The sequence below is a fragment of the Alloalcanivorax gelatiniphagus genome (genome assembly GCF_005938655.1).
Lineage (GTDB): Bacteria > Pseudomonadota > Gammaproteobacteria > Pseudomonadales > Alcanivoracaceae > Alloalcanivorax > Alloalcanivorax gelatiniphagus.
Map to the genome: position 1 here is coordinate 1 of NZ_VCQT01000022.1, position 230,686 is coordinate 230,686.

190 protein-coding genes, 3 tRNA genes, 1 other RNA gene and 1 pseudogene (1 of these 195 cut by a window edge) are annotated in these 230,686 nt (G+C 62.7%); 47 read left to right on the plus strand and 148 right to left on the minus strand.

Features of this window, described 5'->3' with window-relative positions; all coding sequences use genetic code 11:
- The 4 genes from FGS76_RS05525 to bfr form a co-directional block, all read right to left on the minus strand.
- Positions 1–1,427 (minus strand): P-loop NTPase fold protein (locus tag FGS76_RS05525; RefSeq protein ID WP_138771635.1); only part of this gene is annotated, 1,427 nt, incomplete at its 3' end.
- A gap of 76 nt (positions 1,428–1,503) precedes the next feature.
- Positions 1,504–1,800 (minus strand): type II toxin-antitoxin system RelE/ParE family toxin, encoded by a 297-nt coding sequence (locus tag FGS76_RS19865; protein ID WP_138771636.1) that lies wholly within the window; start codon positions 1,798–1,800, stop codon positions 1,504–1,506.
- The gene (locus FGS76_RS05535; protein ID WP_138771637.1) at positions 1,797–2,006 is read right to left on the minus strand and encodes an addiction module protein; all 210 of its coding nucleotides are present in this window, start codon (positions 2,004–2,006) and stop codon (positions 1,797–1,799) included. The genes FGS76_RS19865 and FGS76_RS05535 overlap by 4 nt, the downstream gene beginning before the upstream one ends.
- Before the next feature lie 142 nt (positions 2,007–2,148).
- Positions 2,149–2,616 carry a bacterioferritin gene (gene bfr, locus FGS76_RS05540; protein WP_138771638.1) on the minus strand — a complete coding sequence of 156 codons (468 nt, stop codon included), beginning with the start codon at positions 2,614–2,616 and terminating at the stop codon, positions 2,149–2,151.
- A gap of 239 nt (positions 2,617–2,855) precedes the next feature.
- On the opposite strand from bfr, the gene FGS76_RS05545 reads away from it, so the two are divergent.
- Together FGS76_RS05545 and FGS76_RS05550 are read left to right on the plus strand one after the other, a co-directional pair.
- Complete coding sequence (locus FGS76_RS05545; RefSeq protein WP_138771639.1) at positions 2,856–3,137, plus strand: hypothetical protein; 282 nt, start codon at positions 2,856–2,858, stop codon at positions 3,135–3,137.
- 121 nt (positions 3,138–3,258) lie between these two features.
- On the plus strand, positions 3,259–3,537 hold the full coding sequence (locus FGS76_RS05550; RefSeq protein ID WP_138771640.1) for a hypothetical protein: 279 nt from the start codon (positions 3,259–3,261) through the stop codon (positions 3,535–3,537).
- A gap of 20 nt (positions 3,538–3,557) precedes the next feature.
- Here the strand turns inward: FGS76_RS05550 and FGS76_RS05555 are convergent, their stop codons facing one another.
- The 17 genes from FGS76_RS05555 to FGS76_RS05635 form a co-directional block, all read right to left on the minus strand.
- Positions 3,558–4,625 (minus strand): UDP-N-acetylglucosamine--undecaprenyl-phosphate N-acetylglucosaminephosphotransferase, encoded by a 1,068-nt coding sequence (locus FGS76_RS05555; RefSeq protein ID WP_170214404.1) that lies wholly within the window; start codon positions 4,623–4,625, stop codon positions 3,558–3,560.
- Positions 4,626–4,869: 244 nt separating this feature from the next.
- On the minus strand, positions 4,870–6,105 hold the full coding sequence (locus FGS76_RS05560; protein WP_138771642.1) for an O-antigen ligase family protein: 1,236 nt from the start codon (positions 6,103–6,105) through the stop codon (positions 4,870–4,872).
- A gap of 71 nt (positions 6,106–6,176) precedes the next feature.
- Positions 6,177–6,902, minus strand: coding sequence for a nucleotidyl transferase AbiEii/AbiGii toxin family protein (locus FGS76_RS05565; RefSeq protein ID WP_205717191.1), 726 nt, complete (start codon positions 6,900–6,902; stop codon positions 6,177–6,179).
- Positions 6,895–7,125: a hypothetical protein gene (locus FGS76_RS19540; protein ID WP_205717192.1), complete on the minus strand. Its 231-nt coding sequence runs from the start codon at positions 7,123–7,125 to the stop codon at positions 6,895–6,897. The genes FGS76_RS05565 and FGS76_RS19540 overlap by 8 nt, the downstream gene beginning before the upstream one ends.
- Before the next feature lie 83 nt (positions 7,126–7,208).
- Complete coding sequence (locus FGS76_RS05570) at positions 7,209–8,549, minus strand: MBL fold metallo-hydrolase RNA specificity domain-containing protein (RefSeq protein WP_377899243.1); 1,341 nt, start codon at positions 8,547–8,549, stop codon at positions 7,209–7,211.
- A gap of 60 nt (positions 8,550–8,609) precedes the next feature.
- Positions 8,610–9,110 (minus strand): hypothetical protein, encoded by a 501-nt coding sequence (locus FGS76_RS05575; RefSeq protein ID WP_138771643.1) that lies wholly within the window; start codon positions 9,108–9,110, stop codon positions 8,610–8,612.
- A 113-nt stretch (positions 9,111–9,223) separates the two neighbouring features.
- A complete protein-coding gene (locus FGS76_RS05580; protein WP_138771644.1) occupies positions 9,224–9,583 on the minus strand; it encodes a VanZ family protein in 360 nt (119 codons plus the stop codon).
- A 268-nt stretch (positions 9,584–9,851) separates the two neighbouring features.
- Positions 9,852–10,151, minus strand: coding sequence for a DUF4351 domain-containing protein (locus tag FGS76_RS19610; protein ID WP_240692433.1), 300 nt, complete (start codon positions 10,149–10,151; stop codon positions 9,852–9,854).
- Positions 10,152–10,498: 347 nt separating this feature from the next.
- Positions 10,499–11,077, minus strand: coding sequence for a DNA-binding protein (locus tag FGS76_RS05590; protein WP_138771646.1), 579 nt, complete (start codon positions 11,075–11,077; stop codon positions 10,499–10,501).
- Positions 11,078–11,592: 515 nt separating this feature from the next.
- Positions 11,593–11,925, minus strand: a complete 333-nt coding sequence (locus tag FGS76_RS05600) for a glycosyltransferase family 4 protein (protein ID WP_138771648.1) — start codon at positions 11,923–11,925, stop codon at positions 11,593–11,595.
- Between the two features lie 16 nt (positions 11,926–11,941).
- Complete coding sequence (locus FGS76_RS05605; RefSeq protein WP_138771649.1) at positions 11,942–13,225, minus strand: flippase; 1,284 nt, start codon at positions 13,223–13,225, stop codon at positions 11,942–11,944.
- A gap of 20 nt (positions 13,226–13,245) precedes the next feature.
- Positions 13,246–14,250: a phosphoenolpyruvate carboxykinase (ATP) gene (locus tag FGS76_RS05610; protein WP_138771650.1), complete on the minus strand. Its 1,005-nt coding sequence runs from the start codon at positions 14,248–14,250 to the stop codon at positions 13,246–13,248.
- Positions 14,251–14,369: 119 nt separating this feature from the next.
- Positions 14,370–15,617, minus strand: coding sequence for a glycosyltransferase (locus FGS76_RS05615; protein ID WP_138771651.1), 1,248 nt, complete (start codon positions 15,615–15,617; stop codon positions 14,370–14,372).
- Between the two features lie 4 nt (positions 15,618–15,621).
- Positions 15,622–16,566 (minus strand): Gfo/Idh/MocA family protein, encoded by a 945-nt coding sequence (locus FGS76_RS05620; protein ID WP_138771652.1) that lies wholly within the window; start codon positions 16,564–16,566, stop codon positions 15,622–15,624.
- Positions 16,567–16,576: 10 nt separating this feature from the next.
- On the minus strand, positions 16,577–17,737 hold the full coding sequence (locus FGS76_RS05625; protein WP_138771653.1) for a glycosyltransferase family 4 protein: 1,161 nt from the start codon (positions 17,735–17,737) through the stop codon (positions 16,577–16,579).
- Positions 17,734–18,822, minus strand: coding sequence for a DegT/DnrJ/EryC1/StrS family aminotransferase (locus FGS76_RS05630; protein WP_138771654.1), 1,089 nt, complete (start codon positions 18,820–18,822; stop codon positions 17,734–17,736). Before FGS76_RS05630 ends, FGS76_RS05625 begins: the two co-directional genes overlap by 4 nt.
- Positions 18,822–19,403: an acyltransferase gene (locus tag FGS76_RS05635; protein WP_138771655.1), complete on the minus strand. Its 582-nt coding sequence runs from the start codon at positions 19,401–19,403 to the stop codon at positions 18,822–18,824. The genes FGS76_RS05630 and FGS76_RS05635 overlap by 1 nt, the downstream gene beginning before the upstream one ends.
- 310 nt (positions 19,404–19,713) lie before the next feature.
- Between FGS76_RS05635 and FGS76_RS05640 the strand changes: the two genes are divergently transcribed.
- A complete protein-coding gene (locus FGS76_RS05640) occupies positions 19,714–19,893 on the plus strand; it encodes a hypothetical protein (protein ID WP_138771656.1) in 180 nt (59 codons plus the stop codon).
- Positions 19,894–20,174: 281 nt separating this feature from the next.
- Entirely contained in the window at positions 20,175–20,432 is a 258-nt protein-coding gene (locus FGS76_RS19550) for a hypothetical protein (protein ID WP_205717194.1), read from the plus strand.
- Between the two features lie 125 nt (positions 20,433–20,557).
- Here FGS76_RS19550 and FGS76_RS05650 read toward each other — a convergent pair whose 3' ends face one another.
- The 9 genes from FGS76_RS05650 to FGS76_RS05690 all read right to left on the minus strand — a co-directional run bounded on the left by FGS76_RS05650 (position 20,558) and on the right by FGS76_RS05690 (position 29,326).
- The gene (locus FGS76_RS05650; protein WP_138771657.1) at positions 20,558–21,136 is read right to left on the minus strand and encodes a DNA-binding protein; all 579 of its coding nucleotides are present in this window, start codon (positions 21,134–21,136) and stop codon (positions 20,558–20,560) included.
- A 320-nt stretch (positions 21,137–21,456) separates the two neighbouring features.
- Positions 21,457–22,428, minus strand: a complete 972-nt coding sequence (locus FGS76_RS05655) for a nucleotidyl transferase AbiEii/AbiGii toxin family protein (protein WP_170214405.1) — start codon at positions 22,426–22,428, stop codon at positions 21,457–21,459.
- On the minus strand, positions 22,425–23,153 hold the full coding sequence (locus tag FGS76_RS05660) for a DUF6088 family protein (RefSeq protein WP_138771659.1): 729 nt from the start codon (positions 23,151–23,153) through the stop codon (positions 22,425–22,427). The genes FGS76_RS05655 and FGS76_RS05660 overlap by 4 nt, the downstream gene beginning before the upstream one ends.
- Positions 23,154–23,395: 242 nt before the next feature.
- Complete coding sequence (locus tag FGS76_RS05665) at positions 23,396–24,160, minus strand: glycosyltransferase (protein ID WP_338081324.1); 765 nt, start codon at positions 24,158–24,160, stop codon at positions 23,396–23,398.
- Positions 24,127–25,488: an ImmA/IrrE family metallo-endopeptidase gene (locus FGS76_RS05670; RefSeq protein ID WP_138771661.1), complete on the minus strand. Its 1,362-nt coding sequence runs from the start codon at positions 25,486–25,488 to the stop codon at positions 24,127–24,129. Before FGS76_RS05670 ends, FGS76_RS05665 begins: the two co-directional genes overlap by 34 nt.
- Positions 25,485–25,859 (minus strand): hypothetical protein, encoded by a 375-nt coding sequence (locus FGS76_RS05675; RefSeq protein ID WP_240692434.1) that lies wholly within the window; start codon positions 25,857–25,859, stop codon positions 25,485–25,487. The genes FGS76_RS05670 and FGS76_RS05675 overlap by 4 nt, the downstream gene beginning before the upstream one ends.
- A gap of 168 nt (positions 25,860–26,027) precedes the next feature.
- Positions 26,028–26,624, minus strand: coding sequence for a glycosyltransferase (locus FGS76_RS05680; protein ID WP_138771662.1), 597 nt, complete (start codon positions 26,622–26,624; stop codon positions 26,028–26,030).
- Positions 26,625–26,635: 11 nt separating this feature from the next.
- Complete coding sequence (locus tag FGS76_RS05685) at positions 26,636–28,621, minus strand: acyltransferase family protein (protein WP_138771663.1); 1,986 nt, start codon at positions 28,619–28,621, stop codon at positions 26,636–26,638.
- A gap of 12 nt (positions 28,622–28,633) precedes the next feature.
- Positions 28,634–29,326, minus strand: coding sequence for a glycosyltransferase (locus FGS76_RS05690; protein ID WP_240692435.1), 693 nt, complete (start codon positions 29,324–29,326; stop codon positions 28,634–28,636).
- Positions 29,327–29,834: 508 nt separating this feature from the next.
- Here FGS76_RS05690 and FGS76_RS05695 point away from each other — a divergent pair.
- On the plus strand, positions 29,835–30,542 hold the full coding sequence (locus FGS76_RS05695) for a sulfotransferase family 2 domain-containing protein (RefSeq protein ID WP_138771664.1): 708 nt from the start codon (positions 29,835–29,837) through the stop codon (positions 30,540–30,542).
- Between the two features lie 15 nt (positions 30,543–30,557).
- On the opposite strand, the gene FGS76_RS05700 is transcribed toward FGS76_RS05695, so the two are convergent.
- From FGS76_RS05700 to FGS76_RS05800, 21 genes are all read right to left on the minus strand, one after another.
- Complete coding sequence (locus FGS76_RS05700; protein ID WP_138771665.1) at positions 30,558–31,691, minus strand: glycosyltransferase family 4 protein; 1,134 nt, start codon at positions 31,689–31,691, stop codon at positions 30,558–30,560.
- Between the two features lie 12 nt (positions 31,692–31,703).
- Entirely contained in the window at positions 31,704–32,744 is a 1,041-nt protein-coding gene (locus FGS76_RS05705) for an EpsG family protein (RefSeq protein WP_138771666.1), read from the minus strand.
- 22 nt (positions 32,745–32,766) lie between these two features.
- Positions 32,767–34,749, minus strand: coding sequence for an asparagine synthase (glutamine-hydrolyzing) (asnB, locus tag FGS76_RS05710; RefSeq protein ID WP_138771667.1), 1,983 nt, complete (start codon positions 34,747–34,749; stop codon positions 32,767–32,769).
- A gap of 96 nt (positions 34,750–34,845) precedes the next feature.
- Positions 34,846–35,616, minus strand: coding sequence for a hypothetical protein (locus FGS76_RS05715; RefSeq protein WP_138771668.1), 771 nt, complete (start codon positions 35,614–35,616; stop codon positions 34,846–34,848).
- Positions 35,613–36,284 carry an HAD family hydrolase gene (locus FGS76_RS05720; protein WP_170214406.1) on the minus strand — a complete coding sequence of 224 codons (672 nt, stop codon included), beginning with the start codon at positions 36,282–36,284 and terminating at the stop codon, positions 35,613–35,615. Before FGS76_RS05720 ends, FGS76_RS05715 begins: the two co-directional genes overlap by 4 nt.
- A 402-nt stretch (positions 36,285–36,686) precedes the next feature.
- Positions 36,687–37,931, minus strand: a complete 1,245-nt coding sequence (locus tag FGS76_RS05725; RefSeq protein WP_138771670.1) for a glycosyltransferase — start codon at positions 37,929–37,931, stop codon at positions 36,687–36,689.
- A complete protein-coding gene (locus FGS76_RS05730; RefSeq protein WP_138771671.1) occupies positions 37,928–39,169 on the minus strand; it encodes a glycosyltransferase family protein in 1,242 nt (413 codons plus the stop codon). Before FGS76_RS05730 ends, FGS76_RS05725 begins: the two co-directional genes overlap by 4 nt.
- Before the next feature lie 8 nt (positions 39,170–39,177).
- On the minus strand, positions 39,178–40,275 hold the full coding sequence (locus FGS76_RS05735) for a glycosyltransferase (protein WP_138771672.1): 1,098 nt from the start codon (positions 40,273–40,275) through the stop codon (positions 39,178–39,180).
- Positions 40,272–40,949 (minus strand): CatB-related O-acetyltransferase, encoded by a 678-nt coding sequence (locus FGS76_RS05740; protein WP_138771673.1) that lies wholly within the window; start codon positions 40,947–40,949, stop codon positions 40,272–40,274. Before FGS76_RS05740 ends, FGS76_RS05735 begins: the two co-directional genes overlap by 4 nt.
- A gap of 25 nt (positions 40,950–40,974) precedes the next feature.
- Positions 40,975–42,009, minus strand: a complete 1,035-nt coding sequence (locus FGS76_RS05745; RefSeq protein WP_138771674.1) for a polysaccharide pyruvyl transferase family protein — start codon at positions 42,007–42,009, stop codon at positions 40,975–40,977.
- Positions 41,987–42,805 carry a glycosyltransferase family 29 protein gene (locus FGS76_RS05750; RefSeq protein WP_170214408.1) on the minus strand — a complete coding sequence of 273 codons (819 nt, stop codon included), beginning with the start codon at positions 42,803–42,805 and terminating at the stop codon, positions 41,987–41,989. The genes FGS76_RS05745 and FGS76_RS05750 overlap by 23 nt, the downstream gene beginning before the upstream one ends.
- 39 nt (positions 42,806–42,844) lie before the next feature.
- Positions 42,845–44,671: an ABC transporter ATP-binding protein gene (locus FGS76_RS05755; protein ID WP_138771676.1), complete on the minus strand. Its 1,827-nt coding sequence runs from the start codon at positions 44,669–44,671 to the stop codon at positions 42,845–42,847.
- Between the two features lie 55 nt (positions 44,672–44,726).
- Complete coding sequence (locus FGS76_RS05760) at positions 44,727–45,779, minus strand: NAD-dependent epimerase/dehydratase family protein (RefSeq protein ID WP_138771677.1); 1,053 nt, start codon at positions 45,777–45,779, stop codon at positions 44,727–44,729.
- 82 nt (positions 45,780–45,861) lie between these two features.
- Complete coding sequence (tviB, locus tag FGS76_RS05765) at positions 45,862–47,130, minus strand: Vi polysaccharide biosynthesis UDP-N-acetylglucosamine C-6 dehydrogenase TviB (protein ID WP_138771678.1); 1,269 nt, start codon at positions 47,128–47,130, stop codon at positions 45,862–45,864.
- Positions 47,131–47,146: 16 nt separating this feature from the next.
- Entirely contained in the window at positions 47,147–49,357 is a 2,211-nt protein-coding gene (locus FGS76_RS05770) for a polysaccharide biosynthesis tyrosine autokinase (protein ID WP_138771679.1), read from the minus strand.
- A gap of 18 nt (positions 49,358–49,375) precedes the next feature.
- The gene (locus tag FGS76_RS05775) at positions 49,376–49,807 is read right to left on the minus strand and encodes a low molecular weight protein-tyrosine-phosphatase (RefSeq protein WP_138771680.1); all 432 of its coding nucleotides are present in this window, start codon (positions 49,805–49,807) and stop codon (positions 49,376–49,378) included.
- Positions 49,808–50,932, minus strand: coding sequence for a polysaccharide export protein (locus FGS76_RS05780; protein WP_138771681.1), 1,125 nt, complete (start codon positions 50,930–50,932; stop codon positions 49,808–49,810).
- A 31-nt stretch (positions 50,933–50,963) separates the two neighbouring features.
- Positions 50,964–52,427, minus strand: coding sequence for a capsule assembly Wzi family protein (locus tag FGS76_RS05785; RefSeq protein WP_138771682.1), 1,464 nt, complete (start codon positions 52,425–52,427; stop codon positions 50,964–50,966).
- Between the two features lie 121 nt (positions 52,428–52,548).
- Complete coding sequence (locus FGS76_RS05790; RefSeq protein ID WP_138771683.1) at positions 52,549–53,895, minus strand: UDP-glucose dehydrogenase family protein; 1,347 nt, start codon at positions 53,893–53,895, stop codon at positions 52,549–52,551.
- A 158-nt stretch (positions 53,896–54,053) separates the two neighbouring features.
- Positions 54,054–54,569, minus strand: a complete 516-nt coding sequence (rfaH, locus tag FGS76_RS05795) for a transcription/translation regulatory transformer protein RfaH (protein WP_170214409.1) — start codon at positions 54,567–54,569, stop codon at positions 54,054–54,056.
- A gap of 350 nt (positions 54,570–54,919) precedes the next feature.
- Positions 54,920–55,372 (minus strand): hypothetical protein, encoded by a 453-nt coding sequence (locus FGS76_RS05800; protein ID WP_170214410.1) that lies wholly within the window; start codon positions 55,370–55,372, stop codon positions 54,920–54,922.
- Positions 55,373–55,601: 229 nt separating this feature from the next.
- Between FGS76_RS05800 and FGS76_RS05805 the strand changes: the two genes are divergently transcribed.
- On the plus strand, positions 55,602–57,584 hold the full coding sequence (locus FGS76_RS05805; protein ID WP_170214411.1) for an O-linked N-acetylglucosamine transferase, SPINDLY family protein: 1,983 nt from the start codon (positions 55,602–55,604) through the stop codon (positions 57,582–57,584).
- A 68-nt stretch (positions 57,585–57,652) separates the two neighbouring features.
- On the opposite strand, the gene cysC is transcribed toward FGS76_RS05805, so the two are convergent.
- From cysC to uvrB, 7 genes are all read right to left on the minus strand, one after another.
- Positions 57,653–58,270, minus strand: coding sequence for an adenylyl-sulfate kinase (gene cysC / locus FGS76_RS05810; protein ID WP_138771687.1), 618 nt, complete (start codon positions 58,268–58,270; stop codon positions 57,653–57,655).
- A 66-nt stretch (positions 58,271–58,336) separates the two neighbouring features.
- Positions 58,337–58,681: a four helix bundle protein gene (locus tag FGS76_RS05815; protein ID WP_138771688.1), complete on the minus strand. Its 345-nt coding sequence runs from the start codon at positions 58,679–58,681 to the stop codon at positions 58,337–58,339.
- Between the two features lie 64 nt (positions 58,682–58,745).
- The gene (locus tag FGS76_RS05820) at positions 58,746–60,527 is read right to left on the minus strand and encodes an SLC13 family permease (protein WP_138771689.1); all 1,782 of its coding nucleotides are present in this window, start codon (positions 60,525–60,527) and stop codon (positions 58,746–58,748) included.
- Positions 60,528–60,796: 269 nt separating this feature from the next.
- Positions 60,797–61,195 carry a DUF1330 domain-containing protein gene (locus FGS76_RS05825; RefSeq protein ID WP_138771690.1) on the minus strand — a complete coding sequence of 133 codons (399 nt, stop codon included), beginning with the start codon at positions 61,193–61,195 and terminating at the stop codon, positions 60,797–60,799.
- 133 nt (positions 61,196–61,328) lie between these two features.
- Positions 61,329–61,916 carry an IMPACT family protein gene (locus FGS76_RS05830; protein ID WP_138771691.1) on the minus strand — a complete coding sequence of 196 codons (588 nt, stop codon included), beginning with the start codon at positions 61,914–61,916 and terminating at the stop codon, positions 61,329–61,331.
- Positions 61,913–62,890 (minus strand): quinone oxidoreductase family protein, encoded by a 978-nt coding sequence (locus FGS76_RS05835; RefSeq protein WP_138771692.1) that lies wholly within the window; start codon positions 62,888–62,890, stop codon positions 61,913–61,915. Before FGS76_RS05835 ends, FGS76_RS05830 begins: the two co-directional genes overlap by 4 nt.
- Before the next feature lie 179 nt (positions 62,891–63,069).
- On the minus strand, positions 63,070–65,085 hold the full coding sequence (gene uvrB / locus FGS76_RS05840) for an excinuclease ABC subunit UvrB (RefSeq protein WP_138771693.1): 2,016 nt from the start codon (positions 65,083–65,085) through the stop codon (positions 63,070–63,072).
- A gap of 200 nt (positions 65,086–65,285) precedes the next feature.
- Here uvrB and FGS76_RS05845 point away from each other — a divergent pair, with 200 nt between their 5' ends.
- From FGS76_RS05845 to FGS76_RS05860, 4 genes are all read left to right on the plus strand, one after another.
- Positions 65,286–66,476 carry a pyridoxal phosphate-dependent aminotransferase gene (locus tag FGS76_RS05845; RefSeq protein ID WP_138771694.1) on the plus strand — a complete coding sequence of 397 codons (1,191 nt, stop codon included), beginning with the start codon at positions 65,286–65,288 and terminating at the stop codon, positions 66,474–66,476.
- A 67-nt stretch (positions 66,477–66,543) separates the two neighbouring features.
- Positions 66,544–66,619, plus strand: a tRNA-Asn gene (locus tag FGS76_RS05850).
- A 742-nt stretch (positions 66,620–67,361) separates the two neighbouring features.
- Positions 67,362–68,996, plus strand: a complete 1,635-nt coding sequence (locus FGS76_RS05855) for an S-layer protein (RefSeq protein WP_138771695.1) — start codon at positions 67,362–67,364, stop codon at positions 68,994–68,996.
- Between the two features lie 216 nt (positions 68,997–69,212).
- Positions 69,213–70,532 (plus strand): sugar transferase, encoded by a 1,320-nt coding sequence (locus FGS76_RS05860; RefSeq protein WP_170214412.1) that lies wholly within the window; start codon positions 69,213–69,215, stop codon positions 70,530–70,532.
- Here the strand turns inward: FGS76_RS05860 and FGS76_RS05865 are convergent, their stop codons facing one another.
- The 10 genes from FGS76_RS05865 to dnaX form a co-directional block, all read right to left on the minus strand.
- Positions 70,533–71,510, minus strand: coding sequence for a glycosyltransferase (locus FGS76_RS05865; protein WP_138771697.1), 978 nt, complete (start codon positions 71,508–71,510; stop codon positions 70,533–70,535).
- Positions 71,507–72,652 (minus strand): UDP-galactopyranose/dTDP-fucopyranose mutase family protein, encoded by a 1,146-nt coding sequence (locus FGS76_RS05870; protein WP_138771698.1) that lies wholly within the window; start codon positions 72,650–72,652, stop codon positions 71,507–71,509. The genes FGS76_RS05865 and FGS76_RS05870 overlap by 4 nt, the downstream gene beginning before the upstream one ends.
- Before the next feature lie 19 nt (positions 72,653–72,671).
- Positions 72,672–74,423 (minus strand): glycosyltransferase family 2 protein, encoded by a 1,752-nt coding sequence (locus FGS76_RS05875; protein ID WP_138771699.1) that lies wholly within the window; start codon positions 74,421–74,423, stop codon positions 72,672–72,674.
- Positions 74,413–75,516 (minus strand): hypothetical protein, encoded by a 1,104-nt coding sequence (locus FGS76_RS05880; protein ID WP_138771700.1) that lies wholly within the window; start codon positions 75,514–75,516, stop codon positions 74,413–74,415. Before FGS76_RS05880 ends, FGS76_RS05875 begins: the two co-directional genes overlap by 11 nt.
- Positions 75,506–76,276, minus strand: a complete 771-nt coding sequence (locus tag FGS76_RS05885; RefSeq protein WP_420837409.1) for an ABC transporter ATP-binding protein — start codon at positions 76,274–76,276, stop codon at positions 75,506–75,508. The genes FGS76_RS05880 and FGS76_RS05885 overlap by 11 nt, the downstream gene beginning before the upstream one ends.
- Positions 76,159–77,646: a tetratricopeptide repeat protein gene (locus FGS76_RS05890; protein ID WP_240692437.1), complete on the minus strand. Its 1,488-nt coding sequence runs from the start codon at positions 77,644–77,646 to the stop codon at positions 76,159–76,161. The genes FGS76_RS05885 and FGS76_RS05890 overlap by 118 nt, the downstream gene beginning before the upstream one ends.
- A 134-nt stretch (positions 77,647–77,780) precedes the next feature.
- Complete coding sequence (galE, locus tag FGS76_RS05895) at positions 77,781–78,794, minus strand: UDP-glucose 4-epimerase GalE (RefSeq protein WP_138771702.1); 1,014 nt, start codon at positions 78,792–78,794, stop codon at positions 77,781–77,783.
- Between the two features lie 57 nt (positions 78,795–78,851).
- A complete protein-coding gene (gene recR / locus FGS76_RS05900) occupies positions 78,852–79,454 on the minus strand; it encodes a recombination mediator RecR (protein ID WP_138771703.1) in 603 nt (200 codons plus the stop codon).
- A complete protein-coding gene (locus FGS76_RS05905; RefSeq protein WP_138771704.1) occupies positions 79,451–79,768 on the minus strand; it encodes a YbaB/EbfC family nucleoid-associated protein in 318 nt (105 codons plus the stop codon). Before FGS76_RS05905 ends, recR begins: the two co-directional genes overlap by 4 nt.
- A gap of 21 nt (positions 79,769–79,789) precedes the next feature.
- On the minus strand, positions 79,790–81,820 hold the full coding sequence (dnaX, locus tag FGS76_RS05910; RefSeq protein ID WP_138771705.1) for a DNA polymerase III subunit gamma/tau: 2,031 nt from the start codon (positions 81,818–81,820) through the stop codon (positions 79,790–79,792).
- 169 nt (positions 81,821–81,989) lie between these two features.
- Between dnaX and FGS76_RS05915 the strand changes: the two genes are divergently transcribed.
- Positions 81,990–83,180, plus strand: a complete 1,191-nt coding sequence (locus tag FGS76_RS05915) for an AAA family ATPase (RefSeq protein ID WP_138771706.1) — start codon at positions 81,990–81,992, stop codon at positions 83,178–83,180.
- 37 nt (positions 83,181–83,217) lie between these two features.
- Here FGS76_RS05915 and ffs read toward each other — a convergent pair.
- The 4 genes from ffs to FGS76_RS05935 form a co-directional block, all read right to left on the minus strand.
- Positions 83,218–83,314, minus strand: an RNA gene (ffs, locus tag FGS76_RS05920) — signal recognition particle sRNA small type.
- A 96-nt stretch (positions 83,315–83,410) separates the two neighbouring features.
- Positions 83,411–83,863, minus strand: coding sequence for an Hsp20 family protein (locus FGS76_RS05925; RefSeq protein ID WP_138771707.1), 453 nt, complete (start codon positions 83,861–83,863; stop codon positions 83,411–83,413).
- A 242-nt stretch (positions 83,864–84,105) separates the two neighbouring features.
- Entirely contained in the window at positions 84,106–84,822 is a 717-nt protein-coding gene (locus FGS76_RS05930) for a 2OG-Fe(II) oxygenase (protein WP_138771708.1), read from the minus strand.
- Positions 84,823–84,891: 69 nt separating this feature from the next.
- Positions 84,892–85,365 carry a YbjN domain-containing protein gene (locus FGS76_RS05935; protein ID WP_138771709.1) on the minus strand — a complete coding sequence of 158 codons (474 nt, stop codon included), beginning with the start codon at positions 85,363–85,365 and terminating at the stop codon, positions 84,892–84,894.
- A 307-nt stretch (positions 85,366–85,672) separates the two neighbouring features.
- On the opposite strand from FGS76_RS05935, the gene FGS76_RS05940 reads away from it, so the two are divergent.
- From FGS76_RS05940 to FGS76_RS05955, 4 genes are all read left to right on the plus strand, one after another.
- A complete protein-coding gene (locus tag FGS76_RS05940; RefSeq protein ID WP_138771710.1) occupies positions 85,673–86,350 on the plus strand; it encodes a hypothetical protein in 678 nt (225 codons plus the stop codon).
- Between the two features lie 231 nt (positions 86,351–86,581).
- Positions 86,582–87,130 carry a PadR family transcriptional regulator gene (locus FGS76_RS05945; RefSeq protein WP_138771711.1) on the plus strand — a complete coding sequence of 183 codons (549 nt, stop codon included), beginning with the start codon at positions 86,582–86,584 and terminating at the stop codon, positions 87,128–87,130.
- A gap of 153 nt (positions 87,131–87,283) precedes the next feature.
- Positions 87,284–88,321, plus strand: coding sequence for a DUF2804 domain-containing protein (locus tag FGS76_RS05950; protein ID WP_138771712.1), 1,038 nt, complete (start codon positions 87,284–87,286; stop codon positions 88,319–88,321).
- Positions 88,315–88,842, plus strand: coding sequence for a DUF4282 domain-containing protein (locus FGS76_RS05955; protein WP_138771713.1), 528 nt, complete (start codon positions 88,315–88,317; stop codon positions 88,840–88,842). Before FGS76_RS05950 ends, FGS76_RS05955 begins: the two co-directional genes overlap by 7 nt.
- A 51-nt stretch (positions 88,843–88,893) precedes the next feature.
- Here FGS76_RS05955 and FGS76_RS05960 read toward each other — a convergent pair whose 3' ends face one another.
- From FGS76_RS05960 to FGS76_RS05985, 6 genes are all read right to left on the minus strand, one after another.
- Positions 88,894–91,050 (minus strand): acetyl-CoA hydrolase/transferase C-terminal domain-containing protein, encoded by a 2,157-nt coding sequence (locus FGS76_RS05960; protein WP_240692438.1) that lies wholly within the window; start codon positions 91,048–91,050, stop codon positions 88,894–88,896.
- Between the two features lie 121 nt (positions 91,051–91,171).
- Positions 91,172–91,699, minus strand: coding sequence for a ZrgA family zinc uptake protein (locus FGS76_RS05965; protein WP_138771714.1), 528 nt, complete (start codon positions 91,697–91,699; stop codon positions 91,172–91,174).
- Positions 91,696–92,709, minus strand: a complete 1,014-nt coding sequence (locus FGS76_RS05970; protein ID WP_138771715.1) for a CobW family GTP-binding protein — start codon at positions 92,707–92,709, stop codon at positions 91,696–91,698. The genes FGS76_RS05965 and FGS76_RS05970 overlap by 4 nt, the downstream gene beginning before the upstream one ends.
- Positions 92,706–93,746 carry a dihydroorotase gene (pyrC, locus tag FGS76_RS05975; RefSeq protein ID WP_138771716.1) on the minus strand — a complete coding sequence of 347 codons (1,041 nt, stop codon included), beginning with the start codon at positions 93,744–93,746 and terminating at the stop codon, positions 92,706–92,708. Before pyrC ends, FGS76_RS05970 begins: the two co-directional genes overlap by 4 nt.
- 2 nt (positions 93,747–93,748) lie before the next feature.
- Positions 93,749–94,927: an acetyl-CoA C-acetyltransferase gene (locus FGS76_RS05980; protein ID WP_138771717.1), complete on the minus strand. Its 1,179-nt coding sequence runs from the start codon at positions 94,925–94,927 to the stop codon at positions 93,749–93,751.
- Between the two features lie 119 nt (positions 94,928–95,046).
- Positions 95,047–96,669, minus strand: a complete 1,623-nt coding sequence (locus FGS76_RS05985) for an acyl-CoA synthetase (RefSeq protein WP_138771718.1) — start codon at positions 96,667–96,669, stop codon at positions 95,047–95,049.
- 156 nt (positions 96,670–96,825) lie between these two features.
- Between FGS76_RS05985 and FGS76_RS05990 the strand changes: the two genes are divergently transcribed.
- Entirely contained in the window at positions 96,826–98,307 is a 1,482-nt protein-coding gene (locus FGS76_RS05990) for a PAS domain-containing sensor histidine kinase (protein ID WP_138771719.1), read from the plus strand.
- The gene (locus FGS76_RS05995; protein ID WP_138771720.1) at positions 98,304–98,966 is read left to right on the plus strand and encodes a response regulator transcription factor; all 663 of its coding nucleotides are present in this window, start codon (positions 98,304–98,306) and stop codon (positions 98,964–98,966) included. Before FGS76_RS05990 ends, FGS76_RS05995 begins: the two co-directional genes overlap by 4 nt.
- Positions 98,967–98,991: 25 nt before the next feature.
- Here FGS76_RS05995 and cydX read toward each other — a convergent pair whose 3' ends face one another.
- The 3 genes from cydX to FGS76_RS06010 are packed head-to-tail and all read right to left on the minus strand — an operon-like array spanning position 98,992 to position 101,862.
- Entirely contained in the window at positions 98,992–99,123 is a 132-nt protein-coding gene (gene cydX, locus FGS76_RS06000; protein ID WP_138771721.1) for a cytochrome bd-I oxidase subunit CydX, read from the minus strand.
- Between the two features lie 12 nt (positions 99,124–99,135).
- The gene (gene cydB / locus FGS76_RS06005) at positions 99,136–100,266 is read right to left on the minus strand and encodes a cytochrome d ubiquinol oxidase subunit II (RefSeq protein ID WP_138771722.1); all 1,131 of its coding nucleotides are present in this window, start codon (positions 100,264–100,266) and stop codon (positions 99,136–99,138) included.
- Between the two features lie 12 nt (positions 100,267–100,278).
- A complete protein-coding gene (locus tag FGS76_RS06010) occupies positions 100,279–101,862 on the minus strand; it encodes a cytochrome ubiquinol oxidase subunit I (protein ID WP_205717195.1) in 1,584 nt (527 codons plus the stop codon).
- Positions 101,863–102,145: 283 nt separating this feature from the next.
- Here FGS76_RS06010 and cydD point away from each other — a divergent pair, with 283 nt between their 5' ends.
- Both cydD and cydC read left to right on the plus strand, forming a co-directional pair.
- A complete protein-coding gene (gene cydD / locus FGS76_RS06015) occupies positions 102,146–103,804 on the plus strand; it encodes a thiol reductant ABC exporter subunit CydD (protein WP_138771723.1) in 1,659 nt (552 codons plus the stop codon).
- Positions 103,797–105,467: a thiol reductant ABC exporter subunit CydC gene (cydC, locus tag FGS76_RS06020; protein WP_138771724.1), complete on the plus strand. Its 1,671-nt coding sequence runs from the start codon at positions 103,797–103,799 to the stop codon at positions 105,465–105,467. Before cydD ends, cydC begins: the two co-directional genes overlap by 8 nt.
- Before the next feature lie 233 nt (positions 105,468–105,700).
- Here the strand turns inward: cydC and FGS76_RS06025 are convergent, their stop codons facing one another.
- The gene (locus FGS76_RS06025; protein WP_138771725.1) at positions 105,701–106,093 is read right to left on the minus strand and encodes a SirB2 family protein; all 393 of its coding nucleotides are present in this window, start codon (positions 106,091–106,093) and stop codon (positions 105,701–105,703) included.
- Positions 106,094–106,373: 280 nt separating this feature from the next.
- Between FGS76_RS06025 and FGS76_RS06030 the strand changes: the two genes are divergently transcribed.
- On the plus strand, positions 106,374–107,432 hold the full coding sequence (locus tag FGS76_RS06030) for a 3-deoxy-7-phosphoheptulonate synthase (protein WP_138771726.1): 1,059 nt from the start codon (positions 106,374–106,376) through the stop codon (positions 107,430–107,432).
- Between the two features lie 14 nt (positions 107,433–107,446).
- Here FGS76_RS06030 and FGS76_RS19755 read toward each other — a convergent pair whose 3' ends face one another.
- Both FGS76_RS19755 and FGS76_RS06040 read right to left on the minus strand, forming a co-directional pair.
- Entirely contained in the window at positions 107,447–108,796 is a 1,350-nt protein-coding gene (locus FGS76_RS19755; RefSeq protein WP_138771727.1) for a methyl-accepting chemotaxis protein, read from the minus strand.
- A 388-nt stretch (positions 108,797–109,184) separates the two neighbouring features.
- Positions 109,185–112,187 carry a parallel beta-helix domain-containing protein gene (locus tag FGS76_RS06040; RefSeq protein ID WP_138771728.1) on the minus strand — a complete coding sequence of 1,001 codons (3,003 nt, stop codon included), beginning with the start codon at positions 112,185–112,187 and terminating at the stop codon, positions 109,185–109,187.
- A gap of 299 nt (positions 112,188–112,486) precedes the next feature.
- On the opposite strand from FGS76_RS06040, the gene FGS76_RS06045 reads away from it, so the two are divergent.
- Genes FGS76_RS06045 through FGS76_RS06060 form a run of 4 tightly spaced genes read left to right on the plus strand, consistent with a single transcriptional unit; the run spans position 112,487 to position 116,661 of the window.
- The gene (locus tag FGS76_RS06045) at positions 112,487–113,488 is read left to right on the plus strand and encodes an ABC transporter substrate-binding protein (protein ID WP_138771729.1); all 1,002 of its coding nucleotides are present in this window, start codon (positions 112,487–112,489) and stop codon (positions 113,486–113,488) included.
- Positions 113,489–113,511: 23 nt separating this feature from the next.
- The gene (locus FGS76_RS06050) at positions 113,512–114,900 is read left to right on the plus strand and encodes an FAD-binding oxidoreductase (RefSeq protein WP_138771730.1); all 1,389 of its coding nucleotides are present in this window, start codon (positions 113,512–113,514) and stop codon (positions 114,898–114,900) included.
- Between the two features lie 13 nt (positions 114,901–114,913).
- Positions 114,914–116,230 carry a cytosine deaminase gene (locus FGS76_RS06055; RefSeq protein WP_138771731.1) on the plus strand — a complete coding sequence of 439 codons (1,317 nt, stop codon included), beginning with the start codon at positions 114,914–114,916 and terminating at the stop codon, positions 116,228–116,230.
- Positions 116,227–116,661, plus strand: coding sequence for a GlcG/HbpS family heme-binding protein (locus FGS76_RS06060; RefSeq protein ID WP_138771732.1), 435 nt, complete (start codon positions 116,227–116,229; stop codon positions 116,659–116,661). Before FGS76_RS06055 ends, FGS76_RS06060 begins: the two co-directional genes overlap by 4 nt.
- A 4-nt stretch (positions 116,662–116,665) precedes the next feature.
- Here the strand turns inward: FGS76_RS06060 and FGS76_RS06065 are convergent, their stop codons facing one another.
- From FGS76_RS06065 to FGS76_RS06100, 9 genes are all read right to left on the minus strand, one after another.
- The gene (locus FGS76_RS06065) at positions 116,666–117,580 is read right to left on the minus strand and encodes a LysR family transcriptional regulator (RefSeq protein WP_170214413.1); all 915 of its coding nucleotides are present in this window, start codon (positions 117,578–117,580) and stop codon (positions 116,666–116,668) included.
- 612 nt (positions 117,581–118,192) lie between these two features.
- Positions 118,193–118,283: transfer RNA gene (locus tag FGS76_RS06070), tRNA-Ser, on the minus strand.
- A gap of 86 nt (positions 118,284–118,369) precedes the next feature.
- Positions 118,370–118,561 carry a carbon storage regulator CsrA gene (gene csrA / locus FGS76_RS06075; RefSeq protein WP_138771734.1) on the minus strand — a complete coding sequence of 64 codons (192 nt, stop codon included), beginning with the start codon at positions 118,559–118,561 and terminating at the stop codon, positions 118,370–118,372.
- Between the two features lie 207 nt (positions 118,562–118,768).
- Positions 118,769–119,995, minus strand: coding sequence for an aspartate kinase (locus FGS76_RS06080; RefSeq protein WP_138771735.1), 1,227 nt, complete (start codon positions 119,993–119,995; stop codon positions 118,769–118,771).
- A 139-nt stretch (positions 119,996–120,134) separates the two neighbouring features.
- Positions 120,135–122,732 (minus strand): alanine--tRNA ligase, encoded by a 2,598-nt coding sequence (gene alaS / locus FGS76_RS06085; protein ID WP_138771736.1) that lies wholly within the window; start codon positions 122,730–122,732, stop codon positions 120,135–120,137.
- A gap of 72 nt (positions 122,733–122,804) precedes the next feature.
- Positions 122,805–123,569, minus strand: coding sequence for a sulfite exporter TauE/SafE family protein (locus tag FGS76_RS06090; protein WP_138771737.1), 765 nt, complete (start codon positions 123,567–123,569; stop codon positions 122,805–122,807).
- A 138-nt stretch (positions 123,570–123,707) separates the two neighbouring features.
- Entirely contained in the window at positions 123,708–124,193 is a 486-nt protein-coding gene (locus FGS76_RS19555; protein ID WP_205717196.1) for a regulatory protein RecX, read from the minus strand.
- Positions 124,186–125,223 (minus strand): recombinase RecA, encoded by a 1,038-nt coding sequence (gene recA / locus FGS76_RS06095; protein ID WP_138771738.1) that lies wholly within the window; start codon positions 125,221–125,223, stop codon positions 124,186–124,188. The genes FGS76_RS19555 and recA overlap by 8 nt, the downstream gene beginning before the upstream one ends.
- A gap of 127 nt (positions 125,224–125,350) precedes the next feature.
- Complete coding sequence (locus FGS76_RS06100; protein ID WP_138771739.1) at positions 125,351–125,839, minus strand: CinA family protein; 489 nt, start codon at positions 125,837–125,839, stop codon at positions 125,351–125,353.
- A 130-nt stretch (positions 125,840–125,969) separates the two neighbouring features.
- Here FGS76_RS06100 and FGS76_RS06105 point away from each other — a divergent pair, with 130 nt between their 5' ends.
- A complete protein-coding gene (locus FGS76_RS06105) occupies positions 125,970–126,416 on the plus strand; it encodes a pseudoazurin (RefSeq protein WP_138771740.1) in 447 nt (148 codons plus the stop codon).
- Between the two features lie 12 nt (positions 126,417–126,428).
- Here the strand turns inward: FGS76_RS06105 and FGS76_RS06110 are convergent, their stop codons facing one another.
- Entirely contained in the window at positions 126,429–127,241 is an 813-nt protein-coding gene (locus tag FGS76_RS06110) for a thioesterase family protein (protein ID WP_138771741.1), read from the minus strand.
- A 104-nt stretch (positions 127,242–127,345) separates the two neighbouring features.
- On the opposite strand from FGS76_RS06110, the gene FGS76_RS06115 reads away from it, so the two are divergent.
- Positions 127,346–127,840, plus strand: a complete 495-nt coding sequence (locus FGS76_RS06115; RefSeq protein ID WP_138771742.1) for a PaaI family thioesterase — start codon at positions 127,346–127,348, stop codon at positions 127,838–127,840.
- A gap of 124 nt (positions 127,841–127,964) precedes the next feature.
- Here the strand turns inward: FGS76_RS06115 and argC are convergent, their stop codons facing one another.
- Both argC and FGS76_RS06125 read right to left on the minus strand, forming a co-directional pair.
- Complete coding sequence (argC, locus tag FGS76_RS06120; protein ID WP_138771743.1) at positions 127,965–128,912, minus strand: N-acetyl-gamma-glutamyl-phosphate reductase; 948 nt, start codon at positions 128,910–128,912, stop codon at positions 127,965–127,967.
- A gap of 74 nt (positions 128,913–128,986) precedes the next feature.
- Positions 128,987–130,414, minus strand: a complete 1,428-nt coding sequence (locus FGS76_RS06125; RefSeq protein ID WP_138771744.1) for an alkaline phosphatase PhoX — start codon at positions 130,412–130,414, stop codon at positions 128,987–128,989.
- A gap of 201 nt (positions 130,415–130,615) precedes the next feature.
- Between FGS76_RS06125 and FGS76_RS06130 the strand changes: the two genes are divergently transcribed.
- From FGS76_RS06130 to FGS76_RS19760, 3 genes are read left to right on the plus strand one after another with little or no spacing between them, the layout of a single operon-like run.
- On the plus strand, positions 130,616–132,061 hold the full coding sequence (locus FGS76_RS06130) for a Wadjet anti-phage system protein JetA family protein (protein WP_138771745.1): 1,446 nt from the start codon (positions 130,616–130,618) through the stop codon (positions 132,059–132,061).
- On the plus strand, positions 132,036–132,683 hold the full coding sequence (locus tag FGS76_RS06135; protein WP_138771746.1) for a DUF4194 domain-containing protein: 648 nt from the start codon (positions 132,036–132,038) through the stop codon (positions 132,681–132,683). Before FGS76_RS06130 ends, FGS76_RS06135 begins: the two co-directional genes overlap by 26 nt.
- A complete protein-coding gene (locus tag FGS76_RS19760) occupies positions 132,674–136,324 on the plus strand; it encodes an ATP-binding protein (protein WP_138771747.1) in 3,651 nt (1,216 codons plus the stop codon). Before FGS76_RS06135 ends, FGS76_RS19760 begins: the two co-directional genes overlap by 10 nt.
- A 3-nt stretch (positions 136,325–136,327) precedes the next feature.
- Here FGS76_RS19760 and FGS76_RS06145 read toward each other — a convergent pair whose 3' ends face one another.
- From FGS76_RS06145 to FGS76_RS06160, 4 genes are all read right to left on the minus strand, one after another.
- Positions 136,328–137,533 carry an MFS transporter gene (locus tag FGS76_RS06145; protein WP_138771748.1) on the minus strand — a complete coding sequence of 402 codons (1,206 nt, stop codon included), beginning with the start codon at positions 137,531–137,533 and terminating at the stop codon, positions 136,328–136,330.
- A gap of 77 nt (positions 137,534–137,610) precedes the next feature.
- Complete coding sequence (locus FGS76_RS06150) at positions 137,611–140,040, minus strand: TonB-dependent siderophore receptor (protein WP_138771749.1); 2,430 nt, start codon at positions 140,038–140,040, stop codon at positions 137,611–137,613.
- 258 nt (positions 140,041–140,298) lie between these two features.
- Complete coding sequence (locus FGS76_RS06155; protein WP_205717197.1) at positions 140,299–141,246, minus strand: FecR domain-containing protein; 948 nt, start codon at positions 141,244–141,246, stop codon at positions 140,299–140,301.
- Positions 141,246–141,752: a sigma-70 family RNA polymerase sigma factor gene (locus FGS76_RS06160; RefSeq protein ID WP_138771750.1), complete on the minus strand. Its 507-nt coding sequence runs from the start codon at positions 141,750–141,752 to the stop codon at positions 141,246–141,248. The genes FGS76_RS06155 and FGS76_RS06160 overlap by 1 nt, the downstream gene beginning before the upstream one ends.
- A 249-nt stretch (positions 141,753–142,001) precedes the next feature.
- Here FGS76_RS06160 and FGS76_RS06165 point away from each other — a divergent pair, with 249 nt between their 5' ends.
- A complete protein-coding gene (locus tag FGS76_RS06165; RefSeq protein ID WP_138771751.1) occupies positions 142,002–144,164 on the plus strand; it encodes a TonB-dependent siderophore receptor in 2,163 nt (720 codons plus the stop codon).
- Between the two features lie 85 nt (positions 144,165–144,249).
- Here FGS76_RS06165 and vapC read toward each other — a convergent pair whose 3' ends face one another.
- The 3 genes from vapC to FGS76_RS06180 form a co-directional block, all read right to left on the minus strand.
- The gene (vapC, locus tag FGS76_RS06170; RefSeq protein ID WP_138771752.1) at positions 144,250–144,648 is read right to left on the minus strand and encodes a type II toxin-antitoxin system tRNA(fMet)-specific endonuclease VapC; all 399 of its coding nucleotides are present in this window, start codon (positions 144,646–144,648) and stop codon (positions 144,250–144,252) included.
- Positions 144,648–144,881 carry a type II toxin-antitoxin system VapB family antitoxin gene (gene vapB, locus FGS76_RS06175; RefSeq protein ID WP_138771753.1) on the minus strand — a complete coding sequence of 78 codons (234 nt, stop codon included), beginning with the start codon at positions 144,879–144,881 and terminating at the stop codon, positions 144,648–144,650. Before vapB ends, vapC begins: the two co-directional genes overlap by 1 nt.
- A gap of 69 nt (positions 144,882–144,950) precedes the next feature.
- Positions 144,951–146,348, minus strand: coding sequence for an MFS transporter (locus FGS76_RS06180; protein WP_205717198.1), 1,398 nt, complete (start codon positions 146,346–146,348; stop codon positions 144,951–144,953).
- Positions 146,349–146,458: 110 nt separating this feature from the next.
- Between FGS76_RS06180 and FGS76_RS06185 the strand changes: the two genes are divergently transcribed.
- Positions 146,459–147,250 carry an AraC family transcriptional regulator gene (locus tag FGS76_RS06185; RefSeq protein ID WP_138771754.1) on the plus strand — a complete coding sequence of 264 codons (792 nt, stop codon included), beginning with the start codon at positions 146,459–146,461 and terminating at the stop codon, positions 147,248–147,250.
- Positions 147,251–147,284: 34 nt separating this feature from the next.
- Here FGS76_RS06185 and FGS76_RS06190 read toward each other — a convergent pair whose 3' ends face one another.
- The 8 genes from FGS76_RS06190 to FGS76_RS06225 all read right to left on the minus strand — a co-directional run bounded on the left by FGS76_RS06190 (position 147,285) and on the right by FGS76_RS06225 (position 156,875).
- Positions 147,285–148,034, minus strand: a complete 750-nt coding sequence (locus FGS76_RS06190; protein ID WP_138771755.1) for a M48 family metallopeptidase — start codon at positions 148,032–148,034, stop codon at positions 147,285–147,287.
- Positions 148,027–151,314, minus strand: a complete 3,288-nt coding sequence (locus tag FGS76_RS06195; RefSeq protein ID WP_240692439.1) for a type I restriction endonuclease subunit R — start codon at positions 151,312–151,314, stop codon at positions 148,027–148,029. Before FGS76_RS06195 ends, FGS76_RS06190 begins: the two co-directional genes overlap by 8 nt.
- A gap of 34 nt (positions 151,315–151,348) precedes the next feature.
- Complete coding sequence (locus FGS76_RS06200) at positions 151,349–152,254, minus strand: Abi family protein (protein WP_138771756.1); 906 nt, start codon at positions 152,252–152,254, stop codon at positions 151,349–151,351.
- A 348-nt stretch (positions 152,255–152,602) separates the two neighbouring features.
- Complete coding sequence (locus FGS76_RS06205) at positions 152,603–153,814, minus strand: restriction endonuclease subunit S (protein ID WP_138771757.1); 1,212 nt, start codon at positions 153,812–153,814, stop codon at positions 152,603–152,605.
- Positions 153,804–155,336: a type I restriction-modification system subunit M gene (locus FGS76_RS06210; RefSeq protein WP_138771758.1), complete on the minus strand. Its 1,533-nt coding sequence runs from the start codon at positions 155,334–155,336 to the stop codon at positions 153,804–153,806. Before FGS76_RS06210 ends, FGS76_RS06205 begins: the two co-directional genes overlap by 11 nt.
- Positions 155,337–155,366: 30 nt before the next feature.
- Positions 155,367–156,281, minus strand: a complete 915-nt coding sequence (locus FGS76_RS06215) for a restriction endonuclease (RefSeq protein ID WP_138771759.1) — start codon at positions 156,279–156,281, stop codon at positions 155,367–155,369.
- 40 nt (positions 156,282–156,321) lie between these two features.
- On the minus strand, positions 156,322–156,618 hold the full coding sequence (locus FGS76_RS06220; RefSeq protein ID WP_138771760.1) for a type II toxin-antitoxin system RelE/ParE family toxin: 297 nt from the start codon (positions 156,616–156,618) through the stop codon (positions 156,322–156,324).
- Positions 156,606–156,875 carry a CopG family ribbon-helix-helix protein gene (locus FGS76_RS06225; protein ID WP_138771761.1) on the minus strand — a complete coding sequence of 90 codons (270 nt, stop codon included), beginning with the start codon at positions 156,873–156,875 and terminating at the stop codon, positions 156,606–156,608. The genes FGS76_RS06220 and FGS76_RS06225 overlap by 13 nt, the downstream gene beginning before the upstream one ends.
- A 217-nt stretch (positions 156,876–157,092) precedes the next feature.
- On the opposite strand from FGS76_RS06225, the gene FGS76_RS06230 reads away from it, so the two are divergent.
- Both FGS76_RS06230 and FGS76_RS06235 read left to right on the plus strand, forming a co-directional pair.
- Positions 157,093–157,365: a CopG family ribbon-helix-helix protein gene (locus FGS76_RS06230; protein WP_138771762.1), complete on the plus strand. Its 273-nt coding sequence runs from the start codon at positions 157,093–157,095 to the stop codon at positions 157,363–157,365.
- Positions 157,365–157,640 carry a type II toxin-antitoxin system RelE/ParE family toxin gene (locus tag FGS76_RS06235; protein WP_138771763.1) on the plus strand — a complete coding sequence of 92 codons (276 nt, stop codon included), beginning with the start codon at positions 157,365–157,367 and terminating at the stop codon, positions 157,638–157,640. Before FGS76_RS06230 ends, FGS76_RS06235 begins: the two co-directional genes overlap by 1 nt.
- Positions 157,641–157,791: 151 nt before the next feature.
- Here FGS76_RS06235 and FGS76_RS06240 read toward each other — a convergent pair whose 3' ends face one another.
- The 4 genes from FGS76_RS06240 to FGS76_RS06255 are packed head-to-tail and all read right to left on the minus strand — an operon-like array spanning position 157,792 to position 167,805.
- Positions 157,792–163,611, minus strand: coding sequence for a DUF3320 domain-containing protein (locus FGS76_RS06240; RefSeq protein ID WP_138771764.1), 5,820 nt, complete (start codon positions 163,609–163,611; stop codon positions 157,792–157,794).
- A gap of 53 nt (positions 163,612–163,664) precedes the next feature.
- A complete protein-coding gene (locus tag FGS76_RS06245) occupies positions 163,665–166,301 on the minus strand; it encodes an AAA family ATPase (RefSeq protein WP_138771765.1) in 2,637 nt (878 codons plus the stop codon).
- Complete coding sequence (locus tag FGS76_RS06250) at positions 166,298–167,422, minus strand: metallophosphoesterase family protein (protein ID WP_138771766.1); 1,125 nt, start codon at positions 167,420–167,422, stop codon at positions 166,298–166,300. Before FGS76_RS06250 ends, FGS76_RS06245 begins: the two co-directional genes overlap by 4 nt.
- 2 nt (positions 167,423–167,424) lie before the next feature.
- Positions 167,425–167,805 carry a hypothetical protein gene (locus tag FGS76_RS06255; RefSeq protein ID WP_138771767.1) on the minus strand — a complete coding sequence of 127 codons (381 nt, stop codon included), beginning with the start codon at positions 167,803–167,805 and terminating at the stop codon, positions 167,425–167,427.
- A gap of 259 nt (positions 167,806–168,064) precedes the next feature.
- On the opposite strand from FGS76_RS06255, the gene FGS76_RS06260 reads away from it, so the two are divergent.
- On the plus strand, positions 168,065–168,955 hold the full coding sequence (locus FGS76_RS06260) for a helix-turn-helix transcriptional regulator (RefSeq protein ID WP_138771768.1): 891 nt from the start codon (positions 168,065–168,067) through the stop codon (positions 168,953–168,955).
- A gap of 10 nt (positions 168,956–168,965) precedes the next feature.
- On the opposite strand, the gene FGS76_RS06265 is transcribed toward FGS76_RS06260, so the two are convergent.
- The 3 genes from FGS76_RS06265 to FGS76_RS06275 form a co-directional block, all read right to left on the minus strand.
- Complete coding sequence (locus FGS76_RS06265; RefSeq protein ID WP_338081325.1) at positions 168,966–169,586, minus strand: putative adenosine monophosphate-protein transferase Fic; 621 nt, start codon at positions 169,584–169,586, stop codon at positions 168,966–168,968.
- Positions 169,562–169,741, minus strand: a complete 180-nt coding sequence (locus FGS76_RS19870) for a YhfG family protein (protein WP_138771770.1) — start codon at positions 169,739–169,741, stop codon at positions 169,562–169,564. Before FGS76_RS19870 ends, FGS76_RS06265 begins: the two co-directional genes overlap by 25 nt.
- An 88-nt stretch (positions 169,742–169,829) precedes the next feature.
- Positions 169,830–170,282: a helix-turn-helix domain-containing protein gene (locus tag FGS76_RS06275; RefSeq protein ID WP_170214414.1), complete on the minus strand. Its 453-nt coding sequence runs from the start codon at positions 170,280–170,282 to the stop codon at positions 169,830–169,832.
- Between the two features lie 243 nt (positions 170,283–170,525).
- Here FGS76_RS06275 and mutS point away from each other — a divergent pair, with 243 nt between their 5' ends.
- On the plus strand, positions 170,526–173,087 hold the full coding sequence (gene mutS, locus FGS76_RS06280; RefSeq protein WP_138771771.1) for a DNA mismatch repair protein MutS: 2,562 nt from the start codon (positions 170,526–170,528) through the stop codon (positions 173,085–173,087).
- A 186-nt stretch (positions 173,088–173,273) separates the two neighbouring features.
- Positions 173,274–173,603: a ferredoxin FdxA gene (gene fdxA / locus FGS76_RS06285; RefSeq protein WP_138771772.1), complete on the plus strand. Its 330-nt coding sequence runs from the start codon at positions 173,274–173,276 to the stop codon at positions 173,601–173,603.
- Between the two features lie 622 nt (positions 173,604–174,225).
- Here the strand turns inward: fdxA and FGS76_RS06290 are convergent.
- From FGS76_RS06290 to FGS76_RS06315, 6 genes are all read right to left on the minus strand, one after another.
- Positions 174,226–174,591 carry an Hpt domain-containing protein gene (locus FGS76_RS06290; RefSeq protein ID WP_138771773.1) on the minus strand — a complete coding sequence of 122 codons (366 nt, stop codon included), beginning with the start codon at positions 174,589–174,591 and terminating at the stop codon, positions 174,226–174,228.
- 101 nt (positions 174,592–174,692) lie between these two features.
- Entirely contained in the window at positions 174,693–175,322 is a 630-nt protein-coding gene (locus FGS76_RS06295) for a TIGR04282 family arsenosugar biosynthesis glycosyltransferase (protein WP_138771774.1), read from the minus strand.
- A gap of 2 nt (positions 175,323–175,324) precedes the next feature.
- Positions 175,325–176,032, minus strand: coding sequence for a TIGR04283 family arsenosugar biosynthesis glycosyltransferase (locus FGS76_RS06300; RefSeq protein ID WP_138771775.1), 708 nt, complete (start codon positions 176,030–176,032; stop codon positions 175,325–175,327).
- Entirely contained in the window at positions 176,029–176,991 is a 963-nt protein-coding gene (gene arsS, locus FGS76_RS06305; RefSeq protein WP_138771776.1) for an arsenosugar biosynthesis radical SAM (seleno)protein ArsS, read from the minus strand. The genes FGS76_RS06300 and arsS overlap by 4 nt, the downstream gene beginning before the upstream one ends.
- 97 nt (positions 176,992–177,088) lie before the next feature.
- Positions 177,089–177,310, minus strand: a complete 222-nt coding sequence (locus tag FGS76_RS06310) for a hypothetical protein (protein WP_138771777.1) — start codon at positions 177,308–177,310, stop codon at positions 177,089–177,091.
- Positions 177,311–177,406: 96 nt separating this feature from the next.
- Complete coding sequence (locus FGS76_RS06315; protein WP_138771778.1) at positions 177,407–177,631, minus strand: hypothetical protein; 225 nt, start codon at positions 177,629–177,631, stop codon at positions 177,407–177,409.
- Between the two features lie 608 nt (positions 177,632–178,239).
- Here FGS76_RS06315 and FGS76_RS06320 point away from each other — a divergent pair.
- Positions 178,240–178,797, plus strand: a complete 558-nt coding sequence (locus FGS76_RS06320) for a hypothetical protein (protein ID WP_138771779.1) — start codon at positions 178,240–178,242, stop codon at positions 178,795–178,797.
- Complete coding sequence (locus tag FGS76_RS06325; protein WP_138771780.1) at positions 178,794–179,066, plus strand: hypothetical protein; 273 nt, start codon at positions 178,794–178,796, stop codon at positions 179,064–179,066. Before FGS76_RS06320 ends, FGS76_RS06325 begins: the two co-directional genes overlap by 4 nt.
- Here FGS76_RS06325 and FGS76_RS06330 read toward each other — a convergent pair.
- From FGS76_RS06330 to FGS76_RS06390, 11 genes are all read right to left on the minus strand, one after another.
- Entirely contained in the window at positions 179,063–181,231 is a 2,169-nt protein-coding gene (locus tag FGS76_RS06330) for a hypothetical protein (RefSeq protein WP_138771781.1), read from the minus strand. The two genes, FGS76_RS06325 and FGS76_RS06330, sit on opposite strands and share 4 nt — an antisense overlap.
- On the minus strand, positions 181,231–182,388 hold the full coding sequence (locus FGS76_RS06335; protein ID WP_138771782.1) for a hypothetical protein: 1,158 nt from the start codon (positions 182,386–182,388) through the stop codon (positions 181,231–181,233). Before FGS76_RS06335 ends, FGS76_RS06330 begins: the two co-directional genes overlap by 1 nt.
- A gap of 1 nt (position 182,389) precedes the next feature.
- A complete protein-coding gene (locus FGS76_RS06340) occupies positions 182,390–183,001 on the minus strand; it encodes a hypothetical protein (protein ID WP_138771783.1) in 612 nt (203 codons plus the stop codon).
- Positions 183,002–183,291: 290 nt separating this feature from the next.
- Positions 183,292–183,693, minus strand: a complete 402-nt coding sequence (locus tag FGS76_RS06345; protein WP_138771784.1) for a DUF5681 domain-containing protein — start codon at positions 183,691–183,693, stop codon at positions 183,292–183,294.
- 53 nt (positions 183,694–183,746) lie between these two features.
- Positions 183,747–183,935 carry a hypothetical protein gene (locus tag FGS76_RS06350; protein WP_138771785.1) on the minus strand — a complete coding sequence of 63 codons (189 nt, stop codon included), beginning with the start codon at positions 183,933–183,935 and terminating at the stop codon, positions 183,747–183,749.
- 148 nt (positions 183,936–184,083) lie between these two features.
- Complete coding sequence (locus tag FGS76_RS06355; RefSeq protein WP_138771786.1) at positions 184,084–184,317, minus strand: DNA-binding protein; 234 nt, start codon at positions 184,315–184,317, stop codon at positions 184,084–184,086.
- Positions 184,318–185,868: 1,551 nt separating this feature from the next.
- On the minus strand, positions 185,869–186,747 hold the full coding sequence (locus FGS76_RS06370; RefSeq protein ID WP_138771789.1) for a hypothetical protein: 879 nt from the start codon (positions 186,745–186,747) through the stop codon (positions 185,869–185,871).
- 91 nt (positions 186,748–186,838) lie between these two features.
- Entirely contained in the window at positions 186,839–187,156 is a 318-nt protein-coding gene (locus tag FGS76_RS06375; protein WP_138771790.1) for a hypothetical protein, read from the minus strand.
- Between the two features lie 51 nt (positions 187,157–187,207).
- Positions 187,208–187,417, minus strand: a complete 210-nt coding sequence (locus tag FGS76_RS06380) for a hypothetical protein (RefSeq protein ID WP_138771791.1) — start codon at positions 187,415–187,417, stop codon at positions 187,208–187,210.
- Between the two features lie 24 nt (positions 187,418–187,441).
- A complete protein-coding gene (locus tag FGS76_RS06385) occupies positions 187,442–188,662 on the minus strand; it encodes a tyrosine-type recombinase/integrase (RefSeq protein ID WP_138771792.1) in 1,221 nt (406 codons plus the stop codon).
- A gap of 165 nt (positions 188,663–188,827) precedes the next feature.
- Positions 188,828–188,904, minus strand: a tRNA-Arg gene (locus tag FGS76_RS06390).
- A 464-nt stretch (positions 188,905–189,368) separates the two neighbouring features.
- On the opposite strand from FGS76_RS06390, the gene FGS76_RS06395 reads away from it, so the two are divergent.
- Entirely contained in the window at positions 189,369–189,548 is a 180-nt protein-coding gene (locus FGS76_RS06395; protein ID WP_138771793.1) for a PLDc N-terminal domain-containing protein, read from the plus strand.
- A gap of 27 nt (positions 189,549–189,575) precedes the next feature.
- Here FGS76_RS06395 and FGS76_RS06400 read toward each other — a convergent pair whose 3' ends face one another.
- Positions 189,576–190,064 carry a hypothetical protein gene (locus tag FGS76_RS06400; protein ID WP_138771794.1) on the minus strand — a complete coding sequence of 163 codons (489 nt, stop codon included), beginning with the start codon at positions 190,062–190,064 and terminating at the stop codon, positions 189,576–189,578.
- 14 nt (positions 190,065–190,078) lie between these two features.
- Entirely contained in the window at positions 190,079–191,530 is a 1,452-nt protein-coding gene (locus FGS76_RS06405) for a phospholipase D-like domain-containing protein (RefSeq protein ID WP_138771795.1), read from the minus strand.
- A 313-nt stretch (positions 191,531–191,843) separates the two neighbouring features.
- On the opposite strand from FGS76_RS06405, the gene FGS76_RS06410 reads away from it, so the two are divergent.
- The gene (locus FGS76_RS06410) at positions 191,844–193,199 is read left to right on the plus strand and encodes a KamA family radical SAM protein (protein WP_138771796.1); all 1,356 of its coding nucleotides are present in this window, start codon (positions 191,844–191,846) and stop codon (positions 193,197–193,199) included.
- A gap of 105 nt (positions 193,200–193,304) precedes the next feature.
- On the opposite strand, the gene FGS76_RS06415 is transcribed toward FGS76_RS06410, so the two are convergent.
- On the minus strand, positions 193,305–194,714 hold the full coding sequence (locus FGS76_RS06415) for an aminotransferase-like domain-containing protein (protein ID WP_138771797.1): 1,410 nt from the start codon (positions 194,712–194,714) through the stop codon (positions 193,305–193,307).
- A 250-nt stretch (positions 194,715–194,964) separates the two neighbouring features.
- On the opposite strand from FGS76_RS06415, the gene FGS76_RS06420 reads away from it, so the two are divergent.
- Positions 194,965–195,615 (plus strand): LysE family translocator, encoded by a 651-nt coding sequence (locus FGS76_RS06420; protein WP_138771798.1) that lies wholly within the window; start codon positions 194,965–194,967, stop codon positions 195,613–195,615.
- Between the two features lie 10 nt (positions 195,616–195,625).
- On the opposite strand, the gene FGS76_RS06425 is transcribed toward FGS76_RS06420, so the two are convergent.
- The 5 genes from FGS76_RS06425 to FGS76_RS06445 are packed head-to-tail and all read right to left on the minus strand — an operon-like array spanning position 195,626 to position 213,324.
- Positions 195,626–197,728 carry an HlyD family efflux transporter periplasmic adaptor subunit gene (locus FGS76_RS06425; RefSeq protein WP_138771799.1) on the minus strand — a complete coding sequence of 701 codons (2,103 nt, stop codon included), beginning with the start codon at positions 197,726–197,728 and terminating at the stop codon, positions 195,626–195,628.
- Positions 197,725–199,071, minus strand: coding sequence for an efflux RND transporter periplasmic adaptor subunit (locus FGS76_RS06430; RefSeq protein WP_138771800.1), 1,347 nt, complete (start codon positions 199,069–199,071; stop codon positions 197,725–197,727). Before FGS76_RS06430 ends, FGS76_RS06425 begins: the two co-directional genes overlap by 4 nt.
- Complete coding sequence (locus FGS76_RS06435) at positions 199,068–199,814, minus strand: efflux RND transporter periplasmic adaptor subunit (RefSeq protein ID WP_170214415.1); 747 nt, start codon at positions 199,812–199,814, stop codon at positions 199,068–199,070. Before FGS76_RS06435 ends, FGS76_RS06430 begins: the two co-directional genes overlap by 4 nt.
- Before the next feature lie 11 nt (positions 199,815–199,825).
- Positions 199,826–201,460, minus strand: coding sequence for a TolC family protein (locus FGS76_RS06440; protein ID WP_138771802.1), 1,635 nt, complete (start codon positions 201,458–201,460; stop codon positions 199,826–199,828).
- Between the two features lie 56 nt (positions 201,461–201,516).
- Entirely contained in the window at positions 201,517–213,324 is an 11,808-nt protein-coding gene (locus tag FGS76_RS06445) for an Ig-like domain-containing protein (RefSeq protein WP_138771803.1), read from the minus strand.
- Positions 213,325–213,803: 479 nt separating this feature from the next.
- Between FGS76_RS06445 and recC the strand changes: the two genes are divergently transcribed.
- From recC to FGS76_RS06465, 4 genes are all read left to right on the plus strand, one after another.
- Positions 213,804–217,250: an exodeoxyribonuclease V subunit gamma gene (gene recC, locus FGS76_RS06450; RefSeq protein ID WP_138771804.1), complete on the plus strand. Its 3,447-nt coding sequence runs from the start codon at positions 213,804–213,806 to the stop codon at positions 217,248–217,250.
- The gene (gene recB / locus FGS76_RS06455) at positions 217,247–220,858 is read left to right on the plus strand and encodes an exodeoxyribonuclease V subunit beta (protein ID WP_138771805.1); all 3,612 of its coding nucleotides are present in this window, start codon (positions 217,247–217,249) and stop codon (positions 220,856–220,858) included. Before recC ends, recB begins: the two co-directional genes overlap by 4 nt.
- Positions 220,848–222,788, plus strand: a complete 1,941-nt coding sequence (recD, locus tag FGS76_RS06460) for an exodeoxyribonuclease V subunit alpha (RefSeq protein ID WP_138771806.1) — start codon at positions 220,848–220,850, stop codon at positions 222,786–222,788. Before recB ends, recD begins: the two co-directional genes overlap by 11 nt.
- A gap of 169 nt (positions 222,789–222,957) precedes the next feature.
- Complete coding sequence (locus FGS76_RS06465; protein ID WP_138771807.1) at positions 222,958–224,034, plus strand: OmpA family protein; 1,077 nt, start codon at positions 222,958–222,960, stop codon at positions 224,032–224,034.
- 190 nt (positions 224,035–224,224) lie between these two features.
- Here the strand turns inward: FGS76_RS06465 and FGS76_RS06470 are convergent, their stop codons facing one another.
- The 4 genes from FGS76_RS06470 to FGS76_RS06485 form a co-directional block, all read right to left on the minus strand.
- Positions 224,225–224,548 (minus strand): YdbL family probable chaperone protein, encoded by a 324-nt coding sequence (locus tag FGS76_RS06470; protein WP_138771808.1) that lies wholly within the window; start codon positions 224,546–224,548, stop codon positions 224,225–224,227.
- A 23-nt stretch (positions 224,549–224,571) separates the two neighbouring features.
- Complete coding sequence (locus FGS76_RS06475; protein ID WP_205717200.1) at positions 224,572–224,757, minus strand: YnbE family lipoprotein; 186 nt, start codon at positions 224,755–224,757, stop codon at positions 224,572–224,574.
- On the minus strand, positions 224,754–227,360 hold the full coding sequence (locus tag FGS76_RS06480) for an intermembrane phospholipid transport YdbH family protein (protein WP_138771809.1): 2,607 nt from the start codon (positions 227,358–227,360) through the stop codon (positions 224,754–224,756). Before FGS76_RS06480 ends, FGS76_RS06475 begins: the two co-directional genes overlap by 4 nt.
- 137 nt (positions 227,361–227,497) lie before the next feature.
- Positions 227,498–227,914: a hypothetical protein gene (locus tag FGS76_RS06485; RefSeq protein ID WP_138771810.1), complete on the minus strand. Its 417-nt coding sequence runs from the start codon at positions 227,912–227,914 to the stop codon at positions 227,498–227,500.
- Positions 227,915–228,107: 193 nt separating this feature from the next.
- Here FGS76_RS06485 and FGS76_RS06490 point away from each other — a divergent pair, with 193 nt between their 5' ends.
- Positions 228,108–229,484, plus strand: a complete 1,377-nt coding sequence (locus FGS76_RS06490) for a tyrosine-type recombinase/integrase (RefSeq protein ID WP_138771811.1) — start codon at positions 228,108–228,110, stop codon at positions 229,482–229,484.
- 42 nt (positions 229,485–229,526) lie between these two features.
- Here FGS76_RS06490 and FGS76_RS06495 read toward each other — a convergent pair whose 3' ends face one another.
- Positions 229,527–230,018, minus strand: a complete 492-nt coding sequence (locus FGS76_RS06495) for a nucleotidyl transferase AbiEii/AbiGii toxin family protein (protein WP_228235335.1) — start codon at positions 230,016–230,018, stop codon at positions 229,527–229,529.
- A gap of 25 nt (positions 230,019–230,043) precedes the next feature.
- On the opposite strand from FGS76_RS06495, the pseudogene FGS76_RS06500 reads away from it, so the two are divergent.
- A pseudogene (locus tag FGS76_RS06500) lies at positions 230,044–230,686 on the plus strand (IS3 family transposase) (it continues 502 nt past the right edge of the window).

A 230,686-nucleotide genomic window follows, 5' to 3' on the forward strand; every position in this document is an offset into this window, starting at 1 on the left:
CTCGATACCCGGGGCGGTTCACTATACTCGTCTCTTCTTAGTTGAGAAGAAACACGCTCCAAAGCAACTCTAAGGCCTGCCATATATAACTGGCGCCACCGCCAAAGACCATACCACCCAGGTTTATTTTCTTTGCCAAAAGCGAACCAAGCAACATTCCGAAATACATTATCGGAACTGACCGGGGCAGCCTCTCTGAACATAAAAGAGATCAAAGGATTACCCCAATCCTCCCTCGGAGACAGATGGTATCCAAAAATATCAAGATTTGAGTATAAAGAAATCCTTTTTCCAATCTTATTATTAGCCTCTCGAACATCCTCTTTTGTATTATTATCTTTTTTATAGAAAGGCCTGTATTGACACATGGATTCAAAATCCAAGTTCCCCGAATAAGATTCCGCCCTCAGAACAACAACCCGAAGAAGCCATCCAGGCGCCGAATCACTGTTAATTATCCCTTCGTCGCGAGCACAAATAAGAAATCGGTGCCCATCCTCCAAAGCCTGCTGCCAAACTCGAATGCTACTAATGTCAGACTTCTCCAGAACGGAAAGCAAATTCTCTTCAGCAATCTGAACAATTTCGGAAAGCGACTTGTCGCTCTTAATCTCGTCAACTTTGGCCCGCACAATAGCATTGAGGCAGGATTTTATCGTCACTGTTTCTTTAATAAACTTCTCTTTGGAACGCATATATAGATCATGTTGCGACGCTCTTTCTTCTTCCTCGTTACATAGGTAGACCACCACCACACCTGTGTCCAACATGAGCCGATATACAGTTTCATAAAAATTATTTTTAAAGCATTCACCCACCCTTTCTACATCATCAAGAATAATTACCAGCCTTCCGCAGTTTGATACTATCATTTTAAAGTATGCCGACGACCGACCACCAAAAGAGGAAGTCATCCCTGACAGAAAACGGTTAAAAACCAAACCTTGTTCACGCCAGAAGGAAGGCGCCACCTCAGATAAAATTGCGACCTCTAACTCTTCATAACTTTTTATCCCGGCAACACTAACGTATGCCGCGCGTTTCATTTTCAAAAAATCGCTGAAAATTTTCTTGACAAAATAGGTCTTACCTATCCCCCAGCGACCTATCAACTTTATTGCACCATCGATGGCATCCTCGCTATCGACACATTCCACCAGAACGTTGTAGGCATGCTGGTTGCTCCGCAACTCTTCAGGTAACGCAGTATCAGCCAACCTTAAAATTCTCCGATCATAATGCGCAATTACGATAAATAGTGCCCAACCAAAAGCAGCAGAAACCAACAGTGACCACAAGACTCCTTCTGCAATTAAATTGCCCAAATAATCAACAAGTGGATATGTTTCATAGAACGAAATCCCAACGACCATTGAAGCCAATGCGACAATAGCAACATCGAAAAATTTATTATTTTCTTTCCTCATAGAATTACCATTTTATTATTTTTAATTAAAAAGGAATGGTTCCATCCCCACCAAACAAACGCTGCGATGAACCAAGCTAGGTTCGGGTTTTCCAGCGCCGGGGGTCACGGCTGCCGTGCATGACGGCAATCACGACAATGGCGTCCTCAGAAATAACAAAATGCACGCCGAAAGGGAATCTGCGTATAAGGGCACGGTGGGAGTCCCGGTGGACCCGGGGGAAAGCGAGGGGATTTTCCTGGATCAAATGCAGGGTCTCGGACACCGAGTCGAGAAAGGCCTGCCCCAGTCCCCGCTGCTGAGATTCATACCATCGGGCGGCGTCTTCAATATCCCACTCGGCGTCCGGGCGAATCCGGACGGTGTGAGTCATAGCCGATTGCGTACCCTATCCAGCACTTCAAGCATGTCCGCGCCGGGAAGCGGGTCCTGACGGTAGGCGTCCAGGCGGCGGTCGAGTTCCTGCCGATGGGCGGCGGTCAGTTCCACGTTGCCCTGGTCCGCCGCAATGCTGTCCCAAAGGTCCTCCACCAGACGAAGGCGCTGGTCGACGGGAAGATCTCGAATGTGCGAATTCATAGTAGGACTCCGGGTTCCGACACCTCACATTACCGCGCGGGTACCGGCGGTGTCACTGGCGAATGGAGCAAAGAAACGGAGCAAGGGGAGACGCGAAGCATGAGGGCCGACGCGCGGAAGCGCGCCGGCGGGCGGGGCAGGCTTATGAAATCTGCGACTGGCGGTAATTTTCCTCGCCGATATGCTTGATCAGGCGAAGCTGCTGTTCCAGCCAATGGGTGTGGTCTTCCTCGGTGTCGGCCAGTTGCTGGCGCAGCATGTCACGGGTGACGTAATCACGCACCGATTCGCACAGGGCGATGGCGTTGGCCAGATTCTCACGCACCTCGTATTCCAACCGCAGGTCCGCCTCCAGCATTTCCATCAGGGTGCGCCCCGGCTTCATGGGATTCGGGGTCATGTCCGGAGTGCCTTCCAGAAACAGCAGGCGGCGCAGGATGGCGTCGGCGTGCTGGGTTTCCTCTTCCATTTCGTGATGGATGCGCTCGTAGAGCTTGCCGTAGCCCTGGTCTTCGTACTGGCGCGAATGCAGGAAATACTGGTCGCGGGCGGCCAGCTCGCCGCGCAACAAATCCTGCAAACATTCGATCACGTCCGGATGACCTTTCATGGGGGGCGCTCCTTGAACAGCGTTGGTGGCCTGGAATGTGCGCAGAGTATGCCGTCATGCCCCGTAAAACGCCACCCCAAAGAGGTGATTTTTCAATGGAATCAAGGAGTTAATCGTTCTCATTTGTTGTACGCGCTTTGTAGGAAATTGACCATGGTATTTTCAGCTTTTTCCTACAGACAGCGGGGTGTCGCTTTGACATTATTTTGCCAACAGGGAATAGCAGGGAGAGCAATGACATGGACCGCAATCGCATGGAGAGCAACGGCATGGAGAGCAATGGAATGGAAATCAACCAGACCTGGATGGTGCTGCTGGAAACCCCCAACGGAAAACGCCAATCGATACCCGTGAGTTACCCACGGCAGCCCACCAAGGACTTCGCCGCCGGCTTCGCGCGAATGGCGCTGGGCATGCCGATATCCCCGCCCCGGGAATACCGGGACCAGGAAGATGCCAGCCTGCGCGCCCTGGAAGGCGCCGGGTACCGGCTTCTGGGCGTGCGCCTGGCGTCCCACTAGGGGCGCGGGCCCACGGGCCTGCCCGGCGTAAGTTTTATCCTACAAGGATTTGCTCCATATCCTACAGACGGTTGTCTCCCGGGCGTGCAAAGCTGTACCAACGTACAAGGAGACAACCAACATGGACATGGACGTTTATGAGAAGGTCTGGACGGTGGTCCTGGAGACCCCTTCCGGCCTGGAACAGGTGATTCTGGTGCGCTACCCGCGCCGCCCCAGCCAGGATCTGGCCGCCGGCCTGGTGCGCCTGCACCTGAACATGCCCACCGCCATCCCCGAGGCCTTCCGCGATCACGAGGAACCGGCCCTGCGCGCCCTGGAGGAATGCGGCTACAAGATGATCTGGATCGGCGAGCCCACCGAGATCATCGGCCGCCAGCGGCCGCCGAGGGATCCCTGAGTCTGAGTGAAGGCCGGGCCTCAGCGGTCAGTGCGCGAGGCCACCAGGGCGGTAAGGCGGCCGGTGCCGAGCAGGAAGCTCAGGGAGAAGTAGGCGCCGCCGGCCACGAAAGTGCCCACCGTTAGAGTAAATTCCGACCAACCAGCCAGGGTACCCAGCACCCCGAAACCGACCATGGCCATATGCATGGCCGCCACCATGATCAGCGCCTGACGAGCGTTGAACCCATGATCCAGCAACAGGTGGTGAATATGGGTGCGGTCGGCGCTGAACGGTGAACGGCCGCTCAGCGTGCGGCGCATGAATACCGCGAGCATATCCAGGATCGGCACGCCCACCAGCCACACCGCCACAATCGGCGGGAAACTGCCGTCGCGCTGGCTGCCCAACACCACCAGCCACAGCACCAGAAAGCCCAGAAGATTGGAGCCGCCGTCGCCCAGGAACATCTTGCGGCCACGCAGCCAGGGCACTTCCAGGTTGAACATCAGATAAACCAGCAGCGCCAGGCAGGAAAGCCCGGCGAACAAGCCGGTGTTGTGATGGCCGGAAACGGTGGACAGCACCGCCACGCCCGCCAGCGTAATCAGCGTTACACAGCCGGCCTGACCGTCGATGCCATCGATCATGTTGTAGGCGTTAATGCACGCCAGCGCGCACACCAGGGTGAAAACCAGCCCGAACAGACCGCCCAGCAACAGCACGCTGTCGCCCATCAGCAGGCCCAGGCTGTTGATATAAACACCGGAAACGGCGCAGGCCAGGGTCACGGTGACGCCCTGGATCAGAAAACGCCAACGGGCGCTCAGGTCGTAGATGTCGTCCAGGGTGCCCACGGTGGTCAGGATCACCGCGGCGGCCAGGAACCAACCCCAGCCCTCGCCATCCCACAATCCGGTGGCCAGACCGGCCGCCATCAGACCGACAAACACCACGACGCCGCCGGTCAGCGGCACCGGCGCCGCATGCTGCTTACGACCATTGGGGTGATCCACAAAGCCCGTCCGATGGGCCAGGGGCAAAAACCCGAACGCGGCGAGCATGCTGCTAAGCGGTACCAGAAATGATCCCAGTACTCCGACTTCCATGCCGATTTCCTTAAAGGTATTGGTTGACAGGCCGAACGCTAACCAGCCCACAAAATTCCGAACAGACCCGAAATAAGGGGTACGCATCTACGAAGAAAGGATGGTACTCTCTAAGGTCGGCGCCGGGATTATCTCAAAACTCTCAAGCCGGTGCGCAGTGTAAGCGATTCACATGACAATCGCTCGCACGCTGTTCACGTGAAAGGTACATTTTCGTAAAAAATTGCATCGAATTGATAAACCCCTACCCGCGCCGCTCTCCGCCACCCACCTGGCCCACCATCGCCACCGTCCCGGACACCAGTACCAGATAGGCCGCCAGAGTGTACGGGTCCCGTAACTGACTCTGGGTCAGCCCGAAGCCCGCGAACATCACCACCGTCACCAGGCCCGCCATGGCCACCACCGCGTGCGGCCCGCGCAACCGCCGCAGCAACAGCCAGGCCGGCACCAGGTACAACGGCAGCAAAGTGCCCAGCCCCAGCAGGCCCCGTCGGGCCAGGGTGTCCAGCACGTCGCTGTGCAGTTGGTAGCCGAAATACTGCGCCTGTTCGTTCAACCGCCCGGCCAGGATCAGGCGTTGCAGCTCCAGGGCCAGACCCTGTTCGCCCCAACCCAGCCAGGGTTTCTGCAGGAACAGCGCCCAGGCGGTGCGCCACATGTCCAACCGCAGGCCCACCGAGGTGCGCGTGTTGCCCTCCGCCGAGAAACGTCGCAGATCGCTGAGCAGATCGTCCACCCGGGGGCCCACCCGAGCCGCCGCGAACACCGCCAAGCCCACCAACACCGCCCAACCGAACAGACGCCAGCCCACCGGCAACCGTCGCCAGCCCCGCCACAGCGCCCCACCCCGCCAGGCGGCCAGCATCAGTGCCACCGCCGGCAAGGTGACCCAGCCACCCCGGGTGCCGGACAGCAACGAGGCCACCAGGCCAAGCAAACCGGCCAATGCCAGAAGCGCGGCCCGATGTGGGTCGCGACGCGGGAACAGGCCCCCCAACAGCGCCAATACGCCGAAACACAGGGAAAGATTACCGAACGGAATAGCATTCATGTCGGTCCGCACACGGACCCGCACCGTGCCACCCCACTGATACAGCAGCAGCGCACCGGCCACCGCCGCCGCCAAGGCCGCGCCCCACCACAGCGCCTCCGGCGCCGGCGGAAAGCGCCGCCATGCCAGAAACAGCCCGGCGGCCGCCAGCGGCCAATACGGCAAGGAAGCCAGGGTGTGCGCCGCCATCGGCACCGCGCCGCCGCGTCCGGCATCCAGCAGCCAATGGCCGCCGAACGCCAACAGGGCCCACAGCCAGGCAGCGAACCCGACCGGCAGCCCGCCCCCCGGCGATGCCCCGGCCGGCCGGCGAAGGGCCACCAGTGCCCAACCGCCGGCCAATAGCGCCACCAACCCCGCCGACCAGGGCGAGAGCATCAACGCAACGGGGAAAACAAACAGAATGGTGGAAGCAAAGAGGGACAAACCGGATGCCTTATCGCTCAAGGATGAAACAGCCGCCCCGACAACACCAGGACCAGGGCCGGCAAGACAAATCAGAGTTCGTCGCGGGAACGCTCGGTTCGCCCCATGCCCTGATCCGTCGCAAGCAGGTCAATGCCGTCGATAATCAGGGACCGGTCCCGGATCTGCAGTGCGTCGAAGCATTTGCCTCGATAAGCCTGGGAGGATTGAAACTTTTGCAAGGCCTTGCCGAGCGGGTCCACGACGGGATAGGCCTCCTCAGCTTTAGCGATAGCCTCATCGCACAGCCCCTCATGCAGCCGGAGAACCGCCAAATCAATTAAATCACGGGATTCGATGGCCGAATCCGCCCATCGATCCGCATTCGCCAACAATTTTTCCGCGTATCGATCCACACGGTTCAGACAAGGAGTGTTCAGCCAGCTGAATCTTTCGGGCTCACCGAGCTCAATCCTGGCCTCGGTCACAATCTCGAACTTGATGGGCGTGCCATCAGCAATCACCAGAAAGCGGATACCATATTGGTCCGCCCGAAGTTCGCGCGGGAACTCCAGACCATCCACGTTTTGGAAGAGAAAGGTGGGAGCATGTCCGGCCTGAGCGGCCGCTTTACGCAAGTCGCGATACCCGGGCCCCACGGGACATCGAAAACCGATACCCTCGCTCCAGCGATATTCATCGTGGAGCAAGGCAATCAGGGTGCCTCCGCCAAAGCAAGTCCCGGTTTTTTCGAAGATGGAGGGATCTAAAGCGTCGAGAACACTCAGAATCTTGCCATGATGTTCGTGATCAAACATCTACTTGCAGCCAAGATCCCTTGGCCACGGCAAGTTTATGGACAAAAGCTCTCTCCTGACCTTCCAGATCGGCCAGCGCTCCCCGGTATCCCCAACCTCGTTCATAACGGTTGAGCATTTCGTCCAGGGTGAGGTCATGCACATCGCGCAAATCCCAACATACCGCCTCCAGGAACGGGAGCCGTCCGGGTATGTTGAAATGCCCTTGCTGTTGCATTTCCATCTAAACCTTTGATTAAGAAATGAGCGTCGATCTCATACTACCGGAAACCGAATAACGCTTCTAATACCAGAATTTATCTCAAGCTATGCCGGGTCACACGGAGGACATTCCACCGACACCGCCCTGCCGGCCTCCCGGTAGCGTTGCCGCAGGGCGTCGGCCAGGGCCTGTTTGGCGTCAGGATCGCCATGCACGATCAGAATGCGCGAGGGCCAGCGCCGCTGGCCGGTGACGAACTGGATCAGACCGTCCCGGTCGGCGTGGGCGGAGTAACCGCCAAGGGTCTCGATGCCGGCGCGGATGGTAATACGCTCGTCGTCCAGGTCCACATAGCCGCCCTTCGGGCCATGGGTCTGAATATCCCGGCCGGGGGTGCCGGCGGCCTGGTAGCCCACGAACAGCACATTGTGGCGCGGGTCGCCGAGCATGGCCTTCAGGTAGTTGACGATGCGCCCGCCGGTGCACATACCGCTGGCGGCGATCACCACGGCTGGACGGCGGCTCTCCGCCAGGTGGCGCACCATGCGCCGGTGAGCATCGTGGTCGTCCACGGTAAGCCGCTGCTCGAAGGCCAGCGGCCGGCGCCCGACGGCCCGGCGCGCCCGCGCCTCCGCCGGCCAGAAATGCGCCAGTTCCCGGTACACCCGGGTAAAACGGCTGGCCAGCGGGGAATCCAGAATCACCGGCAGCTGGCGCCAGGGCAGCCCGTCCACCACCTCGCCATCGCCGCCCTCCTCGATGATGTCTTCCAGTTCGTAGAGCAGCTCCTGGGTGCGGCCGATGCTGAAAGCCGGAATCAGCACCGTGCCCTGGTCGCGCAGCGCCCGCCGCAGCACCGCCGCCAACCGTTCCCGGCGGCGCGCCCGCCCCTGGTGTTGGCGGTCGCCGTAGGTGCTCTCGATCACCAGGGTATCGCACCCCTCCGGCGGCTCCGGCGGGTCCAGTAAGGGCGCGTGGGGCGCGCCCAGATCGCCGGAGAACACCGTCCGGTGCCCGGCCAGGTCGCACTCCACATAGGCGGACCCGAGAATATGCCCGGCCCGCCGCAGACGGATGCGCGCCTCGCCGCGCACCCGGTGCCACCGGTCGTAGGGCAACGCCACCAGACGCTGTTCGATCACCTTGAGATAGCGCTCCACCGCCTCGGTCTGGCGGCTCAAGCTCAACTTGAAGGCGTCCTCCAAAACCAGCGGCAGCAACCGAGCGGACGGCTCGCTGCACAGAATCGGACCGTCGAAGCCGGCGGCCAGCAACCAGGGAATACGGCCCACATGATCGATATGCACATGGGTGACCACCAGAGCCTTGATCCGGCCAACATCAAATCCGATGGCCAACTGGTCCGGCCCACCCCGGGGCGCCGCGTCCTCGCCCTGAAACAGCCCGCAATCGATCAACAGGCTGGCGTCCGGCCCCAGCACCAGTTCATGGCAAGAACCGGTAACGCCGTCCACCGCTCCGTGGTGATGAATGATCACGCTTCCCTACCCCGCCAACTTCTCCACCTGTCCCAATAGCCTCAGATCCAAGGCCGTGACCCGGCCGGCATCCAACTCGTCGCAGGCCAGGGCCAGCACCGCATGATGCAGCGCGCCGCACCACCCGGTGAGGGTGATCAACCCCGCGGCCACCCGCTCCTCACAGCACTCGGTGAACGAACGCTCCAGGTCGCTGGAACCGGCCTGGAGATAATCCCGTGCCAGCCCGTCCAGCCAGGCGCCGGACAACGACAGCTCCGCCATCAGCAAATGGGAACGCACCAGCCCCAGGCAGCACGCCCGGGGGTAGGCCGACAACGGCGTGTGCCCGCCGCACCCGCAGGTGTGGCCCGCCACATACCCCACCGCATGCAGCTGACAACGAGCCAACAGAGTCATCAGGTCCAGCTGCCGCTTCATTACTCGCAGCCAGTCGTCGAAGGCGACGGCGGAGAAGGACGCACGCACGAAGGTCACGCCCTCCAGCCGATCCAGCGGATCTCCCATTATGCCCCCGGCACGGATTGATGATTATTTATACACCTTGTATAGCCCGTCCGATAGCCATTACACCATCCAGAACCGGACCACCCCGCCGAACGCTGATCGAACGCCCTGGATCAGCTATCCGCTCTCGCCAGACCAAACAACCACAGCACCAGCGCCGCGGCCAATACGCCCGCCAGATTGGCGGCCACGTCCAGCCAGTTGAATTCTCTGGAAGCCTGCAGGACGGGTTGCAGCGCCTCAAGCGCTACCGCCCAAAACAACGCGCCACTCCAAAACAGGGAAGAAGGGAGCCGGTGCAGCACACAGCGGGCGGTGACGACCATGGCCAATAAGGCACCCAAATGCAGAACCTTATCAAACTGGTTGACCTCAAAAGCGTCAACCACGGCCTTGGGAACAAACATTCCGGCAAGCACGACAACCCAGATTGCCCCACACACAAAAAGCCCAAAAAAACGGGACTTCAGCACACGCCACCCTCTCGCCGCCTCGGAGCCTTACCCCGACGCCCACGGCCAACACCAAGCTTCTCACGCCGGAACTCGGTCACCAACCCTGCTCCCAATACGCTTAGATGCTCCCAAAAGAACTCCCGTAAGGCTGGCTCGCTAGCTACTTACCGGAGAACGCCGAACAATAGCCAGAGAACGGCTCTTCCACGCCCCCACGGACATACGCCTGATTATTATTACCAGGCGCTCGCCGACCTCCGCCTCGATGCTCCAGGCGACCGGATCGCTAGTGGAACACCTGCTCCAGCGAGCCCGCGTCGTAGAACCGATCGATCCAGTCTTCCAGCTGCTCCAGCGGTGCCTGGTCCAACCGTTCGCGCACCTCCGCCGGCAATGTGCCGAAACGCCGGGCCAGCAGGCGTGAGAGAATCAGGCGTGCCTCGATGGTGGAGCCTTCCTGGCGGCCTTCCTGGCGGCCTTCCTGGCGGCCTTCTTGACGGCCTTCTTGACGGCCTTCCTCGCGGCCCTCTTGCAGGCCCTCTCGCCGGTACTGTGCTTTCCATTCCTTAATGCGATCTTCGAGCATGGTGTCGGCCTCCTCCAGGCTGTGTATGCTTTGCCAATCCAACGATGGGTCGAGGCTCTCGCCCCGGCGGCGTTGTCCATTATATAAAACAATCGGCAAAACCAGTGGCAGAGCGCCACCTCGTTCCACTTCGCCGCGTCGAATCAGGTTCTGGATCCCGCACCATCTCCTTGTGCGCGAACAGCAGCTTGTAGCCGGTGTCATGCTGTGCCATCCCTCGCCCCCAAATACTGACCTTATGACCAGTATAATCAGCAAGCGGGCCAGCATCTGTCAGCCAAAACGGAAAAGGATGTAAGCCAAAGCGGACGGCGGCACCAACAAATGGCAAGAGCCGGTGGTGGTGATCAGCTCACCAGGAGCTGTTCAGCCTTTTGGATTAACTCAGGGGCAGCGGCACGGCTCTGGTGGTATTCCTTGGTGCTGTTCAGCATTCGTATCGCGGAAGCCAGCGTGATAAGCGATTGCGCAGGCTCTGATGTCGCCTGAATTTTCCGATTGTCCATCATCCATGCGAGAACTTCATCCGCGTGCCAAAGGGGGGTGCCTCCGGATACCCGGGGCGACGGGAATCGCGTGGCGGTTCTTTTCACTTCACCTTTCGCATACTTACGCATCGCCTGCCGGGTGACTTTTGCCAGCCTGTCCGTCATCAGCTCGGCGAGCTCAGATAAATTAAGCAAATCCGGCCCTGCAGAGACCAATCGCGCTTCTGGGATAGCCGTTTTTACGTCTCGCACGGCGGTTTGCAGCGCTTCCCAGGCGGTCGGCGCTTCTCGGTTGAAGTCGAGGGACAGATAGCCGTGGGAGGCGAGACCAACCAAGGCATCGTCACAGCCTGCCTCGAACAGAGCGTCCAGCCAGAGTTCGGGGTCGGCCTCGCCGTCAGGAAGCTGAAAATGAAGCTGGAATTCAAACGTACTCATTCCCCACCTCCGGTGTACTTACACTTTTCCACCCATTTAATGATAGCTCGCGCATGGGCCTCCGCGTTCCTGGGCGTGGACCAGACCCCATTTCGGCAGAACTTGCCACAACGGCACTCGGGGTCATTGTTCGGGCACTCAAGAACACCCCAGGCGTGTGCACTTTTGCCGGCCTTTCGCACCGTCCACCCTCTGGCTTCAGCATACTGAAGCGCCTTTTCGATGGCCGCCTTGGGATGCTTTCCACGCGCCATATCGATCTTCCCCCAAAACCTATCGGCTCTCATATTTGTTGTCAAGCGACAACAATTCGATGGGATCGAGCCTTAGAGAATCAGGTCCTGGATCCCGCACCATCTCCTTGTGCGCGAACAGCAGCTTGTAGCCGGTGTCATGCTGTGCCATCCCTCGCCCCCAGATACTGACCTTATGACCAGTATAATCAGCAAGCGGGCCAGCATCTGTCAGCCAAAACGGAAAAGGATGTAAGCCAAAGCGGACGCAGGCTTGGGGGGTTACGGGCGGGCGCCCTCCAGGCAATCCAACGCCGCCCGCACCACCAGGCGCTCGTCGAACTCCGCCTCGATGCGCCGGCGGGCGGCCTGCCCCGCCGCCGCCAGGGTCTCGCGGGGCAACGCGAGGCCGTCCTGCATACAGGCGGCCAGGGACTCGACCACGCCCGCCTCCCGCCAGCGCGCCACCTCGTCCGGTGGGATGGCACTGCTGTTGCTCACCCCCTGCGGCCCGATCAGCAGAAAACGCACGTCCGGACGCCGCCAGGCCACCTGAGCGGCGGCGGCCACGTACTCCCGCACGCCCTTATCACCGATCAGCCGCGCCACCATCACAAAGGTGAACGGCCCCTCAGTACGCGGTAGCGGCCAACGTTTTTCTTACCAGCCAGAACTTGACGATGGCGTTACAGCCGTACGCAAGGCTCGTGGCCAAGGCCGCGCCGATAATGCCGTTACTCGGAATCAGAAGGAGGTTGGCCAGGATATTGATGGTCACCGTACCGAGTGCCACATACATATTCCACTCAGGCTTGCCGGCGGCCGCGATACAGCTGGATTGAACGCGGGCACCCGCCCCGGCGATGATTCCGGGTAGCAGCCATACAAAAGCCGGCCATGCTTCCTGATACTGCTCCCCAAATACGGGAGCGACCAGCCAATACAATGCGCCTGCGGCTGCTCCGCCCAACAACGCCGTGAGGCCCGCCACGGCCCAGAACCCTTTGTTGGTCAGTGCCAATCTACCCATGGGGTCGGCGTGCATGGCGGCAAGTCGGGGAAGCAGCACGCTGCATACCGCTTGTGAAAGCATCCAGAGCTTTTCGGCTATCTGGACGGCAATAACGTAGATACCCGTGGCGACAGGCGTTAGAAAGAGATTCACCAGAAAAATGTCGGCACGATAGTTCACAAACGTCAGGACGTTTGATAGATGGGCCTTCCAGCCGTAACTCAGAATCTTTCGACCGTATTGAGCATATCCCTGAGTGGCGTTCGGTGCAGGGTCCGCTCTCTGCGCCTGTAGAACCAGGGCGAGAGCCAGCATCACACCGGCAACCTGGGCAACCAGGTAAGCCATCATTGCCCCCGCCACGCCACCATCCAGCAGAAAAAGCGCTATGACAATACCCGCAAGGTTCGCGAACGGAGGACACAATACGGTTAAGTTATAGGCCTTGAAGTTCTCCTTACCCTGCAGGATCACAGTCAAGTACGCCATCAGAAGCGTGAGAGGAAAGCTGATCAAACCGATGTATAGCAACAGCGTCGGAACCCCGGGAAACAGCGTCTTCCCCCAGATCCAGACCACTGGTAACGCTACGGCGATGCCCACGCAAGACACTGTAAAGGCGAGCCGCACGTTGCCAAACAGAGCTTCCCGGACGCTCAAATCTCGGCGACTTACATAATAGACCGTGGCGGGCCCCACACCGAAATTCAGGAAATTGGCCAGCAGAGACGGCAACAATACCGCCATTGCGTAGAAACCGTTGCCTTCGGGCCCAAGGTGTCGGGCGATCAGTACGACCAGAAAGAGCTGTGCAAGTGCCGCTAAAAGCTGGCGCCCTAGCGTCATGCCGACATTACGTCTGACGGAGGACGAAAACGTACTCTGCTTTAACCTGCCGAACATCCTGTGGATTTTCCCTTTCTTTATGTAAGAAGGCGACGGGTCACTTCGTTGACCCTCTTTTGATAAGCCACGTGATCCACGATCACGGGAATTTCCAGCTTTTCGGATTGTTTCGAAAAAGCCTGGCCATATATCGTCTTCCACTTATCTGATACATCACTCATGGTGATATGGGGCACGGCACCGCAAGCGAGCGCGTTGTACTTTTCCCAATTTATGAACTTGTGGAAGACCTGATATTCAGCACTCATCACCTCAAAGGCCAGGTCCACTGAGGCCTCCCTACTCAGATTCTGCAGGCTCATGGTTTCTACGTCATTTTTTATCAGGAAGCACACTTCTTTTAGTTGGCAGCCATCGGCAATGCAGCTCTCAAATAGCTGATTTGGCCGCATCTTCCTTCTGACTCTCGAAGGATTTCTTTTATTCTTGATATGAAAGTGAAGCCTGTTAAGAAAATTTCGACCAGCAAGAATCCTCTTCTCCAGACCATTGCCGACACAGTTGTATCCATAGATTTTTGGCCAGGCCATATTCCCGTAGACCACGCCATCAGCATCCAGAACTGCGATGTCGTCTGAGATAAAGGCAACCTCTTCGTTATCGACAAAGGATAGCAATGCGGAAGATTTGCCTACACCGCCCGTACCGGTCAACAACACACATCCGCCCCTGGTTCCCACGCAGGCCGCATGGATGGGCGCAAGGCCGGGCAAAAAATACACTGTAGGGATAAGGATCAGTTCATGCAGAATCTGCTCGAACCATTCAATCCGAGAGGGATACTCCATGGATATCAGCTTCTTCAGATAGCCGATCATCGTCCTGTAATTGGGTTCTCTTGCTACCACAAAGACATTCAGTGGCTTTGCACCAATATTATCCCACGCGACTACCGTCCCGCCGAAATCAACCTGCAGGGCAGTCTCATTTCTTTTGAATATCTTGGGATTGTTCGCAAAACCGCTTTCGATAAACTCTTCGTCAATGAAAGAGACGATCACGTCCGGATCATCCTCTTCCACGGACGTATACAGATCCAGCGAAGCACTCAGGCAGTCCTGCCATCGCCCATCGGATACGAATCGGAAATTTCTACCGAATATTTTTTTATTGAGCTGGTACGCACCTGAGTTCATGTTGATTAAGCCTTACCCGATATCCGTTCCACAGCATCAACGAATGCTGGATAGTTCCTATTGGCATTGAAGTATTCTTCTATATGCCGCCTGGCTGACTCCGCCATGACCTCTCTGCGCGCCATCGGTGCCAGTACACACTCCTCAATAGCGTCCGCGATATCCCGAGGGCCGGGTTCCGACTTCAGCAAACGACCACGCTCATCGGATACCAGACCGGCGACACTGCCGACATCGGGAGCGATCACCGGTACACCGAAGCTCATGGCCTCCATGATGGAGACCGGCATGCCCTCCGAGGCACTGCTGTTGATGAATACGTCAACGGGGTTGTCCTCGAAGAATTGTTTCACTCGGTCGTGTTCCAGAGCGCCGGTAAACCGGCATCTCAGGTTTGCCAGGCGCCGGGCTCGGGACTCCGCCTCGGTTTTCAGCGCTTCGTATAGAGGCCCATGGCCGATGTGCGTCCAGGAGACCGAAAGATCCGGAATTTTCGCCGCGAACTGCTCGACCGCTTCCAGGATTCGATCTATGCGTTTCACCGGAGCACAAAAAGACAGCGACAGGATATGCACATTCCCTTTCGGGCTCCGCGAGGTCATTGCCGTGCCCACTGGTACACCTAACGGTGCCACCTGTACGCTTTGTCTTGTGCCACCGAAGCGCGCGTGGAAGTAATCCGCCGCTTCCGCTGACAGGCAGAACACCGTATCAAAACTGTCCACGTACTGGCGTTTCAAAGGCATATACTCGTGGGCTCGCTCCTCTTCGTAGAGGTCCGCCCGATGCGCCCTAGAGACCACTTTGCCTGGCCACCCTTTTCGCTTCTGCTCACAAGCCGCGTACGCGGCGGCATTGTTCCAATAGCTGTAGATGACGTCCGTTGGATTGTCGGCAAGGAATCGTTTCAGACGCCTTTCGGCGATTTTAACCTGTGTGGTTTCTTTCAGGGCCAACCAGACGGTGGCCAGCGTCAGTTTTGCTTGCGAGCGAAGATAGCGGACCTCATTTCTGAAAGTAGCGGAGAACAACGCACTGAAAAGCGCGCTGACCATCGCTGCCCTGGGCACTGTTTCGCGAGGCTCCGAAACTTCAAGCCGCTTCGGGACCGGCCTGGGCTCACCGGCTCCCAGGGCCGGCAAAATGCGGATGTCCTGGAAACCGCTATCGGCCCAATACCCGATTTCATCTTCCAGAAACTGTTCTCCCGGGGGATACGGGTAATTAATGGTCAGCAACAGCAGACTTGCCACCCGATCAGTTTCCCAAAAACGGGTGATAGTCCCCGGTCAGCCCCAGCGGCTCGGCGTTGCGGATGTGCGCCACCGTTTCAATCGCCACCCGATTGGCCTCAAGCCCATAGCCGCGCCCGGCCAGGATCTCCTCGTAGCTGCGAGTGTGCAGGTCGGTGAAGCCGCCGGAGAATTCGATCTCCTCGCCGTCCACGGTGATCGACCGGTAGGTGCGCTGGCCGTCCGCCTTGGCGCTGTCCGGCACGTACCGGTAGTCCACGGACAAGAACCAGCGCACCCGGGCCTTCTCGTATTCCAGGTAGCCGGCGGCGCTGGTGGCGTCGCTGTGGTGCACCACGTTGTCCTGCAGTTCACCGAAGATAAAGTGCAGCATGTCGTAGAAGTGCACGCCGATGTTGGTGGCGATGCCGCCGGATTTCTTCTCGTCGCCCTTCCAGGACTGCAGGTACCAGTGGCCCCGTGAGGTGATGTAGGTCAGGTCCACCTCGTGTTTGTGGTCCCGGTTCCCCGCCTGGACCTTTTCGCGCAGGGCGACGATGGACGGGTGCACGCGCAGCTGCAGGATGGTGTTGATGCGCCGGCCGGTGTCTTTCTCGATCTCCAGCAGCCCGTCGATGTTCCAGGGGTTCAGCACGATGGGCTTTTCGCAGATGGCGTCGGCGCCGGAGCGCAGGGCGAAGCGCATATGGCTGTCGTGCAGGTAGTTGGGGGAGCAGATGGAGACGTAATCCACCTTCTGCTCGTCCCGCTGGCGGCGCAGCTTGTCGATGTGCCGGTCGAAGCGCTCGAACTCGGTGAAGAAGTCCGCGTCCGGAAAGTAGCTGTCGATGATGCCCACGGAGTCGTTGGGATCCAGGGCCGCCACCAGCCGGTTACCGGTGGCCTTGATGGCCTGCATATGGCGCGGGGCGATGTAGCCGGCGGCGCCGATCATGGCGAAGTTCTTCATAAGCTCCTACTTAGTGCAGTATCCGGCGGGCCAGTACCGCGTAATCCAGCTTGTTCCGGGCCAGCGCTTCCGCCCTGCCCTTCATGGCGTCCAGATCGGCGGCGCCGGATTGAATCTCTTGCAGTGCCGCGACGATACCGGCCTGATCGGTGACCCGCCAGCCGGTTCCGTCGGTATAGATTTCGTGCCCTTCCATGTCTTCCAGAATCAGCGCGCAGCGGCAGCACAGGCTGGTCTGCATGGTGGACGACTGGCTGCCCGGCTGCAGGTAGACGTCGGCGGCGCACAGCAGCGCTTTCAGTTGCGCCGGGCTTTGCCAGCCCAGGAAGCGCACCCGGGGGTCCACCTGAATCAGGGCTTCCGCTTCCTCCCGGACCTCCTCCAGCAGGGAGCCGGCGATCACCAGGCGGAAGTCCGGGTCCGGCACTTCGGCAAAGGCCCGCAGGGCCTCCAGAATCTTCTTGTGCGAGGCCTGCTTGCCGGACTGCACGAACAGGGTGCCGTGGGCGGGCACCGCCAGGTCCGCCCGGATGGTCTCGCGCAGCCGCCGGTACTCGTCATCGGGCACCGGATGACCGCCCAGGGGGTAAAATTCCAGCTTGCTGTCCGGTACGCCATAGAAGTCCCGGGCGAACCGGCCGGTGAGCGCGGAGATGTACAGGACCCGGTCGATCGCGTTCAGGCAGCGGTGCACGATGGGCCGGTAATACAGGTAGTGCAGGCCCCACTTGGATACCGGGCCCCGGGCGCTGTTGATAAAGTCGGTGTGGGTGTCCACGTAGAACTTCACCTCCGGGTGCGCCTGCTTGTAACGGCGCACCGTGAGCAGCTCCCAGCCGCACATACCGTGGAACAGGATGGCATCCGGGGCGAACGCTTCCAACAGTTGGTAGACACCGCGATGCACCCGCAGGCTTTTCGCCAGACGGTGGGGCAGCGCCGGGTGATACGGCAACCGCACCACGTCCACACCGTGGTCATTGCGGTAGCGTCCGGGCGCCACGAATTCCCGCTGGCGCTCGGTATTGAGCACCTGGGTGGAGGCGATCACCAGCACCTGGTGGCCCTGGCGGGCATGCTCCTCGATCAGCTCGTTTTCCTGGTAGGCCCGGTCGTCCATGTAGTAGTTGGACAGACACAAATGCGCCACTTTCCTACTCGCCCCGGTCATGCCAGGGCCCCGGCCAGCGCCTCCACCACCCGGTTCAGATCGTCGTCTTCCAGGTAGGGGTGCATGGGCAGGCTCATCACCTGCCCGGCCATGGCGTCGCCCACGGGCAGGCGGGCATCCGGGTCCACCACCGCCGGCTGGCGGTTCAGCGGGATCGGGTAATGCACCGCGGTGGGGATGCCCGCTTCCTTGAGGCGGGCCTGCACCCGGTCCCGCTCGGGCACCCGCACGGTGTACTGAGCCCAGGCGCTGACGTTGTGGGCTTCCACCACCGGGGTGGTGTCCAGGCCGGCGGCGTTCAGTTTGCCGGTGTAGGCGGCGGCCACCCGGTCCCGGCGGGCCAGCTCGTCCTCGAAGATCCCCAGCTTGGCCAGCAGAATGGCCGCCTGCAGGGTATCCAGGCGGCTGTTCAGGCCCACCCGGGCGTGGTGATAGCGGCGGTCCTGGCCGTGATTGGCGATCTGGCGGATGCGCTCCGCCAGCGTGTCGTCGCTGGTGAACAGGGCGCCCCCGTCCCCGTAGGCCCCCAGCGGCTTGCTGGGGAAGAACGAGGTAGTGGCGATGTGGCTCAGGCTGCCGGAGCGGCGGCCCTTGTAGGTGGCGCCCAGGCTCTGGGCGGCGTCCTCGATCACCACCAGGCCGTGGCGTTCGGCCACCGCGTTGATGGCGTCGAAGTCGGCGCACTGGCCGTACAGAGACACCGGAATAATGGCCTTGGTGCGCTGTGTGATCAGCGCTTCCAGGCCGGCCGGGTCCAGGTTGTAGGTGCGCGGGTCGATGTCCGCGTACACCGGGCGGGCACCGGTGACGGCCACCGCTTCGGCGGTGGCGATAAAGGTAAAGCCGGGGGTAATCACCTCGTCGCCGGGGCCGATACCCACGGCCATCAGGGCGATCTGCAGGGCGTCGGTGCCGTTGCCCACGCCAATACAATGGCCGGCGCCGGTAAAGGCGGCCAGCTTGTGTTCCAGCTCGGCCACTTCCGGGCCCTTGATGTACTGGCCGTGGGCCAGTACGGCCTGGATATTAGCGTCGACGGCGGCCTTGATGCGCGCCTGCTGGGCATGGAGATCAATAAACTGCATCAGCCAGCCTCTTTGGTCAGGGCCTTGCCGCGCAGTACATAAACCGCGCCGGTGTGCGGACACACCGCCCGGCCCTCGCCGTCCAGGGGCAGGTCCAGCTGCGCGCCGAACTCGCTCATCCAGCCGATCTGCCGGCCGGGCACGCCCACCACCAGGGCGTAGGCCGGCACATCCTTGTTGACCACGGCGCCGGCGCCGACAAAGGCGTGAGCGCCCACGGTGACCCCGCACACGATGGTGCAGTTGGCGCCCAGGGTGGCGCCGGTGCGAATCAGGGTGTCGCGGTATTCATCCTTGCGCTGGATAAAGGAGCGCGGGTTGTAGACGTTGGTGAACACCATGCTGGGGCCGCAGAAGACGCCGTCTTCCAGGTGCACGTTGTCGTAGATGGACACGTTGTTCTGGATCTTGCAATCGTCGCCGATGGTCACTTTATTGCCAACGAACACGTTCTGACCCATGGACACATTGCGGCCCACCCGGGCACCGCCGCACACATGCACGAAGTGCCAGATGCGCGAGCCACTGCCGATTTGCGCGCCCTCATCGACGATGGCGCTGTCGTGTACCTGATAATCCATGAAACTGTCCGCCCCGAATAACAACCGCCTAGGGTACCAGCGGGCCCGGTCCGGGCCCAGTCTCACATCAAAGCCGCAAGCCCAAGTAGGAGGAGCGGTGAACGAGACGCTTTCCAAGGCCCGCCCGGCCACTAAGGCCAAACATCTTACAGGCAATCCAGCGCCGCCCGCACCACCAGCCGCTCGTCGAACTCCGCCTTGATGCGGCCGCGGGCCGGCACTGCTGTCAGTGATCATAATTTGACCTGTTGCAGGCGTGTGAAACCTGCTATAATAGGGCGCTCGACCACCCATTAAGAGGAGCTGCCGCATGGCCACCGCATCCTTTGAAAAACGCTTTGTGGTCAAAGATAAGGAATCCATTGACCGGATTCACCAGGACTTGGCGACCCCCCGCCTTGTCAAGGTCAGGAGACGCGACTACAGAGCCGAGAACGCACGGGGGATTCAGCTATTAAAACGACAATTGTCCAACTCGGAGACCTCTTAAAGGAGCTTGGTGATGACGATACCGCCAGGCTCCTTACTGCGTTCTCGTGCAATCGAAACAGAGATGTAGAAAACTTCCTCACCCACCCCTCCAAAGCCATCCGCTTCGAAAAAACGGATAACGCACGAACTTATCTGATCCTTGATGACGAGACCGGCCATATTCTTGGGTACTTTTCCATTTCGTTTAAAGAACTCGTCCTGGAAGACCTCCAGATCAGCAAATCCAAGGTAAGGCGCCTTGACGGCATCTCAAAAAATGCGGAACGCATCCGTGCTTTTTTGATTGGTCAATTGGGAAAGAACACATCCATCGCTCAAAACCCGATCACTCTCGAGATAATTCTGGAAGAAATCTACGCGGTTATTTCGGAAGCACGGAATCTGATCGGCGGCCGTATTATTATTCTGGAATGTGAAGATTCACCCCAGCTTATTCAGTTGTATGAGCGCAACGGGTTCTCCCTGATCCAAACCGCGGATGAGGCACAAGCTGAGCTACGCACCATGTATATACACGTGGCGGAGTGCGTGGATTAAGCTCCAGTATGAATATCTGGACGGATGCCAGATCTATTTTTCAACCAAAAAATCCAGCCCCGTGCGCGGCATCCCCTCCCGGTAGGACGGCAGCACCAGCACATGGCAAGCGCCGGCGGTGATGATCAGCTAACCAGGAGCTGTTCCGCCTTTTGCATTAATTCGGGGGCAGCGGCACGGCTCTGGTGGTATTCCTTGGTGCTGTTCAGCATTCGTATCGCGGAAGCCAGCGTGATAAGCGATTGCGCGGGCTCTGGTGTCGCCTGAATTTTCCGGTTTTCCATCATCCATGCGAGAACTTCATCCGCGTGCCAAAGGGGGGTACCTCCGGATACCCGAGGCGATGGGAATCGCGTGGCGGTTCTTTTCACTTCACCTTTCGCATACTTACGCATCGCCTGCCGGGTGACTTTTGCCAGCCTGTCCGTCATCAGCTCGGCGAGCTCAGATAAATTAAGCAAATCCGGCCCTGCAGAGACCAATCGCGCTTCTGGGATAGCCGTTTTTACGTCTCGCACGGCGGTTTGCAACGCTTCCCAGGCGGTCGGCACTTCTCGGTTGAAGTCGAGGGACAGATAGCCGTGGGAGGCGAGGCCGACCAAGGCATCGTCACAGCCTGCCTCGAACAGAGCGTCCAGCCAGAGTTCGGGGTCGGCCTCGCCGTCAGGAAGCTGAAAATGAAGCTGGAATTCAAACGTACTCATTCCCCACCTCCGGTGTACTTACACTTTTCCACCCATTTATTGAAGCGCCATTTCGATGGCCGCCTTGGGATGCTTTCCACGCGCCATATCGATCTCCCCCCAAAACCTATTGTTTCTTATTTTTGTTGTCAAGTGACAACAAATCCAATGAGATCGAGGCTTAGAGAATCAGGTCCCAGCCCCCGCACCATCTCGTTGTGCGCGAACAGCAGCCTGTAGCCGGAACACTGATCCTATAACCAGTATAAGCGGCAAGCGGACCAGCATCTGTCAGCCAAAACGGAAAAGGATGTAAGCCTAAGCGGACGCAGGCTTGGGGGTTACGGACTGGCAAGGCGCTCCAAAACGTCACCTAGCCGTTCCAGCAATTGAACAATTTCATCCGAGTCGGGAAGGTCACCTCCGTATACCATTTTGGAAAAAGGGCCTTCGAACTCAGCGGCAACCAGAGCCCAGGTGGCGCGTGGCTCGGCGAAAAGTGGGGCCTCGTGAAGAGGCTCGTCGAGCCAGGCACTGGCGCCGGCGAAAACTCGCCTGTCCGCGTCACAAACGGCAACCAACATCCGCTCAAAACTCTGGTTATCCAGCCACTGAACATGCTCTTCGTTACGAAAAATCATGCACAGGTCGTAAACGTGGCGGATCCTTAGTTTCAGGTAGCTCTCATCACCGCCTTCCCGACTTGCCCTCACCAACGCAATGACTTTTTCCGCAGCCGTGCGTTGGACATCCAGAACCTTCAGCCGGAAAGGCTGAAGCTCATAACGTTCCACCAACTCCGCATTGCCGGACCCGATTAAGTACTCGGCCACCAGCGACTGGATCTCTTCTACGGAATGGGGTTCTGGAGCAGCCATGGCGTTGACCTCCAAAAGCAGTACGTCAGAGGCATGGCCCAGATCCGCGTCTTCATCTTGTCTCGGGTATTGATAATAGGTTTTGCGGAAATTTCCTTGCTTGGATTCGCCAGGATGATCAGGAAGATAGGTCAGGCCCGCGGTGATGTCCTTGCCCACCGCCTTTAAGCGTTTTCTTCTTTTTGAGCCACCCCATTCTGTATTGCAAACGGCCAGGTCCACGTCCTCTGAAAATCGATGAATAAGACCGTGAACCTTGGAAAGCGACGTGCCGCCTTTGAATACAAAGTCATCGCAATGCGAGGAGGCCGCCAGGTTGGCAAGAACCCAGGTTACCCAATAATCCTTTTCCACGTAGGCCTGAGGCAGCCCCATCGAATCGGCAGCGGTCAAAACCATCTCTTCGAAAACGTCCTTGTCTTCGTGCAATTTCACCCAATTCTCCATTTTTCGCGTAAAGGCCAGACCCGGGGGTCTAGCGGAACTTTGTAGCGGCTTAACGGGTTCAGCGAGTTTTCCAACCCCTGGAAGTCGCCTTGATCAAGGGTTTCCAGTACCAGGCCCAGTAATGCTCGAACCATGGGCGGATAGAACTGAATGGCGAGCTCCACCGTACGAGACAAAAGGTCACCCTCGAGGTTCTCAATGCGGAGCACCAACCTCTGGAGTGTCGCTTGCGGCGTCGCATCTGGAATACGGCGGATATCCTTCAATGCGTCAAGCAATTCCAATGCCGGCACATCTTGCTTGTTGACGGGCGCCCGGGCAGCGACCAGGCGCAGCGAGAGAGTCTTCAATTCCACGCTTGTAGCAGAACCGCCACGGGCGAGAGTGACCACTCTTGGCACCTGCGTCGTCAGCCCCAGACGGTTATACAAACTTGCGCCGGTGACATACCCCACCTGGCTCCCGCCACGGTACAGAAACGCTCGCAACTTTTCCGAGTCCTTCAGCGGCACTTCGCCAAGCAGGCCTCGGCGAGGCTTATAAAATTGCCCCTTTCTCAATCGCTTTAGCTCGCCCGCCTGAACCATACGGCTAATCGCCTTCACCACGGCGCCCGGCGATTGCCGATAGACGGGCAAAGCGTCATAACCGAATACACGGCCTTCGGGCGCTCGAGAAATCTGGCTAAGGACCTGGGCCTGGATACTGCTCATAGCTCACCTCCGGCTGGTCATTTTATGGCCATCGCGCAGCGAGAGCAAGTTTTTTAGGGCAAAAACATGACAACTCCACGAACACCAGAGCACCAGATGGACAGCAGCGGTGGCGGGGCGCCCTCTCGCCACTACGCCGCCTCTCGAACTGATCTTATGACCAGTATAAACAGCAAGCGGGCCAGCATCTGTCAGCCAAAACGGAAAAGGATGTAAGCCTAAGCGGACGCAGGCTTGGGGGGTTACGGGCGGGCGCCCTCGAGGCAATCCAGCGCCGCCCGCACCACCAGCCGCTCGTCGAACTCCGCCTCGATGCGGCGGCGGGCAGCCTGCCCCGCCGCCGCCAGGGTCTCGGGGGGCAGCGCCAGGCAGTCCTGCATACAGGCGGCCAGGGACTCGGCGCTCTTCACCTCGCACAACCAGCCGGTTTCGCCGTTCACCACCGCCTGGCGACAGCCAGGCACGTCGGTGACGATGGCGGGCCGGCCCATGGACGCGGCCTCCAGCACCGTGCGCGGCATGCCCTCCCGGTAGGACGGCAGTACCAGCACATGGCTCTCGGCGATAAAGGGCCGCACATCGTCCTGCTCGCCCAGATACTCGACCACGCCCTCCTCCCGCCAGCGTTCCATCTCCTCCGGCAGGATGGCACTGCTGTTACTCACCCCCTGGGGCCCGATCAGCAGAAAACGCACGTCCGGATGCCGCCGAGCCACCTGCGCGGCGGCGGCCACGTACTCCCGCACGCCCTTATCACCGATCAGCCGCGCCACCATCACAAAGGTGAACGGCCCCTCGGACGGCAACACACTGAACGGGAACCGAACCGTATCCATCCCGGCCCCGGGCAACAGCACCGTGGGCGTGTCCCTCAGCAGGCCGGTGGCCTGAAAGGTCCGCAGATTGATAACTTGACGCCAAGGAGGGATAAAGATTCTGGGGTAACAAAGAGGGAGGAACGGAGACCCGGGGTTCAGGCGCGCGCCGCCAAAGGGCGGTAAGGCCACGCGTCGTTGCCATCGACCAGATCCTCCGTCTCAATAAGATGATTGTTTGCCAGCAAGTTTGTCACCGTGGTGGTACTGACATCGAAATACTCAGCCACCTCATCAATCGCTGAATCCGAATAATCTCCCTGCATGACCGCTTTCACACCCTCAATCGGACACAGCAATTCCGCCGCGAACGCGCGCTGATATTTTTGCCGGAATGTACCCAGGTCCGAAGAAACGAGCCACCCCTCATCATCTCTTCGAAACATACAGTCGCCAAGAAGACGGGCATACTCAAATCGCCGAGCCACGGGATGCTTCTTACGCGGCATGAAACGAATACCCTGCTGATTCTCCGGGATCGCCACCGACACCCTCGACCGATTTTCCAAGGTATAACCTTTAATAGCGGCGCTGCTAATGCTCAGCGCGTCAAAAAGTGTGCTATTGGGAATCGGCTCGAGGCCACACCCTAAGTAATCACGCACAATTTTTGCGTCCTCAACCGCCACCCTCCACGGCGCCTGGGTATCCCCGGCGTCCCCGCGTATGGAAGTATCCGGAATATTCGGGCGCGCCTGTATGCCGTGCAATTCGAAAAAGCATTCAATCTGCTTCTCATGCTGCACTCCGAACTCGTTACCCTGCGCCAAGGCGGACATTAACTCCGGCAAGGAGTCCTCGCCAACTGTGGTGGCAAGTTGCGACATGGTCTTCAGAAGTGATTCAGGACATTCCTCTGGGTCGTACCCCATCATCGCTTCAAAGGCACGCAGCCGAGCAATCGCTGTATCCGCGGTTTCTTCGCAAATCAGTGTCCAAAGACCCCTGAGTTCCGTATCTTCGCAACCACATGCCTGCAGCCTGTTGAGCACCGCATCGATAAGAGCAGAAACGCCCTTACGAAAATCATCCACCGGCACAAAAAACGGGAAACGGGAACCATTCAAGTATCGGACTGACTGCTCCACACTTTCATCCGATGGCCGGGACCAAAGCTGAATACCCTCGCCATCCGTCGCGAACATAACCGTAGGCCAAATGAAGCCTTGGTTAGCAGACGCCAGCTCATGGGCCATGCGCCAGGACATCGAGGGCCGCACGCCCTTTCCAGGGTGCGGTTCATACAACAAACGCCACCAGGAAGAGGCTAACCAGGACGCCAGGGGATACAATGCTACCAGAACATCGTCCTTGACAGTCCGCGACCAACAATCTTCGTTGCGCGTCAGGGAGTAATTATTAACGGAGAGCGACAGCCGTGCCATGGTGTGGTACAACTCAGGCACATCGTTGCCGACCGCCTCCCATTGAAAAGCAAAGTCCAGATGCCTCTCGCTCATGGCTGCCGTGCCTCCCACTCTCTCAGCACCAGCTCCGCGAACGGGTCCGTCGGAGGCAGAGGGTACCCATGATATGCCCCCGTCATCCGATTCTCCAATTGTGCCTCCAATACATCACCATTCTCGGTAACGGCCCATACCTTTTGCGGCCAGTCGCCTCGGAACTGTCTGCTTATCAACCCCCGACCGATCCCTTCTCGTAATAGTTTACCGGCCACTTCTTTTCTGAAAATTTTCGCCACATCGCATAAGGATTTAGCAGGGTGCGGCGCGGATGGCGGAGTTAATCCGAAATCGCCCGGGTTTTTCTTGTGGGCAGGATTACCACAATAAACAGCAGATTCTTTCAGCGACGCAATATTGATATCCACCAGCTCCTCCGGCGAGCAGATTCGTCGCTTGCTACTGTATCTGTCCCCACCAACGCGCATGGCCTGTGCTCGGGCAATAAAACAATGGATTAGCGAATGATCGCGATAGCTCTGAAGGCTGTCAATGAAGATCCGACAACCGGCAGAGCGGCACCTGCCAATCCAGATTTATGTTGGCTTACCGGCCGTCAGGCAATCCAACGCCGCCCGCACCACCAGGCGCTCGTCGAACTCCGCCTCGATGCGCCGGCGGGCGGTCTGCCCCGCCGCCGCCAGGGTGTCGCGGGGCAACGCCAGGCAGTCTTCCATACAGGCAGCCAGGGACTCGGCGCTCTTCACCTCGCACAGCCAGCCGGTTTCGCCGTTCACCACCGCCTGGCGGCAGCCGGGCACGTCGGTGACGATGGCGGGCCGGCCCATGGACGCGGCCTCCAGCACCGTGCGCGGCATGCCCTCCCGGTAGGACGGCAGTACCAGCACATGGCTCTCGGCGATAAAGGGCCGCACATCGTCCTGCTCGCCCAGATACTCGACCACGCCCTCCTCCCGCCAGCGTTCCATCTCCTCCGGCAGGATGGCACTGCTGTTACTCACCCCCTGGGGCCCGATCAGCAGAAAACGCACGTCCGGATGCCGCCGAGCCACCTGCGCGGCGGCGGCCACGTACTCCCGCACGCCCTTATCACCGATCAGCCGCGCCACCATCACAAAGGTGAACGGCCCCTCCGACGGCAAGGCACTGAACGGGAACCGCGCCGTATCCATCTAGTGAAACCCTAGTCATGCCTGAACGGATTCCCCACCTCGCTGGCATAAATCTCCCCGATAAGCATTGAGCCTTTATAATTCAGGTGATTGCTATCTTTGTAGAGCGGCAAACCATCCAACTCTGAATAGCACCAACTCTGATCGCACATGACTTTAGCCGGATCGATCACGACCAAGCTATCGAATTCTTCGGTCAATGAGTCCAGCAAAGCAGACCAACCAGCGAACTTCTCTTCGTACTCTTTTCTAGGCAGATTGCATTCTTCGTTTTTTCCAAAGCGGAGATTATTTAAAGTGCACCTAGACACATTCCGGTCGAAAGTCGGAGCGCCTTTGACGATAATGGGAACAGCGCCCGATTCGATAACCGCTTGCACGGTCGCGAGCATTGCTGCTTTCATAACGGCAGGAGTCTCGGCGTGGCTCGGTGCGTTGCCACCATCGCTTAAAAGACCTTTATAGTAGCCGACATAAGACCCCGCCATAACGACGTAGTCATAGCCTTTAGGGATTATGTCGTTTCTCAGCACTTCATTTCGAGTCCTGAAATTACCGTGCTTTACGATTTCACCGTCCCTTTCATAATAGCGATCAACGCCCACCATGAATGCCGTATTGCTTTGAGTTATATCATAAGCTCTCAACCCGGCCTTAGAAGCCAGGACATCGATCATTCCTGAAAAATGGTTCGCATGGGAGTCACCAACAAGCAAGATGTCAACTCCCTGCTTCTTCTTTCCCAAAATACATTGGTCTGGCCCCAATGGAGCCGCTACAGGCCCTTCATTGCATCGCCCCCTCTCAAGGTCGGCATGAGCCAGGACCGCTGCGGCCTTCTGGTTCAGCGCCTCGTCAAATCTTGAGGGAAAGCCGTTAAAGAAGAAAACGGACAAGCAAAACAGAACTGAAAGCATGGCTGGCATCACAAACCCAGTGACCGCAACTTTTCCAATTCCAGAATTTCGAAATCGACGCGCCGGCTTTTCTATTCCAACATATGTCGCAGCGGAAAGCAGCATAGTAGCGACAACTACTGCCGCGCCCACAAACAAATTAATTTCTATAAGACACAGGTTTAAAAAAGCGATGAGCGGCCAATGCCAAAGGTAGGCGGGGTAAGATATCTTCCCCACACCGACGAAAACGCGACTGGCCAAGACTCTTCCCAACAGCGGGTCGTCCTGACGAACAAATATTATGATCAATGCCGTGCCCAGGCAGGGCACCAAAGCGTGAAGCCCAGGGAACCAAGTCGCCCCAGAGAAGGATAAGCAAGCATAGACGACCAAGCAGAGCCCTAAACAACCGCCTAATACTTGGATAGGCCGAGGGAACCACCTATATATGCTCTCTGCCGAAAACGCTAAAGCCGCGCCGATCAATAGCTCAAAGGCACGCGCAGGCATCAGGTAGTACGCGGCAGCACGGTAGTGAATCGCCCCGTACTCCGATACGGCAAGAGCCAGCAGCAGAAGAACCAAGATGACGCCTAGGAGCCTACCCTTTGCGCCTAAAAAATGCATAAGGACCAGCAGTGATGCAGGCCAGACCAGATAGAATTGCTCCTCGACAGCCAGAGACCAAAGGTGCAGCAGAGGAGTAGTGTCCGCGCCAGTACCGAAGTAGCCGCCAACGGCGTGCCACATATAAAAATTTGCGGCAAAGAAAGTAGAGAAAAGAGCGCTTTCAGAGAACTGCTCCAGCTCTGCCGGCAGCATAATAATGGCTGAAAGCAGCCCGGTGAAGAAAAGCACCGTGAAATAAGCCGGTGCCAATCTGATAATACGCCGCCTGTAGAAACTTGAAATACTGAAGGCGCCAATTTGCTTTTCGGACTTGATGATTTCGGTGATCAAGTATCCAGATATGACAAAGAAGACATCCACCCCGACGTAGCCGCCCCCAAAACCAGGCACGCCGAGATGATTGAAAATTACAATCATCACGGCAACGCAACGAAGACCATCAATTTCGGGTCTGTAAGCTATCGACATGTCTTCCCCAGATTAAGTGTTGTTTTTCGGCAAACAGTCCAACGCCGCCCGCACCACCAGGCGCTCGTCGAACTCCGCCTCGATGCGGCGGCGGGCGGCCTGCCCCGCCGCCGCCAGGGTCTCGGGGGGCAGCGCCAGGCAGTCCTGCATGCAGGCGGCCAGGGACTCGGCGCTCTTCACTTCACACAACCAGCCGGTTTCGCCGTTCACCACCGCCTGGCGGCAGCCGGGCACGTCGGTGACGATGGCGGGCCGGCCCATGGACGCGGCCTCCAGCACCGTGCGCGGCATCCCCTCCCGGTAGGACGGCAGCACCAGCACATGGCTCTCGGCGATAAAGGGCCGCACATCGTCCTGCTCGCCCAGGTACTCCACCGCGCCCTGCTCCCGCCAGCGCGCCACCTTGTCCGGCGGGATGGCACTGCTGTTGCTCACCCCCTGGGGGCCGATCAGCAGAAACCGCACGTCCGGATGCCGTCGGGCCACCTGAGCGGCGGCGGCCACGTACTCCCGCACGCCCTTATCACCGATCAGCCGCGCCACCATCACAAAGGTGAACGGCCCCTCGGACGGCAACGCACTGAACGGGAACCGCACCGTATCCATCCCGGACCCGGGCAACAACGTCGTAGGCGTGTCTTCCAGCAGGCCGGTGGCCTGGAAGGTCCTCAGATCTTCTTCGTTAAGGGCTAGGCGGAGTCGCACATATCAAGCCGCAGGCTAGCGGAAGTGCTAGTATCGCCGTCCGTCACGAAACCATACGGACCCGCCAGGGAGTCCGCCATATGAGGCTCCATAAGCGTCCAGGCGACCGCCACGCCACCAGGCAAAACAACCACGCCAAACCCCTGAGCGCCAATGGAAGCGCACGCCAAAGCCCCCGTACCCAGCGGCCTCGCCAGGCCAGCACGCACGCCATGACCAATAGCAACGTAATCCAGCTGCCCAAGTCCCGGACAACAGGGAAGCAACCAAGCCCATTACGGCAGCGGCGAAAAAAGAGCGCGCCCGCGTGCGGCTCGCCCGCCAGAACAGTCCCCAAGCGCCGACAAACCGCCAAAGCATACTACTGTTGCCTAATCTATGAAATTCGAGAAAATAGGCCAAACCAACATTGGTAAGAGAAAAAAGAGGAGGGGGGAAGGACGCAACTTAAGGTTTCGCTGCCGCTCAATCCTGTCGATTACTCTTCAATTTCAGCCTTGGTGGACTCATGCTGACAGTAAAGGACAAGGTAGAAATATCTATAAAAAATTTTCAATTCGAAAAGCAAATACCAAGCGTACTTTACCGCGCATTATGGCCCAACGGTAATCCCATGATACCAGCATTCAAGGCAAGAAAATGCATATTTATTCATATACCAAAAGCCGCCGGGAGCAGTGTATCCAATGCTCTTTTCGGTGAAGCTGTGGGCCACAGACCAATACGCCGCCACGCAGCATACTCTCCCGATATTATAAATGACTTCTACAAATTTACTTTTGTAAGGAACCCTTGGGACAGACTCTACTCAGGATATCACTACTTTTATCGTTGTGTCGGAATGAACGCCCATAGAGACCACAGGTGGGCAAATGAATTTTTATCGGAGCTAACCACTTTTGAAAAGTTCATACATAAACTCGAGAACCCCAAATTTTTAAAAACCATAAAAAAATATGACCATTTTAGAGATCAGCGAGACTGGCTGTACGATCCTACATCTGGAAAAAATCTGATTGATTTCGTAGGTCGATTCGAGAACCTGGATAATGATTTTGAAATCATTTGCAATCATCTTGGTATGACACGGACACTACCACATGAGCGTAGAGGAAGCGGGGAGAATTTTCGTGATTATTACACAAAAAAAATGATCAGCATTGCTGCCGACGCTTACAAAAGTGATATCACAGAGCTTTTATACGAATTTGATTAGGAGAAAATTTCCGCACTAATCGGCAGATTTATTTCTATAACAAAAACCCGAGAGGCAATCCATATAGGCTTTAACTACAACACGTTCACTAAAATGTGCCTCCATTCTTTGCCGTGCGGCATAACCGACATACGACACCTCCTTTCTGCTCATCATGGTTATCTTTCGCATCTGCTCAGCTAGCGACGCCTCATTACGCACTTCACAAAACCAACCTGTTTTTCCGGACTCAACCGCCTGTCGGCAACCCGGCACATCCGTCACAATAGCAGGGCGCCCCATAGCCGCCGCCTCCAGCACAGTCCGGGGCATGCCTTCACGGTATGACGGCAAGACCAACACATGGGATTCAGAAATCACCGGACGCACATCATTGGTGGCACCGCGATATTCCAGAATTCCCTCAGCGTGCCAGTTATCCACTTCCTCCTTACTGACAGCACTGTGATTACTAATTCCCAATGGCCCCACCAGCAAACAACGGGCAGGAACGCCATTGTTCTTGAGGATACGGCAAGCGCCAGCATACTCACGCACCCCTTTGTCACCGATCAAGCGGCCAATCATGACAAAGGTCAGTACCCCATCTTCCGGTAGCGACTGATAGGCAAAACCATAAAGATCCACACCTGAACCGGGCAACAATGTCACAGGCGTATTACCAAGCAAACCGGCCTCCCGAAACACCACCAAGTCTTCCTCATTCTGGAAGAAAAGATGGTTCGCTCTACTGTTTATCCAGCCATACACCTGCCGAACCCGACGGAAAAGCCATGAATCATGGATAAAAGCGGTACCCAGCCCTGAGATATTATTAGCAAAAGGGATTCGCAATAATTTACATAAAAGACCACCATAAAGGTTTAGCTTTATCGTGAAATTGAAAACGAAAACAGGCTTGTAGCGACGGAAAGTCTGCCAAATAAACAGCATACTTCGAAGCTCCTGCATCAGCCCGGTACTTTTCCCCTCCATCGGCAAGGCAATGTACTCAACACCTAAATCATTAACCAATTGGAAACTAAAATCGTCTTGCGGCGACATGCAAACAACACGATAACCCTGATCCCGTAACGCACGGATTGTGCTTTTTCGGAAATTGTAGAGATACCAAGATGTGTTGGAAGTCAGAAAAACAGCCTGCATCATCGAAGCCAATTTTTAATTAAAAATCAAAAAACGGTATGGATCCCAAGCATAAGAGTGGGCGCCAAAAACCAACCAGACAAACTGCACCACACCGTAATAGGCCATCACTGCTAGCACTATCACCCCACGTATCCGTGGGTCCTTAGCAATACTTGGAAGGTGCGAAAAGACAAACAGTTGGATTGGAATTAGATACAGTGCCACTCTGTCAGTCGCAGTGGAAGAAATAATCACCAAGGGGATACATGCCAGTGACAACAACGCCATCCACGACCAAAGCTTTCTCTCTGCATCAGAAATACTCATGCTGCGCGAAAAAACAAGGAAAAGGACTGCAGGAACTGCATTCATCAACACACGAATCAGGCCTCCTTGCGACTGATAGTCGGCTTCAACATAGCTGGCCCACAGATGCTCTACAGAATCAAACACGAACAAGTATGCTGCCGCCAGGGAAACCACCCCACCCCAGAACAGGCTCCAGAAACGTTGCGTAGTAGACGCTAGTGCCGCGACAGGCAACATTAGTACCGCCGATTTGTGGAAGGTCGCGCCCAATAATGTCCAAAAAACAAACTGGCGCATGCTACGATTAGCCAACGAGACCAATCCCAACATCAAAAAACCCAACGCCGCAGCTTGTCGAGTATATCCCATACCCACGACAATAATCAGATAAGGGACAGAAACCAACAATGCCAACCACGGCAAAGGTAAAGTGCGTGAAAAACGAACCACCCCTGTCATTAAAATCATGCCACAGACGGTATTAACAAAATAAATTGTTCCTCCATACCTCTGCGCTAACCAGCAGAGCAATAAGTAGCCAGGATCGTTACCTGATATAACATCGGCAAAGGACCGCTCTACTTGATTTTCGAACATCCTTAAATAGGCCCACCAATCTCCGCCAACCTGGTGCCGCAAGCCAATTGCCAAGGTAAAGAAAAGCCAGACAGCTCCCCAACCCACCAACCGGGTCCGGCTATTAGCGGGCTGATTGACGAGTACTACACTCGCAGGGATCAGGAAAAAAAACCAATATGGCAGCATCAGAATTACTCCGGACCAAACATCAACATGATCTTACCTCCGGCTTCCAATACTGTTGCCACGCCAGCAACTGGAGCACTACCCATAACTGCTGCGCATAATGGCCCTTGCCCTTTAAATGCTGCTGCCAGCAATGGCGAATAGCCCGAGCATTCAGCATTGGCAACGATGATAAAGAAGCTGGTGATAACAGAGACTCCGCCCAGTCCCGCAACGGCCCTCGGAGCCAAACGTCCAGAGGAACGGCAAACCCCATCTTGGGCCGTTCTATCAACCCACGAGGAACGTGCCGGTAGAGAATGTCGCGCAGCACGCGCTTGCCTTGCCCTTGATCCACTCGCTGCGATAACGGCAAAGACCAAGCTGCCCTGAACACGATCGGATCCAGAAACGGCGCCCTCACCTCGAGGCTGGACGCCATACTCGCCCGGTCAACCTTCACCAGCACATCGTCCACCATATAAGTCAGCGTATCCATGAGCATCATCCACTCCGCCTGACTGAAGCCTTCCATCGCAGAGAAGGCGGTGGCAGAAGGAACCTTACCGGTGGAATCCTTATCGAGAAACAAGCCAGGATTACAATTCATGGAAGAGAGATCGGCATAGAATGCCTCGGGCGAATCACAGCCAAACAATTCCGCCAGCTTGTACAGCTTCTCGCCGAAAGTACGCACCTGGAAGCGAGAAGGCAGCACCTGACTCACCAACCCCATCACCCCGTCATAGCCTGCGGATGGTACGGCCCGCAGCAATGCAGCCAATACAGCCCTGACCGGGTGCGGCAACCGGGAGATACGAGCCCACACGCGCGGCCCCCAGACATGGCGATTGTAGCCACCGAACAGCTCATCTCCACCATCCCCACTCAGTACCACCGTCACATACTCACGAGTCAACGACGCCACCAAGCAAGTGGGTAATTGAGAGGAGTCGGCAAAGGGCTCATCATACAGCTGCGGCAGGCTCGGCACGATGTCCAATGCCATTTGCGCTGTGGCCCGCAAAGTAGTGTGCTCAGTGCCTAGATGGGCCGCCACCGCTGCGGCATGCTCGGATTCATCATAACGGGGGTCGTCAAACCCTACGGTAAAGGTTCTAACCGGCCGCGACACCTGCGCCTGCATCAGCGCCACTATAAGAGAGCTATCGATACCCCCGGACAGAAAGGCCCCCAGCGGCACGTCCGCCTCCATCATTCTGCCCACAGCGCCCTGTAGAACCATCTCCATATCGTGAGACGACAAAGAGCGGCGCCCCTCATGCGACAGATTGTCGGCGGCCTCCTTCTTCGTAGACCACCATTGAACCGGAAAGGGACGAATGCCGGATGCGAGCTGGGAGCGGGAGAGAGTCAATAAGGAACCGGGTGGAAGCTTGAAGACATCGCGGTAGATACTGTTACGCCCCCCTACACACCCATAACGGAGATAGCGCTCCACTACTGATTCATCCAACACAGGCTCCCAACCAGGGACAGCTCGTAGGGCCTTTAGCTCAGAGGCGAAAGCAAAATTACCGTTCAGCCACCCATAATATAACGGCTTCTCACCGAAACGATCCCTCGCCAGGGCAAGAGATTGCTGTTGCCTATCCCATAATGCCAGCGCAAACATCCCACTAGCCGCCTGCAGGGTAGCTTCAATGCCCTGTACGGCAAAAGACAGGAGAAGGGTTTCGGTATCAGAATGCCCTCGCCAGTAGACAGGAGCACCCGCGCGCCCCTCAACCTGCGCCCTAAGTTGACGATGATTGTAAATCTCGCCATTAAATACCAGCGCATAGCGCCCACAAGGCGAGATCATGGGCTGATGACCGGCTTCCGAAATATCAAGAATAGATAACCGGCGATGGCCTAGCGACAGCCCGACGCGACAGTCCTGCCACACTCCTCGGCTATCCGGGCCACGGGAAGCGATCATATCCGACATCACATGAACAATCTCGGATACTGATTTCTGGCCGCTTTGATAATCTGAATAAAAGTAACCAGCTACGCCACACATGAAGCAAACCCCAACAGAGAGGAGGATGAATTGCGCTGAAGTTTTGGGTAACTTTAAAGCACCTTGACATTCAAGAGAGAAACTAAAATCATTTTACTATTGTGATGGCCGCGAAAATTTATACGTCAATGCCGCACCTACACTGGAGACTGCAGCCCAATAAACAACCAGCAAGAGATAGCCTTGAGCTTGCCCATAAGGCCATAGTGCGACAGCGCCAGCCATAGGACTAAGAAAGAAAAATAAACGGAATCTAGTTCGCTTCCTGCCTGGCATTAAGAGCAAACCTTTACTATCCATATACCCTAGTTTTCGGTAGGCAACATAGCCAAACGCGACTGCAAGACCAACGCTCATAAGCTGATCTTTGCTAATCACGAAAATCACAGGCGCCATAAACCTAAACCATGCAAGCCATGAAAAAGTAGCAGCTTTCATTTCTCGGTCGTTAAGGAGGTTATGCAATGAAAAAACCAAAATCAGAGCGAAAAAAAACAACCACCAAGAAGCATCGAAAAACTTATTCATCACTATGGTACAGGCTAAAAATGTAGCTAGCCTGATGACAACCCAAAGGCAAACCCATAAATTTAGATTGCGTGCTCCTTGAGGACCACGATGCCTTCCATATTTCTCATATTTAGCCGCATAAATATCATTGGCCATGTAGCCAATCTCATAGATACTAATGAAAGCGATGTAGTTGAGAAACAATGCAAAAATATTTTGTGAAACTGTTACACCATCACCAATCCATACAACAAGCCACAATGCAGCGATCCATTCAAAAATAACATGAAAAGCTATTGACCCCTCTTTTAAACGAGTTTGATAGAAATAGCTAAAAGGCAGCAAATAAAAACTCATAGCCAAGTCTCCAGATATTCAGCATCCAGACCTTGCCAACGCATTCGGTCTTTGCTTCTATTGAGCACCACCACTGGTTTATCCGCACAGCATAACAAAGGCTTATCAGTAAGATTGTCAGATATTACCGTCGAAATATTCCCGAACGCCCCCCCCTCAATAATAGAAGCCAAGCGTTCAATTTTTTCTCCGGTGATATCTACTAACAAACGCCCGGTATACTTACCGGAACTACACTCCAGCTCACTCGCTACATATTGACACTTTAGTCGCGCAGCCAGAGCAGCGACAAAAGGACTGATACTAGCTGAGGCCAAAACGAGCGTCTCTCCGTCACAGACTCGCAACCGGGACCAGACCGCGGCCTGCGTTTTATAAGTCATTAAATGGTCAAGATAACACTCTGCAGTGAACTCTAATTCCTTCTTAGTTGCACCACGCAAAAAATAAATAATAACATGCTTGAAAAAATGCCTTCCCCTAACCCTTTCCATTAAAAGAAAAGCCAAATATACCGGGGAATACCTTGTGGAAAAAGCCCATAACAAAGCTCGCATGAAAGGGCTACCAGCTCGAGCAATATGGGCCTGAACAAGCCCCAATGTAGTATCTGCACTAAACAGAGTTCCACACACGTCCACTACACAGTAGCGTTTATTATTAACCATGCGCGCCCCACTCTTGCACGACAAAAACAATACGCACTGAACCGAGACCATTTCCATAGGAGTTTGGCGGCTCGGCAATTGAACAATAGACTTTAGAGCTTTCTATCACAGAAATTGCATCTCCAACGATACCTTCAACAGTGGCCCCGAATTGTGGTTTATGTTGGAATAAAATAAAGATCTACAACGGAGCCGGTCATCCGACGGTGACACTCCTCAGGGGAAGGTACCGATCTGTTATACATACGCATGATAGCCTCCAAATGGCAGATGCCACTAGGTGGTAATGCCCCAAAAAAGCACCAAAATATGCACTCGTCGTATCTGCTTGGACAAATACATCAATCTCTATACAAATAGCGCCCAAGAAAACAAGCCCGATTTCATTACATCGCCAACCGTCTATTTTACCCTATCATGCCGCTGTTTCTTCTCATGGAATAAATCAATCAATCTGGATGCTTGATTTTTTGCACTATAAAACTCATCAGCGCTCCCTCGTGAGAAATGGTCTTCTTCAGACAGTTCCCAACTTTTAAATGACTTTATGATTATGTTCATCAGCCCTTCTGCATCATTATGGTCAACGACGTCACCCAGACCACTATTCCGCACCACATCTGCGGTGCAACTACCCCTGTCCGTAACTGCTATAACTCTTCGTCCAGCAAGCATATAATCCAAAAGTTTCGAGGGGAAAAACATCGCGTCATCAGAGTTTTTTGTTGGAGTATCAATTAACAGAAGAATATCGGCGTCTGACTGAAGCTCGATAGCCTGATCAAATGCAAGAAGACCTACATGCTTTATGCCGAGATTCTGATCCTCCAGAATCTTTTTTACGCCTCGATCCACCTCTCCTGCCAGCACAACTTCTATTTTTGATAAAACATCTTTATTATAAGCACGAATTAAATTAAATGCGTCAACTATAATTTTCGGGGTACGGGTCCCCACAAGTCCGCCCGTATAGACTAACTTCATTTTCTTCTTCTTTTTCCAGCGCTTATCTTTAAGATCATCAGGATCGAAAACATTAGGAAAAACCACCATTTTATGAGCAAAATTTGGGTACAATTCAGCATACCTAAGCAATGTTTTATCTGATGTAAAGCTCAATATCGTGGCAGCGGAGAAACAACGACTCTCCATAGTCGCGTTCCAATCCTTCGCTGGCTCAGAAGGCCTCAAAGGATTAATTGTCCAAGGATCACTAAGATGCAAAACCCAAGGACACCGGTAGTGCTGCTGAAGCCTATACGCCATCATTGTTGATGACAAAGGGTAAGAGCGAGAGTAAATGATGTCGGGGCTTTCTTTTAAGTTACGACAAACCAAATAAGCCCAAAAAGAAAAACTTTTCTTCGAATCAGGCATACTCATAATAGAAGGGAATATTTTTCTCAATATAACATTTGTGTATCTTGACTCCAATAAAGGCAAATTTATAATTTGCCGAACGTCACGCAGGAAAACTTCTAAACTAGAGTCATACGGCATATACAGCGTAGGGTTTTTTGACGTGACGATATCAATATGCAGCCCAGCGTCCCTTCCAAGATATTTTAAATACTTAGCCACCTGGAGAGACTCGGAATCCTTTTTAGGTGGACAGGAAATCGACACTAGAAGAACGTTCAATTTCACTTTTTATTACCCCGTGATGACGCCGCAGCCATACAATTCACATATGCATCGAGTACACCCTCAATTGAAAAATGCTTCATTCCTGCGTCACGAGCGTTTTTTTTAGCTAGAGGTAATTTCCCACTACTAAGCAAAGAAAAAAACCATTCTGATGCTGAATCCAATGCAGACTCATCAACATGGTCTATTGCAAAGCCAAACTCAGGGGCAATATATGAAGCAGAATCACCTATATTCTTTATTGTGGCAACCACAGGCAACCCGCACAACAAATATTCACCTAGCTTCACAGGTGAAACAGCCCTCATTGAGTAGGAAGGCTCAATAAAAACCAGACCTAAATCTACGAATGAAAGATATCTGGGAACTTCTGAGCCCGCAACATGCCTTACAGCGCAGCTATCAGCCTCATTACGGGGCAAATGGCTTATCGCCTCCCTCGCCAAATCGGGGCTTGGCGTCAACACCAACAGCTGCGCGCCTGGCAGCCTGAGACGCAGCCGGAGAAAAAACTGCAAGACTTGGTCAAAACGATACTTTCCGCCTAAAGAGCCGACATACGCAATCGTCGGAGCATCGACATTAAAACCTAGGCTCTTCTTTAAATGCGTATAAACATCCTCGTTGTCAGGAGAAAAAGCTGCTGAATCTCTTCCATTTCCAACAACGAAAGTCTTACTAGCATCAAAATTTGCACCAGCTCTCTCCTGCAAAATAATTGCAGCGTCCTTAGAACGGACCATTACAGCGTCGGCAGCGTGAAGTGCCCGAAACTCAATATCACGAAGGAACCTATGGGCAAGACTTGAAACTGACATTCCCCCAAACTCAATTTTTTCATCGATTGGGAGGCCATCTGAATCAAAGACAACGGGAAGGCCTAAACTATTATTAATACGCTGAATAGCCCAGGCTGGGAGAGTAGCTCTTGGCATCAAAATATTAATCTTCCAGTCTTTGATTGCCCGTCTCAGAACTTTCTTAGAGCGCAATACAGTGAGCACGCTTCCAATAGATACAGAAGGCCAACGTAATATATTCACTGAACGATAAGGAATATCCATCTCTTCACAAGCTCGTTGAACTCGGCTCAATCGTTCAGGATCCGCCCAAGTGAACTGCAACACATGAAACTTGTAACCATACAACCTAAGACGCATAAAAATTGGAGCAAAAAGGCTCTCAAGATAATTGACTTGAGGCCCGTCCCATGTCACAAACAAAACATTAGTTTGCATAGGAAGTCCTATTCTAAAGGGCTAAGCCCTGAATCAATCAATAACAAATTTATTCTTTCGAATTGCTTTGAGTAAGTATTCTCACGTGCGAAGCTCTTCCTAGCATTTTTCTTTTCGATGCTGTTTTCCACGTGGATGTTGGAAACCGTTTGGTTAAAGACTCTTTTGAACTCAGCCTGACTATCCGCCATCTGTATTAAATTTCTTTTATCGGCGTATTCATCTGTGTAAGTCGCAACACAAACTTTTCCAGAAGATAGGTACTCCATCAATTTATGGGGGTTCGAAAGTTGATCTCTAAATTCATCTGCACGATAAACTAAGAGTGTGATATCGACACCAGCGAGAATCTTCCCAACCTTGCCTGGGGAGACTCGCCCATACCATATTACATTAGGATAGGCGTTTAGAGCTCTGTAACAGTTATTGCTTTTATCGTACCCACCGACCAATAGAAAAGTTATATCTGGATGACTATGTATAATCGAAGAAAAAAGAGCTATATCCAAATAAGGTATATCTAAATTACCAACGTAAGCAGCCTTAACAGCTGACCCGGCTTCTATTTGTTCTACTCCATCCTCAAATTGATTTAATACATCATCGCTGACGCCATGATTTATCTTATGTATTTTACCACTAACCGCTGATAGTTTTTGACGAATGACATTAGAAGTACAAAAAACAATATCTGCTGTCTCAGCGGCTGTTAAAGGATTAAAGTTTTGATTAAGATCTACTTGGTGGTATATCTTAAGTCTTTGACCAGCAAACGAAAGGTCGTAAAATCTCGAATTTTCGAAACTCCAAACACAATCAATTTTGGCTTCCGCAACTCTTTCCAACGCATTCAGCCATCGTCTTTCAATAAAGGATTTAATTACGGGAAATAAAAACCGCAGGCCACGCATGACCACACCTGAGCGAACAATTTCTATATCACCTTGTCTTGTTTTTATCTTCTCTAAAATAATACCTTTGATTCTTTCTGGTGGACCTAAGAATAAAACGCGATGCCCGCGCCTCGCTAGCTCCAACGCATAATGGTGTTTACTGACAAAGTGCTCGCCCCAAGACTCCGGTGATATGATAAGAATTGTTTTCATTTTTCTCTTTTATGCACTTCAGTCAAAAAACTTGATTCTTTTATAATTTTTTCTTCGCTCCAATCCCACCATTTAATCGACATTAGCTCATAAATTTTTTTATCTGAAAATCTGTAACGAATAATGCGTGCGGGATTTCCTGCTACGATTGCATAGGGAGGAACGCTGGATGTAACAACTGCACCTGCAGCGATAACTGCGCCATCTCCTATGGAAACACCAGAAAGAAGTATCGCACTATCCCCAATCCAAACATCATTCCCAACCTCGATTTTTCCTTTGCTTATTTCAGCATCTTCTAGCTCTTCAATTTTGAGAATATTTCTTTCGATGAAATATGTAGTAGTTCGATCAAGATTATGAAACGATTCATAGATAGCTACATTTCTGGCTATAGAGCAAAATGAGCCGATTTCAATTGAGGATTTTTTACTATTGAGAAATACACCTGGCCCCCACAAGGAGGTAAATCTATGGATGGCTATTTCACCCGAAAGGTGGGTTTTATAAAGTTTGCAGCATTCTCCTATTGATACATTACCTTCTATCGTACAGCCTGAAACCCAACTCCTCGGTCCAATCTTTGCAGTCACATCAATATAATTTACTCTCTCAATCCTTTTTTTTATAAACATGAAAAGCGAATCTGAAAAACTTTTTTTACTGAGCCACATTACATACTCCAAATACCGCCGGCCCTTATTTGGCGATTTCCTCAGCTATGATTTCAAACATTCTCGGGGTTCTCAGCCTTGCGGCACTTACGTAACGATCGATACTATCATTCTCAAGACTGGAAAATGTTTCAGATCCTTCATTCATCTTAAGGTTCTCGATTCTATGAGAAATATCCTTCAACGATAAACTACGCTCTGTATTATCAAAAACATCACGCAAAGTTACTTCAATCTTTGGAGTATTAGAGGCTATTGCTATAAATGGGGTCTTTGTGGCGATCGCCATAACCACACCATGAAATCTACCAGTTATAAAGAAAGAAGCACCTTTTACAGGCGTCACTAATTTTCTATCTCTCATTTTATTGGCATAGTTGGGTCTTAAGATCAACGGATCATAGCCAAACAACTGCCTAGTTCGAGACTTTACTTTAGGGTAAAAATTTCTAAATAAGGTTTTAGCACTTTTATTTTGGTAAAAACTTACACTTTTTCCTGCATGTTTCTCGGCCATGTCATGCATATGGCGCGACCTATCAGAAAGTACACTGTCAGTGAAAACAATATTTCTATGATTTTTTGTTTTATTAATACCATTTGACAGCCGAACAAACTCTAGCAAAGACAAATCAGGCAGGCACATGCTCTTAAGATTTAAAGATCTGCAGAACTTCAAGCTCTCTGTTTCTCTTGTAAAAACCAGTCTAAAATCTTTTAGGTACATGCTATTATCTTTACCAACATTAAACAAAGAAGCATTAATAAGGAAAATTGGCACCCTTAACTTCTCTTTTGCATACCTCGCCAATTTAAGAAGATCTGCGGCACGAGTGTATTTATGGGGCGAATGGATCGTGCCTTCACCATTAACTATTATTGCATCAATTTCTAAGGACTCTATAAAGCCTCTGGATGGCTCCCAAGGAACCCCCGTCGGCCAATAACCGACAGGAGTAATGCCGGCTTTATTTAGACCTGAATCGATTGCACTCATTACAGCCATGCATCCATAATGCCCAGTTATAGATGTGTCATTAAAAACTAGAACTCTCATCATGCCTGCTCATTTCCACTGTGCTAATGCCTTTAAAAGGTACTCCTAACGCCTCGCTGAGCCCCCTTCCAAGAACTATATTTCTCTCATCATCGATGGCCTCTCTCAGTGCCCTGGAGGTTATCGCGAAGTCAAAATCCGGATTGTGTACGCCGCCGGCCTCTGTCCACTTTCTAGTAGACGAAACGTCGGGCGCCTTGTTGTTGTAGTGTTGATCATAGCCAGTTCGAAACAAGGACATACCTATAATGCATAGTTCTTTGAAATCTGTAGACAATACAAAATCGATAATTATTGATCCAATCGTTGGGCTGTAAGGCGTAAATTTTCTACAGATTCTTCGATAACTTGATGGGGGCAGAAAGGCGACCTCAACCTCTTGTATAGTGCGCTTGAGGCTTTCACGTTTCTGCAAGTAATCCTTGAGTGTTGCTGCCGTAAGTGTTGGATAAATGATTTTTTTAACTTTATGTTCATTCAAGATCTTATTATTTAGGACACCAGCAGCACGCTCGCCTTCCATTTTGAAATTATGGAAAAGAAAATCCGTTCTATTTCCCAGTGCACCACTTAATTCCGTCGCATGCTTAACGCCAGCATTCATTCTTATAATTATGTCATAGTCATCAATATCTTTTCCTTTCGCGTCAAGCTCCACTTCCGACGCAGGACCAATAATAATTATTCTTTTGTTTTTAAATAAAGACCTTGGAAGATCGTCGCGCCCTGAAATTAACTCCAGTCTAAATCGCCAATATGATCGCTTAATCAGCCAAGTGATATAGGATTTATTTTTCAAAATATATCAGCCAATGCCAGTTATTAACTTATAGCAGCATCAAGCGTTAGCAGCCATTTTTCTAAAAATTTCGTTACGACTACACAGATCTTCAAAGCTGCCCTCATCAATCAAGTGCCCCTTCGAAAACAAAAATATAGAATCACATTTTTTCACAGTCGCCAGCCTATGGGCGATGATGATTATCGTTTTTTTCCCAGAGAAATCATGTATTGCCTCCATTATTTTTTTTTCAGTTATTCCATCGAGGGCGCTAGTTGCTTCATCCAAGACTAGAATTTCAGCCTCCTCATAAAGTGCCCTTGCAATTCCGATTCTCTGACGCTGGCCACCTGATAGTTGAACACCTCGCTCACCAACTCTTGCAAACAACCCATCCGGTAATTCTTTCAAAAATGAATCTAAATGCGCCAGAGATGCCGCTTTTCTAAGCTTATCCATGTTTATTTCATTTTCTGGCACACCGTACGCAATATTCTCTGCTATTGAATTGTCTGAAAGAAAAATTGATTGGGGCACAAATCCGATCGTGTTTTGCCATGACCTGATGTTGTCTCTGCACAACTCTCTTCCATCAATGGTCACCTTCCCATTATCGGGCTGAAGTAAGCCTAGCAAAATGTCTACCGCCGTCGACTTCCCCGATCCGGACTCCCCTACCAGACCTATGACCTTTTTTATGGGTATAGTTAAACAAACATCATTTAAAGCTCTTGAAGATTTTCCTGGATATGAATAAGTTACATTTTCAAATTTTATTTCGTTTCCTGCATGCCAGAACCCAGCATCCTCCGAATCATAACTTCTAATACCCCCATCCTTTTTCAAGGATTCTTTTGTTTCATTTAAACTATTAGATAGGTCATCTCTAATTTCCTCAAAAGCAACAAGACTCCCTCTTATTTGTGAAACGCTTGCATAAACCTGTTGAAAAGCAGGCAATAATTTCATCCCGGCCAATGCGAATACTGACAATATAGGCAACACATCTTGTATTCCGCCTTCTTTCGATGACAACAAGAAAAGAGTCAAAAATATAATCGTACCAAAAGCCACCAGCTCCATGATGTAACGTGGTGTTTGGGTCATCACTTGGTTTCTACCTTGGGCAACCGCGACCCGCTTACAAGCTTCATCAAATTTATTAACAAAGAGGGCTTGCCGACCAAGAAGAATGACATCCTTAATTCCACCAAAGCCATCACCCATCATTTTAAATCTCTGTTTTTGGGCGCTCGTCACTTGCTTTCCATTTCTGACTATTCGTGCACGAATGAATTTAAATATCAATAGATATGCGAATGAAAATATTCCTATTCCTATAACCGCAACTACTGGATCATACAAAACCAAAGCAACAGACATGAGCACCACTAACGTCAATCTAGCATTCATCTGCATAAAAGGGTTTATAACACCATTAGTCAGTCGGGCAGTTTCCTGAGCGATCTTATTTGTTAGTTGGCTAGAACTGCCGCTTGCATGAAATAGCCAATTTTGATACATATAATGTCGATACAAACGCGAACTTATTTCTGCCCCGACTCTCGATCCATACATTGACAACCGCCAAATTGTTATCATCGAAATACTCGCGGCTAGAGTGAGCATGGCCAGTACTGCAACCCCCAACCAAAATAAAAACGATCTTGGTTGCTCTATTCCCGATAATGAATATAAGCCCGCTACTAATCCGTCTCCATTTAGGACGCTGGGATCTGCGACTAGCGACATAAATGGAGCGATTGCCACAACACTTGTAAGCTCTGCAAATGCCATTATAACAACGAGTATCTGGAGCCGTAATAGTCTTTTCTTTTGCCCAACATCGAGTAGCTGATACAGGTCTTTTAGCTGTTTAAGCATATTTTACTCTTTCAAATTTATTGCAACTTGCCATCAACTATTTATACATTCGAGCCTAAATACAGTTTCGAGGCCGCCGTTCTTCATTCTTTCCAAATTCCATGTACCAATAAACAGACTTATTGATGCCTTCATCAATTCGAAATTGGGGCTCGTAACCTAAAAGTAGTTTGGCTTTCTCAATATCAGCTTGGGAATGACGAACATCCGCAGCACGAAAGTCCATATATTTTGGGAAGGTATCAATTTCAATGCCGCAGTCTTCCAATGCACGTTTCAAAGCATTGAACAGGTTGTTGAGAGTGGTTCTGTCACCCACTGCCACGTTGTAAACCTGGTTCTTGGCTTCTTTCCGAGCAGTGGCAGCGAGAAGATTGACCTGCACGACGTTTTCGATGAAGCAAAAATCCCGGCTGGTTTCACCGTCGCCGTTGATGAATACCTCATCCCCTTTAATCATCGCCGCCGTCCATTTGGGAATCACCGCCGCGTAGGCGCCGTTGGGGTCCTGGCGCGGCCCGAACACGTTGAAATAGCGCAGGCCGATGGTCTTGAAGCCGTAGGTACGGGCGAAGACGCCGGCGTACAGCTCATTGACGTACTTGGTCACCGCGTAGGGCGAGAGCGGGTTACCGATCTTGTCTTCCACCTTGGGCAGGTCCGGGTGGTCGCCGTAGGTGGAGCTGGAGGCGGCGTAGGTGAAGCTGCCCACCTCCTCGTCCTTGGCCGCCACCAGCATGTTCAGGAAGCCATCGATATTGGCTTGGTTGGTGGCGATAGGGTCGGCGATGGATCGCGGCACCGAGCCCAGGGCGGCCTGGTGCAGCACGTGGTCGGTGCCGCGTACCGCCAGGCGGCAGGTGTCCAGGTCACGGATATCCCCATCGATAAAGCTGAAGCGCTGCCAGGCGTCCTCGCCCACGTTTTCCCGCACCTCATCCAGGTTGTGCTGGTGGCCGGTGGCGAAGTTGTCCAGGCCGACCACGGTCTGGCCCAGGCCCAGCAGCGTCTCCAACAGGTTGGAGCCGATAAAACCGGCCACGCCGGTGATCAGCCAGGTTTTGGGGTTGGCTTGGAGGTCGGTTTTGACTTGTTCGTATTTGCTCATACGGGGATTAGGGCTCCGTTGAGGGAGGGTATTTTCGCGGTTGAAACCGCTCCTACATGAGGGAGGGGTAAGAGCGGAGGAGTTAGAGGCGGAGATCCACCGCTTCCTTGGGCAGGATGTACTTCAGGTCGTAGAGCACATGGTCGTCGCGGCCCAGGCGGCGGATAGCCTCGGCGCCCATGTCCTTGAACTGGTGGTGGCCCACGGCCAGCACGATGCCGTCGTAGTCCCCGTCCCGGGGGGCCTCGATGGGCTGGATGCCGTATTCGTGGTGGGCCTCGTCCGGGTTGATCCAGGGGTCGTACACGTCCACCCGCACATTGTATTCCGCCAATTCGTTGACCACGTCCACCACCCGGGTGTTGCGCAGGTCCGGGCAGTTTTCCTTGAAGGTAAGACCCATTACCAGTACCCGGGCGCCGTTCACCTGGATGCAGCGGGCCAGCAGCGCTTTGACCAGCTGGCTGGCCACGTAGCGGCCCATGCCGTCGTTGATGCGCCGGCCGGAGAGGATCACCTGGGGGTGGTAGCCGATGGCCTCGGCCTTGTGGGTCAGGTAGTAGGGGTCCACGCCGATGCAGTGGCCGCCCACCAGGCCGGGCCGGAACGGCAGGAAGTTCCACTTGGTGCCGGCGGCTTCCAGCACTTCCTGGGTGTCGATGTCCAGGCGGTTGAAGATCATCGACAGCTCATTGATCAGGGCGATGTTCAGGTCGCGCTGGGTGTTCTCGATCACCTTGGCCGCTTCCGCCACCTTGATGGACGAGGCTTTGTGGGTGCCGGCGGTGACGATGGAGGCGTACAGGTCGTTGACAGTGTCCGCCACTTCCGGGGTGGAGCCGGCGGTCACCTTCTTGATGGTGGTGACCCGGTGTTCCTTGTCGCCCGGGTTGATGCGCTCCGGGCTGTAGCCGGCGAAGAAGTCCTGGTTGAAGGTCAGGCCGGAGACCCGCTCCAGCACCGGCACGCAGTCTTCCTCGGTGGCGCCGGGGTAGACGGTGGACTCGTAGACCACGATGTCGCCTTTCTTGAGCGTCTTGCCGATGGTCTCGGAGGCGCGGATCAGCGGCGTCAGATCCGGGCGGCGGTGCCCGTCGATGGGGGTGGGCACGGTGACGATGTAGACGTTGCAGTCCTTGAGGTCGTCGGTATCGGCGCTGAAGGTCAGGCCGCCGGCTTCCGCCAGTTCTTCATCGGACACTTCCAGGGTGCTGTCGTGGCCGTCCTGCAGGGCGCGAATGCGCCGGGCGTTGATGTCGAACCCCACCACCGGGCGGTGTTTACCGAATTCCACGGCCAGGGGCAGGCCGACGTAGCCGAGGCCGACCACGGCCAGTTTGAGGTTGTCCATGTGGGCTTCCTTGAGGTTAATCCTTGCTGTCGTACTTGTAGGCGTAGTAGCCGTATTCGTTGGAGGCGCGGCGTTCGATGCAGTTGAGGATCACGCCTTTGATTTCCACTTTGTTCTGGTCGAAGCGGTTGATGGATACATCCACTTCCTTTACCGAGTTCTGGCCGAAGCGGGCCACCAGCAGGCTGGTGCCGGCCAGCTGGCCGATAATGGAGGCATCGGTCACCGCCAGCACCGGCGGGGTGTCCACCAGCACCAGGTCGTAGCGTTGCGACAGCTCTTCCATCAGTTGCTGGAAGCGCGGGTGCATCAGCAGCTCGGAGGGGTTGGGCGGCACCTGGCCCCGGGGCAGGAAGTCCAGGTTGTCGATGTCGGTGCCCGCCATCACCGCGTCCAGGTCGGCCTGGCCGGACAGGATCGTGGACAGCCCCTGCTGGCCGTTGAGGCCGAAGTAGCGGTGCAGATGGCCCTTGCGCATGTCCGCGTCCACCACCGCCACCTTCTGGCCCACCTGGGCCAGTACCGTGGCCAGGTTGGCGGTGATAAAGGACTTGCCCACTTCCGGGCTGGGGCCGGAGATCATCAGCACCTTGTTGCTGGCTTCCATGGTGGCGAAGTGCAGGCTGGTGCGCAGACTGCGCAGGGCCTCCACCGCCAGGTCGCCGGGGTCGTTCACCGCCAGCAGCGGCGCGGGCTCGCCATGGGCGCGGCGTTTGCGGCGGCGCAGCATGTCGGCCACCCGGTCGCGGCGGGCCTGCTCCTCGGAGAGCGGTACGGCGGCGTACACCGGGATGCCCAGTTCCTCCAGCTCATCCGGGGATTCGATGCCCCGGCGCAGCAGGCCGGCGGCCAGCACCACGGCGGCGGTGAGCAAAAAGCCCAGGCCGGTGCACAGCGCCAGAATCAGGCGCTTCTTGGGCGCCACCGCGCCGGGGTAGACCACGGCGTCGTCGATAATGCGCACATTGCCCACGGTGCTGGCCTTGAGAATACGCAGCTCCTGGGCCCGGTTAAGCAGGCTCACATAGAGCTGCTGGTCCACTTCCACGTCGCGCATCAGGCGCAGGATTTCCTGCTGGGTCTCCGGCAGATCGCCGATCTGATCGTTGAGCCGTGCCTTCTGGGCTTCCAGGGAGCGGCGCTGTTCCAGCAGGGTACGGTAGGCCGGGTGTTCCTTGGTGTAGCGGGCGGCCACCTCGCTTTCCTTGATCTTCAGGTCGTTGAGCTTGGCGTCCATGTCCACCAGCCGGCCGAGCAGGGACTGGGTCTCCATGTCGATGTCCACGGAGTCGCTGTTAGACCGGTAGGCGTTCAGCTTTTCCTCGGCCTCGTTGAGGGTGTCGCGCACCTCGGGAAGCTGCTCGTTGAGAAACTCCAGGCTGTTTTCCGCTTCCGCCGCCTGACGCTTCACGTTCTGCATCAGGTAGGCTTCGCTGATGGCATCGAGAATGGCGCGGGCGCGGGCCGGGTCCGGGCCGGTGAGGCTGATATTGAGCATGCCGGTGTCGCGGCCCTGCTCTTCCACGGTCAGGCTGCCACGGATGCTATTGACGGCGGACAGCATGGACAGGCGGGTCAGGTTGAAGGTCTCGCCGGCGGGCTCCCAGGTGGACAGGCGCAGCACCACCTGGCCGTCCTCGCCGGTGAGCGGCTGGTCGGCGGGGCTGCTGGCGATCAGCCGGTCGCCCAGGTACAGGGCCGGCTGGCCGCCGTCACCGGGGCGCAGCTCGAAGGTGCGGCCCCGGTAGGCCTCCGGCACCTGGAATTCCGCCACCACCACGGTGGCGTCGCCGTCGCGCACGCTGGCGGGCACCGCCCGGCCGGCGTCGTCCACCACGCCCGGGGCGAACTGGAATCGGCCAATCAGCGGCAGGGGCTGGGGGGCGATGCGGGTGTCCAGGCGCAGCTGGTCCACCACCTCGCCCAGCACCATGCGCGAGCGCAGGATGGCGATTTCCGCCGCGGTGGACGATTCCGCGCCGCCCAGGGCCCGGTCCAGCTGGTCCAGGCCGAGCATGCCGCCCTGCTTCTTTTCGATCTGCAGCAGGCCCTCCGCCTTGTAGATGGGCACTGCCATCTGCACATAGACCAGCCCCAGCACGAAGGCCAGCAGCGCCGCCCCCAGGATCAGCCAGCGGCCATCCACCAGCAGCGCCCACAGGCGCTGCAGATCGATGTCGTCGTCCGTGGTGGCCGGGCGTCCCCGAGAAGCGTGCTGGTCGGTCATTCCTGCGTTTTCCTTTTTCTAGAGTTTGGCGGCCCAGGCGGCCACCGCGTCGCGGATCATGGGATGGATGCGTTCGTGGACTTCCCGGGACTGGCGGAACGGGTCGGGAATGTCGCGGCCGCCGGTCCAGTGGGTCAGCAGCATGGTCTTGCCACTGGCCTCCGGAAAGCGCTGGATGATGCGCTCGCGCTGGCGGCCTTCCATCACCAGGATCAGGTCCGCCAGGCGGCACAGTTCGCCGGTGAGTTTGCGCGCCCGGTGCTGGTCGCCGCCCTGCATGCCGTGGGCCTCGGCCACCGCCAGGGCGGTGGCGTCCATGCCGTGGCCTTCCAGGCCCACCAGGCCGGCGGAGGTGACCTCCACCCCGGGCTTGTGCGCGGCCAGCAGGCCAGCGGCGGTGGGGCTGCGACAGATATTGCCGTCGCAGACCACCAGCACATGCTTAAACAATCAATTATCCCTCAGCTCGTCTTCGGCCTGACTCCCGAGATAAAGAGCGCTTGCCGTCGGCACAAGCAAACTGAGCACCCGGTTCCAGCGGGCCAGCGGCGCGGCGGTGACGTAGACGATGTCGCGGGACTGCAGGGTGAAACTGTCCGCCAGCACCAGGGCGGCGGCGTCCTTGGCGTTAAGCTGGTAGACGTCGATGCCGTGGTCGGCGCCGGCCGGCGCCTTGCGGAACACGAACACCCCGGAGGCGTCGGAGGAGCGCGGGTCCAGGCCGCCCTTTTCGGACAGGGCCTCGGCCAGGGTCATGCCGTTGCGGCCCATGGGCAGGCTGGAGGGGCGCATCACCTCGCCGAGCACGAACACCTTGTTCTCTTCCGCGCGGGCCACGTTGATCACGTCACCGGGCTGCAGCAGGATGTTCTGCGCCGCGTTGCCGTCCTGGTAGATGTTGCGCAGGGACAGGCTGTAGTCGCGACCGTCCCGGGTCAGCAGCACGTTGGACCAATCGGCGGTTTCGCTGATGCCGCCGGCGGCGCTGATGGCGTCCACCAGGCGCAGGGGAATATTGGTGATCGGGTAGGTACCGGGCTGGCCCACGGAGCCGGTGACGTAGACCTTCTTGCTGCGGAAGGCGGCCACGGTCACGTCCACCTGGGGGTTCTCGATGTACTGGCCCAGGCGTCGGGTGATCATGGCGCGGATTTCGTTCACGTTCAGGCCGGCCACCTCCACGGTGCCCACATAGGGGTAGAAGATGGTGCCGTCGTTGTGCACCCAGTTGCCGGATTCCGTGGAGCTGCGCTGGGAGCCGGCGGGGATGGTCAGCTCCGGGTGGTCCCAGACGGTGACGTTGAGCACGTCGCCGGGGCCCACTTCGTAGTCGTAGTCCTCGGACACCGATTCCAGCCCTTCCGGGGTGCCGATGGCGGTGTCGGTTTTGGGGTCATTGAGGATGGCGGTGCTGATCTGGTGCACGCGGATGATGTCCGGCAGCGCCTCGGCGTCGGCGCCGTCGTCCTCGGCGAACCAGCCGGGGGACTCGGAATGGTGGGACCCGGGCACCACCGTGCAGCCGCCCAACAAAAGCACCGGCAGCGCGGCGGAGAGTAACCGTAATGCGTTCATGTTCCCTGAATCACTCCGTTCGTTGTCTTTTTTACCAGGCGAAGCTGCGTTGCCATTGGGCCATGGCGGTGACCCGCTCGCGTTCGCCGTCGAAGGTGTCGATGGGGTCGTCACTGGCGGCCAGGGCCCAGGTCATGCGTCCGCCCAGCAGGCCATGCTCCAGGCGCAGCTCGGCGACCACCACGTCCTGTTCGTCCACCGCCTGCAGGATCTCGGCGCCGCCCTCCGCGACCACCGCCCGTTTGCCGCCGCCGGCGTTGAGGGTGGCGTTGGTGAGCGCGGCGGTGGCCACCCAGCCGTTGCGGAAGAACTGCTGCAGCCCCAGCGTCAGGGTGCGGGCGTCCCCTTCGAAGGTGGTGGCCAGATTACGGCCGTAATAGCGGAAGCCGCTTTGATAGGTGCTGTGCTCGTAGGCGGTGTTGTAGCGGGCGTCGCTGAAGGTGCGGCCGGCCACGGTGTCCGAGGCTTCCAGGAAGAACCGCTGGTGGCCCTCGCCCAGGCCGGTGAGCAGGTCCAGGCCCGCCAGGGTGGAGAACTTGGACGGCAGGCCGCCGGCCTCGTCCTCGCCCATGGCCTGGCCGTACAGGCCGGTGGGCACGCCGAACACCGGGAAGCTGGCGCGGAAATCGAGACCGGCCACCTGGTTGCTGGGGTCGTCTTCCTCGGCGAAGCCGGTGCTCTGGCCGTTGTCCTTGCCGATCAGCGCGTCCTTGAATGAATCCAGGCCGTCCGGGCGCCCTTCCCCACCCCACTGGAACAGCCGGGTCAGGCCGATCTGCAGAAAATTCGCCGGGCGGAAGGTGAAGCGGCCGCCGATCAGTTTGGCGTCGGGTACCGCCCGGTCCTGCTCCAGCTGGCCGGCGAAGCCCTGGAAGTCCCAGGGGCCGATCCAGGACAGCCAGCGGGAGCGCGGCGCGTAGGGGGTTTGCCGGCCGAACCACAGGCCGGTGACCGGGCGGGCGTTGTTGGACAGCGCCAGGGAGCTGTGCCAGCCCGGGCCCCACCAGCGGTCGATGGCACCGGCGCCGAGCTGCCAGTTGCCGAAGCGGCCGGCCACGTAGCTGCCGTCCAGGCGGGCTTCCCGGTCTTCCCGGTCGTTGTCCACGTATTGGGCGCGCACCCGGGCGGCGAAGCGGCGGCCGGTGACGCTCACCGCGGCGGAGGCGTCGGCCTCGCCCCGGGGCTGGTCGCCGTAGTGGCGGAACAGGGGTTCGTCGTTGGCGCCGCCGACGGTGAGCGTGGCGGTGCGGCCGGCGGTCTTGGCGCGGTCCAGGCGGGCGCGCAGCCAGGCGGCGTGTTCGGTGGCCTGGCAGGCGTCGCTGGCGCCGTTGAGGCCGTGGGCCACCGCCGACCAGTTGAGCGGCCAGGTCAGGGTCAGGCCGTCGAAACAGCCCTGGGCGGACAGCGCTTCAATATGGTGGCGGGCCTGCAGGTCACCGGTTTCCACCCAGGGGGCGGTCCAGGAGGCGGCGCCCGCGGCGCCGCTCAGGCCCATCCCCAAAATCAGGGCAAAGGCCCCCTTACATCTGTTGCCCGGGTTCACCACAAGCGCGTTCCTGCTACCAGATCGTTTAGGTTCTGTCGTAGATATCCGAAAAAGGCATTCTACATGCCGGCTACTGAATTGCGACACGTACCGACTCGCCGCGCCCCACCGCGTAATAGAGCAATCCGGCCTGACGCACGGCGGCCGGCTCATACAGATTGCGACCATCCACCACTATCGGCAGGGCCAGGGTTTTCTTGATGGTGGCAAAATCGGCCACCCGGAATTCCTTCCACTCGGTGCAGATCACCAGGGCATCGGCCCCTTCCAGAGCCTGATAGCGCTGGTCCACCAGTGTCAGGTCCTGCCGCTCGCCGTACAGCCGGCGGCATTCCTCGGCGGCCTCCGGGTCGTAGGCGCGCACCCGGCCGCCGGCGCTCCATACGGCTTCCATCAGCGCACGGCTGGGAGCTTCACGCATATCGTCGGTGCTGGGTTTGAACGCCAGTCCCCAGACCGCCACGGTGCGGCCGGCCAGGTCGCCGTCGAAGGCCGCCGCCAGCTTGTCGAACAGGGTTCTTTTCTGTTGCTCATTGACCGCTTCCACCGCGCTCAGAATGCGGGCCTGGTAGCCCACCTCCCGGGCGGTTCGCTCCAGAGCCTTGACGTCCTTTGGGAAGCAGGACCCGCCGTAACCACAGCCTGGATAAATAAATTGGTAGCCGATGCGCGGGTCGGAGCCGATGCCCAGGCGGACCTGTTCGATGTCGGCCCCCAGCCGTTCGGCCAGATTGGCCATTTCGTTCATAAAGCTGATCTTGGTGGCAAGCATGGCGTTGGCGGCGTACTTGGTCAGTTCCGCGGATCGAGCGTCCATGAACACCAGCTTGTCGTGATTACGGCTATAGGGCGCGTAGCATTCGCGCATCAGCTCACGAACCCGATTGGAGTCGGTACCCACCACGATGCGCGCACCACGGGTAAAGTCCTCGATGGCGGCGCCTTCTTTGAGGAACTCCGGATTGGAACACACGTCGTAGTCAATCCGAGCGCCTCTCGCCACCAGGGCCTCGGCGAGCGCGCCGTGCACCCGGTCTGCGGTGCCCACCGGCACGGTGGATTTGTTGACCACCAGTTTGTAGTCGTCCATGTGCCGGCCAATGGTGGCGGCCACCTCCAACACGTAGCGCATATCGGCGGAACCGTCTTCGTCCGGCGGTGTGCCCACGGCGATGAACTGCAGGGCGCCGAAGGCCACGCCAGCAGCGGCGTCATTGGTGAAGGACAGGCGGCCCTCAGCCCGGTTGTGGACCACCAACGGCGCGAGGCCCGGCTCATAAATGGGCACCTCGCCACGGTTCAGGGCGTCCACTTTGGCGGGGTCCACATCCACGCAGAGCACCTCATGCCCGGCGTCCGCCAGGCAGGCACCGGTGACCAACCCCACATAACCGGTGCCAAAAATCGTGATTCGCATCCCTTGGCCTTTCCAAATAAACAGTCGAATGTCGTGCCGGCGGAAGCATACAGGGCATCGGCCGCTCCGGGCACGCTACCGCCACAGGGTTTGCCGTCAATTCCCCGGGAACGGTCCGTTGTCGCCTCGGGCGCGGTGGCCGCGCCGTTGTTCGCGCCTCAGTGACGCGCCGCCAGCGGGCGCACGTCTTTCAGGGCCAGGTTCAGCCGGTGCTGTTTGTGCAGCATCTCCAGCAGAACGATGGCCCGCTGTTCGCCGTCGTAGGCCTGGAAGGTGGCTTCCAGGTTGGCGAAGGGGCCGTTTTCGATGCGCAGCCGGTCGCCGGCGCGGATCGCCGGACGGGTGTCCGCATCGTCGGAATCGTTGACGGCCCCCTGGATCAGCGCGTCCACCACGCTATCGGGCACCCGGGCCGGCTGATCGCCGAACGCCACCAGCCGGTTGACGCCGCGCGTGGAGCGCACGGTGTGCCAACTGGGGCCATAATCCTGGAATTGGACGAACAGGTAACCGGGGAACAGGGGTTCGGTGCGATGGGTGCGCCGGCCGGCGCGCAGCTTCTCCACGCGGAGACACGGCTGGAAGCAGGTGAAGCCTTGGTTTTCCAGGTTTTCCTGGGCGCGGAAATTCTGGTTGGCGCGGCATTGGACCACGTACCAAGCGTTGCTACTCATACCCTGCTTCCATAAGTGGGTGTGTCCGGCGGGCCGAACGATTCCGTTAACTGCACAATTGCCGCAGAAGCTTAGCGCGAAACGGGCCATTTTGCCCCTTTCTTCACGCTGAAATTTGTTGGCATTGTTTTACTGCCTGGCGCGCAAAGGCCCAACTGCCGTGCAATTTGTTTGTGTGGCAAGCATGACATTGAAGTGATGCGCGGTCCATCGTCCCGCATGTCGGGACAACCGGTGGCAACCGGAGCGGCAATGGCGTTCTCGGCATCTCAGGGGCAGAGTGTGGACGTTCTGGTTACCCGAACTCAATTTAGAAAAATTATTGCTTACATTCGTGGCGTTTGCCGCCGCTATTGCGTGGGGTTGCGACCGGCCTGCATTTCCAGGGTGAGTTCCTCGGAGGTGAATTCCAGCTCGTCCTCGTCATGTTCGTCGTATTCGTCGGAGATATCGCGCATGGCGCCGCTAATGCGGGCATCCGGAAAGGCGCGCCCGAGATCACGCATAAGCGCCAGCAGCAGCGCGGGGCCATTCTTCTGGTCCGGGGCCAGGAACACCACCTCCACACCGTGGCCGTCCGGGATGATGGTACGGCGAGGCTGACCCAGGCCGCCGCCGTCCTCGGGATAGGGGTAATCCGTGACAGTCCGCCCGAACCGGTTCACCCCTTCGATCTCCAGGTCGTCGCGGGCGGCCACGAAGCGCCTGACGTCGGGCACGGTGTCTTCTTCACCCTGTGGGAAACAAAGCTGAAACCAGACCTTGTAGGCCATGCCTTTCTCCTCCCTGAATTTTTCGGTCATTACCGACCTTCAATGGCCATTGGCACAATAGTACCAAAATGCTATCGCCCAGCCAAGCCGCCAGTGACCCATTGTCATTATGGTTAAATCTCAGGACCGGTTTTTCAATGCGCGGTTCCCTCATTAATGCCGGCCTTGCCATGGCGGCCATGGTTTTATCCGCCCTCTTCCGACCCGGCGGCGCCACCGACCTACCCGCCAGCCCGGAATGACGGTATTGTTGCCGCCCATGACTGAGCACCCGGAACAGACCCTGAAGCGCGCCCTGGCCTTGATCGGCGATGGCCGGCTGGAAGACGCCCTGGCACTGCTGGCGCCGCTGGCGGCGCGCCACCCGGGCGTGCCGGCGGCGGTAATCAACCATGGCGAGCTGCTGCGCCGCCTGGGCCGCTTCGACGAGGCGGTGGCGGTGCTGGAGAAGGCGGTGGCAAGGCTGCCGGACCTGCCGGTGGCGCGCTTTAATCTGGCCCTGGCGCTGCGCGGCGCCGGTCGGCTGGAGGACGCCCTGGCGGTGTACCGGGAAGCGCTGCGCCGCCAGCCGGACCACGGCGACGGCTGGTACAACCAGGGTAACACCCTGCTCGACAGCGGCCGGGACGAAGAGGCGGTGGCCAGCTACCGCCGGGCCCTGCAGCACCTGCCGCCGGCCCGCCAGCCGCGCACCCTCAACAACCTGGGCAGCGCCCTGATTCTGCTGCGCCGCCCCACCGAGGCGGCGGCGCCGCTGCGCGACGCCCTGGCGCTGGCACCGGACTACGCCGACGCCCATCTGAATCTGGCGGTGGCCAATGAGCGCCAGGGACAGATGGCGTCGGCGGCGGCCGGTTACCGGCGCGTCAGCGCCCTGCGGCCGGACCATTGGTGGCATGAACTGCACGCCGATCTTTTGTGCCCAGACGTGTTCGACGACAACGCCGCCATCGACGCCTGGCAGGACGGCTATGCCGCCACCCTGGCGCGCTGGCGGGACCGGCCAGGCCAGTTGGACCCGGCCCACCTGCATCACAGCGGCGCCGAGCCGCCGCCCACCCTGATGTACCAGGGCCGCGCGGACCTGGCCGTGAAAAGCGCCCACGCGGATCTGCTGGCGCCGCGCCTGCCCGACTACCAGCCGCCGGCGGCGCGCACCGGCGGCGACCGCCGGCGCATCGGCATGGTGGTCAATCACGGCCACGAGGGCATCTTTATCCGCAGCGTGCTGGGCCTGCTGCCGCGCCTCGACCGGCAACGCTTCGAGATCGTGGTGGCGGTGACCCGCCCGGCACTGGATCGCACCCGGGCGGCCCTGGGCGAGGACGGCATCACCTGGCTGGCGCTCGATCCGCGGGTGGACCAGGCCGCCGCCCAGCTGCGCGCGGCGCGACTGGACCTGCTTTATCACTGGGAGGTGGGTTCGGACTCGTTCAACTACTTCCTGCCGTGGCTGCGGCCGGCGCCGCTGCAGTACACCAGCTGGGCCTGGCCGTTGACCACCGGCATCCCGGCGATGGATTTCTTCCTGTCGTCGGATCTGGTGGAACCGGCGGACGCGGCGCACCGTTACCGGGAAAACCTGATCACCATGCCCGGCAACATGTTCACCTGGACCACGCCCCCGGAGCCGCCGTCGCGGCCGCCCACCCGTGGCGATTTTGGTCTGCCGGAACGGGCCAACCTGTACCTGTGCGCACAGAACCCGCGCAAGATTCACCCGGACTTCGACCCGCTGGTGGCGGCCATTCTGGAGCGCGACCCGCTCGGCCGGGTGCTGCTGATCGGCAGCCAGGAAGGCGCCGAAACCGCGCCCCTGCGCCGGCGCCTGCAACGGCGCCTGGGGCCCCTGGCGGAGCGTATCACCCTGCTGCCCCGCCAATCCCGGCAGCGTTACCTGGGCCTGCTCGGCCTGGCGGACGTGGTCCTGGACCCGCCCCACTACAGCGGCGCCAACACCAGCTACGACGCCCTTGGCCTGGCGCTGCCGCTGATCACCCTGCCCTCGCCCCTGCTGCGTGGCCATTTCACCGCCGGCCTCTATGGCCGCATGGGCCTCAACGGCCTGATCGCCCGGGACCCGGACCACTACGTGGACCTGGCCGTCGCCCTGGCCACCGACCCGGCCCTGCGCGCCCATTGGCGCGACACCCTGCGCCAGCACAACGGCGCCCTGTTCCATGACGAGCGGGCGGTGCGGGAATTAGAGGACGCCTGGGAGCGGATGCTGGGCGACGGGTGATGGTGCGGGTATCGCGGCTGAAGCCGCTCCTACGGCTGATGTAGGAGCGGCTTCAGCCGCGATGGGGCTTACACGCCGATGGCGGCGATCAGCTGTTTGACGCAGGTTTCGATGTCGTTCTCGGCGGTGTTGATCACCACCTCGGCGCGGTCCGGGGCCTCGTAGGGGCTGTCGATGCCGGTGAATTCCTTGATCTCGCCGGCGCGGGCTTTCTTGTACAGGCCCTTGGGGTCGCGCTCTTCGCATTTTTCCAGGGGCGCATCGACGAACACTTCCACGAACTCGCCGTCCTCGAACAGCGCGCGGGCGGCGTCCCGGTCGGCGCGGAACGGGCTGATAAAGGCGGTGACCACCACCAGCCCGGCGTCCACCATCAGCTTCGCCACCTCGGACACCCGGCGGATGTTTTCGGTACGGTCTTCATCGCTCATGCCCAGGTTCTTGTTCAACCCGTGGCGCACGTTGTCGCCGTCCAGCAGGTAGGTGTGCTTACCCTGCTCGGTGAGCGCCACTTCCAAAGCGTTGGCCAGCGTCGACTTGCCGGACCCGGACAGGCCGGTGAGCCAGATGCACTTCGGCACTTGGGATTTGGCGTCGGCCCGATCCTGCTTGGTGATGTGGGTTTGGTGCCAGATGACTTCGGCTTGGGAGTCGTTTTTGCGGCGTTGGTAGGGGGTGTCGGTCATCGTCTTTCCCGTTCGGTTCGCAGTTGCAAGTTAAAAGTTAAAAGTTGAAAGGGAGCGCCCTCTCAACTATCGATGTTCGATGCCTGCAATCAGGCTTTGGATCATGCGCGAGATCTCTCTTACCTCGCGCAACCAATGGGACGCCGTCTCGGTGTCCAGATACTCAATTTCTCTCGCTATGTATATTTGCGTTCGTAGTTCGCCCGCGGAGCCTTTGGCATAGCTCCAGAATCGTGCCCGGTCCCTGGTAGAGAGCCGCTCGTAGCCCTCAGCGAGATTACAGGGTACGGACAAGCCACTGCGGGTAATCTGGTCACGAAACCCGAAGTCCCTGGACTGCGCAAAATACCTGTAAATATCGGCGCTCAGCCGCGCCGATCGTCTCCATACTTCCAAATCCTCGAAGCGCATCCTTGCCCTCCTGATTCCATCCACCGGCTACAAAGCCGCCCTTTTAACTTTGAACTTTTAACTTTCAACTCACCCCGAACGGCCAGAATACCGGAATCAAAGCCATCGTGACCGCCGCCGCCAGGATCGACATCGGCACGCCAATACGCAGGTAATCCGTGAAGCGGTAGCCGCCGGGGCCCATGACCATGAGGTTGGTTTGGTAGCCCAGGGGGGTCATGAAGCTGGCGCTGGCGGCGAACATGACGGCGACGATGTAGGGCATGGGCGAGACGCCCAGGTGGTCGGCGACGCCGGTGGCGATGGGGAATACCAGCACGGCGGCGGCGTTGTTGGTGATTACCTCGGTGAACAGGGCGGTGATCAGGTAGACCATCAGCAGGGCCAGCCAGGGGCTGTCGATGCCCAGGCCCATCAGCTGGTTGACGATGAAGGCGGCGGTGCCGCTTTCTTCCAGGGCGGTGCCGAGGGCGAAGGCGGCGCCGATCACCACCAGCACCGGCAGGTTGACGCTCACGTTCATGCGCGCGCGGTTGACGGTGACGCAGCGGGTGGCGAGCAGCAGGCCGGCGGCGACAAAGGCGGCTTCCAGCACCGACAGCAGGCCCAGCACGTTGATCGCCACCATGCCCACCAGGATGGCGGTGGCCAGGGGCGCGCGGCTGAAGTCCGGCGGGGTGGAGTCGCTGAGCGGGCTGACCAGCATGAAGTCGCGGCGGTAGCGGTATTGCTCGACGAAGGTCTGGCCGGTTTCCAGCAGCAAGGTGTCGCCGACCCGCAGCACCTGCTCGCCGACCTTGCCGGGCTGGCGGTGCCCGCCCCGGCTGATGCTGAGGATGGCGGCCTGGTAGCGGGTGCGGAAGGCGCTGTCCTTGACGGTGTGGTTGAGGCCGGGAAATTCCGGGCCGATCACCACTTCCACCAGGCAGCGCTGGTGGTTGGTGAGCTTGAGCTTGTGGGCGCCGCCGTGGGCCGGCACCAGGCCGTTGATGCGCTGCAGCTCGCGGGCGCAGTCCGGGGCGCCGATAAAGGCGAGCTGGTCGCCGGCCAGGATCTGCATGTCCGGGCCCACGGCGGTGTAGAGCTTGTCGCCGCGCTGGATTTCGGTGAGGTAGCCGTGGGTCAGGTTGCGCAGGCCGGCGTCCTGGATGGTTTTGTTGTGCAGCGGGCTGCCCTCCGGCACCACCATCTCCACGTGGTATTCGCGGGCCCGTTCCACCTGCTCCACCAGGCCGGCCCGGTTCGGCAGCAGACGGCGGCCGAGCAGCAGCAGAAAGACGGAGCCGGCCAGCAGCAGCGGCACGCCCACCCAGGCCAGGTCGAAGATATGGAAGCCGTCCAGGCCCCGGCGCTGCATCATGCCGTCCACCACCAGGTTGGTGCTGGTGCCGATCAGGGTGCAGGTACCGCCGAGGATGGCCGCGTAGCTGAGCGGCAGCAGCAACTGGGAGGCGGACAGCTTGAGACGCTGGGCCCACTCCTGCACCGCCGGGATCATCATCGCCACCACCGTGGTGTTGTTGAGGAAGGCGCTGAGCAGAGCGGTGGGGGCGATCAGGCGGGTCTGGCTGCCGGTCAGGGTTTTCGGCTGGCCCAGCAGCTTGTGGGCGATCCAGTAGATGGCGCCGGTGTCGCGCAGGGCGGCGGCCACCACGTAGAGCACCGCCACGGTCATCAGCCCCGGGTTGGCGAAGCCGGCCAGGGCCTGGTCCGGCGTGATCACGTCGCCCACCAGCACCGCCACCAGGGCGGCCATCATGGTCACTTCGGCGGGCACCCGGTTGCTTGCCAGGGCGCCGAGCACGGCGACCACGACCAGCGAGGTGAACAGAATATCCGGCGTCATGGTGGCCAAGGCTCCAGCGGTCTGGTGGTCCGGGAATGGCTGGATGGTAGCGGTTTTTTTATAACCTGCAAGCAGCGGTTGGTTCTTTGCTTATAGCGGTTTGGTTTGGGCAGGATCGCGACTGAAGTCGCTCCTACGGTTCATAGGATGTTGTAGGAGCGACTTCAGTCGCGATTCCCCGGCCCATAGGAGATGGTAGAAGCGACTTCAGCCGCGATCCCCCGGCCCATAGGAGATGGTAGAAGCGACTTCAGCCGCGAAAGCCGCGTTTATTTCTCCTGGTTGCAGATCAGCCGGGCTTCTTCCAGGGCGGCGGTGCGATGTTTGGTCGCTTCCCGGTATTCCGGGTCCGCCAGCATGGTGGCGAACGCCTGGATCGACGGGTAGCGCACCAGCAGCACCTCGTCCCAGTGCTCGTCCTCCGGGGCGATCACGCCGGCCAGGGTGTGGCCGCTCCAGACCATCTCGCCGCCCACGCCCTGGACTTTCTGGAACGCCACCTTGGAATAGCGGCGGTAGGCTTCGCGGCCGTCGTAATCGGCTTCGCCGTCCTTGTAGCGGGCTTTGTCGCGGAAGCGCAGCAGGTTGAGCATGACGATGGGGGTGTCGGCGGGAATGCTTTTGAGAATGTCCGGCAGGCGTTTGGGATCCGGGTCGACCACGGGCATGGGGGGCTCCTGTTGTTGTCATCGATATCGCCCCCCAGGGTGCCGCCTGCGGCCGCTGGCGCCAATGACCGATTGCGTCAAAGCCATGGCGGGATTTGCGGGCGGCCGCGATAGAGACCCGGTAGGAGCGGTTTCAACCGCGATCCATACCCTGCGCCGCACAAAAGGCGTCCAACTCCGCCACCCGTGCCTCCGGCAGGGTCAGGCGCACGCGCACCCGCTCGCCGTAGTCGATCTCATCGAGCTGGCCGTCGTGCTGGTCGCACCAATGCCGCAGGGGCTGCTCGTGGGCAAAATCCAGCACCAGGGTGACGGTGCACTCCGGCACCTGCTCGATCACCTCCATGGCGGACAGCACCGCCTCGGCGGCGCCGGCGTAGGCGCGTACCAGCCCGCCGGCACCGAGTTTCACGCCGCCGAAGTAGCGGATCACCACCACCATCACGTCGCCCACGCCCTTGTGCTGGATGACGTTGAAGATCGGCTTGCCGGCGGTGCCGGAGGGTTCGCCGTCGTCGTTCATGGCGCCGTGGCCGGAGTTGGGCGCGCCGATCAGCCAGGCGTGGCAATGGTGGGTGGCGTCCGGGTAGCGGGCGCGGGCCGCCTCGAGTACCGCCTGCCCTTCCGCGCGGCTGCGCACCGGGCGCAACCAGGCGATAAAGCGGCTTTTGTTGATCTCCAGCTCGCGGTCCACCGGGCCGCCGGGGACGGGATAGGTCATTGCACCCGCAGCACCACGGCGCCGTGGGTTTTGCGGGCCTCCATGTCCTGATGGGCGCGGCCCACGTCCTTGAGGTCGTAGATCGCCGGGGCGGCGGGGGTCAGGGTGCCGTCCTGGAGGGCGGTGAAGAACTCAGCGGCGACCTGGTCGCGGCGCGCCAGGTCGCCGATGTAATGGCCGAGCATGGGCCGGGTCACGGTGAGCGAGGCCGCGGCCAGGCGCGGCATGGCCAGCGGCTCCACCGGGCCGGAGGACTGGCCGAAGTTGACCAGATGGCCGCGCGGGGCCAGACAGGCCAGGGAACCGTAGAAGGTGTCCTTGCCCACGGAGTCATAGGCGACCTGCACGCCACGGCCGTCGGTGATCGTCTTGACCGCTTCCGTCACGTCCTGCTCGCGGTAGAGAATCACATGGTCGCAGCCCTGGGCGCGGGCCTGCTCGGCCTTGGCCTCGCTGCCCACGGTGCCGATCACGGTGGCGCCCAGGTGGTGCGCCCACTGGCACAGCAACTGGCCAACGCCGCCGGCGGCGGCCTGCACCAGCAGGGTGTGGCCGGGCTTGAGGGCGAACACGTCGGTCATCAGCACCCGGGCGGTGAGGCCACGCACCATCATGCCGGCCACCAGGGTGTCGTCCAGGCCGTCCGGCAGACGCACCGCGTTGTCGGCCTTGATCAACCGCTCTTCCGCGTAGGCGCCGTAGCCGTGGGCGATGTAGGCCACCCGGTCGCCGACCTGGAAGCGGTCCACGCCCTCGCCCACCGCCAGCACCTCGCCGGCCCCTTCCAGGCCGGGCACGCCGGGCAGCGGCAGGGTCTGATACAGGCCGGAGCGCACATAGATGTCGTGGAAGTTGACCCCCACGGCGGTTTGCTTGAGATGCAGCTCACCGGGCCCGGGGACGCCGATCTCGATGGGCTCGGCTTTCAGAACCTCGGGGCCGCCGGCTTCGTGCATCACCATGGCGATGGGCATGGGAACTCCTTACTTCACGAATGAGGGCACACAGGATACAGCCCCCTTCGCCTTATCGCCGTTTTTTCCACCCCAAAACCGCCCTCTAAGCCCCAAATTTCCCCCAAAAAACAGCCCTAAACCCAATAAAAACAACCCCTTACCGGGGTCCGACCCCGGCAACGCCCCGGCAACGGCCGCTAGCGCATGAAGCCTTCTTCGCGGAGTTGGTGGATTTTGTCGCGGACGGCGGCGGCCTGTTCGAACTCCAGGTTCTTGGCGTGCTCCATCATTTCCGCTTCCAGCTTTTCGATGTCCTTGGCCACTTCCGCCGGGGAGCGGGCCACGTATTTGCCTTTGTCCTCCGCCACCTTGCGGTTGCGTTTGCGGTCCGGCTGGCCGGCGCCGGTGGTGTAGGCGTCGTCCATGATGTCGCGGACCATTTTCTTGAGCCCCTGGGGGGTGATGCCCTGTTCCTTGTTGTGGGCGATCTGCTTGTTCCGGCGGCGCTCGGTTTCGTCCATGGCGCGGCGCATGGAGCCGGTGATTTCGTCCGCGTAGAGGATGGCGCGGCCATTGAGGTTGCGCGCCGCCCGACCGATGGTCTGGATCAGCGAGCGCTCGGCGCGCAGGAAGCCTTCCTTGTCGGCGTCCAGGATCGCCACCAGGGCCACCTCCGGCATGTCCAGGCCCTCGCGGAGCAGGTTGATGCCCACCAGCACGTCGAACTTGCCCAGGCGCAGGTCGCGGATGATTTCCACCCGCTCCACGGTGTCGATGTCGGAGTGCAGGTAGCGCACCTTGACGCCGTGCTCGTTGAGGTACTCGGTGAGGTCCTCGGCCATGCGCTTGGTGAGCGTGGTGACCAGCACCCGCTCGCCCTTCTGCACCGACTCGCGCACCTCGCCGAGCAGGTCGTCCACCTGGCTGCCCGCCGGGCGCACCTCGATGGCCGGGTCCACCAGGCCGGTGGGCCGCACCACCTGCTCCACCACCTGACCGGCGAATTTCTGTTCATAGGGGCCCGGGGTGGCGGAGACGAACACCATCTGCGGCGCCAGCCGTTCCCACTCCTCGAATTTGAGCGGCCGGTTGTCCAGGGCCGAGGGCAGCCGGAAGCCGAACTCCACCAGTGTTTCCTTGCGCGAGCGGTCGCCTTTGTACATGCCGCCGAGCTGGGGAATGGTGACGTGGGATTCGTCCACGATCAGCATGGCGTCCTCGGGCAGGTAGTCGAACAGGGTGGGCGGCGCCTCGCCGGGCTGGCGGCCGGAAAACAGCCGCGAGTAGTTTTCCACGCCGTTGCAGTAGCCCAGCTCCTGCAGCATCTCGATGTCGAAGCGGGTGCGCTGCTCCAGCCGCTGGGCTTCCACCAGCTTGTTGTTGTCCTTGAGCGTCTTGAGCCGGTCGTCCAGCTCGACCTTGATCTGGTCGATGGCCTTGAGCACCGTCTCCCGGGGGGTCACGTAGTGGCTCTTCGGGTAGATGGTGATGCGCCCCACCCGCTTGATCACCTCGCCGGTGAGCGGGTCGAAGATGCTGATGTCCTCGACCTCGTCGTCGAACAGCTCGATGCGCACCGCCTCTTTCTCTTCCTCCGCCGGGAAGATGTCGATGACGTCGCCGCGCACCCGGTAGGTGGCGCGGCGGAAGTCCATCTCGTTTCGGGTGTACTGCAGCTCGGCGAGCCGGCGCAGCAGGTCGCGCTGGTCGATGCGGTCGCCGCGCACCAGGTGCAGCACCATGGCGTGGTAGCTGGCCGGGTCGCCCAGGCCGTAGATGGCGGACACGGTGGCGACGATGATGGTGTCGCGGCGCTCCAGGATCGCCTTGGTGGCGGACAGGCGCATCTGCTCGATGTGCTCGTTCACCGAGGCGTCCTTCTCGATGAAGGTGTCGGAGCTGGGGACGTAGGCTTCCGGCTGGTAGTAGTCGTAGTAGGAGACGAAGTACTCCACCGCGTTCTCCGGGAAGAACGCCTTGAACTCCCCGTAGAGCTGAGCGGCCAGGGTCTTGTTGGGCGCCAGGATAATGGTGGGCCGCTGGACCTGCTGGATCACGTTGGCCATGGTGAAGGTCTTGCCGGAGCCGGTCACGCCGAGCAGGGTCTGGTGGCCCAGGCCATCGTGAATGCCCTCCACCAGACTGGCGATGGCGGTGGGCTGATCGCCGGCGGGCTGGTACTCCGAATGCAGCTTGAAGGCGGTGTCCGTCATGGGATTCCTGATAGGTGGTGGCTCCCCCCTTGCTGTAGGAGCGGCTTCAGCCGCGATGCCCTTCGCGGCTGAAGCCGCTCCTACAAGGGAGACTCTGAATACGGTAGTATTGGCTACCCTGAACCGCGCCACGGCGCGCCGTCCAGGGTGCCCCCGGCATGGCGCCCGGGGCGTCAACTCATTAGAGAGATGAGGAGTGCATGTCCGATATCAACCTTTCCGACCGCGTACAACGCATCAAGCCTTCCCCGACGCTGGCGATTACTTCCAAAGCCGCTGAACTGCGTGCCGAGGGCAAGGACATCATCGGCCTGGGCGCGGGCGAGCCGGATTTCGATACCCCGGATCATATCAAACAGGCCGCCATCGAGGCGATCAACGCCGGTAAAACCAAGTATACCCCGGTGGACGGCACTCCCGGCCTGAAGAAGGCCATCATCGCCAAATTCAAGAACGAGAACAGCCTGGACTACGAGGCCAACCAGATCCTGGTGTCCAGCGGCGGCAAGCAGAGCTTCTTCAACATGGCCCTGGCGCTGTTCAACGACGGCGACGAGGCGATCATCCCGGCGCCCTACTGGGTGAGCTACCCGGACATGGTGAAAGTGGCCGGCGGCGTGCCGGTGATCCTGGAAACCGACGTGGACAGCCGCTTCAAGATCACCCCGGAACAGCTGGAAAAGGCGATCACGCCGAAGACCCGCCTGTTCGTGATCAACAGCCCGTCCAACCCGTCCGGCATGGCCTACTCCGAAGAGGAACTGGCCGCCCTGGGCGAGGTGCTCAAGAAGCACCCGGACATCGTGGTCGCCACCGACGACATGTACGAGCACATCCTTTGGACCGGCAAGCCGTTCGTGAACATCGTCAACGCCTGCCCGGAGCTGTATGACCGCACCGTGGTGATGAACGGCGTGTCCAAGGCCTACTCCATGACCGGCTGGCGGATCGGCTACGCCGGCGGCCCGCAGAAGCTGATCGCGGCCATGAAGAAGGTGCAGAGCCAGAGCACCTCCAACCCGGCCTCCATCAGCCAGGCCGCCGCCGAGGCCGCCCTGTCCGGCGACCAGCAGTGCGTGAAGGACATGGTCAAGGCGTTCAAGGAACGTCACGACTATGTGGTGGACGCTCTCAACAAGCTGCCGGGCGTGACCTGCGCCGCCGGCGACGGCACCTTCTACGCCTTCCCGGACTTCTCCGGCGCCATCGCCGCCATGGACGGGGTGGAAAGCTGCACCGACCTGGCCGCCAAACTGCTGGAGACCGCGGAAGTGGCCCTGGTACCCGGTTCCGCCTTCGGCGCCCCGGGCTGCCTGCGCCTGTCCTTCGCCACCGGCATGGACACCCTGAAAGAGGCGATCCGTCGCATCGAGCAGGCGCTGTCTAAATAAGCAGCAAACGGTCCCCGGGGTGTTGACGACCCCGGGGGTCGCCACTACTATACGCGCCTCAAGTTATTCCGCCTTAGCTCAGTTGGTAGAGCAGCTGACTGTTAATCAGCGGGTCGCTGGTTCGAGCCCAGCAGGCGGAGCCAAATAGGAAACCCCGGCATCGAAAGATGACGGGGTTTTTTATTTGGCTCTGAATGTTTACCTGGCGTAGCCCAGCAGGGTGAGCGGGGAATTGTGAAAGCACCGCTTTCACCCCGCGAACGCCCCGTCGCATGCAGGCGACGGGGCCGGGGGAGCCAAATTATAAGGGCCCGTCCACCAGGCAAGCCCTTTTTCGTTGCCCGGCCCCAACCGTAGGTGCGACTTCAGTCGCGATCACCGCGATGCCATCGGCATCGCGGCTGAAGCCGCTCCTACACAGCTAAGCTATCAAGACGCCGGCCGCGTGAGGCCCTTCCAGGGAGCCAATTAGAAGGACCTGCCCACCAGGCAAGCCCTTTTTCGTTGCCCGGCCCCACCGTAGGTGCGACTTCAGTCGCGATCAGCGGGATGCCATCGGCATCGCGGCTGAAGCCGCTCCTACACAGCTAAGCTATCAAGACGCCGGCCGCGTGAGGCCCTTCCAGGGAGCCAACTAGAAGGACCTGCCCACCAGGCAAGCCCTTTTTCGTTGCCCGGCCCCAACCGTAGGAGCGACTTCAGTCGCGATCAGCGGCGGAGCTCTCTTCATCGCGACTGAAGTCGCTCCTACGGCAACCTCCAATCACCATCGGACATCCCCGGCCACACCACCTCATCGCGCCCGGTCACCATCCCGTCACACTCTCTCCCTATGGTGCTTTTTTCCTAATCGGGCGCTGGCCCTTTTTGCCTGGAGAAGTACCCATGAATGTTCGCGCTGTTTCCCCCTTTTCCCGTCGTGCGCGTTGGTCGCTGTTGGCCTGCGCGGTGGCTTTGAGTGCCTGCGGCGGCGATAGCGACCATGATCCGGTGGGGGCGACCGATCCGGCGCCGCCGGAGGCGCGGTCCGGCGGCTGGACCCACGGCGATCTGCATGTGCACACCTATCAGTCCAACGATGCCCAGGTGTCGCTGGAAAGCGTGCTCGACGATGGGCTGGACCGCTACGGCCTGGATTGGATGGCGCTTTCCAATCATCTGCGCATGTCCGATCGCGACCATACCGGCACCGGCCTGCAGGGCGGCGGCATTCCTTTTTCCCGGGGACTGGTGGAGTACGAGAAGCCCTATGTGGAACAGGCCCAGGCCGAGGGTCGCTACAAGGGCAAGACCATTTTCTCCACGGTGGAGTGGGACATGCCCACCCATGACCATGTGAACATCGGCATCGGCCTGGAAGACCCCTACGGCGATGACAGCCTGCGGGCGGTGGCGGAGTTCGAGTATATGTTCACCAACCGGGACCCGGCCCTGTTCGATGCCGACCTGGTGGATTTCCTGAGCGACCAGACCCGCGCCTACTCCACCCATGCGGACTCGCTGAAGGCACTGGAATGGTTGCGCGACAACCGCCCGGACAGCTACATGCTGCTGAACCATCCGAACCGCTATATGAACAAGTACACGGTGGCCCAGCTCCGCGAGATGAACGATCTGGCGCCGGACATCTTCTTCGCCATCGAGGGCATGGTGGGTAACCAGATGGAGCCGGATCGGGGCGGTTACGTGGAAGCCTATACCGATGCCAATCTGACTTCGCGCACCTACGGCGGCACCGACTACATCGTGGCCAAGCTGGGCGGCCCCTGGGACGCGCTGCTGGGCGAGGGCCGGCGCATCTGGACGGTGGCCAACTCCGACTACCATTTCACCACCGCCCAGGGCCGCTACAGCAGCGGCTATGCGCCCGGTGAGTACGCCAAGACCTATGTGTGGCTGGAAGACGATGCCCACACGCCGGCCGACCTACTCGCGGCGCTGCGCGGCGGCCGTCTGTTCGGGGTGTTCGGCGATCTGATCGACGCGCTGGATTTCCGCGCCGAGGGCGCCGGGGAAACGGCGGTAATGGGTGGCGATCTGGCGGTGTCCCAGGGCGACCAGGTGCGGGTGACCATTCGCTTTCGCAGCCCGGAAAGCAACCATTACGAGTACCCGCTGGAAAGCGGCCACAAGGTCAACGCACGGCCGGTGGTGGACCATGTGGACCTGATCGTCGGCGACGTCACCGCGCCGGCCTCGCCGCAGGACCCGGACTACGCCGACGCCACCAACCCGAGCACCCGGGTGGTGGCCCGTTTCAATGCCAACGACTGGACCGTGGATGAGGACGGCTTCGCCACCCTTACCCACAGCGTGACGATCACCGGCGATCAGTACCTGCGTTTGCGCGGTACCAACCTGGCGCCCGATGTGGCGGATGAAACCGTGGACGGCGAACCGCAGCCGGACCGCAAGGTGGATCTGAGCAACGACGCGGCACGTTTCGATGCGATCAACGCGCGCAACTTCAACGATCTTTGGTTCTATTCAAACCCCATCTTCGTATCCGTGAAACGCTGAACACTGACCGGAGTCGGGCGCCCTGCCCGACTCCTTTTTTAAATTTTGTTAATTTAGCGCAACCGTTCACACGTTCTTGAAGTAACCGTTCACAAACCCCGCAACACACCCGCTTTCACCCCGCTCGAAGCCATTAGACTCCCCTGTCAACCACGCCAGTGATGGCCCGGTTCCCCCTTCCAATGGAACCGGATGCATGACATCGAGGGATTGGGTATGCCCAATGATGGCGCCGTAATATCAACCCCATCGCAGAACTTTCTGGAATTCGAGCCGACGCGACATCGGCGCTGGTACGAACGAATTCTTCTTAACACGCCACTGGGCCGTGTGCTTTCGTTGCTGCTGGTGGCACTGGTGCCGTTCTATCTCGGCTATGGCTACTGGCATTCGCCGGCGGCGCCCCATCAACAGCTGACGCTGGGACTTCTTGCTGGCGCGTTCCTGGTCAACGCGCTGCTGTCCCGATCGTTGTCGCAATATCCGGGTGGCAATCTGATCGCCTATCAGCTGGCGGTCACCGCCGGCACCATCGCGGTCACACTGCTGGCGATTGTCACCTTGCGGTTGGGCTATGCCCGCAAGCCGCTGTTTATCGGCTTTGCCTTGCTGATGGGCGCGCAGGTGGTGGCGGTGTTGTTGAAGGCCCGCTTCCGTTACACCAAGTTCGCTCTGGTGCCGGGCGGCGATCTGACCGAGCCCGGGAATTGCCGGGACTTCGCTCGCTTCCTGACCTTGAAGAGTCCCCGGGACCGGCGCCGCTTCGACGCCCTGGTGGTGGATATGAAGGCGCCGCTCAGCGACGAGTGGCTGCGGTTTATCGAGCGCCAGAAGGGGCGCGATATTCCGGTGTTGAGCGGCAAGTACCTGAACGAATCCCTGGAAGGCAGTGTCGATCTGGACGGGATCAACCGGTCCGATCTGCGCGCGCTGAAGCCAAACCCGCTGTACCTGCTCGGCAAGCGGCTTTTGGACGTGGCCGGCACCTTGCTGCTGCTGCCGGTGGCACTCCCGCTACTGGCACTGGTGGCGCTGGCGATCCGGCTGGAGTCACCGGGGCCGGCGCTGTTTATTCAGGACCGGGTGGGCGCCGACAACAGGAACTTCCGCATGCTGAAGTTCCGCTCCATGCGCCTGCCGGACGGCGATGAAAGTGACCGGCCACGCTTCGCCGATCAGGAAGAGCATCGCATCACGCCGCTGGGCCGCCTGATACGACGCAGCCGGCTGGACGAACTGCCGCAGCTCTGGAACGTGCTGAAGGGCGACATGAGTCTGATCGGCCCGCGGCCGGAGCAACCCCGTTTTGCGCGGTCGTTCGACCGGGCGGTGCCGTTCTACAGCTATCGGCACATGATTAAGCCCGGCATCACCGGCTGGGCCCAGGTGCAGCAGGGCTACGCCTGCGACGTGGTGGACACGCGCAAGAAAGTGGAACACGACTTCTACTACATCAAGCACCTGGGGCCGGTGCTGGATCTTCTGATCGTGATGAAAACTCTGCACACCATGGTCACCGGGTTTGGCGCGCGCTGATCAGCCGTCGCCGCGCGCCATTTTCATCACCGAGTCGTGGGGCCGGTCATAGCGGCCCCTGGCGGCATCGCTGAGCGCCGCCCAGGTGAGCCGCAGATAGGGGCGCGCATTGGGGTAGTGGCGGGCGTTGAGCAGCCAGCGCGCCACCTTCAAGGGCAGAAACAGCCAGAACAGCGGCCCGGCGGCGGTGTGATAGACGCGCAGACCATTGCGGTAGGTGTAATAGGCTTTCCAGAGCGGCTCGAAGGTCTTCTCATGGGTGGAGAAGGTGGCGCAGTCGTGGGTAAAACACACCCAGGGCAGAAACGCGATACGGCCGCCTTGGCGGCGCACGTTGAGCGCATAGAGCACGTCATCCCCATAGATGAACAGGCGCCCTTCCGGCAGCCCCACCCGGTCCACCATGGCGCCGCGCACAAAGAATCCGACGAAGGAAGTGGAGTCAATGTCGACGGGCCCGGTGGCGCGGTAGTCCGCGTCGTCCAGATGGAAGCCACGGCGCCCCTGGCCCAGCACGGTCTTCAGGAATCGCCGCGGGTGCCAGAACGGGTTCAGCCCCGGGCGATTCATTTCGCAGACTTTGCCGTCCGGGAAATACACCGCCGCCGCCGCCGCGTCGATGCCGTCCAGGTCCGAGTCCAGAAAGGCACGGAAGGCGCCGGGCTGGGGCCAGGCATCGTCGTCGAAGCACACCAGCCACTCCGGCCGGTAGCGGGCACAAGCATGGCGAAAGCCCGCCTCGAAGCCACCGGCACCACCCAGGTTCCGCTCCATGGTCAGCACATCCAGACGCCCATCGGCGGCCTGCTGCCGCGCCAGCCACGGCCCGGTACCGTCGGTGGAGCGGTTATCCACCACCACGATGGCATCGCACTCCTGTGTGCGCAGGGCGGCCAGGCAGGTCTTGAGATGGGCCAGGCGGTTGTAGGTCACCACCACCGCCACCAGGCGCGCGCCTTCGGCCATGGTGCTGGTCACAGCGGCGTCTTGAAGAAGGCCGGCACCGGCCGGCCCTGGCTACGGTGCTCAAGAAAACCGCGCGCCACGTCCAGGGCCTCGCGGATGGTCACGTCCATATCCAGGTAACGGTAGGTACCCAGGCGGCCCACGAAGGTAACCCCCGCGGTGCGTTCCGCTTTTTCCACATAACGCGCCAGCATCGCCTTCTCGTCCACCAGACGGATCGGATAGTAAGGGATATCGTCCGGCCCGCAGGCGCGGCTGAATTCCTTATAGCAAACGCTGCCCTGGTGGGTTTCCCAGGGCGAGAAATGCTTGTGCTCGGTGATCCGTGTGTACGGCACCGATTCGTCGCCGTAGTTCATCACCGCGCAGCCCTGGTAGTCGCCATCATGAGTGAAGCGCTCGAAGTCCAGGGTGCGGTAGCCGAGCCGGCCCTCGCTGTAGTCGAAGTAACCGTCCAGCGGTCCGGAATAGAACACATGGTCATAGTCCCGGGCCATGGCCGCCTGGAACGGCGTGTTCAGGCGTACCTGGATGCCCGGGTGATCAAGGATGCCCTGCACCAGCGCGGTGTAGCCGTGTTCCGGCATGCCTTGAAAACGGTGGAAGAAATAATTGTCGTTGTAGTTGAAGCGCACCGGCAGGCGCTTGAGGATGCTGGCCGGCAACGCCGAGGGGTGGCAACCCCATTGCTTGGTGGTGTAGCCGTGGAAAAACGCCTCATAGAGTTCCGGGCCGACGAAGCGCAAGCCCTGCTCCTCGAAGGTCTGCGGGTCGTCAATATGAGTGGCGGCCTTGGATTCGATAAAGGCCCGGGCTTGTTCCGGCCGCAGCGTTTTGCCGAAAAACTGGTTGATGGTGTGCAGGTTGATCGGCAACGAGTAGACACTGCCGCCCACGGTGCTTTTGACCCGGTTCTCGTAGGGCTTGAAGGCGGAGAAATGGCGCACGTAGTCCCACACTTCCTGGTCGTCGGTATGGAAGATGTGCGGCCCGTAGACGTGCACCATCACGCCGGTGTCCGGGTCCCGCTCGGTGTGGCAATTGCCGGCGATGTGGCCCCGTTGTTCCAGTATCGTCACCTCGTGGCCGGCCCGGGCCAGCTCCCGGCCGATCACCGCGCAGGAGAACCCGGCGCCTACCATCAGGATATTCATGACTGATCAAGCTCCCTTTCTATTCACCGAATTGATGCTTCCAGAAAACTTCACTGGTGAGATCTCCATGGGCGCGGCGATAGGCTCGGCGCAGGCGTGGTCCTTGCAGTAGTAGTGCTAGCCAGAGGCGAGCCGCCCGCCACGCCACCGTGAAGAAATAGCGCTTATCGTGGCGCGCCAGAAAAATTGGCCGGCCACCGCTTTTGTAGAGCACCGCCCGCCGCAGGAAGGCAACGCGGGTGAAGGGCGAGAGTGCGAAATCCACCGATACGGTGTCCATGCGCTTGAACAGGTGGGCCGGCAGAAGATGCCCATTCAAAGTCATCATTCTGAACAGACGTGCCAGACGGCCTTCCGGGGCATGGAACTGAAAGTCGTCGAGAAAGCGCTCCGCGCTCTCGCTGACCGGGTGCTCGTACCGGGTGTTGGCCTTAAGCCGCGCGCGCCGTTCGCTTAGGTCGATATGCTCGGCCCAGAACGCTGGACCAGCCAACACATCAGTGGCCGCCTGACATTGCGCCATGGTGCGGTCGTAACACAGGCCGAAAGCGGACTTCATCGCGGAGGCGGCGAACCACAGCATCACCCTCCCCCAACCGCCGTGCAGCAACGCGGTGACCAGCGTCGAGCGGGTGGACAGGTAGGTGACCATGGGACCCGACTTGGCGGCGAAATCTTCCTGCCAGGTGGCCACGCCGTTGAGCGTGATGATGCGGAAATCATGGCTCAGGGAGAATTCGATATCGTCGCCACGCACGAAGAAAGGGAACGGAAAGCGGCGCACCTTGCTGGTGGGGAAAAGGAAAAACCACCAGGCACCGTAATTGATATGAACCGGCTCCTCGTTTGCCAATACCTGGGTATAGTCGCGCAGGTCCCGGCCGCCATTCAGGGGTCGGACCAGACCGTCGAAGGCGGCTCCGGCCTCATGTTGAACGAACATGCGCTCTTTCTTGAGCATGGCGCCGGCTATGCTCAAGGACGCATCCCGGGAATAGGAAAGGAAAGCATGGGCCCGTTCCAGCGCGGTAACCTCACAGGCGGCGTCGTCGTCCATGAACAGACAATGGGTGAAGCCCGGCAGTGCGCGAACCTCGGACAGGCCCCGGGCGAAGCCGCCGGCGCCACCCAGGTTACGATTCTCAATGACCTCCAGATGTTCGGTTTCCCGGGCATCGATGGCGTCGCCATTATTGATAATGAACGCCTTTATCCGCACGCCCTTCCGGTTCGCCTGATCCAGAAAATGCTCCAGCCGCCGGGCGGTGACGGCAATGTCCTCGAAGCGATTGAAGGTGGTGATGACAATCGCCAGGCCCACGGTGCGGGACACTTCCTGGTCGGTGGCGAACGAGACGGTGTGCACCCGGGTCGGCGTTAGCGCCACGATCTCCACATAGAGCGAGGCGTGGTCCATGGTGGCGAGCTCCTCGCTGATCACGAACCCATCGTCGGCCAGGCTGTCACCGTTGGCGCGCCATTCCTTCACCAGGGCCTCGCCACCCTGGTCATTAACGCCCCACACCCGCAGCAGCGCTTCGCCGTCCATGTCCAGGCAAAGCCGCAGCTGTTTCAGATCCGTATGGCGTTGCCATTTACGGAGGCTGAAGGCACCAAAGTAGGTATTGAATCGGGCACTGCCACCCACATCCAGATGCAAGGTGCGCTCACTGAATGCGTAATTCGCCTGGCCACGCAGGCGGACGTACAGGTCCAACTCCGCGCAGAGCTGACCGTCGGGGAGCAGGCAGTCGTGCACATCAAAGGGCATGATATTCAGTCCTCATCACATCAATGGCGGCCGCCACCAGCGCACCGGCGGCCGCCGCGCAGCGGTCGTCCTCAAGCGCCGCGCGCAAGGCGGCTTGCCGTAGTGCTTCCAGGTCCGGGGGTTGCCAGAGACAATAGGGGCGCACTTGCGTCTCGCGCTGCTCAAGCAACGGGTCTGAAAAATCCAGGCGCAGGGCCCGGTTGGACCGGCGCCATTTGTCGCGCAGGGGCTCGCGGAAATACTCAAACGGGGCCTCGGCGCCGGGATCTCCTGGGGGTTCCACCGCCAGCTCGCGGATCAAGTCCACCGCGCGGCGGTGCACCGGAAGGGAATGCTCAAAGCGATTCAGATGCCGCGTCACTTCGAACCCCAGGCGGGTCAGTCTGAGATTACGATGGGAAAAATCCGCCAACCGGGATGACGGCTGGTAGCCGACCAACTCACAGAAGTCGTCCACTATGCTGCCGTTCTTCAAGCGGTCACGCCGGAAGGCGCGAAACACCACCGCGTCCTCGCCGAAGCTACGCACCCACAATTGCCTGAGCATGTGGTAGTCGCTATGGCAGGCCGGCAAGCTCTCCGCCAGGGTGGCGATGTCGTGGGTATTGCGCCGGAAGCCGTATTTCACCAGTTCGTTGCACCAGGACTCCACATGCTCATCCTGACGACGCAGGTACGCCACCACGGTCACCGAAGAAAAAAGCGGCTTCAGACGGTTCGCCAGTAGCGCCACGGCGGAGCGGCGACGGGCGCCGTTGTCATCAAGAAAGTAAAAGTCCTCGGAACTGAGGATCACCGTGGGGCAGGCAGTGTGACGCACGGCCCGGGCAAGCTGCTCCCAAACCCGGGCGTTCCGGGAAGGATCATGGGGGGTCATGCGCAGCCCGGGCACCGTTTCCTCACGAACATCATAGGACAGCGCATGGTGGGCGTTCTCGTTTTCGACCTGACTCAGACGGGGATAGAGAAAGCCTTGCTCACGGAGCTGCTCTCTTTCGAGAGACAGAAAGTCCTGTAAAGAGGTGGTTCCGGATTTGGGCTGGCCGATATGGAGATAGAGCCCTGGGCGACGGCGCCCCAGGTTAAAGAACATGCGCGCCCCCCGGTTGGTCGAGATCAATGACCCGGTCGGCCAACTTGTCCACCTGGCTTTCGGAATGGGACACCAGCACCACGGTCTGCAGGGAATGTATCTTCTTGCTCATCTCGCGCTCGGCCTTTTCGCGGAATGACCGATCGCCCACGGTGAGGGCCTCATCGATCAGCAGCACATCCGGCGACAGGAACATGGCCACGGAGAAACCCAGACGGGCGCGCATGCCGGAGGAATAGGTTTTCACCGGCTCGTCCATAAATGAACCCAACTCACTGAACGCCGCGATCCGGTGCAGACAGGCGCGCGCCTGCGCCCGGCTATACCCAAGCAGCATGGCACTCAGCACCGCGTTGTCGGTGCCCGGCAACTCCGGATCAAAGCCGGCCTGCAGGCTGAGCAATGACACGGTGACGCCATGATTGATCAGGCACCCTTGGTCGGGACGAAGAATCCCGGCCAGCACCTTGAGCAAGGTGGACTTACCGGCGCCGTTACGGCCTATCAGCGCCAGTGTTTCGCCCTGGTACAGGTCAAACGTCAGCCCGCTAAACGCCTGGTGATAGCGGGCCGGACGGAACAGGCCACCGCGCCGTTTGTAGCGCACACCCAGATTACGGGCTGACAGAATCACCCGCCCGTTCATTCCACCACCACCCGGGGAAACACCCCTTCCAGTCGCCGGTAGGCCAGGATCAAAACGCCCAGGCCAAGCAGACAGCCCAGTGCCAGCCAGCCCATTTGCGACCACTCCGGCCATTGGTGTTCCAGCAAAATCCGCCGGTACTGGTGCAGCAGGTTGGCCATGGGGTTGGCCATGAACAGGTCACGCCAGCGCTCGGGAATGGTGTCGAGGGTGTAGAACACGCCGCTGCAGAACAGCAGGAATTGCAGGCCGGTGGGCACCAGGTTGATCAGGTCGCGGACGAACGGAATGATCATCGCCAGGGCGCAGCCGACCACCGCCATCAGCAGCAACTGCACCGTTACCACCGGGATCAGCGCCAGCCAGTGCACGGTGGGCGGCAGGCCATAAACGACCAGGAAAATCGCCAGCATCAGGAACACCAGGGTCTGCTTGCCGGCGTTCTGCACCACCGCCACCAGCGGGAAAAACAGCGGCGAGATACGTACCTGGTTCATCAGGCCACGCCCTTCGACAATGGTGTTGGAGGCGTGCTGCACGGTTTTGGCGAACCACTGGAACGGCACCAGGCCGGTGAGCAGGTAGGCCACGAACCCCTCGCCGCCCCGGTGCAGCAGCAGCCCGAACACCACGTAGAACACCGCCATATACAGCAGCGGGTCGATCACCCACCACAGGTAACGGAGGTGGTTGCGGTTGGCTTCGGCTTTTAAATTGAGGCGGGCTTTGGTCCATACCAGGTCGACAAAGTTACGCCAGTCCCGGCGGCGCGGCGGCGCCACCGCCACCGTGTCGGCGCGATCGCCCTCTTCCAGCCAGTCAATGCCATGCTCCTCGGCCAGCCGCAGGCGGCGTGCTTCCCGGGGGCGGCCCTGTTGTTCCTCCACCATGGCGGCGCGGCGGTAGCCGGCCGGGTGATCGGGGAAGCGGCGGCGCACCTCCGCCCAGCGTTGCCGGGCGCTGTCCCAGTCGCCGGCGGCCATGGCCAGTTCCGCGTGCTGGTCGAAGGCCGGGGCCCAGTCCGGAAAGGTGTCGCGGGCATGTTGGTTGTAGTGCAGCGCCCGTTCCGGGTCGCCGGTGGCCTGGGCCAGGTGGGCACTGCGTATCCACACCGGCGGGTCCTGGGGAAAACGGGCCCGGGCCTCGTCCAGCAGCTGGCCCGCCAGGGCGACATCGCCCTCGGCCAGGGCGGTGTTGGCGCCCTGCACCCAGCCGCCCGGGTGGTCCGGGAAGCGGGCCCGGGCTTCGCTCAGCAGGCTTAGCGCTTCGCCGTGGCTGCCCAGTTCGCGCAGGGCCACCGCCGCCTGGATCCATACCGGAGGGTGTTCCGGATAGACCACGCGTAGGGTGGCCCAGCGACCGGCGGCCTGCCGCCAGCGGCGCTCGGCCATGGCGTCGAAGGCCCATTGAAAGGCGTCCTGGGGGGCAAGCCGCCGGTGTGATTCCGACGACGGGGGAAACGATGAGGAAAAGCTTTCCGCCATAGTTGTTCCGGCAAAAAAACGTGAAGGGAAGCTATCACGATGCCGGACGGGAAATCGGTAAGAGGTCGCAAATGGGCGCGACCGCCGGGGCGGTTAGCGAATTTTTACGAAGCGTTTCGCAGATGACCGGAGGGTCAGCGGTAGCCGCCGGGATTCTGCTCCTGCCAACGCCAATGATCCGCGCACATGGCGTCGATGCCCCGTTGCGCGCGCCAGCCCAGCACGCGCTCGGCGTGGGCCGGGTCGGCGTAGCACGTCGCCACGTCGCCGGGGCGACGATCCACCACCGTATGGGGAACCGGGCGGCCGCTGGCTTTTTCGAAGGCGCGGATCATTTCCAGCACGCTGTAGCCCCGGCCGGTGCCCAGGTTGGTGGTGATCAGGCCGCCCTGCCCGATCAGGGCGTCCAGGGCCGCCAGGTGGCCCTGGGCCAGATCCATGACATGGATGTAGTCGCGCACGCCGGTGCCGTCCGGGGTCGGGTAGTCGCCGCCGAACACACTCAGTTGCTGGCGTTTGCCCACCGCCACCTGGGCCACGTAGGGCATCAGGTTGTTGGGGGTGTCGCTGGGGTCCTCGCCGATCAGGCCGCTTTCGTGGGCGCCCACCGGGTTGAAATAGCGCAGCAGCGCGATGCGCCATTGCGGGTTGCTGCGATGCAGGTCACGCAGCATGTCCTCGATGTGCAGCTTGGTGGCGCCGTAGGGGTTGGTGGCGCTGAGCGGAGAGTCCTCGCGGATCGGCACCGTGGCCGGGTCGCCATAGACGGTGGCGGAGGAGCTGAACACCAGGGTGCGTACGCCGGCCCGGTCCATGGCCTCGAACAGGCACAGGGAGCCGCCCACGTTGCAGTCGTAGTAGCGCAGCGGCTCGGCCACCGATTCGCCCACCGCCTTGAGGCCGGCGAAGTGGATCACGGCGCCGATGTCGTGCTCGGCGAACAGGCGGTCGAGCAAGGCGCCGTCGCGGACGTCGCCTTCGACGAAGGTCAGGGTGCGGCCGGTGATGCGTTCCACCCGGCGCAGGGATTCGCGGCTGCTGTTGGCCAGGTTGTCGAGCACCAGCACCGGGCGGCCTTCCTCAAGCAGCCGCAGCACCGTGTGGGAACCGATATAGCCGGCGCCGCCGGTGACCAGAATGGTTTTCATTACTTCTCCTTGGCCCCTTACGGGGCGGTTCAGGATGCGTCCCGCCTCCTGCGTCCCTTAGTTAGAAAACGGGCGGCGGCCTCGCAGTGCCTGGGCCAGGGTGGCGCCGTCCACGAATTCCAGGTCGCCGCCCATGGGCACGCCCTGGGCGATGCGCGAGACGCTGACGCCGGCTTCGCGGGCCAGGTCCAGCACATAGTGGGCGGTGGCCTCGCCTTCCACGGTGGTGCCGGTGGCCAGGATCAGTTCCTGGATCTGGCCTTGGTTGAGGCGCTGCTCAAGCACGTCCAGCCCCAGCTCCCTGGGGCCGATGCCGTCCAGCGGCGAGAGCTGGCCCATCAGCACGAAATAGTGGCCCCGGTATTCGCCGGACTGCTCCAGGGCCAGCACGTCCGCCGGCGAGGCGACGATGCACACCAGGCCGGCGTCACGGCGCGGGTCCTGGCAGATCGGGCACAGGTCATCCTCAGCGTAGTTGCGGCAGCGCTGGCAGTGGCGCACCCCGTCCATGGCGGCGGACAGGGCGCCGGCCAGCTGGCGGCCGTCGTCGCGGCCACGCTCCAGCAGGGCGTAGGCCATGCGTTGGGCGGAGCGCGGGCCGACCCCGGGCAGGCAGGTAAAGGCGTCGATCAGCGCTTCCACCAGGGGCGCGTGTTTCACGGTTTAAAGCCCGGCGGGAACGGGAAGCCGTCGGTCATGCCTTTCATCATGTCCTGCTGCTGGCGTTCCACCCGCCGCACCGCGTCATTGACGGCGGCGGCCAGCAGGTCTTCCAGCATGTCCTTGTCCTCGCCCATCAGGCTGTCGTCGATGGTCACGCTTTTCACGTCGTGGCGGCCGTTCATGACCACCTTGACCAGGCCGGCGCCGGACTCGCCGGTGACTTCGGCCTTGGCCACGTCTTCCTGGGCCTGCTTCATTTTCTCCTGCATGGCCTGGGCCTGCTGGAGCAGATTGTTCATGTCGAAATCCATGGCAACCTCGGTTGGCTGGGATCAGGTCTCCCGCGGGCGGATGCTGTTTTCATCCAGGCGGGCGTTGAACTGGTCGATAAGCGTCCGCACGGTCTGGTCGTCGAGCAGCGCCTGGCGGGCCTGCGCCAGCCGTTCGGCGCGGCGGGCCTGTTCCAGGGCCTCCGGCGTGTCGCCGGCGTCGGCCTCGAATTCCAGGTTAAGGCGGATACGGCGCTGAAAATAGTCGCTGAGCGCACCGGCCAGCTCCTGGGTGCGTTCCTGGCTGACCAGCACCTGGTGGCCGGTGGCCAGCCGCAGGGTCCATTGGTCGTCCTGGCGCTGGGCCAGCACCGCATTGCGGGCCAGGTTGCGCACCGTGCCGTCCAGGGGCAGACGTTCCACCAGGGCCGCCCACCAGGACCCCACGTCCTGGTCGGACTCGGGCTCCGCCAGGGGCAGCGGCGTTTCCTGCGGAGGCGGCTCCGGGGCACGGTCGGCGGCCGGTTCGGTACGGGCCTCGGGAGCCGGCGCGGGGGGCTGGGCCTGAGTCTGGGCCGGAGCCGGGGCCTGAGTCTGGGGCGGAGCCTGAGTCTGGGCGACGGCCGGGGCACTGTCGGCCATGGCCGGGGGCGCTTCGTCCCAGGGCGGCGGCTCCTCGTTCCAGGGCGGGGTGTCCTGCCCGGCGGCGCTGGACGGCTCCGGCGCGCTGGCGGGGCTGTCCGGCGCCGGGCGGGCCGGTGCCGGCTCCCGGGGTGCCTCCCCGGCGTCGGCCGACGGTTCGGCGGGCGCCGGCTTACGGCGGGTGGAGCGATCATCGCCAAGCAGAGCACGCAGATCACCGGGGGTGCCGGTGGGCCGCGGGGCCTGGGCCTGGGGCGCCGGCTCCGGGGCCGTTTCCGGCGCCGGGGCGTTCAGGGTGGAGGGGGCGCCGCCGGTGGTACCGGCGGCGGACGCCGGCTCAGGCTTTTTTGCCGGGCCCCGGGCCTCCCCGCCGGGCAGCACGCCACGCGGGGAGAACAGCACCATGCGCAGCAGGCTCATTTCCAGGGCGGCGCGGGCATCCGGCGCCTCCTGAACGTCGCGCCGGCCACGCAGCGCCACGTCGTAATACAACTGAATCTGTTCCGCCTGGAAGCGCCCGGCCAGTTCCACCATGTCGGCGTCGGCGCCGTCGCCGCCCAGGGCCTGGATCACCGCCAGCTCGTGCAGCGCCGCCACCACTTCGTCGAGCAACGCCAGCTCGTCCGGGGCGTGCTCGGCGATGCTGGCCAGGGCGCGCAGAACGGCGGCCGCCTCGCCGCCGGCCAGGGCGTTGAGCAGGGTGCGCACATGGCCCCGGTCCACGGTGCCGAGCATGGTGCTGACCGCCTGCTCGCTGAGCTGCTCGCCGCCGAAGGCGATGGCCTGGTCGGTGAGGCTGAGGGCGTCGCGCATGGAGCCCTGGGCGGCGCGGCCCAGGGCCAGCAGGGCCGGCTCCTCGAAGCGGATCATTTCCCGCTCCAGCAGCGTCTTCAAATGGCCGGCGATCTGCTCCGCCGGCAGCGCCTTGAGGCTGAACTGCAGGCAGCGGGACAGAATGGTCACCGGCATCTTCTGCGGATCGGTGGTGGCGAGCAGGAATTTCACGTGCGGCGGCGGTTCCTCCAGCGTTTTCAGCAACGCATTGAAGGAATGGGCCGAGAGCATGTGCACCTCATCGATCAGGTACACCTTGTAGCGGCCCCGGGTGGGCGCGTACTGCACGTTTTCCAGCAGCTCGCGGGTGTCCTCCACCTTGGTGCGGCTGGCGGCGTCCACCTCGATCAGATCCACGAAGCGGCCTTCACCGATCTCCCGGCAGGTGGAGCAGACCCCGCAGGGCTGGCTGCTGACGCCCTCCTCGCAGTTGAGGCAGCGCGACAGAATCCGCGCGATGGTGGTCTTGCCAACGCCGCGGGTGCCGGTGAACAGATAGGCGTGATGCAGGCGATCCTGATCCAGCGCGTGGGTCAGTGCCCGGGATACGTGCTCCTGTCCGACCAGCTCATCGAAGGTGCGCGGGCGGTACTTGCGGGCTAGAACCTGGTAACTCATCGCTCTCCAGCCGGACGGCGTTCGGGGGCTTCGGGAAAACACGTATGCTAGCGAATCTCGCCGGTGGGGGACAGCGGATCGAGCAAACAAGGGTCCGGCCGCCTTGCATTCTCAAGGTACTTTAGGGAAATTATCGACTAGAGATAAATTTGCTAATCTGGCTATAGACATGAATCCCATCAGCAATCCTTACGCGCCGGGCGCCGGCGCACCCCCGCCAGCCCTGGCCGGTCGTGATGATCTGCGCGAACGCGTGCACGTGGCCATTGAGCGAGCCCGCCGAGGGCGTCATGCGAAGAGCGTGATCCTGGTTGGCCTGCGGGGCGTGGGCAAAACCGTCCTGCTCGATCGAATGCGGCTGGATTGCGAAGCGGCGGGCAACCAGACGATCCGCGTGGAAGCGCCCGAAGGGCGCTCCCTGCCGGCCATTCTGGCTCCCCGGCTGCGCTCGGTTCTGCTCAGCCTGAGCCGGGTGGCGGCGGCCAAGGATCTGGCCGACCGCGGCCTGCGTGCCCTGGTGGGCTTCGCCCGCTCCCTCAAGGTCACCTTCAACGACATCGAAGTGGGCCTGGACCGGGAGCCGGAGCCCGGGCTGGCGGACAACGGGGATCTGGAGGCGGATTTGGGCGTCTTGCTGGAACAGGCCGGGTTGGCGGCCCGCCAGGCCGGCGTCGCCATCGCCCTCTTTATCGATGAACTTCAGTATGTGGAAGAAAGTCAGCTCGCCGCCTTGATCAGCGCCCTTCACCACTGCAGCCAGCGCCAGCTACCCATCGTCATGGTCGGTGCCGGCCTGCCGCAATTGCGGGGGCGTGCCGGCAACGCCAAATCCTACGCGGAACGGCTGTTCGACTACCCCGAGGTGGGGCCTTTGACCCGGGAAGAGGATCTACGGCAAGCGCTTATCGAACCCGCCCTGGAGGAAGGCGTTGAGTTTACCGACGGCGCCTTCCGCGCGGTGCTTGCGCATACCGGCGGTTACCCCTACTTCCTTCAGGAGTGGGGCTCGAGCGCCTGGAAGGTGGCCACCACCAGCCCAATCACGGAGCAGGACGTGGAGGAAGCCACGGAGCAAGCCATCGCGGAGCTGGATCAGAGCTTCTTCATGGTGCGTTTCGACCGGCTTACCCCGGCGGAGAAAAGTTACCTCAGAGCCATGGCGGAACTGGGTGGAGGCCCCCATCGCAGCGGCGAAATCGCTGGCAAAGCAGGACGTACTTCCGCGTCACTCGCGCCGATTCGCAACAATCTTATTCAGAAAGGGATGATCTGGAGCCCGAGCCACGGGGATACCGCTTTCACGGTGCCGCTGTTTGACGCGTTCTTGAAACGAGTGATGCCCGAGTTCGAACCGGGCTGAGCAAGAGGATAAAAACCGGGAAGGAAATTGGAGGCCTTCCCGCCAGCCACACCCCGGCACACGAGTCCACTGCTACCGTTGCTCCCTTCCGGGCCTGGCGGGGTTCACAGTTTGTCGTTGCGGGGGGACCGGCGGGTCGGCCATCGCTCGCCTTTCAGCGAGCGCGCATTGTGGCCAAAGGCCCGGGCCTTTGCAAGCGCCCGGGCCGGTCCCGCCGACCGGGCGGCGATTTATTCGCCGGCCCCGCCGTCCACGGTGTCGCCGGCGCCGTGGATCGGCACCTGACGGGGTCTGGCGGACTCCGGAACCACCCGGGTGAGGGCCACTACCAGCAGGCCATCTTCGAAGCGCGCGCCTTCCACCTGCACATGGTCGGCGAGCCGGAAGCTGCGCTCGAAGGCGCGCCGGGCGATGCCCCGGTGCAGCCAGGTGCGGGTGCCGTCGGCGGCGGCTTCCCGGGGCTTGCCGGTGATGCGCAGCAGGTTTTCCTGGACGGTGATGTCCAGCTCATCGCGGCCGAATCCGGCCACCGCCATGACCACGCGGTAGGTGCCGTCCTGCTCGCGGATGATGTCGTAGGGCGGGTAGCCGTTGGACTGGTCGGCGCGCAGCACGCTTTCCAGCCAGTCGTCGAAGCGATCAAACCCGACGGAATGTCGAAACAAGGGTGCCAAGGTGTTCATCACGTTACCTCCAATACATCTCGAACGGCCCCCGAAGGCGACCGAAAGGACAAGGTCAGTGTCGTGACGGGTTAAAGCTGTCACGGGAGGTAATCTCGGGGTGGGCGGGAAATTTTCAAGGTCTGGATCGCGGCTGAAGCCGCTCCTACAATTTCCGTAGGAGCGGCTTCAGCCGCGATCAGCAGGAGCCACGGCGAGTCCCACCGTGGGAACGGTTGGGCGGCATTCCGCTTTAGCCGCGATCAGCGGGCCGGGTCGGGGGCGATGGCGGTGCTGTTGTTGCAGCGGAACCAGCCGGCGATGCTGAGCCGTTGACGCTGGGCTTCGAGCACCTCGTGGGGGATGCGGTCGCTGAGAAAGCACACCAGGGTGCCGGCGCGGGGCGCCACGTCCAGGGCCGGTTCGCTGGCGTCCGGGTCCGACCAGATGCGCAGGCGGCCGCCTTCGTCGTCGCGCCAGTCCCGGTTCAGGTAGAGCACCGCCGACAGCACCCGGCCGTTGTTGCCATTAAAGGCGTCCAGGTGGCGCCGATAAAAGGCGCCCGGGTCGTACAGGGCAAAGTGCGCTTCCAGGTCGAACAGGCCCAGGAACAGGGCCCGGTTCACCGCCAGCCGCAGCTGCTCCATTTCTTCGAGCAGCGTGCATTGGGCCAGGGTGGAGCCGTCCAGCCACAGGGTGCGGTCGCGGCGCACCCGTTCGTTGCGGTGCTGGTCACGGCCCCGGCCGATGCCGGCGGCCTGGAACTCGCCACGGCGGTCCCGCAGCAGGGCTTCCTGGCGCAGGGCGCGGATCAGGTGGGCGGGGAAATAGTCCGGCGCCACCGCGTAGTGGTGGGTCACCAGATCATCGATCAGACGTTGGCAGCGGTCGCCGCCGGGGCCGTCGATCACATCGACCGGATTGTTCAGGGTCGTTTCCTCGGGGCCGGGGCCCGCTTGTATGGTCGTGCCGGAGACCATCCCATCGCGGCTGAAGCCGCGCCTACGGCAATAGGCATGCGCTGTAGGAGCGGCTTCAGCCGCGATACCTCAGTGCAGGGCGCCACCGGGATCCGGCGGGGTTTCGTCCTCGTCCGGCCAGAACAGCCAGTCGGCTTGCTGGCAATCTTCCAGCAGTTGCACGGTGGCGTCCAGGGTGGCCTGCACGAAATAAATGAACTGGTCGAAGGTCACGCCCTGGCGGCCCAGCAGCAGGTCACAGGCGACCATGCGCGGCAGCGCGTCGTCGTTGATGTCCAGGAACAGCTTCAGGGACGGATAGTCCATGTTCAGGCGGCTGAGCTCGGCCTGGGCGGCGAAGATCGCCGCCGGGCGCAGTTCCAGCTCGGTGGAGAGCAGCAAGCCGTCCTCCTCCACGAACAGGCGGGCATCGACCACCCCTTCCCGGCTTTGCAGCTCGGAAAAGTGCAGGCCGTGGCACTGATCGCAGATATAGAACTGAATGTTGGCCTGTTCCAGCCAGCGCGTGACTTGTTCCGCGTCCGGCGTCACCACCGTGTGCATGGGCACGCTCCTTAATCCGGGGGCGCATGATCCGGCATTCAGGCGGGAAAAGGAAGGGTCAAAGGGGGAGTTGAAAGTTGAAAGTGAAAAGTTGAAAGCGCGGACCTGGCCGTGCCCCCGGGCCGGCTGTGCCCGCGCCCTGCGAATACGACAAGACGCGACTGCCGCATATGCAATTAAACCGCTCAGCACGGGCCTTTCTCCTTTAACTTTCAACTTTAAACTTTCAACGGCTCGCGCCGCCTTTATGATGCCAAAGGAAACACCCTGTTTAGCGAGACTAATTGAGCGAGACCAAGGAACCGCCATGACCTCGACGACCTACGTCGCCTTCCGCGCCAGCGACCGTTTGCATCAGCTCACCGATGGTTTCGTGCACCGTATGCGCGACGGCGCCCGGGAGCCGGAACCGCGCACGGTGGAGCGGATCATGACCACCTTTATCGATGAAGCGCTGACCGCGTTCTTTCTGACGCCGGCCTCCTATTCCGGATTGGGCAGCACCCAGCGGCGTCTGGTGGGGCTGGCCGCCGATACCATTTCCAAGGCCTCCGGGGTGGTGATCGGGCGCAGCGCGCGCAAGATGGATCTGGCCCAGAACCAGGCCGCCGCCGAATACATGGACGGGATTCGCTTTCCCGGGCCCCGCCATGCGTTCTGGTATGTGGGCTTCCCCATCGACGAGGCGCTGGCCAGCCGGGGCCACGGGCTGGCGGAGCGCTGCCAGGCGGGCCATTTCGAGGGCACCCGCGACGACCTGATGCACTATCTGCGTGCCATCACCGATCGGTCCCTGGAGTGGTATTTCAACAAGCCCATTGACCTGTTGGGGTTTGGTCCGATTCTGCGCAAAGTGGCGGCGGTGGGGGTGCAAACCACCCGCAAGGCCAGCTACGGCGTGATCGGCAAAGTGATTCCCAATCTCACCGACGAACAGGTGCTGCAATCGGCGCTTTACTACCGGGATCTGCAGGTACGTCATTGATCCGGCGCACTCCGTGCGCCGCTTCACCGTTTAGCACTTCAACATCATTTTGCCCACTTTTTCATCACCGAAGAAAAACACTCTGGTAACAATTACTTACGCTCGTACCGCTGGCAGAAGGAATAACACCAAGTTTTTACAAAAGTGCGTATACAACGGATTGCGCAGCACTTTGGCCGCTCTCTACTATCGATTACAGGCTATCGATAACGAAACAACGAGGAGTGAGCCGTGTCATTGCGCCATGCCATTCTTGTCCTTCTGCAAGACCAGGAAGCCAGCGGCTATGACCTCGCCAGGGAGTTTGCTAACAGCATCGGCCTGGTTTGGAATGCCACCCATCAGCAGATTTATCTGGAATTGGGGAAACTGAGCGAACAGGACATGGTGCATTACCGCCATGTGCCGCAGGAGGGGAAGCCGGATAAGAAGTTATACAGCCTCACCGAGGCCGGACGCACGGAACTGGTGCGCTGGTTAAAGAAGCCGGCGGGGCCGGCGCGCATCCGCGATGCCTTCATGGTGAAGGTGGCCGGCGGCTCCCTGGCGGATACCCAGGTGCTGCTCGCCGAGTTGGACTCTCTCGCCAAGCAGCGGCGCGAGCGGCTGGCCACCTTCGAGGCGCTGGCGCAACGGCTGGATGAGAGTGGCCGGGACGACAACGTCTACAACTACTTGACGGTGCGCCGGGGCATCCTCGACCAGCGGGCCTGGTTGCAGTGGGCCGAGGAAGTGCGCCATTCCCTGGAACACCGCTCCGCGGACAGCACCGCCTCCTGATCCGGCGCCTTAACGGCGCCCCACCCCACTCGCGCGCGCCGGCCCGGCGCGCCCTTCTCTTGCAACTGTCGGACAGAACCAAGCGCCTGCTTGCCCGCACCCGCACCGCTGGCTATGTTGAGGGATTGCTGTGACCAGGGATCGGAATCTTCCATGCACTTCGACAGGCAACCCACGGAGCTGATCGCGCCGGACGGCCAGGTCCGGCTCGGCCTGTTTCCGGACACGGTGGCGCGCATCAATGGCCGCGACCACGATTATCGGCGGCCCATGGGCTCACCGGCGCCGCGCCGGGCGCGGCACTTTCATTACAAGCAGTTCCAGTATTTCGGGCTGGTCAGCGACCAATTGCTGATCGGCTGCGCCCTGGCGGACACCGCCTATCTGGGGCTGGCGTTTTTCTATGTGTTCGAGCCCGCCAGCGGGCGGCTGCTGGAGCATACCTGGCGCTCGCCGCTGGCCCGGGCGATGACGCTGAGCGACTCACCGCTGCAAGGCGAGAGCCGCTTCCAGCAGGGCAAGGTGTCGATCCGCCTGGGTTACCACCAGGATCACCGGGGCCGCCACAAAAGCCTGGCGGTGACGCTTCCCGATTTGCAGCTGGAGGCGGCGCTGCTGGAGCCGGCGGGCTACCGGCCCATGTCACTGTGCACGCGCACCGGCATCAGCGGCTGGACCTATGCCAACAAGGTGGCCGGGGTGGACGTGCACGGTACCCTGCGGCGCGGCGACCAGGAGCAGGACCTGGCCGCTCTGAGCAACGCCGGCGGGCACCATGATTTCTCCGCCGGCTATATGCGCCGGGAAACATTCTGGAACTGGGCCTGCCTGTCCGGCCGGGTGAACGGCCGGCGGCTGGGGTTGAACCTGTCCTGCGGTGTCAACGAAACCAGTGTCAGCGAAAACTGCCTGTGGCTGGACGGCACCCTGGTGAAGGTGGACGGCGTGCGTTTCGAGTACCAGCGGGACGATCTGCAGGCGCCCTGGACGGTGACCAGCCGCTGCGGCCAGGTGGCGCTGACCTTCACGCCCCTGGGCCGCCATCGGGAGCGGCTTAATCTGGGCCTGTTCGCCAGCAATTTTCATCAACTTTTCGGGCGTTTCGACGGCGAGATCCGCGCCGCCGGCGAGGCGCCCCTGACGGTACGAGGCCTGCACGGCTTCGTCGAGGAGCAGTACGCGAAATGGTAGACGAGCAAGGGCAAGACCCCACCCCACCGGAGAACGGCGACCCGCCCCAGGCCGAGGCCGTCAACGAGCGCCTGCGGCGCGGCTGGTTCTGGGCGATGCAGTATTGGCGGGAGCTGTTCAACTTCCGCTTCGACAAATACATGATCATCCAGGTGATCCCGGGGGTGTACGGCGTGGCGCTCACGGCCATGGTGCTGGGGCTGATTTATCTGTGCGTGGAGGCGTTCATGGCCTCGGCCTGGCGCGGGGTGTTCTTTTTGTTCGTCGGCGGGCCGCTGCTGTTTCTGTTTTTCGCCACGCTGCTGAGAGCGCTGCTGGAGTTCTACATGGTGGTGTTCCGGATTTCCGCCCATGTGGATCAGCTGGCCGGGCTGCGCGATACCGTGGACCGGCTGTCCGGCATCGGTGATTCGGTGGACGAGATGGTGGCGGTAACCCGGCGCATTCCGTTCTGGCGGGTGCTGTCGAGCCGGCGGCGCAACCAGCCGCCGCCACGGGATGGTGATGGGGATCGCGACTGAAGTCGCTCCTACAAAGCCTCCTGTAGGAGCGACTTCAGTCGCGATTCCGCCTTAGCCGCGATCCGCGTCCAGGGCGGTAAGCAGCAGCCGCTGATAAAGGCGCTCCCGCAGGCCGTCCGGCTCGGCCAGGCCCATCCGTTGCAGCGCGTCGGCGTGCTGCTCCGGGTCGTGGTCGTGCAGCAACGCTTCCCGGGCCAGCTTGAAATAGTCCTTCTGACTCACGGTCTCCTTCAGCCAGGTCAGCGCTTTCATCAGGCGCTGCTCGGTGTCGTCAAAGTCGGTGCCCAGGGGGAAGGTGGGGAAGGCGCCGTCACTGCCCTGCTCCGCCACCCGGCGCAGGAATTCCGGGTTGTTGTGGCGGAAGCGCTCCGGGATCTGGTAGTCGTGGCGCAGTTTGCCGGCTTTCTGGGCCTGTTCCATCAGTTCCACCTGGAAGCGGCTGTCGGCCACGTTGAGCATGGCCATGACCACCTCCTCATCGCTTTTGCCACGCAGATCGGCAATGCCGTATTCGGTGACCACCATGTCGCGCAGGTGGCGCGGAATGGTGTTGTGGGCGTAGGAGAACAGCACATTGGAGGCGGCCTCGCCGCCGCGCTGGCGCCAGGCCCGGGTCATCAGGATGGAGCGGGCGCCGGGCAGTTCGTGGGCCTGGCTGACAAAGTTGTACTGGCCACCCACGCCGCTGAGCACGCGACCGTCGTCGAGCTGGTCGGACACCGCCGCGCCCAGCAGGGTGACGGTGAAGGCGGTGTTGATAAAGCGCGCGTCCCGGCGCTGGGCGATGCGCAGTGTCTCGCCGCCGTACAGGTCGTTGATCTGGTTGACCCGGGTCATATTGATCTTGCGGCGGGTCTCGTCGTCCAGTTCGCGCAGCCGCTGGTAGAACGAGCGGGGGCCGAGAAAGAAGCCACCGTGCATGATGATGCCGCCTTTCAGGCTGTCGCCCAGCCAGGTTTCCAGCGCTTCGCGGGTGTCCGGGTGGTCCAGGTCATTGGGCACGCTGTCGTCGTTGGGTAGCCGCAGGCGGTTGCCTTCCACGGTGAGGCCATAGCGCAGCACGCCGAAATCGGTGAGCTGCTTGAGCTGTTCCGGGCGCAGCGGCGAGGAGATGTGGCAGCGCCGTAGCAGGCCGTCGATCAGGTCCAGGCCGGGCTTGCACTCGGCGTGCTCCAGGCACTCCCGCTGCAGGCCGATCCAGTCATACACCGGACGGCGAATAATGCCGTCGTCGATCAGTCGCAGCAGGCCGTGGGTCATCATCTCGCTGCAGCCGTACAGGCCCAGTTCGAAACGACCGTCGCCGCCCTCCCGGTGGATCAGGTCGCGGTGCTCCTCGGGCAGTTCCAGGGCATCGAGCAGGCCCCGGTAATCGTCGTTGTGCTGCTCGCGGCGGCGGCTGTGGTGCACCAGGGCGTCGCCCAGGGCGCCGATGCCGATTTGCAGGGTGCCGCCGTCACGGACCAGGGTGCTGGCGTGCAGGCCGACAAAATGGTCCTGCAGACACACCGGCATATTGGGGGTGCTGAACAGCCGGGTCTGCGCCTTGGGGTCGTCGACCACCATGTCCATCTGGTCGTACCAGCCACCCAGTTCCGCGTCGTTTTCCATGAAGGGCAGATCATGGTGCACCTGCCCCACCGCCACGATGGTCTCGCCGGCTTCGCGGCGGGCCTGCAACATGGGCAGCAGTTCCAGGGTCACTTCCGGGTTGCAGGAAAAACTGTAGCGGCGGGCGTCGCCTTCGCCGCGCACCGCCAGCAACTGGGCCACAACATTGACGCCCCGGGCATTGATGTCGCGGGCGGCGTGGGTGTAGTTGACGCTGATGTAATGGCGCTGGGCGGATTCACTGTTGAGCAGGCTGCCCGGCTGGAAGAAGAATTCGTAGACGCGGATATTGTCCGGCAGGGCGTCCTTGCGCACCGCCGCCAGGTAATCCAGCTCTTCGTAATCGCCGAATACCCGGTCGGCGAACGGTTCCAGGAAGCGCCGCTCCAGATCGCTGCCGGCGGCGGGCCGACCCAGGGACAGGGCGGTGTAAATATCCAGGGACAGGGCCGGGTCCGCCTTCACGCGCCGATACAGGGCGTTCACCAGCCGGTTGGGCTTGCCCAGCCCTAGCGGCAGACCCAGGCGGATCTGGCCACCGGTCAACTCGATAATGCGATCCGCGGCCTGATAGGCATCGTCCATTAGCTCGGGCACTTGGCGCTCCTTGTTATTGGGTGACCCAGGTGTGCATGGGCCTCAGCATAACCAACCGACCGGATATTCCGGGTATTTGTTTGAAAAAAATTCCGGGGGTGGGACTGGCGGCGGCGCGGACTCAGGCGTCCGGATCCTGGTCGCCCATGGGGATGCGGGTGCGCGGCGCGCGCACGGTTTCCCAGCGCTCGCCGTCGGCGCCCATTACCAGGGTTTCCAGGGGCATGCCGTTGATGTATTCCAGCAGCGGGATATCCACCGCCAGCAGCGCTTTCGGGTTTTCGCAGTGCCAGGCGTAGCGGCCGGTAAAGTGGGTGGGCGGCGTCGGTTGCTCGCCGGTCAGGGCGCTTTCCGCCTGTTCCCGGGTGACGCTGCAGCGCGCTTCCGCCAGGGGCTCCACCACGTAGCGGGCCTGCCCCAGGCGCGCGAGGGCATCGCTCACCGCCTTCTTTTCCTGGTCGTTGGCGGGGGCCCGGTCGAAGCCCACCACCTGGCTGGACGGCAGGGTCAGCCGCGCCACCAGGGCCTGGCCATGCAAGGCCAGTTCCAGGATGCCGGCCTGACCGGCGCCGTCCCGGGGCCCGGCGGCGGCGGTAACGGCCAGCAGCAGGCACAGACCGCCGCCGAGCCAAAGGGTCCTTGTGTTCATCTCGAATCCTCCGTCAGCGCCAGGCGCCGCCGCCAGCTCTCCAGCCAGCGCTCCGGCCGGGCCGGGTCGTCGCCGGCGGCGATCACCACCAGGCGGCTGTCGTCGTCGCCATCCGGCCAGGCCGGCAACGGCTCCAGTTCCACCGGCTCGCCGGCCACCGCCTGGATCAGCAGGGGGCCGTCCAGTTTTTCGATGGCCACCAGCCCCTTGAGACGCACCAGCTCGTCGCCGGCTTCCCGGCGCAGCGCCGCCAGCGCCTGCTCCAGCCGATCATAGGCAATCGCGCCGCGCCAGCGAAGCCCGGCCGGATGCAGGCGGTGCCCGGCACCGGTCGCCGGGGGCGGCTCGCGCAGCAGGCCGGCGCCGCTGGCCAGCGGCGCCAGGGAACCGGTGATCCGGCACTGGCGCGGCATCTCACGGTTCAGCAAGGCGGCACCGGCGGCCTGCGCCTGGGCCAGCTCCGCCCGGGGGTTGAGCCGCCGCAGCTGTTCCGCCAGCGCCTGGCATTCGGAGCCGCCGGCCTGGTCGGTCTTGGTCAGCAACAGCACATCGGCGGCGGTGACCTGCTCCAGGGCCTCCGGGTGCCGGCGCAGGGCGGCGGCCCCGGCCCGGGCGTCCACCGTGGTCAGGATCGAGCGCAACCGGTAGCGCTTGCGCAGCCAGAGGTCTTGCTCCAGCACCGCGGACACGCCGAACGGGTCGGCGGCGCCGGTGGTTTCCAGCAGCACCAGGGAAAAAGGCGGCAGATCACCGGCGGCGCGGGCCATGTAGAGATTACGCAGGGTGCTGCGCAGGGTGCCCTGCACCGCGCAGCACACGCAGCCACCGGGCAGCAGGCTGATGGGCGCGCCGCCCCGCCGGGCCAGGTCCTGGTCGATGCCAATATCACCCAGCTCGTTGATGATCACCGCCAGATCCGCCCTTTCCCCCAGCCAGCGGTTCAACAGGGTGGTCTTGCCGCTGCCCAGAAAGCCGGTCAGCACCACCAGGGGGATCGGCTCGGCGGTCATTGTCCGCGCAATGCCCAGGGCAACGCCTGACCGGCCCAAAACGGCACCATCGCCTCGCCGGCGGCGGTGACGGTGTCCGGCACCGCCCAGTCGCGGCGCTCCAGGGTGACGGTATCGGTGTTGCGTGGCAGCCGGTAGAAGTCGGCGCCGAAGTGGCTGGCGAACCCTTCCAGCTTGTCCAGGGCGCCGTAGCGGTCCAGGAAGCTGGCGTACAACGGCAAGGCGGCCCGCGCGGAATAGCAGCCGGCGCAGCCGCAAGCGGCTTCTTTCTTGTTGCGCGCATGGGGCGCCGAGTCGGTGCCCAGGAAGAAGCGGGGATGGCCGTCCAGCACCGCCCGCTGAATGCGCTCCTGGTGGGTGCGGCGCTTGAGCACCGGCAGGCAGTAGTTGTGCGGGCGCACCCCGCCCACCAGCAGGTCGTTGCGGTTCATCAGCAGATGCTGCGGCGTAACGGTGGCGGCGGTGAGGTCGCCGGATTCGCGCACGAAATCCACTGCTTCGCCGGTGGTGACGTGCTCGAACACGATGCGCAGGGCCGGGAAGCGCTCGCGGATTTCTTTCAGGTAGCGGTCGATGAACACCCGCTCCCGGTCGAAGATGTCGATCTCCGCCTCGGTGACCTCGCCGTGCACCAGCAGGGGCACATCGTGCTTTTCCATGGCCTCGTAGAGGTGGCCGATGCGGCCCGGGTCGGTAACGCCGCTGTCGGAGTTGGTGGTGGCGCCGGCCGGGTACAGCTTGAAGGCGTGCACGAACTCGCAGGCGGCGGCGCGGGCCACCTCCTCCACCGGGGTCACATCGGTGAGGTACAGCACCATCAGCGGCTCGAAGCCGCTGCCGGCGGGTACCCGCTCCAGGATCCGCTCCCGGTAGGCGGCGGCCTGCTCCACGGTGGTCACCGGCGGGGTCAGGTTGGGCATGACGATGGCCCGGCGGAACACCCGGGCGGTGGCCGGCACGGTCTCGACGAGCATGTCGCCATCGCGGAAATGCAGATGCCAGTCGTCGGGTCGGGTGATCGTCAGGGTCTCGGTCATGATCAGCGTTCCACCGCCAGTGCCACGCCCTGACCGCCGCCGATACACAGGGTGGCCAGGCCTTTTTTCACATCACGGCGCTGCATTTCGTGGAGCAGGGTCACCAGCACCCGGCAGCCGGAGGCGCCGATGGGGTGGCCCAGGGCGATGGCGCCGCCGTTCACATTAACCTTGCTCTGGTCCCACCCCAGTTCCTTGCCAACGGCCAGGGATTGGGCGGCGAAGGCTTCGTTGGCCTCGATCAGGTCCACCTGGTCCAGGCTCCAGCCGGCCCGTTCCAGGCAACGGCGGGTGGCGGACACCGGGCCGATGCCCATGATCGCCGGGTCCACGCCGGCGCTGGCCTGGCCGGCCAGGCGCGCCAGGATCGGCAGGCCCAGTTGGTTGGCGCGGGCTTCGCTCATCAGCATCACCACGGCGGCGCCGTCGTTGAGCGCGGAGGCGTTGCCGGCGGTGACCGTGCCGTCCTTCTTGAAGGCCGGGCGCAGGCCGCCCAGGGAATCGGCGGTGGTGTCGGCGCGGGGCTGCTCGTCGGTGTCGACGATTTTCGGCTCGCCCTTGCGCTGCGGCACTTCCACCGGGGTGATCTCATTCTTGAAGCGGCCGGACTCGATGGCGTCGGCGGCCTTGCGGTGGGAAGCGGCGGCGAATTCATCCTGCTGGTCGCGGGTCAGGCCGTACTTCTCCGCCAGGTTCTCGGCGGTGATGCCCATGTGATAATCGTTGAAGGCATCCCACAGGCCGTCCTGGATCATCGAATCCACCAGGCTGGCGTGGCCCATGCGCAGCCCGGTGCGCGCCTTGGGCAGCACATAGGGGGCCAGGCTCATGTTTTCCTGGCCGCCGGCGATCACCACGTCCGCTTCGCCGCAGCGGATCGCCTGGCTGCCCAGGTGCACCGCCTTGAGGCCGGAGCCGCACACCTTGTTGATGGTCAGGGCCGGTACTTCCTGGGGCAGACCGGCCTGGATGCTGGTCTGGCGGGCGGTGTTCTGGCCGGCGCCGGCGGTGAGCACCTGACCGAGAATCACCTCGCTGACGGTGGCCGGGTCCACGCCGGTGTCGGCCAGCAGGCGGCGTACCACGATCTCGCCCAGTCGGGTGGCGGGCTGGTCCGCCAGACCGCCCTGAAAACGGCCGATGGCGGTACGGGTAGCGGCGACAATGACCACGTCTTGCATGCGATTCTCCCTAGATAAACGACAACAGGATTCAGCGAAAGGCGGTCATTTTAGGCGCTAACCGCCCGCCAAGCGACCACCCCGGCGAGGATAGGTCCATGCCGGGGCGGCGGCGGGCGTTACAGGGCGCGGGCCCGGTCGCGCAGCACGTACTTCTGAATCTTGCCGGTGGAGGTCTTCGGCAGCTCGCCGAACACCACGGTTTTGGGCACCTTGAAGCCGGCCAGGTGTTCCCGGCAGAAACCGATCACATCCTGTTCGGAGAGCGCTTCACGGCCGGCCTTGAGGGTGATGAAGGCGCAGGGCGTCTCGCCCCATTTTTCGTCCGGGCGGGCCACCACCGCTGCTTCCATGACATCGCCGTGGCGGTACAGCACGTTCTCCAGCTCGATGGTGGAGATGTTCTCGCCACCGGAAATGATGATGTCCTTGAGGCGGTCCTTGATCTCCACGTAGCCGTCCGCATGCCAGACCGCCAGATCTCCGGTGTGGAACCAGCCGCCCTGGAACGACTCCCGGGTGGCCGTCTCGTTCTTCAGGTAGCCCTTCATGACAGTATTGCCGCGCATGAAGATTTCACCCATGGTCTCGCCGTCCCGGGGCACCGGTTCCAGGGTCTCCGGGTCGGCCACCATCACCCCTTCCAGGGTCGGATAGCGCACCCCCTGGCGGGACTTGATGGCTGCGCGCTCTTCCAGGGGCAGCTCATCCCAGTGACCGTGCCAGGCACACACCGTCACCGGGCCGTACACCTCGGTAAGGCCGTACACATGGGTGACGCGCAACCCCATTTCCTCCACCGCGCCGATCACCTTGGCCGGCGGCGCGGCGCCGGCGGTCATCGCATCCACCGGATGCTCGATGGCGGCCTTGGCTTCCTCGGGCATATTGATCAGGGCGTTAAGCACCACCGGCGCACCGCACAGGTGGGAAACACGATGCTGCCGGATCAGGGTCAGGATGCGCTGCGGGTCCACCCGCCGCAGACACACGTGGACACCGGCCTGGGCGGTGACGGTCCAGGGGTAACACCAGCCGTTGCAGTGGAACATCGGCAGCGTCCACAGATACACCGGGTGCAGCCCCATGGACCAGGTGGTCTGGTTGCCCATGGAATTCAGATAGGCGCCGCGATGGTGGTAGACCACGCCCTTCGGGTCGCCGGTGGTACCGGAGGTATAGTTGAGGGAAATGGCGTTCCACTCGTTGTCCGGCCAGTGCCAATCGAACTCCGGGTCACCCTCGGCGAGAAAGGCTTCGTAATCCAGATCACTGACCGGTTCGCCTTCGTCGTATTCCGGGTCGTCCACGTCGATCACCAGGGGCGGCGTGTCCAGCCGCGCCAGGGCTTCGCTGATCACGGGGTGGAATTCCCGGTCGGCGATCAGCACCTTGGCCTCGCCGTGCTCCAGCATGTAGGCAATGGCATCCGCGTCCAGGCGCACATTCAGGGTGTTCAGCACGGCGCCGATCATCGGCACGCCGAAGTGGGCTTCCAGCATCGCCGGGATGTTCGGCAGCATTACCGCCACGGTGTCGCCCTTGCGAATGCCGCGCCCGGCCAGCGCCGAGGCCAGCCGGCGGCAGCGCTGATAGGTCTCACGCCAGGTACGGCGGATATCACCATGGATCACCGCCGGGTAGTCCGGATACACCGAGGCGGTGCGCTCGATAAAGCTAAGGGGGGTCAGAGGAACGTGGTTGACCTCGGTGGGCGCCAGGCCCTGCTCATAGATGGACATAACGATGGTCCCGTGGTTGTTCGCGGTATTATTCGGGTAGAGTTACGGGTTTAGCCCGTAACGCCGGGGCAACTTTATAGTCGAAAAAGAATCGATATGGAAATTAAACTAGAGTCTTATAGTATTATTACTAGATTCCATTTTGGGTGACCCGGGATGACCACGGAGCCCGCTTTCGCCCTGCTCGACCAGGACCCGCAACCAGCCCTGGTGCTGGATGCCGGCGGCCAGCCCCTGGACGCCAATGCGGCCCTGGGCGCCCTGCTGCGCGACCAAAACGCCGATGCCGGCGACGCCCTGCCCGCCAACCACCCGGCCCTCACCGCCGCCTGCCTGTCGCAACAGCGGGCCATCACCGAGGTGGAGGCACGGCTGGGCGAGCGGCGCCTGCTGTGGACCTTTATCCCGCTGCCCGGCGACCGGGTGCTGGCCCGGGGCCGTGACGCCACCGAGCAGCTCGACAACGAGAAAGCCGCCTACCGGGCTCGCCGCCTGTACCGGCTGATCACCGAGAACACCACCGACCTGATTTCCCGCCACCGGCCGAACGGCGTGTTCCTGGACGCGTCACCGGCGTCTTGGGGGTTGCTCGGCTACTGGCCGGAACAACTGCGCGGGCGCGCCGTCCTGGAGCTGTTTCACGAGCAGGATCGGGAGCGCCGCCGCCGCGAGGCCGCCGAAGCTCTGGAGGAAAAGGGCTACCACACCATGACCTATCGCATCCGCCACCGGGACGGTCATTATCTGTGGTTCGAGACCGCCAGCCACGCGATCCGCGAAACCTACACCGGCGCCGTGGTGGAGGTGGTCAGCGTCAGCCGCGACATCACCGCCCGGGTACGCGCGGAGCAAAACCGGCGACGCCTGGCCGAGGTGATGGAAGCGCAGCAGCGCCGCCACCAGGATGAGCTGGCGCGCAGCAGCCGCCTGGTGGCCATGGGTGAGCTGGCCTCCGGCATTGCCCATGAGATCAACCAGCCGCTGGCGGCGATCAGCAATTACGCCGCCGCCGGCCAGCGCCACCTGAGCGCGTTCCGCGCCGGTCACGGCAATGACGGCGACCTGGACAAAGTGGCCCGCAGCCTGGAGCGGGTCGGCGAACACGCCCACCACGCCTCGGAGGTGATCCGCCGCCTGCGGGCCTTCCTGCGCAAGGGCCAGCGCCGCCTGGAACCGCTGGACATCAATGCGGTGGCACGCCAGGCGATCCGGCTGTGCGCCTGGGAAGCCCGCGCCCAGCGCACTACCCTGCGGGAACAGTTGATGCCGGCGCCACCGCCGCTGCAGGCGGACCGCATTCTGCTGGAACAGGTGCTGGTGAACCTGCTGCGCAACGCCCTGGACGCCAACCGGGAACGGCACGGCGACGGCGCCTCCGAGGTCACCGTGGCCACCGCCCGCGAGGATCAGGCCCTGGTGATCCGGGTGATCGACCAGGGCCCAGGCGCCGACCCGGACACCCTGGAGCGCCTGTTCACCCCGTTCTATACCAGCAAGCCCGACGGCCTTGGCCTGGGCCTGCCGATCAGCCGCTCGGTGGTGGAAAGCCTGGGCGGCGAGCTGAGCGCCCGGCACCATGAGCAAGGGTTGGAAATGTACTGCCGGCTGCCGCTGGCCCGCCATGAGGAGAATCGATGAGCGCCGCCGAACAGATCGTGTACGTGGTCGATGATGACGCCGGAATGCTGGAATCCACGGTCTGGCTGCTGGAATCCGTGGGGCTGACGGCGCGGCCGTTCACCAACGGCGCCGACTTCCTGGACGCCTGCACAGCGGAGCAACATGCCTGTGTGCTGCTGGATGTGCGCATGCCCGCCATGGGCGGCCTGCAGGTCCAGCAGGCCATGAAAGAACGGGGCCTGGCGCACCCGATCATCTTCGTCAGCGGCCACGCCGACGTGCCCATCGTGGTGCGCGCCTTCAAAGCCGGCGCCGTGGATTTCATCGAGAAGCCGTACAACGAGCAACTGCTGCTGGACAGCGTGCAGCAGGCGCTGGACCGGGAACGCCAGGCCCAGGGCCGCGATGCCGGGCGCCGGGCGGTGGACGAACTTCTGGCCCGGCTCACTCCCCGCGAGCGGGACGTGCTGCTGCCCCTGGTAAAGGGCTACACCAACCGGGAAATCGCGGCTCAGTTAGAGGTCAGCGTGAAGACCGTGGATCTGTACCGTTCAAGGGTAATGAAGCGGATGGGCGCCGAGCGGCTGCCGGATCTGGTGGGGATGGCGATCGCCGCCGGGCTGGTGGAGCCGTTACGGCTGCGGGAAGGAAATCAGGCGCCGGAACCCGGCGCCTGATCGGTCGGAGGGACGGGCCGGAGGATCAGTCCTCCTGCCCTTGCTGCTTGGCCTGCTCGGCCTGTTCAGTCACTTCGTTCAGCTCAAACCACATGGCGTTGAGAATGGCGAAGGTACAAGCCAGACCGACACCGAGAATCCAGGCGAAATACCACATTGTCGATTCTCCTCAGTACATGTCTTTGTTGACGTCGCTTTCGCTCACTTTGCCCCACAGCACCTTGTACACCCAGGCGGTGTAGAGCAGCACGATGGGCAGCAGGATCACGGTGGCGATCAGCATGATGCCCAGGGTGTAGTGGCTGGAGGACGCGTCCCACACCATCAGGCTGTGGCCCGGATCGGAGCTGCTGGGCAGAATCATCGGGAACATGGACACGCCCACGGTGGTGATGATGGCCGCCACCGACAGCTTGGAGCCCAGGAAGCTGAGCGCCCCGATGCGGGTGAACAGGCCGAGCATGGCCAGGGCGGCGCCGCCAAAGCCCAGCAGCGGCACCAGCCACAGCAGCGGCTGGGCGCCGTAGTTGGCCAGCCATACACCGGCTTCGGTGACCACTTCCTTGCGCAGCGGGTTGCTGGGGCCCATGGGGTCCATGGCGCCCACCACCCGGTAGCCGTCCATATGGCTGACCCAGAAGCCACCGATGGCGAACAGCACGATCACCAGGGCGGCGGCGACCAGGCCGATGCGCCGGGCCCGTTCCGCGGGCTCGCCATCCGCCTTGATCTGCAGCCAGGTGGCGCCGTGCAGCACCAGCATGGCCAGCGACACCAGCCCGCACAGCAGCGCGAACGGGTTAAGCAGGGCAAAGAAGGAACCGGTGTAGAACGGCCGCAGATCACTGTCGAAGTGGAACGGCACACCCTGCAGCACGTTGCCCACGGCGACCCCGAAGATCAGCGCCGGCACCACGCCGCTGAAGCACAGGGCCGCGTCCCAGCGGGCGCGCCAGGCCGGCTCGTCCCGCTTGGAGCGGAATTTGAACGCCACCGGGCGGATGATCAGCGCCACCAGAATCAGGAACATGGCCAGGTAGAAGCCGGAGAAGCTGACCGCGTAGAGCGCCGGCCAGGCGGCGAAGATGGCGCCGCCACCGAGCACGAACCACACCTGGTTGCCTTCCCAGACCGGGCCCACCGTATTGATTACCTGACGGCGCTGGCCGTCGCCGCGGGCCACCGCCGGCAGCAGCGCGGCCACGCCCATATCGAACCCGTCGGTCACCGCGAACGCCACCAGCAGCACGCCGAGCAGAGCCCACCAGATCAACCGCAATACTTCATAGTCGAACAGCATGGTGTTGTCTCCTTATTCCTGCGGCCGATTGAAGGCCGGTGAAAAGCGCTCGTCGAGCCGGGCCGGATTGTCCGCGCTCTCCTCTTCCTCGGGGCCCTTGCGGATGTATTTGAGCATCAGCTTGACCTCGATCACCGCCAGGGTGGTGTAGATCACCAGGAAGCCGGCCACCGTGATCAGCAGATCGGTCACCGTCAGGCTGCTGACACCCAGGAAGGTGGGCAACACCCCTTCGATCACCCAGGGCTGCCGGCCGTACTCCGCCACCAGCCAGCCCAGCTCCGCGGCCACCCAGGGCAACGGCAGGGTCAGGAAGGCCACGCGCAGGAACCAGCGCGGCACCCGCCGGCGCAGGGACACCATGTAGAACGCCAGGCCGAACAGGGCGATCATGTAGAAGCCGATCACCACCATGAAGCGGAACGACCAGAACAGGGCGAACACATTGGGCAGCGCGTCCCGGGTGGCCATGGCGATCTGCTCGTCGCTGGCGGTGCGCGGGTCTTCCACGTATTTCTTCAGCATCAGCGCGTAGCCCATGTATTCCTGGTTCTCCAGGAAGGTCTGCCGGGCCGCCGCGTTGCTCTCATCCACCTTGAGGGTTTCCAGCGCATCATAGGCCAGCAAACCGTCGCGGATGTGCAGCTCCGAAAGCGCCAGCAATTCGCGGATGCCGGGGATTTCCTGGTCGATGCTGCGGGTGGCGATCAGGCCCATCACCCAGGGAATCTTCAGCTCGTAGTGGGTCTCCTGGGCTTCCCGGTCGGGGATACCGAACAGGGCGAACGGTGCCGGTGCCTCCTCGGTCTCCCACATGCCCTCGATCATCGCCAGCTTCATTTTCTGGTTGTCGGTGATGGTGTAACCGGACTCGTCACCGAGCACCACCACGGACAGGGCCGCCGCCAGACCGAAGGACGCGGCCACCGTGAAGGAGCGCTTGGCCAGCGCTTCGTGGCGGTGGCGCAGCAGGTACCAGGCGCTGATCGCCAGCACGAACACGGCACCGGTGACGTACCCGGCGGCCACCGTGTGCACGAACTTGGCCTGGGCCACCGGGTTGAAGATCACGGCGGCGAAGTCCACCACTTCCATGCGCATGGTGTCCGGGTTGAACTCCGAACCCACCGGGTTCTGCATCCAGCCGTTGGCCACCAGAATCCACAGCGCCGACAGATTGGAGCCCAGCGCCACCAGCCAGGTCACCGCCAGATGCTTGACCTTGCTGAGCTTGTCCCAGCCGAAGAAGAACAACCCCACCAGGGTCGCTTCCAGGAAGAAGGCCATCAGGCCCTCGATGGCCAGGGGGGCACCGAAGATGTCGCCCACGTAGTGGCTGTAGAACGCCCAGTTGGTACCGAACTGGAACTCCATGACGATACCGGTGGCGACGCCCATGGCGAAGTTGATGCCGAACAGCAGGCCCCAGAACTTGGTCATGTCCCGCCAAATGGTGCGTCCGGTCATCACATAGACGCTCTCCATGATGGCCAGCATGAACGACAGGCCCAGTGTCAAAGGCACGAAGAGGAAGTGGTACATGGCCGTCATGGCGAACTGCAGCCGCGACAATTCGACCAGCGTGGCGTCGATCATTGATGTTCTCCCCTGACTACAAACCGGCGGACCCGCGAAGAACCTGTCCGCCATTGGCGAAAGGACCTCCTTGCCCTTCCCGTTCGAGGTACAGCACGCGCGAGACTACACGCAAGCAAATGGCATTACCTTGAGCGAGATCAGGATGGCGCGGGTGAAAGCCCGGCGGATCACGTCTACCATTGGGCGCCATCCCGGATGGCGCTCCTGGCACCATGGTAAGAGTAGCACCACAGCCGAGCACCTTCACGTTACGTTGACCGAAGTGGAACCGACTACCTCCATGTCCATTGATCCACATCAAGCCGACCCGGCCGCCTGGCTGGCGGAGCAGCGCCGCCACGCGCCGTCCATGCTCAAGCGGCTGCTGCTCACCGCCCTGGCGGACGCGCCGCTGGCGATCCTCCAGGCCGCCCTGCTGGCCTGGCTGGCCGCCAACCTGCTGGCCGGCCAGGGGCGTCTCTGGACCCCGGCTCTGCTGTTGCTGCTGACCCTGGCGGTACGCGCCCTGGCCGGCGCCGCCCGGGCCCGCTTCAGCAGTGGCGCCGCCGCCGACATCAGCCTGGCGGTGCGCGAGCGGGTGGCCGCCGCCCTGCTGCGCGGCGCCGGCGGCACCATGACCCCGGGGGAGGCCAGCACCGCCCTGCTGGAGCAGGCCGAGGCGGTGGGCCGCTACCATGCCGGCTTCGCCGTGCAACGGCGGGTGGCGAGCCTGGCCACGGTGCTGTTTCTGGTGGCCGCCTTCGCGGTGGACTGGGTGGTGGGCCTGATCTTTCTGTGCACCGCGCCGCTGATTCCGGTGTTCATGATGCTGGTGGGCACCGGCGCCCAGCGCGCCGCCGACCGCCAGCTGGAGAGCCTGCGATTTCTCGGCGGTTACTTCCTGGACCGGCTGCGCGGCGTGCTCACCCTGCGCGCCTTCGCCCGCGAGCAGGCGGAACGGGACGGGGTGGACATCGCCAACGGCGAATACCGGCGCCGCACCATGAAGGTGCTGCGCATCGCCTTTCTCACCTCGGCGGTGCTGGAACTGTTCGCCGCCCTGTCGGTGGCCCTGGTGGCGCTGTACGTGGGCCTGCACCTGCTCGACCTGGTGGCCTTCGGCCCCGGCCCGAAGCTGGATTTCGGCACCGGCCTGTGGCTGTTGCTGCTGGCCCCGGAGTTCTACCAACCGCTGCGTCAGCTGGCCGCCGGCTACCACGACCGCGCCGCCGCCCAGTCCGCCGCCCAGGTGCTGGCGCCGCTGCTGGCCGACCCAGCCGACCCCGATACCGATCCCGGCCCGGCCGCTCCTACCGCGAATCGTCCCAACGCGCTGACGCTGGAGGGCGTGGGTTTCGGCCACGGCGACGGCGAGCCGCTGTTCGAGAACCTGGATACCAGCGTGGCCGCCGGCCAATGCCTGGTGCTGCGCGGCGACAGCGGCACCGGCAAGAGCACCCTGCTCAAGGTGATCGCCGGCCTGCTGCCGGCGAACGGCGGCCGGGTACTCCATGACGGTCAACCGGCGCCGCAACTGGCCCGGGCCGACGGCCGGCTGGCCTGGGCCGGCCAGCACCCCTGGTTCGTGCACGGCACGGTGGCGGACAACCTGCGCCTGGTGGCCCCGGACGCGGACGACGCCGACCTGGAGCGGGTGTTGGAAGACTGCGGCCTGGGCGCCCTACCCGCTGGCCTGGCCACGCCGCTGGACGAAAACGGCGGCGGCCTCTCCGGTGGCCAGGGCCGGCGGCTGGCCCTGGCCCGGGCGTTGCTCAGCCCGGCGCCCCTGCTGCTGCTGGACGAGCCCACCGCCGAGCTGGACGAGGATCTGGAAGCGCGCATCGTCGCCACCCTGGCCGCCCGCAAGGGCCACCGCACCCTGGTGATCGCCACCCATTCCCCGGCCCTGGCGGCGCTGGGTGATCACAGTATCTGGTTGGGGGGCGTGAGCCATGACTGACCCACAAATTTCAGCGCGTCACTGGCTGCGCCAGCAGTTCAAGGGCCAGGGCCGGCGCCTGCGCAACGCCTGGCTGCTGGCTCTGACCACCGCCCTGGCGGCGATGGCGCTGCTCGGCCTGTCCGGCTGGTTTATCAGCGCCGCCGCCCTGGCCGGCCTGGCCGCCGGCGGCATCGGCGCCATCTCCTTCAATCTGCTGGCGCCCAGCGCCGGCATCCGCGCCCTGGCGGTGGGCCGCACCGTGTCCCGCTATTTCGAGCGGCTGGTCAGCCACGACGCCACCTTCCATGTGATGCAGCGCCTGCGCACCCGGCTGTTCAGCGCCATCCTGCCCCGTGTGCCCGGGCCGCTGTCACACCTGAGCACCGGCCACCTGCTGGAGCGCCTGCTGGGCGACGTGGAGCGCCTGGAAAACGCCTGGCTGGGCCAGGCCCAGCCGACCCTGGTGGCCGCCGGCACCGGCCTGGTGTTGCTGGTGGCGGGTTATGTGATGGCCGGGCCGGTGGCGGCGCTGGCCCTGCTGATCGGCTTTATCCTGATGGCCGCCCTGCTGATCCGCCTGGCGCGGGCCTCGGACGCACCGCTGCGGCAGCGGGCCATGGATCGGGAGCGGCTGCGCGGCGATCTGGTGCAGGCCCTCAACGGTCTGCCGGATGTGCTCGCCTACGGCCTGCGCCCGGAGTTGCTGGCCCGGTGGCGCGAGCGCCTGGTGGCACTGGCCGATGTGGAGCACCGGCTGGCCTGGCGCCAGGCCCTCACCCAGACCCTGATCCAGAGCCTGATGCAATGGTTGGCGGTGGCCATGCTGCTGCTGTTGATCGGCCCGGTGCGGGACGGCGTGGTGGACGCGCCCCTGGCCCTGGCGGTGATGCTGATGGTGCTGGCCGCCGCCGAGGTCACCCTGCCCCTGGCCCCGGCCTGGCAGGGCTGGTCGGACACCCGCTCCACGGTGGCGCGGCTGGCCGCCCTCACCGAAGCGCCGCTGCCCCGGGCCGCCGCCGAGGGCGACCAGATCCCGGCGCCGGACGGCCTGCTCACCGCCCGGGGCCTGAGCTTCGCCTGGCCGGACCAGCCGCCCCTGTTCGAGAGCCTGGACCTGGAAGTGCGCGCCGGCCGGCCGCTGGCCATCGTCGGCCCCAGCGGCGCCGGCAAGAGCACCCTGCTGCACTGCCTGATGGGCCTGCAGCGGCCCAGCGGCGGCGAGATCCGCTTTGGCGGCGTGGCCCAGGCCCAGGCCGACGGCGACGCCTGGCGCGCCTGCTTCAGCCTGCTGTTGCAGCGCCAGCAGCTGTTCACCGGCACCCTGCGCGATAACCTGCGGCTGGCCCGGCCGGAGGCCAACGACGACGCCCTATGGCACGCCCTGGAACAGGCCCGGCTGGCGGACCTGGTACACCAGCGCGGCGGCCTGGACCTGTGGATCGGCACCGAGGGCCTGCACCTGTCCGGCGGCCAGGGCCGGCGCCTGTCCCTGGCCCGGGTGCTGCTGCGCGACAGCCCGGTGGTGCTGCTCGACGAGCCGTTCACCGGCCTGGAGCCGGCCACCGCCGACGCCCTGTTCGAAACCCTGCAAAGCGAACTGGCGGAGCGGGTGCTGATCATGGTCACCCACGACCGCCGCCAGGCGGAACGCCTCCCGGAGAAGCTGACCCTGGCCCCCTGACGCCCGTATCGGGGCCCTGTATCGGCCCCTGTATCGGCCCCTGGGTAGGGCCCTGCGTCGGACCCTGTGTCGGCCCCTGCATCGGCCCCTGCATCGGCCCTGCATCGGCCCTGCATCGGCCCTGCATCGGCCCTGCATCGGCCCCTGTAGGAGCGGCTTCAGCCGCGATAAAGGTCTGGCGGGATAACCGCCATTCCGGGCTATCGCGGCTGAAGCCGCTCCTACGGGGTGGGCTAGGCGAGCCAGGAGGCCGGGTGGTGACGCACCGCCACGCCCACCATGTAGGCGAACACCGCCACGGCCAGCACCGCGAAGGTGGCGCGGGTTGTCGGGTTAAGGGTGGCCGAGCGGCCGCCCTTGATGACCACCGCGCCCAGGCCGATATAAACCAGCAGCGCCACCAGCTTGGCCGCCAGCCACGGGGTGTGTTGGGGCCAGGCGCGCAGCATCACCATCAGCGTCACGCCACAGGCCAGCAACCCGGTGTCGATCACATGGGGCAGCACCCGCACCCAGCGCCGGCGCAACCGGGACGTATCACGCACCGACCACCAGGCGCGGGTAACGAACAGGGTGATGCTGGCGGCCGCCAGGCTGATGTGCAGGTGCTTGATCAGGGTGTACATGGCGGCGATTCCTTAGTAAGCTCGGCCCATTATCAGGAGAATTTCATGCACGGTATCACGTCACAACGCCAGCTTCCCGGCACCCGGCCTTCGGCCCGGGGCGCGTTGTCGTGCGCCGTCGTCTTCTTCTTCGGGTATTGGTTTAGCCGCTCGCGCGCCTGACCGTACCCGGCCAGGCGCGCCCGTTGGGGCCGCCTGCCGAAGACCTAGAAAACCCCCGGTTGGCGCCCCCACCGGGGGTTTTTGTTTTTAAGAGGTTTTCAGAGGAAGGAAGGATCATATGAACGCCAGTCTTGCCGCCGTCCGCGATGACGCGGACGTTTCGCCCGCCGCCAGGCGGGCCCTGCCCCTGCCCGGCCCCGCCGCCCTGCGCGAGGCGCTGCCGCTGGGCGCGGCGCAAGCCGACCAGGTCCGTGACCACCGCGACCAGGTGCGTGCCATTCTGCGTGGCGAGGACCCGCGCCTGCTGGTGATCACCGGGCCCTGTTCACTGCATGACCGGGACGCCGCCCTGGAATACGGCCGCCGCCTGAAGGCGCTCAACGACCAACTGGGCGATCGTCTGCTGCTGGTGATGCGCGCCTATGTGGAGAAGCCGCGCACCACGGTGGGCTGGAAAGGCATGCTCTACGATCCGCACCTGGACGGACGCGGCGATCTGGCCGAGGGGCTGCAACGCTCCCGGGCACTGCTGCTGGATCTGGTGGAACTGGGCCTGCCGGTGGCCACCGAGCTGCTTAGCCCGCTGGCGGCGGATTACCTGGCGGACACCCTGAGCTGGGCGGCGATTGGCGCGCGCACCACGGAATCCCAGATTCACCGGGAAATGGTCAGCGGCCTGGCTCTGCCGGTGGGCTTCAAGAACGGCACCGACGGTGAGCTGGGCGCGGCCCGGGACGCCATGGGCGCCGCCGCCCATCCCCATGCCCACCTGGGTATCGACGACCACGGCCACCCGGCGCTGATCCAGACCGCCGGCAATCCGGACACCCATCTGGTGCTGCGCGGCGGCCGGCGCGGCCCCAATTACGACGCCGCCAGCGTGGCGGCGGCCCGCGACGCCCTGGAGAGCGCCGGCCTCCGCCTCCGTCTGGTGGTGGATTGCAGCCACGCCAACAGCGGCAAGGACCCGGCCCGGCAACCGGCGGTGCTCGACGAGCTGCTCGCCCAGCGCCGGGCCGGCGACCGTACCGTGGCCGGCGTGATGCTGGAAAGCCACCTGCACGGCGGCCAGCAGGCCCTGGGGCCGGAGCTGCGTTATGGCGTGTCGATCACCGATGCCTGCCTGGGCTGGGAGGCCACCGAAGCGGCCCTGACCGAGCTGGCCGGGGCGCTTTAGGCCCTTTCCTGGCCCTAGGCCAGTACCGGAGCCGGCGCCCCTTCCTCCGCCGGCTCCGCGTCCTCGCCCTCGGCGGTGAGATTGAACACCGCCATTTCCCGGCGCAGGGTGCGCGCCTGGCTTTCCAAGCGGCCGGCGGCCTTGGCGGCGTCCGCCACCAGCGCCACGTTGTCCTGGGTGACCCGGTCCATTTCCACCACCGCGCGGCTGACCTGCTCGATGCCCTGGGTCTGCTCCCCGGAGGCGACCCGGATCGCCGCCATGATCTCGGTGACCCGGTCCATGGACGCGAGCATCTCCGACATGGTTTCGCCGGCCTGGTTGACGCGCTCGGCGCCCTGCCCCACCCGCTCCACGGTGTCCTCGATCAGGGTACGGATTTCCTTGGCCAGGCCGCCGGTGTTCTGGGCCAGCTGCCGCACCTCGGACGCCACCACCGCGAAGCCCCGGCCATGTTCACCGGCGCGGGCCGCCTCCACCGACGCGTTGATCGCCAGGATATTGGTCTGGAAGGCGATGCCCTCGATGCGCCCGGTGATCTCCTGGATGCGCTCGGAACCGTCGCGGATGCCGCTCATGGTGGAGGCCACCTCGCGGACCGCTTCGCCACCCCGTTGCGCCACCCGGCTGGCGCCCTGGGTGAGATCGTCCGCCTGACGGGCGTGTTCGTCGTTGTTGTGCACGGTGGCGGTCAGTTCCTCCATGCTCGCCGAGGTTTCCTCCAGGGAGGCGGCCAGCTGTTCGAAGCGGGCGGACAGGTCGGTGTTGCCGGTGGCGATTTCCCGGGAGCCGGCGTGGATGGTGTCGCTGCTGGCGCGGACCTGGCCGACGATGGCGGCCAGGTTGTCGCGCATGCGGCCCAGGCCGTTGTAGAGCTGGCCGATTTCGTTGTTGCCACGGCGCTCCACCGGCTCGGACAGGTCCCCGGCGGCCATGCGCTCGCAGTGGCCGGCCACCCGGCGCAGGGGTTCGATCACGTTCACCGTGATGCCCCACAGCACCACCGCCACCAGGGCCAGGGACAGCAGCATCACCGTGGCCAGCACCGCGTCGAGACGGTCCGCCATGGTGTGGAACGCCTCCACCCGGGTGCGCACCTTGTCGCCGGAATCCGCCAGCAGGGTGTCGGCGGCGGCCGCGGCGGCCTCCGCATTCAGCCCACGCTCCTCACCGAGCAACTTGATGTAGGCGTCACGCAGGGTATCGGTGCGGTCGCCGTGCAATTGGTTAAGCGCCTCGAACGCCTCACCGTTATGGTGATTGGCGTAGCCGCTCACCCCACCGATCAGCAACAACATGGCGGTAAACGCGGCCAGCACCAGGCTCCAGCTGCTTTTCACGGTCAGGTCGTCGAGCCACTTCATTTTTGTCTCCCACCAGCTTGGCAATGATCCGCAGCCTACTTCCGAACCCCGGCGATTGCGCGACATATCACCGTTTTCTTAATTTAAATCAAGGAATTAGGCTCCCCCCCGGCGGCGTCTGATCGACGGCCGGAATACAGACTGTTCATCGGCAAAACGCCAATAATCTTGAATAAAAATTTCATAATGATCGGAACAAAGGGCCGCCCTTATTGTTGGCCGTGGTTGGGGTTTTGTAGGAGCGACTTTAGTCGCGATCAACCACCGTGCCAGATTTATCGCGACTGAAGTCGCTCCTACAGCCCAATCAAAGCTACGGGGGCGCGGGAACCGCTACAAAAAAAGCGGCCCGAAGGCCGCCCGAGGAGGAGGAAAAAAGCGAAGGGTTTTAATTCCCGCAGCTGCCGGCGTTGGTGTAGTCGCCGTCCACCACGGTGTCGATCCACTGATTCATCAGCGCCGAGGCTTCGTCGTGGGCAACGCTGCGGGCGATGGGCGGCATCATCCGCTGCGGGTCGTTCTCGGCGGCCAACCGGCAGGCGACGATGGAATCCGCGCTGCTGCCCGGCACCATGACGTGCTGGCGACCACAGGAGCCACCACCGGTGGCGGTGGGCTTCTTGCAGACCCCATAGCCGGCGTCCACGTCCCGGTAGTGATCCAGGTAGTAGCCGGTGTTGGAGGCGGCGCCCTTGTCGTTGTGACAGTGCTGGCAGTTCACTTCCAGGTAGGCGCGTACCCGCTGCTCCACGTCCCCCGGCGAGTTGGCGGTGAGGCCGCCGTCGCCGGGCAGGTTCCAGCGCGGCAGGCGCTCGATGTTGGTGGCCACCCCCTGGCCGTCCAGTTCCAGTTCCGGGGCGCCGGCCAGCAGGCCCTGGTCGATCCAGTACTGCAGCTGGTTGACGCGCGGGAAGCCGCCCTGGCCGTCAGTACCCATAAAGGCGCTCTCCGGCTGGTAGGCGCGGTTCAGGTTGCGCGGTTTCGGGCCGATGGGGGCACTGCCGCCGGGCCGGTCGTCGTTGCCGTGGCAGGTGATGCACTGGTTGGCGTTGGGCACCGAATAGCCGGCGGTCTCGCCGCTCAGCAGCTGGCCGGTGTTGGCGTCCCGGTAGTGCCAGTGCACCGCCCGGCTGCCGCCGGCCGGCGTGAAGCGCGCCACCTTTTCGCCGTTCTGTTCCTCCCAGATGTAGGGCAGCCCGGCCCAGAACGCCTTGCCGCTCTGGCTGGTGCGTTTGATCAGCAGCCGGGTTTCCACCAGCTCCTCGCTGCCGTTGGCTTCGTCGGTGAAGGCGAAGGTCTTGGCGATCACCGTGCCCACCGGGAAGTCGATGGCGCCGTTCAGGTTGTTGCCGTCCTGGCCGTCCCGGTACACCGCCTGTTCCCCCGGCGGAATAAAGGCCACCCGGTACTTGGTGGCGTAGTCGGAGAACAGCTTGGTGTTGAGCACGAAGGGCACGCCGCCTTCATGGGGCAGGCTGCGCGGGTCCTGGGCGTCGGCGAACAGGTTGTATTGCGACAGCAGCGGGCAGTCCACCTCCAGCGCGGCGCGGTTGATCTCGCCCTCTTCCACTTCCTGCTCGCAGAGATGGGCGATGTATTCCTCGCTGGTGGCCGGATCGTAATCACCGCTGGGCTCGAACGGCGGGATCTCCACCCGGGGCAGCGGCGCCAACACCTGGCCGAAACGGGCCTGGCAGTCGTGGTCGGACAGCTTGGTGTCCGACGGGAAGTTCAGCAGACCGCCCACGATGTCGAGCAAGCCCCCGGGGGTGAGAATCGACAGGTCCTGGTCGAGCAGCCCCATCACCAGTTCCAGCCCGTCGGTGCCGTGGAAGTTCAGGTACGGGGCGCTGTCGTCGGACAGTTCGTTGTCGTGGAAACAGGAGCCCCAGGTGGGCTGCTTGCGCTGGCCCTGGTCGTTGAACTTGTAGGCGTTGTAATGGCAGGACGGATTGGGGTGCTGGTTGGTATGGATCGGCTTGCCGTTTTCATCGGCGGGCACCGGGTTGCCCTGGGCGTCCACCGGATAGGGGCAGTCCGCGTCCAGGTCATCGCGCAGGCCGTCCCAGATAATGTGGGCGCCCTTGCCCAGATTGGCCAGGTTTTGCAGGCTGGAAAGCAGCTCCGTGGGGTTGTTCAGGGTCGGCAGATTTTTTAAACCGATCAGCGTGGGCAGCACGCTCTCGATGTCACCGGCCAGGGTTTTCTGCAGGTCCGGCGGCGGCAGATCGTAGCCGGAATTGCGCATCACGTTGTCGTGGATATGCAGCCCCTCGGTGTAGGGGTCCAGCTTTTTGTCGGCGGTGTTGCCGGGGCCGTCGATCAGCTCATAGCTGATGTACAGCACGGCGGCGGTGCTGTGGTCCTCGAACACATTGTCGTAGACCTCGATATTGTCATAGCCCAGGGTGATGAAACCCACGCCCCGGGGCACCACCGACACCAGGCCACTGTGGGCGAAGTTGTAGGTGTTGTTGTTGCGCGCCAGGTTGTTGACCATCACCGAGGTGTCGCCGTACTGGGTAATGTTTTCCAGGTCGTAGATCAGGAAGCCGCCGGTGTTGCACTCGGCCACGTTGTCGTCGTACTCGCCGCCCTGCACGTTCTCGATCTCGAAGCCCATCACGTTATAGGCGGCGCGGCTGTCGCGAATGATGGCGGTGCTGGTCTGGCCCACGTAAATACCGGCGTCGGAAGCGCCGATGGATTCCGAGCCTTCCACCAGGATGTTTTCCGATTCCACCGGGTAGATGCCGTAGCGACCACTGGCGGAGCTGGGCACGTAGTCCGGCGCCGGGTCGCCTTCATTGAAGGGTGGCGCGGTGCAGGCCACGTTCAGGCGCTGACCGTAGTTGGCGGCGGTGATCAGCCCGCCACCGCCGGACCAGATGGCGCGCACGTTGCGCAGGGTGCCCCACTTCACGCCCTTGAGTTTGAAGGCGTCGCCGGGGGAATCCAGGATGGTCAGGTCGCTGACGGTGATGCCGCGCACGTTCAGCGCTTCCAGGCCGGTGACGTTGATGCTGTCACGGAACGACAGCACCGTCTTGTCCTTGCCGCAGCCCTTGATGGTCACGTCCTCGGTGGCCTGGATCAGCAGGCCCTCGTCCAGATCGAAGAAGCCGCAGCCGAATTCCAGGGTGTCCCGGGGCTTGAGCTGGATCATCGCCTCCACCATCTGGCGGGTGGCGTCCGGGCCCGGCGACACCTGGAAGGTGCGGCCCTCGGTGAACGGGTCCGGGACTTCCTCCTCCGGCTGGTTGGGGGTGGGTGGCCCGCCACCGGCATCGCCGCCGCCGGAGCCGCCCCCACCGCCACCGCATCCCGTCATTACCAGACCCGCCGCCAACAGCCAGGCGGCGAACGCTAACCGGTACCGTTCGCTGACCATGATTCCACCCTCTTGTCGTGTTGTTGGCGGCCGGAGCGGCGCGCCTTTCTTGTTCGCCGTCTTGTGCAGCGATTTTCGTCAACCTTTTGGTACGTTTGTACAACGGGCGGACGTGAAGAGGTGTATGGATATTGTGAAGGGTTGGTGAATGGAGGCGGCCGTTAGCGTCGCATCGTAAGGAAGCGGCCGCCCCAGTTGAGTAAACAAAAAGTTCACACCATTAGCGAAATATGTCGCTTTTTTAGCACGGGGCCCGCGGGCAGGATGAAGCCATCATTCCCAGCCACGGAGATTACTCCATGCTTCATCTATCCATTTGCCGTTTGATGAGCGCCCTGCTGCTGGCGCTTGGCGTCGGCGCCCTGGCGTCACCGGCGCGGGCGGCGGACAAGCTGGTGTTCATGACCAGCTGGTACGCTCAGGCCGAGCACGGCGGCTTTTACCAGGCACTGGCCAGCGGTCTTTATGAAGAGGAAGGCCTGGACGTGACCATCAAGATGGGTGGTCCGCAGGTCAATTCCATGCAACTGCTGCTGGCCGGCGAAGCGGATGTGTACTCCGGTTTCGATTTCCGGATTCTCAGTGGCGTGGCGCGCGACCTGCCGCTGGTGGCCATCGCCGCCGTGTTCCAGCACGACATGAACGGCCTGATCACCCACCCGGACGTTACCGGCCTGGACGACATCGGCGACCGCTCCATTTTGATGTCGGCGTCGGCACGCAATTCCTGGTGGCCCTGGCTCCGGGACAAATACGGCCTCAGTGACGACCAGGTAAAACGCTACACCTTCAATATTCAGCCCTTCATCCGGGACCCGAACGCGGTGCAGCAGGCCTTCGGCTCTTCCGAACCTTTCGTACTGAAAGACATGAACGTGCCCTACCGCTTCTATGCCTTCGCCGATCAGGGCTACCCCCCCTATGGCTCCACCATCACCACTCGTCGTGACGTGCTGGTGGAAAAGCCGGACCAGCTGCGCCGCTTCCTGCGCGCCTCACTGAAGGGCTGGCGCGATTACCTGAAAGATCCGGCACTGGGCAATGCTCTGATCAAGCAAGAAAACCCCAAGATGACCGACCAGCAGTTGGCTTTCGCAGTGCACCACCTGCGCCAGGCCAACGCCGTGGGCAGCGGCGACGCCGCCGAACAGGGCATCGGCACCATCACTCGGGAACGGTGGCGGGCCACCTACCAGTACATGGTCGGCGCCGGCCTGCTGCCGGAAGACACCGACTGGGAAAGTGCATTCACCACCGATCTGATCGATGGCCTGGGTGTGATGCCCACGGCCAGCCAATAAACACCGCCACAAGGAAACAGACCATGGACATCAATGCCTTCCGCCGCGATATCGCCGGCATCGAACACAGTGACGACGCTACCCAGGTGCGCCGCAAAAGCCGCGACATGACCACCACCTTCAGCCCGATTCTGCGTGATGAGTTGAAGGGCAAACTGGCCGATCTGGTGGTCAGCCCCCGCGACAAGGCCGAGGTCAGGCGCGTGGCGGCAGCCGCCGCCCGCCACCGGGTGCCGCTGCTGCCGCGCGGCGCCGGCACTTGCAACTGGGGTCAGGGCACGCCGCTGCAAGGCGGCGCGATACTGGACATGACCGCGCTCAATCGCCGGATCAGCCTCGACCACGCCACGGTGCGGGTGGAACCGGGCATGATCGTACAGGCGGTGGACGATTACGCCGCCGACCAGAACCGCGAACTGCGCATGCACCCGTCCACCCGTCGTACCGCCACCCTGGGAGGCTTCCTCGGCGGCGGCCATGTCGGCGTCGGCAGTTGCACCTGGGGCATTCTGCGCGACCTGGGCAATGTGGTCGGCGTCGAGGTGATCAGCGTGGAGGAGGAACCCCGCGTGATGGAACTGCGTGGCGCCGAGGTCAACCGCGTGCATCACGCCTACGGCACCAACGGCATCATCACCGAAATCGAGATGCCCCTGGCGCCGGCTTATCGCTGGCGCGAGGCAATCGTCGATTTCAAGGACTTCATGAAAGCGGTGCGCTTCGGGGTAACGCTGAATGCCAGCGACGGCCTGGTAGTGAAAATGGTGGCCATCAACGAATGGCGCTACGCCCGCCTGTTCACCGCTCTTAAGCCCCATCTGCGCGATGAGCGTCATACCGTGCATGTCATGGTGGCGGACGACTTCGGCGAGGCGTTCGAAAGCCTGGTGGCCGACCACGGCGGCACCATCGTCTATCAGGGGCTGGAAGGTCAGGGTGACTTCAAACGGCCGCTCTATGAATTCAGCTTCGGTCACGCGCGCCTGCACGCCACCCGCACCGACCCATCGCTGGTGGCCAACATCGGCATTTTCCCGGACCACAACCTGTTTGCCGCCATCGAGCGGGTGCACCACAAGTTCTTCGACCTGGGACCGCTGCGCCTGGACATGAAACGCATGGACGGCCGTCTTACCGCGCAGGGCTCGCCGCTGTTCCAGTATCGTGATGAGGCCCATATGGCATCGGTGATCGAAGGCATGCAGGAAGAAGGCGTGGAAGCGGCCAACACCCACACCATGCACGTGAAGGAGAACGGCATGAAACCCATCGACGCCACGGAGATCGCCTTCAAACGGAGCATGGACCCGTTCAACCTGATGAACCCCGGCAAATTCGCCGCCGAGGAATTGGCCGCCCCCGGAAAAGGCGTGGCACTGCCGGCCTCCGGCTGGCGCTATCAAAAGGCCTGAGGAACGAGGACCGATGATGCCATCTCACCTGAGTGCCCGCCCCGACCAACACTGGCTACACCGTGCCCGCGTGCCGGTCTCGCTCACGGAAGGCGCCGAGCTGGAAGCCGACGCCGAAGGCCTGGCCCTGGTCGACATCGAAATACGCAATGGCCTGATCGCCACGCTGCAGCCAGCCGCCGCCGAACCGCCGGCCAACGCCGACCACCTGGACGGCGGCCAGGTCTGGCCGCTATTCGTGGACATGCACACCCATCTGGACAAGGGCCATATCTGGGGCCGCGCACCGAACGCCGATGGCAGCCACGGTACCGCCGCCCGCACCGTGGCCGCCGACCGCCGTGCCCACTGGCGTTTCGAGGATGTGGCGCGCCGCTTCGACTTCGGCGTGCGTTGCGCCGTGGCCCACGGCACCGGCGCCCTGCGTACCCATCTGGACAGCTATGAAATCGCCCAGGCGGAAACCAGTTGGGCGGTGTTTGGCGAACAGCGCCGCCAATGGGCCGACCACATCGACCTGCAGGCCGTGGCCATGGCCCGGCTGGATGCCTACCAGGGCGCCGACGGTGCCCGTCTGCTGGACCTGGTGGCCGAACACGGCGGCGTTGCCGGCGGCATCCTGAAAAGCGAAGGCCCCTTGGCACCGGCGCTGGATCATCTGTTACAGGGCGCCGCCGAGCGCGGCCTGGACCTGGACCTGCACGTGGATGAAACCCACGACCCGAATGCCCAGGGTCTGCGCGCGGTGGCGGAGGCGGTGCTACGCAACCGCTTTCCCGGCACCGTGACCTGTGGCCATTGCTGCAGTCTCGCCCGGCAGAGCGACGATGACATCGCCTTGACCCTGGCCCGGGTCAAGGCCGCAGGCCTGGCGGTGGTCACCCTGCCCATGGTCAACCTGTATTTGCAGGACCGGGGGACCGGCGGTACACCGCACTGGCGCGGCCTGACTCTGGTCAAGGAACTGCGGGCCGCCGGCGTGCCGGTGGCGGCGGCCAGCGACAATTGCCGCGACCCCTTTTTTGCGTTCGGCGACCACGACGGCCTGGAAGTGTTTCGTGAGTTCGTCCGCATCGCCCAACTGGACCCGGATTGGGCCGGCTGGTTCGGCGCCGTCACCCGCACCCCGGCGGCCATCATGGGGCTGGCGCGGCGCGGCCGGCTGGCGGTGGGCCTGCCCGCCGATCTGGTGTTATTTCGCGGCCGTTCAATGAGCGAGTTGCTGGCCCGTCCGCAGACCGACCGGCGAGTGCTGCACAGGGGCCGTGATATCGACACCGCCCTGCCGGACTACCGGGAACTGGATGATCTGATCGGAGCCGTTTCATGACCCTCTCACTGACCCTGGCACAGGCCGACGCCATCGCCCGCGCCGCGCTGGAGGAACGTCGACGCTTGGACCTGCAACCGATGAGCGTGGTGGTGCTCGACACCGGCGGCCACCTGATCACCGCGCGGCGCGACGACGGCGCCGGCTATCTGCGTTTCGAGATTGCCCACGGCAAGGCCTGGGGGGCGCTGGGCATGGGCTTCGGCACCCGGGAGCTGGCGGAACGGGCGGACTGGATGCCCGCCTTCCTCAATGCCATCGCCGCCACCAGCGGCGGCCGTGTGATACCCAGCCCCGGCGGCGTGTTGATCCTCGATGATCAGGGTCGGACGACCGGAGCCCTGGGCCTGTCCGGTGACACCGGCGACAATGACGAACGCTGCGCGCTGGGCGCGCTGGCCACCGCTGGCTGGGGGGCGCGGCCCGGCTAAGCGGTCAGCGGGTCAGCGCATCCAGGTGATCGAGCCGTTCCTTGATCACCTCGATCAGCCCCACCGCCGCGGTATTGGTCAGTGCCTGACGGCGATGGGTCACCAACGCCAGCGTGTTGCGGCCCAGTTTGTCATCGGCGAACGGCCGGTGGACCAGGGTGCCACGCTCCAGCTCCTCGGCAATGTCAAAGCGGCCGAGAAACGCCACCATCCGTGATGACAGCGCCAGTTGCTTCATGAACTCAATGGAGTTGGACAAGTGGCGGGGCTGGATATCGAGCCCCGCTTCCAGGAACCATTCACGCACCCGGTGGTGCATGACCATGGTTTCCCGCGCCAGGATCAATGGATGGCCCAGGCAATCCGACGGACGTACCACGGCACGGCGCGCCAGCGGATGGTCCGGCGTCACCGCCGCGCCGAGCGGCGCTTCATAACGGGCCAGCTCGTTGAGATGGGGGACCTTGGGGAGGTTGTAACCCAGGCCGATGTCGGCGGCGCCCTCGCCCACCGCTTCGACGATGTCGTTGATGAACAGGGTGCTGCAATTGACCCTCACCCGGGGGTAGTGCTCGCAATAGTCAGACACCAGCCGCCCCACCAAGCCGCCGGCCAGGCCGTTCATGGTGGCGATGTTCACCTCACCGCCGCCCAGGTTTTTCAGGTCATCGATGCGTGACGCCGTGGCCCGGTACGCCTTCAGGGTCTGGCGCACATGCTCGATCAGGATTTCCCCGGCGGAGGTCAGACGCATGCCCCGTGGCAAACGTTGGAACAACTCTACGCCCAGTTCCTCTTCCAGCAGCAGAATCCGCCGGTTGACGGCGGTGGGGGAAACGTTGAGCCGCTCCGACGCCTTGCGAATGGACCCGGCGCGGGCCACTTCATCCAGATAACGCAACAATCGCGAGTGAAGCATACGGGTTCTCCATGTGGGGCAGTGCATGCCAGACACAATGGCCATCGCGGTCAAGCCCCCTGTAGGAGCGACTTCAGTCGCGATCCGGCGGTGGGGGGCCGATTCCACCGCTTGGGCGCGCTGCGCGCGCCGAGAGGGAGGGATTGATGACTCGCGACCTTGTCGCTCGCCCTATGGGCCGCCGCTATATGCGGCGTTCTTCGGCATGCGCCTTCGTCGCCGGCTTCGCCGTCTCACCCCTTCGGGGCGCCGCCGCTACGCGGCGGCGTCCCTCACGGCGCTTTGCGCCGTTCGGTCGAACCGGAGGGTTCGAATGAAGTACTCCCTCTCCGCCAGACACAAAAAACCCGGCATTGCCCGTCGCGGTCAACCCCCCTGTAGGAGCGGCTTTAGCCGCGATCCGGCGGTGGGGCGATTCCACCGCTTGGGCGCGCTGCGCGCGCCGAGAGGAAGGGATTGGCTCGCTTCGCTCGGGGCTACGCCCCGTCACCGCGACGCGGTGACGCCCCTCACGGCGCTTTGCGCCGTTCGGTCGAACCGGAGGGTTCGAATGAAGTACTCCCTCTCCGCCAGACACAAAAAAGCCCGGCCAATGCCGGGCTTTTTTGTGTCTGGCGGAGAGGGAGGGATTCGAACCCTCGATACGAGTAATACGTATGGTTCCTTAGCAGGGAACTGGTTTCAGCCACTCACCCACCTCTCCGGAACTTGCTTGTTACTTCACTGGAACGTTGATCGTTGATTCCGGCGCGCATAATACCAGTTTAGCTGGAAAATACAGCCCAAAAATCAACCATTCTCGCCGCCTTCGCCAGTTTTTTCGTGTTGAATGCGTTGGTAGATCTCTTCACGGTGCACCGCCACTTCCTTCGGGGCGTTGACACCAATGCGTACTTGGTTGCCTTTAACGCCTAGGACAGTGACGGTGACTTCATCGCCAACCATCAACGTCTCACCGACGCGGCGCGTAAGTATCAGCATGGAAAATCCCTCCTGGGTCCTTCAGGTTGTTCTGTGAGCGCAGCTTCGCTCCCAAGACTAACGGACCGCTCTCAATGCATCCATCATACGGTACGGCCTACATGTCCGCGGGGGGCGAAGGCCGCATTATGCCGCAACCCACCCGCAAAGTCTTCCCACGGAGCGGGATGTCCGGCGTCGTGGGACGGGCCACGACGCCGGGCGGTTTCAGGCCGCGGGCTGGTCCAGTTCGAAGGCCTGGTGCAGGGCGCGGACCGCCAGTTCAAGGTATTTCTCGGCCACCACCACGGAAACCTTGATCTCGGATGTGGAGATCATGGTGATGTTCACGCCTTCGGCGGCCAGGGTCTCGAACATCTTGCTGGCGACACCGGCGTGGGAGCGCATGCCGACACCCACCAGGGAGATCTTGGCGATCTTGTCATCGCTGATGATTTCCGGGTTGCCGAGCTCCTCGGCGGATTTCTTGAGCGCTTCCTTGGCCTTGGCGAAGTCGTTGCGGTGCACCGTGAAGGTGAAGTCGGTGGCGCCGTCGGCACCCACGTTCTGCACGATCATGTCCACTTCGATATTGGCGTCGCTGACCGGGCCGAGGATCTTGAAGGCGATGCCCGGGGTGTCCGGGGCGCCGCGCACGGTGATCTTTGCTTCGTCACGGGTAAAAGCGATGCCAGAGATAACCGGCTTTTCCATATCCACCTCGTCGTCGACGGTAATGAGGGTGCCCGGGCCCTCCTGAAAACTGGACAGTACGCGCAGCGGCACATTGTATTTGCCGGCGAACTCCACGGAACGGATCTGCAACACCTTGGACCCGAGGCTGGCCATTTCCAGCATTTCCTCGAAGGTGATGCTGTCCAGGCGGCGGGCGGTGTCCACCACCCGCGGGTCGGTGGTGTAGACGCCGTCCACGTCGGTGTAGATCTGGCACTCGTCGGCCTTCAGGGCGGCGGCCAGCGCCACCGCCGTGGTGTCGGAGCCGCCGCGACCCAGGGTGGTGATGTTGTCGTCGTCGTCCACGCCCTGGAAGCCCGCGACCACCACCACACGGCCGGCGTCCAGGTCGGCGCGCATCTTGCGGTCGTTGATGTCCTCGATGCGGGCCTTGGAGTGGCTCTGGTCGGTGCGGATCGGCACCTGCCAGCCGGTATAGGAACGGGCGTCCACGTCACGCTGCTGCAGCGCCATGGAGAGCAGCGCGATGGTGACTTGCTCGCCGGTGGAGACCAGCACGTCCATTTCACGGGTGCTGGGTTGCTCGGAAACACCGTTGGCGAGTTCGATCAGGCGATTGGTTTCGCCGCTCATGGCGGACACCACCACCACCACCTGATCCCCCCGTTCCCGGAAGCGCGCCACCCGTTCGGCGACGGCCTGGATGCGTTCGACGGTACCGACCGAGGTGCCGCCGTATTTCTGAACGATGAGTGCCATAGATGACTTTTTCTGCAAAAAGGGGCGCGAAAGGATAGCATTTTCGCGCCGGGGTTTCATGTGAAGGCCTGGAGATCGCGGCTGAAGCCGCTCCTACAATGCCCGTGGGCGTAGGAGCGGCTTCAGCCGCGATAGGTTTTCAGAGCCGCTCTTGCACCCAACCGTAGACCCCTTCCAGCGCCGCCGGCAGGGCCGCCGCGTCGGTGCCACCGCCCTGGGCCATGTCCGGGCGGCCACCGCCCTTGCCACCCACCTGTTCGGCGACCCGTTTCATCAGATCGCCGGCCTTGATCCGGTCGGTGAGGTCCTTGGTGACGCCGGCCACCAGGGCCACCTTGTCGCCGTCGGCGGCGGCCAGCAGGATCACGCCGGAGCCCAGCTTGTCCTTCACCTTGTCCATGGTCACGCGCAGGGTCTTGGCGTCGGCGCCGTCCACCACCGTGGCCAGCACCTTCACCCCGGCCACATCACGGGCATCGGCGGTCAGGTCGCCGCCGGCACCGGAGGCCAGCTTCTGCTTGAGGCGCTCCACTTCCTTTTCCAGCTCGCGCAGGCGGCGGGCCTGGGCGGCCACCCGGCCGGCGGCCAGTTCCGGGCTGCTCTTGAGGGTGGCGGCGATCTCATCCAGGGCCCGCTCCTGGTCGCGCACGGCGGCCAGGGCGTACTCGCCGGTGACCGCCTCGATGCGGCGCACGCCGGCGGCGGCGGAAGTTTCCAGGGTGATTTTGAACAGGCCGATGTCGCCGGTGCGCTGCACATGGGTGCCGCCGCACAGTTCCTTGGAGAAGCCGTCGGTGCCCATGGTCAGCACCCGCACTTCATCGGCGTACTTCTCGCCGAACAGGGCCATGGCGCCGGCCTTGCGGGCGGCATCCATGTCCATCAGTTCGGTGGTAACGGCGGCATTGGCCAGGATCTGGCGGTTAACGATGGCCTCGATCCGGTCGCGCTGGTCGGCGCTCAGGGCTTCGCCATGGGAAAAGTCGAAGCGCAGGTAGTCCGGCGCCACCAGGGAGCCTTTCTGCTGCACATGCTCGCCGAGCACCTGGCGCAGGGCGGCGTGCAGCAGGTGGGTGGCGGAGTGGTGACGCATGATGGCGCGGCGGCGTTCCAGGTCCACGTAGGCGTCCACCTTGTCGCCCACCTGGAGGGCGCCTTCGCGCACCGTGCCGATGTGGATATGGGCCTGGCCGCGCTTGCGGGTGTCTTCCACGTCGAAGCGGCCGCCGTCGCCGGCCAGCACGCCCCGGTCGCCCACCTGGCCGCCGGATTCGGCGTAGAACGGCGTGCGCTTGAGCACCACCATGCCGGTGTCGCCGGCTTCCAGACGGTCAACCGCCTGGCCGTCCCGGTACAGGCCTTCCACTTCGGCCTGGTCCTCGTGCTTTTCATAGCCGGAGAAGGCGGTCACCGACTCGATATTGAGGCGGTCGCTGTAATCGTTGCCGAAGGAGCCGGCACCGCGGGCGCGCTCGCGCTGGGCTTCCATCTCCCGCTCGAAGCCGGCCAGATCCACCTCCAGCCCGTTTTCCCGGGCCACGTCGGCGGTCAGGTCCGGCGGGAAGCCGTGGGTGTCGTACAGCTGGAACACCACTTCGCCGGGCAGGGTGTCGCCGTCCAGGCCGGCCATGGCCGCTTCCAACACCTTCATGCCGGCGGCCAGGGTGCGGCCGAACTGCTCTTCCTCGGCGAGCAGGGCCTTTTCCACCCGCGCCTGTTCCCGGGCCAGCTCCGGATAGGCGGCGCCCATTTCATCCACCAGCGCCTGCACCAAGGTGTGGAAGAACGGACGGTCCTGGCCCAGCTGATGGCCGTGGCGCAGGGCCCGGCGGATGATGCGGCGCAGCACGTAGCCACGGCCTTCATTGGAGGGCACCACGCCGTCGGTGATCAGGAAGCCGGCGGAGCGGATGTGGTCGGCGATCACGCGCAGGCTTTTGTTTTCCAGGTCGTCGCAGCCGGTGGCCTTGGCCGCCGCCTTGAGCAGGTTCTGGAACAGGTCGATCTCATAGTTGGAGTGCACGCCCTGCTTCACCGCGGCGATGCGCTCCAGGCCCATGCCGGTGTCCACGCTGGGCTTGGGCAGCGGCTTGAGTTCGCCGTCGTCCTGGCGGTCGTACTGCATGAACACCAGGTTCCAGATCTCGATGTAACGGTCCAGGTCACCGTCCTCGGAGCCCGGCGGGCCACCGGGCACGTCGGCGCCGTGGTCGTAGAAAATCTCGGAGCTGGGGCCGCAGGGGCCGGTGTCGCCCATCTGCCAGAAGTTGTCTTCATCCAGACGCGAGAAACGCTCGGCGCTGACGCCCATTTCCTTGAGCCAGATGTCCGCCGCCTCGTCGTCGGAAACGTGCACCGTCACCCACAGGCGCTCCGCCGGCAGGCCCAGCTCGCCGGTGAGAAACTCCCAGGCGAAGCGGATGGCGTCGCGCTTGAAGTAATCGCCGAAGCTGAAGTTGCCCAGCATTTCGAAGAAGGTGTGGTGGCGGGCGGTGTAGCCCACGTTTTCCAGGTCGTTGTGCTTGCCGCCGGCGCGCACGCAACGCTGGGCGCTGGTGGCGCGGCTGTAGTCGCGTTTTTCACGACCCAGGAACACGTCCTTGAACTGATTCATCCCCGCGTTGGTGAACAGCAGGGTGGGATCGTTCTCGGGCACCAGGGAAGACGACGGTACCTTGGTGTGGCCCTGGCGGGCGAAATAGTCGAGAAAAGCCTGGCGGATTTCAGCGCTGGTCATACGGAACAAACACTTACCGGAAATTAGGGACCGGCAGTATAGCGTTGTCCCGGGGCGGTTGCGATGGGCCGGCTATTTGAAAAAGGCGGCGGTGCAGACCGTGACCACCATCACCAGCAGAATCCACTTGAGCACCCGCTGGGAGACCCGGTGGGCGAAGCCCACGCCCAGGCGCACGCCCAGCAGCGTACCGGCGCCCAGCAGCAGCCCCGGCAGCCAGGCCACCTGGCCGCGCCAGGCGAAAATGGACAGCGCCAGCACCGTGAAGCAGCCGGTAATGGCCAGCTTCAGGCCGTTGGTGCGCACCAGGTCGTAGCGCAGCTGACCGGCCAGCACCGCGATCAGCAGAAAGCCCACGCCGGCCTGGGCGAAGCCGCCGTAGGCGCCGGTCAGAAACAGGCCCACCCAGGCCGCCGGCGTGGAACCCAGCGCACGGGGCATCTCGTCCGGCCCGGCCACCAGGGTGGCGGGCTTGAACACCATGATCAGCGCCATCAACACCAGGGTGCCGAGCAACACCGGTTCGAGAATGTCGGTGGGCAGGAAGGACGCCGCCAGGGTGCCCAGCAGGGCCCCGGCCAGGGTCGGCACCAGAATACCGGGCAGGGTCTGGAACGGCATGGAGCCGTGCCGGTGAAACTGGCGCACCCCTTCCAGGGACTGGATCAGCACCCCTACCCGCATGGTGCCGTTGGCCAGGGCCGGGCCCATGCCGGTGAGCATCAGCAACGGCAGGATCAGCAGGCCGCCACCGCCGGCCAGGGTGTTGATAAAGCCGGCGATCACGCCGGAGCCTAGCAGAGCCGCGACCAGCCAGGGGTCACCGAGGTATTCCATGGGAGTCGCCTTGCGTAAAAGGAGGTGTGAGTTTGGGCGTGTCACCATTGCCGGGCAAGGGGGTAAATCACCGCATTGGCGTGGATCGCGGCTGAAGCCGCTCCTACAGGGAGAGGGGACGGTGTTGTAGGAGCGGCTTCAGCCGCGATCCACGGCCGCGTCCAGGGCGGCGAAGCACTGCTCCGCGTCAAAACCCCGGGCCTGCAGAAAGCGCAGCTGCTTGGCTTTTTCCTTTTGGTCCGCCGGCGGCTGGCGAAAACGGCGCCCGTGGACCTCCCGGGCCAGGGCAAACCAGTCGCAGTCCGCTTGCTCCACGGCGGCGCCGATCAGCTCGTCGCTCAGCCCCTTTTGGCGCAGTTCCGCGCGGATGCGCAGGGGCCCCTGGCCGCGTTCGATGCGCGAACGCACGAAAAAACCGGCGAAGCGCCGGTCATTGAGGAAGTCCTGTTCCTGGCACCATTCCAGCACCGGGTCCAGCGGCGCCTGGTCACCGAACTTGTGGCGCATCTTGCCGCGCAGTTCGGCGTGGCCGTGGTCCCGCCGCGCCAGCAGCTTGACGGCGTACTGGCGCAGGGTAGCCTCATCCACGGGGCCGTCACCGGCCCCGTCACGGCGCTTACTCATCCGTGGCTTCGGGTTCCTGCTCGGCCTGGGCGGGCTCGCTGGTGGGCACGCTCAACAGACGGGCACGGATTTCCTTCTCGATGGCCTGGGCCACGTCCGGGTGCTCGGCCAGGTAATCACAGGCGTTCTGCTTGCCCTGGCCGATCTTGTCGCCCTGGTAGGCGTACCAGGCGCCGGATTTGTCCACCAGCCCCTGCTGCACGCCCAGGTCCAGCACCTCGCCCAGCTGGTTGATGCCCTGGCCGTAGAGAATCTGGAACTCGGCCTGTTTGAACGGCGGCGCCACCTTGTTCTTGACCACCTTGACGCGGGTCTCGTTGCCGACCACCTCGTCGCCCTGCTTGACCGCGCCGATGCGGCGGATGTCCAGGCGCACGGAGGAGTAGAACTTGAGGGCGTTACCACCGGTGGTGGTTTCCGGGTTGCCGAACATGACGCCGATCTTCATGCGGATCTGGTTGATGAACACCACCAGACAGTTGGCGTTCTTCACGTTACCGGTGATCTTACGCAGCGCCTGGCTCATCAGGCGGGCCTGCAGGCCCACGTGGGCATCGCCCATCTCGCCTTCGATCTCGGCTTTCGGTACCAGGGCGGCCACGGAGTCCACGATCACCACGTCCACGGCGCCGGAGCGCACCAGCATGTCGGTGATTTCCAGGGCCTGTTCACCGGTGTCCGGCTGCGACACGATCAGGTCGTCCACGTTAACGCCCAGCTTCTCGGCGTAGTCCGGGTCCAGGGCGTGCTCGGCGTCGACGAAGGCGCAGGTGGCGCCTTTCTTCTGCGCCTGGGCAATCACGCTCAGGGTCAGGGTGGTCTTGCCGGAGGATTCCGGACCGTAGATTTCCACGATACGGCCCTTGGGCAGGCCGCCGATGCCGAGGGCGATGTCCAGCCCCAGGGAACCGGTGGAAATGGCGGGAATGCGCTCGCGCTTCTGGTCGCCCATGCGCATCACCGACCCTTTGCCGAACTGGCGCTCGATCTGAGACAGCGCCGCGGACAGTGCCTTGCTCTTGTCGCTCATTGGTGAAACCCCTCTTCGATTCCGTGTGCCGCCACCCTGGTTCAGCTTCCATCCTGACCCGATGACCAGCACTGTCTATTTGGACAGCATTATGGGCAGTGTTTGGCCAGGCTGCAACCCCCGGCGCTCAAAGCCCGTCCAGATGCGCCCGCAGCCCTTGCAGAGCGGCGGCGATGGTGGCCCGGCGCACCGCCGAGCGGTTACCGGGAAAGTGAAACAGTTCAGCCCGGGACCAGCCCGGCGTCGCCGCCCAGCCGATCCACACCGTGCCCACCGGTTTGTCGGCGCTGCCGCCGCCGGGGCCGGCCACGCCGCTGACCGCCACACTGAGCTGCGCCGGCGACCGGGCCAGGGCGCCGCGCGCCATTTCCAGCACCGTGCCCTCGCTGACCGCGCCGTGGCGCTCCAGGGTGGCGGCGCTGACGCCCAGCATCTCCATCTTGGCGTCGTTGGAGTAGGTCACGAAGCCCCGGTCGAACCAGTCCGAGGCGCCGGCCACTTCGGTGAGCGCCTGGGCGATGCCGCCGCCGGTGCAGGATTCCGCCGTGGCCAGCTTCAGGCCGCGCCCGCCCAGCTCGCGGGCCAGCTCCAGCACCAACTGCTCGATGTCCGTCACGGGGGGCTCCTTGCATCGCCGGCCAATAAAGCCGCCATCATAACGCCGCGCTTGACCCAGGTCATGGGGCGTCGGCGGCGAGCGGCTACCCTGTGCACCGCCTAACACTTTATCCGTCAGGAGTTATCCGATGCGTCTTTCCCACTCCGCCCTGGCCGTTCTGGTTTCCGGGTTGCTGGCCGCCACCCCGGCGCTGGCCGCCGACCACGAAGTGCATATGAAGAACCAGGGCGCCGACGGCACCATGGTATTCGAGCCCGGCTACCTGAAAGTGGCCCCCGGCGACACCGTCACCTTCGTGCCCGAGGACGCCGCCCACAACAGCCACGCGGTGTTTACCCCGGCCGGCGCCGAGGCCTGGCAGGGTCAGCTCAATGAGAAGATCACCGTGACCCTGTCCAAGGAAGGGGTATACCTGTATCAGTGCGATCCGCACATGCCGCTGGGCATGGTGGGCGTGATCCAGGTGGGCGCCGCCGGCAATCTGGACGCGGCCAAGAAGAAAGCCGACGCGCTCAGCGCCGGCATGGCCATGAACAAGGACCGCTTCGCCAAGTACCTGGCCGAGGTGAAGTAAACCGGCGCACGCCTAGCCGGCGTATACCGGCATCGCCAGGGTCGCCTGCAACACCCGGCCCACGGGACCATGCTCATCATGGAGCGTGGTCTCCACCAGGCCGTTACCGTTGGTGTGCATGCGCGCCCGGGCATCCACTCCCAGCCATTCGCCCTGGGGCTCCCGGTGCAGATAGAGGCTGATGTCCGCGTTGATGCTGCCGGTGTTTTCATTGATCTGCAGCTGGCCAACGCCATTGCCAAAATCCGACAGGGTGGCGGCCTGCACCGACGGCGAGCACCCCTGCCCTTCCACCACCGGCACCGGCAGGCGCATCCACACACGACCGCGCCCACGCCCCGCCACCCCATCCACCAGGGTCACCGCCACGGTGTGGTGCAGCCCGGGCAAGGGCAGCGCTTTGCGCCCGCCCCGTGCCGCCAGCTCCGCCAGGCTGGCCTCGGCGCCCGGCTCCCGGGGCGGCAACACGCCGGGTTCGAAGCGCGCCCATTCCGGCACCGCCAGGGGCACCTGTTCGAGATACAGCGCCGTGGCCCGGCTCACCAGCACCTCGCCGGCGAACAGGTCCCCCTGCAACAGGCGCAGGCGGCGGCCGTCACGGACCGCTTCCACGCGCACCGACAACGGCGCCGTGGGCACCGGCCGCAGCAGGTCAACACTGAAGCGCGCCAGCCGCAGGCCGCCCTCCGTGCCCGCCGGCTCCAGCACCGAGGCGAGCAGCCCCGCCGGCGAACCGCCGTGCAGATAATCCGGGCTCCACGGGCCTTGCGCATTCTCGGAGGGGTAATACAGGTCGCCTTCGCGGCGAAACAGGGCCGTACTCATAATGCGCGATCCTCGTTATTATGCGGCGCTTGCAAAGAGCAACCGATCATAAGAACCGTTCCCGCCGTCGGCAAGGCGGGAACCCTGGCTACGGGAAATCGATCATGACCGAACAAACCCTTGCGCTGCAGGACCGGGGCCACCCGGAAGGCATCTGCTATGGCTGCGGCAGTGCGCACCCTTCCGGGTTGCATCTGAAAAGTCACTGGGATGAGGACGGCCGCCACGTGGTCGCCACCCATACCCCGGACCCGGAGTTCACCGGCTGGCCCGGCCTGGTCTATGGCGGCCTGCTGGCAATGCTGATTGACTGCCATTCCAACTGGACCGCCATGGCCTGGCAATACCAGGCCGAGGGCCGCGAAGCGGGCAGCCAGCCGCGCATCAGCTGCGTCACCGGCCGGCTGGATATTCGCTACCTGAAGCCCACGCCCATGGGCGTGCCGCTGCGGTTGAAAGCCTGGGTGGAGGGCGAGGTGAGCCGCAAGAGCCGGGTAATTTGCGAGGTGTGGGCCGGCGATGTGCTCACCGCTAGTGCTGATTCGGTGTTTGTGCGGGTGGACACCGAGCAGTTGGCCAAGGCCGCCGCCGAGGCCTGATCGCGGCTGACGCGGCTCCTACAGGGACCTGCTGGCTTTGGGGCATCGCGGCTGAAGCCGCTCCTACACAGTCGCTCTTGCGACGATTTTGTAGGAGCGGCTTTAGCCGCGATTGGGCGGCGGGTCAGGCCGTCAGGCCGGTGGCCTCGTCCACGCCCAGGTGCACGTTCATGTTCTGCACGGCGGCGCCGGCGGCGCCTTTACCCAGGTTGTCGAGCCGGGCCACCACGCATTGGCGCTCGCCATTGCCGAACAGGAACAGGTCCACCCGATTGGTGTCGTTGCTGCCCTGCACGTCGAAGAAGCCGCCGTCCAGGTTGGCCGGGTCGTCCGGCGCGTGCACCCGCACGAACGGCTCATCGGCGTATCGCTCCCGCAACGCCTGATACAGATCGTCGGCGCCGGTGCCCGCTTTCAGGTGGGACAGATGCAGCGGCACGGTCACCGCCAGCCCCTTCAGGAACGGCCCCACCGTGGGCACGAACACCGGTGCCAGACCCAGCCCGACGTAGCGCTGCATCTCCGGCAGGTGCTTGTGCTCCAGACCCAGGGCGTAGGAACGCGGCGCGCGCAGGACACCGTCCGCGTCGGCGTCGTAATCGGCGATCATGCTTTTGCCGCCACCGCTGTAGCCGGTAATGGAAGTGGCGGTGAGCGGGTAATCCGCCGGCAGCAGGCCGGCGTCCACCAGCGGCCGCACCGCCAGGATAAAGGCGCTGGCGTGGCAGCCCACGTTGGCGATGCGCTTGCTGGCGCGGATTTTCTCGCGCTGGCCCGGGGCCAGCTCCGGCAGGCCGTAGACCCAGCCGTCGGCCACCCGGAAGGCGGTGCTGGCGTCGATCAGGCAGGTGTCCGGATTGTCGACCATGGCGGCGGCTTCCCGGGAGGCGGCGTCCGGCAGGCACAGAAAGGCCACGTCGGCGGCGTTCAGCAGCCGGGCACGCTCCGCCGGGTCCTTACGCAGGGCGCTGTCGATGCGCAGCAGCTCGATGTCGTCGCGCCGCTCCAGATAATCGAACAGCCGCAGACCGGTGGTGCCTTCCTGTCCGTCCACATAAACCTTGAATGCCATTGTCGCCGTCTCTCTCGGTGTACCGAACCGGAAAGCCTAGGCACAAGGCCCTCCGGATGCAACGGGCAAGCCGCTCAAAGGGCGCGAAAGGCGGCCGGCACGGTCAGTTCATAGGTGCGGCCCAGGGGCAGACCAAGCAGACCGGCGGGGCCGCGCTGGGAACTGAAATACAGGCGCGAACCGTCGGCGGTGAACGCCGGTCCGGTGAGTTCGCTGCCGCCGCCGGGCACCCGCAGCAGGATTTTCGCCGGCTGGTTAGGCACCATCACCATCAACCGCATGGCGTCGCCGTCCTCGGCCACCACCACGTCGCCCATGGGGCTCACCACCAGGTTGTCCACGTCGTCGAACCTGTCCTCGCCGGCGCTGATCAACTGCTCGTTGTCGAACACCACCTCGATCAGGTCGTTGTCCACGTCCAGGGCATGGACCCGGTTGTCGCCCTTGCAGGCGAAGAACACCACCGCCCGCAGCGGATGCTCGAAGCCGGACACGGTGTCCTGCTCGCCCTCCGGCCAGTATTGCATCCAGATGCCCTCGCCGCCCTTGAAACGGGTGCCCGGCGCGCCCTGCCCGGTGCTGTCCTCGATGCGCGAGCGCACCCGGCTTTGCGGCTGATCCGGAGACTGCACATCCACCCACTTCACCCGGCGAATCAGGCGGGCGCTTTCCAGGTCCTCCATATAAGCGCCGTTCTCGAAGCCTTCCACTTCCAGCACCTGCAACACGCCGTTGTCCAGATCCAGGCCCGGAGCGCCGTTGACGGCGCTGACCCGGCCGGCGGACCGGAACCGGTAGAGGCGACCGTCGCCCTGATCCTCGGTCATGAACACCGAAGACGTGGCCATATCCACGGCGGCGGCCTCGTGCTTGAAGCGGCCCAGAGCCGGGTGGGAGCGTGCCTGCCGGGGCGAACCCAGCGGGTCGCACTGATAGACCAGCCCGTCCTCCACTTCCTCACAGGACAGCCAGGTGCCCCAGGGCGTGGCGCCGCCGGCGCAGTTGACGCGGGTGTTGGAGAGGATCGGATAGGCGTCCAGCAGCTCGCCGTCGGCGCCGAATCGCAGCGCCCCTACCCCACCGGGCACCGACTCGCTGTTGGATACGTACACCCAGCCACCGTCCGCCAGGGAAAACACCGCGCCGCCGTCCGGCAGCGGATGCCAGAGAAACAGGGGCAGCTTGGACACCGGCTGGCGGCCGGCGGTGGCCACCCGGCGCAGGGAGAAGCCCTCCGGGATCAGCACGCCGTCCACGCCGGAGTCCACCAGCGGCCCGATGTTGGACAACGGGCCGGGCCGCAGCGGCAGCTCCCGGGCCGGCGCCGGCGGCTGCGGCGTCGGTTCGCCGCCGTCCACCGGGTCCCGGGGCGTCTGGCCACCACCGGATGAACCGGGCGCCGAGGAACCGGACGAAGAAGAACCGCCTCCACAGGCGGCCAGGGCGGCGCCGCCGCCGGCCAGAAACATCAACTGCAGTACATCACGCCGGGAAATCGTCATGGCTTACTCCCTTTTTCCAACCGGATCAGGCCTGGTAAATGAGCAAGCCTGGACCGGCAAAATGACGCTCCCGTGGCGGGCACGCCGGCCCCGGTAGGCTTCCTGTTGCGCCCTTGTAACCGGCCGGTAACGGGGCCGTCTTTGAAGACGGTCGGCAACCTGATTAAATAGCGCGTTTGAGCCAGCGCCGGTGCCCTTTCCATGTTCTTCACGGACGAACGCGAGCAGTTTTTCAAACCGCTGACCGGCAAGTACCGCGAGCAGGTGGCGGAGTGCGTGCGTCTGCTCCATGAACGGCTGTACAGCAGCCAGGCGGACTACGGCGAATCGCTGAAGCGCGACCAGGTGCTGGAGGTGTTCAGCGAGGCACTGGAGCGGGCGCCTCTGCTGGAAGGCGACGACGAGGCCGGGCGCTTTCGCAACAACCGGGAACAGGCCGGCTGGATTCTCAACCTGCTGGTGGAGCACGGCTGGCTCAAGCGCGACAAGGACGAGGCCTCGTTCCAGTCCACCTACCCGTTCAGCCGCACCGGCCGTCTGTTCACCCAGACCCTGGCCGAGGTGGATGGCCGCAGCGTGCGCACCCGCCACCGCAATACCCGCAACACCCTCAATGCCCTGGCGGCGTTCGCCGACCGTGGCGAGGTCTATGACCTGCTGGACGCCCACGAGCACTCCGAGCGGATCATCGCCGATTTCACCGACATCATCGCCGAGCTGGAAGAACGCAAGCGGGAGCTGGTCAAGGAAGTGGAGTCCCGGCAGCTGGTGCAGCAGGCCAGCGACCAGTTCTTCGAGTTCATGGAAAAGCGCTTTCAGCCGGACGTGGCGATCCGCATGTCCGCCGACAGCGTGGAAAAACACCGCGACCGTATCCGCGTCGTGATCGAACAGATCAAGCGCAAGCCGAAAGCCTGGAAAGCCCGGGCGGAAAAGGAGCTGCGCCGGTTGGCCCCGGACCTGATCGTCAGTGCCGATGCCTCGGTGCTGTTCCAACTGCTCGACAGCATCGACACGCGCATGCGCAACGCCTCGGAGATCATGCTGCCGGCCCTGCGCCGCACCCTGCAGGGTTTCACCCGCCGGGCCGACATCATCATCCGCCAGCTCAGCTATCTGCACAGCCAGAAGCACGGCGACATCGTCGGCCTGTGCCAGCAGCTGTCGGAGCTGGACGACCACACCTATGCCCAACGCCTGGTCCAGGCCGGCGAGGCCATGGCCAGCCTGCACCTGGGGCTGATCGACCCGGCCCAGGTACGCCTGCGCGAAGCGCGCGCGCCGCGCAAGGTGGAGCACCGCATGGCGGAACTGGACGAACCGGACGACGCCACCCTGCGGGCGCTGGCCACCGAGCGGCTGCTGGAGAGCGCCTTCCACATCAATGGCGGCGCCCTGCGCGATTACCTGCGCGAGGCCCTGGGCGCCAGCCGCCGTATCGACAACCGCGACCTGCCCGTCAACAACGCCCGTGACCTGCTGGCCCTGAGCCACGTGATCGAGCTGGGCAGCGCCGACCATGCCGCCGCCGGTTTCCGGCTGCGTATCGAACCCACCGATGCCGTCCGCGACGAGCACTATTTCGTGCGCCGCGACGGCTTCCTGCTGGAACTGGAACAGGATGACCCCAAGGCAAGCCCTGAATGACGCCCTGGACGCCCACGGCGTCACCCCGGCGCAGTTCTCGGAACTGATGATCCGCCTGCTCGACCACGGCGTGCTGTGCCGTGACGAAAGCAAAAAGGAGGCGGAGCTGTATGACCGCTACCTGCAGATCCCGGAGCTGGTGGAGGACTATCTGAGCGTTCTGCAGGTGCGCCTGCACCATGAACGCCGGTTCTACTCCCTGCGGCTGTTTCCGCCCGGCGCCGAGATTCCCGGCCAGGCGGACCCGGACGAGGGCATCAACGCCGGCCTGCGCAACCGGCTCGGCCAGCAGGAAGTGGCCCTGGTGCTGGTGCTGCGCGCGGAATACGACAAAGCCCTGCGCGAGGGCCAGGTGGACGAACAGGGCCAGGTCACCCTGCCCATGGAAGCCCTCAACCTGGCCAGCAAGAACCTGCTGGGCCGCCCCCTGCCGGAGGGCCGCACGGAACGGGAAGCGCTGTTCCGGCGCATGCGCCAGCTGCGCCTGATCCGGGGCGCCGGCGAGGCCGGTCTGGACGACGGCGAAGCCTGGCTGACCATTCGCCCGGACATTACCGGCCTGGTCACCGACGCGGTGCTGGCCACCCTGATCGGGCAGGAGGACGACAGCCCATGTACCTGAAGCGCTCGATCACCGTGAACTGGGGCAACCTGCCCGCCGGCGAACTGGAATACGGGCCGGTGAACCTGTTCTCCGGCGGCAACGGCTCCGGCAAGACCACCGCCGCCGACGCCCTGCAAACCCTGATGACCGCCGCCCACGACAACCTGTTCAACTACAACCCGGGCCAGGACGAAACCACCCAGCGCGGCCGTGGCGGCAAACAGGTGCGCACCCTGGCCTCCTATGTGCTGGGCTGCGACGACGGCGCCTTCGCCCGCCCCTACGACAGCGACGGCTACATCGCCGGCGTGTTCCACCCCACCCAGGGCGAAACCGCCGAACCGTTCACCGCCGTGATCGGCGTGCGCGCCCATCTGGACCGGGCCGGTGCCAGCGCCCAGGCCCGCCAGGACGAACTGCTACTGATGATCGTGGCCGGGGAAATGCTCAGCCTGTCGGACTTCGTGCACGAGCACGTGGACGGCAAGCACAGCGTGCCGATCACCGACATCGCCCACCAGCTGCGCCGCCGGTTCGGCAAGAAAGCGGTGGAAACCTACGACAAAAAAGGCGCCTACCTGGCGCGCCTGTATGGCGCCCTGCGCGGCAAACGCGACGCGGTATCGCGCAATGAAGCCCGCAACGCGGCGCGCACCTTCGCCCGCTTCATGGCCTACAAGCCGGTGGAATCCATCAACCAGTTCGTCGCCAGCGAAGTGCTCGAACCCCACGACATGGGCGACACCCTGCGCCGCATCCGCGACCTGATGCGCACCGTCCACGGCATGGCCGAGGAAGCGGAACAGCTGCGCCGCAACGTGGACCTGCTGGCCCGCGCCCGGGGCCAGGCCGGCGACTACCTGGAAAACTGGCTGGAGCGCACCACCCAGGCCTACGGCGCCGCCGCCCAGCAGTTCCGCCGCAACCAGGCGGACTATCTGGAACGCAAGGAAGAACAGAACCGGCTCCGCCAGCAACAGGACAGCAACCGGGAAGAAGCCGGCCAGGTGCAGCAGCGGCTGGAGCAGGCCCACCAGGAACTGGTGGACCTGCAGGCGCGCATCCTTGGCATCCCGGCCCTGCGCGACAAACAGGCCCTGGAAGCCCGCCAGGCGGCGCTCACCGAACAGCTCCGCGACGGCACCCGCCCGCTGCTGGAACAGGACCAGCAACGGGGCGCCAACCTGGAAGCCCTGCGCAATATGCAGGGCCTGTTGGCGCGGCACAGCCTGGAACTGGAGCTGCCGGTGTTTGGCGGCAAGACCTGGCGCGCCACCAGCAAGGCCCTGCTGGCGGAACAGAGCAAGGCGCTGCCGGACCTGAACCAGATGCTGGCCCGGGACTGGATCGACGACCTGTCGCCGCTGGAGGCGGGCTTGGCCCGGGTGCGCGACGAACAGCAACTGCACAACCAAGTGGCCGAACTGCTGCACGGCGAACAACACACCGCCCCCGGCCAGGAAGCGGAATCCGTGGCGCAACGGCTGGACCGGCTGGTAAGCCGCCGGGGCCAGACCCTGGAACAGCTGGACCAGCAACAAAAACGCATCGAGCACCAGATCCGTAATCTGGAATCGAAACGGGTCAACTACCCCCAGGACGTGGAGCTTGCCGTCCAGGCGATCCGCCAACACTGCCCCCAGGCGGAACCCCGGGTGCTGTGCGACCATGTGGACGTGCAGGACGCCGATTGGCAAATGGCCATCGAGGGCTACATCGGCGGCGCCCGCTTCGGCATTCTGGTGGAACCGGACCACGAGGCCGAGGCGATCCGCATCGTCCGCCGCCTGGCCGGCAAACAGCGCAACCGGGCCCGGGTGATCCAGGGCGAGCAGGCCCGCCGCGACGCGGAAAAAATCCATCTGCCCGACGACTCCCTGTTCCATGCGCTGCGCTTCAGCCACCGCACCGCCGAGCACTACCTGAAAGCCTCCTACGGCAATGTGGTGCGGGTGGACAACGCCGACACCCTGCGCACCACCCGCCGCGGCATCACCGTCGACGGCCTGGGCTCCGGCAACTATGCCCTGTTCCGCTGCGACCTGGATGACAGCCAGCTGGTGTTCGGCGAAGCCGCCCGCGAGCGCAACCTGCGCGCCCAGCGCGGCGCCCTGCTGGAACTGCAGGAAAACTACCGGCGCGCCGCCGACGACTACCAGGCGGTCCGGCAACTGCACCATCAGGTGCGCGCCTTCAAGCCGCTGCACTGGGTCACCGCCGCCAGCCAACTGCTGGAGGCCCGCCATCAGTTGGATGAAACCGAAACCGCCCTGGCCAACCTGGACCTGAGCGACCACCAGGACCTGGAAGCCCGCCAGCAACAGGCCCGCGCCCAGCACCGGGACCTGGAAACCCGCCTGAAAACGCTCACCGAGGACAACGGCAAACTGGGCGCCCAGCTCAGCGCCTGCACCGCCACCATCGGCAAGCTGGCGGACCAGAGCGAACGCTTCCAGGACGCCCAGGAACAGGCGGAAGCCAACCTGCGGGCCTGCACCCGCTACTGGCCGGGCCTGGAAGTGGACCCGCGCATCGAGGCCATGGACCAGCGTCTGCTGCAGGCCCACGGCGACATCGACTTTGTCGCCGAGGAAGACGCCCTGACCCGGGCGCTAACCGAAACCGCCGTGGCCCTGCAGAAGACCTTGGACCAGTACAACCAGCAGGCCCAGCCCGCCGACCAGCTGCTGGCGGACAGCCAGGAAGCGCTGCACAGCGCACCCTTCTTCGGCCATATGCACGGCCTGCACCAGCAAATCGACAACCTGCACAACCGGCTGCGCAACAACGTTTTGTTGGAAAAACAGGAAAAGCTGCAAGGACTGCGGGAGACCTTCAATACCACCTTCGTCAGCGACCTGTGCAGCCAGATTCATCAGGCCATCAAGGACGGTGAGCGCATCCTGAAAAACCTCAACGGCGAACTGGAGCATCACCAGTTCGGCGCCGACCGGGAACGCTTCTCCTTTGAATGGCAATGGATTCCCGAGTACAAGGAATACTGGAATTTCTTCAAGGAAGTGATCGAGATTCCCAACCTGGGCGACGGCGCCAGCCTGTTCGATACGCCGCTCTCCGCCAAGGCGGAAACGGTGCGCGACCGGCTTCTCAACCTGCTGCTGGACGGCGACGAACAGCAGGCCCTGCGCGAACTGGAACGGATCAGCGACTACCGCCGCTACCGCCAGTACGACATTCTCAAACACCCGGAAAACAAGGCGCCCATCAGCCTCAGCCAATACGGCACCGGCTCCGGCGGGCAACTGGAAACCCCCGCCTATATCATCCGTGCCGCCGCCATCACCAGCGCCTTCCGCTTCAACGAGGGCGACAGCCACCTGCGCATGGTGATCGTCGACGAAGCCTTCATGCACATGGACGAAAGCCGCTCCAAGAGCGTGATCGACTACCTGACCCGCACCCTGGGCCTGCAACTGATCTTCATCATGCCCACCAGCAAGGCCGGCCCCTTCCTGGACCAGGTCAGCAACCAGTTCGTGTTCAGCAAGGTGCCCAGCCCCACCCCGGTGGGCGAACTCAACACCCGGGTACTGCTGGACCGCCAGCAACTCAACCAGGACCGCATCCGCGAACTCTGGGACCAGCACCGCCGCGTGATCCGCCAGCAGGGCGCGCTGGATTTCATGGAAGAGGTGTGACCGTCAGGCCGCTGGCGTGGGCACCCGACGGCGCAACGCCAGCGTCAACGCCAGCGCCGCCAGCAGCAGCGGCAGGAACGATACCCACAGCACCCGGTCCCAGCCGTAGGCGCTGAGCAGGCCGCCGGAGGAGAACGAACCCACCGCCATCAGCCCGAAGACGATAAAGTCGTTGAGGGATTGCACGCGGGTTTTCTCTTCCGGCCGGTGGCATTCCAGCACCATGGCGGAGGCGCCCAGGAAACCGAAGTTCCAGCCCAGCCCGAGCAGCACCAGCATGCCCCAGAAGTAGCGCACCTCCAGACCCAGCAGGCCGACGGCGGCGGACACCCCGATAAGCACCAGGCCCACGGCGGCCACCCGGCCGGCGCCGAAGCGAGTGATCAGACCGCCGGTGAAAAAGCTCGGGCCGTACATGGCGATCACGTGCCACTGCAGCCCCAAATTGGCGGACGCCTGGGAGTGCCCGCAGAAATGCATGGCCAGCGGTGCCGACGTCATCAGGAAATTCATCACCAGGTAGGACACGGCGCCGCAAATCACCGCCGCCACGAACAGGGGCTGGCGGGCGATCACCGCCAACGGCCGCCCACCGGCCTGCTCCGCCGCCGTCGGCGGCGGCAGGCGCACGCCGAGCAACAGCAGCGCGGACAATGCCGCCACCGCCGCCTGCACCACGAAAGTGGCGGCGAAGGTCACCGGCGGCCACAGATCCATGGTCCAGGTCACCAGCTGGGGCCCGATCACCCCGGCGGCCACACCACCGGCCATCACCAGGGACAAGGCCCGCGCCCGCCGCGCCGGTGCCACCCCGTCCGCCGCCGCGAACCGGTAGGACACCACCACCGCCGCGTAGGCGCCGCCAAAGAAGGTGGACAGACAGAACAGCCAGAACGACGCCATCACCACCGCCGCCGTGGCCACCAGCCCCGCCAGAGTACCGGCCCCGGCGCCCAGCAAAAACGCCGTGCGCCGACCGTGGCGCCGGGCAATCATGCCCACCGGCATGATCGACGCCGCCATGCCCACCACGAAGATGGAAATCGGCAAGGTGGCCAACACCGGCGACGGCGCCAGGGCGTCGCCGACAATGGCGCCGGTGGCGTACACCACCACCGCGTTGGCACCGGCCAGCGCCTGGGACACCGACAACCGCCAGATATTGCCTCGCTGCACGTGTTCGGGAAGTTGGTAGGAAGCGGTGCTCATGGGCGGGGTCCGGGCCGGTGGGTGGGAAGCCGGCTATTGTGCCGCCGATTCACCGCCGAGGCGACCAGGGTCGTCTTTCACCAACTGTATTCCACGGCGGCCCTGATCGACCTTTCCTGTCCCAGAAAGCAGGTGCTGTCATTGGAGCAGGAGGCGATGTAGTACTCATCCAGCAGATTGTTCACATGGATGTTGGCCTGCCAGCCCGGCAACGCCAGGGGGCTCTTCTCCAGGTCATACCGCAGGGCAAAATCAACCAGGGTATAACTGGGCACAGAGAAGGTGTTGCCGTCATCGCCTTCGGTTGCCCCCTGATAACGCACACCGGCGCCCAGGCCCGCCCCCGAGAGGGCTCCGGAAAGCACCGAATAATCCAGCCAGAGGGACGCCCTGTCCTCCGGCAACTGAGCACGACGATTGCCTTCATCACCCTTGTTGCTTTCGGTGATTTCATCATCCAGGCGGGTATAGGCCAGTGTCAGGTTGAGGTTTTCCAGGACCTGGGCCTTGGCCTCCAGCTCCACGCCTCGGGTACGCACCTCGCCGGTTTGGATACTGAAGCCGGGATTGCCCGGGTCCGTGGTGGTCATGTTCTTCTGCGTCAGGTCAAAATACGACAGCGTAATCAAGTGCTGCGTATCCATGGGCTGATATTTAACGCCCACCTCGTATTGTTTGCCTTCCATGGGTTCGAACCGGGACCCGTCAAAAGCCGTTCCGGAAACCGGTTCGAAGGACTCGGAATAGCTGGCATAGGGCGCCACCCCGCTGGAGAAGTTGTAGATCACACCGGCACGGCCGGTGAAGGCGTGATCCGACGAATCGGTCTTCAACCTGGTGATGTTGTTGTCCGAGGACGTTTCCGCGTCGTCGTAGCGCCCGCCCAGGAGAATCGACAAGGCGCCGATATTGATCTGATCCTGCAGATAAACGCCGACCTGATCCAGGCTGTTGTCAATATCCTGATAGATCGGCGGTGTGGCGATCGGCTGGTGATAAACCGGGTTAAAAAGATCGATATCGGGCACACCGGCGCTGGCGAAACCGCGCTGGGTGTCGTTCTCGAAGCGGTAGTAATCCACGCCGGCGAGAACCGTATGGCCGATGAGCCCGCCCTCGAATTTCAGCTCAAGCTGGTTGTCCAGGGTCAGGTCCCTGGCGTTCTCCTCGGCGGTGAAGGCGCTACGCTGAAGCGTTCTGCGGTCACTATCCAGTGAACGGCGATACAGCCAGGCGGAGTCCAGTTTATTGTCGGTGAAGCGCAGGTTCTGACGGAAGGTAACGGTATCGGTAAAGCGGTGGCTGAACAGATACCCCACCGACCAGGTTTCCCGGTCCCAGAATTCAAAGCCCGCATCGCCAGCCCGGAAGCTGAGAGGCACCCGGCCATGGGGATTGTGGAAAACGCCGTCACGGGGTACGGCGCTCAGAATCGTCGCATTGATGTCGTCCCGCTGATAAGACGCCAGCAGAGTGAGGTCCGTGGTGTCGTTGCGCCAACGCAACGAGGGCGCCAGCAGATGGCGCTTCCTGTCACTGTGGTCCTGCTGGGTTTCCCCGCTCAGCCCCCGACCCAGCAGCCGGAAAGACCAGCCATCGCCGAGCCCGCCACCCACATCCACGGCGGCGCTGGCGCGATCCAGATCGCCGCTGCCCAGGCGCACTTTATTGACCATGCCTTCCTGGGGCCGCTTGCTCACCATATTGACGATGCCGCCGGGCTGGGTCTGTCCGAACAATACCGAGGCCGGCCCCTTGATCACTTCAACGCGCTCAAAAAACCAGGGGTCCAGATTGGCGGTGACGAAGTTGGAGCCCTTCAGTTTGAGGCCATCCAGGTACTCGTTGGACGACGCGCCCGTGGTACCGCTCCCACCAAAGCCCCGTATTTTGACGCTGTTGCCACCGAACATCGTGGTCTCGCCGGTGGTGCCGGTTGAGACACCGGCGGTATAGGAAACCGCCTCACCGATGTCGCGCACATCCCGGTCGTCCATCTCCGCGCGGGAAACCACGCTGATCGACTGCGGCGTCTCCATGATCGCGGTATCGGTCTTTGTGGCCGTGGCGCTGCGTGTTGCCACGTAGCCGTCGACCGGGCCATGGGCCGATTCCAAAACGGTGGTGGTATTCACCGTGATCGGCTCCAAGGTGTTCGAGCTGAGCCGCTGCACCGAATAACTTCCATTCGGCAGCGCCCTGGCCACCAGCCCGGAGCCGCTCAGCAATCTGCCCAGGGCGTCCTGCGCGGTGAACGAGCCTTGCAGGGCCGGCGCCTGGATACCCTTCACCCGATCCGGCGTAAAAGAAACGGTAATGCCGGCGGTGGTGGAGAGCCGCACCAGCGACTGCTCAAGGGGCCCGGCGGGAATATTGAAAGGGTGGCGTTGTTGCTGCTGTACCGAGGGCTCCGCCGCCTGGACGGTGTGTAACGGCAGCCCGCCCAGGACCGCGCAAAAGGCCACGGCCAGGCCGTGGCGGCGGAAGGTGTTAAGCGTTGCTGGCATGAATTCCTTCCCCTGTTTCAGGTAATAACGATGACTTCTACCTGACAAGTCGAACGAGAATGGAAATCAGCAACCCCTGAGCACCATTTATTTAGTTCATCACCCTTTGCGCTCCAGCAGGCCCACGACTCTGCTCGAGGCCTTTGCGCGGTTGCCGTAGGAGCGACTTCAGTCGCGATCAAGATAGCACCGGGATTGATCGCGACTGAAGTCGCTCCTACGGGCACCCGGGCAGGTCCGCGCCGGATAGAGACCGCTCTATTTCGCGCCCACCCGCACCCAGTAACGGGTGAAATAGGTGAGCCGGACTGGCAGGGTCTGGGTGAGATTCTCCAGCACCACATCGGTATCGGTGAGATTGAAAGCCCCGGACAGGCGCAGGTCCGCCACCTGTTGATCGCAGACCAGACGCCCGGGCCGATAGCGGGACAGCTCGGTGAGGAACGCCTCCAACCGCCAGTCGCTGGCGACCAGCAAGCCATTGCGCCAGGCCAGGGCGTCGGCGTTCAGTGGCCGCGCCTGCCCCACCCGCCGGTGAGAGAAGTCCGCCTGTTGGCCGACCTCCAGGCGCAGCGGTGGTTGCCCGTTATCCGTGGGCCGAATCTCCACCGCCTTCTCCATCACACCCACCTGGGCGCGAACATCGTCACTGTAGACACTGAAACGGGTGCCCAGCGCCAGCACGCTGCCGTGGCGGGTATCAACCGTAAACGGGCGACCCTGGGGGTCCGGCGCCGTGGTCACCAGGATTTCGCCGTGGTGGAGAATCACCCGGCGGGCGCCGGCGCCGTAGTCCACGTCCACGCTGGAGTCCGTGTTGAGCACCAGCTCTCCGCCATCGGCGAGGTACAGAGAGCGTTGCTCCCCGGTGCCGGTGCGGTACCGCGCCGTCAACGCCTGGTACTGATCGCTACGTTGCCAACCCAGGCCGGCGCCGCCGGCCACCAGTAACACCGCCAGCCCCTTGATCATCCGCCGGCGCGATGTGCGTGCCTGGTTCAGAGTGGCGCGGGCCACGCCTGCCGGTGCCTGCTCCAGGCGCCCCTGCAGTTTCTCCAGGCGTGCCCAGGCACGACGATGTTCATCGCTTTGCGCCAGCCACCGCTGATGAGCGTCCCGCCTGGACGGGTCCGCTGGCTCATCGAGAAGATCCACGTGCCAGCTGGCGGCCTGTTCCGCCACCGCACGGCTCAGCGGCTCGCCCATCAGTCTTCCATCAACATCAGGCACTGGCTGAGCGCGCGAATGTAGTGCTTGCGCACGGTAGTGGTGGAAACTCCCAGCCGCTGGCCGATGGCCACGTAGCTCAAACCGTCCAGCTGCACCAACAGAAAGATTTCCCGGGTCCGTGCGCCGAAGGCATCGAGCATGGTGTCGATTTCCAGCAGGGTTTCCACGATTTGATGGTACTGCTCGGGGGAGATATGGGTGGCTTCTTCCTGATGGGACAGCGTCTGCAAATACGCCTGCTCAATGCTGCGACGCCGGAACAGGTCCACCAGGATGTGACGGGCAATGCTGCTCAGGTAGGCGCGGGGCTGGCGAAGGGTGTCCTGGCGCCGTTGGCCCAGCACCCGAACAAAGGTGTCCTGCGCCAGATCGCCGGCCTGCTGGTCACAATCCAGACGTCGGCGGATCCAGCCTTTCAACCAGGAATAGTGTTCCCGATACAGGGTATCCAGATGTTGCTGTGTAGATTCCGCCGATGACATCAAAGCCCCACGAGCCGCAACCCCGCAATCAAGAATGATTCTCATTGTATGGACGTAGGCATCCGGTGGCAACCCTCCAGTCATTGTAATGATACTTATTATTATTTAAGATCACCCCTCATTTGCTTGCACTCGCACATTGGGGCGGCACCCTGTTCGGGCCGATATCTTCTTCCACGACGCTTGGCGCCTTGCGCCCCCTGGCTCCGCCCCCCGATTCATCGTTTTGCATCACGATAAGGAACGACCATGTCCGATACCTCCCTTCTCAAGGGTACCGGCAGCGCGCTGGGGGTTACGTTTTTGCTTGCCATGGGCGGCCTGGTGCTGCCCCAGGCGGCGCTGGGTGAGAACAGCACCGGGACGTCAACGGATGATGGCGCTCCCGGCCAGGCCGGCGGCGAGCACCAGCTGGACGCGGTTACCGTCGGTGCCGGTTCGCCGGCCCGGGCCGTGCCCACGGAGCGCACCGGGGCCTACACCCAGGAAGAGATCAGTTCCACCACCAAACTCCGGCTCAGCCCCCGTGAAACCCCTCAGATCGTCAATGTGATCACCCACCAGATGGCCCAGGACTTCGGCGCCCGGGATATGGAGGACATTCTCAATATGGCGCCGGGCGTCAGCGTCGGCCACACCGACGACGACCGCCGCAGTTACACCGCCCGTGGTTACCCCATGGCGGTTCAGTACGACGGTCTGCCTTCCAATTCCGGCATCGACGGCGGCGTGGTGGCCGGGCCGGACAGCGCCCTGATCGACAGCACCGAGGTTCTGCTCGGCGCGGCGGGTTTGATGAACGGCGCCGGCCAGCCCGGCGGCGTGATCAACATGAACTACAAAAGACCCACCCGCCAATACCAGGCCTCCGCGGAAGTGACCGCGGGCAGCTGGGATCTGCGCCGGATGGTGGCGGACGTTTCCGGCGGGCTTACCGATTCCAACCGGGTACGCGCCCGGGTGGTGGCCGTGGACCAGGGCGAGGAATCGTTCCGCGATGAGGAAAAGCAAAAGAAGAAGGTGTTCTACGCCATCGTCGAAGGGGATGTGACGGACACCACCATGCTGACCCTGAGCATCCAGAACCAGGACATCTACGACAACGTCACCGACCGCAGCGGGCTGCCCGCCGACAACAACGGCAATGACCTGGACTGGAGCCGGTCCACCTTTCTGGCGCCGTCCTGGAACCGCTGGGACAAATACGCCACCACCTACCGGGCCCGGGTGGACCAGCAGTTGCCCGCCGGCTGGCAACTGATCGCCCAGGCCTCCACCATGAAGTCCGAAGCGGACTGGCTGTTCGGCACCCTCTCCAGTTTCGACTCCGATAGCGGCGACGCCACCTTCAGCCGCTGGGCTCAGCACAACAAGGAAACCAGCGACGACGCGGAGCTGTACCTGCGCGGCCCGCTGGAACTGTTTGGCCGCGAACACCAGCTGGTGTTCGGCGGTAACTGGACCGAACGCCTGTGGAACGGCAAAAAAGGGGACGGCACCGACTACGCCACCAACCTCTATAACTTCGACCCGGACACCAGCGTGCCCCGGCCGGAAATATCCCTGAACTCGCCGATCAGCGACCAGACCACCCGCCAGTATGGCGGCTACGCCGCCGGGCAATTCACCCTTACTGATCGGCTCAAAGCCATCCTCGGCAGCCGCCTGAGCTGGTACCACTATTCCTACGCCGGCACCGAACGGAATGAAGACGCGGAGATCACGCCCTACATGGGCCTGACCTACGAACTCAACAACTGGGCCTCCGCCTACGCCAGCTACACCGACATCTTCAACCCGCAATCCGCCCGGGACGTCACCGGCAACACCCTGGAACCGGAAGTGGGCACCAGCTATGAACTCGGCCTCAAAGGGGAATTCTACGACGGCCTGCTCAACGCCTCCCTGACCGCCTTCCGAATCCGCAAGGACAACGAAGCGCTACTGGATAACAGTATCCCGTTCGACGCCAACAACGTCTGTGGCGGCTGGTGCTACCAGGCCAAGGGCAAAACCACCACCAACGGCTTCGACATGGCGCTGTCCGGCAGGGTCACGGAAACCATTCAGTTGATGGGCGGCTTTACCCAATACCGCAAGGACGACAACGACGAAACCGTGCGCATCACCAAACTGGCCGGCAGCTACACGCCGCCAAGCCAGAAATGGAGCGCCGGCGTCAGTATCGACAACAGCACCAAAAGCTACGGGCAATGGGGCATGACGCAGGAAGCCCGCACCCTGGTGGGCGCCTTCGGCCGCTACCAAATCAACCGGCAGCTGGAGATGGCGGTGAACCTGCACAACCTGCTGGATGAAAAGTACTACGCCAACGCCATCGACTCCGGCTACGGCCGGCAGTACTGGGGCGAACCGCGATCCTGGACGGTGTCCCTGCGAGGCAAGTGGTAACCGCATCGCGGCTTTGCCGGCACGGAGCGTGGCCCTGGCCATGCAGTGGCTGGCCGGGCGGGTGTGTATGTAGGCAGGCCCAAGCCTAAAGCCAGTTCTCCACGCGCAGCCCGTCCACCCGCTCGAACTCGCGCAGATTATTGGTGACCAGAATCAGCCCTTCGCTGCGGGCATGGGCGGCCAGGTGCATATCGTTAACGCCAATGGCCGTGCCTTTGCGCTCCAGGTCCGCTCGGATGTCACCGTAGTGAGCCGCCGCCTTGCGGCCGTAATCCAGCACCTCAAGGCGGGAGGTGAAATCCTCGACCTGACGCAGATTATGTTCGCGGTGCTGGCTTTTCTCGGCACCGTGAACCAGCTCCGCTTCGGTAATGGTACTGATGCCCATTTCCCCGGCGCGGCGGTTGAACACCTCCAGGACTTCCATCGGTCGCCGCTTGATCACGTAGATCACAATGTTGGTATCAAGCAGGTAGCGCAGCATCAGAAGGACTCCCGCTCCGGCTGCTCCTGGGGAGCCCGTTCGGGCAGGAAGTCCTCGCTGACGCTCTCCCCGGACAGGAAAAAACTGTCCCAGGTGTTTTCCACCGGCGACAGAATCCGATCCCTGCCGACCTTACGCACCGTCACCCGTTTCACCTCATCCGGGAAGCGGGAGTCCGCCGGCAAGCGGACCGCCTGGGTGCGATTGTTTTCAAAGACGGAACCGGTGCTCATGATGTGTTCTCCTGGCGCTCTATACCTGACCTATATACACCACGGAAAAGTATATAGCAACGCCATATATCAACCGCCGGCGCGCACTTCCCGCCAGCGGCGCGCGGCGCTGGCCACCGCGCCGCTGGCGGCGAAGGTGGCGCCCACCGCCAGGCACAGCGCCGGCCCGCGCTCGCCGCCCAGGCCGAACAGCAGCGTCACCAGCGCCGACCCCAGGGTCCAGCCAGCGAACCGGGCCACCGCGTTCATACCGGAGGCGGCGCCGCTGCGCGAGGCCGGGCCGGTGGTCATCATGGCGGTGTTATTGGGGGTCTGGAACAACCCGAAGCCCACCCCGCACAGGGCCATCCGCCAGGCGATCTGCCAATAGGCTGCCTCCGCCGGCAGAAACACCATCAGCAGCAGCCCCGCCGCCAGGATGCCCAGCCCCAGGCTGCTGAGCACCGCCGCCGGAAAACGCGTCACCAGACGGCCGGCCAACTGGGCGGCGATGGCGGTGGTCAATGGCCAGGGCGTGATCAGCAGCCCGCTCTGCACCGGCGTCATCTGCAGCACCCGCTCGAACAGAAACGGCAGCGACACATAGGCCAGAATCTGCGCCGTGTAGGAACAGGACGAGGTCAGCACCGCCAGGGAAAACACCGGCAACCGCAGCAGATCGAACGGCAGCATCGGCGACGGATGACGTCGCTGCTGGCCGAACAGCAGCGCGAAACACACCAGCCCCGCCAGAATTTCCGCCACCGCCAGCCGCGTGTGCCCACCGCCCAGGGTGCCCACGCCCACCACCAGCAGGCCGAACGCCAGCCCGTTCAGCAGCGTGCCCAGCGCATCGAACCGATGGGCGGTGCGCTCGCTGCCCGGCACGGTGCGCAGAAACAACCACAGCGCCACCCCGCCCAACGGCACATTGATCAGAAAAATCCACGGCCAGGACGCCACCGCCAGCACCATGGCCGCGAAGGTCGGCCCCAGCGCCGCCGGCACCGCCACCGCCATGGCCAACCAGGCCATGCCCTTCCCCACCAACCGCTGCGGATAGATCATCCGCACCAGCGCCACCCCGGCCACCGACAATAACGCCGCGCCCACGCCCTGCAGCAAACGGGCCGCCACCAACGTGCCCAGGGTCGGCGCCACCGCGCACACCAGCGACGACAGGGTGAACACCGCCAACCCGGTGGCGAACAACCGCTTCAGCCCCAGCGCCTCCACCATCGCCGCCACCGGCAGCAGGCACACCACCGCCGCCAGTTGGTAACCGTTCACCACCCACACCGTGGCCGCATCGCTCACGCCCAGGGACCGGGCCATATCCGGCAGCGCGATGTTCACCACCGCCGTGCTCAGATTGCTCAAGGCAATGCCCAACAACACCGCCAAGGCCGCCCAACGACGCTCACGGGCCGGCAGACCGTCATTCATGGCAGAGGAAGAAGACAAAGAAGAAGGCGTGGTGTCACTCATCTGGCTGGCAAGCTCCCGGGACAGCACCGCCGCTCGATAGCGCCCGGTCGACCGTCACAATCGGGCCATGCTAGCATCGCCGGGCCCACACTTTACGCCAACGATTATCGATGACACGCCAACCGGACACCGCCCCACTGTTTCGCACCCAGCCGCTCTTCCACATCCGGCCCCTTTTTCACATCCGGAAACGGGCCCGCCGCCCCGGCGAACGCATCGAACCCCACCACCACGAAGAAGCGCAACTGATCCTGGCGCTCTCCGGCACCACCCAGATTTACACCGACACCGGCCGCTGGCTGGTGCCCCCGCAGCTCGCCGTGTGGATCCCCGCCGGCATCACCCACCGCCTGGACGTGCTCTCCGGCGCCGAAATGCGCCTGCTCCACTGGCACCCGGACGCCCTCCGCCACTGGGCCCCGCACCTGCCCCTGGACCGGGAATTCGCCCTGCGCGTCTCGCCCCTGCTGCGCGAACTCACCCAAGCCGCCTTCGCCCCGGACACCGACGCCGACAAACAGCTGCTCATCGGCCAGCTCATGCTCCATGAACTCAGCGCCGTGGTCGACGCCCCCACCTACCTGCCCCTGCCCACCAGCCCGGTGGGCCAACGCGTCGCCCAACTGGCCCTCTCCGACACCGGCCTCACCCTCACCACCCCGGACCTGGCCGCCGGCGCCGCCACCTCCGTGCGCACCCTCAGCCGCCTGTTCCCCGCCGAAACCGGCCTCACCTTCCGCGCCTGGCGGCAGCGGGCGCGCATCGTCCGGGCCATTGACCATCTCGCGCGCGGCAAGACCATAGCCCAGGCGGCGGGGCTGGCCGGGTTCAGTAGTACGGCGGCGTTTTCCTATGCGTTCCGGCAGGTGACCGGGGGGACGCCTTCGGGGTTTATGGGGTGAGGGCCGTTATCGATACCGAAAGGCCGAGCCGGGACTACTCACTCAAATACAACTCCGACAACTGATCCAAATCAGCCTTGACCCGTTCCCAGTCCGGCATCGCATGAGCCATCAGGCGGTAAAACGCCTGGCTATGGTTGTGCTCTTTCAGATGGCACAGCTCATGAAGAATCACATAGTCGATACACCGAGTGGGGGTCTTAATCAGATGCGGGTTAAGAAGGATGGCACCGGACGGTGAGCAGCTCCCCCATTGCGTTTTCATGTCCCGAATAGACCAGGATGGCGTTTCTTTTATCCACGACAGTTGCTCACCCACCATCGCTATCCGGCGGGCGAATACATCATTGGCTCGGTCCCGATACCATGCATACAGGCTGCGCTTGATCGATTTCTTCGAGGTATCGGGCGTGGTGACGCGCACCTGCCCCCGAAGCATCTTGACGTGCCGCTCGCCGGACGACTGAACAATTTTCAACCGGTATCTGCGGCCCAGATAAAACACTGTCTCACCGCTGACGTATTCCCTTTCCAGCACCTCCGCCCGGCGCGACTCGATATCGGTGAGATGCAAGGTTACCCAACGGGCGCGTTTGAGAAGGGCTTTCTTGGCATCAGCGAGGGTGGTGTGTTGGGGTGTCTCCACCTCCACCAGGCCATCCGGATAAACATGAATCCGCGCTTTGCCACCGTCGACACTCAGTAAGCGCCACCGGAACGGCAGACGCCGATCTCCGTACTGTACCGCATAGGTCTTTTCCTGGGACTGACGGATCTCAGTCATGACTCAGGCCCACCCGGACGATGTGTATTACCTGGTCGAGAATCAGCTTGGCGTTATTCAATCCGAAACGCTCGAACAGCTGTGGCAAGAGGGCCTTACGGATGCCGGCATCAATACCACCGGGGTTCAGGGTATTCTCCGCGACCACGCTTCGCACGATACCGTCGATTTCACGGGCCAGATTGACCAGAGCATCCGCATCCTTCTCGATTGCGGAATCCACCTCCTCATCACCGAGGACAAGCCGGAAGACACCGAAGTACGCTTTGGCATGACGCTCCTTGGCCAACGCCTCGGGAATCCCCGGGGTACGGCGTTCGCTCAGCTGATCCTCGAACTCCCGGAGAAGAGCGTACTGTTTGCCCGGATAGTCGAACAGCGCATCCGCTTCTTCGATGGCTTTCTTCAACAACTCGGAGAACACTTTCTGGGCATAGGGATCATCGCCCAGCTCCTGCTCGATGGTTTTACGCGTCCGGGTCCGGATGGTATCCGCCTCGTTGCGGGTTTTTTGGGCGTCCCACTCCGCCGGCTCTTCACCGAGACGGTTCACCACATAGACATCATCGCTGTTCTTCACTTCAACGCCGACCACATCCCGGTCCACCAGTTTTCGGATCTGCTTCTCGTAGGCGCTGTAGTCCACGGTTTCCTGGGCGTCCTGTCGGGCAACATGGCGTAGCTCGGTGAAGAACTTAAGATCCCGTTTATAGGTCCGGATCATCTCGTCGGTAAACGCCTTATCCTCGAAGAACGAACGCGATGAGCGGGCCACCTGCAGACACATGCCGAAATCCGTCAGCGCCTGGTAGAAGTCTTCGCGCAGCTTCTGGCGGCTGTCGTATTCCTTACCTTCCTCGTCGGACTCATAGCGCGGCATCAGCACCTGGCGGAAGGCCTGCATATCCCGGGCGTTATCCACATACGCGAAGAAGGACCAAAGGAGCTTGTGCAGCCCGGGCAAGCGCTTGTACTCGGTATCCACGTTGCGGTAGAGGCCGTCAATGTCATCAATGTCATAGCCGCCCTGGGTATGCTCCTCCAGGTTCTGATACTTCTTGATGGCGGTATCCAGCTCCGCGAGGATGCCCCGATAGTCAATCAGCAGACCGTAGGCCTTTTCCTCGTGCAGCCGGTTCACCCGGGCAATCGCCTGGATCAGGTTGTGATCCTTGAGCGGCTTGTCGATATACAGGACGGCGTTGCGAGGCTCATCGAAGCCGGTGAGCAGCTTGTCCACCACGATCAGCAGGTCCGGCTCCCCTTCCGTGCCGAAATGCTCAATGGTCTGGCGTTCATACTCGTACGGATCACCGGTTACATTGTTCACCCACCACTTCTGTACCTCGGGGAGCTCCGCCTCATCCACCTCACTGTGGCCCTCGCGGGTATCCGGGGCTGAGATCACCACCCGGGAGCTGACCAGCCCGGTCTCGTCCAGGAACCGCTTGTAGCGAATGGCGGAGAGCTTGCTGTCACAGGCAATCTGGCCCTTGAGAGTCTTGCCCAGCTCCTTGAAGTTGGTATTGAAGTGCAAGGCAATATCCCAGGCGATCAGCCGGACACGGTTTTCCGCGCCATAGATCGCCCCGCGCTTGGCGTACTTGCGCTTTAAATCGCCCTTCTGCTCGTCCGTCAGCCCGCGAGTAATGGTCTCGAACCAGTTATCAATGGCTGCCTGATTCACATCCAGCGCCGGGCGCCGCTCTTCGTACAGCAGGGGCACCACGGTGCCGTCTTCCACCGCCCGGCGCATGGTGTAGGCGTGGACGATCGGCCCGAAGGTGTCCACCGTCTCTTGCCGGTCCTTTTTCAGCAGGGGCGTGCCGGTGAACGCGATATAACCGGCATGGGGCAGCGCCTTGCGCATGCGCTGGTGATTTTCCCCGCCGTGGCTGCGGTGGCCCTCGTCCACCAGCACCAGCAGATTCTCACTAGGGTTATAGCACTCCTTATGCTTGATGGCGGAAAGGAACTTCTGCACCAGCGTGAACAGCACCCGCTGGTTGCCCTGCCCGATCTCCCGGGCGAGTTCGCGTCCCGAGCCCATCCGCGCGCTGCCGGCCTTGCCGGTTTGCACCGAGGTCAGGCCCAGCGCGCCGGCGGCGGCAAAAGTGCGCGAAAGCTGCTTCTCCAGATCCACCCGGTCGGTGACCACCAGCACGCGGCACTGTTTCAGGGCCTCGTGCAGCACCAGCAGCTTGCTGAGAAACACCATGGTGAAGGATTTACCCGAGCCGGTGGTGTGCCAGATCACCCCGCCCTGGCGGGAGCCACTGGCATCCACCTGGCTGATCTTGTCCAGCAAGGCTTCAATGCCGAAGAACTGCTGGTAGCGGGCAATGATCTTGTCGTTCTTGTAAAAGAGGATGTAGTAACGCAGAAACGCCAGCAGCCGCGCCGGGCTGAGCACACCAATCAGCAGCTCGTCCTGTTCCGTGGGCAACACCGGCCCGGACCAGAGCGCCTCGAAATACCGACGGACGCGCGGCGGCCGGTTGGCGAACAACGTCTCCACCTGCTCGTCGCTGAGCGGCCGGTTCTTTACCGCCTTGCGCTCTTCCTCGTTGATTCGCTCCTCCTCCCAGAGCGACCAGAACTTCCTCGGCGTGCGGGTGGTGCCATAACGCCCGTCGGTCTGGCTCACCGCCATCAGCACCTGGGCGAAGGCGAACAGATGGGGAATTTCCTGCACGCCTTGGTTACGCAGCATCTGGCTGATGCTCTCATCAATCATGGACTTGTTCGGGTTGCCGGAAGCGGCCCGCTTGGCTTCGATCACCACCACCGGAATGCCATTAACAAAGCCCACCAGATCCGGGCGCCGGTGACCGGTCGCCGAGGCGTTCTGAACCTCCATCTCCTCGGTGACCAGAAAGCTGTTGTGTTCAAGACCATTCCAGTCCACCAACGGCACCGTGGTGGCGTGGCGCTTGCCGTCCGGCATGAACTCATTGACGGTGATGCCCAGGGTGAGCATGTCATGGACGGCTTCGTTGGCCGACATCAGGCCCTCGGCCAGGCCCGGCGCCGACAGGGTGGCCACCACCTGCTGGATGCCGTCGCTGGAGAGCGGGTAGCTCTCGCTCTTGTACTCGAAGCGATGCTGGCGGAGAAAATCCATCAGCACCGGGCGCAGCAACACCTCACGGGTGGAGCCACCGCGCCATGCCATCACCCGCGCCGGCGAGCGGTAGGCCCAGCCCAGCTTCATCAGCGTCACCAGGGCCGGAATGTGCGAGGCGTAGAGCTCGCTGGTGTTGGGGGTATCGCTTTTCACTTATTATTCCCCTTCCCCGAATTTTCGATCCATGTCATGCCCATAACGGATGAGCCTTCCAGTCGGCAGGGAGGCCCATTGCAACCCGGTATCTTTGTTCGCTTGCCAGAGTCTCCAGCAGCTCGTTACAAGACCCCGCCCAAGTGTCGCCATTGTGATTACTTCGCAGCAACACCCGGAGAATCAGCAGAGCGTAAAAGAGTCTGTCGTGACGGGGCGTTACCGGTGGATTCCACTCTGGTTCACGCACTCTCTCCGGTTTGATGGCCAACTCCCGGTTCCACAGGCGGCCGTGATGGGCGCACAGGTTGCGGATGTAAGTCAGGGTATGAAGCCAGTCTTTCAGCCTTTTGTGATGAATGTCGAGCTGGTCCGCGATCTGTCGCTTATCCGGGTTTTTCAGGCCGGTGTAACAGAACGACAATGACCCCAGCGACATGACCTCGGTGGACATCCAGATCGGCAAGGTTGGAAACCCGGTATAGTTACGTTTGAAGTGCTCGACGAACACGTCTTTGGATTGGTGGGCTTCGGATTCCAGCTTCGCAAGCCAGATAGCGTGATTGAATTCAGGGTGGAAATTGGCGGGGTCCGTATGTCCGAACGCTCCATACCGATGGCCGAGATGATAGGTCACCAAGGTACGGATATGCACCTCAATCCGCTCGATGGCATCCATCACCAAAAGCCGCAGGTGACGGTCAAACTCGTACAGCCGCACCACCTGGTCGAAGTCCGTACCCGGCTCGAACACGCCGGTCACCTGCCCTTTCGTGTCCCGCTGCAAAAACGGGTACCAGTAAGCACTCAGGCGGTAATAGCTGATCGAACTCAGATGACCGAGCGCCAGCGTCTGGTCGGGGATGTTAAGCCCCCTGGATCCCAGAAGTTGCAACTGCTCAGCGAACGAAAGAGGGAGCTTGGTATAGGGCTTCAGCATCGGGCAGCCCCTGGACCGCCGACCGGTAAACGGCGGACATAAAAAAGCCACCAAGGTTGCGCGACACCCCCAAGGAGGGCACTAAGCGTGGTGGCTGTGTTACCGACAATATAACGAATCCCGGCCAGCAAACGCAAGTGGCCGCCGCCCCGCGAGGGAATGGGCTGAGACCCGATTTCCCAACCCGGGGGCCAACCGGCACCAACGCCACAACTAACGTCCGCCGACGGCAAGAGAAGCGCCAGGTTTAGCGGGGCCCCGGCCGGAACAGGGGCGGCACAACGCTCGCTGGTGTTGGGGGCTAGCTTCCGTAACAAAATACCCTCCCATCCCTGGTCATAATACGCCTCAGGCGGTGGCTCGTTCGGCCTCGTCGACCTTGACGCGGCGTTTTCCGGTGAGGAGTTGTTGCATTAGGGCTTTTTTCTGCTTTTGGAGCAGGGAGAGATCTTTCTCCAGTTCTTGGACCTCTTTCTCCGCTGAGGCGATGACCTTGGCGATGGCCTTTTGTTCATCCAGATTCGGAAGAGAAACGCTCAAGGAGAAGAAATCAGCAGGCTTTACATTGAGGAGCCCGTGAGCTCGACCTCCCTCGTTGGCGACTTTACTCAGACCATGATTAAGAAAACCTGCCTCAAAATAATGCTCCAAATAGTCACCGCTTGCCATTTTCTCATCTGCAATTTCGAAACAAATATAAAGAGTCGTCACGACAGCTTCGGGATAACGATTAAGGCGCTTAACCGCCCCCATAGGATACCCTTTTGAATAACTTTTATTATAAGCAAACTGCCCTTTCTTAATCAAAAAATATCCATCTAGAAATTCTGAAGCGATTGACTTCTTGAAAAATTCCTGCTGCCGTATAAGCCCTTGCTTGCCGGAAATAGTTACAACATTAGCGCTCTGTCCATCATTTTTCGTGGTAACACGCCTGAAAACATCGCCCATCTTCGCGGAAAACCATTCACCCTCAAAACCCGGCAACCGCTTCTTCCCCGTCAGCAACTGCTGCATCAGGGCTTTTTTCTGCTGCTCGCTATTGGCCAGAAGCTGTTCCGTGGTCGCAATGGCTTCGTCCCAGGTGGAAAGTATTCTAGCAATTCTATTTTGTTCTAAAAGTGGAGGGACGGGGATGACTTGTTCCGCAATGTCTGATTTCTGGACATGTAGAAGAGTAGCTTTAAATCCGTGAGCTTTATTTTCAACGCACTCTGTAACTCTAATCAAAGCAAAATAAAGCCAATCTGGATTAACTTTCATCTTGGGCTCTACACGGAAAATATGCTGATTCAAGACCCCTCTGGGCCCGGACCAACGCTTGGCACCGAATGAAACGCCTTTTGTACCAGCCCAAGCGAACAGAATATCTCCAGGCTCGACAACCCACCTATCTTTAACCTCACCATTAAAGTAATTAAAATCACTTGAGCCATTCAAATTTTGGATACGAATGATCGGCCAGCCCTGGGTGGACCATTCGGAAGCTTTAAATCCATTTCCATTAAAAAACTCACAAAATTCTCCGACACTTTGTGCGCTCCACCCATCAGGAACCATAACCCAGCTCCTTCAGATAACCGTCCATCTGCTGCTCGAGCGACGCCAGCTTCTCCTTGAGCTGTTTGCGCTCGGCCCGCACCGCCATCAGGTCGATTTCCTCCTCTTCCTCGAAGGTATCCACATAGCGGGGGATATTCAGGTTGAAGTCGTTCTCGGCGATTTCTTCCGGCGTGGCCAGGTGGGCGTATTTGTCCACATCGGCGCGGTTGGTGTAGGTCTTGACGATCTTGCGGATATTGTCCTCGGAGAGGGCATTCTGGTTCTTGCCCGCCCGGAACTCGCGGCTGGCGTCGATAAAGAGCACGTTTTCGTCGGTCTTGTCCTGACGGAACACCAGGATCGCCGCCGGAATGCCGGTGCCGAAAAAGAGCTTTTCCGGCAGGCCGATCACGGCATCCAGCAGGTTTTCCTGGATCAGCTGCTTGCGGATCCTGCCCTCGCTGGAGCCTCGGAACAGTACGCCATGGGGCACCACCACGCCCATGCGGCCACCTTTCTTTGCCGAAGAGCCGGGCTTCAGCGTCTCGATCATGTGCAGGATAAAGGCGTAATCGCCCTTGGTCTTGGGCGGAATACCTCGGCGATAACGGCCATGGGGGTCGTCGCCGGCGCCTTCATGGCCCCACTTGTCCAGCGAGAACGGCGGATTGGCCACCACCACGTCAAACAGCCGGAGCCGGCCTTTGTCGTCCAGCAGCTTGGGGTTGCGCAGGGTGTCGCCCCACTCGATCCTGTGGTTATCCACCCCGTGCAGAAACATGTTCATCTTCGCCAGCGCCCAGGTACTGCCGATGGCCTCCTGGCCATACAGGGCGAAGCGCTTGGAGCCGTTGTGGGCGTTCTTGATCTGGTTGGCGCATTTCAGCAGCAGTGATCCGGACCCACAGGCCGGATCACAGATCTCGTCGCCTTCCGCCGGTGCCATCAGCTCGGCGATCAATTCCGACACCTCCGCCGGTGTGTAGAACTCGCCGGCCTTCTTGCCGGACGTGGCGGCGAACTGCGCGATCAGATATTCGTAGGCATTGCCGATGATATCCAGCCGCCCGATGCGGCTGGGCCGCAGGTTCAGCTCCGGCTTGTGGAAATCCTCCAGCAGCGCCTTGAGGATTTCATTCTTCTGCTTCTCGTCACCCAGCTTGTTGGAGTTGAAGCTGATGTCCTGGAACACATCACTCAGCTTCTGGATATTCTCTTCCTCAATGGCGTGCAGCGCCTTGTCGATGCGCTCGCCATTGCCCGGCTCATGGCGGTGCTCATACAGCGAGTAGAAATTCGCCGCCGGCGGCAGCACAAAGCGCTCGTTCTTCATCAGTTCCCGAATCAGATCGGGGTGATCGCCATGCTCTTTCTGGTAGGCGTCCCAGTGATCCTGCCAGACGTCCGACAGGTACTTCACGAACAGCATGGTGAGCACATAATCCTTGTAAATGCTCGGATCCACCGTGCCCCTGAAGGTGTCACAGGCCCGCCACACGGCCTTGTTGATCTGGCCCTGGTTAATGTTCGTTTCGCTCATTTCGCTCTCTTGGGTTCTTGATGAGTAACGCTACTCTTCACTAAAATAGTCGCTGTCAATCTGCTTCACTTCATAAACCTGCTTGATACTCACCCCCAGGTTGTTTTCCACCATCAGTTGCGCCAGTTCCCTGCCGTCGAGCAGGACCACCTTCATGCTCAGACCATCGGCGGCCTCGCGGGCGCCCGGTGAGAACTCGGAAGTGGTGATGAACACGCCCTTGCGGGCACCCCGTCGGGTGAGCGCGCCGATGAACTTGTCGATTTCCGGGCGATGGACGGTGTTGGCCCAGCGCTTGGCCTGGAGATAGATCACGTCCAGCCCCAGCTTGTCTTCCTTGATGGTGCCGTCGATACCGTCGTCGTTGGTGAGCTGGGTGGCTTGCCCGGCTTCCTGGCGGGAGCCGCCGTAGCCCATGGCCAGCATCAGGTCGACCACCAACTGCTCGAAGAACTGGGGTGAGGCCTGGCGCACCTGGGTGAGTATCTCGTCGGTCAGAGCCTCCATGAGGGACTGATGGGCTTCGGCCAGGCGTTCGTCCGGGGTGGTCTGGTCCAGATCGTCGGCCATATCCTGGCTGTCGTCGGCCTTGTCCTTGGGCGTATGGGTATGGAAGCGCTCGAATTCGGGGAACTGCTTGAGCCAGCGGACGGTGATCCGGTCAGGGCCCTGGGCCAATGCATCCAGGCCGCGATCGGTAATCTGAACCATGCCGCGCTCCGGGATGTGCAGCAGGCCGGCTTTGTTCAGATAGGTTCGGGCCCAGCCGACCCGGTTGTTGATCACGGTCTGACGGCCGGATGGAAGTCTTTGCTTGCGCTCTTCGTCGCTCAGCAGGAACGTCTCCGCCACGTGCTGACGCACGTCGCCGAGAGTCCGGGGCTGGCCATCGCTGACGGCGGCCAGCACCGGCCGCATCACGGTTTGGAAGTCGGGTATGGCCATAACGTCCCCTTTTTAATTCTTTAGCAGCACCAGCGGAGATCTAATAACCCGCTTCCTTGTGATGGCGCACCGCCAACACATACACCGCATCTTCGCCGGGCAGGTAGCGGTAAAGCGCCACATAACCGGCTTTGCCGAAAGCAATCATCAACTCCCGCAGTTCCGGCATCTCGTCATCGGGTCGGCCCATGTCCGGGGCTGTCTCCAACATCCGCAGATGCCGCGCGAGGGTCCGACCGGCACGGACGGCCGATTCTCCAGCTTCCACGGCCTCCAGGAAAGCCCGGCACCGTGCCAGCCCGCGCACGGCGCCTTCGGTGATAATTACTCGTGGCACTCGGGCGGCGCCTTATCGTCCCGTCCCCAGGATTCCAGCCACTCGTTGGTTTCCTGGACCGTGAGGTGGCGCCCGGTCTCGCGGTAGGACCGCCAGGACTCCAGGGCTTCCTGTTTGAAGCTCTCCTGGGCCTCTTCGCGGGCCACATATTGCCTGATCGCTTCGAGCATGATCCAGTGGGGAGTTCGGCGGCGCTGGCTGGCCAGTGCCCGGACACGGCCTTTCAGTTCGTCGTCAATCTTGATGGAGGTTGCCATGGCGGCCTCGTATCGAAAGGTAATACCTGGTGATACCCTAGGTGGTTGATAGGGCTCTGTCCATAACGGACGGGGCAGGCGGGGTTCGGTAAGGTGGGGGGACGCGTTCAGAGTTTATGGGGGCTCTTGAAGCGCGGTGGACACCTCCCTGGTCGATGATTAAGATCGATTTATCCTTAATCACACCGACACATTCCCACCCAAAGAGGTGTTGACCATGTCAGCGTCCAATCCGACCCGTTCAGTAACCGCCCATGTTCCCCTGGAACTGGCGGATCGCATCGATGAAGCCGCCATCCGGCTGGAACGATCCAAAAACTGGATCGTCCGCCAGGCCCTGGCCGACTGGCTCGACCTGGAAGAGGAACGTGACAGGCTCACCCGCGAAGCGCTGGCTGACGTGGACGCCGGACGCGTGATCGACCATCAGGCTATTAGTGATTGGGCCGACAGTCTGGGCTCCGACTCGCCCCTGCCCGCTCCGCGCTGATGAAGCTCAAATGGACCAGCAAGGCGCTGTCCGATCTGGTCAGGCTTTATGAATTTCTGGCGCCGATCAATCAACCCGCCGCGGCGCGCACCGTACGGCAACTCACCGACGCGCCCACCGCCCTGCTGACGAACCCACGGCTCGGCGAGCGTCTGGATACCTTCCAACCCAGGGCGGTGCGTCGCCTTCTGGTTGGCCATTACGAGATGCGTTACGAAGTGACCGATGACACCGTTTATATCCTGCGGCTATGGCATACGCGGGAGGATCGGTAGCAGGAAGGCTCCGCCCCCAATAGAGCCATGCGCAAGGGTTTGCTATTCTTTCGCGCTTGGCTCCGTTTGGGTGGGGATCGCGGCTGAAGCCGCTCCTACCGCCCTGCCCTGCAAGCCACCCACACTCTCCAGAAAACAGGCGATACCGCGCTTATGGAAAATCCTTGGGTTCATTGGCAAAAACATTTACCAACCTAGACTTCATCTGTTGCGTAAGCCTGGCGATACCGAGCGCCTGGCAGAACTCCGTAAACTGTCCCGCATCATCACAAGCCGACCGTATCTCGTGAATTTCTTCAGCACAGATATAGTCCAGCTTTTTCGTTTCGTCGTCCCGTCCATCCGTGCGGGCAAATCGTTTAACTGCCGTGCCACTCGTCTCCGGCCAATAAAAGCTGCCTACCTCTTCCCGAGTCGCCTCGCGATGCTGTTCCGCGATCTGCGCGACCCGCTCCTTGATCTGCCGGCCCGCTCGCTGGAAGCCGTGCTCGCGAGCGATTCTGCGAACCAGCACTTCTTCGTGGATGGGACCTTCCAAGTCTACGACGTGCAGCACCATCTCCTTGAGCAGGTCGTCATACGCTGGCTGGTAGAATAACTCCGGGTCGATGGGGAAGCCGGCTAAATTGGCCCGGGCGTATCGAGTCACGATACCGTCGGGACCCGGCTCGCTGGCGCCGTTCGGCGAAGTTTGTTGAGAAGCTCGATCTTCCTCCTGCTTCGCCTGACCAGCCGCCTCGGCCTTTTGTGCCCGCTCCGCTCGTGTGGCCTCAAGATGTCCGGTCAAAGCCTGATCCAGCTCGTCTAGCGCTTTGTTTCGATTTGTCCACCAGTCCGTTGACCAAACTCGGAACAGGGTCCACCCCAGCCCTTCAAGGACACCTTGACGGATCTTGTCCCGTTCTCTGGCGTAGGCCGAACTGTGATACATAGCGCCATCGCACTCGATACCGGCTAAATAGAGGCCGGGCAGATCCGGGTGGACGATACCCATGTCGATACGGTAGGCGGAGACACCGATCTGTGGGTGTACGGTCCAGCCCTTCTGCTGCAGACCGCGCGCCACCGCCACTTCAAATGGCGATTCGAAATCGCCCATGGACCCGCGAACAACCGCGCCCAGGGCGGACGCCCCGCGCTCAGCGTACTCAAGAAAGTGCTTCAGATCAGCCACGGCGCGAGCCTGGGTGCGGGCAAGGTCGATACGCTCGGGAGGCATGGTGGCGAATACCATCATCTCGGAGCGTGCACGGGTCATGGCGACGTTAAGGCGACGCTCCCCTCCGGTGCGGTTGAGTGGGCCGAAGTTCATGGTTACGTGGCCGGCCTCATCCGGACCGTAGGTAATACTGAACAGGATCACATCCCGCTCATCCCCCTGCACGGTCTCCAGATTCTTCACGAACACCGGCTCCAAGGTATCCTCTTCAGAGAATGCCCACTCGATAGATGGATCCTCGGAACGCGCCGTGTCGAGCAGGTTTTCAATCAGGCTTTGCTGTTCGGTGTTAAAAGTCACGACACCAATAGACTGATGACGCACCGCGGGGTCGTTGGAGGTCAAGCGCCGTAAGATTTCCGCCACAATGGCCTTGGCTTCGCCCTGGTTATGCCGTGCCTTGCCACGGGCATAGAAGCCTTCCGTACGCACCAGCGAGACCCCTTTATCCGGATGGACCGGGGCGGGGAAGGTGACCAGCGAGCTTTCATAGTAGCGGCTATTGGAGAACGCGATCAGGCTCTCGCGACGAGAACGGTAATGAAGATTCAATACTCGCTGGGGAATGCTGGCGCCGATAAGCTCATCGAGGATACTTTCAAGATCTCCTTCCCCATCAACATCGCCATCCGGATCGTCATCGGAACGGGCGAAGAAATTGGTGGGGGGCATCTGCTTGGGGTCCCCGGCCACAATGACCTGTTTACCGCGAGCAAGAGAACCCACCGCATCCCAAACTGTGATCTGGGAGGCTTCGTCAAAGATCACCACATCGAACAGCGCCTGTCCGGCGGATAGAAATTGCGCAATTGAGAGCGGGGACATCATCAGGCATGGCGCCAGGGTCGTCACCACGTCCGGGATGGCTTCCATCATTTCCCGCACTGGCTTATGCCGCGCCTTCTTCTGCAACTCGCGACGCAACACTCCCCAGGAAGAATTTTTCCTGGTGCCTTCCTGATCCGGGATTTCCCCAGCCAGATTGGCAGCAATGTACTTGGCCGTCAGGTCATTGAACCGGGTATCCAACTCTCTGAAATTCCGGATCGACGCTTCATGCTCCGGCGATGAGAACTCACGCAGCACCTCGTCTTCGCCGATGACCGCCGAGGACCACCAACTACAGTAAGCGGCTTCAAATACATCTTCGATCTGATCCGCTGTCACCGTGCCGCTTTCGATGGCAGCCACCAGAGGCCCTAGTTGCAGATCCAAGGCCTCCGAGCGACGGCGCACCCAGGCGCACCAGTCCTTCAGCGAAACATGGTGATCGACAATTTCCTGGCATTGCGCGCGCACCACCTCCAAGGCGGCCACATCAGTCGGCAACCGACCGTCCAGCGACGCGCCGACCAGCTCCTCAAACCTAGCCTTGCGCGCATTGAACGTTTCGAGTGCCGCCTTGAAGCCATTGATAGCCCGGCCGACCGGGGCTTCGGGGGCCAGCAGGTCGTTCCCGTCGTACATCAGGGTGCGAATCTTGCCGCGCATGGCGGCCAGTGACTCCACATCATCCGCCAGCTTGCCGACCGCGACCCGGGCGCGGGTGCCCAGTAGCTTCAAGGCGGCCATGGCTTCAGGGTCGGAATTGTAGGAATCCCACTCCCGCAGGCCCTTCAGCAACCCGTCCAAGCGGTCGATGTTGCCGCCGGTTTCCCGCAGCCGATCGAGCACGGGAATGTCATTATCCGGGTCAGGGTCACCCTGTGCCCCGCCCTCTCGCATCGCCTTGATGACCTTCCGCTTGGCAAACCAGCTTTTGGGCCACCAGGTGTCATTTGCCTCGCTCCACGCCTTCCCCAACTCCATCGCATCCAGCTTCTGCCAGGCCAACGCCTCATAGTTGCAACTGAGCTCAGCCTGGGTGGCGATATAGGTCTTCAGCTGAGATACCGCTTCTTCAAGGGCGTCCAGGCGGTCCGGCGCGTCCGGTTCCAGGGCGAAGGATGCCTGCTGACGGTAGGTATCGAGCAATACCTGGCCACACTCATCCATGGCAGCCAGCTTGGCCAGATTCACAGTACCCAGAGTGATACCAAGCGCCTTTTGCAACTCGGTCAGCTCCAGCGAAACCTGATCGCTACTGGCCTGCAGCTTTCTGGCGGCACTCACCAGCTCGTCCTGCCACTGAGGCCGCCAATCGTAATTACTGATCATGCTCAGGGGATGATCCACCAGATTCCCCACGGCGCCGGCCTGTACACTCAACAGCGAAGCCATCTCACGAAGCTGTTGCAGCTGCTTATCGTCGTGGTAATCCGCGTTAGGCCAGCTCAATCTTACTTTCTCGGCCAGATCATCATCACGGACTTTCACGCCAATCGCATAGTGGGCGGTGAGCCCATTGCGACGATGCCGGTGTAAGGCATTGACGACGTGATTTAGACGATCACGCAGTATCTCCAAGCGCTCACCCTCTGCCTTCCAATCACTGACCGACGACTGGGACGCGCTGTTCCAGGAAGTGCGCAGCTGGTCCAGCACGTCCGCTTTCTTCGCCTTATTGGAGTGCAGTTCCAGGCAAAAATGGCCGAGGCCAATATCACGCAAACGCCGATGCACTACTTCCAGCGCTGCTGTCTTCTCGGATACGAACAGGACTTTCTTACCCTTGCCCAGCATGTGGGCAATCAGGTTGCCGATGGTCTGACTCTTGCCAGTACCCGGCGGGCCGATGATCACGAAGTCCTTGCCCCGGTCCGCCGTGGCAATGGCCGCCATCTGGGATGAATCCGCCGGTAGCGGCGTCAGCAAGTCCGCCGGTGTGTAATCCCGGTCGATGTCCTTGGGGTCCACAAAGCGTATATCGCTTTCGTAGGCTTCACGGGGTGTATCCAGAAGATGCTTCACCACGGGGCTTTCTTTAAGCGCCTCGGAGCGGTCCACCAGGTCTTTCCACATCAGGTACTTGGCAAAAGAGAAGTGGCCCAACACCACGTCTTCCACCACCTCGAACCCGGGTACGTCCTTGATAGCATGGCGCACCCGATTCCAGACACCCGCCACATCCACGCCGCTGTCGTCTTCAGGTAGAGAACCACTCAAGCCGTGGATCTCGATTCCGAAATCCTTCTTCAACATCTCCAATAGAGTGGTATTAAACCGGGGCTCATCGTCATTGGCGACGATCTTTACGCCGCTACGTACGGATTTCCGCTCCATAGAGACCGGCAGCAGAATCAAGGGCGCCCGATAGCGACGATTGTCTTTGTCTTTCTGCTTCCATAGCAGAAAACCCACCGCCAAGAAAAGGGTATTGGAGCCCCCTTCCTTGAGGGAGGTTTGTGCCTTCCGGAAAATCTCCACTCCCCGCTTTTCCAGCTCTTCCTGGGTCAGCTCAACCAGCACCTGCTTCTTCGACAAGGCATCACGAGCATAGGCTTCTTTCAGCTCCTCGCCGGTACGCTGACGATGGATGTCCTCATCCTGCTCGTGACTCTGCAGCCGGGGGAAGGGCGCGATCGAGAGACGAGCCCCCGTTGCCAGTATATCTTCCAGCGCACCCGGGTCATCACAGACCAGCGTCAGACTGCCTTTACTGGGTCTCTGGTTTAGCAGCGGGTTGCGGGCAGAAAGGTCCAGCAGCTTTCGCTGCCAGCGCTCAAGCCGGCCACCAGGAGTGTCTTCCGGCACCTCGTCCTGTACATGAACGGTGGTGGAAGGGAGATTCGGTGCGTCCTCCAACCCTGGCTCAATGACGTCGACAACACCGCCTGTCTTGATAGTATCGGCTACCTGTGACTTGAGGCTGATTGGATTAATGCGATGCGCCCGTGCCCGACGAATATCAATGGCGGCGACAAACTCGTTATCTTTATCCAGTCCCACCTGCTTGATGCCCTCCTGCACCGCCCTGGAAAAGGGCGGCGCCGGGTGGCTGGTCATTAAAGTGGTTTCGATCAGGATCAGTTCTTTCAGAGGAATACGCTGGCGTAGAGTTTCCGCTTCGTCTACCACCACGCTGGACAAGTCCTCTTTCTCCAGCCATAGGCCCACCAGAGCATGTCCCTCGGTAATGATTACCAAAGGGTTCAATTGGGCCTGCTCCAGCGCCGCCGCGAACAGCAAAGTCGTATCCAGACACGTACCCACTTTGGCACTTTCTATCTTACTGGGCAGGCGAATTTTCTGGCCATTGCTCTCGAAGCTGGCGGGTGGAAGTGCATAAGCAATTTGCATTTTGACGATGGCGGAATAAATGGCCGAAGCCATTAACCATACCTGCTCACGGCTACCCGAATCATAGCCATTGATCTTATCCGGCTTGCCCGCGTTACGCAGAATCTGGCTGGCCTGCCCCAACAGCCTATCCACTGCCGGGTCATTGGGGGTACAGAACGCTGCTAATAACTCCGGAATATACGTCGCGCCCCCCCACTCATTACAGGCCAGCAACTCCACCTTGATCGATGATTCGGTCAGTAACTGCCCCCTCTGCAAGACGCGAATCGTCACAGTGCCCCGCATGGACTCCGTCAAGTCAAATAAAAAGCCCCCATCCAACTCAAGGTCACGATCCTTCATCGCGAGCATGCCACCCGCCGAAAGACGATCCACCGTCCAGGTCTTTGACTTCACGAATCCTGGTGACGCATCCAACACAATGGAGAGATCCGACAGATCCTGCTCTTCATCAAGGTTCTCTATCCGCAATTCCCGCAGCACGGCGAAGGCGCTCTGATGACAAGCAAAGTTGATTTTTTCCACCAAGGTGGCTTGGATCTTGATTCTTGACGTTTCCTGGTCAGCCATAACCGTTCCCTCACAACCGAATATTATTAAGCATCAACCAACAATTACAAAAATCATCCCTGTAAAACCTCCACATCCCGAGCGGTCACCCCCAGGTCCCGCCAGTTATCCGGATGGCAGGTAAACAGCAATATCTGATGTCTCTGCGCGGCATCGTAGAGCACCCGTTTCATGGCCCCGAGCCGCGCGGCATCACTGTGGACCAGGGCGTCATCCAGAATGATCAGGGTCGGCCTGCCCGCTTCGAGCAGCAGGTCCGCGTAGGCCAGCCGGCTGATCAAGGCCATCTGCTCCCGAGCGCCGAAGCTCAGCTCCTCGAACTTACCCCGCTCTTCAACCCCATGGCCCTGGCGGATCAGTACTTCTGGGATGAGATTTTCATCCACCTCCAGGCTGGCTTCCGGGAACAGTAGTTGCAGATAGTGGTTGAGGTGCCGTTGTAAGGGTTCCTGGAGTTGGCGAGTCAGTTCCAGGCGATGCTCTCTCAGTCGGGTGTTCAGCAGATCCAATGCTTTCGCCCGGCGTTCCAACTCACGTCTACGGCGAATAGCATGCTCCAACTCGCTTCCCAGTTCGGCACTTTGCTCTTCCAGACCTTCTGCCCCTGCCGCTTCCAGGCGGGCTTGGATTTGGATCAGCTCTCGACTTCGCTTCTTTTCCTGCTGCTCCGCCGCATCCGCGCTCCTGTTTAAGCGCTCCACATCCTGCTCAAGGACAGCCGGTTTCGCCTGTTCAATCTGCTTGTTACGCTCCAAAAGCTTCTCGTTGAGGCTGCGCTGTTTCACGCGCAAATCAATCAGCCGATTCTCAGCCTGCTTCTGCCGCTGCTTGCGGTCCGGCGCTTGCAGTTCGTTATTAAGGCGCTCCCACTCCTTTTTGGCGCGATTTAGTGACTGCTCCGCCAGCGAAAAGTCGCCCGTGAGCTTCTGTTTCGCCGCTTCAGCTGCCTCAAGGGCCTGTTGCGCGGATTCGAGTCGAGTCTCAGCACGGGACAAGGACAGACTATTGTCATCTTGCTCCGGAAGCGCCTGCATTTGAGAGGCCAGTTCATCCTTGCGCGCCTGCCTTAGCCGCAGGCGATCCGACAGGGCCTCCAGGCCCTCAGGCGCTGACTCATTGAGCAACGATTCATCGCGCTGAATAGCCTGCTGTAACTCTCGCAGCTGACTAAGCCGACCTTCTGCCTCGGCCAGGGAAGTCACACGGAGCCTGGACAGCAAGCTCTCTTGCTCGTCGGTCAGGTTCTGCCGGGCCCGTGCTATCTCCGCAACATCTTCACCACCCGGCAGCACCCGCAAGGTCCCCACGCCTTTGATGGCCACCTCACCCGGCTCAATCAGCAGATGCTCGCTACGCCCAACCACCTTCTTGCCATCCAGGGTGACGCTCTGATCATCGGTCAAATCGAATTGCAGTCGGGTTGATACCGCATCCTGCTGGATGGCCAGGCGGTCCAACTCTGACGTCACGTCTTTCAGGCGCTCAACCACTTGCGGATCGATATCCAGAGATTGCCGCTTCTGACGGTTTTCCAGAAGGACGGAATGTAACTCCCTTGCTCGTGCCAGTTTGGCCGTATCGCTTTCCAGGTCGGCCTCGATCCCTTCCCGTTCGCGAGCCCACTCCCTGCGTTGTTGATGCTGTTGCGCGAGCTTTAACGTCTTGCGAGCGGCCTCATGCGCCTGCACCGCCTCTGCAAGTGCCTTCTCGCGAGCAGGCTTTCGGGCTTCGAGGTCCGCTTGCGCCAGCTCCTCCTTAACCTTCTCGTCCTGACGCCGCGCCAGTTCCGCCTGTTGACCCTGAAAACCATTCAGCAGATCCAACGTCGTCTGGATGCTGGTCTGACACTCTTCAAGGGCCTGCTGGTCACGATCCTGGTCTTTTTGCCAGGCCATGACTTCCGCCAATCGGCCTTCCGCCTCTTTGGCCTGCTGGCGATAGGTTTCCCAAAGGCGATCCGCTTCGGCCCGAGCTTGCTCGTCTCTAAGCTGGCCAAGACGGTCTACATGTTCGCGGTATTCCCTTACACGGCCTTGAATATCACTGAGTTGCCCTTGGAGCCCCTGCTCGTCCGCCAAGGCTTGAGCATAACTGCCGGTGGGTCTCCCGGTGCCAGTCAGCAGACTGGAACGTTCCTTCGCGACCTGATTGATCAATTCATCGCCGGTGCTGCTGGTCATCTCTCCGAGATTGCCTCCAAGCGCGGCTTTCAAGTGCTGGCCGGCGTACCCCACCGGGGCCTGTATTTCCTGGCCCGTGCCTTGCTCAACCCAGAGCAGGCCAGGAATGCCCCAATGCCTCTGCTGGCTGGCGCCCTTTGCGGCATATTCATAGCCGAGCAGGCTCGATAGCTTTTCCTCGCCTTCATCCCCACTGTAGACCGTGCCGTCTACCGTCAGGTCACAGCGCTTCTTCTTGAGGAAGCTCTTAACCAGCCTCCAGGATTGACCCTGCCATTCAAAATCCAGCTCCACGGTGGGCGCCGACGCCGAATCCCCCCAGGGTTGCAGGTCGTCAACACTGGAGGATTTGTGACGTTCAAAGAAGGCGGCGCGAATCGCTCGCACCAGGGTGCTCTTGCCGGATTCATTGGGCCCGGTGAACAGGTTGATGCCAGCGTCAAGGTCTTCTATTTCGACGGGTTCGCGGAACTGGCGTAACTGTTCCGCCTTCAGACGCAGCAGCCTCATTCACCACCTCCCCGCGCCTGTTTCTCGAGCAACATCGAGGCCAGAATAGCCATCGCGTCTCTGGCGGCTTCGCCGTCATCACCTTCCTGCTCATCACGCAGCTCGTTAATCAGCTGGCCCACGTAGCCGTCGGCATGAAGGGCGGCGATGTCCTCTTCGGTGGCCAACAAGCGGAGATCGGACAGGTCATAACCAAGGCTGCGAAAGCGGGCTTCAGCCACCGAAAGCGTGTCTTCTAGCTGCTGTTTGCCCAGCAAGCTGATTTCTCCTTCCAGGCGCAGGGCCACTACCGCCTTTTCAGGTTGCTGCTTGAGCTTTGTAACCAGCTGATCCAGGTCCGACGAGACAGTCAGACGCTCCGTCATCTGAATCCAGGGATGCTGGCCGATCGCGCGGACGTCTACCCGAGGCTCGGCGCCCGCTTCTGGAATGTCCACCAACAGCACATTGCCAGGGTCGTTCCCCTTGAACCGGTCTTGTTCCGGGGTACCGCTGTACCAGGTGCGAGCGTTAATTCGCTTAGTGCCATGCCAGTCGCCCAGGGCCAGATAATCCAATTGAGCCGTGGCGGCTCTGTCCGCGGCAATAGGGTTCGGGGAGTCGACATCTTCAGCAAGCACGCCCTGAATACTGCCGTGGGCCAGACCAATGCAGACCAGACCGGCTGGAGTTTCTGCCCGATCAAACCAATTGGTCAGGTCCGGCTGGGTATGCCGCTGGGTAAGCGGCGCGGGCAGAACAACAAAGCCTGCTTCAATGAACTCCAACACATCAGGCGCAAGGGCCAAGTGGGCATTGTCCGGCACGGCCCCCAGGCGCTGTGCCCGGGTCCATACGCTCTCGGCAAGCGCCGCATCGTGGTTACCGGAAATCAGAAGCCAGGGGCCGGTGTAAGCGGCCATGGCATTAAATAAGCGCCGGATGGTTCGGTCTGAAACCGTTTGGGCATCAAAAACATCACCCGCGACCAGCACGGCGTCAACTGCCTCTTGGTCTGCCAGTTCAGCAATCCGCTCAACGGCGGTGAGCCGAGCCTCCGCCAGTGCCACCGCGTCATCCGGGGCGAACTTTGAATACTGCCGGCCAATCTGCCAATCGGCGGTGTGAAGAAATCGAGGCATCCCTATTTCCTTCTCCTCACTGAGCGCTCGCTGCAAGCGAATGCACTTCCATATCGGTTCTTATCAAACCACCGGATAACTCGCCGCCCCCTAATCGTGCGGGGATTATCCATCATTACGTTAATTACCACCGGCACCAGGTCGACCAGAATCGCCACGCAGTCACGAAATTGCTCGCGGTTGACGCTGCCTTCCCAGGTCGCGCCACCGTGCATAATCTGATTTTTCAGGGTATAGATACGGCTGAAGACGATGGAGAGTACCCAAGGCGGGTTGTGTTGGACCAGGTCGCTGTTTGCAGCTTTCTTGACGCCGTCAAAGCTGTGTTCCCACTCCGCGGCGGTCAAGTTACCTTTCTGATGCTCCCAAAAGCAGGAGAACATGTACCCCTCCCGATATCCGCCTTCGCGGTCCGGCGTTTTAACAGATCCTATCGCCGGTTCCCTGAGCCGGTGTTCCTGCCTTTTTTGAGAACCATATCACATCCGACCTAAATGGTCGTTGAGATGGCGTCCATGTACCAAGTGCTCATTCGTGACAAGTGCCACCATATGACTTCACTGACTACACATCTATACTGGCTACATGAACATGTCCAGTTTTCAGGCAGGTCGTCAGGCCAACAGATGAGGAGAAAGTGTCGTGGCTCGCGTTACCCGTAAAAGTGCCGGCGCCTGGCCGGTGCGTTGGGATCTGTTACTGCGCTACCGGTTGATTGAGGTGGTGGCCCTTTGGGAGGGCCGGCTGACCACCAATCATTTAATGCGCGCTTTCGGCATAGGCCGTCAGCAGGCCAGCAAGGACATCAATACCTATCTGGCGGAGTATGGGCCGGAGAATCTGATATATGACCGTTTCCTAAAAGGCTATCGGCCCACGGAGCCATTCGGGCCGGTATTTACTCAGGGCACCGCTGACGAATACCTGCAGATGATGCACGCTCGGGAGGACCTGGCCTGCTCGTTTGAGTCGCTGACGGTGCGCGAGCTCAACACCGAGGTGCTGCTGCCTCCGGCGCGGGACTTGCGCCCGGCGGTGCTGCGGCCGGTGTTGCAGGCCTGCCGGGAGGGCAAGCGGGTGGAGATCGAATACGCATCGCTGGCGAACCCGGAGCCCGAGTTCCGGGTGATCCAACCACACACAGTGGTGCACACTGGCTACCGCTGGCATGTTCGGGCTTGGTGCGAGAAGAATGGGGATTTTCGGGATTTCGTACTCAGTCGCATTAGTGATCGGCCGGAGCTGGTGCTACCCGGGGACCGGGGCGCCGAAGACGATGAGGCTTGGCGAACCCGAGTGGTCGTGCGCCTGGGGCCCGATCCCCGTTTATCGCCGGCCCAGCAAGCCCTGATCGCGCGGGATTACGGTATGGAGCACGGTGAACTGCGGCTAGAGACCCGCGGTGCCCTGGTAAGTTATCTGCTCCAGCAATTGCGGGTGGATACACCGGCGGATCAGCGATCGCCGGAGGCGCAACAGGTGGTGGTTCTGAATCGCGATGAGGTGGAACGCTGGGCGAGTATGCCGGGGTGATGCTCTGACGTTATTGGATAGGCTGACCAATACATCGATCGAAAATGCTTTCCAGGCGCCCATAGTTACAGGCTACGGCATCGATATTCCCGAGCCGCCAGTCTTCCGGTTCAACCTCCCACCAACTGATTTGGTAGCCGGCATTGATGATCAGATGCTCGAACATCAGCCGCTGGGCGCGACCGTTTCCTTCCCGAAAAGGGTGCAACATATTGATGTCACCGTAATATTCGGCCACGGCGGGGATCAGGTCAGCGCGTTCGCAGTGCTCAAGCCAACCATCCTGCGCGAGCCGAGAGAATACTTTTTCCGCTTCCGCTTCAATGCGGGTGACGTTGCAAAACCGTGTGTCGTCTTTGGCGATGTCCACGGTGCGGATCTCGCCAGCCCAATCATAGATATCCTGGAATAAATGACGGTGGAGACTTTGCAGATAAGCGAGGGAATATGGAGGAGGAGTAAACTCGATTTCGTTGGCGGCTATCACGGTGAGTTCGCGTTCCGCTTCTTCGAGCTCATCATCGACCACGAGCCCCAGGCGGTTGATAAGCGTCGAGGTGCCCGGGTAACAGTGCGGATCCTGGGCAACTCCGTATTTGTCCCTGCTCAGATTTTCACCTTCGAGCGGTATTTATCGATCACGGTTTGGCGAGAAGGCAATGGCTTTAGGGATTCGGAATCGCTCACCTGAAAGCCTTCCAAGCGCAAACTTGCCCGATAATTGGAGCCCCGGACCTTAGCGTAGTAGCTCTTTTTTTCTTTTATTGTCAATGATTTACCGGCCATAACGCACCTCCACAGAACGCCCGAAGTATACCATAAATTAATCGGTTCCGCTTCGATAACCAGTCCCTCCAGATGACCGAAAACCCCATCAGTACCCCCTATCCCGCTCTTGGGCCTGATCCGCCAGCGCCCGCAGCGCGGCTTCGCTTTCGGTGGCGCGGGCCGCCCGGTACGCCATCACATCCTGAAAGCGGATACGTCGGTGCGTCCCAACCCGGGTAAAAGGAATGACGCCCTCCTCCAGCAGCTTGACCAGGTGGGGCCGGGAGACGTTCAGCAGGTTGGCGGCTTCCTGGGTGGTCACTTCGGCGTGCATCGGCATCAGGGTGACGGCGTTGCCCTGGGCCATTTCCGTGAGGATGTTACGCAGCAGTTCCAGGGCGTGCCGGGGCAGCACCAGGTCCGTGTCGTCCATGCGCACCCGGGCAGGTTCCTGCCGGGGGTGGTCCTTCAGCAGCCTTGCCAGGGCGACGGCGCTTTCCCGGGCCAGGTCCGCAGCCCGGGAGTCCGGGATAGTGTCGTGATCCGGCGCGGTGTTCATGGTGACCTCTCCAGGCGATATAGCTCGATATCCGCACGCTATTCGAAACAAACGAAAATCGCAATAAACGAAATGGCAGGTAGCGCACCTCAATGCAGGTGGCGCCCCCAATAGAGCCATGCGCAAGGGTTTGCTATTCTTTCGCGCTTGGCTCCGTTTGGGTGGGGATCGCGGCTGAAGCCGCTCCTACCGCCCTGCCCTGCAGCCACCCACACTCTCCAGAAAACAGGCGATACCGCGCTTATGGCAAAGGACGACCTTTCCGGCCACACCCCGATGATGAAGCAGTATCTGGGCCTCAAGGCCGAGCATCCGGATCAGTTGCTGTTCTACCGGATGGGGGATTTCTACGAGCTGTTTTTCGGTGACGCGCAGAAGGCGGCGCGGCTGCTGGATATCACGCTGACCCAGCGCGGGCAGAGCAATGGCAAGCCGATTCCCATGGCCGGGATTCCCTATCATGCGGCGGAGGGGTATCTGGCGCGGTTGGTGAAGCTGGGCGAGTCGGTGGCGATTTGCGAACAGATCGGCGATCCGGCGCTGGCGAAGGGGCCGGTGGAGCGCAAGGTGGTGCGGATCGTGACGCCGGGGACGGTGAGCGATGAGGCGTTGCTGGAGGAGCGGCGGGATACGCTGTTGTGCGCGTTGTTCGAGGACGGGCCGGCGGTGGGTGCGGCGAGTCTGGATCTGGCCGCCGGGCGGTTCGTGGTAACCCGGGTGGAGGGGCACGAGCAGTTGCAGGCGTTGCTGGAGCGTTGGCAGCCGGCGGAGTTGCTGGTGTGCGAGGAGCACGGTTTGCCGGCGGCGCTGGTGGAGCGGGCCGGGTGCCGCAAGCGGCCGCCGTGGGAGTTCGACAGCGAGGCGGCGTTGCGGCAGTTGTGCAAGCAGTTCGGGGTGCAGGATCTGTCCGGGTTCGGGCAGCCGCCGGCGGTGGCGGTGGCCGCCGCCGGGGCGTTGCTGCAGTACGCCCGGGATACCCAGCGCAACAGCCTGCCCCATGTGACCGGGCTGGCCATGGAGGCGTTCGATGACGGGGTGGCCATGGACGCGGCGACGCGGCGCAATCTGGAGCTGACCGAGACCCTCAATGGCGACGAGGTGCCGACTCTGGCGTGGGTGCTGGACAGCACCGAGACGGCCATGGGGGCGCGGTTGTTGAAGCGCTGGATTCACCGGCCGCTGCGCGACCGGGCGGTGCTCGGTGATCGCCAGCGTCGGGTGTCGGCGCTGCGCGACGGCTGGCGGTTCGAGGCGGTGCGCGAGGTGCTGGACCGGATCGGCGATATGGAGCGGATTCTGGGTCGGGTGGCGTTGCGCTCGGCGCGGCCCCGGGATCTGACCCGGTTGCGGGTCAGTCTTGAGGCGCTGCCGGCGCTGCATGGGGCGCTGCCGGAGGACCAGGCGTTCGCGGCGCTGCAGGAACGGTTGGGTGAGTTTCCCGAGCAGGCGGCGTTGCTGCAAAAGGCGGTGATCGAGAATCCGCCGATGCTGATCCGCGACGGCGGCGTGATCGCCGAGGGGTACAGCGCGGAGCTGGACGAGCTGCGTTCGATCAGCGAGAACGCCGGCCAGGTGCTGGTGGACATCGAGACCCGGGAGCGCGAGCGCACCGGTTTCTCCACCCTGCGGGTCAAGTACAACCGGGTGCACGGCTATTACATCGAGCTGTCCCGCCGGGAGGCGGACAACGCGCCGATGGATTACCAGCGCCGCCAGACCCTGAAGAACGCGGAGCGTTTTATCACTCCGGAGCTCAAGGAGTTCGAGGACAAGGCGCTGTCCGCGTCGAGCAAGGCGCTGACCCTGGAGAAGCGTCTGTATGAGCAGTTGATCGAGACCCTGGCGGCGGACCTGGGTTCGTTGCAGGCCAGCGCCGCGGCGGTGGCCGAGCTGGACGTGCTGGCCGCCTTCGCGGAGCGGGCCGAGGCGCTGGGCTGGGTGCAGCCGCAGTTGGTGACCGAGCCGGTGGTGGAGATCGTCGATGGCCGCCATCCGGTGGTGGAGCAGGTGCTGGACGATGCGTTCGTGCCCAACAGCCTGCATCTGGACGATCAGCGCCGCATGGTGATCATCACCGGCCCGAACATGGGTGGTAAGTCCACTTATATGCGCCAGACCGCCCTGGTCGCCCTGCTCGCCCATATCGGCAGCGCGGTGCCGGCGGCCAGCGCACGGGTGGGCATGCTGGACCGCATCTTTACCCGCATCGGTTCCTCCGACGATCTGGCCGGCGGCCGTTCCACCTTTATGGTGGAGATGTCGGAGACCGCCAATATTCTCAATAACGCCACGCCGGAGAGCCTGGTGCTGATGGACGAGATCGGCCGGGGCACCAGCACCTTCGACGGGCTCAGCCTGGCGTGGGCGGCGGCGGAGCATCTGGCCCGCAATCTCAAGGCGTTCACCCTGTTCGCCACCCATTATTTCGAGCTGACGCAACTGCCGGAGCAGTTGCCGGGCGTCTATAATGCGCACCTGACCGCCAGCGAACACGATAACCGCATCGTCTTTCTGCATCGGGTGCAGGAGGGGCCGGCCAGCCGCAGCTATGGTCTGCAGGTGGCGCAGCTGGCGGGGGTGCCGGCGGGGGTGATCCGCCGCGCCACCGACAAGCTGGCCGAGCTGGAACAGGGCGAGCGGCCCAAGTCGGCGGCGCCCGCCCCGGCCACCGCGCCGGCCCAGGCGGATCTGTTCGGCGCGCCCAGCGCCGTGGAGAAGGCGCTGGCGGACATCGATCCGGACGAGTTGACGCCCCGGCAGGCGCTGGAGCGGTTGTATACCTTGAAGGCATTGGGCGAGGGTTAAGCGTTTCGCGGCTGAAGCCGCTCCTACGGAGAGGCGGGCGCGTTATATCCATATGCGTTCGCGGACCGGTTGCGGCGCTTGCCTGAGGCTGGCAGTCCGGTAGACTAGCGCCGCCCCCAAGTCGCATGGCGTCCGCGCGATGCCGGCGCGGAACAAGACGAGAACACCCCTGGCGAGGACAGGCTAATGACGTTCGTAGTAGGTGAAAACTGCATCAAGTGCAAACACACGGACTGCGTGGAAGTATGCCCCGTGGATTGCTTCTATGAAGGCCCCAATTTCCTGGTCATTCACCCGGACGAGTGCATTGACTGCGCCCTGTGCGAGCCGGAGTGCCCGGTGAACGCGATTTTCTCCGAGGACGAATTGCCGGAGGATCAGCAGGACTTCCTGGAGATCAATGCGGAACTGGCCGAGAAATGGCCGAACATCACCGAGATGAAGGATTCGCCGGAAGACGCGGAAGAGTGGGATGGGGTGGCCAACAAGCGCGACAAGCTGATCCGCGAGTGGTGACCCTGCCGTGAATCGGCGGTGAGATAAGCCGGGCCTGGTCCTTCGTGCGTTGGGCGGGCCCGCAAATGAGAAAGGGCGGCATCCTGCCGCCCTTTTTTGCGTCGAGTTGTCCTTACCCGATTGCGCTCACCTAGGACTTCCGTGTCCGCCTTCCTTAGCCAATCCCTGTGTTCTGTTTCCCTGAACACGGGAAACACTATATCAACCCGTTTCGGCGCCGCGAGTTAAAGAACGATAAAATTTCGGCGCAAAAAACAGCCGCAAGAGTGATATCTCTTTGAAATCAGTGAGTTGGCAGGAAGGGTCGAGAGAGGAAAGGACAAAAGCGCACGCGAAATTGGTACAAATGCTTACAAGCTTGTAAGATATCTCTTACAAATTTGGTTCAGCGGGCGAGTCACTTGGCGACAGGCCCATTGACGCGCCACTGGACCCGCTACATATTCCCGGTACACTATCGCCAACTTTTACAATCGCTCACCGGTTTTTACAGCACCCTCGGGTCATGGCCGGTAGCATTTAAGCATCTTGAAGGTATCCCCCCAAGGCGCTAGAGATAGCGCTCACAACCCCCCCTCTTCCACCCCCTTTGGTTGAGGGGTTTTTTTTGCCTGTTTTCTCACTAGGGGGTGGCGGTTTGCGCGCCGACGGCTTGTCCGTCGAGAGCCTGGCAGGACTCCTCGAAGGCCTGCTCCAGCGCCGCCAGACGATCGCCGGCGGTTTCCAATTGCTGGTCCCGGGCCAGTTGCTCCATTTCCAGACAGAGGGCGGACACCCGCAATGCGCCCAAATTGCCACTACTGCCTTTGAAACTGTGCGCCTGCTGGCGGATGCCATCCATATAGCCTTCGCGCACCGCCTCATGCAGGGCGGCCAGCCGCTGGCTGCCATCCTGTCGGTAGGATTCGACCAGGGTGTCGAAATCGCTGCCCATGATATCGCGCAATTCGGCGATCAAGCCGTCATTGAGCACCGGTGGCTGTTGCATCTTTCACTCCCTTGAGATCATGGCGTGCGCCGCCATGGACCTCCAGTATACGGCCAAAAAATCACCACCTCACGGGCGCCGTCCCAGATAGTAGGACGATTTTAGGGAAGTACACCCAACTGCCGGGCCAGCGCCACATCCTCCGGGCGGTCCACATCCCACAGCGGTGGCAGCACTTCGACCCCATCCACGTGGTTCAGTGCCACCAGGGTGTCGGCCAGGGCGTAGCCGCCGCCCAGGCGCACCGCGTCGAAAAGGTCCGGTCGCCACACCCGGGCGGCGCTGCCGCCGATCAGCACGAAGCCACCGTCCTCGCTGGCTCCGAGCACCACCCGCCCGCGCCGCAGGTGGTCGTCGGCCAGGGCCAGGTAGGTCTGGTCCAGCACCGGGCAATCGCAGCCCACCAGCAAGGCGTGGGCGTGCCCGTCCAGGGCGTCGGCCAGGGCCCGGGCCATGCGTTCGCCCAGGCCGTCGCCCTGCTGCGGCGCCACGGTCATGCCCAGGGCTTCGGCGCGGCGGGCCAGGGCCGGATCGTGCCCGTCCAGCATCAGCCGGGCCGGGCCGGGAAAGCCGGCGGCCACCGCCAGGGTGCGGTCCAGCAGGCGCTGATACACGGCCAGCGCGCCCTGCTCGCCCAGGCTCGGCACCAGCCGGGTTTTCACCTCACCCAGGCGCGGGGCCCGGGCGAAAACCATCAGCAGGGTGTCGGGGCGGGCGGCGGTCTCCGGCATGGTCAGCGTGACGAGGAAGGCGAGTGGGAATAGTGGTGGCGGTAGTAGTCCCGGTGCAGCCGGGCCGGGTCCTCGCCGCGCCAGTAGCGCCAGCGCAGTTGCCACATCAGCATGGTGGTGCGCAGCACGCCCTTCTCTTCCCAGCGGCGGCTGTCGGCGATCAGGCGCGGGCGCAGGCACACCGGTCGGGCGCGGGCGCGCAGGTGGGTGCTCAGCGCCACGTCTTCCATCAGCGGTTGCATGGGGAAGCCGCCCAGTTCCAGGAACAGCTCCCGGCGCACGAAGATGCCCTGGTCGCCGGTGGCGATGCCGGTCCAGCGCGAGCGCAGGTTCATGGCATGGCCGATCATCGGGAACAGGCGGTGGTCACCGGACAGGCGCACGTCGAACCGGCCCCACTGGGCATCCTCCGGCAGCGCCCGCAGGGCCGCCAGGTGGCCCCTTTTGACCTTGCCGCAATCGGCGTGCAGAAACCACAGCCAGTCGCCGCTGGCGCGCTCGGCGCCCAGGTTCATCTGCCGGGCGCGGCCACGGTCGCAGTGCAGCACCAGGTCCGCGTGCTGGCGGGCGATCAGCGGGCTCTCGTCCCGGCTGCCGCCGTCCACCACGATGATTTCATCCTGCTCGCCCAGGCGCTCGCGTAAGCCGGCCAGAAACCCGTCCAGGCAGCCGGCCTCGTCGAGTACCGGGATGATCACGCTGATACTCATTCCAGGGCTCCTCCGCAACTGCTGCCGGCGCCGGCGGTACAGCCGAAACAATGGTCGGCCACGAACACCGCCTCGCCGTCCTTATCCGCCGCCAGCAGTTCGCTCAGGTGGGGGTGGCGTTGGCCTCCGCCCTGGGGCAGATCCAGCATCTGGTTGAAATCGCAATCGTAGAGATAGCCGCGATAATCCACGCTCAGGGTGTCGCGGCACATCACCGCGCCCAGGTTAGCGACATTATGGTTGTCGCGCAGCAGTTGCATGTAATCGTTGAAGGCGCCCTGGGCCAGCAGCACCGCGCCGAAGCGGCTGATCGGCATGTTGGTGATGGTCAGCAGCTGGTTGAAGCGGATGCCGAAGCGCTGATCCAGCTCGCGCTTGTAGTCCGCCTCCAGGGCCGCCTGGGGCGGCGGCAGGTGAGCCCCCACCGGGTTGTACACCAGGTCCAGGGGCAGGCGTTCATCGGCGCCGTAGCCCACCGCGTTGAGCCGGCGGATCGCCTCGATGCTGTCGGCGTAAACGCCCTTGCCGCGCTGCTGATTGACGTTGTCTTCCAGATAGCACGGCAGCGAGGCCACCACCTGGACGCCCTGCTCCGCCAGGAACTCGGGCAGATCCTGATAGCCGTCTTCCAGCACGATGGTCAGGTTGCAGCGGTCGATCACGGTGACGCCACGGGCGCGGGCGGCCCGCACCAGATCGCGGAAGTGGGGGTTCATCTCCGGGGCGCCGCCGGTCAGATCCAGCACCTTTACCTGGCCCTGGTCGAGCACCGCGATTACCTGCTCCACCACCTCGCGGCTCATCTGCTCGGTGCGGGTGGGGCCGGCATTGACGTGGCAATGGACGCAGCTGAGGTTGCAGAGATAGCCGAGATTGACTTGCAGAATACGGGTGCGCCGCCGCCGCAACGGCGGGAAATCGGTACCGCTGCGCAGCAGCAGGGGCCGGGTGTCTTTCATGGCGCCTTCCTCCGAATGGATGCTGCATCCTGTTATCCCATGGATGCACGATCGGAGGGAACGTTACGTCAAAACCGGCGGCGGCGCGAACCCGGGGTCAGATGGTCACGCCGTCGTGGTGGGCCGGCAGCGCCAGTTCGCTGGCAATCAGCTGGTGCACCTGCTCCTGGGTGAGCTTGTCGATCTCGCCGTGGGCACGGGCCTCGTCGATAAACGCTCGCACGTCGTCGCCAAAAACGCCGTAGCGGTCGGCGATGGCATCGACATGGTCCGGATTGCTGCTGTCGAACCGCTTGCTGAGAAAGGTGAAGCCGATCATAACGACCTCCTGGGTGGTGCCAGGAGGATGGGGCCAACGACGTCATTTTCACGTGAAAGCTGTTGACCTTATTCAACAAAATTTCCATTCCCGGGGTTAGCGGGGGAAATCGCTCCCCGGCAACGGCAACGCCAGCTCGCTGGCCACCAGCTGGTGCACCGCCTGGTAGGTCAGGTGGTCGATCTCATCCACCGCGCGCAGCTCATCAATAAAGGCCCGCACCTTGTCCTGGTGGGCACCGTACTGGCCCGCCACCCGTTCCACATCCCGCTGGTCGGTACTGTTGAAGAAACGGCCCTGCCGAGGACCCGAGAGGCTCACTTGCACGATCCCTTACCACTGCTGTTTGAGTGGCGCAAAGCATGCCCCGGCCGGGCGGCGCTGTCTGTAAAGGTGGGTAAATTCGGGAGTCTGGAAAGGTGGCGCCCCGAGCAGGAGCCACAAAAACACCGTAATTCATTGAATTTATTGTAATTATTCAATTCCAATCAGAGCTGACACCCCAATAAATACCCCCACAGGAAGCGACTTTAAACATCGCGAAGCCGGGCCAATAGCTACCCCCAACCATAGCTTCTCAAAGGTCACGCATTCATTTGGTTCCGGGTCCACCGACATGATGACCGGTCGGTCCTTATGAGACATGGATCACATCTTTATTACCAAGTAAATTCATGGGTCAAAAAACGCTTACCAGGGAAGGCATCTCCTCAGCCGGCAGATTGGCTCTCTTTGGTGAATCCTGCGTCCGTGTACTCACGCCCCTACCAGCGGCATCCGGGCACCATTGCAGGTCAACAATTCAATACCAACAGCGATGCCTCACTGCACCACTGATAATGACGGCGGCACCCCCAGTACCGAATCAGGCCTGCAAGCTGGGCCCGCATGCTGAGGCAAGCCCTTGATGTTTGAGACTAGGAGGGGAAATGGAAACTGCAGGGAAATCTAAGGGAAGGTTCGCTTTAACTCTTGCCGTGATCTCTTTACTAGGCGTTATATACCTTCTGCTTTACCAGTTCACAGAAGGAAAGCGTCGGGCCAGCCAGATTGGCATGCTTACAATGACAGTGAAGGGGCTCCAAGCAACCAATATGGAATTGGCCAGCGAACTCAAAGCACTACAGACCACCACACAAGACCTGAATCTTGACTACTTGCTTAGAAAGTTCAGGTACAACGTGGACTTCGCTACGCCGGACGTTCAAGAGATTAACAAAGGCTTCATGGTTGTACGTGCATCCCAGGAAGAGCATCTTACCGGGATCAAATTTGAAGGGCGGATAATCAATACTCAATCTGTCACGCATGAAAATCTCACATTCCGTATCACGGCAAACGAAAAATCCAAAGAGTTCAATGTAAATAAAATATCGCCCGGGAACAGCACTGCATTCTCTGTGTATATGCCTGACCTGAATGCAGAAGATTCCCGCTATGCTACGCTCGAATATATGAGCTCCAGTGTGAAATTCTATATCAGATGATGGATACGGAAACCGTGCTTGTATTTGTCGGGCTTGCCGCTCTTTTGGCAATCCTGACTATGACTGCCTTCGTTGCGCTGGTCGTCGGTCGCGCGGTCGAGCGGCGACCGGAAGTCGCCGCTATCGACCCGAAGATGTTAGACATCGTCATCAAGGTAAGCAGCTTCACCTTTGCGGTAAGTGGCACCCTGATGCTTATCATGTATATGTTCGGCGGTCTGTTTCTGATCTTCGGCTTACCTATCATCCTCATCGACACGTTCTTCTAGTCAGAAGTCTGCTGTCTCAGCACTGCGGCGCCTTGCTGTGCTGTTTGAGGATCAATGAGCCTTTGGTTCAGAACTCGCTCCGTGGCCATACCGGGCTGTACAGCATCATTCATAGCCCTGGTTGCTCCCATTCCCTTTCTGAGAGTAAACAATCTCCTGGCCGCTCTTCCCAAAGGCAATTCGTCGATAATCTCCGAAACGGCCTGAGCGGACGGCCCCTTGCCTTGCTGCGTCATGGATACAGGAATGCGCAACTCCCCGATCTTGCGTAGTGCCGCGATGTCCATGAATTCATCCTGTCCGAATAGAGTACGCAGGCGTTCGCCGCCAATCCGGTCCATTGCCTTGCGGAACTGATTGCCATTGAATACCGCTTCACCACCCTCGGTTTTAGCCGCCGTGCCAGTGGCCTTCTCAATCATGTAGCGGAGAGTTTCCGCCCTCAGACTATTCCAGGCGCCGTTGCCTTGGGTCACTTGATCCTCGGTGCCGGATAACAAGTAGTCTTTCATCGCCTTAAGGTCGCTGGCCCGAGTTCCCTTCTGAACAACCAACTTCTCAAACAGGCGATCCGGCGCCACACGGTTTTCCAGTACATCCTGCACCAGGGATCGCGTGTTTTTGTCGAACTTCGACAAGGCCTTGGTTTCCAATTCTCTGTGAAAGGCGCTCTTGGCCGCTCTCGCCTCTCTGAAAATATCCTCCCCGGTAGCCCCAAACACATCATCGTCCAGGGCATTTTTGACCTGGTTGATGATCCGCCGGCCCTGGTCATTGGCACCTGAGTACAGGTTGTTCAAGTCCTGGCGCAACTTCTCAGCTAAGCGAACACTGATCTGGGTGGGCTTGAACTCGCGCTGGCCTGTGCCGAGAGTGCCAATTCGTCGCGGCACCATTTCGCCGCCCATCCTCATACCCTGGCCAAGCACGCCAGCATCGCGCAACGCGCTTTGGATGGCGGTTACGGTGCCATCGGAGCGCTGATTCATGCCCGCATTCCGACGAAGAGCGTCAACAGTACGGCCCATGACGATAACCGGGTCGTCGCTGACCCGGTTATATGCTTCCCGGTAGAGCTGAGAGATTTGGTCGTCGAGATCGGTGGCCTTTCGAGTGACCGCACTGAAAACCTGTTCGCCGGTGTCGAGAGGCCCCGCCGTCTGCCCCCCGGTGCGCTCAATAAGCTGTTCGCCTCTGGCTGCCAGGGCGCGGTCCTGGGCGTCAACGGCGCCTCGCATCGGGCCGCTGCGCTTGATGGCTTCCTGCTGAAGCTGCCAATCATCAGCGGACTGGGTCAGGTTTGCGCGGGTCGCATTGACTCCCTGAGACCGGAACAGATTGAAAGTCTGGGCCTGCTCGGGGGTCAAAACGTTCTGCTGGCGGAGTCGGTTAGCGACTGTGCGGCTGAGCTGTTCAGGGCCCGCCTGGGCAGCCTGGAGTGTCTGCATCGCCTCATCGGTAAAGCCTCCTTGCTCATTCAGAACCCGGATACCTTTACCGGCGATTCTCCTGACGGCACCTTCGACGGCCCGCGCGACATATGGGGCAGCTGCTCCCATGGCGCCAGCTGCGGTGATATTCCACCCGTCAAGATTGGCCATTGAGAATTCCTCAGTACCGCCAGCAGCCTGAGATGCAAGATCGCGCACAACCTCAGTTCCCGCTGACACAGTACCTCCCAGCGCCGCCTGGCCAAGAAGGGTGGTTCCTTTCGCCGCTGCGGCGCCTGCAGGGGAAAACTGGACGGCGGCCATGGCGGCTTGGTTCATGTCTCTCATATCAAGACCAGGCACATTCAGATAACCTCGGCCACCACCAATGTCAGTGAAGTCCGCGACGGTATAACCCTCCGGGTCCTGCTCGAACGTCACGCCCGGGTACTCCTCTTGGAGAACATTCATCAGACGCTGCTCATCAAAGCTGGTGGCTTCCTGCAGGGCCAGTTTTATGGAGGAGCCGATTCTAGGCAGAATGTCGCCCAAACCAGAGATAGGAGGCTGGGCCTCGGCGTAACTGGAAAGGCGCCCGGTCAGATCTGTGTCCACTGGTCGAAATTCATCAGACCGCAGGCGTCTGATTTCACTAGCCAAACGCCGCGCATGTTCAGCTTTCCCTGCTCTATGCGCCCCTCTCAGTGCTTTCTCAAGCTGCTCCATCGTTGCCACTACTCTTCTCCCGAATACATGTTCACCAAGTCGTCCACCGACAAGTCACCCTCACTCGTCTCAAAGAGAGGGTTTGCCTTGGTATACCGGTCCCAGGACTCCTGAAAGCCATCCAGGGACCCGTTATCACGCACCCACCGCTCAGCCTGCATTGCATATTGCTCCTTGCGCTCCTCGGCCCTGATAACAGCATGCGCGGCCAATCTGTTGGCCTCCACGCTATTTCCGACGCCGGCAGCAGCCTGCTGCATGAACCTGAGGTCGGCATCAGACATCGGACCTTCACCAGGCTCGCGCAAAGCCTTAACCATAGGTGCGGTAATCTGCTGGAACCGGTTGTACTTGTCGTAATCGGTCGATCCTGGAGAAATAACCTCTCCAGCCCACTGGAACGGCTTCATAACCGTAGCTCGCGGACCAGTTTCGAAGCCGCCATCCAGTATCTCAATGAGCTCCCTGGCCTGCGCTATTCGGCCATCGGCCCCCTGAGCGTCAGCGATGATCTGGTCGTAACGTTTGGCCTGCTGAGCCCCTAACGCCTCCGAGAATTTCTTCTCGCTCGCACCACCTGGTTGACTGGTGTTGACGTTCACGGTGGTACCTTTCTTTGAGTACCTTCCCCGTATCAGCTGCCGGCCCTCTTGGGAACGGGGATCAATGCCTGCGGCCTCAAGTTCCCGGAGAAACCCGGTCGTCTCTGGTCCCTTCGCACCCACCAAGCCCGCCATGCCCCGAATCAGCCGGTAGGCGCTGCGCTCCGGCATCTCGGGGATGTCCTCGTTGCTTGGGTCGATGCCGATGACTCGCTGGCGAGCGGCGGACCATTGTCGTCGCTGAGATTCCGGGTCGAGTTGCTCGAAATCGCTGCCCAGGGCACCAATGAACAGCCGCGCGTTTTCCAGGTCGGAATCGAGTTCGCCGCTACGCAGCTTTTGCTCGTTTAGGGAAACGCCCTGCTCGGCCTTCTGGATACCCAGGTCCGCCAATCGGTTGTCCCGCTGGATTTGCTCTGGTGCGTTCTCCAGCTTGAGATCAAGTAGCCGGTTTCGAGTGCGCTGCTGGTCCGCATCTTGCCGCTGCTGCATGCCGCGAGCATAGGGCTCGGCACCAAACAGAGAGGTGACACCAAATCGGGCCAAGTCAGAAAGCTTCGTCATGTCAACCTCCGAATGATCCGCCAATGGCTTGGCCGATGTTGTTGCCCAGGTCCACCAAAGCATTAGCCCGGGAGTTCCACAGGTTCATGGTATTTTTGCCGCCCATCAGCGCCAGGTTGGCCAGATTATTAGTGCCCCTCTGTCCGGACCCTACAATTTGGGCATTGGCATCAAAGCCGAGGCTCAAGAGGTTGCCCAACTGGTTTTGGGTATTGTTGAAGGCATCAAAGTCCCTGGCGTAAGCGCTAGCGGCCTCTTGGGAGGCCAACCCTTGCGAGTAGTCCTGGAGGTCTTTCAGCGTAGCCCCTGAAAGCAGGTTGCCCCGGGCGGCCGCGCTGTTCTCCAGCGTCTCTTGGCCCTGCTGCAGGCGGAACTGATAACCCGGGTCGTTGACCAGGTTCGCCAGGGTGTTTTCGTAGGTCGGCTGGTTGCCGATGTTGGCTTGGTACTGACCAAGCGCGTCAGTCCCAGCGTCGGCGTAAGGGGTGAACCGCTCTTTCGCTAGGCGCATCTGCTCGCGCTGAAGTTCGACGGCTTGTTCGATGGCGTCGGCCATGGCCTTTGCGCCTTTGTTGGCCCCGTACAGGCTGGCGCCGGCAGAAAAAATGGACATTTTCGTTACCTCTTTAAACGCTTGGGTAGGGGCGATGCCTCACAGCTGGGAAGCTAGAAGCACCACACCACGTGTACGAGCTGCGGCTTCGAGCTCGCTCTCCACCAACTCCTTGCTCCCCCCCTCGTAAACTTCCCGAGGACCACCAGCGCCGGTGACCAAGTACCCCTGGAAGCTAGCCTCAGCGGCATCTACGCCACCTGGCTCTAGAAAAATGACCAAAGGGGCTCCCCTCTGACTGGAAACAGAACCAGCCTCTAGCCTGGTCACTCTGCTCTTCAATCCAGTGCTCATTGCTGTTCCTCCAATGCCGCTATCCTGGCCTCAAGGTCGTCAAGTTCCTTCAGCTTGGCGAGCCGCCCCAAGGCATCCACAAGGGAGGCGCCCACGTCTGGGGGCATGTCCCCCCGAGCAATCGCCGCCAAGATTAGAGCTGCTTTGTCGGTGAGCGTGGCGGCCTGCTCCAGGCCTTCGATTACCAGCGGGGCGGCTGTGGCTTTGAGGGGAGGTAGCGTTCGCTCCAGAAGCAGACGCATTGCGGTCATATCTCCAGCGAGCGCCGCCTGCTTGGTGGATTCCAGCAAGTCCGGCAGGTCTGTTTTCAGCTCTTCCCGCATCTTGGTGAAACGGCTCTGGGCACCTTTGGGTTTGCCTTTCGGATTTCCAGATTTACCGGGTTTGAACTGAGCCATCTCTGTATCCATCCTGTTTCTTTCAGACTGTCAGGTACTGCCGGACCAGCCTGCTACGGAGCGCTGATTCGCGGGTTGATCTTGTGAAGCCGGGAAAGCGCCGCCTGCTCGGAAAGCCCCTCGGACTTGAGCCGGTCCAGTTCCTCCCGGAGGCTGAACTTGGCTCGGGCCTCATATATCTGGGCGTGGGCGTGCGCCAACTGATTGAGGGTGCGTTTTTCTACCCGGCTAAGATTGCTCACGGCTGCTCCTGGTTGCTCGCTTAGCGCGCCGGTAAGGCCTTTCGGATTCTGCCCAGGCCCCGCGCGCGTAATGGTCTCTAAATCCATGTCACAACTATCTCGCGCACGCCAAGCAGGCGTCACCGGAGAAATCCGCCGAACACCTGCGCTAACCTGCGGTTTCCGTCACGAACCGTACGATGTCCTTGAGTTTGTAGAAGCGCCGGTTACCGCGAGGGACATAGGGCAAAACGGCCTGGCCGGCCGCGGCACGCTGCCGGAACCAGGACTGGCTGTATCCAAGGAGGTCCGCAGTGGCACACTCCGGCACCAGGCCTCCCAGCAAAGGCGTTACACCCATATCGGATAGCCGTTTCAGAGCGTCTTCGTAGACTTCACCCATGACGCCCCCTGGCGGAACTCGCTCGGGAACGAAGTGGCTCGCAAGGGGCTTCAAAATTTGGCCCGCGCGCTATTAAAAGCCTTTTTCTTGAAGAGAATAGACGGTTACCAGGGTGACCCCCTGGTATATCTAAGAAGGAGTACAGTTTGTGTACCAAGCGGAGTGGTTCAATGAGTACATTTTCTGTACCGATGGCTATGTATTGCATCGCCTAATGCCCCCCCTTCGGTACGCTTTCTGTACGCTCTGGGTACGGTTTCTGGACCGGGTTTTTTGCTTGCCCCAGGGTGAATTTACGGGGCGGCACGTTCGTGCCCCCGACATCCAGTTTGCCGTCACAATCATCGATGGCCTGCCAGGTCAGCGCGTATAGTGCGCACCGACCGCCAGGGTTGAGGAAGCGGCCCTCTCGGGTTTGCTGGATCAGATTGCGCTCCTGGAGCTCTTCCAGGGCCCTGGTGAGGGTACTCTTGCTGCCTATCCCCCAGGCCTTAACCTGCGTGTATGAGGCGCTCAAGTCGCCGTTGTTCTTGCCCGTATACTGACGTAGCAAGCACATGAGGACTTTCATAGCGCTCCCGGAAAGGCACCGGAAGTCTCCGCTCTCCATCACGATATGAGGCAGAGCAGCGAAGCTCCCGGCGGCACGGCGGCTCTTGGCTTTAACACGAGAAAGCGCCATAGAGTGTCACGCTCTCGGGATCGGCGTGCCGAAGGCCCAGGATAGACTCATTGCCAGTCCTCCCAGCCCACCGCATTTAATGCGGAATCGCCTAGCTTCGGGGCCTCGCCGAAAGCCGCCACAGGGCTTGTTAAATGAAAAGCGCTATTCATGGGGAGCGCCCTCCAAGAGCCGACGCGCCGAGGGAATCGACTCCCTGGCAAGGGAATAGACGCCCGGGCGTATCCAGTTGCCGTCTGAATCTCGCCTCTTCCGGCGCTGGCATTGGATTACCAAGCCACGGTGTCGTAGCTCCATGATCCAGTGAGGCGAGTTCGAGGCCCTGGCGATGCTGTCAGCCTGCTCTCTGGTTATAGGGCCGGAAAGCAGTGCTTCCAGGAGGCGACGATGTCGGGGGCCGATGGTAGGATGCTTAGGAGGAAGCTTGTAAAGACCTTGGCCCTCGCTACCGGCGGCATCCGGAGCGGGGGCTTTCTGTTTCAGCGTCATGCCGCATCTCCCTGGCCAGCCTCCAAGAAGGCACGGATGTCAGAGGCTCGCCAGACCGTGACGTTGCCACCCGGCAGCTTTATCCCTTTCGGGAAGCGCCCTGACTTGACGCCGGCCCACCAAGTGGAGCGACTCACGGGAATGATGGCTGGGAGGGCTGGCCGGGGGCGCCTTGGCCCTTGGCCAAGTTCTCGATTACGTTTTGCCTGGTCGGCGGAGACTCCCTGCTGGCCCAAGATTTGGGGTAGACGGAGATAACCTGCCTCGGGGATGCTCGGTGTCATTGGTTGCGTCTCACATTGGCTTAGACGCTTCCCATTATTAGCAGGGGATTGGGGGTGTCATTGCATCTGCAAAAACGAGATTTGCAACTGCAATTACTACTTCAGAGCTTCTTCACCTGCTGCGTTTGCATCGCGGAACAGCTTCTGCAGCGCACTTTTACTGGTGCCTCTTGCTCCTCCAAAAGCATCCCCTATATATTCTTGAATGCTGTCCTGGGTGTGGTTTGTGGATTCACGTAATAGCCTCACCATCCCAGCGATGGCGAGATGGGGCGAAACTGATTGTCCAATATTCAGCCTTTGCGACTGCCCGGCACCTATCGGTTCATTTGACTCGAGTTCCTCCCTCGCTGTAGCTGGCAAGGCGCGAACTGAGCAAATCTCGATATACTTATCCCTAAGGATTTGAGACCGCCCATGGACCAAAGCCCTTGATATACAGCCCTCTTCATGGTCTGGCCAGCATGATTCATCGTTCGTGATTTCAGCCAACGAGTGAACATCTTTCGGAGATACAACGATTTCCAAAAAGTCGACATCATATGGGCCGAAGGACCATAACTCGTTGGCTCCCTGCTTCCACAAAAACCAATGTATCTGGTCCCCATCCTCCGTTGGCGTGGTGCACGTGATTCCGTCAAGGACAGGCTGAAAGAGCGGAAAAGGAAGCTCACTTTCGATAAATTCTGGAACGAAAATGCGCCCGCCTAATGGTATGAGGCACCGCAATGAGCTATCTGTTATGGGCGTGGTTTTACCCACTTCAGCCTGATACTGCTCCTCGGTCATGCCCACGAAACTGGCAATTCCGCTGGCTTGCCGAGGCTCCATGTAGAAAGGGATTCGCCCATAAGCTAGCCTCTCAAAGGCATCAATGTCCGTAGGGAATCCCACCAAATCAGAAAAGTACTCAGCCGCCACATCAAGCCCAATACGGCGTTCAAACTTAACCAGCTTCTTGCCTTGGTACACCATGTCATACCCCTATGACATCCCCAGTTGATTCACCAGTCAGGCCGGCGGGTATCCGGCCGTTCGGGGGCGACCCTAGGCTGGCGAGACCTTGCTAATCAACGTAGATAACAGCGTTTTTCTTGCCGTACTTGGCCTGCATCATAGCGAGGCCTTTCCTGGCATTGCTTTCATCGTACAACCAGGCACTTTGGCGCTCCTTGCCTTCAACAAGGTAGAATATTCGATACCGTGGAGCAGAGATCGGAGCCAAAGGCATAGGTTTAGGCTCTATCGCTTTCCTCACCTTCGCTTTCTGCTCTTCACAGATAGCCGGATTGCTCAGAAAGCACTCAATAGCTATCTCTTGATTTCCCCATTGAATGAACTTTGCTCCATCATCCATTCTGGTAATGATCCCATTAGCTTCCATGTCAAACCTCTCTTCACTCTGCGTTTAAGCATGATCCATTCCGGGTCTTCTTCAGAGGCAAGCGGCCCGGCAGACGCCCCGCTCGTTGCCATCATCAGGAATTTTATCCAATGCTTCTTCAGCTTCCTCCCGGGTGGAAAATTCATCACAGAGAAACCGGGTGACCAGGTACGTTGACCCATCCTCACTTTGATGGTGGCTTTTGATCCAGGCCGCGTAATAGGGCCTACCGAGAGGCGATTTTGACAAATCGATTTTCATTTTGTGCTCCTTTTCTGGTCACATTCATGGGGCTTGCTGCCTTTTTTGATGGATGGGAACAACCTCCGCGCCCTCCCGCAAGGCATCGAGGTAATCCGCCCAGGCCTGCATCATCTTGCGCCGCTCTGCTAGGTACTCAGCCCGGTTATAGGCCGCTCGCACCTTGTTTCGCTCCGCATGAGCGAGCTGACGCTCGATAAGATCCGGGTTCCAGCCCATTTCATTGAGGCGAGTGGAAGCCATAGAGCGAAATCCGTGCCCAGTCATATCATCTTTGGTGTATCCCATCCGGCGGAGAGCGGCGTTGACCGTGTTTTCCGACATTGGGCGGGACGAGGTCCGAACCCCGGGGAATACATATCGCCCGTTACCGGTAAACGGTTGGAGCTCTTCCAGAATTGACTTAGCTTGACGAGACAAAGGCACGATGTGCTCAGCTCGCATCTTCATGCGTCCCGCCGGTATACGCCATTCAGCCGCACCCAGATCAATCTCATCCCACTCGGCAGCACGGAGCTCACCTGGGCGGGTGAAAACCAGCGGCGCCAACCTAAGAGCGCAGAGCGTTGTGAACTGGCCCGTGTAGCCGTCAATGGCACGGAGCAACTCGCCCATTTGGGCTGGCCGCGTGATAGTTGCCCTGTGCTCACTCACTACGGGAGCGAGAGCACCCCTCAGGTCAGCGCTGGGGTCCCGCTCCGCCCTGCCGGTGGCAATGGCATATCGGAAAATACGACCGCATGTCTGTTTCACTCGGTGGGCTGTTTCGTGCTTGCCGCGTGCTTCCAACTTGCGCAGCTCCATCAGCAGCGTCGGCGCGGTGATCTCTTGGGCCTGCATCTTGCCCAGGGTCGGAAAGACGAAGGCTTCCAGCATCCAAAGCGTCTTGGTGTAGGTGCTTTCGGCCAGCTCACGCCGCCTCATTTCAAGCCATTCCCTGCCGATGGCCTCAAAGCGGTTCGCACCTGAGCGGCTCGCCTGCTCTGCCTTGCGCTGCTCCATAGGGTCGGTGCCACTCGCCAATATCGAGCGAGCACGGTCACGCTTATCCCGTGCGTCCTTCAAGGATACGTCTGGGTAGACCCCCAGGGACATAAGCTTCTCTTTGCCGGCGAATCGATACTTGAGCCGCCATCGTTTGCTGCCTGTCGGCGTGACCTCAAGGTACAAACCCCGGCCATCAAAGAGTTTTCGCCTCTTGGCCTCTGGCTTGGCGGATCGGACGGCGGAATCGGTAAGGGCCATTGGGGGGTAACTTTCCTGATGAAGGTTTTGATTACCCCCAAAGCTACCCCCTGTTACCCCCAGATTTCAATGGACCGTTTCGGACTGGCTTGGCCGCTCCATGGCCACACACGCCTTTATTTATAGGGCCTTACGGATTAATTCGGATGGGGACGGATGGGAATTTGGCGCCCCGAGCAGGAATTGAACCTGCGACCTAGCGCTTAGGAGGCGCTTGCTCTATCCGACTGAGCTACCGGGGCATTTTGAAACCGTCATTGTTTGTGCGAGTTCGTCGCACTTGGGCTGGAGCAAGCCCTCTTTATGAGGCGCTTGCTCGCCCTCCGGGCTCCGGCCTCGCGGCGGTATCCGCGAGGCGTGAACACGGCCGGCGCTGTGCGCCGGAAGGCCCCGTGTTCACCCAACTGAGCTACCGGGGCATTTTGAAACCGTCATTGTTTGTGCGAGTTCGTCGCACTTGGGCTGGAGCAAGCCCTCTTTATGAGGCGCTTGCTCGCCCTCCGGGCTCCGGCCTCGCGGCGGTATCCGCGAGGTGTGAATGGGCCTGGGCGTTGAGGCGGTCCATTGTAATGATTCGATGCGGGGACGCCAGTCCGGGGGGCTGTGCAGGGGGGCTTTACTGGCTTTTACCATGCAATGCTGGACCCGCCGGCGGGGGCGGGATAGCGTCGGAGAGGAATTTCAACAACACCTAGGGAGTGGGACAATGGGTAAGATTCTGAGTTTGATCATTCTGGTGCTGGATATTCTGGCCATCATCAAGATCGTGCAGTCCGGTGCCAGCACCGGCGAAAAAGTTCTGTGGGTTATCCTGGTTCTGGTATTGCCGGTGGTCGGCCTGATCCTGTGGGCGTTGCTGGGCCCGGGCGGGCCAGCCAAGAAGTAGCCGGCAGCGGTACGCCGCCGGCGGTGCTCAGCCGCCGGCGGCGTTCAGCAGGGCCCGGTTGTCCTGGCTGATCAGCCAGAACAGCACGCTGGCCAGGGACACCATCACGAACTGCATATGTTGTTTACGGCCGCGTAGCCAGGCCTCCGGCCAGTGCTCGCGGACCGCCCCCACCTTCTCCAATCCGAACAGCATCATTACCGCCACCGCCATCAACGGCGTCGACAGCCAGGCCGGCAGAAACGGCGTGGCCGCGCAGGCCGTGAGCAGCAGCGATGCGGCCGGGGCCAGGGTGCGGCCGCCACGGGCCAGTTCCGCACCAAAGTAGAGCCCGGTTTGCAGCAGCAGGTAGAGGGCCGCCAGCACCGGCACGATGTCCAGCCAGGGTCGGGCGGTGACCGGGTCGGGGAGCCAGATGGCGGTGGCCACCGCCACCACCACGAAGCCGTGCAGAAATTGCAGGCGGGAGAGCGTCACCAGGGCATCCGGCAGTTCCGGGGCACGGGGCAGGCGCATAGGGTCGCGAGTCCTTACAGGTAGGGTTCGAGCATGTGTGCCAGGGCGTTGCGCACCAGACGCCAGCGCGGCATGGCACGGAAGTCCGCGTCGGCCAGCGGCCGGGCCCGGGCCAGTTTACGGTCGATCAGGGCGTTGGCGTCGGCGGCCAGCGGGTCATCATAACATTCCAGATCGAATTCGAAGTTCAGTCGCAGGCTGCGGGCGTCCCAGTTGCCGGAGCCAAGCTGCACCCAGTGGCCGTCCACGGTGAGCAGCTTGGTGTGGTCGAAGGGCGGCGCCGAGGCGTGGATTTCCGCGCCCTCCTTGGCCAGCCATTTCAGCGCATGCAGGCTGGCCCATTGCACCAGCCGCAGGTTGTTTTTCTCCGGCACCAGGATCACCACCCGCACGCCGCGCAGAATCGCCAGTTGCAGGCTGGCCAGCAAGGTCTGGCCGGGCACGAAGTACGGCGTGACCAGGCGGATCTCGCGTTCGGCGGCGCCGATTGCCGCCTGCACCGTCAGCCGGCGCTTGTCGAAGTCGGCGTCCGGGCCGGTGTTGACGCCCCGCGCCTGCACGCTGCCCAGGTCCATGTCGCCGGCGTAGTGGTCGTTCAGTTCCTCCCGGCAGGTGAACGCCCAGTCGGCGGCGAAGCTGAGCAGCAGATGGGCCACCGCCGGGCCTTCCACCCGGGCGTGCAGGTCCTGGATGGTGGCCGGCTCGGAGATGTAGCCGGCGCGGATGTTCATGCCGCCGGTGAAGCCCAGGGCGCGGTCCACGACCATCAGTTTGCGGTGGTTGCGCAGGTTCATGTAGGGCATGCGCCAGGGGGCCATGGAGTACAGAAAACGCTGCACCGGCACGCCCTGGCGGCGCAGCCGGAAGGTGATCGGCGGCAGCGAGTAGAGGGCGCCAACCCCATCCAGCAGCACCCGCACCTTGACCCCGCGCCGGTGGGCGCGCACCAGGGCATCGGCCAGGGGCCGGCCGGCGGCGTCGTTGCCGAAGATGTAGGTGGCCAGGTAGACGCTCTCGCTGGCCTGGTCCACCGCCTCGATCATGGCGTCCAGCACCTGGGGGGATTCCAACAGAGTCACCCGGTTGCCGCCGGTGAGCGGCAGGCGGGTGAGCCGGCCCACCAGCCGGGCCAGCACCTGCAGGCGGTCGGTTTGCAGCGGCGTGCCCTGCTCCTGGCCGGCGCGCAGGGCGGCGTCGATGCCACCGCCGGTGAGCTGCCGGGCACGGCGTTGAATGCGGTTGACGCCGAGCATCAGGTACAGGGCCGCGCCCAGGAAGGGCACCAGCCAGACCAGCCCGGTCCAGGCCGCGGCGGCGCGGGCGTCACGCTTGTGCTGGGCCACGTGCAGCGTGACCGCCACCGCCAGGGAAATACCGACCAGGCCGGCGATGGCCGGCCAGAAGTCATACAACCAGACCAGGCCGCTCTCCACCAGGGCGGCGGTTCTGACGATCGAGTCCTGCATGGATCCCTCCGTAACGAGAGGGGAAACATAACATGGATAATGGCGTGGCGGTTCCTGGCGATTTTGCGCTTTGTCCGGGCAGCGCATAGACTCCCCCGCCTCGAAGGCCGGCGCCGCCCTTCGATACCCGCCGCGTACCGTTTACGCGCTTGCCCCGGTCACCCATGCGCCGGGGTCATTTGGGCTCCCGTGGAGCCCGTTTCCAGCCGTTATCACCGGCTATCGCAGAAATGACACATTCATAACGCTGGTTAAGCGGCCAGTGTACCGGCGGCGTTTGTCGCACGCCGGCGCATGATGAGGAGCGAAAACCATGTCAGAAGCCAATACGGTGATCCCGCTGCGTGAGCAGCCGGAAGCCGACTACTGGGAAGCTCGCCGGTTCAAGGTGTTCACCGCCCGCCAACTGGACAAGATCGAACCGCTGCGGCGCCTGGACGAGGACACCCGCTTCGCCATGCAGGTGGTGGCCAGTGTGCTGCCGTTCCGCGTCAACGAGTACGTCATCGAGGAACTGATCGACTGGGACCGGGTACCGGACGATCCGATCTACCAGCTCACTTTCCCGCAGAAGGAAATGCTGGCGCCGGAGCACTTCGAGCGGGTGGCGGCGGCCCTGCGCGGCGGCGACAAAGCGGAGATCGACGCCACCGTGGCGTCGGTGCGCGAGGCGCTCAATCCGCACCCGGCCGGCCAGATGGAACACAACATTCCGGAGGTGGATGGCGAGAAGATCGACGGCATCCAGCACAAATACAACGAGACCGTGCTGTTCTTCCCCAGCCAGGGCCAGGTGTGCCACAGCTACTGCACCTTTTGTTTCCGCTGGGCCCAGTTCATCGGCGACAACGATCTGAAAATCGCCACCAAGGAAGCCGGCCAGCTGAAACGCTATGTGCAGGCTCATCCGGAGATCACCGACATCCTGATCACCGGTGGCGACCCGCTGGTGATGAAGACCAAGAACCTGCGCGCCCATATCGAGCCGCTGCTGGAGCTGGAGCAGGTGCGCACCATCCGCATCGGTTCCAAGGCGCTGACCTTCTGGCCCCACCGTTTTGTGTCCGACGCGGACGCCGACGACCTGCTGGAGCTGTTCCGGGAAGTGCGCGCCGCCGGCAAGCATCTGGCGCTGATGGCCCACTACAACCACTGGCGGGAAATGGAGCCGGCCATCGCCCGGGAGGCGATCCGCCGGGTGCGCGAAACCGGCGCCCAGATCCGCGCCCAGGGCCCGCTGCTGGCGCACATCAACGACAACGCCGACGACTGGGCGCGGCTGTGGCAGACCCAGGTGGAACTGGGCATCGTGCCCTACTACATGTTCGTGGAACGCGACACCGGCGCCCGGCATTACTTCGAAGTGCCCCTGGCCCGTGCCTGGGAAATCTATCGGGATGCCATGAAAAAGGTGTCCGGCCTGGCGCGCACCGCCCGGGGCCCGAGCATGTCCAGCCATCCGGGCAAGGTGGAAATCCAGGGCATCACCGAGATCCACGGCGAGAAGGTGTTCGTGCTGCGCATGATCCAGGGCCGCAACGCGGACTGGGTGCAGCGCCCGTTCTTCGCCAAGTACAACCCGGACGCCACCTGGCTCAACCATCTGGAGCCCGCCTTCGGCGAGGACCGGTTCTTCTTCGACGACGAACTGGCCGAGCTGGAAGGTTAGCCCAAGCTGTAGGAGCGGCTTCAGCCGCGATCAAGGTCGGGATTACAACCGAACCTTGGATCGCGGCTGAAGCCGCTCCTACGGCGTGTAGAGAAGTGTGTTGTCTTACAGCAATGCGGCCAGCCGCCCCAGGGCCCGTTCCACCCGGGCGTCCCAGCGCACCGCGCAGTTCAGCCGCAGGCAGTGGTTGAACTTGCCGGAGGCGGAGAACAGGGCCCCGGGGGCGAAGCTGACGCCGGCCTCCAGGGCACGCTCCGCCAGTTCCGTGGTGTCCACGTCGGCGGCCAGTTCCAACCACAGCACAAAGCCGCCGGCGGGCCGGCTGACCCGGGTGTGCGCCGGAAACAGCTCGGTGACCCGGGCGGTCATGCGCGCCACCGCCCGGGCATGCAGGGCGCGTACCGTGCGCAGGTGCCGGTCGTATTGGCCGTGGTCGAGAAAATGGGCCAGCGCCAGCTGCGATGGGGTGGCCACCGACACCGTGTTGATGAACTGCAGGTACCAGGCCCGCTCCCGGTCGGCGCCGGGCACCAGCCAGCCCACCCGCAGACCGGCGGACAGGGTCTTGGAGCAGGACGCGCAGTAGTAAACCCGGCCGTCCCGGTCCCAAGCCTTGATCGGCAGCGGACGCGGCCCGTTGAGCGGCAAATCACCGTAGATATCGTCTTCCACCAGCGGCACGTCGTGGGCCGTTAACAGGCTCAGCAGCTGCTGCTTGCGGGCGTCCGGCATGCCGCTGCCCAGCGGGTTGGAGAAGTTGGGCACCACCACGCAGGCGGCCACCGGCCAGCGCTCCAGCGCCAGGGTCAGCGCTTCCAGGGACAGGCCTTGAATCGGGTCGGTGGGAATTTCCAGGGCCTTCAGGCCCAGGGAGTCGATCACCTGCAACAGCCCGTAGTAAGTGGGCGATTCGATGGCCACGGTGTCGCCGGGCTTGGTCAGCATGCGCAGCGCGATGGCCACGGATTCCTGGCAGCTGTTGGTGATCAGCACATTGTCCGGGGACACCGGGCAACGCAGCGCCGCCAGCCGCCGGGCCAGGCCGGCGCGCAGCTCCGGCGCACCGGGCGGGAACTCATAGCCCACGCAGCGCCGGCGCTGTTCGCGCAGCACGGTGCGAAAAGCCCGCTCCATCCCCGCCACCGGCTGGAAGTCCGGGTCCGCCACCGCCGCCCCCAGATTCACCAGGGCCGGGTCGTTGACCGCCTGGACCATGCGCAGCAGGCGCTCCTGGCCGGTCACCGCCCGCGGCCTTCGGCCCACGCTGGGCAGGCTGGGGGCTTCCCGCCGGGCCGGCGGCGGACACACGAAAAAGCCGGAGCGCGGCCGCGCCTCCAGCACGCCGCGCTGTTCCAGCTCCCGGCAGGCGCTCACCACCGTGGCCACGCTGACACCGTGCTGTTCGCCCAGCTTGCGCACCCCGGGCAGGCGGCCGCCCACCGGATAGACCTGGTCCCGGATCAGCGTCTCAAGCTGGTCCGCCAGTTGTTCATAGCGTTTGTCCGCGTAGCTCATGGCCGCGCGCTCCCCGTCAATCCCGTCACCGGTACAGTTGCCATCCAAAACGTCGATACAGTTCACGTCGACCCTTAACTGTACCGATTCAATTTCGTCTTTTTATATCTGTATCGTTCGGCCACGTCCACCTAGGCTGTATCCCTCCACGCTCAGCCAAGAGACAGCACCATGCACATCGCCATCCTCACCTTCGAGGGCTGCAATGAAATCGATTTCCAGGTCATGACCAGGGCCAGGGAGAAGTGCCATGCCCGTTGAACAACTGGTGGCGCTGATCGGCTTCGTGGCGGTGATGACCGGCACCCCGGGGCCCAACAATCTGATGCTGATGGCCAGCGGCGCCAACGCCGGCTTCCGCCGGTCGTTGCCGCACATCTTCGGTATCACCTTTGGCTGCCAGGTGATGCTGCTGGGGGTGGCGCTGGGGCTGGGCCCGTTGCTGAGCCGTTTTCCCCAGGCATTGACCGCGCTGCGGATCGGCGGCGCGTTGTATCTGCTGTACCTGGCCTGGCGGCTGGTACGCACCCGTCACCTGAGCGAGACGGATCGGGATGCCCGGCCCCTGACCTTTATCCAGGCGGCCCTGTTTCAGTGGGTGAACCCCAAGGCGTGGATGATGATTCTCACCGGCGTCGCCACCTTCAGCCAGCCGGGCCGCTTCACCGCCAGCGTAGCGCTGATCGCCGCCGCCTTTCTGGTGGTGGGATTACCGCTGATCAGCAGCTGGAACCTGTTCGGCGCGGCCCTGAAAAGCCGGCTGCACCAGGGGCGCCGGCTGGTGCTGTTCAACCGCGCCATGGCGTTGCTGCTGGTGGCGTCGCTCTACCCCACCTTCGGCATGGAGCCCGGCCCGGTGGAGGCGGTCTCCGCCAAGGCGCCGTCACCGGCGGCCAGCTAAGGAGACCGGCTCAGAAGCCCGCTTCCCGGCGCCACACCGCCACCACATGGCGCCAGATCCGGCCCAGAAAGCTGCGCGCCTCGGTGTCGATGACCACCGCGCCGCGCCGGGCCGGCATCACCGGCGTCCAGTCGCCGTCCGGTTCCTGTACCCGCAGGCGCACCCGATACAGGCTGCCCTCCGGCACCAGGGTACCGTCCCGGCGGGCCTCGGCGCGGATCGGTCCGCCGTTGAGGGTGGCCATCTGCGGCTGGCGCAGGCGTTCCACCGGTTGGCCTTCGATGCTCTCCACCCAAGCCTTCAGCGGCTTGCCCGCCGGCGCCAGCGGATAGAAGGTGGCTTCGCCGCCTTCCTTCAGGCGCAGCACGTCCGCCTCGCCGATCCAGGCCACCAGCTCCGGCGGCCGGCGCGGCATGTAGGTCAGCAGCCATTCGCCCTGCCCGACCCAGCCGCCGTTGAGCAGGTCCGGGTTGACGGTTTGCACATAGCCGTCCGCCGGCGCCGTCAGTTCTCCCAGCCGCCGTTCGCTTTCCAGCAGCCGCACCCGTTCCCGCTGGGTGGCCAGCTCGGCGCCCACCAGCGGGCTGTCGAACAGCAGATCCCGGTTCAGCCCGCTGGCGTTCCATTGGTCGGTGAGCTGGGCCAGGCGCGTGCCGGCGGCGCTGAGCCGGTAATCGGTTTCCGGCACCCGCACCGCCGCCAGCGGCGCGCCGGCATCCCGCCATTGGCCGTTGCCGACGGCCAGTTCCAGCCGCCCGCCCAGGGGCGCTTCCACCCGTTGGGTGGGCTGCTGCAGGAAAGCGGGCAAATGCAGTTGCGAATGCCAGGGCCAGACCAGTAGCAACAGCGCCACGGTGAGCACCGCCAGGGTGCGTGCCAGGGCGCGGTTCCAGCGCGGCCGGCGGCCGCCGGTGAACCAGCGGCGGACTTCGTTGTAGACGGGACGCACGATGAAATATCCGATTTCCACGGCAAACAGGATGATGCCGATCAGTTTGATGAAGAAGTGGTACACCACCAGGGCGATGCCCAGAAACAGAAAGAAGCGGTACACCCAGACGATAAAGGCGAACAGGATCATGCGTCGCTGGGGCGGTTCCGGCGGCGGCTCGCCGAAGGCGAACAGCAGCTCGCGCAGCTTCCAGCGCGCCAAAGCCTGGGAGCGCGGCTCCAGATTGGGGCGGCGCCACAGATCCGACAGCAGGTAGTAGCCGTCGAAACGCATCAGCGGGTTGCAGTTGATCACCACCGACATTACCCAGGTGGTGGTGGCCAGCCAGAAACACACCAGCCGGGGGGCGCCGTCCGGCAGGATGTGCCAGGCCAGCAGCGCCACCACCGCGATGCCGATCTCCACCGCCATGCCGGCCAGGTCGATCTGCACCCGGTCCCGGGCGCGGGTCAGCCGCCAGGCGTCGCTGGTGTCGGTGTAGAGCACCGGCCAGCCGACGATAAAGGCCACCCCGATGGTCGGCACCCGGGCCCCTTTCGCCTTGCAGGTAAAGGCATGGCCAAGCTCGTGCAGGGCCTTTACCAGCACCAGGGCGATGCCCAGGGTGAGCCAGCCGCCGATGGCCTTGAGTGCGGTGAACTGGGCCCAGAAATTGTCCCATTGGCGCAGGGTCAGCCAGGCGCCCAGCATCAGCAACACCGCCAGGGCCACCCGGGTGCGCCGGTGCCCCAGCCAGGCCACCTTGCCCAGGTGCCGGCCCAGCCAGCGGTCCGGGTTGGCCAGCGGCACGCGGATAAACAGGTAGTGCTTGAGCAGCCACATGAAGCCCTTGGGCTTGGCCTGGCGCAGCCGCTGGAAGCGCCGTTGCTGCTCCATATCGGCCACCACCAGATGATGGCCACGCAGAAACTCCGCCAGAGTCATCAGCTGTTCGCCGCTGACCGGCCGCCCCAGGGTCCGTTGCGCCCGCGCCGCCGCCGGTTCGGCGGCGCCGCCGTCGATAAAGGGCAGCAGCTGCACGGTCTGCTCCCCAAGCCGGAAGAACCGCTGCGCCACAGGATCGTGGAGCAGCCAGCGGCGGCGCCCGTCCACGTCGCGCTCCACCGGGTGCAGCTTCAGGTCCTGGCGCAGATGCGGCAGGTCCGGGGTCGCCGTGTTCACCAGCCCAGCCAGCTCCGCACCGTGGCCCAGGGCCGGCGCAGCAGGTAATAAGCCAGCGTCACCTGCTCCCCTTCCACCCGGGCGGTGCCACGCCAACCCACCCGAGGCAGGGCTTCACCCTCCGCCAGACGCGCGTGGGCGCGGTAGGCGAGCACCCCGTTGGGGGCCTGCTCGGCGCGGTAGTTCACCTGGGTCAGGGTGGCGTGGCGCACGGCGGCCGGGTCCACGTTCAGGAACAGGCTGACCTCGGCGCCGTCGGCCAGCGGGATCACGTCCGCCGCCGGCAGCCACAGTTCCACCTCGGAGCCGTGGGTGTCGGCCACTTCCATCAGTTTTTCGCCAAGCTGCACCGGCCGCCCGGCCCAGTCGTCCGGGTTCTGCACCAGCGCCACGCCGGCGCGGGGGGCGGTGACCCGCACCCGCTCCAGTTCGCCACTGTAGAAGGCCACGTCCTCCGCCGCCTGGTCCACCTGGGCGCTCAGCACCGGCAGTTCAGCGCTGGCCTTGGGGTCGGAGAAAGCGCTTTGCCGGGCCCGCTGATAGCGGGCCCGGGCCACCGCCAGGGCCTGTTCGGCGGCGGCCAGCCGACCGCGAATGCGGGCGTCGTCCATCTCCACCAGCAACTGGCCCTGCTCCACCGATTGGTTGGCGGACACCGCCAGTCGCGCCACCACCCCTTCGATGGGCGCGCGCACGATGCTGCTGGCTTCCGGCACGATCTCCGCGTTGCCGAGCATCGACAGCGGCACCGGAATAATCGACACCAGCGCCAGGGTCACCAGCACCGCCGCGGCCACCGCCAGCTTCCGTTTGGAGGTCAGCGGCGGGCGCCGGGAGAGCCGCGCCAGCACCGGTTCGGCGGTGGCCAGCCAGTGGCCCAGCAGGCGCCCTTCCGCCTCGCTCCAGGCCCGCTCACGGAGCAGCAGCAACCCGCCCCGGGCGCGGCCGCCGGCGTTGATCGGCACCCACAGGCCCCGTGCCGGCCAGTACTCGTTCCACTGCTCGGCCAGCTCCGGCGAGCGTTCCGCCAGTGCCGCCTTGTCCACCTCCCGGGCCGGGCCGGCGTCGCCGTCCTGGTCCCATTGGAAGGCCCGCGCCACCCGGCGCACCCATTGCAGATAGGGGCTCTGGGCGTCCACCTCGGCGGCGCCGGAATGGGCCCGCAGGGTGCCGTGGCGGAACAGGATCAGTTGCCGGGCGGGAAACGGGTAGGCGGAATCATTGACCAGCACGTACTCCGCCTGGGCCAGATCCTCGGCGTCCAGCAGCCGCTGCTGCAGGGCGATGAGGCTGGCCAGGCGGTCGGTGGAAACACCGGCACCGGGTATCACCCGTTGATTCATGAATCCGCCCCGGCGCTAGCCGGGAAGCGCACCGCGCCGCTCATGCCCGGCCGCACGCCCACCGCCTCGCCGGTGGGCGTGGCGATCAAGCGCACCGTCTGGCTGACCGGGTCGATGCGGTCGACAATGCGCGCCACCTTGGCGGCCACGGTCTGGCCGGTGGCGTCGGCCACGAAGGTCAGCGCCGAGCCTTCCTTCACACGGGTCAGCCAGGCGGCCGGCACCACCACCTCGATCTCGAAGCGCACCACGCTGCTCAGTTCCAGCATCGGCTCACCGGCGGACACCCATTGGTAGGGGTTCACGTTGCGGCCAACCACTTCACCGTCGAACGGCGCGTCCACCACGCAGTCGCCCAGCCGCACCTCGGCCACTTTCAGTTCGGCGGCGGCGCGCTCCACTTCCGCGCCGGACAGCTCCACTTCCAGGGCACTGATGTTCTGGTAGGCCTGCAGGTCCTTATTGACCTTGTGCTGGGCGCGGGCGGCGGACAGCCGGGCCCGGGCCACGTCCCGTTCCGCCTGGGGCGAGCGGCAGTCGAAGCGCACCAGGGCATTGCCCTTGGCCACCCGCTCGCCGAGGCGCGCCTTCACTTCCAGAATGCGGCCCTGGCGTGGCGCCGCCAGCACGGTGTGCTCCACCGCGCTGATCTGGCCACGAATATCGCCGTCGCCACTGACCGTCTGAGCGCGGACCGCCGCCGGGGCGGCGACCATCAGCACCGCCGTGAATAATCCAATCAACCACCCTGCTCTCATTGCGCGGCGGCTTCCCGGTCATCGGCGCTGGCCAGCGGCTGGTTGCTGCCGGCCACGTTCTCGGTGAACCAGGGCGAGCCGGCTTCGATCGGCAGCGGGCCCCGGGTCCACTCGGCGAACGCCGCGTTGATGCGGTTGGACAGCGCCTGCACGTCGTAGCTCTGATAGTTCTCCGGCACCGGGTTGAAGCCCAGGCTGAACAGGAAGCCACCGTAGGCGTCCTGGGCTTTCACGTAATCCAGGGAGTTGGTCAGCACCGAGTTGAGCGCGCGGGCCTCGTTCATCAGCGTCTGGGTGCCGGACATGGCGTTGCTGGAACGGGCCTGGCCGCTGTAGTCGGCGATCTGCTCGTCGATGGTCAGGAACTCATTGGACAGGGTCAGATCGTTGAGCGCGTTGCGGTACTGCTGCCAGCCCAGGTTGACCCGTGCCACGGTGGCCATGTTGGCGGCCAGACGGCGGGCCTCCACCAGGTTGCCACGGGCCTCGTTCTGGGCGCGGATGTCGCCCAGGGCGAACAGGCGCAGCAGGTTCCAGCTCACCCGCACACCGGCTTCCGCCCAGGTGTCGTTGTACAGATAGCTGTTGGAGTCGTAGTGGCCGCCGTAGGAGAACTCCAGGCCCGGCAGCAGACGCAGCAGGCTTTTACGCGCTTCGCGCTGGGCGATGCGGGCATTGTAGATCTGGCCGGTATAGTCGCTGCTGTGCGCCAGCGCCACCTGCTCCAGGGTGTCCAGGTCCTCCACCGGCAGTTCCGGCAGCTCCGGCAGATTGTCCACATCCGCCAGTTCGATATGCACCCCCGGCGGCTGGTTGATCAGTGCCGCCAGTTCGATCTGGGCGGCGTCCACGGTGCGGCGGAAACTGCGCAGGCTGCGCATCACCGCCAGCAGCTGGCGTTTTTCCTGCAGCACGTCCATGGGCGCGCGCAGGCGACGCTGCTGGATTTCGTTCATGCGCTTCAGCTCGGCGCCGGTTTCGTCCAGCAGCCCGTCGATGCGTTCCAGCAGGTGCTGGGTGACAGCGGCACGCCAGTAGGCGGTGCGGGTTTCCTGCAGCAGCTTGGCCATCACATTGCGGCGGGCGTCGGCGGCGATCAGGTAGCGGTCCGCTTCCTGTTTCGCCTTCAGGTAACTGACGCCGAAGTCGAGCACGTTCCAGGACAGTTCCAGGTCGGCGTAGTGACGATCGTCGTCCACCGAGGTGGACGGTTCCAGGCTCTGGGTGCCGGTAAGCACGGATTCACTGCTGGAGGCGTTCACGTTGCTGCGGCTGTTGTAGCCGGCACGGGCCGCCAGTACCGGCAGCATGTCCATCTTGGCCAGCTCGAAGCCGCGCTCGGAGAGCGCTTCTTCCATCAGTTTGACCCGGTTGTCCAGGTTGTACTTGAGCGCTCTCGCCAGCGCCTGGTCGAGGGTCAGCGGGCCGCTGATCGGGTCCGCCATGGCGTCCATCATCGCCTGATCCTGCTCGATGGCTTCGTGGATCTGGTCACGATCCAGCGGCTGCGGGTTCACCGCGCAGCCGCTGGCCACCAGACCGGCGGCCAGGGCCACCGCCATCGCCAGCCCGGACACCGCCCGGCGCGGTGCTTGCTTGGAAGAAATAGTTATTGTGTTGAAAACCTGCATTGCCTGACCTCTGAATAAAATGGCGTCTGGCGGCCCGGACGGGCCGCCACCGGTTCCTAGAGCGCTTCCTCGGGATGCGCCAGCAGTGTCATCAAATCCTCCATCACCCGGGCCTGGTCGCCGGCGAAGCCGGAGTGACCGGCCACCGCCAGGGACTCCGCCAGGGACGGGGCGCCTTTCTCCGGCATCGGCCGGCCCGGCTCGCCCAGGGCCGAGGTGCGGCCGTCGGCGGGCGCCTCCGTCGGCGTCGCCTGCCCGTTATCCGGTACCGGGTGATCGTTCTGCTGCACCGATTGGTCGTTCCGCGGCAGCAGGTGGATCACGAAGGTATCGCTCGCTTCGTTGCCGGCCAGGTCGTGGCCGACCACCTTCACATCCACCCGCTCCACGCCCAGGGCCAGGGCCTGCGGGCGCTCCACCCGGAAGGTCCTGGAGTCCGTATCGAAGGTGATGTAGGCCGGCAACGGGCTGCCGTCGGCCTGGGTCGCCTCCACGCTGATCGGCTGATCCGAATCGCTGTGGAAAGTGTTGGCGGGCAGCGCGAACAGGTAGATGTCCTCGTTGGCCACCACGTCGCGCAGGGCGATACGCAGCTCGATGGGCTGGATTTCCGGCAGCTCGAAGTAGGCGTCGTAGTCACCGGCGAAGCGCAGCGGGTCATCGCCGCCTCCGGAGAACGGACCGCCGTCGCCATCAATGTCCTCGGTGCCACGGTCCGGCACGATCGGCGGCTGCGGATCGGTGGGCGTGGGCGTCGGATCGGTGGGCACGTAGGGGTCGTTGCGGCCATCCACGCGCACCGTCAGGGTGGCGGTGTCGAAGCCGCCCTCGCCGTCGCTGACGCGGTACTGGATCGAGGTATCCCGGCTTTCCCGGGCATTAAGACCACGGAAGTCGCCGCGCGGGTCGAAGCGGAAACTGCCGTCCGCCTGCAACTGGAAGCGACCGCCCTGGTCACCGTTGACCCACTGCCCCACCGCCAGGGTGTCACCGTTGACCGCGTCCACGGTGAGCGGGTCGCCGTCCGGGTCCTGATCGTTGTCCAACACGTTGCCGCCGGTGCCGGTGAGTTCATCGGCCACCGCGCCATCGTCGCTGGCCACCGGCGCCGGGTTGGCGATGGTCCAGTTGAACTGCATCTGCACGCTGCCACCGTTGCCGTCGGAGGCGGTCACGGTGACGGTGTAGGTGCCGTCATTGCCGCCCTGGGAGGCGCTGCGCTGCGGGGTCCCGGTAATGATGCCGGTGGCCGGGTCGATGCTGAGCCCCGGTGGCAAACCATTGGCGCTGTAGGTGAGGGTGTCGGTGCCGTCCACATCGGTGAAGGCGCCGGACACGTCCAGCGGGTCCACCGGAACGCTGTCCCGGCCGGCCTGATCAGACGGCGTGTTGCCGGTGACCACGGTGGGCGCGTCGTTGACGCCGGTGACGGTGATTTCCAGGGTGGCGGTGTCGAAGCCGCCCTCGCCGTCGCTGACCTGATACTCGATGGAGGTGGTGCGGGTCTCGCCCACCGCCAGGTCATCGAAGTCGCCGTTGGGGTCGAAGCTGTAGCTGCCGTCCTCGTTGATGGTGAACTGGCCGCCCTGGTCGCCATCCACCGCTTCACCCACCTTGGCGCCATCGCCGCCTACCTGGCTGACCGTCAGATCGTCGCCGTCCGGATCGCTGTCGTTGGTCAGCACGTTACCGGTGGTGGTGGTGTCCTCGTTGGTGGTGCCGGTGTCGTTGACCGCTTCCGGCGCCGGGTTGCTCACCGTCCAGTCGAAGCTCACGTCCACGGTGCCGCCGTTACCGTCATCGGCGGTAATGGTGACCGTGTAGGTGCCGTCGTTACCGCCCTGGGAGGCGTCCCGATCAATGGTGCCGCTGATCACCCCGGTGGCCGGATCGATGCTCAGCCCCGGCGGCAGGCCATCGGCGCTGTAGGTGAGCGTGTCGGTGCCGTCCACATCGGTGAAGGCGCCGGACACATCCAGCGGATCCACGGTGTCGCTGTCGTCGCTGGTCTGTGCCTCGGGCGCGCTGCCGGTGACCCCCGTGGGCGCGTCGTTGACGCCGGTGACGGTGATTTCCAGGGTGGCGGTGTCGAAGCCACCCTCGCCGTCGCTGACCTGGTACTGGATGGAGGTGGTGCGGGTCTCGCCCACCGCCAGGTCATCGAAGTCGCCGTTCGGGTCGAAGCTGTAGCTGCCGTCCTCGTTGATGGTGAACTGGCCACCCTGGTCGCCGTCCACCGCTTCGCCCACCTTGGCGCCATCGCCACCCACCTGGCTGACCGTCAGATCGTCGCCGTCCGGATCGCTGTCGTTGGTCAGCACGTTACCGGTGGTGGTGGTGTCCTCGTTGGTGGTGCCGGTGTCGTTGACCGCTTCCGGCGCCGGGTTGCTCACCGTCCAGTCGAACTGCGCCTGCACGGTGCCGCCATTGCCGTCGGAGGCGGTGACGGTCACCGTGTAAGTGCCGTCGGTGCCGCCCTGGGAGGCAGCCTTGTCGATGGTGCCGCTGATCACCCCGGTGGTTGCGTCAATGGTCAGCCCCGCCGGCAGGCCTGTGGCGCTGTAGGTCAGGGTGTCGGAGCCGTCCACATCGGTGAAGGCGCCGGACACGTCCAGCGGGTCCACCGTATCGCTGTCGTCGTTGCTTTGTGCCTCCGGCACATTGCCGGTGACCACCGTGGGAGCGTCGTTGACGCCGGTGACGGTGATTTTCAGCGTGGCGGTGTCGAAACCGCCTTCGCCGTCGCTGACCTGATAGTCGATGGAGGTGGTGCGGGTCTCGCCCACCGCCAGGTCATCGAAGTCACCGTCGGGGTCGAAGCTGTAGCTGCCGTCCTGGTTCAGGGTGAACCGGCCACCGTTGTCACCGTCCACCGCCTGGCCCACCTCCGTGGCCTCACCATTCACTTCGCTGACCGTGAGAGCGTCGCCGTCCGGGTCGCTGTCGTTGGTTAGCACATTACCGCTGGTGGTGCTGTTCTCGGTGGTGGCGCCGGAGTCATTGACCGCTTTCGGCTCCGGGTTGCTGACGGTCCAGTCGAAGCTCATGTTCGCCGAGGCGCTGCCATCGGAGGCGGTGACGGTCACGGTATAGGTGCCGTCGGTGCCGCCCTGGGAGGCAGCCTTGTCGATGGTGCCGCTGATCACCCCGGTGGCGGCGTCAATGGTCAGCCCCGCCGGCAGGCCGGTGGCGCTGTACGTCAGGGTGTCGGAGCTGTCCACATCGGTGAAGGCGCCGGACACATTCAACGGACTGATGGTGTCGTGGTCGGCGTTGTTCTGGTCGTTCGGCACGTCAGCCGTGATCACCGTCGGGGCGTCATTAACACCGGTCACGGTGATTTTCAGCGTGGCGGTGTCGAAGCCGCCTTCGCCGTCGCTGACCTGGTACTCAATGGAGGTGGTGCGGGTCTCACCGTCCGCCAGGTCATCGAAGTCGCCATTCGGGTCGAAGCTGTAGCTGCCGTCCTCGTTGATGGTGAACCGGCCACCGTTGTCACCGTCCACCGCCTGGCCCACTTCCGTGGCCTCGCCATTCACTTCGCTGACCGTGAGAGCGTCGCCGTCCGGGTCGCTGTCGTTGGTCAGCACATTGCCATTGGTGGTGCTGTTCTCGGTGGTGGCGCCGGTGTCATTGACCGCTTTCGGCTCCGGGTTGCTGACGGTCCAGTCGAAGCTCATGTTCGCCGAGGCGTTGCCGTCAGAGGCGGTGACGGTCACGGTATAGGTGCCGTCGGTGCCGCCCTGGGAGGCGGCCTTGTCGATGGTGCCGCTGATCACCCCGGTGGCGGCGTCAATGGTCAGCCCCGCCGGCAGGCCGGTGGCGCTGTAGGTCAGGGTGTCGGAGCTGTCCACATCGGTAAAGGCGCCGGACACATTCAACGGACTGATGGTGTCGTGGTCGGCGTTGTTCTGGTCGTTCGGTACGTCAGCCGTGACCACCGTCGGGGCGTCGTTGACACCGGTAACGGTGATTTTCAGCGTGGCGGTGTCGAAGCCGCCTTCGCCGTCGCTGACCTGGTACTCAATAGAGGTGGTGCGGGTCTCACCGTCCGCCAGGTCATCGAAGTCGCCATTCGGGTCGAAGCTGTAGCTGCCGTCCTCATTGATGGTGAACTCACCGCCGTTGTCACCGTCCACCGCCTGGCCCACATCCGTGGCCTCACCATTCACTTCGCTGACCGTGAGAGCGTCGCCGTCCGGGTCGCTGTCGTTGGTCAGCACATTGCCATTGGTGGTGCTGTTCTCGGTGGTGGCGCCGGTGTCATTGGTCGCTTTCGGCTCCGGGTTGCTGACGGTCCAGTCGAAGCTCATGTTCACCGTGCCGCCATGGCCGTCCTTGGCGGTGACGGTCACGGTATAGGTGCCGTCGGTGCCGCCCTGGGAGGCGGCCTTGTCGATGGTGCCGCTGATCACCCCGGTGGTGGCGTCAATGGTCAGCCCCTGCGGCAGGCCGGTGGCGCTGTAGGTGAGCGTGTCGGAGCCGTCCACATCGGTAAAGGCGCCGGACACGTCCAGCGGGGTGATGGTGTCGTGGTCGTCGTTGCTCTGGTCGGCCGGTACCTCACCGGTGACCACCGTCGGGGCGTCGTTCACGCCGGTAACGGTGATGGTCAGCGTGGCGGTGTCGAAGCCGCCTTTACCATCGCTGACCTGGTAGTCGATGGAGGTGGTGCGGGTCTCACCGTCCGCCAGGTCATCGAAGTCGCCATTCGGGTCGAAGCTGTAGCTGCCGTCCTCATTGATGGTGAACTCACCGCCGTTGTCGCCGTCCACGGTCTCGCCCACATCCGTGGCCTCGCCGTTCACCGCGCTCACCGTCAGGTCGTCGCCTTCCACGTCAGTGTCGTTGGGCAGCACGTCGCCGGTGGTGCCGGTGTTCTGATCGGTGCCGCCGGTATCGTCCACGGCCACCGGCGCGTCGTTCACCCCGTTAACGGTGATGGTCAGCGTGGCGGTGTCGAAGCCACCTTCACCATCGCTGACCTGGTACTGGATGGAGGTGGTGCGGCTCTCGCCCACCCCCAGATCCTCGAAGTCGCCGTCCGGGTCGAAGCTGTAGCTGCCGTCCTCGTTGATGGTGAACTGGCCACCGTGGCTGCCGTCCACCGCCTCGCCCACCTCCGTGGCCTCACCATTCACTTCGCTCACCGTCAGCTGATCGCCGTCCGGGTCGCTGTCGTTGGTCAGCACATTGCCATTGGTGGTGCTGTTCTCGGTGGTGGCGCCGGTGTCATTGACCGCATCCGGTGCCGGGTTACTGATGGTCCAGTTGAAGTTCATGTCCACCGTGCCGCCATGGCCATCCTTGGCGGTCACGGTGACGCTGTAGGTACCGTCAGTACCGCCCTGGGAGGCGGCCTTGTCGATGGTGCCGGTGATCACGCCGGTGCTGGTGTTGATGCTCAACCCCGGCGGCAGGCCCTCGGCGCTGTAGGTCAGGGTGTCGGAGCCGTCCACATCGGTGAAGGCGCCGGACACGTCCATGGAATAGATGACATCGCTGTCGTCGTTGCTTTGTGCCTCCGGCACATTGCCGGTGACCACCGTGGGCGCGTCGTTGACGCCGTTGACGGTAATCGTCAGCGTGGCGGTGTCGGTGCCACCGTTGCCGTCGCTGACCTGGTACTGGATGGAGGTGGTGCGGCTTTCGCCGGTCGCCAGGTCGTCGAAGTCGCCGTCCGGGTCGAACGTATAGCTGCCGTCCTCGTTGATGGTGAACCGGCCGCCGTTGCCGCCGTCCACCGCCTCGCCCACGTTGTCCTCGTCACCACCGACCTGGCTGACCGTAAGGGTGTCACCATCCGGATCCGTGTCGTTGGTCAGCACGTTGCCGTTGGTGGTGCTGTTCTCCGTGGTGGTTTTCTGGTCGTTGACCGCCTGCGGCAGGTCGTTGGTGTTCACCGCCCGCAGACTGCCGGTGAGGGTGTTGCTGTTCAGTGCCTCGGGGCCGCCGGCCTCATCGTTGTTGTTGCCGTCGTTGACCACGATGCGGTAATCCCGGCTGCTGGTGTCCGGGGCGTCGCTGGTGTTTTCGTAGCGCAGCGATTCAATCAGCGCGGTGACCTGGGCGGCGGTGGCGCCCTCCGCCAGATGAATGGTGAGGCTGCCGTTGCCGCTGTCCACGGAGGCGATGCCCGCGGCTTCGTCGTCCACCAGGGAGAACACATCGGCGGCGGTGGCATCGTCCAGGGTGACGGTAATGGTACCGCCGCCGAAGTCGTTGCCGTCCACGTCACTCAGGGTCACGGTGCCAGCGTCCACCAGCGGTTTCTGTTCACTGCCGGTGTCCAGGCCCTCGTTCTCCACCACCACCACTTCGCCGGGCAGGTCGGCGCCCAGCACCGGCGCATCGTTGATCGGCTTGACCGTGATGCCCAGGGTCACCGCGTCGTCGCTGTCGGACCAGATGCCGGTGGCGTCGAAGGTCACGTCCGCGCGCTGGCCGGCGTTGGCGGCCTGGCTGTCGCCGCTGGCGTCAACCTCGGCCACCACGTAGGTCAGGCCGTCCGGGGTGCCGTGGTAGTCCGCCGCCGGCAGGAAGCGCACGCGGCTGTCCGGGCCCAGCACCAGGGCGTTGTCCACCGAAACATCCGAGGGTACGTCCACCCAGCCGCTGCCGGTGTTGTATTGCCAGCGGCCCTGATTGGCCTCCGACGGATTGTCGATGATGGCGATGCCGCCGAAATCGTCGGCGCTGCTGCCGCCGCTCTCCGCCACCTCGGTCTGGTCGTCGGTGCCGTCGTTGAAGTTGCCGCCGGCCAGGTTGGCGACGGTGTCGCCGTTGCCGGAAGAGTCCTCATTGATGTCCTGCAACGACACACCGCTGGTCGGCGTGGTGGGCGCGTCATTGATGGCGGTGATGCTCGCTTCCACGGCGGTGGCGGTGTCGGACCAGACACCGGTCTGTTCGCCCAGATCGCCGTTCTGGGTCAGGTTGAAGGTGTCGGCACCGTTGCTGCTGGTGGTCAGGCTGGGCTGGCTGTTGTCGCCCAGACGCACGGTGAGGCCGCCGGGCTGGCCGTTGAAATCCGAGGCCGGCTTGAAGCGCACCAGGGTGTCGGCGGTGACGATCAGTGCGCTGCTGTCGCTGAGCGCGGTGGACACGTCCACCCAGTCGCCGTCGATTTGAATCTGCCAGACGCCCTGATCGGTGTTGGCGTCGTTGCCGGTGATGGCGATAAAGCTGAGCGCGGTTTCCTCGCTGGCGGCACTGCCGCCGTTTTCGTCGGTCTGGTCGTCGGTCTGGTCGCTGTATTGATCGCCGAGCAGATCGCCCAGGGTCTGGCCGCTGCCGCCGTTACCGTCTTCATCGGTGGGCGTCAGGGTGACCGTGTCACCGTCGGCCACCGGACGGTCGTTCACCGGCGTCACGTCCAGGTTCACCGTGATGCTGTCCTGCAGGGCGCCGCCGGTACCGGTGTTGCCGCCGTCATTGACGGTGATGGTGAGGGTGTCGGCACCGTAGTAGTTGCTGTCCGGCTGGTAACGGGCCTGGTCCAGCAGCGCGTTGAGCTGGGCTTTGGTGGCGCCGGTCAGCGTCAGGGTGCGACCGCCGTCGCTGAGCGTGCCCAGATCGGTGTCGAAGGTGCCGTGGGTGACGGTGAGCGTGATGCTCATGCCGGAGCCGCCGAAGTCGTCCGCATCGGCCACGCCGTAGCCAGACAGATTCAGGCTGCCGTCCTCGGGCACCGTCACGGAGTCGCCTGTGTCGCCGGGGCCGCTGACCACCGGCGCATCGTTGGTGCCGCTGATATTGACGCGCACCACCTTGGAGACGGTTTCGTTGTTGGCCGGGTCCTTGTTCTGATCACCGTTGCCCTTGTCGTCAAAGGTGATTTTCAGACGCGCGGTGCCGTCCGCGTTGCTGTCGCCCGGGGTGAAGGTCAGGTCGGCGAGCTGGGCGTTGATGTCCGCCAGGGTACCGGTCAGGGTCAGGGAGGTGGAGCCGGTGCCGCCACCGATGGACACCAGCCCGGCGGCGTCATTGGCACCGCTGAGGACTTCCACGGTCACCGACTGATAATCGTTGAAAACGTCCTGACCGCTGTCCGCGTTATCCGCCACGCTGACGCCGCCAATGGCAATGGAGCCGCTGCCGTCGTCGTCGAAGGTCTGGGTGCCGGGCACGGTCAGCGAGGGTTTGTCGTTGACCGCCTCGATGGTGAGGGTGGCGGACTTGCTGTCGCTGAGGGCGGTGCCGGTGCCGTGCAGGTCGCTGTCGGTGACCTGCATCGTCAGGGTGGTGGTGCCGTTGTCGTTGGCCGCCGGGGTGTAGGTGATGTTGTCCAGGGCGGTGCGCAGGGTGTCCAGACGACCGGTGAGGGTCAGTTGGCCGGTGCCGGCGCCGCTCACGGTGAGACCGCCGGCATTGGCCACGCCAAGGGCGCCGGCACCCACGTTGATCACCACCGTCAGGTCTTCGTCGAAGGCATCCACATCACTGAGGTCGAGCCCCTGCAGCAGGCCGGGGGTGTCCTCGGTGAAGGTCTGATCCGGCAGCGTCCCCACCGGCGCGTCGTTGCTGGTGGACGCGATCAGTTCGATGCTGGCCCGGTCGGTGTTGTTGGCCTCGGAGATCGGCGTGCCGTCCTCGTTGGCCGGGCCGCCGTTGGCGCCACCGCCGGCGAGCCGGTCATCCACCACCGCCTCCACGGTGAGCCGCTGGTTGAGGTCGCCGGTGATTTCCACGCTGAGCGTGGCAAGCGCCGCGCGTACCTCCGCCAGGGTGCCGCTAAGCTGCAGCTCGGCGCCGCTCAGCGTGGTGCCGTCCAGGGTGGCGCGCAGCAGCGCGTCGGCGCCGTCCACCGGATCGCCGCTGGCGTCCAGAATGCGCAGGTCCACGGTGATGTAGTCGGTCTCGCCATCGCCCAGGTCGGTGAGATCCGCGTCGCCGATGGTGAACACACCGCCCAGGTCCAGGGGCGAGCCGGACACCAGGTTGTCCGAGGGCGGCGTGGCCTCCACGGTGGGCGCGTCGTTGCGGGCATCGACCAGGATCTCGAAGGTGCCTTCGGCGGAGGTTTTCGGGCCGTCGCTGACCACGAATTTGAAGCTGTCCGCGTGGTTTTCCGAGCCGTCGTGCTGATAGCTGACCCGGCCGGCGTCGATGTCGGCCTGGGTGAAGGTGCCACCCACGGACAGCACCTTGCCATTGAGCATCAGCTTGCCGTTTTCCACGTTCTCGGTGACGCGGAAGGTATTCTGCCGGGTGCTGTTGTCGCTGTCGTAGGCGGACAGGCGATCATTGCCGATCACCGCCTCGCCGCCCTCGCCCACGTTCAGCACTTCGTTGGCCGGCGGGCCGGCCTCACCGCTGCCGGGCTGGGCATTGATGATCGGTGCGTCGTTGAGCGGCGCGATCTCGAAGCCCACGGTGCCGGCCTCGGAGACATGGCCGGCGGTGGGTGCGTCGGCACTGGTGTCCGGCTGCAGGGCGTCGGTGGGGGCGCCCAGGTCGTCACGGACCACGAACTGGAAGGCATCGCTGGTCTGTCCTTCGCCGCCGTCATTCACATAGCGCAGGCCGCTGCCGGTGCCATCGGAGGCGGTGGTCAGCAGGTCCTGGGAATACCAGGCGCCGTCCAGGGTCACGTCCACCCATTCGGAGCCGGTCCAGCGCTGCAGGGTGCCGGCCTCCGGCAGTGAAGTGATCTGGAACCACAGCGGGTCCGCGCCGGCCTCATCGTTGGGGTCCTGGGCGCCGCCCGGGGTCACGTCGCTGGAGCCGTCCGGATCGGACATGATCACATCGTTCGGGCCCAGGCTGACGATGCCGTCATTGGTGTCGGTGGCCTCGGAGATCAACCGCTCGCTGTCGCCGGCCACCGGCGGGTCATTGATGGGGGTGGAATCCAGGGTGAAGCGGCCGGTGTCGCTGAAAGCGCCGCCATCGGTGACGATGAAGTTGAAGCCGCTCTGGTGATCCTCGCCGCCGTCGTGCTGGAAGGTGACCCGGCCCGCTTCCACGTCGGCCTGGGTAAAGCTGTCGTACATGCCCAGCACCACGCCATCCAGCATCAGCTGGCCGTTGGCCGGCGTCTGGGTCAGGGTGTAGGTGATGCGCTCGCCGGGAATCGTATAGTCACCGGCCTGCAGCAGGTAGTTGAGCTGGTCGCTGGTGAGGGTGGTGCTGCCGCCTTCGTCGAAGCCGGCGGCGCCGGTATTGTTGACCGCGTCAACGGTGACCGTGGGCAGCGGGTCCGCGCCCTCGCCCGGGCCGCCGCCCTCGCCATCGAACACCGTATCCAGATCGAAGGTCAGGGTGCCGGTTTGCGGGTCACCGGCGCCGTCGCGCCACTGGCCCGGATCACCGGCATTGTCGAAGCCCTTGTACTCGGAATCGCGCAGCTGGAAGCGCAGGCCGGTGTCCTGGCTCACCCCCTCCGCCGGGCGGCTGGTCTGAACGTAACGCACCAGCCCGGCGTTGATGTCCGCCTGGGAGAAGGTGCCGCCCAGGGTCAGCGCCACCCAGTGCGGGCTGCCCTCGCCGCCGATATTGACCTGAATCTGGCCGTAATCCGGCAGGCCGGTGAGCGAGTACACCAGCTGGCCATCATTGCTGTCCGGGTCCTGGGCGTCGAGCATGCTGCTGTCGAACACCACCACATGGGTGTCGCTGGCGTCCAGCGGCGTGGTGGTGGGGGTCAGCGTCGGGTCGTCGTTGTTCTGGAGGATGTGGATGTCCACCTGACGTTCGCTGGTCAGCGCACCGTCCGGGCCTTCGCCGCCGCCGTTGTCGGTCACCCGCAGGGTGAAGCGCGGCGCCACCGCGCCGGGCTCGTTACCGTCGTGGGCGAACGACAACCACTGCAACTGGTCCGCGGTGAAGGTGTCACCATCGCTGAGCGCTTCGCCCAGGTCGACCTGACCATTGTCGTTGAGGTCGAGGAACAACTGGCCGCGACCGTTAAGACCGGCGGTGTCGTCCACTTCGATGGTGACGTTGCCGGGGGCGTCGTCATGGCCGGATTCCCGGTCTTCGTAGGTGAGTCCAAGATCGGTGGTCTCGCCTTCGTACTGGCTCGGGTTGCCTTCAATGGAAGGCGCCTGGTTAACCGGGTCCAGGGTCACGGTCAGCGCTTTGGAAGTGGACGCGCCGGCACCGTCGAACACGGTGATGTTGAAGCCGTCCACGTCGCCGGGGGCCACGTCCACGCCATCGTGGGTGTAGACCAGATTGCCCAGTTGGGTGGCGTCGAAGGTGGAGCCTTCCGTCAGGATGGCGCCGTTGAGCCGCAGGGTGCCGTGCTCCGGCAGGGAATCGATCTGCAGGATCAACTGGTCCAGAGTCTGGTCACCACTGTCGATATCCGGGTCGCTGAGGCCCAGGTTCTCCAGGGTGAAGGTGAGACTGCCGCCCTCGTCGGCGTGCAGGTCGCCCACGTCAAAGGTGGGGGCATCGTTGACCGGCGAGATCGGCGCGTCGTAGGTGGCGGTATCGCGCTGCACGCCGTTTTCGCTGAGCACCAGGGACACACTCAGGTCGCCGGTGTAGTTTTCGCCGGGCGTCACGGTGATGCCGGCCAGGGCGGCGTTGATTTCCGCCTTGGTGCCGGTGAGCGTGATCGACTGCCGGTCCTGGCCGTCCTGGGTAAAGTAGGTACCGGCCTGCAGGGCGTCTTCGTTAAGCGTCAGATCAAGGCTGTAATGGTCCGGATCCGGCTCACCGTCGTTGTTCTGGTCGGTGCCGCCGCCGTCGGAAACGCTGACCCCGTCCAACGAAAAGCTGGTGTCTTCGGAAACCGGATGGCTGGCGCTCTGGCCGTCGGGGGAGGTGTCCACCTGGGCGCTGTCGAGGGTGATCGCCGCCGCCGCGTCCAGCAACAGGCGAGGTTCAAGCGCTTGAAAGTCGAGGTTATCCATAGCGGCATCCGGTCAGGATCGCGATGCCTGGCATACTGATACGAGGACGCCGTCGATGAGCGCGACACGCCACCGTTACCGTCCTGTTTCATTCAGTGAGAGAGTTGCCTGGCCAACGGGCTTGCCGCCCGCCTCCGCGATTCCGCGGTGCCCCCTAGGTGGCCGCCAACTACGCGCCTTACTCTGCCTGAAAACGTTTCCCGGAAAAAACCGGTCAATGCCATGCAGCGATTAGTAAAAGTTTTTTATTTCCCAAAATTGTGGAACAGCCCACAACCACAAGGTGCCAAGCCTCTCACCAGATCGTTACGCAATCAACGCCTTCTATACTTTTTGCGTAACTTTATTTTTGTTTTTGTTCAAAAATCGCAAAACACATATTTTTTCATCAAGCAAAGACTCATCCTTTATTCCTAGCCTCTACTTCGGCCCTGCGCGTGTAGAATGAGGGCCGCTCAATCATCCGTTCCGGGGGAACAATGCAAAACGGTTTCATGGTGCTGCACGGCAATCGGCTGGAAACACTTACCGAGGTGGTGGCCGGCTGGTTGCGACGCCATCCATTGCCGCCGCTGGCGGAGGAAACCGTACTGGTGCAATCCAACGGCATGGCCCAGTGGCTGAAGCTGAACCTGGCCGAACCGGACGCCCTGGGCATCGCCGCCGGCTTCAGTTTCCAGATGCCGGCCCGTTTTCTGTGGAGTGCCTATCGCGCCGTGCTGGGCGCGGAGCGGGTGCCCCGCACCTCGCCGTTCGACAAGTCGCGGCTGCTATGGCGGCTGTACCGGCTGCTGCCCACCTTGCTGGACCGGGACGCCTTCGAGCCGCTGCGCCACTTTCTTGACGACGACGGCGATAACCGCAAGCGCCATCAACTGGCCGAGCGGCTGGCGGATCTGTTCGATGCCTACCAGGTGTACCGGGCGGACTGGCTGGCCGACTGGGAACAGGGCGACGACCGGCTGCGGCGCGCCCCGGACCGCCGCGACGCGCTTGCCATGCCACCGGGGCAACAGTGGCAGCCGGCCCTGTGGCGGGCGCTGCTGGAGGACCTGCCGGCGGACCGGCGGGGGCTCAGCCGGGCGGCGATTCATGAAGCCTTCCTGGCCGCCCTGGCGGACGGCCCGCCGCCGGAGGGGCTGCCGCAACGGTTGCTGGTGTTCGGCATCAGCGCCCTGCCCCAGCAGTCCCTGGAAGCACTGGCCGCCATCAGCCGGCACTGCCAGGTGCTGATGCTGGTGCAGAACCCCTGCGAAATGTACTGGGCCGACATCGTCGAGGACCGGGACCTGCTGCGCCGGCAACTGGACCACCGCCGCCGCCACCTGATCACGCCGCCGGACAACCCGGTGCACCCGCTGCTGGCCGCCTGGGGCAAGCAGGGCCGGGACTTTATCGGCCTGCTCTACGACCACGACGACCCGGCGGATTACCAGAGCGCCTTCGAGCAGATCGACCTGTTCGACAGCAACCCGCCCGCCGACACCCTGCTGCAAACATTGCAACGGGACATTCTGCAGCTGCGCCCGCCGCCGGCCACGCCGCCGGACGCCATACCGGACCGGTCCCTGAGCTTCGCCGTGGCCCACGGCCCGCAACGGGAGGTGGAGATTCTCCACGATGCCCTGCTGGCGCGCTTCGCCGCCGACCCCGGCCTGCGCCCCCGGGACGTGATCGTGATGGTGCCGGACATCGAGAGCTACGCGCCGCACATCGACGCGGTGTTCGGCCGCCTCGACCGCGACGACAAACGCTACCTGCCCTACACCCTCAGTGACCGCAGCGCCGGCGCCGCCTCGCCCATGGCCCGGGCGGTGGAAGCCCTGCTGCACCTGCCGCAGTGGCGCTTCACCGCCGCCGATATTCTCGATCTGCTGGATGTGCCGGCGCTGCGCCGCCGCTTCGGCATCGCCGAGAGTGCCCTGCCGGCACTGAGCCGCTGGATCGAGCAGGCCAATATCCGCTGGGGCCTGCACCAGCGCCAACGGGCCAGCCTGGACTTGCCCGGCTTCGAACAAAACAGCTGGGCGTTCGGTCTGCGCCGCATGTTGGCCGGCTACCTGATCGGCGACGGCCCGGCCTGGCGCCAGATCGAGCCGCTGGACGAAGTGGCCGGCCTGGGCGCCGAGCCGGCGGGCCGGCTGGCGCGGCTGTTGGATACCCTGGACCGGCACTGGCAGGCGTTACGCGAACCAGCGCCGCCGCCGGGCTGGCGGCAACGCTTCGGCGCGCTGCTGGATGACCTGTTCGACCCGGAGGACACCGAGGACCAGGCCCTGGACGCCGGTCTGCGCGACGCCCTCAACGACTGGCTGAACGCCTGCGAACAGGCCGTCTTCGACCAGTCCCTGCCGCTCACCGTGGCGCGCCGGCCGCTGCTCGACGCCCTCAACGCGGAAAGCCTGGCGCAACGCTTCATGGCCGGGCGCATCAACTTCTGCACCCTGATGCCGATGCGCGCCATTCCGTTCCGCCACGTGTGCCTGCTGGGCATGAAGGACGGCGATTACCCCCGCCAGCAACAGCCCATGGACTTCGACCTGATGCGTCACTGGGGCGCCCCCGGCGACGACGGTCGCCGGCTCAGCCTGTACCGCCCCGGGGACCGCTCGCGCCGGGAGGACGACCGCTACCTGTTCCTGGAAGCCCTGCTCAGTGCCCGGGACAGCCTCTATATCAGTTGGAGCGGCCGCCACGCCCGGGACAACAGCGAGCGGCCGCCGTCGGTGCTGGTGGCCCAGTTGCTCGACCACATCGACCAGCGCTGGACGGCGCCGGACCGGCGGCCGTTCTCCGACCACCTGACCGTGACCCATCCGCTGCAGCCGTTCAGTGGCCGCTATTTCCACCTGGACGAAGACGCTAACGGGGAACCGCCGGCGCACCCGGTGCCGCCCACCTACGCCGCCGAATGGGAACCGCTGCACCAGCCACGGCGGGCGCTCGATGATCCCTCCCCGGCGGCACCGCTGCCGCCGCCGGAGGCCGTGGAGCCGGTCAATGCGGAAGGGCTGGGCCGTTTTCTCAAACAGCCGGTGGCGCATTTTTTCCGCGAACGGCTCAAGGCCAATCTGGAGCGGAACGACCACGGGCTGGAAGACACCGAACCGTTCGTGCTGTCCGGCCTGCGCCGTTGGCAACTGCAGGACCAGCTTCTGGAAGCCGGACGCCGCGCCGGCGGCGACGGCTTTGACGACGCCCTGGCCGACACCCTGAACCACCTGGCCGGCGGCGGCGCCCTGCCGCTGGCGCCGTTCACCGACTTCAACCGGGACGCCCTGACCCTGCCGTTGAAACGGCCATTGCGCGCCTATTTCCAGGCCCTGGCCAGTTGCTCCGGCACCCTGCCCCAGCGGGAAGTGAGCCTGACCCTGGACGGCCTGACGCTGGAAGACTGGCTCACCGATCTGCTCGACGACGCCCGCGGGCCGCGCCGGCTGCTGCTGGTGACCGGCGGTCTCCACCAGCGCTGGCGCAAACTGTGCACGCCCTGGGCGGTGCATCTGCTGGCCTGCGCCGACGGTCTGGCGCTGACCACCGAACTGATCGCCCAGGACGTGGCCGCGCGCCTGGCGCCGCTGGCGCCGGACACCGCCCGCGCCCACCTGGAAGCCCTGGCGCGGGGCTGGCGGGAGGGGCTGTGCCAACCGCTGCCGCTGGCCTGCGACACCGGCTTCGCCTGGCTCGGCGGCGAGCCCCGGGAGCAACAGGAACGGGACGCCCGCGCCGTCTTCGAATCCGGCTTCAACCGGCCCGGCGAAGTGGACCGCGACGCCGCCCTGGGCCGCGCCTGGCCGGATTTCGAAACACTGCTGGCGGTGGCCGACGACCCGCACGGCGGCCCGGCCCTGGCGGCCTGGGCCCACCGCCTTTACGGCCCGCTGTTCGAGCATGTGGAATGGCTGCGCCCGGGAGAAAGCTCATGAGCGATCTGCCTCTGCCCCTGGCGTTTCCACTGCACGGCACCCGGCTGATCGAGGCCAGCGCCGGCACCGGCAAGACCTACACCCTGGCGGCGCTCTACCTGCGGCTGGTGCTCGGCCACGGCGGCGCGGAGCGCGGCTTTCCCCGGCCGCTGCTGCCGCCGGAAATCCTGGTGGTGACCTTTACCGAGGCGGCCACCGAGGAGCTGCGCCAGCGTATCCGCGACCGGCTGGCCCAGGCGGCGCGGGTGTTCACCGACGGCACCACCGGCGGCGATGTGATTCTCGAAGGATTGCTGGCCGACTACCCGGACGACGGGGAACGCCGGGCCGCCGCCCAGCGCCTGGACGCCGCCGCCCAGTGGATGGACGAGGCCGCCATCCACACCATCCACGGTTTCTGCAACCGCATGCTCAAGCAGCACGCCTTCGACTCCGGCAGCCTGTTCAACCTGGAGCTCAACGAGGACGCCGGCGAGGAGCAGTTCCAGGCCGCCTGCGATTACTGGCGCACCGTGATCCGCCGGTTTCCGGCGGCCGCCGCCGACGGCTTGCGCGGCGCCGGGCTGGACGGCCCGGAGGCGTTACTGGCCGCCGCCCGGCCACTGATCGGCCATGTCCAGGCCGACCCGGCGCTGCCGGAAGCGGTGACCCTGTGGCTCGATACGGTGGGCCCCCAGCAGGCACTGGAGCAGCACGCCCGGGAGGCCCTGGCGGCGGAGCTGCCGGCGCTGCGCGCCTGGGTGGACGAGGCCCTGGAGCAGGGCTGGCTGCACGGCGGCACCTACAAAAAAGACAAGGTGCCGGCCATGCTCGACCAACTGGCGGCCTACGCGGACGGTTTCCCGGCCACCGGCAAGGACGCGGTCAAAGCGCTTGGTAATTTTTCCAGCGGCGGGCTGCGGCTCAACAAGAAAGCCCTGGATCAGCGTCCGCCGCTGGCCTGCCTGGACGCCCTGCAGCGGGTGCTGGAAAGCCGCGAGGACAACGCGCTACCGCGCACCGCCCTGCTGCGCCACGCCGCCGCCTGGATCGAGCGGCGGGTGGCGATGATGCGCCGGCAGACCGCCACCATGGGCTTCGACGACATGCTGACCCGGCTGCGCGATGCCCTGGCCGATACCGCCAACGGGCCCCGGCTGGCGCGGGTGATCCGCGAGCAGTTTCCGGTGGCGCTGATCGATGAGTTCCAGGACACCGACCCGGTGCAGTACGGCATCTTCGCCGCCCTCTACGCCGGCCAGCCGGACATCGGCTGGTTCATGATCGGCGACCCCAAACAGGCGATCTATGCGTTCCGGGGCGCCGACGTGCACACCTATCTGCGCGCCCGGGACGCCACCGAAAGCCAGCACACCCTGGGCCGCAACTTCCGCTCCGCCAAGGCCATGGTGGCGGCGGTGAACCAGCTGTTCGAACACGGCGAGGCCTGGTCCGGGGATGTGTTCCTGATGGACGGCGCGATCCGCTTTGAAGGGGTCACCGCCAAGGGGCGCCCGGACACCCTGGAAATCGACGGCCAGCCCAGCTCCGGCGCGGTGCTGTGGGTGGAGGACGAGCCGGCGCCGGTGAGCAGCGGCGCCTACCGCCAGCGCCAGGCGCAATACTGCGCCGGCGAAATCGCCCGGCTGCTCAACGGCGCCAGTGCCGGCCGCACCGGATTTCGCGCGGCGGCGGACTGGCGCCCGCTGCGTTCCGAACACATCGCCGTGCTGGTGCGCAACCGCACCGAGGCGGCGGCGATCCGCGACGCCCTCGCGCGGCGCAACGTGCGCAGTGTCTACCTGTCGGACCGGGACTCGGTGTACGCCACCGCCGAAGCCACCGACCTGCTGCGCCTGCTGGATGCCTGCGCCGCCCCGGAGGCGGACGCCCGGGTGCGCAGCGCCCTGGCCTGCGCCACCCTGGCGCTGCCCTATGCGGAACTGGATACGCTCAACCGGGACGAGCGCCGCTGGGAAGCCATGATCGAGCGCTTCCACGGCTACAAGCGGCAGTGGCAACTCCAAGGCGTGCTGCCCATGCTGCGCACCCTGCTGCTGGACTTCCAGGTGCCGGAACGTCTGAGCCGCAGCCTGCAGGGAGAGCGTTCGCTCACCAACCTGCTGCACCTGGCGGAGCTGCTGCAGCAGGCCGCCGGCCACCTGGACGGCGAGCAGGCGCTGCTGCGCCATCTCAGCGAGACCCTGGAAGACGGCGGCCAGGGCGACGAGGCGGTGCTGCGCCTGGAAAGCGACGACGACCGGGTGCGGGTGATCACCCTGCACAAATCCAAGGGCCTGGAATACCCGCTGGTGTTCCTGCCGTTCCCCTGCGCCTTCCAGCCGGTGGACGGCAACACCCCGCCGCTGCTCTACCACCGCGACGGCCAGCGTGTGATCGACCTGGAGCCGGACCGGGAGGCGGTGGCCCTGGCCGACCGGGAGCGGCTCGCCGAGGACATGCGGCTGCTGTACGTGGGCCTGACCCGCGCCCAGTACCAATGCTGGCTGGGCGTATCGCCGGTGAAGCGCGGCAACGGCAAGCGCAATCAATTGCCGGACAGCGCCCTGGGCCGCCTGCTGTTCGGCGCCGAGGGCGTGGCCGACGACGGCCTGAGTGCCGCCCTGGCGCCACTGGCCGGCGAGGCGATCCGCATCCAGCCACCGCCGGCGGACCATGGCGAAGTGCACCACCCGGACCAGCGCCCGCGCCACTGGCGCGGCGCCGCCGAGTTCCCCGGCCGCCAGGCGGAAAGCTGGTGGATCGCCAGCTACAGTGCCCTGAAACAGGTGGACGACCAGGCCCTGGCACCGTCCGACCCGCGCGGCGACCAGCTCACCGAACAGGACAGCGCCGGCCCCCTGGCCACCGCCGAGGACATCGAGCCGGAGGGCATCCACGCCTTTCCCCGGGGCGCCCTGCCCGGCCTGCTGCTCCACGACCTGCTGGAACAGGCCGGCCGCGACGGCTTCGCCCACACCCTGGCCCACCCGGACGAGCTGGACCAGCGCGTCAGCGAAACCCTGGCCGCCCGCCACTGGCAGGACCACGACGCCCTGCTGCGGGGCTGGTGGCGCCGGGCGCTGACCACCCCCTTCGACTTGGGGGGCACGGCGGTGGCCCTGGACGGCCTGGACACGGCGGTGCCGGAGCTGGAGTTTCTGTTCCCGGCCCGGCGGGTGTCGGTGGAGGCCCTGGACGCCTTGATCCGCGAACACATCGCCCCGGGGCGGCCACGGCCGCGGCTGGCGGCGGACACCCTCAACGGCATGCTCAAGGGCTTTATCGATCTGGTGTTCGAACACCAGGGGCGCTATTACGTGCTCGACTACAAATCCAACTGGCTGGGCCCGGATCACAGGGCCTATACCGAGCAGGCCATGACCGAGGCGATTCTGGAAAGCCGCTACGAGGTGCAATACGCCCTCTATCTGCTTGCGCTGCACCGCCTGCTGGGTGCGCGGCTGGGCCAAAACTACCAGCCCGACCGGCACCTGGGCGGCGCCGTGTATGTGTTTCTGCGTGGCCTGGAGGGCCCCCGGGCCGGCGCGGTGTTCGACCGGCCCGCCACCGAGCTGATCCTGGCCCTGGACCGCCTGTTCGTACCCGGAGACGGCGATGCAAACTGATCTGTTCACCGCGCCGGCCTGGCGCGATGCCCTGGCGGCCCTGCGCGAGCAGGGCCTGCTCCGCGACCTGGACGTGGCGGTGGCGGAATTTCTGCACCGCCAGGCGCCGGAGGCGGAACCGGCGGCGCTGCTGCTGGCGGCGCTCACCAGCGGCCAGTTGGCCGCCGGCCATCTGTGCCTGGACCTGGAGGAACCGGAACTGGAAGCGCGGCTGTGGCCCGCCGGCCGCCCGGCGGCCCTGGACGGCCTGCTGCCCGACGCGGTGGCGGACTGGCCGGCGCGGCTCGCCGGCAGCCCGCTGACCGGCGATGACAACGCGCCCCTGGTGTTCGATGGCCGGCGCCTGTACCTGCGCCGGCACTGGGCCCAGGAAAAAGCGGTGGCGGAACGGGTACGGGGGCGGCTGGCGCCCACGGCCGCGCCGGACCCGGAGCGGCTGGCGGCGCACCTGGCCGCCCTGTTCCCCGGCGCCGACGACCAGGACCCGATCGACTGGCAGAAGGTGGCCTGCGCGCTGGCCGCCCGGGCCGCGCTGACGCTGATCACCGGCGGCCCGGGCACCGGCAAGACCACCACCGTGGTGCGGGTGCTGGGGCTGCTGCAGACCCTGGCCCTGAACGACCCGGCGGCGCCCCGTCGGCTGCGCATCCGGCTGGCGGCGCCCACCGGCAAGGCCGCCGCCCGGCTCACCGAATCCATTGGCCACCAGGTGGCCGCCCTGCCGGTGGATGACGCCGTGCGGGCCGCCATTCCCACCGAGGTCAGCACCCTGCACCGCCTGCTCGGCAGCCGGCCGGACAGCCGTCATTTCCGCCACCATCGCCATAATCCGCTGCACGCCGACGTGGTGGTGGTGGACGAGGCCAGCATGATCGACATGGACATGATGGCCAGCCTGCTGGACGCCCTGCCGCCCCACTGCCGGCTGATCTTGCTCGGCGACAAGGACCAGCTGGCCAGCGTGGAGGCCGGCGCGGTGATGGGCGACCTGTGCCGGGAAGCGGATGCCGGCCGCTACCGGCCGGATACCTTGGAATACCTGCGCGCCACCTGCGGCGCCGACCTGAGCCCCTGGGCCGGCGACGGCGGCGGGCTGGCCCAGCAAACCGCCATGCTGCGCCGCAACTGGCGCTTCAAGGACGCCCCCGGCATCGGCGATCTGGCCGCCGCCATCAACGCCGGTGACCCGGAGGCGGTGCGGCGGGCGTTCGAGGCCGGCCATGCCGGGCTCACCCGGGTGGCCGGCGAGGAGCCCGAGGAGTTGGCCACCCGGCTGCTCAACGGCGCCGGCGATCCGCACCAGGGCCTGCGCGCCCTGGTCACCGAGGCCGCCGTCCGGCCCGCCGGCGACGCCGACCAGCATGCCCGGGAACTGCTGCGCCGGTTCACCGGCCAGCAACTGCTCAGCGGCCTGCGCGGCGGCCCCTTCGGCGTGGACCGGCTGAACCGGCTGATCACCGACCGGCTGCGCCGGGACGGCCTAGCCGGCGAGCACGACTGGTATCCGGGCCGACCGGTGATGATGACCCGCAACGACTATCAACTGGGGCTGATGAACGGCGACGTGGGCCTTACCCTGCCCCACCCGGAACGGCCGGAGGATGGCCTGCGGGTGGCGTTCCAGTTGCCGGACGGCCGGGTGCGATGGGTGCCCCCGGGCCGGCTGGATACGGTGGAAACGGTGTTCGCCATGACCGTGCACAAATCCCAGGGGTCGGAGTTCGGCCATGTGCTGCTGGTGCTGCCGGACCGGCCCCAGCCACTGCTCACCCGGGAACTGATCTACACCGCCGTGACCCGGGCGCGGGGCGCTTTCACCCTGCTGGAATACGGCCCACCATCGGTGCTCGCCCAGGCCATCCGCCGCCGCACCTGGCGCGCCTCCGGGCTGGCGCAAAGGCTCACCGACACCCCACCCTCGCCGAGCTAAGAACCCGCCCTGAAAACGGCGGCTTTGGTATCGGTATGTAAGGTTTTTGTGGCGATACGTAACCCGGCGCGCCGCTTTTCCGTTTGTTTACGTTTGTACCGTGGGAAAGCGCTCATAATGGCCGTGAAGAAAAGACTTCACGACGCTATTTTTTGCAAAGGAGCTTGCCATGAAAAAGTCCATCATGACCGCCGCCGTGGTCTCGCCGTTGCTGTTCGCGGTGTCCGCCCAGGCGGCGGAAAACGTGCCGGATCGTTACGGCTACATCGGTGGCCATGCGAGCGGCTATTTCTTTTACGACAACGAAGTCACCGGCGATGTGGATGGCCTGGATGATTCCGCCCTGTACGGCGGCCAGCTTGGCTGGCGGTTCAGCCCCAAGTGGTCGATTCAGGCCTGGTACGACAAAAACGATTCGGTGGATCATAAGTACACCGATCTGGAATCCGACGTGGAAACCTACTACGCCAGCCTGCGCCGGCACTTCGATGGCACCAGTTTCCTCGGCTTCGAACCCTACATGGGTCTGAACGCCGGTGAGCAGAAAATCGACGACGACGATGAGACCATGGCCGGCGTCGAATTCGGTATTCAGCGCGCCTTCTTCAAGCATGTGCTACTCGACCTGGGCACCCGGCACGCCTACAGCACCGACCGGGAATACTGGGAAGGTCAGGTGTACGCCGGCCTTAACCTGATGTTCGCGGTCAGCGGCCGGGAAACCGAAGACCACCGGCGCACCGCCACCACCGAACCGGAGCAGGTAATCTCCGTCGCCGACAGTGACAACGACGGCGTGCCGGATAACCGCGATGCGTGCCCGGACACCCCGCCCAATGCGCGGGTGGATGAGCGCGGCTGCCAGATTTACAAAAACGTGAACGAGCAGACCGTTAAAACCATCTACTTCGAGTTCGACAAGAGCGACGTGCGCGGGCAGTTCAGCAATGAAGTGCGCGATGCCGCCGAAAACGCCCGCGATGGCAAGGGCAGTATCCGGGTGGAAGGCCATACCGACAGCATCGGCTCCGAGTCCTACAACCAGGGTCTGTCCGAGCGCCGCGCCGACTCGGTCAAGCAACAGTTGATCCAGGAGTACAAGGTGGACCAGAGCCGGGTAACCACCAAGGGCTACGGTGAAACCCGTCCGGTGGCGCCCAACGACACCGCCGAGGGCCGCCAGAAAAACCGCCGCGCCGACATCATCGTGGAAGGCGAACGGAAGGAACCGCAGTTCAAGAACTGATCCGCATCCCTACAGAAGCCATCAAGAAAAAAGAAAGGGCCCCTCGGGGCCCTTTCTTTTGGTTCGTCGCCCGTTGGCGGGAAATCCGTGCGGGCCTCGTAGGAGCGGCTTCAGCCGCGATCAACCCCCGGTGCCATTGTCATCGCGACTATCGCGACTGAAGTCGCTCCTACATCGGGGCACGCCTTTTTTACTTCTCCACCCACTGGCCGGTGGGGGTTTTCACATATTCACCGCCGGGGGTTTTCTCGATGGCTTTCTGGCCCGCCAGGTTGGCCACCTGCTCCAGGGTGATGCCGTTCTGTTTGGCGATGCGCTCGTAGGCGGCGCGGCGCTTGTCGTTGATGTCCGACACCAGCTCCACCGCTTCCGGCGTGGCTTTGACCACACCCAGATAACCGTTGGGCTGTTCGCCCACCAGCCCCTGGCTCTTGGCCTGGTTCAGATCCAGCGCGAACACCGTGCCGGAGAACAGCAAGGCGGCGGCGAGCAACAGATAACGCAGCTTTGTCATGGGTTTTCTCCGCAAATTCCTCATCAGAACAACTCGCTGTCTTCGCTGAACAGCTGGTCGATGTCCTTTTCCACCTTGAGGCGGATTTCATGATCGATCTTTACATTGAGGTTGATGGTGATCGGCTCCTTGGGCGCCTCCAGCGCCACCCGCGGGGTGCAGGCGGCAAGGGGCAGGAGCGACAACAGCAGCCACACTGATTTCATCATTTCGACTCCGTCATGACCTGATCGGTGATCTGATCACCGATGCGCAGACTGCGCAACAGCTCCAGCACATTCTCCCGGTGTGTGTAATTAAAGACCACCGGAAGGTCGTTTCGTTGCGGATTTTCACCGCGAATGGTGACCCGGGCATCCAACCAGCCATCGGCGGCCATATCCACCGTGGCCTGGAAGGTGTCGATGCGCAAAGGATTAAGCGCGTCCAGGGCGATGGACACCGCCTGGTTGGATTTTGCCATGGCCTGGGCGCCGCTGGACGGCAGGATCACCAGCGACAGGGGCGTCTCGTTGGCGAGCCGGCCCTGGTTCACGGCGATGCTGTCGGCCAGCAACCGCAGGGGAATGTAGCCCCCCACCCGGCCGGACAGGCCCACCGCCGGGTCGCCCTGCAGGGCGGCCAGCTGTTCCAGCTCGATGCGCGTCAGCACCACCGGCTGCCAGGCCGGCGACGGCCAGGTCAGTCGCGGCGCGCGAATCTCGCCGCCCAGGGTGTTGGCCTGCACCCGGCGCACGGTCCAGGTGGACAGATCGCTGTCCAGGTCCATGCGGATATCGGTGATCGGCACGCCCACGTCCAGCCGGGCCAGGGTCAGCGGCGTCACCGTGGCCAGGCTGGGGCGCTGGCCGTCCCAGCCCAGGGCCAGTTCCAGATCCAGGTCGCGGGCCTGCACGCTGCCCCAGTCCAGAGCCAGGTCCTGGCCGCGCAGACGCCCGTCCAGGGTCAGGGTATTGGCCCAGCGCCAGTTGCCGTCCAGGGATAGCTCGCCGCCCTGCAGGCTCATCGGCAGCCCCCGGCTCATCACCGGTCGCAGCGGCGTGGCGCCGCTCAGGGTGCCGGCGTAACCGGTGCCCCGGGCCCGGCCGGCCAGGCTCAGGGTGGTGTCCCACTGGGGCACCCGCAGGTTGGCGCCGAAGCGGGCGCCGTCCAGGCGCGCCTCGCCGGTCACCGGCGGCAGCGTCCAGCGCTCCGCCACCAGGCCCTCGGCATCCAGCGACAGGCGGCCATGGAGGCCGTCTTCCGCCAACACCAGCGGCGTGGTCAGGCGGGCGGTGACCGGCCGGATCAGCAGGCGTTCGCGCACCGCCCGGGACAGGGCCACGGTGGCACCGGCCAGCAGCCGGGGCTGCCCGGCGTAGTCCCAGCGCCCGTTCAGGGTCAACACGCCGCCGTCCAGTTCCGGCAGCGGCCCGCCACGGCCGGACAGGTTGCCGGCCCAGGTATCGCCGTCCCGGCGGGCGTCGGCTTTGGCGCTGAAGGGAATCGACTGGTAGCGGCCTTCCAGGCTGGCGGTCACCGGCCAGTGCGGCGGCGTCACCCCGGCCACCGGCACCCTGGCGGTAACATCCAGGTCAGCGTCGCGCAGGCGCACCCGGGCCGGCTCGCCGTGCACGCCGGTGGGGCCGGCATCGCCGCGCCAACCGCCGCTGAGCCGGTAGCCCTGCCAGCGGCCGCCCAGCTCCACGGCCCCCCGCCACTGCATGTCATTGGGCCGCCAATAGACCCGGCTGTCGGTGGTGGTCAGGGTGGCGTCCTGGTAGGCCGCGGTCAGCGGCAGCGCCACCTCGCCCTCCCCGGCCAGGGGCACCTCCACCGGCTCGCGCAGACGCACGGTCAGCCCCGGGTCCGCCACGCGGACCTGGAACGGCGCCACCGCCACCCGGTCCTCGAACCACTGGAAGCGCACCTCGCCGTCCAGGCCCTCGCCCAGCACCAGCCGGCCTTCGCCGTGGCCCAGCCTTTCCGCGTCGCTGCCCAGCGTGAGCGCGGCCCGGCCCTGGGGCCCGTGCGCTTCCAGCGCCGCGTCCGCCCGCCGCAGGGCCGCCCCCTGCCCTTCGGCGGTCAGCTCCCGGCCGGGCACCAGCACCCAGCCGGCGCCCAGCGCCAGGGGCTCGTCCAGGGCCGCGCGCAGCCGCCAGTCCAGACCGGTCCAGCGGGCGCGCACCGTCAGGTCCCCTCGCGGGCCCTGGCTTTCCTCATTATCCTGGCTTTCCAGGCCCAGCCCCTGGCCGAGCAGGGTCAATTCCCCCTGGAAGCGGTCGCTGTCGAAGGCCGTGCCGGAAGGCCACTGACCGTCGCCCTGAAGGCGCGCCGTGCCGGTGAACCCCTGACGCAGCGGCGCCGCCCGCAGGGTGCCGGTGACACGCCAGCGGCCGTTGCTCTTGCGGTATTCGCCGTTCAACTCGCTGTCACGGAACTCCGCCCGCGCCCGCCAAAGGCCACCGGCCTGGGTCAGATGAGCCAGAAACGGCGGGTAGTCCTGGTACTGCAGCGCCCAAACGGTCACGTCCAGGCCCGGCAGATCCGGCAGCGACAGCGGACCATCGTCGCCCTGGGAGGGGCAGTCGTTGATGCCCAGGCTGTCCACCGACAGGGTCAGCGGCCGAAGCCCGCCAAGACGCACCCCATGGGCCTCCGCCAGCCGGCAGCCGCCGCTTTCATACCAGAAGGTGTCCAGGGTCGGCCCCTGCCGCCAGCCCGGGCCCTGCCAGTGCAGGCCGAACAACGGCAGCGACAACAGCGCCACCAGCGGTAGCAACAGCAGGCAAAGGGGGATCAGCCAGAGGAGATTCTTGTTGCGGAATGACACCAAACCTTAGTCCTTGGTCGGAGTTACCGAAGCATGGCGGTTTCTGTCACAAGAATACAGTCTTGAAGCGGTTCGGGGGACCGTGCTTTCGCGGCTGAAGCCGCTCCTACACCCCTCCCCACCCGGTAGGAGCGGCTTCAGCCGCGATCAGCGCCGAAAACGAAAAAGGCCCGGCATAAAGCCGAGCCTTTTTGTTTCGATTTGGTCGGGACGGAAGGGTCCGACAGGTTCCCGGTGCAAGCACTGCTTGCACCCTGGCGGACGCCCGAGGCCGGCAGGCCGAGGGCCGGCAATCCGCCCCATGCTTGCGCCAGAACGAAAAAGGCCCGGCATAAAGCCGAGCCTTTTTGTTTCGATTTGGTCGGGACGGAAGGGTCCGACAGGTTCCCGGTGCAAGCACTGCTTGCACCCTGGCGGACGCCCGAGGCCGGCAGGCCGAGGGCCGGCAATCCGCCCCATGCCTGCGCCAGAACGAAAAAGGCCCGGCATAAAGCCGAGCCTTTTTGTTTCGATTTGGTCGGGACGGAAGGATTCGAACCTTCGACCCCTTGCACCCCATGCAATTTCCGCACGGATACGCACGGACCCTGGCGAACCTCCTAAGAGGGCTCTATCATAGCAAACACGCGGCTTTCAGGCCGCTTTTCTGTTTACACCAATCCGCTGGCATCCGCCGACAGCCAGCCGATCTGGTGGGGCAAAAGTGGGGCAAAATTATCAAACCTCAGATCCTGCAGGGGGTAGGACATGACCAAGCTGACGGCTAAGCAACTGGAAGCCCTCACCGCAACGGATGACGGCAGGACACTACGCGAGGATAACGGCCTGGTCGCCAAGGTCCGCGCCGGCGTTCGTGGCGTCACGGCACTGTTTCGCTATGAGTTCAAGCTGGATGGGGTCAAGCGCGATTACCGCCTCGGCAGCTGGCCCAAGAACACACTCGCTCAGATTCGGGCCAAGCGTGACGAAGCCAAAGCCTCAGTCGCTAAAGGTATCAACCCCAACGCCGCCCAGAAGGCAGCCAGGATTGAAGCCCAAGCCGCCATTGCCTCAACCATCGCCGAAGCCGAGCGCCAAGCGTCGGAAAACAGGACGGTGAACGAGCTATTTGAAGCCTGGCTCGACGATGGGGTATCACGGCAAGATGGCAACGCCGAACTCCGCAGAAGTTTTGGCAAAGACGTGCTCCCCTTGATTGGCAAGACGCCGCTGCGTGCCTTGACCGATAAGGACCTTCTCTCCGTGCTCAGAACAGTAAAGGCTCGCGGCCTGAACCGCTCCGTCGTCATTCTGAACAACGACATGGGTCAAATGCTGCGTTGGGCGGAGAAGCGGCAACCCTGGCGCACCTTGATGGCTGACGGGAACCCCGCCGACCTGGTGGATGTCACCACCCTGCTGGATAGCGACTATCAGGAAGAACGGGAGCGGGTGCTCTCCGCCGAAGAGATCCGAGAGCTGCATGACATCTTCGAGAAGCTGGAAGCGGATTACGCTGCCCTGCCGGCGGGCCAGAAATACAGCGGCATCCGCCCGGTAAACCCCCGCGTGCAAAGCGCCATCTGGATATGCCTGGCAACCCTATGCCGCATCGGCGAGCTGCTTCAAGCGGAGTGGAAGCATGTCGACTTTGACACCGGTCTCTGGTTCATTCCCGCGAAGAACACCAAAGGACATCGCGGAAAGCGGCAGGATCATCATGTCTTTCTGTCGCCTTTTGCATTGTCACAGTTCAAACGGCTACACCAGGAAACCGGCCACACTGCCTTCCTATTTCCCAACAGAGCCGGAGATAGCCACGTCAACACCAAAAATGTCAGCAAACTGATCGGTGACCGGCAATGCCGCTTCAAGAATCGCAGCAAACCTCTGGCCGGCCGGCATCATGATGACAGTCTAGTCTTGGCAAATGGCCAAAATGGCGCATGGACGCCGCACGACATGCGCCGCACTGGCGCGACAATGATGCAAGCGATCGGCGTACCGCTCGACATCATTGATCGCTGTCAAAACCATCTTCTGGGCGGCTCGAAAGTCCGGCGGCACTACCTGCGCCATGACTACGCCAAAGAGAAAACTGAGGCATGGAAACTGCTAGGGGAGCACATAGAAGCGTTACTGTAAGCGTTGGCCCGCCCCATGTTGAGCGAGCAGCAGGGGCCATCCCTACTCGAACAGGGCGGCGACTTCCTGCAAGATCTCTACAGCCGAATCAAAATCCACACTTTCATCATCGTCAGCGTACGACATCGCATCCACAAACTGCCTGTACTCTTCGCGATACTCCTCATCGTTGTCCAGGCACTCGATGGCCTCCTGAATCGACTCTGTAAACGGGGCCTGAGTATCTCGCTTTCCTGTCTGCCGATCGCCTTCGAATGAGGAGTCTGCGACATCCACAAACAGCTCTTCATCTTCCCTAATCACAGAGATCAGCGGAGCAATATCGTGAAGATGGCGAACCATCTCAGGATCCTCACCATGAGCTGATCGATTACTCTTCAGCACACGCCATGTCAACGCACTCAACTTGTCGGCTGCAGTCTCAATCGGCGGCAGGCGCAAGATTTCGACTTCAGGCTCAGTCTCTGTGTAGTACGAAATGAAAGACTGAATATAGTGGCATAGTGGCTTTGGTGATTTTGAGTGTATGATCACTCAGATAGAAAGTCCGGTAACGATAATGACAAAGAAGAGAACGTTCAGTCCGGAATTCCGCTTGGCGGAGGCCTAGCTCGGTCGACCAGGGCTATTCACTGAAAGCGGCCTGTGATGCCATGGGGGTTGGCGAGTTCACCATGGAGTACTGGGTTCGCAAGCTCCCTTCCGAATGAGCAGGCAACGTACCGAAAGGCGAAGCCCTGACCCCGGAACAGCGTGAGATTCAGGAACAGAAACGCAAGCTGCGGCGGGTGGAGGAAGAAAAGGAAATCTTAAAATAAGGCTACTGCTCTCTTGATGTCGGACTCCCTGAACAATTCTCGATAATTGAGCGACTTGAACGGTGCAACGCCTATGTCAGGTATTTGGGGTTCATCGCAGCAGCTACCGGCCGGCGTGACCGGGACAAAGAGCGCTGTGAGGCTGAGAAAACGCTGCTGGATCAGGTTGTCGAGGCGCATGCTGCCAGTAACGGCTCTGCGGGGCTCGCAGCATTGCCAAGATCGCCACCCAGGCTGGAACGACACTGAGCCGGTACCGTGCCGGCAGACGGATGAAGCAGTTAGGGCTGGTCAGCACGCGGCCGCCAGGGCACTCCTACAAGAAGGCGGATCAGCCACACCTGGACATCCCGAACCGTCTTGATCAGGAGTTCGATGTAAAGG

Coding starts and splice junctions, on each gene's coding strand:
- FGS76_RS06440 (WP_138771802.1), bottom strand. CDS start 201,460: ATGCAGGTTTTCAACACAATAACTATTTCTTCCAAGCAAGCACCGCGC.
- FGS76_RS05860 (WP_170214412.1), top strand. CDS start 69,213: ATGCCCAATGATGGCGCCGTAATATCAACCCCATCGCAGAACTTTCTG.
- FGS76_RS06200 (WP_138771756.1), bottom strand. CDS start 152,254: ATGCTGAAGCCCTATACCAAGCTCCCTCTTTCGTTCGCTGAGCAGTTG.
- FGS76_RS06010 (WP_205717195.1), bottom strand. CDS start 101,862: ATGATCGACGCCACGCTGGTCGAATTGTCGCGGCTGCAGTTCGCCATG.
- FGS76_RS05915 (WP_138771706.1), top strand. CDS start 81,990: ATGAATCCCATCAGCAATCCTTACGCGCCGGGCGCCGGCGCACCCCCG.
- FGS76_RS05930 (WP_138771708.1), bottom strand. CDS start 84,822: ATGGTCTCCGGCACGACCATACAAGCGGGCCCCGGCCCCGAGGAAACG.
- FGS76_RS06115 (WP_138771742.1), top strand. CDS start 127,346: ATGACCGAACAAACCCTTGCGCTGCAGGACCGGGGCCACCCGGAAGGC.
- FGS76_RS06190 (WP_138771755.1), bottom strand. CDS start 148,034: ATGACTGAGATCCGTCAGTCCCAGGAAAAGACCTATGCGGTACAGTAC.
- tviB (WP_138771678.1), bottom strand. CDS start 47,130: ATGGACAACCTCAAACTGGCCGTGGTCGGCCTCGGCTACGTCGGCCTG.
- FGS76_RS06345 (WP_138771784.1), bottom strand. CDS start 183,693: ATGGCTCAGTTCAAACCCGGTAAATCTGGAAATCCGAAAGGCAAACCC.
- FGS76_RS06255 (WP_138771767.1), bottom strand. CDS start 167,805: ATGTTCTCCTGCTTTTGGGAGCATCAGAAAGGTAACTTGACCGCCGCG.
- FGS76_RS05535 (WP_138771637.1), bottom strand. CDS start 2,006: ATGAATTCGCACATTCGAGATCTTCCCGTCGACCAGCGCCTTCGTCTG.
- FGS76_RS06410 (WP_138771796.1), top strand. CDS start 191,844: ATGTCAGAAGCCAATACGGTGATCCCGCTGCGTGAGCAGCCGGAAGCC.
- FGS76_RS05790 (WP_138771683.1), bottom strand. CDS start 53,895: ATGCGAATCACGATTTTTGGCACCGGTTATGTGGGGTTGGTCACCGGT.
- FGS76_RS06235 (WP_138771763.1), top strand. CDS start 157,365: ATGAAGCTCAAATGGACCAGCAAGGCGCTGTCCGATCTGGTCAGGCTT.
- FGS76_RS06295 (WP_138771774.1), bottom strand. CDS start 175,322: ATGCCGGAGACCGCCGCCCGCCCCGACACCCTGCTGATGGTTTTCGCC.
- FGS76_RS05760 (WP_138771677.1), bottom strand. CDS start 45,779: ATGAGCAAATACGAACAAGTCAAAACCGACCTCCAAGCCAACCCCAAA.
- FGS76_RS06050 (WP_138771730.1), top strand. CDS start 113,512: ATGGACATCAATGCCTTCCGCCGCGATATCGCCGGCATCGAACACAGT.
- FGS76_RS06125 (WP_138771744.1), bottom strand. CDS start 130,414: ATGACGATTTCCCGGCGTGATGTACTGCAGTTGATGTTTCTGGCCGGC.
- FGS76_RS06420 (WP_138771798.1), top strand. CDS start 194,965: ATGCCCGTTGAACAACTGGTGGCGCTGATCGGCTTCGTGGCGGTGATG.
- FGS76_RS06430 (WP_138771800.1), bottom strand. CDS start 199,071: ATGAATCAACGGGTGATACCCGGTGCCGGTGTTTCCACCGACCGCCTG.
- FGS76_RS05680 (WP_138771662.1), bottom strand. CDS start 26,624: ATGGATACGGCGCGGTTCCCGTTCAGTGCCTTGCCGTCGGAGGGGCCG.
- FGS76_RS06135 (WP_138771746.1), top strand. CDS start 132,036: ATGACCCCAAGGCAAGCCCTGAATGACGCCCTGGACGCCCACGGCGTC.
- FGS76_RS05965 (WP_138771714.1), bottom strand. CDS start 91,699: ATGAACACAAGGACCCTTTGGCTCGGCGGCGGTCTGTGCCTGCTGCTG.
- FGS76_RS05770 (WP_138771679.1), bottom strand. CDS start 49,357: ATGACCGACCAGCACGCTTCTCGGGGACGCCCGGCCACCACGGACGAC.
- FGS76_RS05565 (WP_205717191.1), bottom strand. CDS start 6,902: ATGTTTGATCACGAACATCATGGCAAGATTCTGAGTGTTCTCGACGCT.
- FGS76_RS05670 (WP_138771661.1), bottom strand. CDS start 25,488: ATGAGCGAGAGGCATCTGGACTTTGCTTTTCAATGGGAGGCGGTCGGC.
- FGS76_RS05820 (WP_138771689.1), bottom strand. CDS start 60,527: ATGACGCCGGATATTCTGTTCACCTCGCTGGTCGTGGTCGCCGTGCTC.
- FGS76_RS06300 (WP_138771775.1), bottom strand. CDS start 176,032: ATGAGTATCAGCGTGATCATCCCGGTACTCGACGAGGCCGGCTGCCTG.
- FGS76_RS05970 (WP_138771715.1), bottom strand. CDS start 92,709: ATGACCGCCGAGCCGATCCCCCTGGTGGTGCTGACCGGCTTTCTGGGC.
- FGS76_RS05555 (WP_170214404.1), bottom strand. CDS start 4,625: ATGGAAGTCGGAGTACTGGGATCATTTCTGGTACCGCTTAGCAGCATG.
- FGS76_RS06240 (WP_138771764.1), bottom strand. CDS start 163,611: ATGGCTGACCAGGAAACGTCAAGAATCAAGATCCAAGCCACCTTGGTG.
- uvrB (WP_138771693.1), bottom strand. CDS start 65,085: ATGACGGACACCGCCTTCAAGCTGCATTCGGAGTACCAGCCCGCCGGC.
- FGS76_RS06065 (WP_170214413.1), bottom strand. CDS start 117,580: ATGCTTCACTCGCGATTGTTGCGTTATCTGGATGAAGTGGCCCGCGCC.
- FGS76_RS06145 (WP_138771748.1), bottom strand. CDS start 137,533: ATGAGCACCGCTTCCTACCAACTTCCCGAACACGTGCAGCGAGGCAAT.
- FGS76_RS06150 (WP_138771749.1), bottom strand. CDS start 140,040: ATGCCAGCAACGCTTAACACCTTCCGCCGCCACGGCCTGGCCGTGGCC.
- FGS76_RS06405 (WP_138771795.1), bottom strand. CDS start 191,530: ATGCAGGACTCGATCGTCAGAACCGCCGCCCTGGTGGAGAGCGGCCTG.
- FGS76_RS06040 (WP_138771728.1), bottom strand. CDS start 112,187: ATGGTCAGCGAACGGTACCGGTTAGCGTTCGCCGCCTGGCTGTTGGCG.
- FGS76_RS05890 (WP_240692437.1), bottom strand. CDS start 77,646: ATGGCGGAAAGCTTTTCCTCATCGTTTCCCCCGTCGTCGGAATCACAC.
- argC (WP_138771743.1), bottom strand. CDS start 128,912: ATGGCATTCAAGGTTTATGTGGACGGACAGGAAGGCACCACCGGTCTG.
- FGS76_RS05605 (WP_138771649.1), bottom strand. CDS start 13,225: ATGTTCGGCAGGTTAAAGCAGAGTACGTTTTCGTCCTCCGTCAGACGT.
- cydD (WP_138771723.1), top strand. CDS start 102,146: ATGTCCATTGATCCACATCAAGCCGACCCGGCCGCCTGGCTGGCGGAG.
- FGS76_RS05545 (WP_138771639.1), top strand. CDS start 2,856: ATGGACCGCAATCGCATGGAGAGCAACGGCATGGAGAGCAATGGAATG.
- FGS76_RS06290 (WP_138771773.1), bottom strand. CDS start 174,591: ATGCAACAGCCACCGGTGCTCAATGACGGCTTGATCGCCGAATTGCGC.
- FGS76_RS05830 (WP_138771691.1), bottom strand. CDS start 61,916: ATGACCTATCCCGTCCCCGGCGGCCCGGTGGACCGCGAGCTGGAGATC.
- FGS76_RS06465 (WP_138771807.1), top strand. CDS start 222,958: ATGAAAAAGTCCATCATGACCGCCGCCGTGGTCTCGCCGTTGCTGTTC.
- FGS76_RS05740 (WP_138771673.1), bottom strand. CDS start 40,949: ATGTGGCTCAGTAAAAAAAGTTTTTCAGATTCGCTTTTCATGTTTATA.
- FGS76_RS06445 (WP_138771803.1), bottom strand. CDS start 213,324: ATGGATAACCTCGACTTTCAAGCGCTTGAACCTCGCCTGTTGCTGGAC.
- FGS76_RS06400 (WP_138771794.1), bottom strand. CDS start 190,064: ATGCGCCTGCCCCGTGCCCCGGAACTGCCGGATGCCCTGGTGACGCTC.
- FGS76_RS06185 (WP_138771754.1), top strand. CDS start 146,459: ATGACACGCCAACCGGACACCGCCCCACTGTTTCGCACCCAGCCGCTC.
- FGS76_RS06325 (WP_138771780.1), top strand. CDS start 178,794: ATGATGGATACGGAAACCGTGCTTGTATTTGTCGGGCTTGCCGCTCTT.
- FGS76_RS05950 (WP_138771712.1), top strand. CDS start 87,284: ATGCACTTCGACAGGCAACCCACGGAGCTGATCGCGCCGGACGGCCAG.
- FGS76_RS05700 (WP_138771665.1), bottom strand. CDS start 31,691: ATGATGCAGGCTGTTTTTCTGACTTCCAACACATCTTGGTATCTCTAC.
- FGS76_RS06160 (WP_138771750.1), bottom strand. CDS start 141,752: ATGTCATCGGCGGAATCTACACAGCAACATCTGGATACCCTGTATCGG.
- FGS76_RS05685 (WP_138771663.1), bottom strand. CDS start 28,621: ATGTCGATAGCTTACAGACCCGAAATTGATGGTCTTCGTTGCGTTGCC.
- FGS76_RS06370 (WP_138771789.1), bottom strand. CDS start 186,747: ATGGTGTACCAAGGCAAGAAGCTGGTTAAGTTTGAACGCCGTATTGGG.
- FGS76_RS06375 (WP_138771790.1), bottom strand. CDS start 187,156: ATGGAAGCTAATGGGATCATTACCAGAATGGATGATGGAGCAAAGTTC.
- FGS76_RS05635 (WP_138771655.1), bottom strand. CDS start 19,403: ATGGATTATCAGGTACACGACAGCGCCATCGTCGATGAGGGCGCGCAA.
- FGS76_RS05805 (WP_170214411.1), top strand. CDS start 55,602: ATGACTGAGCACCCGGAACAGACCCTGAAGCGCGCCCTGGCCTTGATC.
- FGS76_RS06250 (WP_138771766.1), bottom strand. CDS start 167,422: ATGCCTCGATTTCTTCACACCGCCGATTGGCAGATTGGCCGGCAGTAT.
- FGS76_RS06320 (WP_138771779.1), top strand. CDS start 178,240: ATGGAAACTGCAGGGAAATCTAAGGGAAGGTTCGCTTTAACTCTTGCC.
- FGS76_RS05940 (WP_138771710.1), top strand. CDS start 85,673: ATGACCTCGACGACCTACGTCGCCTTCCGCGCCAGCGACCGTTTGCAT.
- FGS76_RS05905 (WP_138771704.1), bottom strand. CDS start 79,768: ATGGATTTCGACATGAACAATCTGCTCCAGCAGGCCCAGGCCATGCAG.
- FGS76_RS06055 (WP_138771731.1), top strand. CDS start 114,914: ATGATGCCATCTCACCTGAGTGCCCGCCCCGACCAACACTGGCTACAC.
- FGS76_RS06475 (WP_205717200.1), bottom strand. CDS start 224,757: ATGATGAAATCAGTGTGGCTGCTGTTGTCGCTCCTGCCCCTTGCCGCC.
- recD (WP_138771806.1), top strand. CDS start 220,848: ATGCAAACTGATCTGTTCACCGCGCCGGCCTGGCGCGATGCCCTGGCG.
- FGS76_RS05935 (WP_138771709.1), bottom strand. CDS start 85,365: ATGCACACGGTGGTGACGCCGGACGCGGAACAAGTCACGCGCTGGCTG.
- FGS76_RS05695 (WP_138771664.1), top strand. CDS start 29,835: ATGCTGACAGTAAAGGACAAGGTAGAAATATCTATAAAAAATTTTCAA.
- FGS76_RS05870 (WP_138771698.1), bottom strand. CDS start 72,652: ATGAATATCCTGATGGTAGGCGCCGGGTTCTCCTGCGCGGTGATCGGC.
- FGS76_RS05875 (WP_138771699.1), bottom strand. CDS start 74,423: ATGCCCTTTGATGTGCACGACTGCCTGCTCCCCGACGGTCAGCTCTGC.
- cydX (WP_138771721.1), bottom strand. CDS start 99,123: ATGTGGTATTTCGCCTGGATTCTCGGTGTCGGTCTGGCTTGTACCTTC.
- FGS76_RS05575 (WP_138771643.1), bottom strand. CDS start 9,110: ATGGGAGATCCGCTGGATCGGCTGGAGGGCGTGACCTTCGTGCGTGCG.
- FGS76_RS05780 (WP_138771681.1), bottom strand. CDS start 50,932: ATGAACGCATTACGGTTACTCTCCGCCGCGCTGCCGGTGCTTTTGTTG.
- fdxA (WP_138771772.1), top strand. CDS start 173,274: ATGACGTTCGTAGTAGGTGAAAACTGCATCAAGTGCAAACACACGGAC.
- FGS76_RS05755 (WP_138771676.1), bottom strand. CDS start 44,671: ATGCTTAAACAGCTAAAAGACCTGTATCAGCTACTCGATGTTGGGCAA.
- recC (WP_138771804.1), top strand. CDS start 213,804: ATGCAAAACGGTTTCATGGTGCTGCACGGCAATCGGCTGGAAACACTT.
- FGS76_RS06155 (WP_205717197.1), bottom strand. CDS start 141,246: ATGGGCGAGCCGCTGAGCCGTGCGGTGGCGGAACAGGCCGCCAGCTGG.
- FGS76_RS19870 (WP_138771770.1), bottom strand. CDS start 169,741: ATGGCCGGTAAATCATTGACAATAAAAGAAAAAAAGAGCTACTACGCT.
- FGS76_RS06470 (WP_138771808.1), bottom strand. CDS start 224,548: ATGACAAAGCTGCGTTATCTGTTGCTCGCCGCCGCCTTGCTGTTCTCC.
- FGS76_RS06105 (WP_138771740.1), top strand. CDS start 125,970: ATGCGTCTTTCCCACTCCGCCCTGGCCGTTCTGGTTTCCGGGTTGCTG.
- FGS76_RS05660 (WP_138771659.1), bottom strand. CDS start 23,153: ATGAGCAGTATCCAGGCCCAGGTCCTTAGCCAGATTTCTCGAGCGCCC.
- FGS76_RS06205 (WP_138771757.1), bottom strand. CDS start 153,814: ATGGTTCCTGATGGGTGGAGCGCACAAAGTGTCGGAGAATTTTGTGAG.
- FGS76_RS19760 (WP_138771747.1), top strand. CDS start 132,674: ATGTACCTGAAGCGCTCGATCACCGTGAACTGGGGCAACCTGCCCGCC.
- FGS76_RS19610 (WP_240692433.1), bottom strand. CDS start 10,151: ATGCTCGAAGATCGCATTAAGGAATGGAAAGCACAGTACCGGCGAGAG.
- FGS76_RS05705 (WP_138771666.1), bottom strand. CDS start 32,744: ATGCTGCCATATTGGTTTTTTTTCCTGATCCCTGCGAGTGTAGTACTC.
- vapC (WP_138771752.1), bottom strand. CDS start 144,648: ATGCTGCGCTACCTGCTTGATACCAACATTGTGATCTACGTGATCAAG.
- FGS76_RS05995 (WP_138771720.1), top strand. CDS start 98,304: ATGAGCGCCGCCGAACAGATCGTGTACGTGGTCGATGATGACGCCGGA.
- FGS76_RS06110 (WP_138771741.1), bottom strand. CDS start 127,241: ATGAGTACGGCCCTGTTTCGCCGCGAAGGCGACCTGTATTACCCCTCC.
- FGS76_RS19865 (WP_138771636.1), bottom strand. CDS start 1,800: ATGACTCACACCGTCCGGATTCGCCCGGACGCCGAGTGGGATATTGAA.
- FGS76_RS05955 (WP_138771713.1), top strand. CDS start 88,315: ATGGTAGACGAGCAAGGGCAAGACCCCACCCCACCGGAGAACGGCGAC.
- FGS76_RS05990 (WP_138771719.1), top strand. CDS start 96,826: ATGACCACGGAGCCCGCTTTCGCCCTGCTCGACCAGGACCCGCAACCA.
- asnB (WP_138771667.1), bottom strand. CDS start 34,749: ATGTGTGGCGTAGCTGGTTACTTTTATTCAGATTATCAAAGCGGCCAG.
- FGS76_RS06355 (WP_138771786.1), bottom strand. CDS start 184,317: ATGGGTGAAGTCTACGAAGACGCTCTGAAACGGCTATCCGATATGGGT.
- FGS76_RS06415 (WP_138771797.1), bottom strand. CDS start 194,714: ATGAGCTACGCGGACAAACGCTATGAACAACTGGCGGACCAGCTTGAG.
- cysC (WP_138771687.1), bottom strand. CDS start 58,270: ATGACCGACACCCCCTACCAACGCCGCAAAAACGACTCCCAAGCCGAA.
- cydC (WP_138771724.1), top strand. CDS start 103,797: ATGACTGACCCACAAATTTCAGCGCGTCACTGGCTGCGCCAGCAGTTC.
- rfaH (WP_170214409.1), bottom strand. CDS start 54,569: ATGAGTAGCAACGCTTGGTACGTGGTCCAATGCCGCGCCAACCAGAAT.
- FGS76_RS06025 (WP_138771725.1), bottom strand. CDS start 106,093: ATGTACACCCTGATCAAGCACCTGCACATCAGCCTGGCGGCCGCCAGC.
- FGS76_RS19755 (WP_138771727.1), bottom strand. CDS start 108,796: ATGAAGTGGCTCGACGACCTGACCGTGAAAAGCAGCTGGAGCCTGGTG.
- cydB (WP_138771722.1), bottom strand. CDS start 100,266: ATGCTGTTCGACTATGAAGTATTGCGGTTGATCTGGTGGGCTCTGCTC.
- vapB (WP_138771753.1), bottom strand. CDS start 144,881: ATGAGCACCGGTTCCGTCTTTGAAAACAATCGCACCCAGGCGGTCCGC.
- alaS (WP_138771736.1), bottom strand. CDS start 122,732: ATGACCAGCGCTGAAATCCGCCAGGCTTTTCTCGACTATTTCGCCCGC.
- FGS76_RS05590 (WP_138771646.1), bottom strand. CDS start 11,077: ATGAGTACGTTTGAATTCCAGCTTCATTTTCAGCTTCCTGACGGCGAG.
- FGS76_RS05640 (WP_138771656.1), top strand. CDS start 19,714: ATGGCCACCGCATCCTTTGAAAAACGCTTTGTGGTCAAAGATAAGGAA.
- FGS76_RS06380 (WP_138771791.1), bottom strand. CDS start 187,417: ATGAAAATCGATTTGTCAAAATCGCCTCTCGGTAGGCCCTATTACGCG.
- bfr (WP_138771638.1), bottom strand. CDS start 2,616: ATGAAAGGTCATCCGGACGTGATCGAATGTTTGCAGGATTTGTTGCGC.
- FGS76_RS05720 (WP_170214406.1), bottom strand. CDS start 36,284: ATGGTTAATAATAAACGCTACTGTGTAGTGGACGTGTGTGGAACTCTG.
- dnaX (WP_138771705.1), bottom strand. CDS start 81,820: ATGAGTTACCAGGTTCTAGCCCGCAAGTACCGCCCGCGCACCTTCGAT.
- FGS76_RS06180 (WP_205717198.1), bottom strand. CDS start 146,348: ATGAGTGACACCACGCCTTCTTCTTTGTCTTCTTCCTCTGCCATGAAT.
- FGS76_RS05730 (WP_138771671.1), bottom strand. CDS start 39,169: ATGCAAACTAATGTTTTGTTTGTGACATGGGACGGGCCTCAAGTCAAT.
- FGS76_RS06030 (WP_138771726.1), top strand. CDS start 106,374: ATGAACGCCAGTCTTGCCGCCGTCCGCGATGACGCGGACGTTTCGCCC.
- FGS76_RS05620 (WP_138771652.1), bottom strand. CDS start 16,566: ATGAAGAACTTCGCCATGATCGGCGCCGCCGGCTACATCGCCCCGCGC.
- FGS76_RS06275 (WP_170214414.1), bottom strand. CDS start 170,282: ATGAACACCGCGCCGGATCACGACACTATCCCGGACTCCCGGGCTGCG.
- FGS76_RS05880 (WP_138771700.1), bottom strand. CDS start 75,516: ATGTTCTTTAACCTGGGGCGCCGTCGCCCAGGGCTCTATCTCCATATC.
- FGS76_RS05745 (WP_138771674.1), bottom strand. CDS start 42,009: ATGATGAGAGTTCTAGTTTTTAATGACACATCTATAACTGGGCATTAT.
- FGS76_RS05985 (WP_138771718.1), bottom strand. CDS start 96,669: ATGTCCATCTATGAGCAGGGCCTGGCGCCCACCGAGGTCAACCACGTT.
- FGS76_RS06165 (WP_138771751.1), top strand. CDS start 142,002: ATGTCCGATACCTCCCTTCTCAAGGGTACCGGCAGCGCGCTGGGGGTT.
- FGS76_RS05855 (WP_138771695.1), top strand. CDS start 67,362: ATGAATGTTCGCGCTGTTTCCCCCTTTTCCCGTCGTGCGCGTTGGTCG.
- FGS76_RS06080 (WP_138771735.1), bottom strand. CDS start 119,995: ATGGCACTCATCGTTCAGAAATACGGCGGCACCTCGGTCGGTACCGTC.
- FGS76_RS05835 (WP_138771692.1), bottom strand. CDS start 62,890: ATGCCCATCGCCATGGTGATGCACGAAGCCGGCGGCCCCGAGGTTCTG.
- FGS76_RS06210 (WP_138771758.1), bottom strand. CDS start 155,336: ATGAGCGAAACGAACATTAACCAGGGCCAGATCAACAAGGCCGTGTGG.
- FGS76_RS06395 (WP_138771793.1), top strand. CDS start 189,369: ATGGGTAAGATTCTGAGTTTGATCATTCTGGTGCTGGATATTCTGGCC.
- arsS (WP_138771776.1), bottom strand. CDS start 176,991: ATGAAAGACACCCGGCCCCTGCTGCTGCGCAGCGGTACCGATTTCCCG.
- FGS76_RS05980 (WP_138771717.1), bottom strand. CDS start 94,927: ATGCAAGACGTGGTCATTGTCGCCGCTACCCGTACCGCCATCGGCCGT.
- FGS76_RS06340 (WP_138771783.1), bottom strand. CDS start 183,001: ATGTCCATTTTTTCTGCCGGCGCCAGCCTGTACGGGGCCAACAAAGGC.
- galE (WP_138771702.1), bottom strand. CDS start 78,794: ATGAAAACCATTCTGGTCACCGGCGGCGCCGGCTATATCGGTTCCCAC.
- FGS76_RS06225 (WP_138771761.1), bottom strand. CDS start 156,875: ATGGCAACCTCCATCAAGATTGACGACGAACTGAAAGGCCGTGTCCGG.
- FGS76_RS06385 (WP_138771792.1), bottom strand. CDS start 188,662: ATGGCCCTTACCGATTCCGCCGTCCGATCCGCCAAGCCAGAGGCCAAG.
- FGS76_RS06335 (WP_138771782.1), bottom strand. CDS start 182,388: ATGACGAAGCTTTCTGACTTGGCCCGATTTGGTGTCACCTCTCTGTTT.
- pyrC (WP_138771716.1), bottom strand. CDS start 93,746: ATGACCGAGACCCTGACGATCACCCGACCCGACGACTGGCATCTGCAT.
- FGS76_RS06130 (WP_138771745.1), top strand. CDS start 130,616: ATGTTCTTCACGGACGAACGCGAGCAGTTTTTCAAACCGCTGACCGGC.
- FGS76_RS05785 (WP_138771682.1), bottom strand. CDS start 52,427: ATGGGCCTGAGCGGCGCCGCGGGCGCCGCCTCCTGGACCGCCCCCTGG.
- FGS76_RS06245 (WP_138771765.1), bottom strand. CDS start 166,301: ATGAGGCTGCTGCGTCTGAAGGCGGAACAGTTACGCCAGTTCCGCGAA.
- FGS76_RS06215 (WP_138771759.1), bottom strand. CDS start 156,281: ATGGCCATACCCGACTTCCAAACCGTGATGCGGCCGGTGCTGGCCGCC.
- recA (WP_138771738.1), bottom strand. CDS start 125,223: ATGAGCGACAAGAGCAAGGCACTGTCCGCGGCGCTGTCTCAGATCGAG.
- FGS76_RS06090 (WP_138771737.1), bottom strand. CDS start 123,569: ATGGAATACCTCGGTGACCCCTGGCTGGTCGCGGCTCTGCTAGGCTCC.
- FGS76_RS05630 (WP_138771654.1), bottom strand. CDS start 18,822: ATGCAGTTTATTGATCTCCATGCCCAGCAGGCGCGCATCAAGGCCGCC.
- FGS76_RS05815 (WP_138771688.1), bottom strand. CDS start 58,681: ATGCGCTTCGAGGATTTGGAAGTATGGAGACGATCGGCGCGGCTGAGC.
- FGS76_RS05735 (WP_138771672.1), bottom strand. CDS start 40,275: ATGAAAACAATTCTTATCATATCACCGGAGTCTTGGGGCGAGCACTTT.
- FGS76_RS06060 (WP_138771732.1), top strand. CDS start 116,227: ATGACCCTCTCACTGACCCTGGCACAGGCCGACGCCATCGCCCGCGCC.
- FGS76_RS05550 (WP_138771640.1), top strand. CDS start 3,259: ATGGACATGGACGTTTATGAGAAGGTCTGGACGGTGGTCCTGGAGACC.
- FGS76_RS06310 (WP_138771777.1), bottom strand. CDS start 177,310: ATGATCGGCTTCACCTTTCTCAGCAAGCGGTTCGACAGCAGCAATCCG.
- FGS76_RS05625 (WP_138771653.1), bottom strand. CDS start 17,737: ATGACCGGGGCGAGTAGGAAAGTGGCGCATTTGTGTCTGTCCAACTAC.
- recB (WP_138771805.1), top strand. CDS start 217,247: ATGAGCGATCTGCCTCTGCCCCTGGCGTTTCCACTGCACGGCACCCGG.
- FGS76_RS06490 (WP_138771811.1), top strand. CDS start 228,108: ATGACCAAGCTGACGGCTAAGCAACTGGAAGCCCTCACCGCAACGGAT.
- FGS76_RS19540 (WP_205717192.1), bottom strand. CDS start 7,125: ATGGAAATGCAACAGCAAGGGCATTTCAACATACCCGGACGGCTCCCG.
- FGS76_RS19555 (WP_205717196.1), bottom strand. CDS start 124,193: ATGAGTAAGCGCCGTGACGGGGCCGGTGACGGCCCCGTGGATGAGGCT.
- csrA (WP_138771734.1), bottom strand. CDS start 118,561: ATGCTGATACTTACGCGCCGCGTCGGTGAGACGTTGATGGTTGGCGAT.
- FGS76_RS06230 (WP_138771762.1), top strand. CDS start 157,093: ATGTCAGCGTCCAATCCGACCCGTTCAGTAACCGCCCATGTTCCCCTG.
- FGS76_RS05925 (WP_138771707.1), bottom strand. CDS start 83,863: ATGAACACCTTGGCACCCTTGTTTCGACATTCCGTCGGGTTTGATCGC.
- FGS76_RS05885 (WP_420837409.1), bottom strand. CDS start 76,276: ATGGCCGGAGTGGTCGCAAATGGGCTGGCTGGCACTGGGCTGTCTGCT.
- FGS76_RS05715 (WP_138771668.1), bottom strand. CDS start 35,616: ATGAGTTTTTATTTGCTGCCTTTTAGCTATTTCTATCAAACTCGTTTA.
- FGS76_RS05825 (WP_138771690.1), bottom strand. CDS start 61,195: ATGCCCGTGGTCGACCCGGATCCCAAACGCCTGCCGGACATTCTCAAA.
- FGS76_RS06045 (WP_138771729.1), top strand. CDS start 112,487: ATGCTTCATCTATCCATTTGCCGTTTGATGAGCGCCCTGCTGCTGGCG.
- FGS76_RS05650 (WP_138771657.1), bottom strand. CDS start 21,136: ATGAGTACGTTTGAATTCCAGCTTCATTTTCAGCTTCCTGACGGCGAG.
- FGS76_RS05800 (WP_170214410.1), bottom strand. CDS start 55,372: ATGACCGAAAAATTCAGGGAGGAGAAAGGCATGGCCTACAAGGTCTGG.
- FGS76_RS05845 (WP_138771694.1), top strand. CDS start 65,286: ATGTCCGATATCAACCTTTCCGACCGCGTACAACGCATCAAGCCTTCC.
- mutS (WP_138771771.1), top strand. CDS start 170,526: ATGGCAAAGGACGACCTTTCCGGCCACACCCCGATGATGAAGCAGTAT.